The organism is Pseudanabaenaceae cyanobacterium SKYG29 (genome assembly GCA_025055675.1).
Taxonomy (GTDB): Bacteria; Cyanobacteriota; Cyanobacteriia; order Pseudanabaenales; family Pseudanabaenaceae; genus M5B4.
Genome location: JANWWT010000001.1, coordinates 745,832 through 976,517, shown reverse-complemented (window position 1 = coordinate 976,517; position 230,686 = coordinate 745,832). Strand labels below are relative to the sequence as shown.

206 protein-coding genes, 2 tRNA genes, 4 pseudogenes and 1 CRISPR repeat array (2 of these 213 cut by a window edge) are annotated in these 230,686 nt (G+C 47.9%); of the genes and pseudogenes, 86 read left to right on the top strand and 126 right to left on the bottom strand.

All coding sequences use genetic code 11. The features are described 5' to 3' along the window. Window positions 1–573 carry the beginning of a magnesium chelatase subunit H gene (locus tag NZM01_04650; GenBank protein MCS6959317.1) on the bottom strand. Its footprint begins 3,387 nt before the window's first position, so the window shows 573 of its 3,960 coding nt (coding positions 1–573); it begins with the start codon at window positions 571–573; the stop codon falls past the left edge of the window. Between the two features lie 327 nt (window positions 574–900). On the opposite strand from NZM01_04650, the gene psaA reads away from it, so the two are divergent. From psaA to NZM01_04635, 3 genes are all read left to right on the top strand, one after another. Further along, complete coding sequence (gene psaA / locus NZM01_04645) at window positions 901–3,168, top strand: photosystem I core protein PsaA (protein MCS6959316.1); 2,268 nt, start codon at window positions 901–903, stop codon at window positions 3,166–3,168. Window positions 3,169–3,184: 16 nt separating this feature from the next. Further along, entirely contained in the window at window positions 3,185–5,413 is a 2,229-nt protein-coding gene (gene psaB, locus NZM01_04640) for a photosystem I core protein PsaB (protein MCS6959315.1), read from the top strand. A gap of 137 nt (window positions 5,414–5,550) precedes the next feature. Continuing rightward, on the top strand, window positions 5,551–6,564 hold the full coding sequence (locus NZM01_04635; GenBank protein MCS6959314.1) for a hypothetical protein: 1,014 nt from the start codon (window positions 5,551–5,553) through the stop codon (window positions 6,562–6,564). 153 nt (window positions 6,565–6,717) lie between these two features. On the opposite strand, the gene NZM01_04630 is transcribed toward NZM01_04635, so the two are convergent. The 3 genes from NZM01_04630 to NZM01_04620 are packed head-to-tail and all read right to left on the bottom strand — an operon-like array spanning window position 6,718 to window position 9,711. Further along, the gene (locus NZM01_04630; GenBank protein MCS6959313.1) at window positions 6,718–8,649 is read right to left on the bottom strand and encodes a cell wall metabolism sensor histidine kinase WalK; all 1,932 of its coding nucleotides are present in this window, start codon (window positions 8,647–8,649) and stop codon (window positions 6,718–6,720) included. Continuing rightward, window positions 8,631–8,978 carry a DUF2488 family protein gene (locus tag NZM01_04625; GenBank protein ID MCS6959312.1) on the bottom strand — a complete coding sequence of 116 codons (348 nt, stop codon included), beginning with the start codon at window positions 8,976–8,978 and terminating at the stop codon, window positions 8,631–8,633. Before NZM01_04625 ends, NZM01_04630 begins: the two co-directional genes overlap by 19 nt. After that, complete coding sequence (locus NZM01_04620) at window positions 8,941–9,711, bottom strand: hypothetical protein (GenBank protein MCS6959311.1); 771 nt, start codon at window positions 9,709–9,711, stop codon at window positions 8,941–8,943. Before NZM01_04620 ends, NZM01_04625 begins: the two co-directional genes overlap by 38 nt. Before the next feature lie 95 nt (window positions 9,712–9,806). On the opposite strand from NZM01_04620, the gene NZM01_04615 reads away from it, so the two are divergent. The 4 genes from NZM01_04615 to NZM01_04600 all read left to right on the top strand — a co-directional run bounded on the left by NZM01_04615 (window position 9,807) and on the right by NZM01_04600 (window position 13,959). Then, window positions 9,807–11,117, top strand: coding sequence for a peptidylprolyl isomerase (locus tag NZM01_04615; protein MCS6959310.1), 1,311 nt, complete (start codon window positions 9,807–9,809; stop codon window positions 11,115–11,117). Between the two features lie 70 nt (window positions 11,118–11,187). Beyond that, window positions 11,188–11,931, top strand: coding sequence for a peptidylprolyl isomerase (locus tag NZM01_04610; GenBank protein ID MCS6959309.1), 744 nt, complete (start codon window positions 11,188–11,190; stop codon window positions 11,929–11,931). Beyond that, window positions 11,928–12,569 carry a MotA/TolQ/ExbB proton channel family protein gene (locus NZM01_04605; GenBank protein ID MCS6959308.1) on the top strand — a complete coding sequence of 214 codons (642 nt, stop codon included), beginning with the start codon at window positions 11,928–11,930 and terminating at the stop codon, window positions 12,567–12,569. Before NZM01_04610 ends, NZM01_04605 begins: the two co-directional genes overlap by 4 nt. Next, complete coding sequence (locus NZM01_04600) at window positions 12,556–13,959, top strand: DUF697 domain-containing protein (GenBank protein ID MCS6959307.1); 1,404 nt, start codon at window positions 12,556–12,558, stop codon at window positions 13,957–13,959. The genes NZM01_04605 and NZM01_04600 overlap by 14 nt, the downstream gene beginning before the upstream one ends. Here the strand turns inward: NZM01_04600 and NZM01_04595 are convergent. Beyond that, a complete protein-coding gene (locus tag NZM01_04595) occupies window positions 13,956–15,383 on the bottom strand; it encodes a DUF3084 domain-containing protein (protein MCS6959306.1) in 1,428 nt (475 codons plus the stop codon). The genes NZM01_04600 and NZM01_04595 overlap by 4 nt on opposite strands. A 29-nt stretch (window positions 15,384–15,412) precedes the next feature. Beyond that, window positions 15,413–15,853 carry a hypothetical protein gene (locus tag NZM01_04590; protein MCS6959305.1) on the bottom strand — a complete coding sequence of 147 codons (441 nt, stop codon included), beginning with the start codon at window positions 15,851–15,853 and terminating at the stop codon, window positions 15,413–15,415. 41 nt (window positions 15,854–15,894) lie between these two features. Between NZM01_04590 and NZM01_04585 the strand changes: the two genes are divergently transcribed. Genes NZM01_04585 through NZM01_04575 form a run of 3 tightly spaced genes read left to right on the top strand, consistent with a single transcriptional unit; the run spans window position 15,895 to window position 18,345 of the window. Beyond that, complete coding sequence (locus NZM01_04585) at window positions 15,895–16,407, top strand: photosystem I assembly protein Ycf3 (protein MCS6959304.1); 513 nt, start codon at window positions 15,895–15,897, stop codon at window positions 16,405–16,407. Window positions 16,408–16,410: 3 nt separating this feature from the next. Then, window positions 16,411–17,982 carry an AAA family ATPase gene (locus tag NZM01_04580; protein ID MCS6959303.1) on the top strand — a complete coding sequence of 524 codons (1,572 nt, stop codon included), beginning with the start codon at window positions 16,411–16,413 and terminating at the stop codon, window positions 17,980–17,982. A gap of 39 nt (window positions 17,983–18,021) precedes the next feature. Further along, window positions 18,022–18,345: a DUF565 domain-containing protein gene (locus NZM01_04575; GenBank protein ID MCS6959302.1), complete on the top strand. Its 324-nt coding sequence runs from the start codon at window positions 18,022–18,024 to the stop codon at window positions 18,343–18,345. Here NZM01_04575 and NZM01_04570 read toward each other — a convergent pair. Continuing rightward, the gene (locus NZM01_04570; protein MCS6959301.1) at window positions 18,319–19,359 is read right to left on the bottom strand and encodes a thiamine phosphate synthase; all 1,041 of its coding nucleotides are present in this window, start codon (window positions 19,357–19,359) and stop codon (window positions 18,319–18,321) included. The two genes, NZM01_04575 and NZM01_04570, sit on opposite strands and share 27 nt — an antisense overlap. A 34-nt stretch (window positions 19,360–19,393) precedes the next feature. Between NZM01_04570 and NZM01_04565 the strand changes: the two genes are divergently transcribed. Beyond that, entirely contained in the window at window positions 19,394–20,761 is a 1,368-nt protein-coding gene (locus NZM01_04565) for a DUF1565 domain-containing protein (protein ID MCS6959300.1), read from the top strand. Here the strand turns inward: NZM01_04565 and NZM01_04560 are convergent. The 11 genes from NZM01_04560 to psbM form a co-directional block, all read right to left on the bottom strand. After that, entirely contained in the window at window positions 20,758–21,354 is a 597-nt protein-coding gene (locus NZM01_04560) for a hypothetical protein (protein MCS6959299.1), read from the bottom strand. The genes NZM01_04565 and NZM01_04560 overlap by 4 nt on opposite strands. An 11-nt stretch (window positions 21,355–21,365) precedes the next feature. Then, on the bottom strand, window positions 21,366–21,830 hold the full coding sequence (locus tag NZM01_04555) for a phycobilisome protein (protein MCS6959298.1): 465 nt from the start codon (window positions 21,828–21,830) through the stop codon (window positions 21,366–21,368). Between the two features lie 24 nt (window positions 21,831–21,854). After that, window positions 21,855–22,109 carry a hypothetical protein gene (locus tag NZM01_04550; GenBank protein ID MCS6959297.1) on the bottom strand — a complete coding sequence of 85 codons (255 nt, stop codon included), beginning with the start codon at window positions 22,107–22,109 and terminating at the stop codon, window positions 21,855–21,857. After that, the gene (locus NZM01_04545; GenBank protein MCS6959296.1) at window positions 22,106–22,855 is read right to left on the bottom strand and encodes a 4-vinyl reductase; all 750 of its coding nucleotides are present in this window, start codon (window positions 22,853–22,855) and stop codon (window positions 22,106–22,108) included. Before NZM01_04545 ends, NZM01_04550 begins: the two co-directional genes overlap by 4 nt. A 2-nt stretch (window positions 22,856–22,857) precedes the next feature. Next, window positions 22,858–23,391, bottom strand: a complete 534-nt coding sequence (locus tag NZM01_04540) for a (2Fe-2S)-binding protein (protein ID MCS6959295.1) — start codon at window positions 23,389–23,391, stop codon at window positions 22,858–22,860. A gap of 6 nt (window positions 23,392–23,397) precedes the next feature. Continuing rightward, window positions 23,398–24,183, bottom strand: coding sequence for a hypothetical protein (locus NZM01_04535; protein ID MCS6959294.1), 786 nt, complete (start codon window positions 24,181–24,183; stop codon window positions 23,398–23,400). A gap of 125 nt (window positions 24,184–24,308) precedes the next feature. Then, window positions 24,309–26,471 carry a PAS domain S-box protein gene (locus tag NZM01_04530; protein ID MCS6959293.1) on the bottom strand — a complete coding sequence of 721 codons (2,163 nt, stop codon included), beginning with the start codon at window positions 26,469–26,471 and terminating at the stop codon, window positions 24,309–24,311. Between the two features lie 250 nt (window positions 26,472–26,721). Continuing rightward, entirely contained in the window at window positions 26,722–28,437 is a 1,716-nt protein-coding gene (locus NZM01_04525) for a response regulator (protein ID MCS6959292.1), read from the bottom strand. After that, entirely contained in the window at window positions 28,434–28,643 is a 210-nt protein-coding gene (locus NZM01_04520; protein MCS6959291.1) for a response regulator, read from the bottom strand. The genes NZM01_04525 and NZM01_04520 overlap by 4 nt, the downstream gene beginning before the upstream one ends. 17 nt (window positions 28,644–28,660) lie before the next feature. Next, window positions 28,661–28,807 (bottom strand): hypothetical protein, encoded by a 147-nt coding sequence (locus tag NZM01_04515; protein MCS6959290.1) that lies wholly within the window; start codon window positions 28,805–28,807, stop codon window positions 28,661–28,663. A gap of 233 nt (window positions 28,808–29,040) precedes the next feature. Beyond that, window positions 29,041–29,169: a photosystem II reaction center protein PsbM gene (psbM, locus tag NZM01_04510; GenBank protein ID MCS6959289.1), complete on the bottom strand. Its 129-nt coding sequence runs from the start codon at window positions 29,167–29,169 to the stop codon at window positions 29,041–29,043. 93 nt (window positions 29,170–29,262) lie between these two features. On the opposite strand from psbM, the gene NZM01_04505 reads away from it, so the two are divergent. From NZM01_04505 to NZM01_04495, 3 genes are read left to right on the top strand one after another with little or no spacing between them, the layout of a single operon-like run. After that, window positions 29,263–30,252 carry a GTP-binding protein gene (locus NZM01_04505; GenBank protein ID MCS6959288.1) on the top strand — a complete coding sequence of 330 codons (990 nt, stop codon included), beginning with the start codon at window positions 29,263–29,265 and terminating at the stop codon, window positions 30,250–30,252. Between the two features lie 28 nt (window positions 30,253–30,280). After that, complete coding sequence (locus NZM01_04500) at window positions 30,281–30,970, top strand: HEAT repeat domain-containing protein (protein MCS6959287.1); 690 nt, start codon at window positions 30,281–30,283, stop codon at window positions 30,968–30,970. Next, complete coding sequence (locus NZM01_04495; protein MCS6959286.1) at window positions 30,967–32,022, top strand: undecaprenyldiphospho-muramoylpentapeptide beta-N-acetylglucosaminyltransferase; 1,056 nt, start codon at window positions 30,967–30,969, stop codon at window positions 32,020–32,022. The genes NZM01_04500 and NZM01_04495 overlap by 4 nt, the downstream gene beginning before the upstream one ends. Window positions 32,023–32,049: 27 nt before the next feature. Here NZM01_04495 and NZM01_04490 read toward each other — a convergent pair. The 5 genes and pseudogenes from NZM01_04490 to NZM01_04470 form a co-directional block, all read right to left on the bottom strand. Next, window positions 32,050–32,988, bottom strand: a pseudogene (locus NZM01_04490) (Dam family site-specific DNA-(adenine-N6)-methyltransferase). Further along, window positions 32,988–33,782 (bottom strand): annotated as a pseudogene (locus NZM01_04485) (EcoRV family type II restriction endonuclease). The pseudogenes NZM01_04490 and NZM01_04485 overlap by 1 nt, the downstream one beginning before the upstream one ends. Before the next feature lie 35 nt (window positions 33,783–33,817). Further along, window positions 33,818–34,438: a bifunctional 4-hydroxy-2-oxoglutarate aldolase/2-dehydro-3-deoxy-phosphogluconate aldolase gene (locus tag NZM01_04480; protein ID MCS6959285.1), complete on the bottom strand. Its 621-nt coding sequence runs from the start codon at window positions 34,436–34,438 to the stop codon at window positions 33,818–33,820. Continuing rightward, window positions 34,431–34,685, bottom strand: coding sequence for a DUF1830 domain-containing protein (locus NZM01_04475; GenBank protein MCS6959284.1), 255 nt, complete (start codon window positions 34,683–34,685; stop codon window positions 34,431–34,433). Before NZM01_04475 ends, NZM01_04480 begins: the two co-directional genes overlap by 8 nt. A gap of 90 nt (window positions 34,686–34,775) precedes the next feature. Then, the gene (locus NZM01_04470) at window positions 34,776–35,432 is read right to left on the bottom strand and encodes a hypothetical protein (GenBank protein ID MCS6959283.1); all 657 of its coding nucleotides are present in this window, start codon (window positions 35,430–35,432) and stop codon (window positions 34,776–34,778) included. A gap of 93 nt (window positions 35,433–35,525) precedes the next feature. Between NZM01_04470 and NZM01_04465 the strand changes: the two genes are divergently transcribed. Together NZM01_04465 and bioD are read left to right on the top strand one after the other, a co-directional pair. Further along, the gene (locus NZM01_04465; protein ID MCS6959282.1) at window positions 35,526–36,038 is read left to right on the top strand and encodes a hypothetical protein; all 513 of its coding nucleotides are present in this window, start codon (window positions 35,526–35,528) and stop codon (window positions 36,036–36,038) included. After that, complete coding sequence (gene bioD, locus NZM01_04460; GenBank protein ID MCS6959281.1) at window positions 36,031–36,714, top strand: dethiobiotin synthase; 684 nt, start codon at window positions 36,031–36,033, stop codon at window positions 36,712–36,714. The genes NZM01_04465 and bioD overlap by 8 nt, the downstream gene beginning before the upstream one ends. On the opposite strand, the gene NZM01_04455 is transcribed toward bioD, so the two are convergent. Next, window positions 36,700–37,863 (bottom strand): lipid-A-disaccharide synthase-related protein, encoded by a 1,164-nt coding sequence (locus tag NZM01_04455; protein MCS6959280.1) that lies wholly within the window; start codon window positions 37,861–37,863, stop codon window positions 36,700–36,702. The genes bioD and NZM01_04455 overlap by 15 nt on opposite strands. Window positions 37,864–37,949: 86 nt before the next feature. Between NZM01_04455 and NZM01_04450 the strand changes: the two genes are divergently transcribed. After that, window positions 37,950–38,612 carry a DUF3120 domain-containing protein gene (locus NZM01_04450; protein ID MCS6959279.1) on the top strand — a complete coding sequence of 221 codons (663 nt, stop codon included), beginning with the start codon at window positions 37,950–37,952 and terminating at the stop codon, window positions 38,610–38,612. A gap of 46 nt (window positions 38,613–38,658) precedes the next feature. Further along, complete coding sequence (locus NZM01_04445) at window positions 38,659–39,687, top strand: adenylate/guanylate cyclase domain-containing protein (GenBank protein ID MCS6959278.1); 1,029 nt, start codon at window positions 38,659–38,661, stop codon at window positions 39,685–39,687. On the opposite strand, the gene NZM01_04440 is transcribed toward NZM01_04445, so the two are convergent. After that, the gene (locus NZM01_04440; protein ID MCS6959277.1) at window positions 39,637–40,170 is read right to left on the bottom strand and encodes a hypothetical protein; all 534 of its coding nucleotides are present in this window, start codon (window positions 40,168–40,170) and stop codon (window positions 39,637–39,639) included. The genes NZM01_04445 and NZM01_04440 overlap by 51 nt on opposite strands. A gap of 53 nt (window positions 40,171–40,223) precedes the next feature. On the opposite strand from NZM01_04440, the gene NZM01_04435 reads away from it, so the two are divergent. Beyond that, the gene (locus NZM01_04435) at window positions 40,224–40,715 is read left to right on the top strand and encodes a glyoxalase-like domain protein (GenBank protein MCS6959276.1); all 492 of its coding nucleotides are present in this window, start codon (window positions 40,224–40,226) and stop codon (window positions 40,713–40,715) included. On the opposite strand, the gene cobM is transcribed toward NZM01_04435, so the two are convergent. Then, on the bottom strand, window positions 40,687–41,439 hold the full coding sequence (gene cobM / locus NZM01_04430) for a precorrin-4 C(11)-methyltransferase (GenBank protein MCS6959275.1): 753 nt from the start codon (window positions 41,437–41,439) through the stop codon (window positions 40,687–40,689). The genes NZM01_04435 and cobM overlap by 29 nt on opposite strands. Then, on the bottom strand, window positions 41,436–42,488 hold the full coding sequence (gene cbiD / locus NZM01_04425; GenBank protein ID MCS6959274.1) for a cobalt-precorrin-5B (C(1))-methyltransferase CbiD: 1,053 nt from the start codon (window positions 42,486–42,488) through the stop codon (window positions 41,436–41,438). Before cbiD ends, cobM begins: the two co-directional genes overlap by 4 nt. A 45-nt stretch (window positions 42,489–42,533) precedes the next feature. Between cbiD and NZM01_04420 the strand changes: the two genes are divergently transcribed. The 4 genes from NZM01_04420 to pstC all read left to right on the top strand — a co-directional run bounded on the left by NZM01_04420 (window position 42,534) and on the right by pstC (window position 47,210). Continuing rightward, the gene (locus NZM01_04420) at window positions 42,534–44,222 is read left to right on the top strand and encodes an AarF/ABC1/UbiB kinase family protein (GenBank protein MCS6959273.1); all 1,689 of its coding nucleotides are present in this window, start codon (window positions 42,534–42,536) and stop codon (window positions 44,220–44,222) included. A 69-nt stretch (window positions 44,223–44,291) separates the two neighbouring features. Beyond that, window positions 44,292–45,260: a late competence development ComFB family protein gene (locus tag NZM01_04415; protein MCS6959272.1), complete on the top strand. Its 969-nt coding sequence runs from the start codon at window positions 44,292–44,294 to the stop codon at window positions 45,258–45,260. Between the two features lie 37 nt (window positions 45,261–45,297). Then, complete coding sequence (gene pstS, locus NZM01_04410) at window positions 45,298–46,323, top strand: phosphate ABC transporter substrate-binding protein PstS (GenBank protein MCS6959271.1); 1,026 nt, start codon at window positions 45,298–45,300, stop codon at window positions 46,321–46,323. Continuing rightward, window positions 46,323–47,210 carry a phosphate ABC transporter permease subunit PstC gene (gene pstC, locus NZM01_04405; GenBank protein ID MCS6959270.1) on the top strand — a complete coding sequence of 296 codons (888 nt, stop codon included), beginning with the start codon at window positions 46,323–46,325 and terminating at the stop codon, window positions 47,208–47,210. The genes pstS and pstC overlap by 1 nt, the downstream gene beginning before the upstream one ends. Here pstC and NZM01_04400 read toward each other — a convergent pair. After that, window positions 47,166–48,329 carry a hypothetical protein gene (locus NZM01_04400; protein MCS6959269.1) on the bottom strand — a complete coding sequence of 388 codons (1,164 nt, stop codon included), beginning with the start codon at window positions 48,327–48,329 and terminating at the stop codon, window positions 47,166–47,168. The two genes, pstC and NZM01_04400, sit on opposite strands and share 45 nt — an antisense overlap. Window position 48,330: 1 nt before the next feature. Then, window positions 48,331–49,404, bottom strand: a complete 1,074-nt coding sequence (locus NZM01_04395) for a PIN/TRAM domain-containing protein (GenBank protein MCS6959268.1) — start codon at window positions 49,402–49,404, stop codon at window positions 48,331–48,333. Window positions 49,405–49,557: 153 nt separating this feature from the next. On the opposite strand from NZM01_04395, the gene NZM01_04390 reads away from it, so the two are divergent. The 4 genes from NZM01_04390 to NZM01_04375 are packed head-to-tail and all read left to right on the top strand — an operon-like array spanning window position 49,558 to window position 52,667. Further along, entirely contained in the window at window positions 49,558–50,277 is a 720-nt protein-coding gene (locus tag NZM01_04390; GenBank protein ID MCS6959267.1) for a TIGR00266 family protein, read from the top strand. A gap of 49 nt (window positions 50,278–50,326) precedes the next feature. Beyond that, window positions 50,327–50,641 carry a thioredoxin gene (trxA, locus tag NZM01_04385; GenBank protein MCS6959266.1) on the top strand — a complete coding sequence of 105 codons (315 nt, stop codon included), beginning with the start codon at window positions 50,327–50,329 and terminating at the stop codon, window positions 50,639–50,641. A gap of 59 nt (window positions 50,642–50,700) precedes the next feature. Continuing rightward, window positions 50,701–52,113 carry a decarboxylating NADP(+)-dependent phosphogluconate dehydrogenase gene (gnd, locus tag NZM01_04380; GenBank protein ID MCS6959265.1) on the top strand — a complete coding sequence of 471 codons (1,413 nt, stop codon included), beginning with the start codon at window positions 50,701–50,703 and terminating at the stop codon, window positions 52,111–52,113. Further along, complete coding sequence (locus NZM01_04375) at window positions 52,098–52,667, top strand: DNA-3-methyladenine glycosylase (GenBank protein MCS6959264.1); 570 nt, start codon at window positions 52,098–52,100, stop codon at window positions 52,665–52,667. The genes gnd and NZM01_04375 overlap by 16 nt, the downstream gene beginning before the upstream one ends. Before the next feature lie 6 nt (window positions 52,668–52,673). On the opposite strand, the gene NZM01_04370 is transcribed toward NZM01_04375, so the two are convergent. From NZM01_04370 to NZM01_04345, 6 genes are all read right to left on the bottom strand, one after another. Beyond that, the gene (locus tag NZM01_04370) at window positions 52,674–53,633 is read right to left on the bottom strand and encodes a permease (protein ID MCS6959263.1); all 960 of its coding nucleotides are present in this window, start codon (window positions 53,631–53,633) and stop codon (window positions 52,674–52,676) included. A gap of 24 nt (window positions 53,634–53,657) precedes the next feature. After that, on the bottom strand, window positions 53,658–54,128 hold the full coding sequence (locus NZM01_04365; GenBank protein ID MCS6959262.1) for a fasciclin domain-containing protein: 471 nt from the start codon (window positions 54,126–54,128) through the stop codon (window positions 53,658–53,660). Window positions 54,129–54,138: 10 nt separating this feature from the next. Further along, on the bottom strand, window positions 54,139–55,455 hold the full coding sequence (locus NZM01_04360) for a CO2 hydration protein (protein ID MCS6959261.1): 1,317 nt from the start codon (window positions 55,453–55,455) through the stop codon (window positions 54,139–54,141). Window positions 55,456–55,466: 11 nt separating this feature from the next. After that, on the bottom strand, window positions 55,467–56,957 hold the full coding sequence (locus NZM01_04355) for an NADH-quinone oxidoreductase subunit M (protein ID MCS6959260.1): 1,491 nt from the start codon (window positions 56,955–56,957) through the stop codon (window positions 55,467–55,469). Between the two features lie 18 nt (window positions 56,958–56,975). Continuing rightward, window positions 56,976–58,793 (bottom strand): NAD(P)H-quinone oxidoreductase subunit F, encoded by a 1,818-nt coding sequence (locus NZM01_04350; GenBank protein ID MCS6959259.1) that lies wholly within the window; start codon window positions 58,791–58,793, stop codon window positions 56,976–56,978. Between the two features lie 182 nt (window positions 58,794–58,975). Beyond that, window positions 58,976–59,671, bottom strand: coding sequence for a pentapeptide repeat-containing protein (locus NZM01_04345; protein ID MCS6959258.1), 696 nt, complete (start codon window positions 59,669–59,671; stop codon window positions 58,976–58,978). A 143-nt stretch (window positions 59,672–59,814) separates the two neighbouring features. Between NZM01_04345 and NZM01_04340 the strand changes: the two genes are divergently transcribed. Continuing rightward, on the top strand, window positions 59,815–60,531 hold the full coding sequence (locus tag NZM01_04340) for a hypothetical protein (GenBank protein ID MCS6959257.1): 717 nt from the start codon (window positions 59,815–59,817) through the stop codon (window positions 60,529–60,531). Here NZM01_04340 and NZM01_04335 read toward each other — a convergent pair. From NZM01_04335 to NZM01_04325, 3 genes are read right to left on the bottom strand one after another with little or no spacing between them, the layout of a single operon-like run. Further along, window positions 60,514–61,347, bottom strand: coding sequence for an inositol monophosphatase (locus NZM01_04335; protein MCS6959256.1), 834 nt, complete (start codon window positions 61,345–61,347; stop codon window positions 60,514–60,516). The genes NZM01_04340 and NZM01_04335 overlap by 18 nt on opposite strands. Further along, the gene (locus tag NZM01_04330) at window positions 61,340–61,972 is read right to left on the bottom strand and encodes a GAF domain-containing protein (protein ID MCS6959255.1); all 633 of its coding nucleotides are present in this window, start codon (window positions 61,970–61,972) and stop codon (window positions 61,340–61,342) included. Before NZM01_04330 ends, NZM01_04335 begins: the two co-directional genes overlap by 8 nt. Window positions 61,973–61,982: 10 nt before the next feature. After that, on the bottom strand, window positions 61,983–63,416 hold the full coding sequence (locus NZM01_04325; GenBank protein ID MCS6959254.1) for a hypothetical protein: 1,434 nt from the start codon (window positions 63,414–63,416) through the stop codon (window positions 61,983–61,985). 80 nt (window positions 63,417–63,496) lie between these two features. Here NZM01_04325 and NZM01_04320 point away from each other — a divergent pair, with 80 nt between their 5' ends. Next, complete coding sequence (locus tag NZM01_04320) at window positions 63,497–64,276, top strand: DUF561 domain-containing protein (protein MCS6959253.1); 780 nt, start codon at window positions 63,497–63,499, stop codon at window positions 64,274–64,276. Here the strand turns inward: NZM01_04320 and NZM01_04315 are convergent. Beyond that, window positions 64,223–64,972, bottom strand: a complete 750-nt coding sequence (locus tag NZM01_04315) for a hypothetical protein (protein ID MCS6959252.1) — start codon at window positions 64,970–64,972, stop codon at window positions 64,223–64,225. The genes NZM01_04320 and NZM01_04315 overlap by 54 nt on opposite strands. 125 nt (window positions 64,973–65,097) lie before the next feature. Between NZM01_04315 and NZM01_04310 the strand changes: the two genes are divergently transcribed. Next, entirely contained in the window at window positions 65,098–66,003 is a 906-nt protein-coding gene (locus tag NZM01_04310) for a branched-chain amino acid ABC transporter permease (GenBank protein ID MCS6959251.1), read from the top strand. On the opposite strand, the gene NZM01_04305 is transcribed toward NZM01_04310, so the two are convergent. From NZM01_04305 to NZM01_04265, 9 genes are all read right to left on the bottom strand, one after another. Beyond that, window positions 65,992–67,707, bottom strand: coding sequence for a PPC domain-containing protein (locus tag NZM01_04305; GenBank protein ID MCS6959250.1), 1,716 nt, complete (start codon window positions 67,705–67,707; stop codon window positions 65,992–65,994). The two genes, NZM01_04310 and NZM01_04305, sit on opposite strands and share 12 nt — an antisense overlap. A gap of 24 nt (window positions 67,708–67,731) precedes the next feature. Beyond that, window positions 67,732–68,673, bottom strand: a complete 942-nt coding sequence (locus tag NZM01_04300; protein MCS6959249.1) for a hypothetical protein — start codon at window positions 68,671–68,673, stop codon at window positions 67,732–67,734. Between the two features lie 3 nt (window positions 68,674–68,676). Beyond that, window positions 68,677–70,383: a flavin monoamine oxidase family protein gene (locus NZM01_04295; protein MCS6959248.1), complete on the bottom strand. Its 1,707-nt coding sequence runs from the start codon at window positions 70,381–70,383 to the stop codon at window positions 68,677–68,679. A 729-nt stretch (window positions 70,384–71,112) separates the two neighbouring features. Further along, the gene (locus tag NZM01_04290) at window positions 71,113–71,559 is read right to left on the bottom strand and encodes a hypothetical protein (GenBank protein ID MCS6959247.1); all 447 of its coding nucleotides are present in this window, start codon (window positions 71,557–71,559) and stop codon (window positions 71,113–71,115) included. A gap of 480 nt (window positions 71,560–72,039) precedes the next feature. Then, entirely contained in the window at window positions 72,040–74,925 is a 2,886-nt protein-coding gene (locus NZM01_04285) for an FkbM family methyltransferase (GenBank protein MCS6959246.1), read from the bottom strand. Then, window positions 74,918–75,463 carry a methyltransferase domain-containing protein gene (locus NZM01_04280; protein ID MCS6959245.1) on the bottom strand — a complete coding sequence of 182 codons (546 nt, stop codon included), beginning with the start codon at window positions 75,461–75,463 and terminating at the stop codon, window positions 74,918–74,920. Before NZM01_04280 ends, NZM01_04285 begins: the two co-directional genes overlap by 8 nt. Further along, window positions 75,460–80,103, bottom strand: coding sequence for a tetratricopeptide repeat protein (locus NZM01_04275; protein MCS6959244.1), 4,644 nt, complete (start codon window positions 80,101–80,103; stop codon window positions 75,460–75,462). Before NZM01_04275 ends, NZM01_04280 begins: the two co-directional genes overlap by 4 nt. Window positions 80,104–80,195: 92 nt before the next feature. After that, window positions 80,196–81,482 (bottom strand): hypothetical protein, encoded by a 1,287-nt coding sequence (locus NZM01_04270; GenBank protein MCS6959243.1) that lies wholly within the window; start codon window positions 81,480–81,482, stop codon window positions 80,196–80,198. Between the two features lie 76 nt (window positions 81,483–81,558). Continuing rightward, window positions 81,559–84,309 carry a hypothetical protein gene (locus NZM01_04265; GenBank protein ID MCS6959242.1) on the bottom strand — a complete coding sequence of 917 codons (2,751 nt, stop codon included), beginning with the start codon at window positions 84,307–84,309 and terminating at the stop codon, window positions 81,559–81,561. 562 nt (window positions 84,310–84,871) lie between these two features. Here NZM01_04265 and NZM01_04260 point away from each other — a divergent pair. Beyond that, the gene (locus NZM01_04260) at window positions 84,872–85,162 is read left to right on the top strand and encodes a GIY-YIG nuclease family protein (GenBank protein MCS6959241.1); all 291 of its coding nucleotides are present in this window, start codon (window positions 84,872–84,874) and stop codon (window positions 85,160–85,162) included. Window positions 85,163–85,693: 531 nt separating this feature from the next. Here the strand turns inward: NZM01_04260 and NZM01_04255 are convergent. From NZM01_04255 to NZM01_04245, 3 genes are read right to left on the bottom strand one after another with little or no spacing between them, the layout of a single operon-like run. Then, on the bottom strand, window positions 85,694–86,698 hold the full coding sequence (locus NZM01_04255; protein ID MCS6959240.1) for a L,D-transpeptidase family protein: 1,005 nt from the start codon (window positions 86,696–86,698) through the stop codon (window positions 85,694–85,696). 34 nt (window positions 86,699–86,732) lie between these two features. Then, window positions 86,733–88,286 carry an AAA family ATPase gene (locus NZM01_04250; GenBank protein ID MCS6959239.1) on the bottom strand — a complete coding sequence of 518 codons (1,554 nt, stop codon included), beginning with the start codon at window positions 88,284–88,286 and terminating at the stop codon, window positions 86,733–86,735. Next, window positions 88,283–88,780, bottom strand: a complete 498-nt coding sequence (locus tag NZM01_04245) for a hypothetical protein (protein ID MCS6959238.1) — start codon at window positions 88,778–88,780, stop codon at window positions 88,283–88,285. Before NZM01_04245 ends, NZM01_04250 begins: the two co-directional genes overlap by 4 nt. A 160-nt stretch (window positions 88,781–88,940) precedes the next feature. On the opposite strand from NZM01_04245, the gene acs reads away from it, so the two are divergent. Further along, on the top strand, window positions 88,941–90,902 hold the full coding sequence (gene acs, locus NZM01_04240; GenBank protein ID MCS6959237.1) for an acetate--CoA ligase: 1,962 nt from the start codon (window positions 88,941–88,943) through the stop codon (window positions 90,900–90,902). A 150-nt stretch (window positions 90,903–91,052) separates the two neighbouring features. Here acs and chrA read toward each other — a convergent pair whose 3' ends face one another. Continuing rightward, complete coding sequence (gene chrA / locus NZM01_04235) at window positions 91,053–92,267, bottom strand: chromate efflux transporter (GenBank protein MCS6959236.1); 1,215 nt, start codon at window positions 92,265–92,267, stop codon at window positions 91,053–91,055. A gap of 590 nt (window positions 92,268–92,857) precedes the next feature. Here chrA and NZM01_04230 point away from each other — a divergent pair. Together NZM01_04230 and cbiT are read left to right on the top strand one after the other, a co-directional pair. Next, on the top strand, window positions 92,858–93,667 hold the full coding sequence (locus NZM01_04230) for a radical SAM protein (GenBank protein MCS6959235.1): 810 nt from the start codon (window positions 92,858–92,860) through the stop codon (window positions 93,665–93,667). Window positions 93,668–93,824: 157 nt separating this feature from the next. Beyond that, window positions 93,825–94,418 (top strand): precorrin-6Y C5,15-methyltransferase subunit CbiT, encoded by a 594-nt coding sequence (gene cbiT, locus NZM01_04225; GenBank protein MCS6959234.1) that lies wholly within the window; start codon window positions 93,825–93,827, stop codon window positions 94,416–94,418. Here the strand turns inward: cbiT and NZM01_04220 are convergent. Continuing rightward, entirely contained in the window at window positions 94,415–95,182 is a 768-nt protein-coding gene (locus NZM01_04220; GenBank protein ID MCS6959233.1) for an isoprenyl transferase, read from the bottom strand. The two genes, cbiT and NZM01_04220, sit on opposite strands and share 4 nt — an antisense overlap. Before the next feature lie 401 nt (window positions 95,183–95,583). On the opposite strand from NZM01_04220, the gene NZM01_04215 reads away from it, so the two are divergent. The 7 genes from NZM01_04215 to NZM01_04185 all read left to right on the top strand — a co-directional run bounded on the left by NZM01_04215 (window position 95,584) and on the right by NZM01_04185 (window position 99,900). Further along, complete coding sequence (locus NZM01_04215; GenBank protein MCS6959232.1) at window positions 95,584–96,144, top strand: COP23 domain-containing protein; 561 nt, start codon at window positions 95,584–95,586, stop codon at window positions 96,142–96,144. Between the two features lie 10 nt (window positions 96,145–96,154). Next, window positions 96,155–96,649, top strand: coding sequence for a COP23 domain-containing protein (locus tag NZM01_04210; protein ID MCS6959231.1), 495 nt, complete (start codon window positions 96,155–96,157; stop codon window positions 96,647–96,649). 5 nt (window positions 96,650–96,654) lie between these two features. Continuing rightward, window positions 96,655–97,230, top strand: coding sequence for a COP23 domain-containing protein (locus NZM01_04205; protein ID MCS6959230.1), 576 nt, complete (start codon window positions 96,655–96,657; stop codon window positions 97,228–97,230). A 9-nt stretch (window positions 97,231–97,239) separates the two neighbouring features. Further along, window positions 97,240–98,034 carry a serine protease gene (locus tag NZM01_04200; protein ID MCS6959229.1) on the top strand — a complete coding sequence of 265 codons (795 nt, stop codon included), beginning with the start codon at window positions 97,240–97,242 and terminating at the stop codon, window positions 98,032–98,034. Next, a complete protein-coding gene (locus NZM01_04195) occupies window positions 98,031–98,981 on the top strand; it encodes a serine protease (protein ID MCS6959228.1) in 951 nt (316 codons plus the stop codon). The genes NZM01_04200 and NZM01_04195 overlap by 4 nt, the downstream gene beginning before the upstream one ends. Window positions 98,982–99,052: 71 nt before the next feature. Next, entirely contained in the window at window positions 99,053–99,247 is a 195-nt protein-coding gene (locus NZM01_04190; protein ID MCS6959227.1) for a hypothetical protein, read from the top strand. After that, entirely contained in the window at window positions 99,247–99,900 is a 654-nt protein-coding gene (locus NZM01_04185; GenBank protein MCS6959226.1) for a HEAT repeat domain-containing protein, read from the top strand. Before NZM01_04190 ends, NZM01_04185 begins: the two co-directional genes overlap by 1 nt. Here the strand turns inward: NZM01_04185 and NZM01_04180 are convergent. Further along, window positions 99,880–101,025, bottom strand: coding sequence for a coenzyme F420-0:L-glutamate ligase (locus NZM01_04180; GenBank protein MCS6959225.1), 1,146 nt, complete (start codon window positions 101,023–101,025; stop codon window positions 99,880–99,882). The two genes, NZM01_04185 and NZM01_04180, sit on opposite strands and share 21 nt — an antisense overlap. A 95-nt stretch (window positions 101,026–101,120) precedes the next feature. Here NZM01_04180 and NZM01_04175 point away from each other — a divergent pair, with 95 nt between their 5' ends. Continuing rightward, window positions 101,121–101,390, top strand: coding sequence for a circadian clock protein KaiB (locus NZM01_04175; protein ID MCS6959224.1), 270 nt, complete (start codon window positions 101,121–101,123; stop codon window positions 101,388–101,390). Here the strand turns inward: NZM01_04175 and NZM01_04170 are convergent. After that, window positions 101,387–102,133, bottom strand: coding sequence for a PspA/IM30 family protein (locus NZM01_04170; GenBank protein MCS6959223.1), 747 nt, complete (start codon window positions 102,131–102,133; stop codon window positions 101,387–101,389). The two genes, NZM01_04175 and NZM01_04170, sit on opposite strands and share 4 nt — an antisense overlap. Window positions 102,134–102,224: 91 nt before the next feature. Here NZM01_04170 and NZM01_04165 point away from each other — a divergent pair, with 91 nt between their 5' ends. Genes NZM01_04165 through NZM01_04155 form a run of 3 tightly spaced genes read left to right on the top strand, consistent with a single transcriptional unit; the run spans window position 102,225 to window position 103,618 of the window. After that, the gene (locus tag NZM01_04165) at window positions 102,225–102,482 is read left to right on the top strand and encodes a hypothetical protein (protein ID MCS6959222.1); all 258 of its coding nucleotides are present in this window, start codon (window positions 102,225–102,227) and stop codon (window positions 102,480–102,482) included. Continuing rightward, window positions 102,469–103,128: an energy-coupling factor ABC transporter ATP-binding protein gene (locus NZM01_04160; protein ID MCS6959221.1), complete on the top strand. Its 660-nt coding sequence runs from the start codon at window positions 102,469–102,471 to the stop codon at window positions 103,126–103,128. Before NZM01_04165 ends, NZM01_04160 begins: the two co-directional genes overlap by 14 nt. A 34-nt stretch (window positions 103,129–103,162) precedes the next feature. Further along, window positions 103,163–103,618 carry a universal stress protein gene (locus tag NZM01_04155; protein MCS6959220.1) on the top strand — a complete coding sequence of 152 codons (456 nt, stop codon included), beginning with the start codon at window positions 103,163–103,165 and terminating at the stop codon, window positions 103,616–103,618. On the opposite strand, the gene NZM01_04150 is transcribed toward NZM01_04155, so the two are convergent. Next, entirely contained in the window at window positions 103,615–104,487 is an 873-nt protein-coding gene (locus NZM01_04150; GenBank protein ID MCS6959219.1) for a vitamin K epoxide reductase family protein, read from the bottom strand. The two genes, NZM01_04155 and NZM01_04150, sit on opposite strands and share 4 nt — an antisense overlap. 209 nt (window positions 104,488–104,696) lie before the next feature. Next, window positions 104,697–105,224: a fasciclin domain-containing protein gene (locus NZM01_04145; protein ID MCS6959218.1), complete on the bottom strand. Its 528-nt coding sequence runs from the start codon at window positions 105,222–105,224 to the stop codon at window positions 104,697–104,699. A 570-nt stretch (window positions 105,225–105,794) separates the two neighbouring features. Here NZM01_04145 and NZM01_04140 point away from each other — a divergent pair. From NZM01_04140 to queF, 3 genes are all read left to right on the top strand, one after another. Then, a complete protein-coding gene (locus NZM01_04140) occupies window positions 105,795–107,801 on the top strand; it encodes a hypothetical protein (protein ID MCS6959217.1) in 2,007 nt (668 codons plus the stop codon). Between the two features lie 375 nt (window positions 107,802–108,176). Further along, window positions 108,177–108,398: a membrane protein insertion efficiency factor YidD gene (yidD, locus tag NZM01_04135; GenBank protein ID MCS6959216.1), complete on the top strand. Its 222-nt coding sequence runs from the start codon at window positions 108,177–108,179 to the stop codon at window positions 108,396–108,398. 3 nt (window positions 108,399–108,401) lie between these two features. After that, a complete protein-coding gene (gene queF, locus NZM01_04130; protein MCS6959215.1) occupies window positions 108,402–108,776 on the top strand; it encodes a preQ(1) synthase in 375 nt (124 codons plus the stop codon). On the opposite strand, the gene NZM01_04125 is transcribed toward queF, so the two are convergent. Genes NZM01_04125 through NZM01_04115 form a run of 3 tightly spaced genes read right to left on the bottom strand, consistent with a single transcriptional unit; the run spans window position 108,773 to window position 113,792 of the window. Then, on the bottom strand, window positions 108,773–110,107 hold the full coding sequence (locus NZM01_04125) for a nitrate/sulfonate/bicarbonate ABC transporter ATP-binding protein (protein MCS6959214.1): 1,335 nt from the start codon (window positions 110,105–110,107) through the stop codon (window positions 108,773–108,775). The genes queF and NZM01_04125 overlap by 4 nt on opposite strands. An 18-nt stretch (window positions 110,108–110,125) precedes the next feature. Continuing rightward, window positions 110,126–111,847: an ABC transporter permease subunit gene (locus tag NZM01_04120; protein ID MCS6959213.1), complete on the bottom strand. Its 1,722-nt coding sequence runs from the start codon at window positions 111,845–111,847 to the stop codon at window positions 110,126–110,128. Window positions 111,848–111,884: 37 nt separating this feature from the next. Continuing rightward, a complete protein-coding gene (locus NZM01_04115; GenBank protein MCS6959212.1) occupies window positions 111,885–113,792 on the bottom strand; it encodes a DUF3769 domain-containing protein in 1,908 nt (635 codons plus the stop codon). A gap of 110 nt (window positions 113,793–113,902) precedes the next feature. Between NZM01_04115 and cysK the strand changes: the two genes are divergently transcribed. From cysK to polA, 5 genes are all read left to right on the top strand, one after another. Continuing rightward, window positions 113,903–114,865 (top strand): cysteine synthase A, encoded by a 963-nt coding sequence (gene cysK, locus NZM01_04110; protein MCS6959211.1) that lies wholly within the window; start codon window positions 113,903–113,905, stop codon window positions 114,863–114,865. Window positions 114,866–115,045: 180 nt separating this feature from the next. Next, on the top strand, window positions 115,046–116,818 hold the full coding sequence (locus NZM01_04105; protein MCS6959210.1) for an MASE1 domain-containing protein: 1,773 nt from the start codon (window positions 115,046–115,048) through the stop codon (window positions 116,816–116,818). Further along, a complete protein-coding gene (rlmB, locus tag NZM01_04100; protein MCS6959209.1) occupies window positions 116,815–117,591 on the top strand; it encodes a 23S rRNA (guanosine(2251)-2'-O)-methyltransferase RlmB in 777 nt (258 codons plus the stop codon). The genes NZM01_04105 and rlmB overlap by 4 nt, the downstream gene beginning before the upstream one ends. A gap of 51 nt (window positions 117,592–117,642) precedes the next feature. Continuing rightward, window positions 117,643–117,909, top strand: a complete 267-nt coding sequence (locus NZM01_04095) for a DUF1816 domain-containing protein (protein ID MCS6959208.1) — start codon at window positions 117,643–117,645, stop codon at window positions 117,907–117,909. Window positions 117,910–118,003: 94 nt separating this feature from the next. Then, window positions 118,004–120,772: a DNA polymerase I gene (gene polA / locus NZM01_04090; protein ID MCS6959207.1), complete on the top strand. Its 2,769-nt coding sequence runs from the start codon at window positions 118,004–118,006 to the stop codon at window positions 120,770–120,772. 1 nt (window position 120,773) lies between these two features. Here the strand turns inward: polA and NZM01_04085 are convergent, their stop codons facing one another. Both NZM01_04085 and NZM01_04080 read right to left on the bottom strand, forming a co-directional pair. Beyond that, window positions 120,774–121,421 (bottom strand): pentapeptide repeat-containing protein, encoded by a 648-nt coding sequence (locus NZM01_04085; GenBank protein ID MCS6959206.1) that lies wholly within the window; start codon window positions 121,419–121,421, stop codon window positions 120,774–120,776. A 3-nt stretch (window positions 121,422–121,424) separates the two neighbouring features. Then, window positions 121,425–121,841, bottom strand: coding sequence for a pentapeptide repeat-containing protein (locus tag NZM01_04080; GenBank protein ID MCS6959205.1), 417 nt, complete (start codon window positions 121,839–121,841; stop codon window positions 121,425–121,427). A 142-nt stretch (window positions 121,842–121,983) separates the two neighbouring features. On the opposite strand from NZM01_04080, the gene accA reads away from it, so the two are divergent. The 5 genes from accA to NZM01_04055 all read left to right on the top strand — a co-directional run bounded on the left by accA (window position 121,984) and on the right by NZM01_04055 (window position 127,019). After that, on the top strand, window positions 121,984–122,949 hold the full coding sequence (gene accA, locus NZM01_04075; GenBank protein MCS6959204.1) for an acetyl-CoA carboxylase carboxyl transferase subunit alpha: 966 nt from the start codon (window positions 121,984–121,986) through the stop codon (window positions 122,947–122,949). After that, complete coding sequence (gene wecB / locus NZM01_04070) at window positions 122,946–124,061, top strand: UDP-N-acetylglucosamine 2-epimerase (non-hydrolyzing) (protein ID MCS6959203.1); 1,116 nt, start codon at window positions 122,946–122,948, stop codon at window positions 124,059–124,061. The genes accA and wecB overlap by 4 nt, the downstream gene beginning before the upstream one ends. Before the next feature lie 20 nt (window positions 124,062–124,081). Then, window positions 124,082–124,597, top strand: coding sequence for a hypothetical protein (locus NZM01_04065; GenBank protein MCS6959202.1), 516 nt, complete (start codon window positions 124,082–124,084; stop codon window positions 124,595–124,597). Window positions 124,598–124,669: 72 nt separating this feature from the next. Further along, window positions 124,670–125,305: a hypothetical protein gene (locus NZM01_04060; GenBank protein ID MCS6959201.1), complete on the top strand. Its 636-nt coding sequence runs from the start codon at window positions 124,670–124,672 to the stop codon at window positions 125,303–125,305. A 157-nt stretch (window positions 125,306–125,462) separates the two neighbouring features. After that, on the top strand, window positions 125,463–127,019 hold the full coding sequence (locus tag NZM01_04055) for a ShlB/FhaC/HecB family hemolysin secretion/activation protein (protein ID MCS6959200.1): 1,557 nt from the start codon (window positions 125,463–125,465) through the stop codon (window positions 127,017–127,019). Here NZM01_04055 and gshB read toward each other — a convergent pair. Both gshB and ftsH read right to left on the bottom strand, forming a co-directional pair. Beyond that, the gene (gshB, locus tag NZM01_04050) at window positions 127,016–128,083 is read right to left on the bottom strand and encodes a glutathione synthase (GenBank protein MCS6959199.1); all 1,068 of its coding nucleotides are present in this window, start codon (window positions 128,081–128,083) and stop codon (window positions 127,016–127,018) included. The genes NZM01_04055 and gshB overlap by 4 nt on opposite strands. A 22-nt stretch (window positions 128,084–128,105) precedes the next feature. After that, window positions 128,106–129,965: an ATP-dependent zinc metalloprotease FtsH gene (gene ftsH / locus NZM01_04045; GenBank protein ID MCS6959198.1), complete on the bottom strand. Its 1,860-nt coding sequence runs from the start codon at window positions 129,963–129,965 to the stop codon at window positions 128,106–128,108. Between the two features lie 634 nt (window positions 129,966–130,599). On the opposite strand from ftsH, the gene NZM01_04040 reads away from it, so the two are divergent. After that, a complete protein-coding gene (locus NZM01_04040) occupies window positions 130,600–131,508 on the top strand; it encodes a TIGR01777 family oxidoreductase (protein ID MCS6959197.1) in 909 nt (302 codons plus the stop codon). On the opposite strand, the gene NZM01_04035 is transcribed toward NZM01_04040, so the two are convergent. The 5 genes from NZM01_04035 to NZM01_04015 all read right to left on the bottom strand — a co-directional run bounded on the left by NZM01_04035 (window position 131,503) and on the right by NZM01_04015 (window position 143,383). Then, on the bottom strand, window positions 131,503–132,150 hold the full coding sequence (locus NZM01_04035; protein MCS6959196.1) for a type II secretion system GspH family protein: 648 nt from the start codon (window positions 132,148–132,150) through the stop codon (window positions 131,503–131,505). The genes NZM01_04040 and NZM01_04035 overlap by 6 nt on opposite strands. A gap of 15 nt (window positions 132,151–132,165) precedes the next feature. Continuing rightward, window positions 132,166–133,476 carry a hormogonium polysaccharide secretion pseudopilin HpsC gene (gene hpsC / locus NZM01_04030; GenBank protein MCS6959195.1) on the bottom strand — a complete coding sequence of 437 codons (1,311 nt, stop codon included), beginning with the start codon at window positions 133,474–133,476 and terminating at the stop codon, window positions 132,166–132,168. 2 nt (window positions 133,477–133,478) lie between these two features. After that, on the bottom strand, window positions 133,479–134,189 hold the full coding sequence (locus NZM01_04025) for a type II secretion system GspH family protein (protein MCS6959194.1): 711 nt from the start codon (window positions 134,187–134,189) through the stop codon (window positions 133,479–133,481). Between the two features lie 16 nt (window positions 134,190–134,205). After that, window positions 134,206–142,716: a hormogonium polysaccharide biosynthesis protein HpsA gene (gene hpsA / locus NZM01_04020; protein ID MCS6959193.1), complete on the bottom strand. Its 8,511-nt coding sequence runs from the start codon at window positions 142,714–142,716 to the stop codon at window positions 134,206–134,208. Between the two features lie 67 nt (window positions 142,717–142,783). Continuing rightward, window positions 142,784–143,383 (bottom strand): hypothetical protein, encoded by a 600-nt coding sequence (locus NZM01_04015; GenBank protein ID MCS6959192.1) that lies wholly within the window; start codon window positions 143,381–143,383, stop codon window positions 142,784–142,786. A gap of 48 nt (window positions 143,384–143,431) precedes the next feature. Here NZM01_04015 and hemW point away from each other — a divergent pair, with 48 nt between their 5' ends. Next, window positions 143,432–144,583 carry a radical SAM family heme chaperone HemW gene (hemW, locus tag NZM01_04010; protein MCS6959191.1) on the top strand — a complete coding sequence of 384 codons (1,152 nt, stop codon included), beginning with the start codon at window positions 143,432–143,434 and terminating at the stop codon, window positions 144,581–144,583. Here the strand turns inward: hemW and NZM01_04005 are convergent. Next, a complete protein-coding gene (locus tag NZM01_04005; GenBank protein MCS6959190.1) occupies window positions 144,566–145,753 on the bottom strand; it encodes an FtsW/RodA/SpoVE family cell cycle protein in 1,188 nt (395 codons plus the stop codon). The genes hemW and NZM01_04005 overlap by 18 nt on opposite strands. Then, window positions 145,728–146,933 (bottom strand): UbiH/UbiF/VisC/COQ6 family ubiquinone biosynthesis hydroxylase, encoded by a 1,206-nt coding sequence (locus NZM01_04000; protein ID MCS6959189.1) that lies wholly within the window; start codon window positions 146,931–146,933, stop codon window positions 145,728–145,730. Before NZM01_04000 ends, NZM01_04005 begins: the two co-directional genes overlap by 26 nt. 254 nt (window positions 146,934–147,187) lie before the next feature. Between NZM01_04000 and NZM01_03995 the strand changes: the two genes are divergently transcribed. The 5 genes and pseudogenes from NZM01_03995 (at window position 147,188) to NZM01_03975 (ending at window position 154,453) form a co-directional block, all read left to right on the top strand. Further along, on the top strand, window positions 147,188–148,789 hold the full coding sequence (locus NZM01_03995) for an iron uptake porin (GenBank protein MCS6959188.1): 1,602 nt from the start codon (window positions 147,188–147,190) through the stop codon (window positions 148,787–148,789). Window positions 148,790–148,800: 11 nt separating this feature from the next. Beyond that, complete coding sequence (locus NZM01_03990; GenBank protein MCS6959187.1) at window positions 148,801–149,136, top strand: hypothetical protein; 336 nt, start codon at window positions 148,801–148,803, stop codon at window positions 149,134–149,136. A 36-nt stretch (window positions 149,137–149,172) separates the two neighbouring features. After that, window positions 149,173–153,462: a calcium-binding protein gene (locus tag NZM01_03985; GenBank protein ID MCS6959186.1), complete on the top strand. Its 4,290-nt coding sequence runs from the start codon at window positions 149,173–149,175 to the stop codon at window positions 153,460–153,462. 220 nt (window positions 153,463–153,682) lie between these two features. Then, window positions 153,683–153,856: pseudogene (locus NZM01_03980) on the top strand (hemolysin-type calcium-binding protein). Next, complete coding sequence (locus tag NZM01_03975) at window positions 153,845–154,453, top strand: hypothetical protein (protein MCS6959185.1); 609 nt, start codon at window positions 153,845–153,847, stop codon at window positions 154,451–154,453. The pseudogene NZM01_03980 and the gene NZM01_03975 overlap by 12 nt, the downstream one beginning before the upstream one ends. A 296-nt stretch (window positions 154,454–154,749) precedes the next feature. Next, window positions 154,750–155,377: a CRISPR direct-repeat array (repeat unit 37 nt; unit sequence GTTTCAGTCCCGCGATCGGGATTCATCAAAAAGAAAC). A 207-nt stretch (window positions 155,378–155,584) separates the two neighbouring features. On the opposite strand, the gene cas2 is transcribed toward NZM01_03975, so the two are convergent. The 8 genes from cas2 to cas3 are packed head-to-tail and all read right to left on the bottom strand — an operon-like array spanning window position 155,585 to window position 165,136. Further along, window positions 155,585–155,878 carry a CRISPR-associated endonuclease Cas2 gene (cas2, locus tag NZM01_03970; GenBank protein ID MCS6959184.1) on the bottom strand — a complete coding sequence of 98 codons (294 nt, stop codon included), beginning with the start codon at window positions 155,876–155,878 and terminating at the stop codon, window positions 155,585–155,587. Between the two features lie 7 nt (window positions 155,879–155,885). Continuing rightward, window positions 155,886–156,863 (bottom strand): type I-D CRISPR-associated endonuclease Cas1d, encoded by a 978-nt coding sequence (gene cas1d, locus NZM01_03965; GenBank protein MCS6959183.1) that lies wholly within the window; start codon window positions 156,861–156,863, stop codon window positions 155,886–155,888. Then, window positions 156,860–157,450, bottom strand: a complete 591-nt coding sequence (cas4, locus tag NZM01_03960) for a CRISPR-associated protein Cas4 (protein ID MCS6959182.1) — start codon at window positions 157,448–157,450, stop codon at window positions 156,860–156,862. The genes cas1d and cas4 overlap by 4 nt, the downstream gene beginning before the upstream one ends. After that, entirely contained in the window at window positions 157,443–158,243 is an 801-nt protein-coding gene (cas6, locus tag NZM01_03955; protein MCS6959181.1) for a CRISPR system precrRNA processing endoribonuclease RAMP protein Cas6, read from the bottom strand. Before cas6 ends, cas4 begins: the two co-directional genes overlap by 8 nt. Next, window positions 158,227–158,988 (bottom strand): type I-D CRISPR-associated protein Cas5/Csc1, encoded by a 762-nt coding sequence (gene cas5d / locus NZM01_03950; protein ID MCS6959180.1) that lies wholly within the window; start codon window positions 158,986–158,988, stop codon window positions 158,227–158,229. The genes cas6 and cas5d overlap by 17 nt, the downstream gene beginning before the upstream one ends. Next, window positions 158,985–160,058, bottom strand: coding sequence for a type I-D CRISPR-associated protein Cas7/Csc2 (gene cas7d, locus NZM01_03945; GenBank protein MCS6959179.1), 1,074 nt, complete (start codon window positions 160,056–160,058; stop codon window positions 158,985–158,987). The genes cas5d and cas7d overlap by 4 nt, the downstream gene beginning before the upstream one ends. A 29-nt stretch (window positions 160,059–160,087) precedes the next feature. Further along, entirely contained in the window at window positions 160,088–163,012 is a 2,925-nt protein-coding gene (cas10d, locus tag NZM01_03940; protein MCS6959178.1) for a type I-D CRISPR-associated protein Cas10d/Csc3, read from the bottom strand. 9 nt (window positions 163,013–163,021) lie between these two features. Beyond that, entirely contained in the window at window positions 163,022–165,136 is a 2,115-nt protein-coding gene (gene cas3 / locus NZM01_03935) for a type I-D CRISPR-associated helicase Cas3' (GenBank protein MCS6959177.1), read from the bottom strand. A gap of 69 nt (window positions 165,137–165,205) precedes the next feature. Here cas3 and NZM01_03930 point away from each other — a divergent pair, with 69 nt between their 5' ends. Continuing rightward, entirely contained in the window at window positions 165,206–166,153 is a 948-nt protein-coding gene (locus NZM01_03930; protein MCS6959176.1) for a WYL domain-containing transcriptional regulator, read from the top strand. Here NZM01_03930 and NZM01_03925 read toward each other — a convergent pair. After that, window positions 166,106–166,822 (bottom strand): WecB/TagA/CpsF family glycosyltransferase, encoded by a 717-nt coding sequence (locus tag NZM01_03925; protein ID MCS6959175.1) that lies wholly within the window; start codon window positions 166,820–166,822, stop codon window positions 166,106–166,108. The genes NZM01_03930 and NZM01_03925 overlap by 48 nt on opposite strands. Before the next feature lie 53 nt (window positions 166,823–166,875). On the opposite strand from NZM01_03925, the gene NZM01_03920 reads away from it, so the two are divergent. Further along, the gene (locus tag NZM01_03920) at window positions 166,876–168,408 is read left to right on the top strand and encodes an NAD(P)H-quinone oxidoreductase subunit N (GenBank protein MCS6959174.1); all 1,533 of its coding nucleotides are present in this window, start codon (window positions 166,876–166,878) and stop codon (window positions 168,406–168,408) included. Window positions 168,409–168,411: 3 nt separating this feature from the next. Continuing rightward, window positions 168,412–169,374 carry an adenosylcobinamide-phosphate synthase CbiB gene (cbiB, locus tag NZM01_03915; GenBank protein MCS6959173.1) on the top strand — a complete coding sequence of 321 codons (963 nt, stop codon included), beginning with the start codon at window positions 168,412–168,414 and terminating at the stop codon, window positions 169,372–169,374. Here the strand turns inward: cbiB and NZM01_03910 are convergent. The 4 genes from NZM01_03910 to NZM01_03895 are packed head-to-tail and all read right to left on the bottom strand — an operon-like array spanning window position 169,348 to window position 174,698. Beyond that, the gene (locus NZM01_03910; protein ID MCS6959172.1) at window positions 169,348–172,071 is read right to left on the bottom strand and encodes a valine--tRNA ligase; all 2,724 of its coding nucleotides are present in this window, start codon (window positions 172,069–172,071) and stop codon (window positions 169,348–169,350) included. The genes cbiB and NZM01_03910 overlap by 27 nt on opposite strands. 44 nt (window positions 172,072–172,115) lie before the next feature. Beyond that, a complete protein-coding gene (locus tag NZM01_03905; GenBank protein ID MCS6959171.1) occupies window positions 172,116–173,270 on the bottom strand; it encodes a hypothetical protein in 1,155 nt (384 codons plus the stop codon). Further along, window positions 173,271–174,080: a fumarylacetoacetate hydrolase family protein gene (locus NZM01_03900; GenBank protein MCS6959170.1), complete on the bottom strand. Its 810-nt coding sequence runs from the start codon at window positions 174,078–174,080 to the stop codon at window positions 173,271–173,273. 12 nt (window positions 174,081–174,092) lie between these two features. Then, a complete protein-coding gene (locus NZM01_03895; GenBank protein MCS6959169.1) occupies window positions 174,093–174,698 on the bottom strand; it encodes a response regulator in 606 nt (201 codons plus the stop codon). A 129-nt stretch (window positions 174,699–174,827) separates the two neighbouring features. On the opposite strand from NZM01_03895, the gene rpsJ reads away from it, so the two are divergent. The 3 genes from rpsJ to NZM01_03880 are packed head-to-tail and all read left to right on the top strand — an operon-like array spanning window position 174,828 to window position 177,842. Next, window positions 174,828–175,136 (top strand): 30S ribosomal protein S10, encoded by a 309-nt coding sequence (gene rpsJ, locus NZM01_03890; GenBank protein MCS6959168.1) that lies wholly within the window; start codon window positions 174,828–174,830, stop codon window positions 175,134–175,136. Continuing rightward, window positions 175,136–176,647 (top strand): FAD-binding oxidoreductase, encoded by a 1,512-nt coding sequence (locus NZM01_03885; GenBank protein ID MCS6959167.1) that lies wholly within the window; start codon window positions 175,136–175,138, stop codon window positions 176,645–176,647. The genes rpsJ and NZM01_03885 overlap by 1 nt, the downstream gene beginning before the upstream one ends. Window positions 176,648–176,687: 40 nt before the next feature. Next, complete coding sequence (locus NZM01_03880; GenBank protein ID MCS6959166.1) at window positions 176,688–177,842, top strand: WD40 repeat domain-containing protein; 1,155 nt, start codon at window positions 176,688–176,690, stop codon at window positions 177,840–177,842. On the opposite strand, the gene panB is transcribed toward NZM01_03880, so the two are convergent. From panB to glgB, 7 genes are all read right to left on the bottom strand, one after another. Further along, the gene (gene panB / locus NZM01_03875) at window positions 177,812–178,600 is read right to left on the bottom strand and encodes a 3-methyl-2-oxobutanoate hydroxymethyltransferase (protein ID MCS6959165.1); all 789 of its coding nucleotides are present in this window, start codon (window positions 178,598–178,600) and stop codon (window positions 177,812–177,814) included. The two genes, NZM01_03880 and panB, sit on opposite strands and share 31 nt — an antisense overlap. A gap of 197 nt (window positions 178,601–178,797) precedes the next feature. Continuing rightward, entirely contained in the window at window positions 178,798–180,813 is a 2,016-nt protein-coding gene (locus NZM01_03870; protein ID MCS6959164.1) for a hypothetical protein, read from the bottom strand. Between the two features lie 2 nt (window positions 180,814–180,815). Then, window positions 180,816–182,711 (bottom strand): FAD-dependent oxidoreductase, encoded by a 1,896-nt coding sequence (locus tag NZM01_03865; GenBank protein MCS6959163.1) that lies wholly within the window; start codon window positions 182,709–182,711, stop codon window positions 180,816–180,818. A gap of 382 nt (window positions 182,712–183,093) precedes the next feature. Next, window positions 183,094–183,699 (bottom strand): heme-copper oxidase subunit III, encoded by a 606-nt coding sequence (locus NZM01_03860; GenBank protein MCS6959162.1) that lies wholly within the window; start codon window positions 183,697–183,699, stop codon window positions 183,094–183,096. Between the two features lie 10 nt (window positions 183,700–183,709). Continuing rightward, window positions 183,710–185,314 (bottom strand): cytochrome c oxidase subunit I, encoded by a 1,605-nt coding sequence (ctaD, locus tag NZM01_03855; protein ID MCS6959161.1) that lies wholly within the window; start codon window positions 185,312–185,314, stop codon window positions 183,710–183,712. After that, the gene (gene coxB, locus NZM01_03850) at window positions 185,311–186,195 is read right to left on the bottom strand and encodes a cytochrome c oxidase subunit II (GenBank protein MCS6959160.1); all 885 of its coding nucleotides are present in this window, start codon (window positions 186,193–186,195) and stop codon (window positions 185,311–185,313) included. The genes ctaD and coxB overlap by 4 nt, the downstream gene beginning before the upstream one ends. Window positions 186,196–186,268: 73 nt before the next feature. Further along, the gene (gene glgB, locus NZM01_03845; protein MCS6959159.1) at window positions 186,269–188,512 is read right to left on the bottom strand and encodes a 1,4-alpha-glucan branching protein GlgB; all 2,244 of its coding nucleotides are present in this window, start codon (window positions 188,510–188,512) and stop codon (window positions 186,269–186,271) included. 66 nt (window positions 188,513–188,578) lie between these two features. Between glgB and NZM01_03840 the strand changes: the two genes are divergently transcribed. Continuing rightward, the gene (locus tag NZM01_03840; protein MCS6959158.1) at window positions 188,579–190,189 is read left to right on the top strand and encodes a CocE/NonD family hydrolase; all 1,611 of its coding nucleotides are present in this window, start codon (window positions 188,579–188,581) and stop codon (window positions 190,187–190,189) included. A 164-nt stretch (window positions 190,190–190,353) separates the two neighbouring features. Here NZM01_03840 and NZM01_03835 read toward each other — a convergent pair whose 3' ends face one another. From NZM01_03835 to NZM01_03815, 5 genes are read right to left on the bottom strand one after another with little or no spacing between them, the layout of a single operon-like run. Next, entirely contained in the window at window positions 190,354–191,247 is an 894-nt protein-coding gene (locus NZM01_03835) for an ABC transporter ATP-binding protein (GenBank protein ID MCS6959157.1), read from the bottom strand. After that, complete coding sequence (locus NZM01_03830) at window positions 191,247–192,011, bottom strand: ABC transporter permease (GenBank protein ID MCS6959156.1); 765 nt, start codon at window positions 192,009–192,011, stop codon at window positions 191,247–191,249. Before NZM01_03830 ends, NZM01_03835 begins: the two co-directional genes overlap by 1 nt. Before the next feature lie 7 nt (window positions 192,012–192,018). Further along, window positions 192,019–192,693, bottom strand: coding sequence for a photosystem II biogenesis protein Psp29 (psb29, locus tag NZM01_03825; GenBank protein MCS6959155.1), 675 nt, complete (start codon window positions 192,691–192,693; stop codon window positions 192,019–192,021). 45 nt (window positions 192,694–192,738) lie between these two features. After that, window positions 192,739–193,443 carry a metal ABC transporter ATP-binding protein gene (locus tag NZM01_03820; GenBank protein MCS6959154.1) on the bottom strand — a complete coding sequence of 235 codons (705 nt, stop codon included), beginning with the start codon at window positions 193,441–193,443 and terminating at the stop codon, window positions 192,739–192,741. Window positions 193,444–193,452: 9 nt separating this feature from the next. Next, complete coding sequence (locus tag NZM01_03815; GenBank protein MCS6959153.1) at window positions 193,453–194,361, bottom strand: zinc ABC transporter substrate-binding protein; 909 nt, start codon at window positions 194,359–194,361, stop codon at window positions 193,453–193,455. Window positions 194,362–194,772: 411 nt separating this feature from the next. Here NZM01_03815 and NZM01_03810 point away from each other — a divergent pair, with 411 nt between their 5' ends. Then, a complete protein-coding gene (locus NZM01_03810; GenBank protein MCS6959152.1) occupies window positions 194,773–195,567 on the top strand; it encodes an RNA polymerase sigma factor SigF in 795 nt (264 codons plus the stop codon). Here NZM01_03810 and fabI read toward each other — a convergent pair. From fabI to NZM01_03770, 8 genes are all read right to left on the bottom strand, one after another. After that, window positions 195,564–196,382: an enoyl-ACP reductase FabI gene (gene fabI / locus NZM01_03805; protein ID MCS6959151.1), complete on the bottom strand. Its 819-nt coding sequence runs from the start codon at window positions 196,380–196,382 to the stop codon at window positions 195,564–195,566. The two genes, NZM01_03810 and fabI, sit on opposite strands and share 4 nt — an antisense overlap. A 4-nt stretch (window positions 196,383–196,386) precedes the next feature. After that, window positions 196,387–196,653: a YggT family protein gene (locus NZM01_03800; GenBank protein MCS6959150.1), complete on the bottom strand. Its 267-nt coding sequence runs from the start codon at window positions 196,651–196,653 to the stop codon at window positions 196,387–196,389. Between the two features lie 28 nt (window positions 196,654–196,681). Further along, entirely contained in the window at window positions 196,682–199,111 is a 2,430-nt protein-coding gene (locus tag NZM01_03795; protein ID MCS6959149.1) for a U32 family peptidase, read from the bottom strand. Beyond that, window positions 199,096–199,635 carry a hypothetical protein gene (locus NZM01_03790; GenBank protein MCS6959148.1) on the bottom strand — a complete coding sequence of 180 codons (540 nt, stop codon included), beginning with the start codon at window positions 199,633–199,635 and terminating at the stop codon, window positions 199,096–199,098. The genes NZM01_03795 and NZM01_03790 overlap by 16 nt, the downstream gene beginning before the upstream one ends. Window positions 199,636–199,657: 22 nt before the next feature. Continuing rightward, window positions 199,658–199,756 carry a photosystem I reaction center subunit XII gene (gene psaM / locus NZM01_03785; protein ID MCS6959147.1) on the bottom strand — a complete coding sequence of 33 codons (99 nt, stop codon included), beginning with the start codon at window positions 199,754–199,756 and terminating at the stop codon, window positions 199,658–199,660. Window positions 199,757–199,822: 66 nt separating this feature from the next. Continuing rightward, a complete protein-coding gene (locus tag NZM01_03780; GenBank protein MCS6959146.1) occupies window positions 199,823–200,317 on the bottom strand; it encodes a DUF2808 domain-containing protein in 495 nt (164 codons plus the stop codon). After that, window positions 200,310–201,002 carry an imidazole glycerol phosphate synthase subunit HisH gene (gene hisH, locus NZM01_03775; protein ID MCS6959145.1) on the bottom strand — a complete coding sequence of 231 codons (693 nt, stop codon included), beginning with the start codon at window positions 201,000–201,002 and terminating at the stop codon, window positions 200,310–200,312. Before hisH ends, NZM01_03780 begins: the two co-directional genes overlap by 8 nt. A gap of 118 nt (window positions 201,003–201,120) precedes the next feature. Next, window positions 201,121–201,555 carry an Hsp20/alpha crystallin family protein gene (locus NZM01_03770; GenBank protein MCS6959144.1) on the bottom strand — a complete coding sequence of 145 codons (435 nt, stop codon included), beginning with the start codon at window positions 201,553–201,555 and terminating at the stop codon, window positions 201,121–201,123. Window positions 201,556–201,709: 154 nt separating this feature from the next. Here NZM01_03770 and hisF point away from each other — a divergent pair, with 154 nt between their 5' ends. Then, window positions 201,710–202,477, top strand: a complete 768-nt coding sequence (gene hisF, locus NZM01_03765) for an imidazole glycerol phosphate synthase subunit HisF (protein MCS6959143.1) — start codon at window positions 201,710–201,712, stop codon at window positions 202,475–202,477. Between the two features lie 2 nt (window positions 202,478–202,479). On the opposite strand, the gene NZM01_03760 is transcribed toward hisF, so the two are convergent. The 4 genes from NZM01_03760 to NZM01_03745 all read right to left on the bottom strand — a co-directional run bounded on the left by NZM01_03760 (window position 202,480) and on the right by NZM01_03745 (window position 206,281). After that, entirely contained in the window at window positions 202,480–204,117 is a 1,638-nt protein-coding gene (locus NZM01_03760; protein MCS6959142.1) for an N-acetylmuramoyl-L-alanine amidase, read from the bottom strand. Continuing rightward, entirely contained in the window at window positions 204,117–205,115 is a 999-nt protein-coding gene (locus NZM01_03755; GenBank protein MCS6959141.1) for an alpha-ketoacid dehydrogenase subunit beta, read from the bottom strand. The genes NZM01_03760 and NZM01_03755 overlap by 1 nt, the downstream gene beginning before the upstream one ends. Window positions 205,116–205,208: 93 nt before the next feature. After that, window positions 205,209–205,331, bottom strand: a complete 123-nt coding sequence (locus NZM01_03750; GenBank protein MCS6959140.1) for a hypothetical protein — start codon at window positions 205,329–205,331, stop codon at window positions 205,209–205,211. Between the two features lie 227 nt (window positions 205,332–205,558). After that, entirely contained in the window at window positions 205,559–206,281 is a 723-nt protein-coding gene (locus tag NZM01_03745; GenBank protein ID MCS6959139.1) for a phycoerythrobilin:ferredoxin oxidoreductase, read from the bottom strand. A 59-nt stretch (window positions 206,282–206,340) separates the two neighbouring features. Between NZM01_03745 and clpP the strand changes: the two are divergent. Together clpP and NZM01_03735 are read left to right on the top strand one after the other, a co-directional pair. Continuing rightward, window positions 206,341–206,937: pseudogene (clpP, locus tag NZM01_03740) on the top strand (ATP-dependent Clp endopeptidase proteolytic subunit ClpP). Continuing rightward, window positions 206,934–207,401, top strand: a complete 468-nt coding sequence (locus NZM01_03735) for a hypothetical protein (protein MCS6959138.1) — start codon at window positions 206,934–206,936, stop codon at window positions 207,399–207,401. The pseudogene clpP and the gene NZM01_03735 overlap by 4 nt, the downstream one beginning before the upstream one ends. Here the strand turns inward: NZM01_03735 and NZM01_03730 are convergent, their stop codons facing one another. From NZM01_03730 to psbV, 5 genes are all read right to left on the bottom strand, one after another. Beyond that, window positions 207,402–207,902: a hypothetical protein gene (locus tag NZM01_03730; protein MCS6959137.1), complete on the bottom strand. Its 501-nt coding sequence runs from the start codon at window positions 207,900–207,902 to the stop codon at window positions 207,402–207,404. A gap of 130 nt (window positions 207,903–208,032) precedes the next feature. Beyond that, window positions 208,033–209,010, bottom strand: coding sequence for an ABC transporter ATP-binding protein (locus NZM01_03725; GenBank protein MCS6959136.1), 978 nt, complete (start codon window positions 209,008–209,010; stop codon window positions 208,033–208,035). Between the two features lie 19 nt (window positions 209,011–209,029). After that, window positions 209,030–209,103, bottom strand: a tRNA-Arg gene (locus tag NZM01_03720). Window positions 209,104–209,823: 720 nt separating this feature from the next. Continuing rightward, complete coding sequence (gene petE, locus NZM01_03715; GenBank protein MCS6959135.1) at window positions 209,824–210,177, bottom strand: plastocyanin; 354 nt, start codon at window positions 210,175–210,177, stop codon at window positions 209,824–209,826. A 29-nt stretch (window positions 210,178–210,206) separates the two neighbouring features. Further along, complete coding sequence (gene psbV / locus NZM01_03710; protein ID MCS6959134.1) at window positions 210,207–210,692, bottom strand: photosystem II cytochrome c-550; 486 nt, start codon at window positions 210,690–210,692, stop codon at window positions 210,207–210,209. Between the two features lie 128 nt (window positions 210,693–210,820). Between psbV and NZM01_03705 the strand changes: the two genes are divergently transcribed. The 3 genes from NZM01_03705 to NZM01_03695 are packed head-to-tail and all read left to right on the top strand — an operon-like array spanning window position 210,821 to window position 212,712. Continuing rightward, window positions 210,821–211,216, top strand: coding sequence for a DUF29 domain-containing protein (locus NZM01_03705; GenBank protein ID MCS6959133.1), 396 nt, complete (start codon window positions 210,821–210,823; stop codon window positions 211,214–211,216). 42 nt (window positions 211,217–211,258) lie between these two features. Then, entirely contained in the window at window positions 211,259–212,308 is a 1,050-nt protein-coding gene (locus NZM01_03700; protein MCS6959132.1) for a histidinol-phosphate transaminase, read from the top strand. Between the two features lie 32 nt (window positions 212,309–212,340). Beyond that, entirely contained in the window at window positions 212,341–212,712 is a 372-nt protein-coding gene (locus NZM01_03695; GenBank protein MCS6959131.1) for a CZB domain-containing protein, read from the top strand. On the opposite strand, the gene rsmG is transcribed toward NZM01_03695, so the two are convergent. Both rsmG and NZM01_03685 read right to left on the bottom strand, forming a co-directional pair. Next, entirely contained in the window at window positions 212,697–213,326 is a 630-nt protein-coding gene (gene rsmG, locus NZM01_03690) for a 16S rRNA (guanine(527)-N(7))-methyltransferase RsmG (GenBank protein ID MCS6959130.1), read from the bottom strand. The genes NZM01_03695 and rsmG overlap by 16 nt on opposite strands. A gap of 27 nt (window positions 213,327–213,353) precedes the next feature. Then, window positions 213,354–214,514, bottom strand: coding sequence for a homocysteine biosynthesis protein (locus NZM01_03685; GenBank protein MCS6959129.1), 1,161 nt, complete (start codon window positions 214,512–214,514; stop codon window positions 213,354–213,356). Between the two features lie 72 nt (window positions 214,515–214,586). Here NZM01_03685 and NZM01_03680 point away from each other — a divergent pair, with 72 nt between their 5' ends. From NZM01_03680 to NZM01_03650, 7 genes are all read left to right on the top strand, one after another. Beyond that, entirely contained in the window at window positions 214,587–214,754 is a 168-nt protein-coding gene (locus tag NZM01_03680; protein MCS6959128.1) for a hypothetical protein, read from the top strand. Continuing rightward, a complete protein-coding gene (gene tsaB, locus NZM01_03675) occupies window positions 214,747–215,166 on the top strand; it encodes a tRNA (adenosine(37)-N6)-threonylcarbamoyltransferase complex dimerization subunit type 1 TsaB (GenBank protein MCS6959127.1) in 420 nt (139 codons plus the stop codon). Before NZM01_03680 ends, tsaB begins: the two co-directional genes overlap by 8 nt. 410 nt (window positions 215,167–215,576) lie before the next feature. Then, window positions 215,577–215,831: a hypothetical protein gene (locus tag NZM01_03670; protein ID MCS6959126.1), complete on the top strand. Its 255-nt coding sequence runs from the start codon at window positions 215,577–215,579 to the stop codon at window positions 215,829–215,831. A 14-nt stretch (window positions 215,832–215,845) separates the two neighbouring features. Further along, window positions 215,846–217,405: a DNA mismatch repair endonuclease MutL gene (gene mutL, locus NZM01_03665; GenBank protein MCS6959125.1), complete on the top strand. Its 1,560-nt coding sequence runs from the start codon at window positions 215,846–215,848 to the stop codon at window positions 217,403–217,405. Between the two features lie 58 nt (window positions 217,406–217,463). Continuing rightward, entirely contained in the window at window positions 217,464–218,432 is a 969-nt protein-coding gene (gene nadA / locus NZM01_03660) for a quinolinate synthase NadA (protein MCS6959124.1), read from the top strand. 30 nt (window positions 218,433–218,462) lie between these two features. Next, window positions 218,463–219,119 carry an SDR family oxidoreductase gene (locus NZM01_03655; GenBank protein ID MCS6959123.1) on the top strand — a complete coding sequence of 219 codons (657 nt, stop codon included), beginning with the start codon at window positions 218,463–218,465 and terminating at the stop codon, window positions 219,117–219,119. Between the two features lie 2 nt (window positions 219,120–219,121). Beyond that, window positions 219,122–220,852: a pentapeptide repeat-containing protein gene (locus NZM01_03650; protein MCS6959122.1), complete on the top strand. Its 1,731-nt coding sequence runs from the start codon at window positions 219,122–219,124 to the stop codon at window positions 220,850–220,852. Here NZM01_03650 and NZM01_03645 read toward each other — a convergent pair. From NZM01_03645 to NZM01_03595, 11 genes are all read right to left on the bottom strand, one after another. Further along, window positions 220,853–220,926, bottom strand: a tRNA-Asp gene (locus NZM01_03645). A 147-nt stretch (window positions 220,927–221,073) separates the two neighbouring features. Continuing rightward, on the bottom strand, window positions 221,074–222,933 hold the full coding sequence (locus tag NZM01_03640) for an IMS domain-containing protein (protein MCS6959121.1): 1,860 nt from the start codon (window positions 222,931–222,933) through the stop codon (window positions 221,074–221,076). 44 nt (window positions 222,934–222,977) lie between these two features. Continuing rightward, window positions 222,978–223,829: a phosphate ABC transporter permease PstA gene (gene pstA / locus NZM01_03635; GenBank protein ID MCS6959120.1), complete on the bottom strand. Its 852-nt coding sequence runs from the start codon at window positions 223,827–223,829 to the stop codon at window positions 222,978–222,980. Between the two features lies 1 nt (window position 223,830). Beyond that, window positions 223,831–224,502, bottom strand: a complete 672-nt coding sequence (locus tag NZM01_03630) for a cyclic nucleotide-binding domain-containing protein (GenBank protein ID MCS6959119.1) — start codon at window positions 224,500–224,502, stop codon at window positions 223,831–223,833. Continuing rightward, a complete protein-coding gene (locus NZM01_03625) occupies window positions 224,492–225,367 on the bottom strand; it encodes a 6-carboxytetrahydropterin synthase (protein ID MCS6959118.1) in 876 nt (291 codons plus the stop codon). Before NZM01_03625 ends, NZM01_03630 begins: the two co-directional genes overlap by 11 nt. A gap of 49 nt (window positions 225,368–225,416) precedes the next feature. Continuing rightward, entirely contained in the window at window positions 225,417–227,159 is a 1,743-nt protein-coding gene (locus NZM01_03620) for a CHASE2 domain-containing protein (protein MCS6959117.1), read from the bottom strand. 67 nt (window positions 227,160–227,226) lie between these two features. Next, a complete protein-coding gene (locus tag NZM01_03615) occupies window positions 227,227–228,339 on the bottom strand; it encodes an LptF/LptG family permease (GenBank protein MCS6959116.1) in 1,113 nt (370 codons plus the stop codon). A gap of 103 nt (window positions 228,340–228,442) precedes the next feature. Continuing rightward, window positions 228,443–229,291 (bottom strand): cytochrome c biogenesis CcdA family protein, encoded by an 849-nt coding sequence (locus NZM01_03610; GenBank protein MCS6959115.1) that lies wholly within the window; start codon window positions 229,289–229,291, stop codon window positions 228,443–228,445. Beyond that, window positions 229,260–229,706 carry a thioredoxin family protein gene (locus NZM01_03605; GenBank protein ID MCS6959114.1) on the bottom strand — a complete coding sequence of 149 codons (447 nt, stop codon included), beginning with the start codon at window positions 229,704–229,706 and terminating at the stop codon, window positions 229,260–229,262. Before NZM01_03605 ends, NZM01_03610 begins: the two co-directional genes overlap by 32 nt. Window positions 229,707–230,064: 358 nt before the next feature. Beyond that, window positions 230,065–230,211, bottom strand: a complete 147-nt coding sequence (locus tag NZM01_03600; GenBank protein MCS6959113.1) for a hypothetical protein — start codon at window positions 230,209–230,211, stop codon at window positions 230,065–230,067. Between the two features lie 33 nt (window positions 230,212–230,244). Beyond that, window positions 230,245–230,686: the 3' portion of a hypothetical protein gene (locus NZM01_03595; protein ID MCS6959112.1), read on the bottom strand. The gene runs 299 nt beyond the window's last position; the window shows 442 of its 741 coding nt (coding positions 300–741); its start codon lies off the right edge, out of view; its stop codon occupies window positions 230,245–230,247.

The window sequence follows — 230,686 nt, the reverse complement described above, 5'->3', positions numbered from 1 at the left end:
CTGCAGGCTAAGCATGAAATTGCGCGCATCCTGGGCCCGATCGATGGGCATGTATTTCAAAATCTTGGGGAGCGTCTGCACCACTTTGAGCATGTTGTCCTGAAAAGAACTACCTGCCTTACCTTTTACCTTCTTCATAAACTGGGCAATGGCACTCTTGGACTGCCCCAGATTAGCCATGTTGAACGTCCCCATCTTATTGAGCCGCATCACCTCCGGCATGGACGGAAAAATCACACACACATCCAACCGATCGCGCTGGGGCTGCACTGCTGCAATAACTTTGCGTGCCAAATCCTCTACAAAGATCAAAGAACCAATGAATACATTTGCCCTTGCTACATCTTGCTGGAACGCCTCATACATTTCAGGACTGCGTAGCTCTTCTAGTAAGTACCCACTTATCTCGATCGCCACATGGGGATTGTCCCTGTTAATAGCCTGTGCCGCCCCCGTCAACACACTCTGATATTGCGGCTCCAAGACCACGTAAACAACCCGCATCAATAAACGATCGTTGACACTCGTCGGTGAAACCTGTCTGTTCCTGGTACTCTCTAGGGCAGTAAACATAGCTCTTCTTTTTTGGTACTTACATTGTTTTACCACCGCTGGGGCAAACACACACAAAAATGTAACGATCGATCGGACTTTCTTCACAAAAATTAACATTGACCATATCTTATGAGAAATCTAGGTTGTTTGTAATTGATGCGAGCAATAGGTAACTGTTTTTTGAAAATTTGTTAAGGGATTTTAAGCAGTGGATGAGGTAGTCCCTATAATTAGGGGCTAAGGTTAGCCAAGCTCTACCGCTATCGTCCTTATGTTGTTCATAGATTCGGTTCTATAGAGTTTTGGTGAGCCTTCTTCCCTTGTACAAAGTAGAGAGGAGCACTCATGACAGCTACTTCTGACAAGCCGGAAGCAAAGGTGCGGGTAGTAGTGGACGAAAACCCGGTACCTACTTCCTTTGAGAAGTGGGCAAAGCCTGGTCACTTCGATCGCACACTAGCCAAGGGTCCGAAGACAACGGAATGGATTTGGACTCTCCACGCCGATGCTCACGACTTTGATAGTTTCAGTTCGGAAGAAGATACCGCCCGCAAGATTTTCTCTGCCCACTTTGGGCATTTGGGCGTGATTTTTATTTGGCTCAGTGGCATGTACTTCCACGGGGCGAAGTTTTCTAACTACGTGGCTTGGTTGGCTGACCCCGTCAACATTAAGCCCAGCGCCCAAGTAGTATGGGAGATTGTTGGTCAGGACATCCTCAATGGGGATGTAGGCGGCGGTTTCCAAGGTATTCAGATTACCTCGGGTCTGTTCCACCTGTGGCGGGCTTCGGGGATCACCAATGAATACCAACTGCTCTGCACCGCGATCGGTGGTCTAGTCATGGCAGCTTTGATGTTCTTTGCGGGCTGGTTCCACTACCATGTGCGGGCACCCAAGTTGGAATGGTTCAAAAATGCTGAATCCATGCTGAACCACCACTTGGCAGGGCTGTTGGGTCTAGGCTCTCTGGCTTGGGCTGGTCACCAAATCCACGTATCTATTCCGATCAATGCTTACCTAGATGCGGGGATTCCTGCCAGTGAAATTCCCTTGCCCCATGAGTTCATCCTTAACCCCTCCTTGATGGCGGAACTGTTCCCCAAGGTGAACTGGGGCTTCTTGAGTGGCACAATTCCCTTCTTTACGGGTAACTGGGCTGCTTACAGTGAATTCTTGACCTTCAAGGGCGGTTTGAACCCCCAAACGGGCGCTCTGTGGCTGACTGACCAAGCCCACCATCACCTAGCGATCGCTACCCTATTTATCATTGCGGGGCATATGTACCGCACCAACTGGGGTATCGGTCACAGCATCAAGGAAATTCTGGAAGCGCACAAAGACCCCATCCTTATTGGCGGCAATGGGCACAAGGGCTTGTATGAAATCCTCACCAGCTCTTGGCACGCGCAATTGGCAGTTAACCTGGCTCTCTTCGGTTCGCTGTCCATTATTGTGGCGCATCATATGTATGCCATGCCCGCCTATCCCTACATTGCGATCGATTACTCCACCCAGATTTCCCTGTTCACGCACCACATGTGGATTGGGGGCTTCTTGATCTGTGGGGCAGCAGCGCACGCCGCTATTTACTTAGTACGGGATTATGACCCTGAACTAACCTATGACAACGTCCTCGATCGGATGTTGCGTCACCGGGATGCGATTATCTCCCACCTGAACTGGGTATGTATTTTCCTGGGCTTCCACAGCTTCGGTTTGTACGTGCACAACGACACCATGCGGGCGTTTGGTCGTCCCCAGGATATGTTCTCTGATACAGGTATCCAGTTACAGCCTATCTTTGCGCAGTGGATTCAAAATATTCACACCAACTTTATTGCTAACTCTGCTCCCTGGGTGAGCAACTCCGTCAGTCCTGTATTTGGCGGGGATGTGTTGGCAGTGGGTGGTAAGGTGGCTATGGCGCCCATGCCCTTGGGTACGGCAGACTTCATGGTACACCACATTCACGCCTTCACGATTCACGTCACTGTTTTGATTCTCCTCAAGGGTGTGCTGTTTGCCCGTAACTCCCGCTTGATTCCTGACAAAGCTGATTTGGGCTTCCGCTTCCCCTGTGACGGACCTGGGCGCGGTGGTACTTGCCAAGTGTCGGCTTGGGACCACGTTTTCTTGGGTCTGTTCTGGATGTACAACTCTATCTCCATCGTCATCTTCCACTTCTCCTGGAAAATGCAGTCCGATATTTTCGGTACGGTGAGCGATGGGGTAGTCAACCACATTACCTCTGGTAACTTTGCCCAAAGTGCGATTACGATCAACGGCTGGCTACGAGACTTCCTGTGGGCACAGGCTTCCCAAGTGATTCAGTCCTATGGTTCGGCTCTGTCTGCCTATGGCTTGATCTTCTTGGGTGCCCACTTTGTTTGGGCGTTTAGCTTGATGTTCCTGTTCAGTGGTCGTGGCTACTGGCAAGAGTTGATTGAATCGATCGTGTGGGCACACAACAAGCTGAGATTCGCTCCTGCGATTCAACCCCGCGCTTTGAGCATTATTCAAGGTCGGGCAGTGGGCTTAGCTCACTATTTACTGGGAGGAATTGCCACTACCTGGGCATTCTTCTTGGCACGCTTTGGGGCACTTGGATAATTGAAGGAGAAGAGAAATGGCGACTAAATTCCCTAAATTTAGCCAGGCGCTCGCCCAAGACCCCACGACGCGGCGTATCTGGTATGCCTTGGCAACTGCTAATGACTTTGAAAGCCACGACGGGGTGACGGAAGAAAGTCTGTACCAAAAGATTTTTGCTTCCCACTTCGGTCACCTGGCAATTATCTTCCTGTGGGTGTCGGGCAACCTCTTCCATGTCGCTTGGCAAGGTAACTTTGAGCAGTGGGTAAAAGACCCCCTCAATGTGCAACCAATCGCCCATGCGATTTGGGACCCTCAATTTGGTAAGGCTGCGGTAGAGGCTTATACCCAAGCTGGCGCTAGCTATCCTGTAGATATTTCCTACTCTGGGGTTTACCAGTGGTGGTACACGATCGGGATGCGCACAGTGGGTGACCTCTATCAAGGGGCAATTTTCCTACTGATCCTGGCGGGTGTAATGCTGTTTGCTGGTTGGCTGCACCTGCAACCCAGTTTCCGTCCTAGCTTGGCTTGGTTCAAGAATGCTGAATCCCGTCTGAATCACCACTTGGCTGGTTTGTTTGGAGTTAGCTCCCTGGCTTGGACTGGTCACTTGGTACACGTAGCAATTCCTGAAGCTCGTGGTGTGCATGTGGGTTGGGATAACTTCTTGAGCATTAAGCCCCACCCTGCTGGTCTCTTGCCCTTCTTCACTGGTAACTGGGGTGTCTATGCCCAAAATCCTGATACCGCTAATCATGTTTTTGGTACGGCTCAGGGTGCAGGCACTGCTATTTTGACCTTCTTGGGTGGTTTCCATCCCCAGACAGAATCTCTGTGGCTCACTGATATTGCCCACCACCATTTGGCGATCGCGGTGCTCTTCATCATCGCTGGTCACATGTACCGTACCAACTTTGGCATTGGTCACAGCATGCGGGAAATTCTCGCTGCTCACCGTCCGCCCGAAGGTACTCCCTTTGGTGGTCTCCTGGGTGATGGGCACAAGGGCATTTACGATACCTACAACAATTCTCTGCATTTCCAACTAGGCTGGCACTTAGCCTGCTTGGGTGTCGTTACCTCCCTGGTAGCTCAGCATATGTACTCTCTGCCTCCCTATGCCTTCTTGGCTAAGGACTACACCACGATGGCAGCTCTCTATACTCACCACCAGTACATTGCGGGCTTCCTGATGGTTGGTGCTTTTGCCCATGGTGCTATCTTCTTGATCCGTGACTACGACCCCGAAACCAACAAGAACAACGTGCTGGCACGGGTACTCGAGCACAAGGAGGCAATTATTTCTCACTTGTCCTGGGTGTCTTTGTTCCTTGGTTTCCACACCTTGGGGTTGTATGTCCACAATGACGTGATGGTTGCTTTCGGTACCCCCGAAAAGCAAATCCTGATCGAGCCTGTGTTTGCCCAGTGGATTCAGGCTGCTCATGGGAAGGCACTCTACGGTATTGATGTACTCCTGTCTAACCCTGACAACATTGCTACTACAGCTTGGCCTAATCACGGCAATGTGTGGTTGCCTGGCTGGTTACAAGCAATCAATGCTGGTAATAACTCCTTGTTCTTGACTATTGGTCCTGGGGACTTCTTGGTACACCACGCGATCGCTCTCGGTCTGCACACTACCACTCTCATTCTGGTAAAAGGTGCCCTGGATGCCCGTGGTTCTAAGCTGATGCCTGACAAGAAGGACTTTGGCTATAGCTTCCCCTGCGACGGTCCTGGTCGGGGTGGTACTTGCGACATCTCTGCGTGGGATGCTTTCTACCTGGCTATGTTCTGGATGCTCAACACGATCGGTTGGGTGACCTTCTATTTCCACTGGAAGCATCTGGCAGTATGGCAAGGCAACGTAGCCCAGTTCAATGAGTCTTCCACTTACCTGATGGGTTGGTTGCGGGACTATCTCTGGTTGAACTCTTCCCAGTTGATCAACGGTTACAACCCCTACGGTATGAACAACATCTCCGTGTGGGCGTGGATGTTCCTGTTTGGTCACCTGGTGTGGGCAACTGGGTTTATGTTCCTCATCTCCTGGCGCGGTTACTGGCAAGAGCTGATCGAGACCCTGGTATGGGCACACCAGCGCACACCTCTCGCTAACCTAGTGCAATGGAAGGATAAGCCTGTAGCTCTATCGATCGTGCAAGCTCGCCTGGTAGGGTTGGCTCACTTTACAGTGGGTTATATCTTCACCTATGCCGCCTTTGTGATTGCCTCTACCGCTACTGCCTTCGGTTGATAGCTAAAAACCAAACAGTTGTTTGACTCTGCTCCCCGATCGGGGGGCTTTTTTTATTTTATGAAAACTTTGTGAAGGGATGCCTACCCACTTGGACGTCTATGATAGGCTTGCGATGAAAGTTTTGGGGAAGGGCAGTGGCAAGGGTATCGATCGTGGAATACTCAGAGCAAAAGCTAGTGCTTTCCACTAGAAGCCTCAAGTTTCTGGTTCTAAGGGGAATTATCATCAATTCAATGGTTGCTGTAACTACTATTAGTATATTCCTTGTGCCACCCATTGTACAATTCTATAACTCCTTAAAAGAACGGTCAAATCGTGGCTATTTATATGAAATGACTTGTGAAAAGCCAGAACAGTACTTCGTCAATTGCAAGTTGGAGGGAACAGACTTAGAGGGTAAGAAGAGATTATTGTACTCTGCACCCATTAGAGGTGCCACTTCATCAGTGGTAACAGTTAACATTGACTATGATGATGATGGAGAAATTGATGGACCTGGAAGAATCTGTAATGTCTCCCTTATCAAGAGAGATGGTACCAGAATTGAGAATTTAGAGCTATTTCAGGATAAGGAACCCTATTATAGACCTAAATGTCAACAGCAGAGGGAGGTTGTCAGTAAAATCAACAACTATATTTTGGAGAACTCAACAAAATCCCTTTATTGGTCAAGAGATATGAGGGTAGGGGATTTAACTAAAGGATGGTATAGAAGAATTAAAATTGATACTTTCATAGTAATTCCTGCAACCTTGACTACTATGCCCTTTTTACTTGGGCTGTTACTGGGTTGGCTATTTGATACTGCTGAGTACTGGGAGTTTGATAAACGATCGGGCAAGATAACCTATAGAAAGAGTAAAGTTTTTTCAAAGTATACAAACGAAGATTGTTTGGGATTAGTGGAAAGGATTGTTGTTAATCCCTATCAAATGTACATCACGATTAGAGGTGGGAAAGATGGAAGTGACGAAAAGAGTTACCACACCATATATTACTTGGATGACCAAGCTCGACTAAAAATCTCACATGGCTCGAAAATGCAACGGGTGTCAAGGCAGAGGAAATTACCTATGATGATTAGTCTGAAGATTCCCTTGCATATTGTTGCGGTATTTCGATCATGCAAACTCGTTTGGCAAAATTAGCTTACCTTTTGACTGCCTTTGGTTGGTAGCTAAAACTTAAACAGTTGTTTAACCCTGTTCCCCGATCGGTGGATTTGTGAAAACTCTCTAATCTCCCACTTAGCTATTTATGGTAGGTTTTGAAACTCTTGTTATGGCAACCCTAGCTGCTTTTCAAGCTTGTTGATGATCAACTTCGACCACTTCAGGTAAGCTTAAATCGCACTTGTCTTGATAGACGCTTAAGTCAAACCAAAAAGTAGTCCCTACCCCCACTTCGCTCTTCAAATGTACAGAGCTGTGATGTTTCTCAATAATGTTGCGCACGATCGATAACCCCAAGCCTGTTCCTTCCAGGGTATGCACACGGTTTTCTACACGAAAGAAACGATCGAATATCCGTTTTTGATGTTCTGGTTCGATGCCAATGCCTGTGTCCTCCACTTCTACCCTGACCCGTTGCACCGATCGTTGGGGGTCGTTCATATTTTGCTCTTCCCAGCTATAGGCTCGGATATAGACCTTGCCGCCAGCGGGAGTAAATTTGAGAGCATTGCCCACGAGGTTTGCCATCACCTGTAACAACATGTCGTAGTTCCCCCAAACTTTGGGTAGGTTAGGGGAGGTTTCTTTGATCAAAGTGATACCTTTGTCGCGGGCATTGAGTTGGTAGGTGCGTAGGGTCTGCTCAATGACTAGGTTTATGTCCGTGGGGTCGAAGCGATACCTCCGTCCTGACTCTAGGCGCGATAAATCTAAAACATCGTTAACCAGGCGGGCAAGACGATCGGTTTCCCTGTTAGCAGTCTCTAAAAATTCGTGCTTTTGTTCGGGAGTCAGCTGGTCGTCATATTCGTATAGTGTTTCGATGAACGACTTGATGTTGAAAAGTGGTGTACGTAACTCATGGGAAACATTACTAATGAAGCGACTTTGGGCAGCATTGAGTTCCACTTCTCTGGTGATGTCCTGCACAGTGATGGCAATACCCTTAAGGGTGTTACTAGTACTGAGAACGCGGTTGAGCCAAAATCGCAAAGAGCGGTTGGTTTCTCCCTCGCCATTGATAGTGACGCGAAATTCTCCCCCTGCCCTTTCCCCTGCGGCAATTTCCATCAAGGGACGACCAATTTCTTCTTCCACAGCAGGATGGAGTAGATTGAGGATATTTTGTCCTATAGCCCCTTGCCACCCTAGGATATTGAGGGCAGCAGGATTGACCAAGACCACCTTTAGTTCTAAATCCAGGAGAATCGCCCCATCGGCGATTGTGGCAACTAGGGTCTCTAGCTTAGCTTTTTCGGCTGCCAGTTCCTCGATGTTTTGCTCTTCATAGCGGGCGAGGCGTTCTGCCATCTCATTAAAGCTGCGAATCAATTCCCCCAACTCACCGCCAAAGGGTAAATCAATCCGCTGTTGGAAGTTCCCTGCCGCAATATTTTGTACGCCCGCAGCTAATTCGCGGATGGGTCTAGTAATTGTCACAGCATTAGAAGCTGCCCCCAGGATGACCATTGCCCAAATCGATACAAACACTGCTGTGGTTACATCCATGGTCAAGCTAGAAGACACTACCACCGCGGGATTGGGGTTGATACCCATCGCTAAGATGCCAACGGCTTGGTCTTGGTCGCGCAGGGGTACAAACACGTCGGTCACCTGTCCCTGGGGTGTTTCGTGCTGGCGCACAAAGGGTTGGTCAGATTCCAGTAAGTTTTCTGGCAGCTGCAGGCGGCGGGGTAGGGTCAAGCCTGTTTCTTGATCCACTGCATCAAAGGGAATGCCAAAGTAGACTTCCCCCTTAGGGTTGGCGTAAAAAATGTAACGAATGCTGGAGCTACTTTCAAAAAAATTCTTGGTCACCCTCGCCAACTCGCCCCGATTGTCTGTAGCAACCAGATGAGAAACATTCGCTGCCAATAACAAGCCTAGGTCTTTACCAAAACGGGTGTCATTGAGGCGGGCATCAGTCTGAATGTCATTGACTGCCCAAAAAGTAATGGCGCTCATGAGCAGGGAGACACCGATCGTTAACACCGCCATCAACTTTGTCTGCAGGGTAAAACCCGCCCACCAGCGGCGTAGACTCAGGAGGAATGACCGCATGGCTCTCGACTAGCTAGAGGGTCAGGAATACTAGGGGAAGGAGCAATAAACTCGCCTTTGGCTACAAATTCTAACCGCAATTTTAACCAGGTGATCAATTTGGGGTCAGTGGAAATGACAGCGGCGGCGGGGCTGGGAATCTGGGCTTTGAGGGCAGCAAATTCAGGGGCATCTAGGAAGGCAGGACATTCTACAAACCAGAAGTCAATTTCTTTGTGGCGAGCCTGGTAATTACGGCGGCGCTCTGCCAGGGACTCCTGCAGGGGTTCGGTTTCCAAGAGAAATTTACGACTAGCAGCGACAAAGAAATAGGTTCGCGGTTCCAACATCGCGGTTTGCCAAGCAAAAAACTACATAGGGCATTGTACTGGCTTTTTTAGGTTTAGACTGGTTTCTATGCCACAATAGCCAACCCGCCGCACCTACCACTACCACTACCGCTCCCGCAAGCAGCACCGATCGCCAGGGCAAAGGTGAAGCAGGTACAGGGTTAGGCACTGGTTCTGGGGGCTTGAGGCGGGCTGGGGGGGAAGGAGTGACAACCTGAGTTTCGGCAGCAACTTCTTCATCCTCTTTTTTGGGTGGCTCTGAGGTACGGGGTGCCATCACAGTAGGAGCTGCTACTTCTGCTGGCTTTTGAGCAGGACGGGCAGGTTGGGGTTTATGGGGTTGGCGTTGGGGCAGCCGAGGTTTTGGTAGGTTAAATTCCTCTTCTTGTTCTTCATTGTCTATGACGTGCGTCTTGCCGCTGTCTCGGTGGAGAGTATGGCTGGAGGAAATAATTACAGTTGCTGTACCCCGTTGCTGACCCAGGGGAATGGTGCGAGTCCAGTCCGGTTCCTCTTCTCCCAAAACGCGGCTGTAAAACTGCACCGATTTATAGGGCAGCAGGTTTAGCTCTATCTCATCGATGACCCGATCGACTATGGTCACATAGTCTAAGTGATGGGGCTGGGAGCGGTTGAGGACTACTATTAGGCTGTCCCCCTCTTCAGTTAACTGCAAGACTAACCCTGGTATATTGAGTAGGGCTTCTAAATGATCCTTGAGTTGCGGTTCCATTGCCTATCTCCCCTGCAATAGGGCCTATCTTAAGGGAACATACCCATATTTTCAATGCGACTATATGGTAGAGTGCAGCAAGATTGGAGGGAGATATGGCAGCCCGTCCTGTATTCAGTGGGGTAGCAGTAGTCACAATCGCAGTCAACGGCAGACCGATCGAGGTAGAAATCAACGGCATCGATGCACCAATTACGGCAGGCAACTTTATCGACCTAGTGGAGCGGGGTTTCTATGACGGTATTACTTTCCATCGCGTTGTCCCTAATTTTGTGGTACAAGCCGGTGACCCCAACAGCAAAGACCCTAATTTCCCTCCCAATCTCCTGGGGAGAGGAGGTTTTGTTGACCCCCTGACGGGGCGAGAACGTACTATCCCCTTAGAAATCAAAGCCAAGGGTGCACCCCAACCTACACTTAACCAAATTGTGACCCCACCGGTAGAACTGCCCCACAAACAGGGGGTAATTTCCATGGCGCGTACGCCTGCCCTCGATTCTGCCTCTTCCCAATTCTTTATTACTCTCACTCCCCAGCCTAGTTTGGATGGGGCTTATGCTGTCTTCGGGGAGGTGATCAGTGGCTTTGACAACGTCCAAAGAATTCGCCAAGGCGATCGGATTACCGCTGCCAAGGTGACGGGGGGCATTATTCCTTTCAGGGAGAGCAACATTATCCTGGAAAATCAGGCTGGCTTGTTGAATGACTTTATTAACTTTGTCAACCGTGCCAATTTAGGTTTGCCCTTTGCTGATGCTGATAACAACAATAACCGACTGGATTTGAATGACCCTAATAACCGACAAATTGCTGCCAATGCCTTCTCTGGTGTCCGCCTTCTGGGGGGGAATGATACCCTGCTTGGTAGTCCCGATCGGGATGTAGTTAACGGCAATGAGGGGAATGATTTTCTCTCAGGGGCAGCGGGGGCAGATTATTTGCGGGGTGGACAGGGGGAAGATACCATCCTGGGGGGAGAAGGGAACGATATTCTCAATGGCAACAAGGGCAACGACAGTGTGGAGGGGGGCAATGGCAACGACTTTGGGCGCGGTGGACAGGGTAACGACACATTGTTGGGGGGCAATGGCGATGACACCTTAATTGGCGATTTGGGCTTTGACATTCTAATTGGCGGTGCAGGGAAAGATACATTTGTGCTGAGAGCCGATGACACTAATACCGATCGGATTGCTGACTTCAGTGCAGCCCAGGGAGATGAGATTATCGTTGTGGCAGATAACATTACCCCTGCCGATCTGCGCTTAGAGGCAGTAGGGGGAAACACTTTGATTCGCATTGGCAATAATAACCCCATCGGGGAAGTAGTAGGCATCTTACCAGGAGCATTGTCTCAATTGATCTTTATCACACCGACAAATGATGCAGCCCTGAGAATAGGTTAAACATCCTAACTTTTGTCGCTTTGGTGTGGGGAGAGGGTAAAATCAATCCTGTAAAACAAGATGTGGGATTATGGCGGATATTTACCAGGTGGGTAATCGCATCATTAAAGCCTCGGAGCTGATGGACTTGTTGGGGAAATATCAATTACTTCCCCAGTTAGTGCGGGGCATGATCATTGATGACGCGATCGCTGAATATCCCCTCACAGAGGAAGAAGCCACTAATTACGTACAACAGTTTTACGAACAGAACAAACTCACCACTGCGGAAGCAAAACAAGCCTGGCTAGCTAGCCAAGGTATGGATGAACAGCAGTTAAAAGCCTTGATTGAACGTCCCGCCCGCCTGGAGAAATTTAAGCAAGCAGTGTTTGGCAAAAAAGTAGAAGCCTATTTCCTCACCCGCAAAGCCGCCCTCGATCGGGTATTGTACTCTCTGATTCGCACTAAGGATTTAGGCATTGCCCAGGAATTGTATTTCCGTATTAGTGAGGGAGAGCAGTCCTTTTCTGACCTAGCTAAGCAGTATTCCCAGGGGGCGGAGGCGGCAACGGGAGGTTTAGTAGGCCCTTCCCCTTTGACAGCACCCCATCCTGTAATTGCGCGGACGCTACAAGTGAGTCAGCCAGGGCAGTTGTGGCCCCCCATGCGGTTAGAGGATTGGTATGTGATTGTGCGCCTAGAAAAGTTTTTCCCTGCCCAGTTGGACGAATCGACCCGTCGGCAGTTAATTGAGGAGATGTTTGAAAATTGGATGCGGGAGCAACTCAAGGTCATGGGACCCCTGCAAGCGCGATTGTTAACAGCCCAATGAAAGAATTGTTTGTGGCAGGGGGGTTAGTAATGTATCCCCTGTTGTTTTTGTCTGTACTCTCCCTGGCGACAATTTTGCAACAGGCGTGGTTTTGGACCCAGCTTTTGGCGAAGGAGAATTTCCACATTCAGCAAATCCTGGAGGCGGCAGCAGGGGACTGGCAACAGGCCCGGGACTTAGCAGCCAAGTGTCAAGACCATCCCGTTGGTCGCTTTTTGTATAGTGCCTTGGCTTTGGAAAACCCTGACCCAGACTTGTTGCGCCTGGCGTTGGAAAGTGCTGCCGATCGGGAACTAGCCCTCATGCTCCGCGGCGAAAAGGTGTTGGAAGCAGTGATTGCCATTGCCCCTTTGTTGGGGCTGTTGGGGACCGTCACGGGCTTGATTACTTCTTTCAGCAATATCACGATCGGGGATGTCGCCAGCAATATTCAGTCGGGCAATTTGACCAAGGGGATTGCGGAAGCTTTGATCTCCACGGCAGCGGGGTTAATTATTGCCATTTTTACCCTGGGCTTTCAGCGGTTGTTTTTGGCATGGCACTGGGAGCAGGTGAACATCTTTCGCCGATCGGGTAACACCCTAGAGTTAATTTATCGGCAGAGATGGTTGGGGGGGCAAGGAGTTGAAGGGGGCTAGATTATGGCTGAGCTTACTTGCCCTGGCAGTAGGGGTTAGCCTGTTCATTTTTTCTCCCCTTGCTCTCCTGGGGGTGGGGATAGTTACTATTCTCGGTTGGCGGTTCCTCCGTCCTCGCCCATCCTCCCCTGCTATTCCCAGATTCCGCGACAAATTGACAGCAGCCCAGGCAAACTTAGTTGCCCTGGAAGAACAGTTGCAAAAAATTCGTGACCAGGTTAGCCAAGGGGCACTGCGGCAACGGACAGAGAAGTTAAAGCAAACGATCGAGGAGCAGGAGCCACAGCTAGTAGTGTTTGGGGTGGGGTCAGCGGGCAAAACCGCTTTGGTCAATGCTCTGTTGGGGCGGGAGCAGGGTCAAGTTGCTCCTACTATGGGTACAACAGAAATTGGGGTAAAGTATCGTCCTCTCCAGATTGGCAACTGCACTGTCAGTATTGTGGATTGTCCGGGCATTTTAGAAATGGGGCAAGGGGGAGAGGCGCGGGAAGAATTGGCACGCAAAATTGCCACTAGAGCCGACCTACTCTTGTTCGTTATTGAGGAAGACCTACGCCAGACGGAATTCCAGCTCCTGCAGGAACTCTACCAACTAGGTAAAAAGATCGTCCTCGTTTTGAACAAGGTTGACCGCTATACAAAGGCAGAACAGACAGAGATCTGTACCAACATCAAAACCCGTCTACAGCAAGCCAACCTAGACATTGCCACCGTAGCTATTGCTGCCCGTCCCGCCGCTGTTACTCTCCCTACAGGGGAAATCTATCACCCCCCCCCTAAACTCGCTCCCTTAGTGGCTGTCCTAGAGCAAATTCTCACCACCCAGAGCCAGGAACTCATAGCTGATAACGTCTTGCTCCAATGCCAAACCCTGACCACAGAAGCCCGATCCCTCTTAACCCAACAGAGAGAAAGACAGACCCAAGCCATCATTGATCGGTATCAATGGTTAGTAGCGACGGCAGTAGTAGCCAATCCCCTCCCCTTAGTTGATTTTTTAGCGACAGCAGCAGTGCATACGCAAATGGTGTTAGACATTGCCCAGGTTTATGACTGTCACATCAGTTGGGAAGACGGGCAAAAGTTAGTCAAATCCCTGATACAAACCATGACGGGGCTGGGACTGACAAAAACTGCCATACAAATCATGAACACTGCATTAACTGTCAATCCTGTGGGAGTTGTGGTAAAAAGTGCCGTGGGGGGATTAGCCGCAGCTTATTTAACGCGCGTTGCTGGTAGGAGCTTTCAGACCTACTTTGCTCAACAAGGTCAATGGGGAGACGGGGGCATTACTGAAGTAGTGCAGAAACAATTTGCCCTAGCACAGAAGGAAGAACTTTTACAGAAATTTGTGCAACAAACGATCGAGCACCTAGAGCTGCCCTAGCCAAAACGTGCCACTTCCTTACCGTCTTCTACAATCACTAACTCGATCGGTGCCAACTGCCGTGACAGAGAACTAGCACGGAAAATATTAGTTTTGGCAATAGCACGGATTTCCACGGGTTGCTGTCTTTGTTTTACTTCCTTGACCAACTGCACTAAATTGGTACTAGATTCCAGGAGGGAACCGCCAAACCGACCAATTTCCCCTGTTTCTGGATTGGGGATTACCCCTTCTTGCACGACACGAAATCTAACTAGGCGGAATAATTTGTTGAATTGTTCCTCCAACTCCGCATCCGTCATAGAGGGATTAAAGGGCAAAGACACGATCGTGGCACCCTGGGCAAAAATCAGGCGGTTGTGGTCAATGTCAGCACTGATAGCAATATTTGTCTCCTTGCGCAGATAATTCCCCGCCGAGCGAATGCGGACAATAAAACTGTCACTGCGCTGGGGGGGTGGGAGTTGCCGATTCTTTTCCTGTTCCACCTGCAGGCGGGCAATAATGCGATCGATGTCCGTCGGTGTCACACTGAGGATAACGGGGGTATTGTCGGGGAAATCCAACTCCTGGCGAGCGCTTTGGTCTGCTAACTGTAAAAGCTGCAATATAGACTGTCTCTGCTCCGTCACCGACAGATTAGCGGGAATGACAACAGCAGCTAACACCTGGTCTTTAGTAATGCGTACCCCTCCCTGGCGCAGCGTACCAATACTTTTAGTCAGAACGTCCCTGGTAGTCTCCAGCGCTTGGATTTCTTGTTTGAGCCGCTCCTGTTGTTGCGTCAGGTCTTGGAGAATCTGTTGGGAAGCCTGCACCTGTCCTCTTAATGTCTTTGTCTCTGCTGTTATTTTCCGCAGTTCTGCTGCCAGTTGATTGCGCTCCTCTGTGAGTTTGTTTTTTTCCCCTACCAGGACATCTTGCTCCTGTGCCAGTTGTTGCACTCGATCGTTTAACTCTGCTTCCTGGTCTTGCACCCGTTTGAACTCTGCCTGGAGAGAGGACAATTCAGCTTCTGCCTGTTGCAACTGAGTTTCTGTTTCTGCCTGGCGGGTGAGTGCTTCCTGCAAAGAGCGATTGATAGCATTAAGCTCTCCCTGGGCTATTTGTTTTTGCCTTCTTGCTAAGTCTAACTCTGCTTCTACTTGGCGCTTTTGCCCCTGGGTAAGGTCTAACTCCCTGCGAATCTCCCCTAGACGAAACAGCCCATCCCGCAGTTGACTGTTAGTTGCCAATAAAATTGCCACGGTAGCAGAGGAAATCACACTGCCCGTCAAGATGGTAATGAGAGTCGCTGTATTGCGGGGGCGCAAGTTAAATATACTCAGACGAGCCTTCCCCACCTTAGAGCCAAGACGGTCGCCTACAGTGGCAATCACACCACCCAATACCAAAATCGCTAGGATTAAGACATAGCCTGCCATCCTTTACTGCGCAGTTGGTGTAATTTTCTTCATGGGTTATCTACCTGTGGTTCTACCAAACGCAAATCCCGCTTCAAAAAACTGCGTTCCCCTTCCCTGGTTGCTACATAGGCACGGATGATACCCACCTTGGTAATTGGCAACTTTTCTAGGTAGTAGGGGCTGCCCACCTCCCGAATTTGTACAATATCCCCCACCTGCAGAGGACGGATAGGATGATAGGGGGGCACAGCACTGGGTTTACTCTCCGTTATGCCCAAAAATTCCGCCCTGAGGGCAGCGATGCGCCGGTCGATCAAATTTTCCAGCCGCTTTTCCAAACTCGCCATTCCCTGGGGGTCAAGCCAGGACTGGACAGCCTCCATCACTGCTGCTTCGGGGGATTGTCCTGCTGCCTGGGCGCGCTGGCAGAGGCGTTGGTATAGTTCGGGGGGAAGACCTATTTGCAAATAGTGCACGGGAGTATCCATGGGAGTACAATAATCTTAACTTGTAGCTTAGCTTAAATTTTATGGCGCGTTCACAACGGAATGACAACTTTGTTGACCAGACGTTTACAGTTATTGCCGATACAATTCTCAAACTGCTCCCTGCCAGTAAGAAGGAGAAAGAAGCTTTTGCCTACTATCGCGATGGTATGGCAGCCCAAGCGGATGGGGATTATGCCGAAGCTCTGCAAAACTATGAAGAAGCCCTCAAACTAGAGGAAAACGACTACGACCGCAGCTATATTCTCTACAACATGGGATTAATCCATCAGAGTAACGGTGACCATGAAAAAGCTCTTGAACTGTACGCCCAAGCTATCGAACTGAATCCCCGTTTGCCCCAAGCCCTCAACAACACTGCTGTCATCTATCATTTTTTGGGAGATAAGGAAGATGACCCCGAAAAAGCAGAGGAGTACTTCTCCTTGGCGGCAGAATATTGGATTCGCGCCATTCGTCTGGCACCCAACAACTACATTGAAGCACAAAACTGGCTGAAAACCACAGGTAGGGCTGATATTAACGCCTTCTTTTAAGTCATGATTAACCGTCAGGTACTGCAAACAGTCGACCTGATGCTGCGGGCACGACATCCCCTTCTCTATATCGTCGCAGGGGAAGAGGAACCGATCGAAGCCCTCCTGGATGTAGTCACGCAACAGAGCAGTCCCCCCCGTTCTCTCAAATACTGGGATATGGCGCGGGGGTGGCAGGACAACGGTAGCGCCAAGGGGAATATAACTGATGCCCTAGACAGAATTGCTCAATCCTACAGCAAAGAAAATTGTGTCTTTGTCTTGAAAGATGTCTACCCCTTTTTGGAACCCCCTGTCACAGCTACTAATTTAGGGATTATCAGGGAATTACGTCACTTGGCGCGGGCACTGTGGCGCTCCCGTTCTACAATTGTTTTACTCAGCCATACCCTGGTTCTACCAGACGAACTAAAGGAACAAACCCACGTCATTTATTATCCGCTGCCTTTAGCTGAGGAGATCGACTATCTCATTCGCCAAACAGTCGCCCCCGACAAATTGAAACTGCGGGGTTTAGGCTGGGAACAGCTGATCAAAGCCTGTCAGGGATTGAGTCTTACTCGTATTCAGCGCGTGTTAGCCCGTTGTTTAGCGGCAAAGCAGCACATTGATGAAGCAGATATTGATGAGATATTGGCAGAAAAACAAGCTGCCATTCGCCAAACGGAATTTTTAGAGTTTTACAGTAGCAAGGAGTCCCTCAAAAATGTAGGGGGTTTAGCTAACCTTAAACAATGGGTACGCACACGCCGCGATGCCTTTACGGAAGAAGCTCGCAGTTATGGTATTCCTCACCCCAAGGGGCTCTTGTTAGTGGGGATTCAAGGTACGGGCAAATCTCTGTCAGCAAAAACGATCGCCTATGAATGGCGTTTACCCCTTTTACGTTTGGATGTCGGTCGGCTATTTGGCAGTTATGTCGGAGAAAGTGAAGAACGCACAAGACGAATGATACAACTAGCGGAGGCGGTTGCTCCCTGTGTGTTGTGGATTGATGAGATTGACAAAGGGTTTGGTGGTGTGACAACTGGAATTGACGGAGACAGTGGTACGAGTAGAAGGGTGCTTGGCACATTGTTGACTTGGATGCAAGAAAAACAGAGTCCTGTCTTTATTGTTGCCACTGCTAATAATGTCAGTGCCTTACCAGCGGAACTACTGCGCAGAGGACGCTTTGATGAGATTTTCTTTTTAAGCCTGCCCACGGCAACGGAAAGAGAAGAGATATTTCGTGTGCATATACAGCGTCTCCGTCCCAGTCGTCTGCGAGAATTTGATCTGTCTCTCTTAGCTCAAAGGACAGCTAACTTCAGCGGGGCAGAGATTGAACAAGTCATTCTCGATGCTATGCACATCGCTTTCAGTAGGGGCACACCTGGTCAACGCCAAGATTTCACCACGGCAGATATAGTCAAGGCGATCGAGGAAACTGTCCCCCTGGCTCGCATTGCTGCTGAACAAATTACTATGCTAAAGGGCTGGGTAGCGCAAACAGGTGCCCGGCTAGCATCCAACGACCCTGTATTAGAGGAAGAACTTAGACGCTATCGCCTAGAACAAATTGGCTACTACTGATGATACAGTCTCTGGGAATGGTACTATCCAGATCACATTATGCAGAATACCAGACTTAACGGAATCCCTAATCTTGTCACTGGTCAGATAGAGCTGTGGTTACAAAACCCTTGGCGGCGATTACTGACGCACACGATCGGGTTTCTGGTGGGTTTTTTGTTGGGGATTGTGATTGCCACCTACACAGGACAGGGAGCAGTGTGGGATTTTCCCGCGGCGGCAGTGGTGATTGGGGTAGTTGAAGTAATAAATTGGTATTTTTACCGCCCAGGGTCAAGGAGTAGGTTAGGTAGTCTTGTCCATACAACTAAAGTGGGTCTAACCTACAATATGATCCTAGAGGCGTTCAAGTTGGGGTCTTAGTTGGGCTAACATCGCTTCAGCAGTGGCTTTGGGGTCAGAAGCAGTAATCAATGCCCTTACCACTGCTACCCTTTGTGCCCCTCCTTGGATGACCTCTGCCAAGTTTTCCCCATCGATCCCACCAATGGCAAACCAAGGGATTGGGCAGTTCTGCACTGCATAGGGTAGGTAAGTATCCTTGATAGCCGGTTTACCTGGCTTGGTGGGTGTGGCAAACACGGGACCTACTCCCACGTAGTCGGCTTGTTCCGCCAAAGCGATCGCTAACTCCTCTGGCTTGGTGGTGGAAAGTCCGATGATCGCCTCTTGACCTAAAATCTGCCGCGCTACCCCTACAGGTAAATCCAGCTGACCTAGGTGTACTCCATCCGCACCCACAGCCAGGGCAAGATCGACCCGATCGTTGACTAGAAATAGAGCGTCATATTTGCGGCATAGTTGACAGAGAGTTTGGGCAAGATGATATTTATCCCGATCGGTACCCTCTTTGTCCCGCAATTGCACCATTCTTACCCCTCCTGCCAAGCATTGCTCGACAATTTCTGGCAAACGGGGATGGGGCATAGTCACCAGGTAAAGATAATTTTCCTGCAGGCGATGGCGATTGTGCGCCATAGGTAGGGCAGATTGGAGCATGTAAACTTGGTAGCGCAGATTTTTCATAGCAGTTGCCATCTCTCCATCGCAAAGTTTGCTGTATTCCTCTAGTACCCGCAGTGCCTCCTGGACTCTGGCAAAATTGGCAGTTAGTATTCCCTGTAAATTAGTCCTCGTCAATTCCCGTTCATGGCTCAAACCTGTACCAGGGTCATGTGCTGTGTCCCTAGCCGATCGGATTGTATCAGTGTGCCAGCGTCCTAATTCCTGCCGTATTGCTTTACACTGATTGGCTAAATCCTGGCTTTCTAACCCCAAGCGGCACCATTCCTCAATCACTCTCACACCCTCGCGGGCACGATCGAGATTGGCATCCAGAATGCGATAAACTTGGGCTTGCGCTAAACTATGGCTCATGGGAAGTTCAATCAGTGGGGATACCTAAACTATTATGCGCTGCCTCTACCCGATCGGTTTAGCCTTAGCTCTGCCCAGTTTTGCTACTACCTTGGTTGTCCATCCCCAAAGGGGGAACGATTTAACTGGCAATGGTACCCTGCAAAGACCTTTTCGTACCGTCAGTCACGCCCTCGCCTTAGCAACCAGTGGCACAACGATCGTTTTACAACCAGGTATCTACAACACTGCTTCCGGCGAGAGATTTCCCTGGGTAGTTAGACCGGGGATTATCCTACGGGGCAATGAAGCCCAGCAGGGGCAAGGGGTAGTGGTCATAGGGGGCGGCACTTTCCGATCGGTTTTTCTCCCCCAACCCAATGCCACCATCATTATCCAAGACCGCACAGAACTGCGGGGTCTGACTATCAGTAATCCCCAGCTCAGGGGCTATGGCATCTGGCAGGAAGAGGGAAATAGCATTATCGCCAACAACACGATCATCAATAGTCGGCAAGACGGCATTCTACTCACAGGCAATACTACCTCCACCGTTAGTAACAACCGTCTTAGTGGCAATAACGCCAGTAACATCACGATCGAAGGAGCAGCCCAACCCTTGGTGCAACAAAATTCCCTAGAGAGGTCGCGCTTTGGCATCAGTATTAGACAACAGGCAGTCCCCCAACTAGTAGCAAACACGATCGCTGAGAATGATACAGGAATCATCATTCAGGGTAGTGCCCGCCCCCTCCTACGGCAAAACAATATCTACAACAATCGCCAGGCAGGTATCATTACCCTTAACGATAGCAGCCCTGACCTCGGTAACCGCCAAAACCCTGGACAAAATATCTTTCGCAGTAATGGCAGGGCTATCCACAATAATTCCAGCCACACCGTTATCGCATGGGGTAATCAGTTCGATCGAGCCGCTTTCTTTGGTGCGGTGTCCTGGGACAACTCAGACCGCCTACCTTCTCTGACTAGCCCCCTGTCCCCCCCAGCCCCGTTCGGTGAGAATCGCGAACCACCAACCAAATTTGAACCTATACCCAACAGTGTGGTAGTCAGGATAGCTGGTAGTCCCACCCGTCCTGTGGCTGTCAACTCTGCCATTGACCCTAACTTGCCCCCTGTGACCGCCCTACCACCTGCCGATGGCAGAATTGTTGCCGACCTCACCCCTGTTGTACCCAAGTCCCCTACAGTCCCGCTGCGGTTTCGCGTAGTTGTGCCCGTTAATTCGGAAGCGGAAAAAATAGCCGTACGGCAAATGTTGCCTGGAGCCTTTCCCCTAAACCGATCGGGACAACTGGTTGTGCAGGTGGGAGCATTCAACCGCCTAGAGCTAGCCCAAGAGCAGGTGCGACAACTGGCTAATCAAGGCATCACTGCCATATTAGAACCGATTAGTCCCTAGACAGAAGTAGATTTAGATTGCCACTTTTCTATGTCTCCTTCACTGGCAACAGCGTAAACCAACTTGGCAGGAGCATTTTTCCAGTCCACTGCACAGGCAGCTAACTGCTTCTCAGTCAGACCCGAGAACCAACCCGCCAAGAAGCCTGCTTCCAAACTGTAAGACTTAGGATTAGCAGAACCAATACCTTGGGAAATGCTCGAATTGCGCACTGTGACTAGCAACATGCCCTTAGACATACGAGAAAAGTCCGTTGTGATTTTACCCAAACCATGTACTGCCCACAGTTCCTGCATGAGAGCGAAAAACTCGATCGCATTGAAATTAGCGATGGGAGAGTGATAATAAGTCTCTATTTCCCGTTGTGCCCGTTCCCAGAATGACTTACCCCACGCCCGCCCGAAGGTGTAGAGAGCTAAGAAAGATGCCTGACCTGCTTCCTCTTGCAGAGTTTCGTAAATACTGTCAATCAAAAGAGAAGGGACAGCGATTAAACGACGCTGGGTAGGGGTAGAAAGCAAACCCGATTTTGGATCGGAAGTAACGTAAAAACGGGGAGAAAAGAGATTACCAGGAACCGTTGCAAATACCATCTTCCACCTCCTTATTTACCACTCATCATTTCGTGGGCAATTTGTAGATAGGGAGCAATAAAAGCAGCTTGACTCTCTGGCAGGAGACTTTTTACCGCCTGCAGCAAGCACTTGTAGCCTTGATAGCTTAGTTGCATTGCCAGAAAGACGTTCCGTTGCCAATACAACACTCTGTCCTTTAGCAGATACTCATCCTGGAGCAACATAGCCAATGCACAAGCCCGCAGACCCATGACCATATCCCTTTGACATCTTTCCACACCCAGTTTATCCATAGGATGATGCTGGAACCGATCGGTCTTTTGCATCAGTTGGGCTGCCATCTGCACAATCTCGTTTTCCTTTTGTTCCAACAGATGATAGACCTGTTTGCGTTGTTCCCAGGTAGAAACGGCTCGATCGATCATTCTTAAATCCTCGGGCTGGGCATATTTGCCATCAGCAACTTTTAGCACTTCTTCCCACAGAGTAATCATAGTTTTCTCCTCCTAAATAAATGTTTAATCCCACTTGATACGGTCATCCAGACTAACACTAGGTTTAGATAGTTGCCATTGCACCTTACTAAGCAGACCGCTGACAGTCAGGTTAGTGTAACCATCAATGTGACTAATACCCGTTATAGGTATGTCCAATTCTGACTGCGCCTGGAGTTGACGGTCTTTGTACTTGAGACGATTAGGGCGCAACAGACGATTGAGCCAGCGACAGAAGCTCGTCCAAATACCCCGTAACCACCTCAGTATACCCCTCATACCTGTTCCACCTCCTTGGCAACAACTCCTTCTAATAGCCCAGGTTCACTGGGTACTTCTTGAGCACGAAACTTTTGTTCAATCTCCAGAGGAGTAGCACCTGCCGATAACCAAAACTCTGTAGCGTCAACCCGTTTTTGCGAACCAATTAGGAACCGACAATACTCATTCCCTGTGGCGTAACATTGAATTTCTGTGCTACTCAAACGCCGATCGAACACGCTGCTGAAAAAGCCAGCTAACATCCCTGCATATAGATGACAGACAGGTTTGCCCACATAACCGAGGGTCTTTGCCACAGCAGAATCAAACAAGTCCACGAAAATAAATCCTTCTTTCAAAGAATGTAAATCCAGAGACCAAGTCCCCCACCCCTGGGCGGTAAAGGGCCACCACCAAGTCTCCATGACAAAGGGGAGATTAGCTTCCTTAATGGAAAGGTGGTAAAACTTTTGAAACCAAAGGGTAAACGCAGCGGCATCCCTGCGCCCCCAATTTTCACCAATCATGTACAAGAGCAACCCCGCTGAATCTCCTACCTCGTGCTCCAATCCCTTCAACAGAGAAACAATAAAATCTTCCCCCACCAACAGATTTCTTTGCCCATGGTAGTCGATAATTTCGCCTTTCTCCCGATCGAAATTAAAGAAACTTGACTTGCTGTAATGACAGGCATCCCACAGGGAAGGCATGGGGGCAGGTGGAGTAGAATAACTCCTTACTTTTCTAGTCGTTTGTGGTTCCATGTTTACTTCTCCTTCGTGAATTTCTTAGTAACTAGAGAACGCATTGCTGCATCAAACTCTTGGTTGACCGTTTGCAATTTCTGCAGTGCCGATCGCAGGATCAATTTACCTGCATCTACCAAAACTTCCCCTGTAATGGGGTGTAAGAGCGTCTGTTCTGCTCGCTTACCAATCAAGGCTTCTAGTTCTGCTTCTGCACCAATATATCTACCCTTGGGTACAGTCACAGAAATACCACTGCCCAGAATCATGCACTGACAGGCAAGTCGCGCATTCTCCTGCGTGATTTTCATAATGCTGAGAGTCATTAACTCTTGCTCCGTATGGGGTGTTAAATTTTCCATCCCCTTGTTAATGAATACGTGGCAGGTAGCACATCGACCTTGTCCCCCGCAGGCTTTGAGTAGCTTGGCATGGTTGGCAAGGAGAGCACTGAGCAACCTTGTGCCCTTGCGGGTATTTTTAATTTCCCCATTGATTTCTAGGGTCAGGACAGCGTCAACATCCTGCATAGTAGTAGGTTCAGAAAGAATCATAGGCGGTTACTGATTAACAACAATCGATAATAAAGCTGCAGTTTTATGGGACAGTTTTGGCTGCACTACCTTGGTGTAATCTTTAATAATGCGTTCGCACTCACCCATAAAACCACGAACAAATGTCTGTAATAGGGCGAATTCTCGCTCTGTTAATTTCGTGCGTAAGCTCTTTTGCCCTCCTACTAAACCAATTCTGCCGTTGTGATCAATTGACCACAAATCTTGCCACTCCCGATCGGCAATTGTTGCTTTTGCTTTCTTCCAGTAGTTACCGATCGCTAGCGGTCCAAAATATTGCAAACTAACCTGACTAATTTCTTGCAGACAAAGCAAAGCGTCTTCATAGGTACAGTATAGCTCTGTTTCCTTGCCCTTATCTTGTGCGACACCCTGCGTCCCGAATAAAGCCCTTTCAATCACATCTAGTAGAAGACGGAATTTGCCTGCTGTGATACTGATAACCTCATATACTCCCTTCTTCTTCACCCACTCTCGGAAAAAGGGGTTTACTTCTGTATCATCGACAAGAATAATGACATTACCTGTTTTGTTGCCATATAGACGCTGTACCTCTAAACAGCTAGCATCTAGCAAAGAACCAACTACAAGTAAGTGGGGAGTAGTGTCCGCCAGAAAGCGATCGATAGCTTCCAACGTGGAGCAGAAATAAAGTTCATATTGATCAGAGCCTAAACTCTGCCTGAGACTGTGGGCAAGACTGTCACGGTAATCTGCCAACAGGACTATCGGCTTGCTATTGCCTTCAGTGTTTGCCGGCGCAGCTACCATATCCACCCCCTTTTCATGTCTACAACCTTCTGATAGTGATTAATCAATCCTCGGTTAATCAAATAATGTAGACTAAAAAAGTAACAAATAAGTAAAAATTGAGCAAATAGCTCATAAAAAATTACCTATGCCAAAGGCAGTACTATGTAAAATACACTACCTTGTCCTAGTGTGCTGTCTGCCCAAATCTTGCCTCCATGCTCTTTTACAATTTTCTTACAAATGGCAAGCCCCAGACCTGTGCCGCCCCGATCCCTAGCGTCAGAGGGGTCAACTTGTTGAAATGGGTCAAAGATTGTTTCCAACTTATCAGAGGGAATGCCCCGCCCCTGGTCATTTACTGTGACTTGGACAGTATTGTTGTTCCTGGGGGCAGAAGCGATAGTAACATTACTGTCGGGAGGAGAAAACTTGATAGCATTGCTCAAGAGATTAACAAATACCTGCTCTAACGCCCCTGGGTCTGCATACAACCGCTGTTCACGGGACTGATTGATAATGTTAACTTTTGCTGCCTCCGCCAGATGAATAACAGCCTCGATCGATCGGTTGATAATCTCACATAAATCGCAGTGGGTCTTCTGCAAGACCATCTTACCTGAGTTTAGTCTTTCCAAAGCCAAAATATCCTTAACTAAATTGTTGATCCGATCGCAATTATTAGTGGCAATCTGCATCATTCTGTTTCTCTTGTCGGGATTTTGGTCATAAGCCCCTGATGCCAACATACCCAGAGCACCACGAATACCAGTTAAAGGAGTACGAATTTCATGGCTGACCACAGAGACAAACTCATTTTTCATCCGCTCAATTGCCAACCTCTCTGTAATATCCCTCCCGGCAGCATAGACATAATCCCCCAGCAGACTAGCATTCCATTCCACCCAGCGATAACTACCATCAGCACACCTAAGACGAGCTACTATGTTATGTAGTGATTTATTGTTTCTCAGTTCTGTCAACACTTTTTGTTGGTCAACTACATCCTCCGCATGGACATAGTTCATAATCAAGGAACCCACTATTTCTTGATAGCTATACCCTAACACCTTCTCCCACTGGGAGTTAACACGGACAATGTTACCGTCTAGATCAACTATGCACAAAAAGTCTGGTACAACAGAGAAAAAACGATCGAGTTCTTCCGTTCTCATCAGGATTAAATCCTCATATTCCTTGCGCAAACTTATATCTTGCACAAGGGAAAGAATGGAAATAATCTCTCCTTCCTCATCCAGCAATGCTGAACTGTACCACTCACAGTATATAATAGTTCCATCCTTACGATAGTTATACTTGGTGGTAATGGTGAAATTGTGCCTCACCAGTTCTTGGACATGAGTAAATAACTGGCGGATATTATCTTCATGGATAAACTTAAAGTCAGAGTCAAATACATTTTTCCCTACAACCTCTGCCGCTGTCCAGCCGAACATGACTTCTGCACGTTTTGACCAGCTTACAATTGTTAGGTTCCGATCCCATTTTATAGTTGCTAAAGGGGAGTTATTGATATGATAGTTCAACTCCTGGATAACATCACGTAAGCTTTTCTCTACCTTTTGACGAGCGTATAACTCATGTCTTAACTGTTCCGCTAACTCCCTTTCTTTTGCTATCTGAGCATTTATCGTCTGTTTTGTTCGCTCCTTTTCTATCGCTAGCCCTGCTGCAAAAGCGACAGATTGTATAATCTTTATCTCCTCCTCAGTAGGACTGACACTCCGAGTATGATAAATAGACACTACACCCAATGCCTCATGACCACTACGTTTCAATATTGGTATAGACCAACAAGCCCGTAGGCCATGTTCTCTATGCAGGTTGCGAAAATTGGCAAAATAGGGATGGGTACTTATGTCAGATACAACTACTACCTCTCCTCTAAAGGCAGCTGTACCACAAGAACCGATACCCTCTCCTATGGGAATACCATCAATTGCATCTAGGTAAGATTTAGGTAAGTCTGTTGCTGTCAAGACCCTTAACTTACCATTCAGGCACTCCAAGAATAAACACTTAGAGTCAGGAATCCTAAGTTCAATTAGATGAGCAAGCAGCTGTAGGCTAGCTTTTATCGACTCTCCTACTAAGAGACAAGATAAACATTGGTTTTGTAATTCCAAAGTTTGATTTTTCTCTGCATCTTTTATAAGTAATTGCTGTAATTTCTGTATCACACCATTTACATAGTTTAGAATTGCATTCAATTCATCAGCGTCACTGTCCACAGACTGATCATCTAGAAAATTATTGTCTTTAACTACTTCTGATAAAACCTGCACCATGCTTTTTATTTTCCCAATTTTGCTGATGACTAGGTGATCAATCAATAACAAGATAAACATTGACTGAATTGATGTACTTATGGCAGAAAGGACAATAAGTTGGAAGATACTATAGTTGTGTTGATCTTTGTATATCTCTACTCTATCCCGTTCTTGATACAGTTTTGTATGATGTCTGTGAGCAAAGAAAAAAATGGGGCAAATGACCCCACTGCTCACTAATAAGGCACTGATCACAGATAACCATAGCTTATGGCGGAGTTTCATATTGCCTATTCTGACTTATTAGCTTTATTATACGCGGCAATAGGTAGTAATTAACATTAAGTTTGGGTATAACATCATTAGCCCCAGCGCTAAATAACGTCTCTGCTAGGTATGTATGGGCAGTAACAAACACAATTGGTAGCTCACTGTATGTATGGGAATATTTAAGCGATCGGCAGATTTCTAGTCCATTGAATTTGGGCATGTCGAAATCAATTAGTAGTAGGTCGAATTTTTCCTTTGCTAAGGTAGCTAGAATTTGACTAGAGTCTTCTATACTAGTAACTGTGAAGTGATGCTGTTGCAAAAGGTCTGTCACTAGCTGTAAAAAGTCAGGGTCATCATCTACAACCAAGACGTGGCGTTTCTTTGCAGGGCATAGAGCATGACAAACTGTTGTTACTACCTGAGTTAAGGGAATATTGCTACTGAAATACAGATCAGGTTGGAATTTGCTGACTTCAACACGGCGCTCAATTGTATCTGGATATGTATCTAAGACGAAAATGGGTACGTTAGGATGCTTCGTCCTTAAATTACGAACTAGGATATGGTCTGCCTGTTCCTCTAGCCGCAGAATGATTAGGTTAAGTTTGTGACCCTGGGCGAGTATTTCCTGGGGTTCTAAAACAATTAGTTTGAGCTTACTACTGAGAATGTGTAGGTAAAATTGATCGGCAAACTTGATGTCCCGTGTAACTAAACCTAAGTTGAAAAAATGAACTGTTGCCATCGGCTGTGGTGTTACGGAAATAGCTTGCTTCAGCCTTGCTATCATCTCACGTAAACTATCAACACTGACATTATTAGGCTGTTTTAAGAGAAGTTCCAACGATCGACTGATGGTCGATGCCTCTGGCAAACCAAATGTTCCCAGGGAACCCGCTAGTTGATGGGCAAGTTTTTCCGCCTCGCCATAGTGATGGGCTTGCGCAGTGTTGTCAATAATAGGTTGGATAGCTGTTTGTAATGCCTGCAGACGCTGATCTAAATTTTTTAGGAAGTTCTCTTGAATAGATTGTAGAGAATCGATCGGTGGTTCCCTTAGCCTATACCCTACACCATAGATAGTCTGGATGAAATCTTCTGTCATCCCTGCCCCCTGTAGTCTTTTCCTTAAGTCTTTGATGAGGTTAGTAACCGCATGATTAGTGGGCACATCATCCATCCTCCAGATATGACTAATAATGGTATCCCTATCCAAAAGACGCTGCGGATTCCGCAGAAATAACTCCAGTAATTGGTACTCTTTGGGACGTAAATTAACTACTTGCTCATCGTACTTGACTATACCTTCTACAGGATTGAGACTGAGCCGACCCCACCGAAGAATAGTAGTTAATGTATCCGTTTTCCGCCTTAACAAGGCACGCATTCTAGCTAATAGTTCCTCTATTTTACACGGTTTAACTATGTAGTCATCTGCACCTTGGTCTAATCCTTGTACACTACGATCGTGACTTGCGGTTAACATCAGAATTGGTGTAGAGATGCCCCTATGCCTGAGTCTTTGACAAAGTTCGATCCCGTTTATATCTGGCAGATTGACATCGAGGATAACCACATCGTAACCAAAGGAAACTATGTCTAGTACCAATTTCCCCCTGTGGAAAACATCAACCGCATATCTGTGCTCTGTTAAAACAGTACTAATGTAATCACAGAAGTCCCGATCGTCATCCACTAGTAGCACTTTCATAATTGCCACCCGAGAATTTTGGCAATCTCTTGGGCTAAGGTAGTGGGATCAAAGGGTTTGGCAATTACCCCCGCAATACCCATACTTTTGAATTCTCTTACTTCACTGGGTAGCACTTTGGCAGTGATCAAAATCACAGGCGTTGTTTCTATTAGGCTTTGAGCTTTCATTTCCTGGTAAAGCGTTATACCATCCTTCCTGGGCATGGATATATCCAGCAAAATCACATCAAAGTGCTCCGAATTGAGGAAAAAAAAACGTTATCACTAGAAGAGCACACAGTTACAGACCATTTTGCCAACTCCTCCAGAGCTGCTTTAATTAGGTCACAAATATCAGGTTCATCATCGATAAGGAGAACTTTAGTCATAGCTTGTATACATAATTTTTTACAAATATAGCAACAAACACTCACAAAACACAAGGAAATGGGTTTGAAGCACAGCTAAACTGGGACATTAGCTAAGACTACGGTATATTATAGTAACAGTAACTGGTTAATTCCGTCAAGGAAGTAACAAAAAACTACAAAAAACACGTAAAAAAAGAGGAGCGTCCACTCCTCTCCTGCAAAGCACCCCGTATAACTAAAAAAAATAAAGTTTAACGGCGACCCCCTGCTTCTTCACGACTGGAAGTTTGCAGGTACAACACGATCAGGAACACACAGGGCACAAAGACTGCCAGTATCGTAGCTACCAGACCCCAGTAGTTGACTTCTAGTCCTTCCATAGATTTTGCTCCCATAGATTGCTGCCTATGATTCTACCTTAACTTGGCAGTGGGCGTATCCCCTATAATGGAGGGAGATTCCTAGGGTGGTTTATGGTCGCTAATTTAGATATACCAAAACGGGGAATGCCCGTCACTATTATCACTGGCTTTCTGGGTAGTGGTAAAACTACTTTACTCAATCATATTTTACAAAATCAGCAGGGGTTGAAGGTAGCAGTTTTAGTGAATGAATTCGGTGACATTAACATTGATAGCCAATTACTGGTAGCAGTAGAAGAAGATATGGTAGAACTCAGTAATGGCTGTGTCTGTTGCACGATCAATGACAACTTAGTCGATGCGGTTTACAACGTGCTGGAACGCAACGATCGGATTGACTACATGGTGCTAGAAACAACGGGGATAGCTGACCCCCTACCGATCGCTTTGACCTTTTTGGGGACGGAGTTACAGTTCCTAACTAGATTGGATTCGATTCTGACAGTAATTGACAGTGAAGCCTTTACACCTGAGCATTTTGACAGTGAAGCGGCTTATAATCAGGTAATCTACAGTGACATCATTATCTTGAATAAGACCGACCTAGTAACGGAGGAGAAACTGACCCAGTTGGAGGAATATATTAGACAGGAAAAGAAAGGAGCACGTATACTCCGAGCAGTTAGAGGAGAGGTACCACTGCCCCTGATTTTAGATGTCAACCTGGCTAATCCCGACCTCAAAGAGATCAAGCCAAAGCATGACCACCACCACAATCATGACCATGATCATCATCACCACTCCCATCACCTAGAAAATGATGGCTTTATGGCGGTTTCCTTTACTGCCGATCGTCCCTTTAATCTCGATCGGTTCCAGCATTTTTTGGACAAACAGTTGCCTGTGGATGTGTTCCGCGCCAAAGGGATTTTATGGTTTGAGAAATTGGCTCCCCGTTATATTTTTCAACTGAGCGGTAAGCGCTATGAACTGAAAACCGATGATAGTAAGCCTCCCACTGGCGTACAGCTGGTGCTGATTGGCAGGAACCTTGACGGGGACAAAATTAAGGAGCAACTGAGGTTGTGTCTAGTTTCCTAGGGGTACAATTGCCGCTAGACTATATCCCATGGATGAACTGGACTGCCAAAACGAGTACCCTGAATTACCACCGCCCCCTGACCCAGAGGAGATGTTACCTTTGCTGTGTTCGGCGGTACCCCTGGAGCGGATGACAGCCGCCCGGGCATTTTGTGAACTGGAGGATGCCAGGGCAATACCCCACTTGATTCGGTTACTCCAGGATGAATGCCCCCTTGTACGGGTAAGTGCTGCCTATGCCCTGGGCAGGAATCCCGATCGATCGGCAGTTCCCCCTTTGATTCAGCAATTGGAGGATTGGAATGGCTATGTGCGTAAGGGGGTAGTGTGGGCATTGGGGAATTCCCGCGACCCCAGAGCATTAGAGCCTTTAATCTGGAGTTTACAGAATGATATTACGGCAGTGCGTTTGTGGGCGGCTAGTGCCCTGGGACAGTTGGGGTTGGGTGAAGCTGTGCCCCATCTAATCGCCGCCTATCGCCGTGAGGAGGTAGCCGTAATCCGCAGTAATTGTGTGTGGGCATTGGGGAAGTTGTTGCCCCATTACGAGGATCGGGAGGAGGGGGTAGAGTTGTTGGTGGATGCACTCCAGGATGAGGATTTGGGGGTGCAGTCAGATGCCTCTATTGCCCTGCGGCGGATTGGGGATGAGTGGGGCTTGCAGATGTTGGGCAGTTTTGAATACGAACGGGGCTATTGTGACCTAGTTTACCCATGAGCAAGCGAATTGTTTTGACAGGGGGAGGAACGGCAGGACATGTAAACCCCAACTTGGCTTTGGTGGATGCTTTGCGGCAGGCGGGCTGGGAAATAAGTTACATTGGTTCCCAAGGGGGCATAGAAGCAGAATTAGTCAAAGATTTGCCCTTTTATGGCATCAGTAGCGGTAAGCTGCGGCGTTACTTTGATTGGCGCAATTTTACTGACCCTTTCAGAGTTCTACAGGGCTTAGCCCAAGCTCACAAAATTTTGGGGCAATGTCAACCGCAACTGGTTTTTTCCAAGGGGGGTTTTGTCACAGTACCTGTGGTAGTGGCAGCCTGGCTGCGAGGGATTCCTGTCGTTATCCATGAGTCGGACTATTCCCCTGGACTAGCAAACAAGCTGTCTGTTCCCTTTGCTAGAGAGGTGTGGGTTACGTTCCCTGAAACTCGCATGTATATACCCAGGGCAAAGGTAGTAGGGTTACCCATCCGATCGGACTTACTCAGGGGGGACAAACACCAAGGCTTAGATTTCTGTCGCTTTGATGCCCATAAACCTGTCCTGTTGGTGATGGGGGGTAGTTCGGGAGCGCAGCGGATCAATCAGGTAATTTGGCAGGGACTGCCCCAGTTGACCGATCGCTATCAGGTTATTCATCTCTGCGGTCAAGGGAATACAAGACCAGAGTTAGGAGATGTCCCCCATTATCGGCAATTCGCCTATCTCACCGCGGAGTTGAAGGACTGTCTGGCAGCAGCGGACTTGGTGGTATCGCGGGCGGGGGCTAATTCGCTGTTTGAACTGCTAGCACTGCGCAAACCTCATTTGTTGATTCCTCTTTCAACTCAAGCCAGCCGTGGTGACCAAATTCTCAATGCCCAGTCCTTTGCCCAAGCGGGTTATAGTGCTGTTTTGCCAGAGGAAGATTTGAGTGTGTCTAGTCTGCTCCTTGCCCTCGATCGTCTGTGGCAACAAAAAGACACCTATATCCAGAATATGCAAAGAAATGACATGCAAAACCCGATCGAGTGGATAGTATCTCGCTTTGAATCGATTATTAATTAATAGTTTAAGTCTTAGGCAAGAGATCCATCAATCTACTTTGCTGGGCAAAGCAAGTTCTAGTTGCAGGGAGTCAAGAGAATGAACTGGTTCCAAATTTACTGCTTCATATCCAGGTTTTATCAACAGGGCTTCCTCCATATAATTTCTAAGATTTTCAGTGGAGCCGACATGATAAAAGTGAGAGCAAGTTCTTTCTATCAGCCCATGCCAATAGTAAGTAATATGCAAGTTTGTGCGATATTTATTTGCTTTCCATGTAGACAAGGCAAAACCACAGGGCAGGTTGAGAACCGTTTTTGCCAAATCTGCTGCATCCTGCACAGACCACTGCTGATAATAATCTGTGTGCCTGCCAATATAGGGTGGGTCAAGATAGACAAAATCATTTTCCGTCACATTTTCCAGAATGTTTCGCCAATCTCCAATACGAAACTCCCAGTCTTTCCCCCGAACTATTTGACGTATCCGTATAATTTGATTAACTATTTTGGTCACATAGCCTTGACGAAAGCGATTCGGCTTATGACAAAATGGAACATTAAACTCCCCTTTGTTATTAAACCGTACTACTCCGTTGAAACATGACCTGTTTAGGAAGATAAAGTCTAGCGGATCACCACTTTTGTTGAACCTTTCCCTGACTGCATAGTAATAATCTGCACCTTTTGCTTGCAATTTTTTACCCTCTGCTGTCAAGTAGTCTCTTACTTCTTCAGGTAGCAAACTACCATTACAAATCATCTAATATAGATGGATGATATGGGGATTAATATCATTAACTAAAGCATGCTCTGGTTGAACATTGAATAGAACTACACCTGAACCCAGAAATGGCTCTATCCATCGCCCTCGGCCATGCCATGAAATACTGCTTAGGATGAATTTGACGAGCTTAGTTTTAATACCCTGACACTTTATCGGGGGGATAACAATCTGCTTTACTTTAAGTGGTAGCTTCTGAGTCATCATTTCACCAAGCCCCTGTAATGCAAATAATCAGATAAGTTAGTGTAAGGCGGTTGTTGTAGTTCCGCCGCCCTATCCATATCCTTGGTAAGGTAATACATCCAGTAATCATCAAATATTTCTTCTCCTAGACCAGCAAATGGACCAGAGCCACTGACAAGTTTATCAATTTCTTTATCAATTTCTGTAACCGAACCGATGCTCTTAGTATTTCCACTGCCTGGACAATCAGAAGCAATACGATACTTTTCCTGGACGAAAAACTGTATGTCTTTGATAACAGAAGTAATCTGTTCGAGTTCATCAAGGGTGTATTTTCTTTCCTGATTGATTAACTGACTTGTTTTTGAGTAAATTACACCAAGAACAAAATGACCACTATAAGAGTCCTAGGGGAAGGTTACATTCTTTGTACTACTTCTTTCTCGAAAATAACCAGTAAAAGCTCCAAGTGTCATACCATTTACGCGGTATTGCTAACTCTATAAGTAGTCTTCAAATCCAAGAGCAAAGCATTGACCATCACTACCTACAAAACTTATATCTGGGTAAAAATTTTGTTGTTCTGATAAGACTGTTTTTAAGCCATTTCTTTCAGCAAAGCTTGCTAGCTCTGGCAGCAACAGCAGTTCCATAATTTTGGAGATAACTTTTGTGTCTGGCGACAGCGTATAAATATTCTTGGCTATATCTATGAAGCCCTTAATGATCCAGTCACCACTAGGGGTAGAAACTGCTTTATTGAATATGGCTACTTCTGCCTGCAGTGCAGCTAAAAAGCTATTTTTGTCCATCACCTTACCTTACTAGTCTGGTTGATAGGGGTAAATTAACTTTGGGTTAAACGACGAATCCGATCGGTAATTTTTGCCCAGTCCTCCTGCGCCACCAAATGGGGGGGAAACAAATCCGTAGCTAGCCCCACAGCCACAGCCCCTGCTTGTAGGAAAGATTTGGCATTCTCGATCGTTACTCCCCCTGTGGGGATGAGGGGAATATCAGGAAAAACAGGCTTGAGGGCTTTGATGTAACTAACTCCCCCCAAGTTAGCCACAGGAAAAACTTTGACTGCTGTGGCTCCCCTCTGCCAGGCGGTAAAAATTTCGGTGGGAGTGGTTGCTCCTGCCACGATCGGTACTTCCTCTGCCCTTGCCGCCTCAATCACCTCGACAGTATGAACGGGGGAAAACAGAAACTGACTGCCCCAACTAATCGCTTTTTGCACCATCTCTCTGGTTGTGAGTGTTCCCGCCCCTAGGATTAACTCAGGAAAGTCGCGGCGCAATGTACGGATGACCACATCGATTTGGGGTGTTTGCCAACTAATTTCTACACAAGTAATACCTCCCTCCACAGCACACCGCCCACAGGCAATTGCCACAGAGGGAGTAGAAGTACGAATGACCGCCACTAGGGGCGATCGGTGCAGGACAGTAAATAAATCAAGCAATTTCCGCTGGTTGATACTGTAGCAGGAGATCAGCGCTGACCGCCCGTAACTCCTCACAGCAAATCGTATCACTGGGAAGAGCGGTCACATCTTCGTGAATTTCTACAATAGAACCAACGGGAGCATCAAAGACAATACACTGGTTGGGAAATACAGTCCGCTCAAAGTAGGCACGAGCATCGCTAATACGCAGAATTTGGGGATGATTAGCCAAATTGCGATAAGTGCAGGGTACTAAGCTGTTCATAGTATAGGGCGCTTGCTATGAGTATAAATCTATAGGAGAGGGGAGCAAAGGTTCGGTATAATGTAACACCCTTTTAAGAAATTTACCGATTTATTTCCTCAGACGGATTTGTCTAACCAGTTGTTTGAAACTGTCGCGGCGGAGATAGGGGTAGTCACTCACCCACAGTCGCAAACTAGGGATATAGGCATCACTAGTGCAACGGCTCAGGCGGGTAAAATGCCGATCGGCGGCAAAAATAATTAAGCAAATCTCCTCCCCTGGTTCAATACGTTTGTAAATCCTTTGCATGGGGGAGCGGTAGGTTAAGACTATATCAGTGTCGTCGTCCCCCAGTTCTAAATTGATAAAACTCTCAGTGGCATAGCTGACATCTAAGCGCCCTCGTTCATCCACCTTCTCCTGTTTAGTGGAGACCTCTTCCGAGAGATAGCAATCGTCAATCACCGCCCACCAGAGAGCACTGTAGGGGTACTTGCGCAACTGGGCATTGCGACCCATGGCCAAGGGAACAGGTCCCAGCAACCAGTAAAAAGCTCCCACTGCCCCCACGATAAACACTACTAGTTCCCAGGGGGTATTTACTACGCGAAAATGCAGCACCCAAGCAATTGTGGCAATAGCCACGGAGACCATGATACGGCGAAATAGGTCTTGTCCTGTACCCCAGTAGTACTCATATTGCTCCCTGGTGGGAATGAGGGGGAGTAGCTCATTTAATTGTTGACGACTTAGGGGTAAAAGCATAACCTTCTGGCACAGCCCTGTTATCCATTCTATGGCAGGCTTACCTGTAGCAGTGTTAGTGTAAGAGTTTGATAATGCTCTTGGTGAGGTACTATGCCCCTCGATCGTTTTTCTGTTTCGCCTCTCATTCGTTTGACTCTTCTGTTATTGTATGTTGCCCTTCTATTGCCTTTGACTTTCTTACCGCAATCACCGACTTGGATGGGGGTAGCCCTATTGGCAGGGGGAGTATTGCTCTGGGGTGCCCTAGGAGAACAGGTGCTTATCACGGAAGCAGTGATTGAGTTACGGTATCCCTGGTGGCTCAGGTGGCTGCGATCGGGGTGGGTATTGCCCTGGCAAGAGATTGTAGCCCTGCGTCCCCGCACGACAGGACAGGGGGGGTTGGTGTACTACTTGGTGGATAAAGCAGGGAATGGGTATTTGTTGCCGATGCGCATGGCGGGCTTTACGCGCTTTGTCCGTTGGGTAGAACAGAAGACAGGTATCGATACAAGGGATGTGCGTCCCCTAGCTCAGCCCTGGATGTACGTGATCCTGCTCACTTTTTCTTTCCTGCTGTTGTTGTTTGATATTTTTTTAGCTATCTCCCGCCCCCATGCCTAGTTTATTGATTACAGGTTCGGATACTAGTGTGGGCAAAACGATCGTCACTACTCTTCTTGCCAGCTATTTACTCGATCGTTACCCCCAGCAAGTGGCTCTCTACAAACCCGTCCAATCAGGGCGGGGGGACTGGGAATACTACGCTGAACAAATTGCTAAGCATCAACCTAGAGAGGAAATTTGCGCCCAAAAATTCGCCCTCCCTTTAGCCATCCCTCTAGCGGCGGAGCGGGAAGGAAAGCAGGTGGATTGGCAATTGCTGTGGCAGGGGTATCAGCGGTTAGTGCAGAAATACCAGATTGTTTTAGTAGAGGGAGCGGGGGGGATTGGTTCCCCTGTGACATGGGAATGGACAGTGGCAGATATGGCGAGGGAGTGGCAGTTACCCACGGTGATTGTGGTACCTGTGAAGTTGGGGAGCATGACCCAATCGATCGCCGCCTGTGCCCTCGCCAGGGAAGCTAAGGTAGATGTACGGGGGATTATTTTTAACTGCGTGCAACCCTATACAGAAGAAGAAATCTATGACTTTGTCGCCCCCGATCGTTTACCTCTGTTGACCCGTGTACCAATTCTGGGCTTTGTCCCTGCCCTAGAGACCCGTCCCACTCCTGGGGAACTAAAGCAAATTGTGGCTAACCTAGACCTAGGGACTATGGGCTTAGAGGAAATCTAGCAACCGTCTGGCAATGCCCGCTGCCCCCCCCGCTTCCCCTACTCTAATTTTGCCGTTGCGCTGACAGGCTTGCAGATATTCCTGGTCCTGCAGAATTTGCGGTATTGCCCTTGCTGCCTGGCGTAGAGTGTCCAGGGTAGCAGGTTGAGTGCCGATCGTGCGCACTGACAAACCCAGAAGACGATTTTGGGCTTCTGCAAAGCGGTAATTGAACTGGGGACCCTCACCTGGTACTTGAATAACGGGCTTCCCTAAACCTACTGCCTGTTCCACCGCTGTCCCTGCCATGCCTATGACTATGTGGCACTTGCGTAAAATTTCGCCAAAGGCAGAGCTAGAGTAACACACATCAATTCCCCCCTTGCGCAATACCCCAGGCTGGACAAGAGACCATCCTATCGGCTCTACAAACTGCGCTAAGTTTTCCGCCAAAGCGGGTACCAAGGCTGCCCACCCCTGTACGGCAAACCCCACTTCCTGTTGCAGAATTTCGATGATTTGTAACTGCAACGCCAAATTGTGCCCACATTCTGGCAGCCGACTACCAGGCAAAAGCGCCACGATCGGCTCAGGGGAGGCAATTTGCGCCCCCTGTTCACCCTGCACCAAGTCCATGATGGGATAGCCATGAAATTCTGCCTTCCCCAAACCCTGATTCTGCAAATCCAAAGCGGAAAACCGATCGCGGGTGAAGACAATTTCACACCTGGGATGCCACAGACCCCACCGCGCTAACCAGGGTAATTTTAAGCGCCCCTCATAAAATGCTGAAGACGACACCAAAAATACCGCAAACCTGCACCCTGTCAGCAGTGCTGCCAGAATTACCACCACATCCCCCACAGCACAAACAAAATCTCCCCTAAACTGACGGAGGGCTGAGCACTGTTGCCACAGCAGGGGCAAGAGCCCCGATCGGACATCCCGCCACAACTGGTCATAACCCATATACAGAAACCCCCCCGACGGCAGAGACTGGGTAGGCGCAATCAGGGGCACACCCAAACGACGATAGGCTTTGCCTTCCCCCACGATCGGCAGAGCACACACCTGCACCTCAGGACGGAGAGCTAACAACGCTTGTAAAATCGTGCTCCCATTGAGGTCTTCCCCATGCCCATTACTAATAAACAGAACTCTTTTTGCCAACTAACACTCCCCCCACAGCAAATTAACTGGCTGCCACAGTGGCAGAGATGTTAAATTTTAGTAACGTTTTTTAAGATTTTTATACCTTGCTGACCACGTTTACTAAAACCAGGATAACTATACCCCACTCTCTACCCTTCTTTTTAGCAGCGGGCTTTCTAGTCACCCTACCTGTATTTGGGCAAGCCCCCCTGGTACGCTCCCATCCTTGGCTGAGTTTACTCCTGAGTTTAGGTTGGTTTACCTGGGGACAGCAATTACGACAACCTTGGGCAAGTTTACTCTGGGGTTTTGCCTGGACATGGTTCTGTGGTTCTCTTTACTGGGGCTGGTATCGCAGTGACCCCCTCTGGCACCTACCAATGGAAGGTTTGGCACTTCCCTGGGCAGTCTGGGGCTTGGGCCAACCCCGCTATCGGGTAGGCAGTTGTTTTTACCTGGGGTCTCTGTGGGGCACGATCGTAACTGACCTCTACTTCTGGCTCAATGACCTCCTGCCTGCCTGGCGTGTCTTTGTCAACTGCGATTCCACCTCCATAGGCACAGTTCTTTATCAAGTAGGGCAACAGCTACAGAGTCCTTGGGGGTTAGGTACAGCTGTCCTACTGACGGCTAGTTTGCTTTGGCTAGCCCAGAATGTTTTGCGTCAAAGGACTGTAGATCGGGCTGTGTTTGCTGGTGCTGTTTTATTTACCCTAGTTACTGACCTTATATTTGCTGCAGGAGTATTTATGCTGACTTCGGAGTAAAGCGGCATCGTGGTAGTATAAATCCATCGCCAGTCATTCCCATCCTATGGAGCAACAAGTACCTCACCTCATTATTCAGCAAGAGGGGCAGGAGAAAATAGTCTACCTGGCGAATGCATCCTCCTGGAAGATTGGCAGAGCGGACAGCAACGACATTGTGATGAAAGACCGCTACTGTTCCTCCAATCATGCCATTATTCAAAACATGGAAAACAGCTTCTACCTGATTGATTTGGGTAGCATGAATGGCTCCTTTGTCAACGGCAAGCGCATCAGTATTCCTGTGCAACTCAAGCACAATGATCAAATTACCTTGGGGATGACGCAAATGCGCTTAATCTGTCCCGCCCAGAGTCCCCATGAATCAAGAGTGGGAGATGTATTTCGCCAACCAGGGGAAAATTCCACAGTGATGTTGCAGAAAAAGCGGTTAATTACAGTCCTGGTGATTGATATTCGTAACTACACCAAGCTAACCCAGATGCTCCCTGAGCAAACGCTGTCCCAGGTGATTGGCAAGTGGTTCAGTGAGGCGTGGAAAATCCTGCAGCAGTATGGCAGTGGCGCGGATAAATACATTGGCGATGCCATTATGGCGGTGTGGATCCATGAAAATAGCCAAAATGAGGGAGATACTGTTGATTCCAAAGAAATTCTCAAAGTTCTGCAGGCACTCTATGACCTCTATCGGGTAAGCGATGGTTTGAACGATAAATTTACCTTGCCCTTCCGTCTACGCATTGGGGCGGGGATCAATACAGGGTCAGCGATCGTGGGGCAAATGAGTGCAGGAGGAAGACCAGAGTACACTGCCCTAGGGGATTCGGTCAATGCTGCTTTTCGCCTGGAGTCCTCCACTAAGGAGATTGGTGTGGATATTGCCATCGGAGAAGAGACCTTCAAAAACGTACCCCGCTCCCACCTACTAAATTTTGAACGGCACCGTGTCCCTGCCAAGAACTACGACGAACCCCTGACTGCCTACATGGGCAAATTTACCGACCTAGAAGCGTACCTGCGGGAATTAGAAAAGATCACCGATCGTCAACAACAGCCCAACGCCATTGAACAGTAAACTAAACGCTACCACTGTTCCTGCAAACGCCAAAGGGATAAGAGCAAAAACTCTGCCGATTTGTAACTCCAGGGCAATCGCTACCGCTTTCAGCTGCCATAAAACAAACCAGAGCACTACTGCCAAACCACAGACTACGCCGATCCCACCGCCCAAGTTCAAAGCAGGGGCAAAAAATAACCAGGGCAGACTGGCAAAGCCTGTGAGGGTGAGTACCCGATCGAGATTGACCTCTTTCCCCAGGCTGTGACCCAAGCGTTCCAGGAGCCAGCAGAGACCGTACCAGCCCCCTAGACCCGTTACAAGCTGTAACAGTATAGTTCCGCCGCCACTGCGCAGACCTTCTAACAAGTTGACCAAAGCCACCACGAGTGCCCCGCGCCAGACGGTTGATTGTTCCTTGAGGGCTGTCAGCGTTTGGTGGGGCAAAAACAACGTACCGTAGATGTCATCTAGGAAAGCCAGCATAGTCAAGGCAGCCATTTAACAGTAATGCTATCATAGACCCTACATAGAAACGACAGGAAATTAGCGGGATGGAGGGATTATTTTCTACCCAAGGTATCATGGTTATGCTCCTAATTACCTATGGGGTAGCGATGTGGTTATTTTTAAGCAGTGCCCCCCAGGTCTATACAATTATGGTGTCAAATTTGGAGCAGGCGAAGGAGCTTTACGAAGGTATTTTACACTTATCGATTGCTAAAATTCCCCTCCAATACTATGGTTATGACCAGGGTATTCCCTCCCTTGATCCTGTCTATATCCCCAACAATTTCAGTAAGAAATTATCGGAGGGGGTATGGTACCAATTGCAGAAAAATACCCAAATTCACGTAGTAGCAGGGGCCCATGCCCTAGAAAATCGTGACCGTCATATTTGTTTCGATCGAGATTGTATAAAGAAACTCCTCCGCCGTGTGCAAAGACTGGGATTAAAACACAAGGTCAAAAGTGAAACACCCCTGGTTTTTTGGGTGAAGGATAGTCAAGGTAGAATTATTGAAATTGCTGAGGTAAAAATGTAGATTTTTGGTACAAAGCTGATCGATTACCGCGGTAATGAAGGGCAGGGCTGATGACATAAAGAGCCGATCGTTCTAGCTGCATTGTACGACTAACTACTGCCATATTTTCTAACTTGGTGGTAACAATTTTTTCATCCTGCCAGCCCAAGTGATAACAAATGGCTACGGGAGTACTAGGGGGATAGGCGGTTAGTAATTCAGCGGTAGCAATTTCAATTTGTTTGGCACTCAAATACAGGCAGATTGTGGCCTGGTGTTTGGCTAACTCCCTTAATGCTTCCCGATCGGGTACCTTATTTTTGGCACTGACACGTGTGAGAATAATTGTTTGCACCAACTCAGGTATGGTTAATTCCACTTGCAAGCGGGCGGCGGCTAACTGAAAAGCACTAACTCCTGGTACGACTTCCACGGGGATACTGGCAGCTAATAACCGATCGATTTGTTCGCCAATCGTGCTGAATATAGAGGGGTCACCATCATGTAAACGCACTACCAATTGGTTGCTCGTGGCACAGTTAATCATGAAATTTGTAATTTCCTCCAAGCTCAACTCAAGGCTAGGGATAACCTGGGCATTCGATCGGCAATACTGCAAAATGGGAGCAGGAATTAGGGAATTAGTGTAAATTACCACATCCGCTTGACTGAGGAGATGCTTGCCCTTGATTGTAATTAATTCAGGGTCACCCGGACCCGCCCCCACAAAGTAAACAGGTTTCATGTCTCCCCAATTAAATTACCTAACCGATCGCAGAGAATAGCAGTAACTGTAACATGACGGTCTGCATACTTATGGATATATGCTTTTGCCCTTTCACTGATGCGCTGGGCTAAATCGCTAAATACTAACCGATCGTAACCCTGCTCTTGCAAATATTGGTGTACAGCATCGGCCGTGGGTAGGCTTTCTATTCTAGTAATTACATCAAAGGGTAATTGATGGCGCACGGCGGCACGGACAAGAATATCAATACGACCATCGGCAATATGACTAGAGGTATTAAATATACCCCCTGCTAATTTAATTAGCTTGCCGTGGTAACCAATTAGCGTAATAGATTCTACTCCTAACAATGCCGCTTCTACTAACATGACCCCTAGCCAATTAGCTGTTTGCACTAGCTGAGATGATTGATAACCCAAGCGCTGTGCCACCCCATAGCTGTTAGCGCCAATGTAAAATACAATTGCCTTGTTATCCTGTGCTTTTTGACGTAAATCTGCCCGTAATTCTTCTAACTTATCCTCCACCGATAGAGGTTGGGCGATTGCTGTAGTACCCAACAACGATAATCCCTCCAAAATACCAAATGCTTGATTAGAAGTACGTTTAGCAATCTCTCTCCCTTCTGGTAGGATAAAGCGCACAATCACCGATCGTTCCTCTGGTACTAGGGGCAATAAATTAGCATCAGCTAATTGATAGGTTAAGCGATAGATAGCAGCTGCACCTTCTTTAGTTTTGCCAATACCTTCCCCCCCTTCTAATCTAATCGGCGGATAGTTATTAGTTCGCGGCAGAATTTTCACCCAAGCTGCTACGGTCATCCCTGCTGTTAAATCTAAATTGTCCCCAGGGTCACTAATTGTTGTAGCGAGACAGGTAAATTCATCTATAGGAATAACTTGGGCAATAGGAATATTGCCCCTACCGTCTGTCAATAAGTCTAACTCCACTACCTCTACTTTTCGTCCTAATAAATAGAGTAGAGCTGCCTTCCCACTGGCAATAGCAAATACTGGTAGGGTATAACCTGTTCTTACAGCCATACAGCGATTTTAAGTTAAATTAGTCAAGGTGGCACTGTTGTAGATATGTTAACAAAGCGTCCCCAGCGGCAACTAACCCTCAAGTGGCAAAGACAAAAATATAGCGCCATTTCACGGCAGATTGAGGTTTTTACAGCAGTTTTTACATTTTTGTTTCTCCTCTGGTGGGACAGTTGGCGGGGGGATACTTCTAGTCAATGTCGTCGCCGTCGTTCTGCCTGGTTGGTGCAACAGATGCTGGATTTAGGTCCTGTCTTTATCAAGATCGGACAATCTCTATCTACCCGCCTTGATTTGTTACCAAAGGAATATATCGAAGCATTTGCCGAGCTACAAGACTGTGTTCCCCCCTTTTCTGCCGAGGAAGCTGCCACAGTTATTGAACTAGAATTAGGTAAGCCTTTATTTGCCATCTATCGTGATTTTAACCCTGAGCCTTTAGCCTCTGCTAGTTTGGGGCAAGTCCATAGAGCGCGCCTACACACAGGGGAAGAAGTAGTAGTTAAAGTGCAACGCCCTGGCTTAAAGAGATTGTTTGATTTAGATTATCTAGCTATTCAAAAACTACTGGCTGTTTTTCGTAAACTTGGCTGGTTCAAACAGTGGCAACTAGAGGAAATATCCCAGGAATTCTTTACTGTTCTATATCAGGAAATTGACTACATCCATGAGGGGAACAATGCCGATCGATTTCGGCAAAATTTTCAAGATATGCCCCGTATACTTGTCCCTAAGGTGTATTGGCAATATTCCACTGCTAAGGTGCTGACCCTAGAGTATTTACCAGGTATTAAAGTAGCCGATCGGGCTGCCCTAGAAGCCTGTGGCATTGACCCCACAGAAATCAATCAATTAGGTATTTATTGTTACCTCCGTCAATTGTTGCAGGATGGTTTTTTCCATGCTGACCCCCATCCAGGGAATATTGCTGTTAGCCCTAGGGGTGAGTTAATTTTCTATGATTTTGGCATGATGGTAGAGGTGCCTGCCCTCAGTAAGGAACAGATGGTTAAAACATTTTTTGCTGTCCTCAAAAAGGATACAGATACTGTTATTTCCACCCTAACAGGTATGGGATTGCTAGAGCCTGTAAATGACATGGCTCCTGTGAAACGTTTGTTTAAGTTTTTACTTGATCGCTTTACAGAAAGACCAGTTAACCTCAAAGAATTGGAGTCAATCAAACGGGAAATTTACAGTGTCTTTGAACAACAACCCTTTCGCCTACCAGCGAAGATGATTTATATTTTGAAATCCCTAGCTACATTAGATGGGCTAGCCCGTATTCTTGACCCTGAATACAATCTCACTGCCGCTGCCCAACCCTTTGTCCAAAGTATTACTGCCCAAAATAAAAGCAGTCTACTAGGGGAATTGTGGCAACAAGCCCGATCGTTTCTTGCCTATAGGTTTAATCAGCCTTCGCGGACAGAACTGTTAGTTTTACGCTTAGAGGAAAGACTAGAGCGGGGGGAACTGGAAATTCAAATCCGATCGATGGAAACAGAACGGCTCTTAAAACGTGTCCACCTAGCTTTGAAAGTATTAGTTTATTTAGGTCTAGCAGGATTTACACTAGCGATCGGGGTGTTGTTATTACTATTTGGACAGGGTCAGTATCAGGGCTGGGTAATTTTGCTATTTAGTGTGGGCGCTTTTTGCACACTGACATTTCTACGCTTGTTATTTACTCTCAGTTGGAAAGAACGCCTAGACAAGTTAGCGGAAAATTAGCGAAAAGCTAAAAGCAAAATCTGTGTCCCTTAGTGCTATATTCAAAACATAGCTCCCTCTGTCCTGACCATGGAATCCTGTCGCAACGTAATGTTACCTCTAGTTTATGCAGAAGCTAGGCAACAACTGCAACGAGCGGGTACTAAAAGTAACATTGCCATTGCTGATGTGGTTGCCTACAGTCTTAACCGTCTCTCTCCGCTTTTTATTGCTCGTCAGGATGAATGGCAGAAGCAAATACCACTCCTACAGAATACTTTGAGGGGTCGAATTTCTGAAGTAGTTCACCAAGCCATTTTACAAGTGCGCAAGCCACGTCTCCAATCGGTAACACCTCTAACTGCTACGGAATTAGCCACACCAATGTACACACTTTTGCGCCTACGGGAACTGTTAAAAAAACCGCAGATGACTTGGCTAGAGCTGCCCCAATGCCTAGAAGAGTACTTGCTGCAGATTAATCCCCAGTCTGGCAGTATACCCATTAATAAGTATGTTAGTAAAAGAAAAGAAGATACCTCCCTAATCCCTAGCAAAGCTGATTATGATGACTATACTCTACCGGCAACAATAGGTGTGGTTAACAGTATTGAGCAACTTATTTATCGCTTAGCAGTTCATCGCTTGGATACTTTGCCCCCTAAATTGTCTGCCTATGCTCGCTTGATTCCTGTAGATGAAGTGATGGCAGTAGCCTTGAATTGTTTACCACCTATGTACGCCACCACACAGGAAGGATTGAAGCGGCTGCGCTACTATAGTAAGATACACATTGGCTCTCAATTGGCAGAAATTGTCACAAAAGCGGTCATTACATTAGGTCAGGAAGCTAGTAAAAGTTTCAGTATACCGATACTGATTTTTCAAAATATCCGCCAGGAACGCCAAGAAGCGATGGCACGGCTCAATTGGATGCTCAAACGAAAGGATATCAATTGGGAAAATAGCTACGCTGTAATTTTGGAAGCCATCGATCGCCTACGTCTCACTGGCAATTTGGACTGGCAGAGAATTAAGGCTGTGGAAGAAAACAGTTAATTTTGCTACACTGAGGGCGCAGTGGGAGGAGAAGGATATGAGTTCACGGCGTGATTTCATCCTTGGTGCTTTGGCTCTGACAACTCTGTACGGTTGCGCCCAGCGACCTCCGGCCGAGACAATATCGATTAATGGGGCAGGGGCAACCTTACCCGCTCCTCTCTACCTGAAGTGGTTTCAGGAGTATAACCGTCTGTTTCCCAATGTGCAAGTGAGCTATCAACCGATTGGCAGTGTGGCAGGGGTCAAACAGTTTCAAGCCCAGACAGTAGATTTTGGCGCTAGTGATGTGGGCATGACCCCAGAGGAAATGCAGCAAGTGGCACGGGGGGTGGTGATGTTGCCAGTCACGATCGGCAGTATTGTCCTTGCCTACAATTTGCCTGGGATTGTGGAGTTGAAACTATCGCGGGCAACCTATGTGGATTTATTTTTAGGCAAGATTAAACGGTGGAATGATCCCCTGATCCGGCAGGATAACCCAGACTTGTCGTTGCCTGACCAGGAGGTGTTTGTGATTCGCCGCTCGGATGCCAGTGGCACAACGGGGATTTTTACGCAACACTTGAGCGCTATTAGTCAGGAATGGCGGGATACAGTAGGTAGTGGGACAGCAGTACAGTGGGTGGAAGGCACGATCGGCAGTCGGGGTAATGAGGGGGTCACAGCCCAAGTAGCACAGCAGGTAGGAGCGATTGGTTACCTGGAATTGACCTATGCTAAGCAAAACAGACTACCCATGGCGCGGTTGCAAAACAAGGCGGGCAATTATGTGATGGCGAATACAGCTACAGTGCGGGAGGCTATCAGCACCCTACAGTTACCAGAAAATTTACTGGGGTTTGTGCCAGACCCAGAGGGAGCAAATGCCTATCCGATCGTGACCTATTCCTGGCTGTTACTGTACAAGAGTTATAGCAATCCTGCCCAGAGTCGTGCCCTCAGGGAAGTAGTCAACTGGTGTATTACCGAGGGACAAAAATTTGCTGAGGAGTTGGGGTTTGTGCCTCTCAGTCCCGAGTTAGTGCCCAGAGTACAAGCGGCTTTAGCCCAGGTAAGCTGATGAAGTTGTGGACAAAAATTTGTGCCTTCGGGATTGTCATTCTGTTGGGGGGGGTGGTCATCCAACTGCTGTGGTCGGGACGGAGCGCGATGTGGCACTACGGCTGGCAGTTCCTTCTCCAGTCTGCTTGGAATCCTGTTAGGGGGGAGTTTGGTATCCTGCCCCGCCTCTATGGCACGATCGTTACTTCTCTCCTAGCATTGGTAATGGCTGCTCCCGTTGGTTTAGCTACAGCTCTTTGGCTCTCCGTTGCTCCCTCTGGTTGGTTGGGGGCTGTTATTAACAGCGGTATTGAATTGTTGGCAGCAATTCCCAGTGTGGTGTATGGACTGTGGGGCATTTTTGTATTGATTCCCTGGTTAACTCCCCACCTGCAGTGGCTACACCGCCATGGGGGCTGGTTGCCTTTTTTTGCCACTCCTTTCCCTGGACGCAGCTTACTAGTGGCAGCTTTGGTGTTGGCGGTGATGATTTTACCAACGATTGTTGCCCTCAGTCGAGTAGCTATTAGCAATGTGCCTGGGGAATTAATCTGGGGGGCGCTGGCGTTGGGGGCTACTCCCTGGGAAGTTCTCCTCGCTGTGGCTCTGCCCTACAGTCGGTCGGGCATTATAGCTGCTATTTTGCTGGCTCTAGGACGGGCACTGGGGGAAACCATGGCAGTGACAATGTTGATTGGTAATAGCAATACCCTCTCTCTGTCTTGGCTAGCGCCAGCAGACACGATCGCCTCTCTCCTTGCTAACAACTTTGCCGAAGCGGGGGAGCAGGAAATCCCTGCCCTGATGTATGCCGCGCTGGTGCTCCTGGTACTTTCCTTGGCTGTCAACCTGAGTGGCGAGTTAATTTTGGGCAATGGCAGTCTCGATAGGAATCAGGCGGACTAACTGCAACAGGTAGATACCCACCCCCCAAATCAAAAACACGATCGCGGCTAGGAGTAGAGTGTCAGGCTGAGTTATGACATTGATTAGTATGAACAACATCCCCAATTCCCAGGGGGGCAGACCAAAGGTGGACTGGGGGGGAATACTCCCAGGGACAATCACTAAAAATAGCCAACTTGCCAGGAGGGGGCTAAGCAGAAAACTAGCGCCTAACAGCCAGGTCAGCACATGAGCTTGGCTATCACTCACCTCCAGTGACCACCACAAAAACGTCCCCAAAACTAAACAACCCAGCCCCGCTAAAATTCCTGTTGCCTGGGGTAACAAAATACCCATCATCTGCAGACTGTCCCGAGTTGCCACTTGCCGCGCAAAGGGATAGCGTTGACTCAACACCTCGGACATTTCCCCTTGATTAGCCGCCATCTCCAGCAAAATGAGTGGTAATGTCACTTCCTCCCTGGGATTGGCTAACTGCAACCAAGTAACTCCCCCCTCCTGTAACTTCACCAAAAGTAAGCGCTGGAACCGATCGAGATTAAAGCGATAACAACTGTTGATGATGCCAGCAAACTCGATCGTCAACTCTTTGCCCACTACCTCCACCCGCCAATTCCCCACACCAGCCAAACCGATCGTAGTAAACAAAACTGCCAGGGGTGCGCGCCAACCCAGGGGAATGTCTGCTAAAGACCAGACCAGCCAACCCCACACCACCGTCAACAGCCGACTTACCCGCACAGGATAGTGGAAAACAGGATCGGGGGTAATAATATCCCTAGCTCTCTCCCAAGTAATACCCGATCGGGGCAGAGCAATCCCTAAACCCAATAAGCCCCCCCCGATCACTAGCCAAAATACCTGTAACCATAGGGGGTCAAGCTGACAGACAGCCAACACCAGCCCCAAGGTCAACCCTAGCAAGCCCAGGGGCAATAGGCGATCGGTAAAAAAATGGCACCAAAATAAATTCCCCCACCTGCTAGCCAGTAAACCCACTCCGCAGGGGACAAACCACAGCCACCAGGGCAGGGCACTAGAGGTCAGCAAAAAAATCAAAACAGCAGTAGTAATGACATTCCCAGCCATGAGCCTAAGGCGGCGGGAGAGGGCGGACATCCTAGACGGGAATTACTTCAGGGCGAGCAAAAATCATCTTACCTGCCGAGGTTTGTAGAGCACTGGTGACTACCACATCCAACTGCTTGCCCACATAACCCCGACCGTCTTCTACTACTACCATCGTGCCATCTTCCAAGTAGCCTACACCCTGACTAGCTTCCTTGCCTTCACGAATGATTTTCAAATGCAGACTATCCCCTGGCAGATAGCTAGGACGCAGACACTGGGCAAGGTCGTTGATATTGAGGACATTCACCTGGTGCAGACAAGCCACCTTGTTGAGATTAAAGTCAGTAGTAATCAAAGTGGCATTCAACTCCTGCGCCAACCGCACCAATTTAGCATCCACCGTGGGGATTTCCTCATAATTGGCAGGGTGAATCACCACCCGATCGCGATACATCGCCCGCAGATTGTTGAGAATGTCCAAGCCCCTGCGTCCCCGCAACCGCTTCTGGTCATTGGCACTGTCAGCAATTGTCTGCAGCTCTTGAATAACAAACTGGGGTACCAACAATTGTCCTTCCAAGAAACCTGTGCTGACTAAGCCCTCAATTCTGCCATCAATTACACAGCTAGTGTCTAGGATTTTACTGGTTGCGGACTTAAGGGTACCTTCCGCCAGCAGTGTACTTTCCAGACTCCCAGGATTGATCAGGCGTAGTAACGATCGTCCATGGGCATCGGAGAGCGTCATGCCTGTATAGGCAAAGACAATGCTCACCAAGATTGCCGCTAGGGGCTTAAAGAACTCAAACCCTTCAGGAATCGGTACTAGGAAAAGAGGGGCTAGCATCAAATTAGCCAGCAGTAGACCCACGACCAAGCCAATGGCACGGCTAATCAACACATCGACGGGCATTGCGCGGATTTCTGCCTCCAGGCGGCGGTAACCAGTCTGGGTAAACAGCCCTACCACAAGACCGATAAAGGAACCAAAGCCCAGGGCTACCCAGCGCAACCCCTGCACATTGACATCCACCAGTAACTGCCAGGGCAACAGGTCCACGCCATGAAAGCCCGTCCCTGCTCCTGCCAAAATAAAGGAAACGATAATGACTGTATCAATCATAAATATCAGCGGCTAACCGCAACTATGGATAAGTTTAGCCTAAATGATAAACAACTAGATTACCCCAGGATTCACTCTTTTTCAAGAAACTTTACGCGCCCAAGCAGTTAACTTTAGTGGTACAGTAAGCCCATAGAGCTAACCAATCCTTGTATGGTTTTTACCACCGATGAACGGGCTGACTACGAGTTTAGGATTGAGCATTCCCCTGCCTATGCCAGTCTGATAGTTAACCTCAAAGCCAACCAGAAAATCATTGTGGAAGCGGGGGCAATGGCGGCAATGGACCAACACATCAAGCTGCAATCTAAGCTGCGGGGCGGGCTGGGGCGGAGCCTAATGCGTATGGTGGCAGGGGAGTCCCTCTTCCTCAGCGAGTTTACGGCTCAACAGCGGGCAGGGCAGTTGTACATTTCCCCTGGCGTACCTGGTGATATTCAACACTACTACCTTGAACCTGGTAGAGCTTTATTCATGCAATCAGCGGGCTTTGTCGCCTGTGCTCCCACTGTAGAATTACAGACGAAGTTCCAGGGCTTAGCCAAGGGTTTTTTTAGTGGCGAATCCTTCTTTCTGGTGAAAGCCGTAGGGCAAGGAGACATCTGGTTTAGTTCCTACGGTGCCATTGTAGAAATTCCCATCGAAGGTGGCTATATCATTGACACAGGTTATATCGTTGCCTTTGAAGATACCCTAGACTACAGGGTAGAGGTGCTAGGGGGTTTATCTCTACGCGGTCTGGGTGTTGCTATTTTCGGGGGAGAAGGTCTAGTCTGTCGCTTTCGTGGGCAGGGACGCGCCTGGATTCAGTCCCGTGAACTGTCTAACTTGATTAATTTCCTCAATCCCTACCGCCCCAAGCGCAATGACTAAAACTAAATTAGTATCGTATACTTAGATTTCCCGCTTTCCCAAATAGATCATGGCCATAAAAAAACAATTCAGCAGCTTTGCGGAACTACTACAATCTTCTCCCCTACCAATTTTGGTGGATTTTTATGCTCCCTGGTGTGGGCCCTGTCAGTTAATGGCACCAATTTTGGAAAAGGTGGGGGCACAGGTGCGCGACAAGGTACAAATTGTTAAAATTAATACCGACCAATACCCAGATATTGCCTCCCAATACCATGTGCGAGCACTGCCTACTTTTATTATTTTCAGAGATGGCAAACCGATCGAGCGTTTTGAAGGGGCAATGACTGCTGACCAACTCCTCGACAAGCTAAAAAGATTGTAAGGATTAGGGGGAAGGGGGGCAACCTGGTCAACAATAGAGCCAGTGTTAGGTGAGTAGGCATGAGCAAGCAGAGTTTTGGCTTAATTGGGCTAGCGGTGATGGGGGAAAATCTCGCCCTCAACATTGAGCGCAACGGCTTCCCTATCGCTGTCTATAACCGTAGTCGGGAGAAAACCGATACCTTCCTAGCTACCCGCGCCCAGGGAAAAAATGTCAAACCCACCTACTCATTGCAGGAACTGGTAGATAGTCTGGAACGCCCCCGCAAAATTCTAATTATGGTGAAGGCTGGTGCTCCTGTCGATGCTGTTATCAATGAATTAAAACCGCTGTTAGAGCCAGGGGATATTTTGATTGATGGGGGTAATTCTCTCTATACAGATACTGACCGCCGCACAGCGGAACTAGAGGCAGCTGGATTGCAATTTATTGGCATGGGAGTCAGTGGCGGGGAAGAAGGTGCCCTCAACGGTCCCAGTTTGATGCCTGGAGGACAAAAAACTGCCTATGAAGCAATCGCACCGATCGTGACGAAAATAGCTGCCCAAGTGGATGACGGTCCCTGTGTCACCTACATTGGTCCAGGGAGTGCCGGTCATTACGTAAAGATGGTGCACAATGGCATTGAGTACGGGGACATGCAACTGATTGCCGAAGCCTATGACCTACTAAAGACGGGTTTGGGCATGGGAGCAAGTGAACTCCACGATACTTTTGCTGCCTGGAACCAAACGGAGCTATCTTCTTTCTTGATTGAAATTACAGCGGACATCTTTACTAAAATGGATGAAGATGGGACACCGCTGGTGGAAAAAATATTAGACAAAGCCGGACAAAAAGGCACAGGCAAATGGACAGTAGAGAGTGCTTTTGATTTGGGTGTGCCTATTCCTACAATGATTGCGGCGGTGACAGCGCGGGTGATTTCTTCCTACAAAGAAGACAGAGTTGCTGCTAGTAAGGTTCTCACTTCTTACACCACAGGCAAATACACAGGCGATCGGCAGGAATTTATCAATGCTGTTCGGGATGCTCTATACTGTTCTAAAATTTGCTCCTATGCTCAAGGGATGGCACTGTTAGCTACTGCTTCGCGGGAGATGCACTATAACTTCAATCTCAGTGAAATTGCCCGCATTTGGAAGGGTGGTTGTATCATTCGGGCAGGCTTTTTGAATTTGATTAAGGAGGCATTCCAACGTAATCCCAATCTGCCCAATTTGCTCCTAGATGAACACTTTAAGGATTCTATTTTGAGTAAGGAAAAAGCTTGGCGGCAGGTAGTGATGACGGCTGCCCAAATTGGTATTCCCGTGCCTGCTTTTAGCGCCTCTTTGGATTACTTTGACAGCTATCGCCGCGATCGGTTACCACAAAACCTCACCCAAGCCCAGCGGGATTACTTTGGTGCTCACACCTACGAACGTATCGATCGAGAGGGTGTCTTCCATACGGAGTGGACGAAAAAATAACGGACTTTCTCTGTCGTCCTGCTTCTGTCGTTGCCCCTGAACTGTTAGGGTGGCGTTTAGGGCGGGCAATCGGGGGTGAAATCTACTACGGCACGATCGTGGAGGTGGAAGCTTATGAGGCTAACGACCCCGCTTGTCATGGCTACCAAAAAAAGACGGAACGAAATCAAGCTATCTTTGGTGTTCCTGGTTCTGTCTATGTTTATCTTATTTACGGCATTTATCACTGCTTGAATATCGTCACTGACCAAGAGGGTATCTGCAGTGCGGTTTTGGTGCGCGCGATCGCACTCGATCGGATTCCCCCCTGGTGCCAAGATGACAAACCCCATCGCGTGGGGGCCGGGCCCGGAAAACTCTGCCGTGCCCTAAAGATCGATCGTGCCTTGGACGGTGTTTTGCTGCATCCTGACCATCATCTCTGGTTGGAACCACCGATAAAACAGGTAGAGATAGAAACGATCGTGCAAACTACTCGCATTGGCATCACAAAGGGAGTAGACATCCCTTGGCGCTGGTATATTGCCAACCACAGGTCAGTTAGTAAGAAATAATTTCCCCTAGCTCAATCTAAGATTAATAAACATAGCAGCTAGGAAAGTCATCTGTCCTGCTAGCAAGAAAAGATAAATAATAGCTCGTCTGCGAAAGAGAGTTAACAATAAGCCAATAGCCTTCAGATCAATCATGGGGCCAAATACCAAAAATGCCAATAGAGAACCTGTCGTAAATGTAGAAGCAAAAGACAGAGCAAAGAAAGCATCTACCGTGGAACAGATAGACACTACACCTGCCAAAGTCATCATTGCCACGATGGAACTGACAGGACCCTGACCCAGCTCCAAGATTATCTCCCTGGGCACGATTACTTGAATTATGGCAGCTAGAGCACTGCCCAATACCAAAACTCCCCCCAGTTCTCGCAGTTCTCCTACTGTGTTATCCCAAAACAAAGCCCACCTGTTCTGTCTTCTCCTCACACCCCAGTCCGTCAGTGCCAAAGGCTGTGATTCCCCTAAAAAATAAGTGCCACTCAAACCATCAGGAGCAGGAATGAATAGGGACCGGCTGACCGCAGGATGTAAAAACGGACGCAAATCCTGTTGCACACTGAAAATCCAGGCGATGGCAGTAGCAATGCCAAAAGACAGACCGACTCGCCATAGTACTACCTCTGGTTGGTCACGGAAAGCTGTCCACGTTGCCCAGATTACCACAGGATTGAGGGTAGGAGCAGCCAACAAAAAAGCAATGCAGACAGAGGGAGGAATTCCTTGCATAATTAACCGCCTAGCTACAGGCACATTGCCGCACTCGCAGACAGGAAAGAGAAAACCAATTAAACTGCCAACGATCGCGCCCCACAGAGGATGTTTGGGTAGGATACGAGTTAACTTCCCTTCATCAATAAATAACAAGAGGGTGCTAGACAATAACACCCCCAGGAGTAAAAAAGGGAAAGACTCCACCAATAGACTTAAAAACAGGGTGAAGGCACTCTGCCACACAGCAAAGTTCATGATTGACCAGACCAAAAGTTGCCCCTATGACACAACAGCATCAAATTTGATACCTTCCTTGCCCCAGCGCATAATCGGATGGAACCAGTGGGGACGCATTAAAATCACCGTATCGATCACATGAATCACCCCATTATCTGCGACAATATCCGCCGCAATCACAGTAGCATTATTTACCTCAAACTCATCCTCTGTGATGTAAAGATCGATCGGTGTGCCCTCTAGGGAAGGGATAGACTCTCGCCCCCGCAAATCATTTTTTGTATATCTACCTGCAGCCACATGATAGGTGAGAATACGACTAAGCTGGGGAATGTTTTGCACTAGAGTTGTGATAGTACCAGGGGGCAATTTTTCAAAGGCTTTATTGATGGGCGCAAATACAGTAAAGGGACCCGGACTATTAAGAGCATCTACTAAGTTAGCTGCCGAAACTGCCGTAACTAGGGTACTAAAATCAGGGTTACCAACCGCAATATCCACGATCGTTGCCATTTCCTTTCTCCTAACGATAATCTTGGGATTGCACTGCTAATAATCTTGCCGCCTTGTCCATGCCATACTTAGGATTAGCAAAGCGATTCAATTGTCCCTGGAAATAGTAGCGATTTGCCCACAAGTGCCGAGGATTGGGGTCGTCCAGGGGATAGAGAAATGCTGCCCGCCCTGCCTGAATTACTGCTGAGGTTACATTATACATCGATCGCTGAAAGCTAACTCCCAATTGAATTAGCATATCATCAGCACCACGGCAGAATTTTTGATAGTAATCCACCAGGTATTTAGGTAGGAAGTGATACATATCCTGGTGTAGAAGTGTAGGGGGAATCCCAGCAGAGGCAACAGGGAATTTATCGGCATATAAAATGCCATAGTGGAAATCATTTTGATCATCAGGGACTTCCCTCGCTTGGGCATTGTAGGACTTCGTTCCTCGGAAAGGAGAAGTGCGATAGAACACTGCTTCTACATAGGGAAAGGCAGCTTCATAGAGCCAGGTAAATCCCTTTGATTTGGGCACAATATCATACCATTCACCCCTGATATAGACACGATGATAAATAGGACGACCAGCAATAGCAAAAATACCATTGACCAGGAAATTCATAGCATCAGGTACGCCCTTAAATCCACCCTCATCGTAAATATCGGACATCTCCAAAAATACAGGGCACATTACTTCCCAGAATAGCCCTAAAACTGAATACATAGTCGCCTGGCGACATTGCTCTATAAACATATCTGGGAACAACTTATATAGCCCCAGCATAATCGGATTGTCGCGGAAATAAGCCCTAATCGCCCGATCGGCATTCTGTTTGTATTCCTCCGAGTCCATGTAGGGTTCCAGTAATCCCCCCATGTTGCGATGCCAGAACATTGCCCGCATACACTCTTCCGCAAATTCCATGTTGATGCGATCGTGATAGAGGTGATGGAAGAGTTTAGGGATTCTGGCTTTTAATTCCCCCTTGTCCATAAACTCTAGTAGTTCCTGGTGCGCTGTCGCATAGCCCCGCCAGATACGCAGATCAGCATTGTCGCCTGCGTAGTGATTAGCCAATTCCAAATATTCCTTGGGCAGAAAGTACTTAAAAGCAGGTAGAGGATCGAGGAAAACCCTTTCCGCAATGTAGAGTAAATCCCGCCAGTAGAAATCCATGGGGATAGCATAGGCTTTGTACAGGCCAATAATTTGCATCAGGTTTTCTTCTGTGTCGGGCAACATCGATCCTCCCCGCTCCAAGCGATGAATAATGTCGGCAAAGGGATGATTAGCAGGGGGTAGCTTAGTTACAGGTTCAATTAAAGTGCTAGGCATGGTTTTCCTCCTTATTGTAAAAAATTAGTAACCTCTGCCAACTTAACAGTGGGCATTTCCTGACTGATTTGGGCTGCTGTAGTTTCACTCCAAGTTACTAACCACTTTGGTTGGACACCTAAAAAGACAATCAGAAACGCTAAAACGAAAGCTGGTATTCTTTCGCTGCCCAAAACTTTGGGATAGTAAGCTGTCTTGTTATCTAACTTGCCAAAACAGGTGCGGTTCAGGAGGATGACGAAATAAACAGCTGTTAAACCCGTGCCTAAAATTGCTAGTAAAGTCGGTAAAGGAAACTTGCTGAAACTGCCTTGAAAGACAAGAAATTCCGCAATGAAGCCCATCATGCCAGGAATGCCAGCACTTGCCATACCCCCCAGAATCAGGAGAGCACTGACGGTAGGAAAACCCCGCAGCGGATTTAACAAACCATTCAATACGTCTAACTCTCTTGTCCCCACTTTCTTCTCAATTATGCCCACTAAGTTAAACAAAAGGGACAAAATCAAACCATGGCTGACCATCTGAGCAATACCACCTACCAGACTCAAAGGCGTTGTCGCTGCTGCTGCTAGTAGCACATAACTCATGTGCCCGATCGAACTGTAGGCAACCATCCTCTTGATGTCCTTCTGGGCGATCGCTGTAACCGCACCGTACAAGATACCTAAACCTGCCCATAGGGCGATCCAGGGAGATAACAACGACCAGGCATCAGGAAACAGACCGACGCAAAACCGAAAGAGACCATAGGTGCCCAGCTTAGCCACCACGCCCCCCAACATCATTACCACAGGGGTAGCAGATTCCACATAGCTGTCAGGTAGCCAGGTGTGAAAAGGCACAAACGGAGCTTTGATCGCAAAACCAACTAACAAAAACAGCAGTAGAATAATCTGGGTAGAAAGAGGCAGAGATAGGGATTGCAAGTCTTGATAGTCAAATACAGGTTCAGGACTTGGCGCTATCCAAGCTAGAGCCAGAAATCCTGCCAGAATTAGAATGCCTGATACCGCTGTAAAAATCAAAAACTTAATGGCAGCATAATTCTTTTGCTTGCCGCCCCAAATTGCTATGACAAGATAGAGAGGAACCAACTCCAGCTCGTAGAAGAGAGAGAATAATAGAGTGTTCAAAGACAAGATAGCACCGCTAATGCCAGCGTGAATCAAAAGAATTAATGTGTAGAATAACCGCGATCGTTCTTTTACCTCCCGATCGAAACAGAGCACTAGCCAGGTCAACAGCCCATTGAGCACTACTAGGGGCAAAGATAGACCGTCCATGCCCAGGGTGTAATTCAAACCTATGTTCGCCAACCAGGGCAGATTTTCACTGAACTGGAACCCACCATCCCCCAGATTAAACTGCCTGAGGAGTAATATATCCAAAAACAGGACGATCGAGCTGACGATAATAGCACTCACTCTTGCCCATTTGACCTGGCACAAACCAGTAATGAGAGCACCAATTGTTGGCAGCCAAATTAGAGCGCTTAACACACCTGTCCCTCCCTAAGCTTAACTATTAAAGACGAGAAACACCAGCAGAGCAACTCCCACCAGCATTGTCAGTACATACAACTGGAATTGACCAAACGTACTATATTTCAAGCTTTCGCCGCTGAGGATTGTCGCTATGCCAAATAAATTGCCCAGACCATCAACGAAGAACCGATCGAACCAATACATCAGCCGTGAAAAAATATCGACTAGCCCTACAATTGTTAGCTTGTATAACTGAGGTGTGTAAAAATCGTAGGTGAAAAAGTCTTGTACGGTTCTGTTTGGTAAAACGATCGGTTTGCTAATGCCATCGTTGAGGTAAATATAACTACCAGCCAATACACCTACCAAGGAAGACAGGATCAGCGGCCAACTAGTAGGTAGCTCTGTCCATTTGATTAAACCCATAACAGTCAATAATTGGGGTGTATGCAAGACAATCCCTGCCCCCACGGTCATAGGTAAAACCATTAGCCACAGAGGTTCCACCGATCGTTCCGTCATCTGTTTTGGTTTACCACCCCAAACTAGACCAAATACCCTTACCAGACCAAAAACTAAAAGACCATTGATCACCAATACCAGAGTTGCCAGGCCAGGACGAATTGCCTGCAAAGACTGAAACAGAGAAGCAAGACCCCAAAACCCACAGAACGGTGGTAAAGCACCTAAGCCCACAATGCCCACCAAAAATGACAGACCTGAGATAGGACGACGGGTCCAGAGACCACCCAGTAGGGTCAAATCTTGGGTAATGTTATTAGAGATTATGCTACCCAATGCCATCACCAATAAGCTAGCGCCCAGAGAGTTGGATAGCATCAACAAATAGGCACTCTCCATTGAACCTGTGCCCACAGCAATAAAAATCAGCCCCATGTAGGTGCTGACCAGGTAAGAAAGAGCACGCTTAGCATCAATCTGACCAATCTCAATCAAAACCGTCCCCAAAGCCGTAGCCGCACCAACAGCGATCGTCACCTGCTGCGCCACCACCGAAAGCTCCAACAAAGGGTGAATTTTCGCTAACACCCAAGCCCCTGTCAGTACAACTACGCCATTACGCAAAATCGTGCTGGGCAGAGGGCCTTCCATCGCCTCATCCAACCACAAATGCAGGGGAAACTGGGCGCACTTACCCATTGGCCCTGCTATTAGCCCCAGTAAAACCAAAGTAATTAAAACGGGATTCACCTGGGCTTTCGCCGCCCAATCAGCCAATAAGTGAAAGTTCCATGTCCCAGTCAGGGGAAACAAACTTACCACTCCCATCAATAGCAATAAATCCCCTACCCGCTTGGTGAGAAAAGCATCCCTTGCCCCTGTCACCACTAGGCTTTGGTTGTACCACATTCCGACCAAAAGATAGGTGCCTAATGTGAGAATCTCCAGGATGACGTAACTAAAGAAGAGGGAGTCGCACAAAGATAAAGCGCACATCCCCGCCTCAAAAAAAGCTAGGAGGGCGTAAAACCTTGCCCAAGCCCAGTCCATCTCCATGTAGCCAACAGCATAAATCTGAGCAAGCAGGTTAATCCCTGTAACCACCACCATCGCTCCTATAGTTACAGGCGAGACTTCAATATCAAACGTAAAATCCAAACCCGCTACGGAAAACCAAGGAAAAGCAAAAAATTGACTGGGCTTGCCCCAAATACCAACGAGAGCGATCGTGCTGTGCAACCAAGCCAAAAGTGTCATCAGTATATTGACATACCCCGCCGGTCGAGGGCCCGTCCGCCGCGTAACGGCAGGAGACCATATCAGGGATAACCCTGCCCCCACCAAAGAATAAATGGGCACTAACCAAATTGTATCTATCCAACCTTGCATAACTAAAAAACTAGGATTTATTATTTTTCTATAGCCTACATTCTATGATTAAATTTTTGTAAACTGCTATAGACATATCTATTTGTATCAATAGATTTATTTCTATGAACAATCTTTTCTGGGTAGGGGAGGTAGTAGCCCAGAGGCTGGGATGGGATACCGCCTTCCCCAAAAGTAGCAAGTTATCCCCCTAGGGGGCAGCCTTGTTTAGATAGCTCACCTCCTGGCAGCGTGGCGTTACAGAGGTTTGCCCCCTTGAGGTTAGCGCCATCGAGATTGGCATTACTGAGGTTAGCGCGGGAGAGATCGGCATCCTGCAGGTTGGCACCCCGTAGGTCAGCTTCTTCCAGATTGGCACTGTACAGGTCAGCTCCCTCTAGGTTGGCTCCCACTAGTTTGGCACGGTAGAGGATAGAATTGCGTAGGTTTGCCTTGGGTAGCTCGGCGTTGCTCAAGTTAGCATAGACCAATTCTGCCTCCATAAGATTGGCATTGTCTAGGCGCGCGCGGGCCATGTTGGCGTACTTCAAGCGGCTATTGCGGATATTGGCATTGACCAGATTGGCGCTCAGTAGGTCAGCTCCCACCAGGACAGAGTTGCGGAGATTGGCATCCTGGAGGGTGGACATTCTCAGGTCGACATCTGTCAGTTCGGCGTTGAATAGGTTAACATTGCTAAGACGGCTCATGCTCAAGTTTGTGCCATTGAGAAATGCTCCCTTCAGGTCGGCTCCACTGACATCGATCTTGCTCAGTTCGCAGCGCTGGCACTCCCGATGGGTTAAAAAGTAGCGTAGGTGCTCCGCATTCTGGGCTGGTACATGGGGGGCAGCGCCAATTAATGCCGCTATTACAACGGTTACGGTTTTTCCTTTCATACATCCTCACTTAACAATCCAAATAGCCCGAATCGATCGAGCTAATCCCTGCTTTGTAGCTTATCCTAATTTAGGGGAATTGCCCACTCTCGTCTGGTCTTGTAATTTGTCTGTTTTGATGTTACTTAATCTGTATTTGCCCTATGTCTACTGTAGTTGATCTGTTTCATCGGTTCCCTGATGTGTTGCGCCTCGATGTATTGCCGATCGTGGTGGTTTTGGTGATGTTAGAAGCCATCTTGTCGGCGGACAATGCGGTGGCGTTGGCTTCGATCGTGCGCAGTCTGCCTGACCCTGAACAGGAAAAGTGGGCGTTGCGGTATGGTTTGGTGGGGGCATTTGTTCTGCGGGTGGTGTTAATTTTAACGGCAACTTGGGTGATCAATTACTGGCAGTTCGAGTTGGCTGGCGCTATTTATTTACTGTGGCTGGCCGGTAAGTTTTTTATTGCTAGTGCTAGAGAGCATGATGAAGAAAAGTTTATCCCTGTAGCTAGTAGTTTTTGGGAAGTCATTTTGTTAGTTTCTCTAACGGATTTAGCGTTTTCTTTGGATAGTGTGACAGCGGCAGTAGCAGTGGCGGAAGAAACTTGGCTGGTACTTTTGGGCGGTATCATGGGGATTGTGGCACTGCGATTTTTGGCAGATTTGTTTATCAAGTGGTTGGATATTTTTACCAACTTGGAAGCAGCGGGTTATCTAATTGTGGCTTTGGTGGGGATACGTCTACTGCTTAAGGTAGTTGCCCCTGCCTACGTGCCTCCCGAATGGTTGATGTTGATGTTTATTGGAGTATTTTTTATCTGGGGGTTTGCTAAGCGTAAGACTCACCAGGAAGAAGGTTTAACTAAAGGGAAATGACTGGGTTAGGGGCTTGACTTTAGCAAGTTCTTCTACCATCTGGGGATGGAGGTAGGGATTGGCTGCCAAAATCCTGCCTGAGTAAAGGTCGTAGGGGGAACCATCGTAGGCAGTCACTATGCCACCAGCACTCCTAACTAGGGCAACACCTGCTGCCATGTCCCAGGGGGATAAACCCCGCTCCCAGTAACCATCTAATCTGCCTGCCGCAATGTAGGCTAAATCAAGAGCAGCGGAACCGCCCCGCCTCACCCCGTGACTGATATGGGTAAAGTGGCAAAATTCGGCATAGTTGTTATCGATCGTTCTGGTGCGGTCGTAGGCAAATCCTGTGACTAGGAGGCTGTGTTTGAGTTCCCGACAATTGGAAACATGAATTGGGCAGCGCTCTCCCTGGTATTCCACGAACGCGCCTAAGCCCAGTCCCCCCACAAACAGTTCATCCCGAAAGGGGTCATAGATAGCTCCGACTGTGGGGACTCCCTCTACCAAAACACCAATGGAGACAGAAGACATAGGGTACTGGTGGGCAAAATTGGTTGTTCCGTCTAGGGGATCGATCACCCATAAAATAGCACTGTCCTTGTTGCCCTGGATGCCCGACTCCTCTGCCAAAATTGCATGCCCAGGGAAATAGCGGTTGAGCACCTCTAGGATGGCAGTTTCTGATTCGTGATCGGCAACTGTTACCAGGTCGCCAGGTGCTTTTTCCTCAATGCGCCGCAATTTGCCCCAATACTTTTTCAAAACTTGCCCCCCTGCCATTGCCGCGAGAGTGGCTATATCCAGTAAAATTTGGGGGTCTCTGTCATTCATAGATTTTGTTCATCAATTCCTGCCGCTCGATCGCTATACCGACCAAACTGGATAAACCCCGCAATAATTCTACATCCCAGTCGGTAAATGGTACTACCACCTCTGCTAAGTTATCAGGTTTCACTACTACCTCTGGACTAACTTTACGATTGATCAACTGGATCACCGCAGCTACTTCCCCTTGAGAGGTGACAACAGGGAGGGTGAGAATCGAGCGGGAGATGTAGTCAAGTTCCGCCTCGATTGTTTTCTTATGGCTGTAGGGGGCGTCGGGCGGCAGTGCCTGCACATCAGGGATGTTAAGGGTTTCCCCTGTCACAGCGACATAGCCAACCAGACTGCTGCGATCGAGGGGAACAGCAAAATATTCCAGGGATTTTTCGGGGTGAGAGCTATTCTGGGAGACAGCAAAACAAATGTAGGGGATAGCATCTTCCCGATCGATTAAGTAAATACTACCGGCATCACTTTGAGTCAAAAGTCTCGCCTTACGCAGCACTAAACTCAGGAAAGTACGTAACTCATACTTCTGGGAGACAACTTTAATGAGAGTTAACAGGTTGGTTACAGTCTGTTCCAGGCGGGTGACTTCTTCCGACATAGATTTAAGGTGTTCTTGCTCCATAGTACCTTGCTTATTCCCCCAGTTGTTCTGGGATAGCCGGTGGAGTGGACTCTTCTAGCTTTTGATAGCGAGCTTTCAGGGATTGAAATCTTCCTACCTTTGGTTCTGCTTGGGGTTCCTGAGCAGGGGATTGGGGTTGTGGTGCAGGAGAGGGGGTTACTTCTTCCATAGATACTCCCTGAGGCTGCTCCTCCGCTTTCTCGCTATTGGATGGGGCAGCAGGGATTTCCTGAGCCTTGATCGCTTCCTCTGTAGGAATAGGGGTAGCTTTTTCCTGGGGCTGTACCTCCATCATTTCTTCCGTAGGAGCAGGTGGCTGTTCCACCTTGGCTTTCTTCCTAAAGAGCTGGAAGCGAGGTTGCTTAACTGGTGGGGGAGCCTCCAGTGGGGGTGTAGTTACTTCTGGCGGGGGAGGAACAGGGGCAGCTGGCGTTGGGGGAGCAGACTCCTGTGGAGGGGTGGTTACTTCCGAGGTGGGAGAAACAGGGGCGGCTGGCGTTGGGGAAACAGACTCCAGGGGGGGCGTGGTCACTTCTGGCGAGGGGGTGATAGGAGTAGGTGAGTAGTTAGGGTCGACAATTTGCTCTACATTGGCAGGAACTTGCCCCTGGAGGATAAGGGAAAGGGGGTCACGTTGTTGGGGATCGTAGGTAACAATCTGGGCAATGGAGTTAGAGAGGTTAGGCAGAGGATTACCCACGGGATCAAGGAATTCTAGTTTGATCCAATTTCTGCCTGGTTTTAGCCCCTTCAAATAGAGAGGGTGCCAATCCTCGATCGTGAAACTATCGCCATTGACCGTTGCCCGCACTTGCCAACTCGGGGGCTCTTTACTATCTAGCAAAGAAGCGGGGACAGGGGCATTGTGCAAGTAAAAATCCAAGAGGACAGTATCACTGCCAACAGTGCCAATGGGGCTATGGTAAGTCAAAACAGGGGTATCGGGGCGGAGAACATGTTCTCCTGTACGGGTGAGGACATGAAAAGTAGTCTGGGCATAGGCCCCTTCATTTTTGAAACTTTCATCCCAGGGACGGGAGGCAAACACCCGTATAGTGTGGGTACCAGGGGTGACATTCTCGAATACAGCGGGAGTAGTGGGGTCATAAATCTGCCGTGCTTCCCGTTCATCCAACACCACATCCAGGTGGGGACCCAGCCCCATCGCACTCTGGAAAATAGGCAAATCCTTTACCTCGACTGCTACTTTGACGGTGGTATCAGATAAAACTTCGTCGCTACGGGGACTGACAATTGTCACCTGGGGCATATAACGATCGAGGGTACGGCTGAGGCGTTGAATGATGTCAGGGGGAGAGACTTCACTGATGCTCAAGGTATTGACACGACTGGATTTAGCCACCTTACTCCCACAGGCAGAGAGGACTACTGCCAAAACCACCATCAACAGTAGAATGTAGACCCGCTGTAATTTATCCCACATAGCATTAGATTTTGCTGACCACTAAGGCAATATAGCCGAAAATGTACAATATGCAAAAAGACATATTGGTAAAGTTAACAATGCTAGAAGTTCGTGGTTTACCTGCTCCTCTGCAGACTGCCTTTTCCCAAAGACGTGCCCTCAAGATTATTGCAGGGCTGAATAACTTCGATGCTGTGTCTGTCAAACAAATCGTCCAAGCTGCCCATGAGGGGGGGGCGACTTTTGTCGATATTGCTGCCGATCGGGGTCTCGTCCAGGTAGCCAAGGAACATACTGATCTACCTATTTGTGTTTCCGCTGTGGAAGTCCACCAATTGGTAGAAGGGGTAAACGCAGGGGCAGACCTTGTGGAAATTGGCAATTACGACTGTTTTTATCGATCGGGCAGGAGATTTACCGCCGAGGAAGTAATAAACCTGACTCGATCGGTACGTACCCAGCTACCCTACACCCCCCTCTCTGTCACTGTACCCCACACCCTCCCCCTGAGTGAACAGGTACATTTAGCGGAAGAGTTGGTACGTTTAGGGGCAAACATTATCCAAACCGAAGGGGGCAAGAGCGCTAATCCCATCCACAGCGGTACTCTAGGCATGATGGAAAAAGCAGTCCCTACCCTCGCTGCTGCCTATGAAATCAGTCGAGCGGTGAAGGTACCAGTCCTTTGTGCTTCGGGGATTACCAATGTCACTGCACCTTTGGCGATTGCGGCGGGGGCAGCGGGAGTAGGCGTGGGTTCAGCAGTACGCCAACTCAAGGATATGGTAGCCATGGTAGCAGCAGTGCGTGCCCTCCGAGAAGCCCTAGAAAAAGATCACTCTGGAGTCAAAACCCCGATTACGCATGTCGCGATTTAGTTCCTCTGCACTACCCCGATCGGGGTAGCCCTTGATTTCAATATAAGCCCCCCGTTCAGAGGCAGAAAGTTTGGCAGTGGGTACGATTTGTTTTACTCTAGCCAAAATATCCTCTGACACCGTGGGGATAATGACAAAGTAGCGGTTGCGTTGGGCAAAGGCTTGCAATTCCTGTCCCACGGTACTGGTAGTAGTTGGCAAAGGGGATGGAGGGGGGGTAACTATGTTATTGCCGTTAGGAGCGGGGCGGGTAATTTCGATTGCTCCTGGCGGGGGAGTGGGTTCCACTGTACTCGGTACATTTGGAAGGAGCACAGGTTCCGGGTTAGAAGCAGGCTGACCAGGCACCGTAGATACAACCGTAGTAGGGGCTGGATTAAAACCATTAGGGCCAGGTAAGGCGGAGCTAGGTAATCTGCCAGTGACACGGGCAATTTCTACAGGTAATCCCAAGGCACGCAGTTCATCCGATCGCTTTTGTGCCAAATTCAAATTAGTGTAGCGTCCCAGTTGAAGTACCCGTCTACCTGAATCCAAACTCCCAGTAAAGGCATCGGGAGCAATAGTTTTAGCCTGCTGAATGACAAAGGGGTCGTCACTGTTGAGGTAGACCAAGTACTGACTATCCATGACCTGGGCATAGGCACATAACTGCACTGCTAGAATTGCCCAACTGCCAATGTAGATACCCTTCATACTCTTTTCTGTCGCCTCTGGGCTTAGCTTACCATAGGTGTCATAATTTGTCTTAATCAGTCAGAAGTTGATTGCCTAGGCACCACAACGGACTAAACTAAAGGGAATATGTTCCCTTGGGCAAGATGATTAACTACCTGATTACAGTTTTTATTCAGGCGGCAATCTACGCTTTGTTTAGTTTGGGCTTAAATTTGCAGTGGGGTATAGCCGGTCTAGTCAACTTTGGTCATGTGGCTTTTGTCACCATTGGTGGCTATGCCGTTGCTCTCCTAACCCGCACAGGGGGGTTACCTTGGTCGGTAGCGGTGTTGGTGGGGGTGGGGCTAGGGATTGTGTTAGCTTTGCTGGTGGGCTTTACTACTTTGAGATTACGGGAGGATTATTTAGCTATAGTCACGATCGGTATTGCCGAAATCGTACGTTTAATCACTAACAATGAAGAGTGGCTTACCCAGGGGACAAGGGGGGTATTTGGCTATCAGATTCCTTTTCTTACCGCGGTTGCTCCCCAGCAATATAACTTTTTATTTGCCCTCGGTTTGGTGGTCACGATCGCCTTTATTTTTTGGCAGTTAGAGTGGTTAATCCGATCCCCCTGGGGGAGAGTCCTCAAAGCAATTCGGGAGGACGAAACAGTAGCCACTGCCCTTGGCAAAAATGTTTTTGCCTACAAATTACAAGCCTTTATCTTTGGCGGTGTCATTGCTGCTATAGCGGGAGCCTTTTTTGCCTGGTATTTGAAAGCTGTTTACCCTACTACCTTTACTGCCCTGATGACCTTTGAGGCATGGACGATCGTGGCGATCGGAGGCGCAGGGAACAACATAGGAGTACTGCTAGGGGCAATTTTCTATCAGTTCTATACTACTATTCCCCGCTTTCTCCCTGAGGCAATCAAGCAAGCATTAGGGGGTGGCAGAATTGAGGCAATCCAGGTAATTTTAATTGGTCTTACGTTGATAGCTGTAATGGTGTGGCGACCCCAGGGTTTACTGGGCAAAAAAGCAGAGCTGGCTCTAAGACGTTAGGGTGACGGTCAGTTGGTAATTGCCAATTAAACCATTAAAGTTGCCGCTTGCTGGTCGCAAAGGACTGTAGTCGAAGTTATCAACATCACTCACACCAATAAAGTAAGTCCCTCCTGTCGTTTGGCGAAATTCTATGACGGATGTCTTAAACTGAGTAGCCAAGGCAGGCACTGCCGCCGATCGGTCTTCTGCTATAACTGCCCCAGCACTGTCAAAAATCTTCAGCCCTGGAATCAAGCCACTACTCAAAGCGAGGATGGACACACTGGCTGTAATGCCCATACCAGGTAATAAATCCAACCTATAAATATCTACATCTAGTGCTGCTGGCAGAAAAGGATTATTGCCAATGTAGCCATCGACTTGGACAGAGGGGGTGCGACCACTGATACTGAGGGGAGTGGCTTGGGGGAGGCTATCATTAGGTTCTTGCCCTGGTCTGCCCTCTAGTGTTACTGTCAAGCGGTAGCTGCCTGTATTACCAGGTCGACCACTGCCTAGTACGAGAGGGTCATAGGCATTGTTGGCAAAATCACTCACTCCCACAAAAAAGCGGCCGGAAACAGGCGCAACAAATTCTAATAAGGAGTCCTGACTATTGCGACCAGGGTCATCATCATTGAATGCCAACTCCCTGCCTCCTGCATCAAATACCCGCAAAACACTGTCTAAATCACTCAAAGGCGGTGTATCGATGCGCAGAACTAAGCGATCCCCGGCACTCATCTCTAGGCTGTATAAATCCCGATCGCGCCCGCCCTGGGCATTATTGCCGATCGCGCTATTAAAGACTCTTTGTCCTGGCAGAGCTGAACTCAGACCCGTTGGTATAGCCGTTGCTGGCACATCATCTAGAACCTGCTCTGGGGGAGCACCATCCACCGCGATGGCAATAATGTAGCCGCCCCCCAACTGGCTGGGACTGGGTTGACTGACTAAGGGGTTGTAGGTAGCGTTAGTCCGATCGCTCAAGCCTAAAAAATAAACACCAGTGTTGGGAGCGACAAATTCCAAGTAGGCATCCCTAGTATCAGGTCTGGCATCATCATTGCTAGCTAGCAAATTCCCCTGGGCATCAAACAACCTTAAAAACGAGTCTAGATTACTTTCCCTGAGGGTTTGGGTTTTGACCTTGAGTTTGTCCCCTGCTTCCAGGGTCACCGCGAAGACATCCACATCCCCTGCAGTGATAAACCCGCTCTTGACAAAAGCCCCCGGTTGTTGCGTGCTCAAGCCTGTAGGGATTGCTGTAGCAATTGTATCATTCGGCTCTAGAAGAAAGTCCCCAGCATGTCTAGTCAATTCCAAAGTATACGTTCCCCTACTCCCCGCCACCAGGGGTGTACCACTGAGAATCCTAGCTGGGTCATAGCTGATGTTGTCTCTGCTACTGATTGCAACAAAATAGGCACCAGAGGCAGGGGCAATAAAATCAAACCTAGTTAACCTCAATTCACTGACCACAGGCACGCCCAGGGAGTCAAAAATTTGTACAGCGGTACGGAGAGAGCCACCAGGTAACAAACTGAGGGATAAAATGTCTCCCCTCTCCATCTCCACGCGGTAAAAATCCACATCAAGGGCAGGGGCTGTCTCCGCCAAGTTGCGGAAGGCTAAGTTGCCAATCTCCTCTCTAACCCTAAACGTGCTCCCCGCTAGTAACCCCGTAAAACTAGCCAAAGCAATACTGTCATTTGGTTCCATAGCCAACTATCCCCCCAGGCAATGTTAACGTTCGGGATAGACCGCAATGGCTTCAATCTCAATCAACCAGCCAGGAACCACTAGACCAGGTAGACCGACAGTCGATCGAGCAGTCTTGACAGTAGTGGCACCAGGTTCGGGCGGGGGGGCAGCCGTCAAGCGGGGACTACGGGTAATTGCTGTAGCACTGGTAAAGGTGGCAGCGCGGTTAGGGTTATCCTTATCGAAAAAGCGGGCATAGGCACGAAACCAACCCTGGTAGTCGTAGGTAGGTTCACCGGGAAAGTCTTTGTCTGTAGGACGTAGCCCATTGGCAAGCGCCTGGTCAATTTCCGCCCTGGGTACAGCTTGTAAGATTCTATTCCCTCTGGAGTCCGTGACAAAACGAGTACGCAGGTAGGGATCGGGCACCAAAAAAGCAGTTAGATAGACAACATTATCAAAGGTCAAACCCTGGGCGGTCAGCAACGCCTGAATTCGTCTGAGGGTATTAACTGCCTGCTCCTCCGTCGTGCCATAGCGGCGGGGGTCAGAGGTAGGGGGAACTCCTTCACCGTCAAAGAATACTGGTACAACCCCAGGCTGATTAGGAGAAGCATCCTGTCCGGCAAAGGCAGTTTCAGGAGGAACACCCGCTGGCAGCAGACTATCCAAAGTAGGGGGGACAGTACCACTAGAAAAGTACAACGCCCGCCCCGCCGGAATTGCTACCCCACTGGCAATAGTGCTTGTGGCAGGTACAGGAACACTCCTACCAGGCAAAGTGGAAACTAAACGATCGAGTCTGAAAGGCAGGGCACCAGAAATTCTTGCTCCTTCCCCTGCGCTGCCAAAGAAAGTAACCGCTGTAGGAAATGTCACCCCCTGGGCACGAACATAGCTAAATACTCCCACCAAAAGGAGCGCCACAGTACACAGACTAACTGCCCACTTCCACTGCTTTAACATTCTCTCTTTCATGTTCATGACTTATCCTAACTGATTGATTTGTTGCACAACTAACTTCGCCGACTCTATAGCACCAGCTAACCAACCGGTGAGATTACTCATGTGTTCCCCCGCTAGCCAAATATTGCCATCCCTACTACTGAGGGTGGAGACAACGCTAGCAGGATAGGTATCAATGCCACTGCTTGACCAGCCCCCCAAACTGTACTTAACAGCGGGCCAATAAACTGACACACCCGATACAAAAGTTTGATTCAACTGCGGGTGAATTTTAGCTGCCTGGGCAACAGCAATTCTGATACGATCGCTATCGCGCAGCAGACCGAAGTTAGCCGCATTGACCCCGAAATTGTAATACCCTACCAATACCCCCCGATCGGAACCAAAACCACTGGAGGGGTACCAAATTGTACTGAGTTGGGGGATAAAGTTAGCCCCTGGGACAGAAGTATTAAAGCTACAGTTAGTAATGCCCCCATAGATGTCCTCGTCCTCTTCCCAAAAACGGCGATTGGTTTCAAAAGCAGCTTTACCTGTCACAGCATAGTTGCGACCAACTTGGTCGATGGCACTGACCATAGCCGCACTGAAATCGGTTTTGCCCGCATTTGCCAGTAACCGCAGGACAGAGAGCGGGATAGTACAAATACAGTAATCTCCCTCAAAAGTACCCTGGGTAGTGACAACTCTTACACCACTACTAGTCTTGCGAATCTCTGTCACTTCTGCATTGTAACGGACTCTTGGACCAACACTAGGCTGACGGATAAACCCCTGCACGATCGCGTCTATTCCCCCTACGGGTTCGTACATCAACATCTGCTGCTCCGAGCCTGATTCGAAGGCTTCATAGTTGGCAAATCGCAGTGCTAGTAAATCTGCCAGGGTATAGGGTTTGCCAGAATTACCCCGCCTACCGACTGCTCCTGGGGCTTCCCCCGTCTCCACATTTGTATCTACATCAAAGTTGGACCAGCCTCGCCGCGAACCACCTGTGTAGGCAAACCCCGTTTCCCTAGTACCTAGAGCACCATAAGTACGGAGAAATTCTAACAACCTTTCTTTATCCACACCGCTCAATTCCTGGTCTAGGGCACCTTTGTCCACCGCCTTTGCCAACAGTTCGGATAAGTAACCCCTTGTATCCGCCAGAGCAGCTCTTACTCTGATCTTTTTACCTGCCAGCCTGCCTCCCACCGGCGCATTGTTGCCACTGATAGAGATTGTGGCTCCCGCCTCATTGAAGTAGTATTGCTGGCGGTTGAGGTTAGAAAAGACTTCTAGGGCAACTCCCAGTTCGCGACAGTAATCCAGTGTGACATGGTGTTGCGGAATCCGAGCTGGACCCGGATTGAAATATTGTCCGCGACTGAAGTTGGCAGTGATGATCTGGTTAGGGGTAGTACCTGCGCCTGCAGAACCTGTAGCAGCCACTGCTATCTCCTCAAAAGAATCTCCGTCCCGCAGAGTCCAACACCTGCCCCCTGGTCGGTTGCGGGCTTCCAGGATGACTGTGTCATAACCAACCTTGCCCAATTCATAGGCAGCAGTTAGCCCTGCCACTCCTGCCCCAATGATGATCACTCGCCGTCTTTCCTTCGGTCGTGTGAGGCGAACTGGTCCAGTCTGGGCTTTAGCAGGATTGGCAATTAAATCCAGAGCACGCATGGCTGCATAAGTAGAACCACCTGCTGCAGCAACTCTGATTAAAAAATCCCTTCTTTTCATCGGAAAACAGCCCTTATCTTAGCAAGAATCGAAACCCCAAAAGACACAAAAGTCCTGTCTGCAGATAACAGTGATCAGTCTTCCGTGCCAAGAAAACTCTTAGCCCTACCGACTAACCTAACCTGCTTCTAACGTTTTTGTCCGCCTTATTGAGATTGCTAAAGGCTAGTACAGGGCACTAGACTTTTATGTGTTGTAGAATACATTTGCCAGTTCTTTTACAGTTTTTAATATTTTCCGCTGATAGAGTGATTTAGGCTAGCTGTAAATTGAGCTAGTTCGCAAGTGATATTTTTGTCCTATTGCTTGTGCTTGGAATGAGCATGTACAGTTAGCTTCTGGGTTGAGGTAAAACCAGACATCTACTGGTATTAAGCTTTTTTCATCTTTTATCATTTGACACTATGGAATGACCTCGATCGTTGGCAAACTTCATCCACAGCTTAGGTGATTAATTTTAAATAAGGACAGTAACTCTTAGATACTTGGTAGATTGGCAAGCAAACCAGATTTTATAGCTACAACTGTCCAAGTGAGCCAGAACTGACCGAAAAGCTTCTGCTGTGAGCTAGTTCTTTGGTCTCTGCTAGTACATCAAATCAAGTTATCTCCTTACTGGCTTTGCCGCATAAACTTCTGAATACTCACTTTCAATCAATTTAATCATTGCAAAGTTTCGCTCAAAGTTTTGCTGTCACAGCGTTAAAAGTTTAAAACTATTTCACCCTACTACTCTTTGGTATCAGGAAACCTTCGCATTGAACTGGGTATGACTTGAAAATCATCACTAGACAAGGGAATGTTCAGCCAGAGCAGTTTTTCCATACCAGTAACGTAAATCGTAGAATCTTGCCCCTGAAATATACGTCCATCCAAAACAGGTCGATAGAGATAGTAAATAAAATCACTAGGGATTCCCAGTTGATTAAAGAATTCTTGTCTGACAAAGAAAGCATTGCAGACAGTACAACAAACTAGCTTGTAACCCTTTGCGGCTGCTAAGTGGGTTAGCGCTAACAAGGAACAACCTTGCTTTATTGAAGAGTCCTTGGCTTGAATAAACATCACATCATTCGGAATGGTTGGATTGAATTCTATGACCACTAACTTTGGCTGAAACTCTCTGAGGCTCTCCCAAATGAAGTAGTCAATTCCATCCACATCAATTGAAAGCAAATCAAAGTCTTGTGGAGCATCAATTGATTTAAGTACATTGTCTAAGCTGTTTTCTCCCTCAAACTCAATAAACCGATTAATACATGCAACCTTCTGATTTTGACCATGATTTTTCAGCAGCTCCCTGTAGCTATCTTAATTTGCTTCTATGAAAGCACCTGACCAGCCCTTGTTTACTATTAGATTATAGCAGTTAGAAAAATATTTACCGTCCCATGCACCAAACTCAACACAATACTTGTGGCTAGGAGGTATGATCTCGAATATTCTCTGGATGATACCATCTTCGCCAAACTGAGAAGTGACATTCGATGCAAAATTGAGCAGTGGAGACACTATGGGGAAAAAGTCTACCTTCTGTAACCGGTATGGAGAATTGCTTGCCACTTCCTAACCTCCTTTCTCCTCTACAACTGACTAACCGCAACTTTAGCAGATGTAACTCACGAAGACAAGACTAAACCATAAGTGGCTATAAGCTTAGCCTACATCCTTTCTTTTCTGCCGCCACTCTTCCACAAGCTGTAGGTAAACATTACTCAACTTTTGAGCAAAAAGTTTTGTGTTCCTAAAGGGTGGGGCAAGCATGGCAGTCCTTATTTTCTGCCTATAACTTTCCCTGAGAGAGTTGTCTGTACCTAAACGAACCGCAAGACTGATGTAGTCCTCCACACTCCTTGTCACCAATTCTTCCAAATCAATTTCTTGTAGCAGGGCCCCAGCCTGAGCTTGACGTAAATACTTGCCTTTGAGAGTAACAACTGGAACTCCTGCATCGAGAGGGTCGAGGATGGAAAAAGCTCCTGTGAAAGGGAAAGAGTCTAAATAGACATCTGTAATACTACCCAAGAAAGATACAAGGTCATTTCTACTAGGGAATCTGTCTTGCAATACAATCACTCTATTATCTTCAATACCATGAAGCCTTGCCAACTCCAAAAAGTATCTCTTATAAGAAATTTTTAGTCCTTCAAGGAGTATCCACCCTGAATAAAATGGATAGATAAGGAGGTATGAATTAGGGCAGTTCTTGAGGATAGTTATCCATGCTCGACAAACCTCAGGAGAAGATTTGACAGGATTAGCACCAGAAGTGTAGACTGTAGCCCCGATCGGAATACCAAAATCAGCCCTAGAAAAAGATTGAAGAGAAGTAGATGTTTCGGCAAAAAGTGAACTAAAACATAGTCCTGAGCCATCTACAGTCACTAGTTTCTCTGTGTATGCTTCAGGCTCCGAGTTTGCCTCTGAGTATGTTCCCGAAAGAAAGTAGTCAACATTGGCAATTCCTGTAGTAATCGGGCACAAAGGTGTAGCAATCTGTACCCTTGCTAATCTGTAGTGTGACAGAGTGCTGGTAAGATAGCCAAAATTAAAGGTAATATTTGTTCCAATTATTAACAAATCAAGATCATCCGATCGGATTAGACTTACGGCTTCATTGAGATCTGCGGGGAGAAGTCTGTGTAAGTGTGCTACTTGGGGCATAGCATCATGAATCGCGAAGGAGTAGAGGTAAGTTTGAAACCTATCATCGTCTAAATTTTGGATATAAGGTAAACCAGCATTGATGTCTGCACCTCCTGTATTATTAACGAGTATTCCAACTCGGTACCTATTTCTGTCTCCTATTGTGGTAAAAGTATGATCCAAGTTTGTACTTGGATTACTCAGCTGCAACAATCTCATCACCAACTTTGATATATTAGAACGTAGATTGGTTGATGCTTTGGCAGATAGATAAAGGTTGAAATAGTAAAAATTAGAGATGAATTTAGGTAAAATAGCCACCCAATCTGCCTTATTTTCATCTAGGCAGTTAGTAAATATATTTAGTCTCGCTTCTATCAGATTGTAGTATTCCTCATATTCTTTAGGATAAGTTGAAAATATAAAACTGTAGTTCAGGTATGTGCAGACATAGTAGTTGAGAAAGCATCCTGTAAGATTAAAGCGATGGAAAGGAATTTCTAATTGATGGGGCATTTTGTAGAGACGCAAAGCTAATAAAAGTTGCATCACACCACTTTGTTGCGAATTTTCTAACATTTGATTGCATCTTTGTGTCATCTTTTTAACTGCTCCTTCCTCATCTTCTTCTAGTGGAAACCTGTAGTTACGCTGACACAATGACAAAGAATCTACTAATGGTTCTAGAAAACTGGCAAACAAATTCACTAGTGATTCGTCATCTAGCTTGATAATAAACTGGGCTGACCGCTTTCTTACCGATCGGTACACTTCCAATAACCTGTCATACACAACTTCATTTTTAGCTACAGAGCACTTATAGAATAGATTTACAATACTGACTGCTAAGCAACTTACCCAAGCGTATTGATGATTTGGATCACTAACATCTAAAAGGTCAGCAAATTCAGCTAATCTTCCCGTAGCCTCTAGATATTGCTCTACTCGATTGTTATGGATTACATCATTGATAAAAGCAGAAAGCTCTGCCCGTTTTTTGTCTTCTACACTAAGACTTACTTCAGGTTCTCTAGGTTTAATAGCAGCTAACACTCTTTCTTTATATTTCGGGGCATAGTCAGTACCAAAGACCCGATCGTGGACTAGTAAAGCATGACCAGCCAAGTCCCAGTGATTATATGCTGCGTGGGCAATCACTGCTAAGGCGAGTAATTTCTGTGATGGCAGACTATAAATCCGATCGTAAGCTGGAACGTAAACAAAATCAGCCCATGCCTGCTGACTGTAAGTACCTAGTTCCCCAAAACTGAAAGGTAGACAAGTGCGTCCACTGATCCTTTCCAAGTGATGAAAATAAAACCCATTTTGCCTAAGATAAATGTCAACATCACCAAACAAAGGCTGGTTTTGATAAAGATCAATGAAGCAAACTTCAGTGTGTAAAACGACAATTTGCTTTAGCTTCTTTCGCAGCCCCTCCAAAATATTTAGCTCGAACCCTTGAGTATCTAGATGAAGATAGTCAATATCCGTAATATCTTGGATATCATCAAGTCTAATTGTTTGCACTGTTTCAACATTTCTGATGGCAAATTCATTAGGCACAGTCTCTATATAATGGTGAATAGCATAATTGGGTACTAAAATTGAAGAATTATAGGAATCTTGTAAGATATGAAAAGCCCTAAGCTTACCATCTCCGATCGCGTAGGGAAGATACTTGTAGCATTCAAATCCCAAAGTTTTGTTTCGATCATCTGCTAACTGTTGTAGCTTAATATACTCTTCATTATTTGGCTCAAAACCTACTAGAGTTGCTAGTCTCTGGTCAAGTAAGGTATAAAATCTTTCATCTCCTCCTGTCCAAGAAGCACCAACTGCAACAACCTTGACTAGAGGAGTGTTAGAACCTAGAATCTCCCTGATATCAAACATATTCTATACTCCATCCTTGTTTCTTAGTGGCTACCACATTGAGACTAATTAATTCTCCTCTAATACAAAAATTAGAGCAATCATTAAAAATGTTAAATCTTTCAACCTGTTGTATGTTTATAAATCCGGCCATACTCAAGTAGTAGTAAAGAATTTGGTAATCAAAGCCTACTTTGTGAACGTCATATATATTCGTCTGAGTACCATATAGAATAGCCATTATCCGCAGCTTTTCCTCAAAAGATATACCCGGTCTAGTATAAAGCCAGCAAAGCTTATCCAAGTCAGGAACACTCAGGTAAATTATTCCACCAGGCTTAAGAACTCTATACCACTCTTTTAACACATTCAACACTTCCCCACTTATGCCATGGTGAAAGTGTTCAAGTACATGGCTAGCATAGATGGCATCACAACTATTACTAGGAAATTGACTAAGATTAGTGGCATCTGCTACAAAATCAACCTCTGGTCTTGGCTCAACATCGAGTATTTTCCAGTCAGGATGTTTTTCTCTCCCTCCAATATGCAGCTTCATACTTTTGCCTCCCCATAGACTTCCTTAATGTAAAGGTCGGTGACTAATTTGAGTAGGTCTTGGGCAAACTTCCTCGGATTCCATAGAGGAGAAAGATTATCAGGGTCTCTAGCTTTTTTTAGATGTTCATGGACTGACAGGCGCAAATCCCGATCGGTGCCGTACCTGACACCCCATTCAATGTATTCCTCCCAAGAGTAACCAATCCCTGTCTCTATACCCAGTGTGGAGAGGAAAGAAAGACCCATCCTAGCGAAAGCAGTATCTCCCACATGGGTAACAGCTGGTAAACATGCGTAGAGGGCTTCCATGTTCTGGGTGCCACCGTTATAGGGGTAGGAGTCAAGAAATACATCTGCCACACGATAAATCCCCCTATGCTCTTCTTCTGTTCTAGTTTTAGCTACTACTAGCACTCGCCTGGGGTCAACTCCTTGTTCCTCGCATTCCCTCTGATAGATAGCCCTTACTGCTGCCACGTCCCCAGTCCCTTTGCGGTACAGAATCGAGTTCTCTACTCTCTTGAGAATACTAACATGAGCTTTAGCTGTCGCTACATTGAACTTGCGGGCAGAAGGCGTGTACAGGTAAACTACTTGGTCTTCACTAATTCCCAAGCTACGTCTAATGGCTTCCCGATCGAGACGTACATGAGCAAGATAACCGATCGACATATGGGAGTCTGGCATGCGGACGAGTTTTTCGGTATAGCAGTCTTCTACACCTTCAGGATGAGTATACCAATCGCCAATAAAATAATTTTCCTCAGAAGTAAAAGGAGCATCAAAGCCCAGCCAGCTACACCGCACAGGGGCAAGATAAGAATTTAGCAAATGTAGATGGTGGGGAGCTGTGACAGAATCAAGTTCAATCAACACATCTATTTCATCCTTCAGTATCTCTTCACATACATCATGAATAGCTCTTGCTTTGGTGGAGGGGTTAAAAAATTTAGCTGCCACTGCCTCAAATTGTTGCGTACGACTATCTTTATCTTTTATTTTATCTGTGGAATAAAGATTAACAGTGGTTAGAGTAGCCAGTTCTGCGATGGCATCAAAGCTACACCATCCTACCGAATGCCTACGGAAGTAAGGGGAAACAATACCTATGGTGAGGTTGCGATCGAGGGTTTTACTCTCTCTTTGCTTATCTATACGCACTTGCAATCTCTGCTTGCAACCTTCTCGATCGATTGCCGGCAAAACCATCTTTTCTGTGTAAAGTTTACCAATTTTCTTCGCCAAGTTGCAGTTTAACCGCCTGTCATCCCGAATATCCTGCATATTGAAGATAATACTGGTATAAAGCCAGGCAATTTCCGAAGGGGGTAGCTTATTTACTCTCTCTTCATCTTCCATCAGCTCCTCTAATTCCCTAACCTGGTTCAGAAGACGTTCATCCTGATTTAAGCCTGCATGAAGCAGAGCACTCATTAATGCCATAGTTGTTTCTACTAAAGCACGATCTTTACATAGGCGAGCGAATTCCCAGGCAGACTGCCGCCACTTTAGCCAAGCATCATCACGACCAAAGTGATTGGCGAGTTTATTGTAGGCATTGCATAACTGACTATGAGCCGCTACGTAATAGGGACTGAGCTTGAGAGCTTTTTCTAGATGTGCAATCCCTTCATCAACCATGTTCAATTCAACTAAGGTTTTACCTAGCTCCAGTTCAAATTCCGGGTTATCGGGTTGTATTTGCACTAGTTTTTCTAGGGTTTGAATCGCCTCTTGATGCCGTTCTAATTGAAGCAGTGTCCGAGCTAACTGCATTAGCACAACCTTATTGTCGGGCTGCATTTCTACTGCGCGGTTAAGAAATTTGAGTGCCTTTTCATAATCCCCCCGTCCACTCTCAACCGCACCAAGGTCAAGGTAATTTTTAGCACCGAGTAAGTCTGGCTGTAACTCTAGAGCTTGGTCTTTGTATTTTTCTGCTTCCTCTACCTCTCCCTTTTTCTTCAGTAGATTTCCCAGCATCCAGTAGGCTTTTGCTAGCTTTGGATCAATTTCGATCGCTTTTCTATAAAGTGCTTCTGCTACCTCTAGTTGCTCTGCACACACATGAATTGTAGCCAAGTTAGCGATTACACTAGCTTCATCAGGCTTAAGTTCCAGTAGTTTTCTATAGCAACGCTCCGCCATCGCCAAGTCACCGTGGATTAGGCACTGATCACCCACCTCTTTGAACTGCATGATATACCCTTCTGTGTCCCAGCGGTGTAAAAGTTCTTTGTAGATAGGCACTAGATACTCCGTGAGGCTTTGGGGAGAGAAGGGGTCATCCGCCATGATCTTGGCAATTTTTTGCCCCCATTCTTGCCGTAGTTCTTTACTTTGAGCAAGTTTTATAGCTAACTCTTTGTATTCACCAACTGTTGTTGTTACCATTTCATCAAGCTGTAAGTACCTCAGAATAGCAGCCCCCTGGCGAGTACGAAGCTGTTTGCCTTCTAACTCCACGATCGGGATGTTAGCTTCAAGCGCATCCGCCATACTGTGGGTCCCGCTCATTGGGAAAGAGTCTAAGTAAATATCACAGATTTTTAATAACTCAACACAGTCAGCAGGGGAAGGTAGTTTGTCGCCTATAATCAAAACCCGATCGGAATTTACACCATATTCAGACAAAATACTGACAACAAAGTCATTAAAACTAACAACAGGATTAAAATCACACCAACTACCTCCAAACGGATAAAGAATCAAATAACTATTAGGAACTTCAGCAAGAATTTCTGCCCATGTTCTGACCAATTTAGGGGTAAACTTGACAAAAGCTGTCCCAGAAGCAAAGATAATTGCATCAGAGGAGAAACCTAAATCCGATCGATTAAAACTAATACTAGCAGGAGCTGGAGGTATCTCTCTAGTAGCAAATCTATGAATAGCGCCAGGTAAAATTACTAATTCCTCTTTGTAGAAATTTTGTGCAATGTCTAGCTCCGCATCTAGTTCTCCTAAGAAGTAGTAGTCAGCGTATTTACAACCAGTTGTACAGGGAGATTGAGATAGAACAATCTGAACACGAGCTAGGCGATGGCAACAAAGTTGGTATGTAATATCACCAGTGCCTACAATATTCCTAGCAATCAAAATAATATCTAGATCATCGCTACGTATAGTCCTAACCCGATCCAACAGCTCTCCCTCCAGTAATGTAACTCTATCTACTCTACTGACGAGTCTCTCATAAACTTCGGGTTGAGCAGGAAGTACTAAGTAAAAGAAAATCTCAAATTCCTCCCTTGGTAAGTAACCAAAGAACGGAAAGGCTGTAGTTATTTCATTTCGATTAAGCCAAACTCCAATTACTCCAATCCTAATTTTTGTTCTGTCCGACTGACGGGGAGAGATTAAATGCTCAACAGGAATACCTTGCAATCTGATGGTCTCTTCTGTAATTTCCGCCCATAAACTCATTAATGGCTTTAAATTTTGTTCACCCATCAATATCGGTGGGAAATTACAGGATGACAATTTCTCCCGTGCAATTTTTAGCCACTGAGGATTATTTCTAGAAGCGAAGAATAAGTTACGAAATACGGTTAATACTTTGGTCTTGTAGTTAACATATTCTTCCACATCATCATCCCTAAACCACAGAAACAACCGATCGATAAACTTGTTCCAGTAGAAGTTCATAAACCAGTCACTTAGAGGGATACTGACGAAAGGAACTACCCTGTGGGGCAAATCATAAAGTCCCAGAGCCAGCATGATTTGTATTTGCTTCCCCTCTAATTCCCCTTGGGCATAAAACTCGCTCTGCAATTTCTTGACTGCTTCCTTTTCAGAGTCACTAAGACGACATTGACTTAAATCGATGAATCGAAGAATATGGGTGTAGTAGTGCTCAATTGCTGTTGGAAAAACTTTAGATAGAGTGTCGTTAGAGAGCTGTAGCAGATACTCAACCACAAAGTTGCGAATATCCCTAACCATCTGTAACACTCTGTGGCAAGTCTCTCCATCTGCTCCTGTTTCGGCTTTGATGTAAACTGTATACAGCAACTCAAAAGCTTCAAAGGCAATTTTACAGGGTGTTGTAAGAGGTAGTGGATATAAACAACCCCAAAGAGCTGATAAAGCTGCGGGCACATTATCGGCTAAAACAAGCTCTCTGGCGCGATCGAGACCTAATTGGCGGTCTTTACCCACTAACCTTACAGCATAGTAGGGAATAAACCAGTGGGGCAATTCCACATTTTGACTGTTACGAAAAGCAGAGCTTTGATTCAGTGGTTGATACAGAGTTATACCTAACAGAGCAACCACCGGTCGCACCGAAATAATACTTTCACATTGATGCAGAAACTCTTGATCAATCGCTGGTAAAATTTGATCCTGATCAATTGGCTGAACAGCAAGGGCTATTAGTTGATGCAATGGACGAATATAATTTTCAAAGTTTTCCTCTACGTCGGATATAGAAGCTTGAAGGAGAGCGGTAATCAATTCTCGACGACTTTGCCTCAGTAAATCTAGAGCAGAGCTGTAAAGTTGCGGGTTCATTAAAATCTTGAAGTAAGCATTGTTATCCTCCCCTATTCCCATAACCTTAGTCAGGTTAGATAGTGCTTCTTGCCATTTAGCCGCTGCAATGTACTCAAGCGCTAACTTCAAGTATTCCATATACATTTAGACTTAGGTTTGTGGTATTGTAGCATAAAAAAGAAAAAATCGCTCCAAGAATGGAGCGAGAAATACTTAAGTTAGGTTGAGAACTAAACAATAAAGATATCCTCTGCCCCAAAACCAGGAGAAGGAGGAATCGGATTATTAAACTGTACCAACAAAACAGGATTGAGAGGTCCAGCAAACCCATCGGGATCGAGGAACAACTGACCATCCACGCTGTTGTAGTAGAAGATAGCGTTATTGGCTGTAAACACAACCGTGGTACCAGTCACAGTCTGAGTAACTATAAATGTACTAGCAGCAACTTCACTAGCGGAAACACTTTGAGCAAAAGTTGTAGCGATGATTTGAGATTGAGAAGTACTAAAGGTAGCAAATAGAGGGGTAGATACTGAGAAGCTAGCAGAACCAGTGTTAACAACATTAGCGGTACCAGAGATAGTAATGGTTACCGAACCAGTCAAGGTAGCTCCAGGGAAAGTGCCAGAGATTGTGAAAGTACCGGTAGTAGTAACACTGAAATTGGTAGTAACATTAGATGTTCCAGAGGGGAATGAACCACTAGCACTAGAAGAAAAAGTGCCAGTTGGACTTGACAAACTACCTGAAAACGTGCCACTACCACTAGCAAAACTAGCACTTCCCACTGCCACAGTGCCACTACCAGTTGCAGTTACTGAACCAGTCAGATTAAAAGTAAAAGAGGAAACAGAGATAGTGAATGTACCAGTTCCAGTTAGGGTAAAGGGAACACTACCAGTAGTTACCAATACTTGGCTAGAAGAAACGGTAGCAATACCTGCCTGACTTAGCCCAGTTGCGGAAAAGCTGGTAGAGAGAGTGTTAGCTCCAACTTCCGATACAGTCAAGCTTCTAGTAAAGGTTGAAGCAGAGAAGAAAGTCGCAGTAACTGAAGCTGTACCAGTACCAGTAATGCCGCTGAAGGGGAATGTGGCAAACAAGGTAGCCGCCAAAACTCCCGTAGGAACAGTAGCAGCAATCTGTAAACCTGCCTTGGATGCCCCAATCCGATCGACTGTTCCACCTGCACCACCATCTTGAAAACCCTGGAGGGTATCATCTCCATCAGCAAGAGTCGTAAAGAAGAAAACATCTGCACCTGCTCCACCTGTAATCTGGTCACCGCCAGTACCACCATAGAAGGTATCATTACCAGGACCACCTACCAGCGTGTCAGGAGAACTAGTTCCCCGAATGATAGCGTTTACGTTACTACCAAGTATGACGTTAGCTGTCAAGGTCTGATTATCGATTACGGAAACTCCAGAACCTGGAGCAACTTGAACCGTTAGGGGAGATGCATTGTTTGTCACAATGCGGAGAGTATTACCAGTAAAAATTCCAATTGCCATTGCCGTTCTCCTTCATGAATCACCAAACTAAACCAATGGATAGGGGTGACTTAACACCCCCACTGTAATGATAGACTTATACAAACACCACTGCGCTTGCAAATGCTTCTGCCCCCGTAGGAGTGGCGGGAACCAAGTTCGCTGGGAGGATCGCAAGGTCGATGATGGTTTGAGGACCAACACCATCTGGATCGAACCCAAATCTCCCAGAGGGCAGGTCGTAGAAGTATACAGGTAGCGGAACGCCGTTAGGATCGAGGAAGCCGATACCAATGTCGAGACCTGCTGCTGGAATGTTACCATTCCCTAGAATGAATGCGGCAGTGGGGAACGGGTTAGTAGCTGCTTGGTTCAGAGTCAAGCCTGCAGTGCCACCAAATCCTTGGGGCGCATTTGGTACAGGCAATGTACCATTAGTGTCTAAAACAATCAAATCAACCTCTGTAATGGCTGCGCCACCAGCAGCAATAGAGAAGTCAGTAATGCGGTCTGGACCCTCAGTGCGAGCAAGGAACACAAACCGATCGGCGCCAGTTCCACCTGTTAGCACATCTGCACCTGCTCCACCTACCAGAGTGTCATTACCAGCACCAGCATTGATAGTGTCATCTCCATCGCCGCCGAGTAGAGAGTCATCACCGTCGCCACCGCTGATAAAGTCAGTGCCGGCCAAACCACTGATGACATCATTACCAGCTAGACCTACCAGCAGGTTAGCAAAGTTATCACCAGTAATGCTATCTGCAAAGTTAGAACCAACTACGTGCTCAACATCCTTGATGCCATCAGTACCACTGTCAGCGCTAGTAGCAACGCCAGTCAACAAGCTAACGGTTACCCCAGCGGTTGTGTTTCCAGCATAACTGACTACGTCTCCAATTACTCCATTGGGGAAAGCCGTAACAGCAGGATCAGCACCAGGCACATCAATAAGGTTGTTCTGACCAGCAGGGCTGAGTAAGTTAGTGGGGATAGTAGCCAAGGAGGTGAGGGCGTTTTCAGTACCACCATCGATCGAGTCATTACCAGGACCGCCCTCTAACAAATCATTGCTTTGATCGCCAAACAGGGAATCGTTACCAGCACCACCACGAATGGTATCGTTATCCCCTTCACCATCGAGGGTATCATCACCATCACCGCCAAGTATGGAGTCACGGCCTGCACCACCGTAGATTGTATCGTTACCAGCTTCACCCAGTAGGGTGTCATTGTCATCCTCACCAAATATCAGGTCAGTGCCAGCACCCCCATAGATAGAGTCGTTACCGCCGTCCCCAAACAGTACGTCATTGCCGTCTTCACCAAAGATAGTATCAGCGCTGGTGTCAAAAGGACCGCCGTTGATAGTGTCATTGCCAGCACCACCGTAGAGGGAGTCACCACCAGTACCACCTTGGATGGAGTCATTGCCGGCACCACCGAACACAGTATCTGAGTCAGAGTTACCAAACAGAGAGTCGTCACCGGCACCACCATCAATGAAGTCTGGGCCTTCATTGGAAGAGCCAGGGCCATCACCTAGGATTGAATCATTACCTTCATCACCGTAGAGAATGTCAGTTACTGTGATGGTAATAGTACGTGTGTCACTGGTCACAACTATTTTGTTTGGATCTGGGGCGCTATTTCCTTGACCCCAAATCGTGTCATCCCCTGTGCCACCCCGAACAGAATCATTACCAGAGCCAGCAGTAATCACATCGTTACCAGCTAAGCCGGCAATGGAATCATTACCTGCAGTACCGTTGATTGTGTCGTTGTTTACAGAGGGGAAAGGAATACCATCAGGAGCAAAATCAGCATCTAAGCGAGTGCCAATGATGCCAGTACGAGAGAGATCAATGTTACGCCCTTGACGAGAGGTTACAGTAAAGCGGAAGGCATCATTGCGGTTGGGGTTGAGTACTGCCAAACCAGGTGTAGCAGTGTTAATGATCTGTCCGTTAACTTCCAAGTCTTCGCTGCCAACTGCTAGGAAGTCAAGGACGTTGACGTTGTTAATGATGATTGTCTGAGCAGCAGATTGGTTAGTAGGAGCCGCTGCACCAGGAGTACCTGCCGTTGTACCAGCATTTGCCCCCAAACCATCAGGAGAAGTGGTACCAGCAACTACGATGCGAACATTAGCACCTACCTGCTCGATCGTTACAGTAGAACCCAAGTCCAAAGCAACCAGCTTAACAATGTCCCCAGTGCCAGGACCAGCAGAGAAGTCAGTAATTACGTCAGTACCACCGTAGCCACCAGAGGTTACGGTCACTTGATTGGCGCCAGCGATATTAGTAAACAGAGGACGCTCAAATGTGAGGTTGAAAGTTCTAACCACAGCGGGCTGGAAGACAAATTGGTCATCACCCCGTCCACCCGTCATGGTATTGCTACCGCTGCTGCCAACTAGGGTGTCATTGCCTGCAGGTACACCACTATCTACATCCGGGTCTGCACCACCCAGCATGGTCGCACCACCATAAATCAGGTCAGCACCCAGGTCACCATTGGCAGTCCCTTCTGCCCCGTAAATCGTATCGTTCGCTTGACCACCGTATACAGTGGAGTTGCCAAAACCAATTACTAAGTCCTCACCCTTGTTACCGTTGAGGATCATGCCAGCACCAGTGGCAACTACGGTGTCGTTACCTTGACCGCCGTAAACCCGATCGGCACCGAACCGACCGATGACCAAGTCTTGATCTGCATTGCCATTAAGGGTGTCTACCCCTTCACCACCGATAATAGTGTCATTACCCCCTAGACCTCTGATCTCATCGCCTTCGTTCCCAGCAATGAGGAAGTCGCCAGTATCTTTACCAATTACTAATGCCATTGTGTGTTTACTCCTCAGCTAACTTAAATAGCAAGAACGCCCTAGGCATAACTTGCCGCCTAATGGAATATACCATAACAGAGCGTTTCAGCCCGCAGTAGGCATAAAACAGTGGCTTTAGTGATATTTTTCGGAACTTTCCTTGCCGAAAACTGCAATTTTTAAGTTTCTCCCCACCTGCTCTCTGAGCCTGTGGTTACCTGCTCCCTGAGCCTGTAGTTACCTGCTCCCTGAGCCTGTAGTTACCTGCTCCCTGAGCCTGTGGTTACCTGCTCCCTGAGCCTGTGGTTACCTGCTCCCTGAGCCTGTGGTTACCTGCTCCCTGAGCCTGTGGTTACCTGCTCCCTGAGCCTGTCGAAGGGAGCGTTTTGTGTAAGTCGGGCTTCGACAAGCTCAGCCCACAGCGACAAGCTCAGCCCACAGCGACAAGCTCAGCCCACAGCGACAAGCTCAGCCCACAGCGACAAGCTCAGCCCACAGCGACAAGCTCAGCCCTCAGTGCTACATAAAGTGCTAGAAGTATGATTACTACAACATGATTTGGGAAATTGATATGCCTCACATGTACATCTTGGAATGCTGTGACGGTAGCTACTACACAGGTAGTACGATTGATCTAGAGAGGCGACTAGCCCAACACCAAAGGGGAGAAGGAGCAAATTACACAGCCAAAAGGTTACCAGTAAAGTTGGTGTATTGCGAATATTACGATCGGGTTGCTGACGCTTACCGACGAGAAAAACAGGTGCAGGGTTGGAGCCATAGAAAGAAGGAAGCACTTATTAAAAACGACTTAAATCTGTTAAAAAGCCTGTCAAAGTCTAGAGCTAATCAAGCCGATTCAGATAGGTAGTAAGGAAAACCATAAACAAAGGTAGTATGCCTCCCGAGCCTATCCCTACCTGCTCCCTGAGCCTGTCGAAGGGAGCCTGTCGAAGGGAGCCTGTCGAAGGGAGCCTGTCGAAGGGAGCCTGTCGAAGGGAGCGTTTTGTGTAAGTCGGGCTTCGGCAAGCTCAGCCCTCATCGGCAAGCTCAGCCCTCATCGGCAAGCTCAGCCCTCATCGGCAAGCTCAGCCCTCATCGGCAAGCTCAGCCCTCATCGGCAAGCTTAGAATTCAAGAACGGCACGTCGAGACTCCCTATCCCCTTAAGGTAACAACAGAGGGTGGTATGCTATGGTCAAACAATTGTTTGTTCCCTGCGACAGAGGACCATAACTCGATCGTCTAGCTAAAAGTAAAAGGGAGGGTTTGACAAAGTATTTCTTCTAATTCGGCAAGGTCTTACCGATCGGGGTAAGTTGCTTTAGCAGAGGTCAGATCACAAATACAAGATTAACCAAGTTGCCCCAAATTTTTAGTGGGAATTTTAGACACTCAGTCCCCTAATTTGTAACCTTCACGATCGTGTCGGCGGAAATCAAACTAAACAGTTCCTTGATGTGTTCATTGTACATGCGCAGGCAACCATGGGAGATCGCCTGACCGACACTATGGCGATGGGGTGTACCATGAAATCCTGACCAGTCTTTGCCATTTGTCCAGAAGCCAATCCAGTATTCCCCTAGGGGGTTATCGGGGTCACCGGATTTGATCACGTCCCCCGTAAAGGGATTTTTCCAGGCGGGTTTGGCAATCATTTGTTGCACTTTGAAGGTGCCTTGGGGGGTTTCCCAGCCCGCTCTGCCTACAGCGATGGGGTAGGTTTTGAACTTGGTATTGCCTTGGAAAGCAGTCACTTGGCGGCGGGAGAGGCTCACTTCTAGGCGGGTAACTTTGGGCAATGCTCGGCGGGATATAGGTGGGACTTGTTTTTGCGCTGCCAATACTTCGTAGAGTAGGACTGCCACTTCTCCCCCTGTGATATGGCGATCGGCTGCTAAAGAGTAGGGGTTATCAGGAGTAGCTAACCAAACTTTGTGTTGCGCCAAGGCAGCCAGGGGATCAATGGCATGGGGAGGCAGACGTTCTGCATCAGTATACAAAGACCGCAGGAAGCGTAACCGATCAGTACGGGAGTCTAGTAGAGGTATTTGCAAGCCATTGGCAAGGGAGACCATTACTTCCAAGCGAGTCAGAGGACGATCGGGGAAAATGCGGTCATCGTTGCCTGTGAAAAAACCTGCTTCGTAGGCATTGAGCAAAGGGCGATAAGCCCAGTGGGAAAGAGGTAAATCAACGAACTGCCGACTATGACGGACTTTGGGCAGAATAAGAAAGGTTCTCTCGATGAGGATGGCGTATTCTGCACGGGTGATGGTCCCCTTTGGTCGCGGTATATTGACTGTACGGTATTGGGTTAAACCAGTTTGATAGGGCTGTGTCCAAGGCTGGGAATAAACGGGTAGAGATAGAAATAGCAAAGTCAGAAAGGTAGCAATTCTTGCCATTGCTTTTGTCTAAACCACCTGCCCCAGTCTAACACTAGTTAGTCAGAACGGCTGCCGTCAACCTTTGGTAATCAACATCATTATCAGTATGGACAGGAATAACTTGGTGCATCTCCTCTGCTAAAAAAGTTTCAAACTCCCTTTGTTGCTGGGCAAGTAAATCCACTGTGGCATCAGCAATATCGGTTTTTTCCAGTGCCCTCTGTTCTAGTCTTTGCACCATTACATCCCAGTCAGCTACACAGTGAACGATTTTGATAGGTACTCCCCGCAACTGAGTCTGCACCTGCTGCCGTAATTCTACACGATCGTATTTGGCATCCAAAATCACCGCAAACCCTACCCCTGTTAGTAGCTGAGCTAATTCTAATAAACGACTATAAGTCCTGTGGGTCATCTCCCCTGTGTAAAGGCTACTATCTCCCCGCACCCGTAAATCTATCCCCCCCAGGTGTTTGCGCACCGCATCCGATCGGATATGAATCGCCCCCAAGCGCCCTGCCAATTCCCGTGCCACTGTAGTTTTGCCTGTTCCTGACAACCCACACATGAGAATTACGAGGGGGGATTTTTGCCTACCAAGCTGGGTGTAATCATGGGCAAGTTTGTAGTAGGCAGCAGCTTCCCTTTGGGCTTGCTCTTTTTGTGCCCCTGGTACACTGGGGTCATCCAAGAGAAAAGAAGTTACCTTGGCACGAATATAAGCCCGCAGACTACAAAACAGGGGAAACAAAGGCAGACCCTCATAGTCATTGGTCTCTTCTAAATAGATATTCAAAAAGCGATTGGCTAAATCCGATCGTCCGCGAAACTCTAAATCCATGAACAGGAAAGCCACATCGTAGAGCACATCTGTATTGCGGAAGGATTCGTTAAATTCTATGCAGTCAAAAATTTGAATGCGGTCTTGCCATAGACAAATATTTTTAAGGTGCAGATCGCCGTGGCATTCCCTAATTTTCCCACCTTCAATTCTCTGCTGGAATATTTTTTGATTTTCCTGGAAAAACTCATCAGTAAACTTTTTGGTAGCCTCAAATTGAGCTTGGGTTTGTCCTCTGCCAATGTAGGTTCTAGTATATTCATAGTTATCATTAGCCACTTGCGCTAGGGCTTGGGCGGTGCCAAATTGGTTGATGTATTCCCCCGTGGCTGCCTGGCGGTGAAATTGGGCTAGCTGCTGGGCAATCATTGTCACATGATTGTAAGTAAGTTTCCCCTGGGCAAACACATTGATCAGCAAATTCTCTTGGGGAAATTGACGCATTTTGACTGCATACTCTACAGGGGGCGTGCCCTTAGCCGCGAAAGAATAACTATTTCCTGCCTGGTAAATCGGCGATACCCCTAGGTACAAATCGGGGGCAAGGCGAGCATTGAGCCGTAATTCCTCCTGACAAAAAAAATGGCGTTTCTCCAGGGTAGAAAAATCTAAGAAACCAAAATTAACTGGTTTTTTAACTTTGTAGGCGTATTCCCCTGTAAGAAATACATAGGAAATATGGGTTTGTACTAGCTCTACCGCTGTCACGGGGTGGTCATAAAAATCAGGCTGTAACATTGCCTGCACTAGGGGGGGGAGGCTCATACACCGAAAACGATCGATATGCCTACATTTATATCTGGTTTGCTACCATCAGTGTAGATAAAGTCAACCCCCGCAATGCGCCCAAACACACTCACGGTGGGACGGAAATCCTGGCTGGAAATCGTTAAGGTTGTTCCCAAACTAACAGCATCACTGATAAACCCTAGGGGAGTAATTGCCCCTGCCAAAACTAGGGTAGGAGCTTCTAATCCTAGGAGTAACTTTGCCTGCAGAGTAAAAAACTCCAGGGGGGAAAGGCGACCGAATATAAAGGAATTTTGCAGCTGCAAGCCCCGAAAATTAAAACCACCGCCCACCCTTCCTACCCCCGGTAAACCTGTATCCGCCGTCAAGGTAGCACTGCTATCCCCCTGGGTTGTGACCTGGACACTGGCACTCGCACTAACTACGGGCAGAGGACGCACTTGAGCACTCAATTCTGCTGCTAAAGGGGAAGTGGAACCACCCCGCACCGTTGCACCGACTGTGAACATAGGACTCATCCTAGGGATTGATAAATTGGGTTTAACACTTCTTCCTTTAGAAAGTGTTTGTGCTACATTGATACAGTATACCAAATTACCGCCAGGATAGGGCACGGGGCGATGGGTACCCCCCTTCTCGGCGGGTGTGTTATCACTATCACGTGTGTCTATGGCAGCCCCGATCGAGTCTGTTTTGCAGGAACAACGTTTATTTCCCCCTCCCGCCCAGTTCTCCCAGGGGGCTCGCATTAAAAGCATGGCGGAATACCAGGAGCTATATGCCCGTGCTCAGGCTAACCCCGCTGCGTTTTGGGAAGAGCTAGCTAGCCAAGAACTGCATTGGTTCGATCGGTGGCATACTCCTCTTATCTGGCAACCGCCTCAGGTGCAATGGTTTGCCGGGGGTAAACTCAACATTTCCTATAACTGTCTCGATCGGCACTTGTCTACCTGGCGGCGGCACAAGGCAGCGCTGGTTTGGGAGGGAGAACCGGGGGATAGTCGCACCTATACCTACGCTCAACTCCACCGCGAAGTGTGTCTGTTTGCCAATGTCCTCAAGGAACTAGGGGTGAGGAAAGGGGATGTAGTGGGGATTTATCTGCCCATGATCCCGGAGGCAGTGATTGCCATGCTTGCCTGCGCCCGCATTGGTGCTCCCCATACAGTGGTATTCGGCGGCTTTAGCGGAGAGGCCTTGCGGGAAAGACTAAATGACGGTAAGGCGAAATTGGTGGTGACAGCGGACGGGGGGTGGCGCAAAGATGCGATCGTGCCATTGAAAGACCAGGTGGATGCTGCTTTACCCCAAGTGCCCACCGTGGAAAATGTGCTAGTTGTGCAGAGGACAGGGCAAAAAATTCACATGGAGCCAGGGCGAGACCACTGGTGGCATGACCTCAAGCAGTCTGCTAGTCCCCATTGCCCTGCAGAACCCATGGATGCCGAGGATATTCTCTTTATTCTCTATACCAGTGGCAGTACGGGTAAGCCCAAGGGAGTTGTCCATACCACGGGGGGCTACAACCTCTACACTCACATCACTACTAAGTGGATTTTTGACCTCCAGGATACCGATGTTTACTGGTGTACTGCTGATGTAGGCTGGATTACGGGGCACAGCTATATTGTCTATGGTCCTCTGTCCAATGGGGCTACTGTTCTCATCTACGAAGGAGCACCCCGTCCCTCTAATCCTGGCTGTATGTGGGAAATTATTGAAAAGTATGGGGTCACTATCTTCTACACCGCCCCAACTGCTATCCGATCGTTCATTAAGCAGGGGGAGCATTTGCCTAAATCCCGTGACCTTTCTTCTCTGCGCCTACTGGGTACTGTCGGAGAACCAATTAATCCTGCAGCCTGGATGTGGTACTACCGCATTATTGGGCAGGAGCGTTGCCCGATCGTGGACACCTGGTGGCAGACGGAAACAGGGGGAATTATGATCAGTGCTCTGCCGGGGGCGATTCCCACTAAGCCTGGCTCTGCGACACTGCCTTTCCCAGGTATCATAGCGGATGTGGTGGATTTAGAGGGCAATCCCGTCGGGGAGAATGAAGGGGGGTACCTAGTCATTAAACATCCTTGGCCCTCCATGATGCGCACAGTCTACAACGACCCCGATCGGTTCCGCCGCAGCTACTGGGAGCATATTCCCCCCAAAGATGGGCAGTATTTTTATTTCGCCGGGGATGGGGCACGCAAGGACAGGGACGGCTACTTCTGGGTGATGGGCAGGGTAGATGATGTGATCAATGTAGCGGGTCATCGCCTGGGGACGATGGAGATTGAATCTGCTTTGGTATCCCATCCTGCGGTGGCAGAAGCGGCGGTGGTCGGTCGTCCTGATGAAATCAAGGGGGAAGAAATCTGTGCCTTTGTCATTTTGGAGGGCTTGCAGACGGGGTCGGAAGAATTAGCCCAGGAGCTAAAACAACACGTCGCCAAAGAAATCGGGGCAATTGCCCGCCCGGCGGAAATTCGCTTTACTGATGCTCTGCCTAAGACCCGATCGGGGAAAATTATGCGCCGGCTGCTGCGCAGTTTAGCTGCCAAACAGGAAATTACTAGTGATACTTCCACCTTGGAAGACCGATCGGTTTTAGACCGACTGCGGGAGGGGGTATGACTTGAGTACCGAAAACCCGTATAAATACAGGACAACGGAGTATAACGGTTATTCGCGCAATATTGAAGCCGTCGGGATGGGGCATTGCCTGACGTTAAAACGGACACAGAGGGGAGAAATCCCCATTGAGGTGTCAAGAATCCCAGACCTTTAGGGCTGGGAGTATGTCAACACAACACCAACAGCTGCCCCGATCGCTAATCCGATGGCAGGATGCCATTTTAACTTGCCAATAACCAATAAAGAGATGGCTAACAAGATGGCATTGACGGTAATTTTTACTGGTTGATCAAGGGGAAACACAGAGGGGGCTAGGTTAATGGCAGCGGAAACCACCATCCCCACTACAGCAGGGTTGACTCCAGAAAGAAAATGCTTGACAGGTTGCAGGTGTTTGATTTTTTGGTAGTACATAGCCAGAAAGAACATCAACACGATCGAGGGCAAAAATAAACCCACCGTTGCCACAATTGCCCCTGCTAATCCCCCCATTCTAAAGCCGGCAAAAGTGGCAATGACAGCGATGGGACCCGGTGTCAACTGACTGATTGCTACCCCGTCAATAAATTCCTTTGGGGTCAGCCAGTGCAAATTATCAATCAACAATTGTTTCAAGACAGGAATTAACACAACCCCCCCACCAAAAAAGACAAAACCTACTTTAAGGAAAGTCCATCCCAAGGTAGCTAAGTTAACAGCAGCAGGTTGACTAGCAGGCTCCGTCAATTGGGCAACTTTGTGGGGTAAAACTTCCATTGCCAAGGGCAAAGCAATCACTGCCTGGGGCTGTTTTTGTTGTGGTTTGCGGGGAGTCATTTTTAACAATAAGCCAATAATTCCCCCCACGCCTAGGATGATAACAGGACTGATCTTGATCAAAGTGCCAATACAGCCCCCAAGGACGATACCGACAGCCACGTAAGACCCGATCGCTTTTTGTCCCATCGACCAGGCAGCGGTTAAAATCACCCCAATTACCACAGGGGCTAGACCATCTAAAACACTCTGCAGGGAAGGAATCTTACTGTAGGTGAAATATAACCAAGACAGTAAAATCACAGCGGCAAAGGAAGGAAAGAGAAAAACGGTACTGCCCAACAAGCCTCCTAGAAATCCGTGCAGGTGATAACCAACAAATAAAGCTGTATTAACAGGGAAAGACCCCAAAATCTGACTAAGAGCTACCCCATGTAAAAACTCTTCTTTATCTATATAATGCCGCCGTTTGACAAATTCCTCCTCCATCAAGGCAATCATGGCAATGCCACCACCAAACCCGATGGAACCCAGCTGCAAAAACAACCAGGTCATCTCCACCAAACTAGGATTCTCTGGCTCTGGTGCTATTTCTTCCTCTTCTTTCATCTTCCCCCTCTCATGCTTGCAGGAAAACATTAGCCTCCTTTGTCATCAGTTAGCAATATGGCAAATGCTACCTAGGGATGACGATTATCCAAAGCTTAACTAAGATAGGATTCCCGACGGAGCCTTGGTTAAAGAATTGTTTAGCTATGTCTCTATGGTGCTGGTTTGTCAAAATACCTCTAGTTTGCGGATTACCCCAGTGGGGAAAGTTGCCTATGCCTGCCTGACCCTCTGCCAGTAGTTATCTCAATGTAAAGTTATGCCAATTTCTGTTAAAAAAATGCCCCCTCACCCTGATTTTGAGCAATTATCGGAATTGCATAAGTCACTGCTTGTTAAGGGGAAATCAGCGCCATGAGAGGGTTAATCCTAGCTAACTTGTCCAAGCCCCTACAATTACCTATCCCAGAGAGGGGAACAGTCGCATTTACTACCCACATCCAAAGATGAAAGGAGTGTGTTCAGTCTGGCGTAGGATAAAAGACAGCCAACCGAGTTTTGGGCAAACCAGATACCTCCAAGACACACCCTACAATTTTCTAGGGGATTGACAGAATTATTCCTGAATCAGAAAAGACACTAGGGGAAAAATGAGTGAATTTAGTCCTGTCTATGGTCCTGTACAATCTTGGCGCTACGGACATTCCTTAGGTATCGATCCTATTGGGCTTGTCTCTACTTGTTCCTTTAACTGTGTTTACTGCCAATTGGGACAGATAGAGCGGTTGTCTTCCCAGCGTCAGACTTTTATTCCTACCGGTGCAATTCTGGCTGCCCTTGACCAAAAACTAGAAAAAGACCTGGACGTAATTACCCTGAGCGGCAGTGGGGAGCCTACCCTTGCCCTCAATTTAGGGGAAATCATTGCCCAGGTGAAGGCAAAAACAATTGTACCGATCGTTGTCTTGACTAATGGTACGCTGTTGGATTCGGAGAGTGTCCGATCGGATTTATGCCTGGCCGATGAAGTCTCGGTCAAGTTGGATGCTGTTACCCCTGAGGGAGTCAAGCGGGTTAATCGTCCTGGCTTTGCTTGGGATGGACAAATATTTTGGCAGAGTCTATTATCATTTCGTGCCCAATTTGCGGGCAGGTTAACCATTCAAACCATGCTCCTATCTGCATGGTCAGAGGTAGAAAAACAGATTTATATTGAGTGTCTACAAGAACTGCGCCCCGATCGGGTTTATCTCAACATTCCCCGCCGTCCCAAACCGCTGCGTCGTCTGCTGCAGGGGCGAGAAAATTTGACTGCCGTAGAAAACAGCGCATGGCTGAAGCCCTTGTCTGTGGAATATTTAGAAGACTTTGCCCATGCTATCAAAGAGCAGTCTCAGTTACCGGTCAGTTATGCTGTTGCAACTATGCCAGAATCATTGGAGAGACCTCCTGAGAGGTAGCTGCCTGATAGCATTATTATCTCTGGGACTAACTGCAAAGTGGGGGATATTGACAAACCAATCCCTTAACTTGTGCTGGGGGACAACGGCAATCTATGGTAATATCCTGGGGATAAATCTGCTCTAAAAATGCGGGACAGCCAACTAGCAATTGCCAATGACTTGGAACTACGTCACCCCTGGTATCCCAGACCAACAATTTGAACGTTTACCTGGCATTCCCCTGAGCCCTGTAGAAGTGCGAGTGCTGATTCTTGCCCAACTGCGACTGCAAGGGGCATCTATTCTCTGGGATGTGGGGGCAGGGACAGGGACAATAGCAGTGGAAGCAGGGTTACTAATGCCCCAGGGGCAGGTGTTAGCGATCGAGCGGGATGAAGAGGTAGTAGGACTAGTGGAGAGAAACTGTCAAAAGTTCCAGGTGAAAAATGTGCTGGTCAAGGCGGGGGCTGCCCCCAGCTGTTTGCACGACCTGACTCCCCTCCCCGATCGGATTTGCGTTGAAGGCGGACAACCCCTCGATCGGATTATTCTCACTGCTTGGGAAAAACTTGTGCCCTCGGGTCGTTTAGTGGTGGTAGCTTCCACTTTGCAAGACCTCTATCAAACCTGGCATACTTTCAATCAAATTCCCATCAAAAACCTAGAAGCCGTCCAATCGGGCATCAACCGTTTAGAAGTGCGGGGGAAGCAACAGTTATTTGCTGCTACTAATCCCCTGTTTATTTTGAGTGGGGAAAAGCCTGCTTAAATCTTACCAAAGCGTCTTTCCCGTTGTTGATAGGCTAGGAGAGCGCGATAGAATTCCTCCCGATCGAAATCCGGCCACAGAGTAGGAGTGACATAGATTTCACTGTAGGCTAATTGCCACAGGAGAAAATTACTAACCCGCATTTCTCCGCTCGTACGAATGAGTAGGTCAGGGTCAGGTAAACCACTGGTATAGAGGTACCTTTCTAGCAGTTCCGCTGTGATCTGATCGACACTAAAATGCCCACACTGCACTTCCATAGCAATCCTCTGACAAGCCTGGACAATCTCCTGTCTGCCCCCATAGTTAGTCGCTACCGTAAAAACCACTCCCCTATTGTTTTGCGTCAAAGTCATCGATCGTTGGATTTGTTCGGACAAAGAAGTAGGCAAATCTGCCAAGTTACCGATGAATTGCAGGCGGACATCTTCCCGCATCAACTCTGCCAATTCCTGCCCTAGAACATGTTCAAACAGGAGCATTAAAAAATTGACTTCTTCTTTAGGGCGTTGCCAATTCTCGGTAGAAAAAGCATAGACCGTCAGGGCAGGAATTCCCCAATCTTTACAACAGCGCAGTAACTCCTTTAGTGTTTCCGTTCCCTGTCTATGTCCCATCACTCTGGGTAACCCCCGTTGCCTTGCCCATCTGCCATTGCCGTCCATGATTACCGCCACATGACGGGGGAGCTTAGCAGGGTCGAGATTAGTAGGTAAAGTAGCAAACTTCTTGTAAGTAGGTAAAGGCGTAAATTCAGGTGCCATAGTGCTTTGGGATGAGATTAAATTGCTAATTTACCAGAACTACCGCAGCAACAACCAGAATTTTTCTTCCCCCCACCCGCAACAATTCTAACAAGATTTGTAGACCAGCACCCTCGGGTTTGTAAATTATTGTACCAAGTGTTGCCCACTGCCAGATGACAATCACAAAATTTTTCCATGGAATAGCAGCGTATTTGCCAAGTTATCTATGAGGGGTTTTCCTGGTTGCCAGGCTTTGAGCAAGAGTCGTGTCAAAGGGTCGGTAATTTAGATTTTAGGTTTCCCCCTGCCACTGTAGAGACTACTTGATCCAGATCACTTGTTGTAAACAGTAAAAGTCACATAATTCTCAGGTGGTAATAGCTAAGATATAGGAGAGTAGAGTTTTAGGAGGGCAAGTTATGAAATGGGCTAGTCTAGCTGTAGCTGCATTGACAATTAGTACTCTCAATGCCCAAGCACAAACTGTTACTACTTTCCATTGTATTTCTACCAAGGTACAGTCAAGCAATGCCAAGGAAGAAAATGTCTTTGCGACAGTGGCACGCAGGGGTAATCGTCAGACTCCGCCCATGATTCTCTGGCGGACAACCCTCGGTAGGTTTACCCCCCAGGAACGGTGCAAGGTGGTCAGCGATCGGTTGACGGAAGTAGTAGCGCAAAACAACGGTAAATTGAGCAATCTCTACCTCACCTACGGGCGTGTGGATGGGGAACCTGTGATTTGCCATGTACCTGACAAGAATGGGGCTTGCAATCGCCGTAACATGCTGTTTACCCTCCGTCCCCAGGACAAAGGCAATGAAAAGAAAATTCTGGAACAGATGGTCAGCTTTAGCGTCACAGGTACGGGCAGTGCCGTACAACAGAGTGGGGAACAATTCTATGCTGCCTTTGGGGAAGAAGCGGAGAAAATGCTAGAAACTACTGCAGCCAGCACCTCTACTTCTTCTGGTATCTAGGTGAACAGGAATGATGCCCACACTGGCTCTGCTGGTGGCAATGACTACAGGGGTAAAACAACCCCCTGTGACTACATTTAGCTGTATCCGATCGGGAGAGAATTTTGCTACGATCGCTCGCCGCGGTAGTCGGGTTACTCCCCCCATGATTATCTGGCGCACGGACTTGGGTCTATGGAGTGCCTGGGAGCGGTGTCGGGTGGTGAGTCAGCGCTTGACGGAGGCAGTTGCCAGCCAGGGTGGTAGTTTTCGCAACCTGTTTCTCACCTACGGCAGTGTCAATCAGCAATCTGTGATCTGCTATGTCAACTCTACCGAGGGTGCCTGCAACAATAAGAATCTGCTGTTTACCCTCAAACCCAGCGATCGGGGACGGGAGCAAGCCATCCTGGAACAGTTAGTCAGTTTTGGGGTCAGAGGCAGCGGCACGGCGGTAGTCCAGAGCGCTCCCCAATTCTATGCCCCCCTGGGGGAAGCAGTGGAAAACCAATTATCAGGGAGATAAAACCTATGGACAAGCTAACAGTAGCTATTCTCCTGTTGACTGTAGCGGGGCAACTCTCTGCCCAAGACCCTATCAAAGGCACTAAGCCCAAACCCCAACCCCCATCCAATGCCACAGTGACAGTATTTGAGTGTGTCCCCTTCAATGGCAAATACGCCACGATCGCGCGGCGGGGCGATCGGGTAACGCCACCGATGATTGAATGGACTACTACGTTGGGAGGAGAATGGACACCCCAACGGCGCTGCCAGGAAGTCAGTCAGCGTCTCACCAGGGCAGTAGCAGCGTCAGGGGGCAAGTTACGCAATCTGCAATTGACCTATGGTTCCGTGAAGGGGCGGCGAGTGATTTGCTATATCGATGCTAGTACTCCTGTAAACGCCTGCAATGAAAGAAACCTACTGTTTACCTTACGCCCTGAGGACATTGGCAAAGAGAGAGAGATTTTGCAAACGATCGTGCAATTTAGTCTCACGGGTACGGGGAATCGAGTGCAACAGAGTGCTGGGCAAGATTATGCTCTCTTAGGAGATGCGGTTGAAGATATACTCAGTAGTGGTGACACAGCGCAGGGTATATAGGAAAATGCAGTGAAAGTGAGAGGGGCGTTTCTGGGGCTGGCAGTATTGCTGGTGGGTACGCCTGCTGTTTATTTGGTAGCAACCCGATTACCTTACTTCCAGTTTCGGCAACAGCCCCTCACGGTGGCAGAAGCTAGGGATTTAGCCCAGGCTGTTACAGTGCGGTTAATTGGGGAGTCGGGTTTAGGTTCGGGGGTCTTGATTGCCTTCGATGGCAGTAACTACAAGGTTTTGACCAATAGACATGTGGTGGAAATGCTGGGGGACAAGTTTGCAGTGATGACGGGGGATGGACAAACACACCCAGGGCAGAAAGTAACAGAAGCACGCCTGGATGGTCTAGACCTTGCCTTGGTCAGTTTTGCTGCCCCTAAGAAGTATATAGTTGCTCCCCTCGTTGCCCGCAAACTCAAGCCCCACGACAAACTCTATGCCGCTGGGTTTCCCAACTATCGCACTGTTTCCCCCGATCGCATGGAAGACACCCGTACCTGGGGCACAAAGGCATTTCACTTTACCCAGGGCAATTTTGCCATGCAGTTAGAGGATAAGTTTCTGCAGGGTGGGTATGCTTTGGGCTATACCAACGAAGTAGAGCAGGGGATGAGTGGGGGACCCGTGATTGATGCCTATGGCAAAGTTGTGGCAGTCAATGGCAGGTTAAAGTACCCGATCCAGGGGATCGATGCTTTTACCTTTACTGACGGCAGCAAGCCGAGCAAGGCAGAATACGAAATGATGGAATCGCTGAGCTGGGGTGTACCCATACCAGACTTTTTAATTCCCAGAGGGATCGAGCAATGAAGAGAAGCTGGTGGCAGTTAATTGGTCTATGGCTAGTGGGGCTGTGTGTTTGTCTCATAGTGGGGCGCAGTTCCCAGGCCCTAGATTTGCCACTAGTAGCAGGAGTAGCGCGACAGACAACAGTGGTAGTTGCCCAGGACTTAAAACAGGGGGATAACCAAGCATTGCGGGAAGCCTTCCGCCCTGGTTCAGGGGTATTGATTGGCAAGCAGGGAGATTACTACTATGTCCTAACCAATGCCCATGTGGTGAGCGCCAGGGGTACAGACTATGGGGTACGCACAGCGGATGGGGTCGTACACTTTGTCGATGACCTCGACACTAATGACAATATCCTACCCCTAGGCAAAATTGGACAAAATGTCGTGGAAGGTACGGATTTGGCAATTGTCAGATTCCAAGCTCCAGGGAAAAATTATCCGATCGTGACTGTCAATCCCCAAAAAATCCAATTCGAACCCGTATTTGTCAGTGGCTGGCCCGATCCTGGTCCCCAATTTCCCAGTCGCACTTTCCGCTTGACTTCGGGAATGCTAAGCACAATTTTGAGCAAGGCGGAGGATGGAGATTACAACATGCAGTACAGCGCCCCCACCAGGCGGGGGATGAGTGGTGGGCCCGTTTTCAACTCTAGGGGGGAACTGATTGCCATTCACGGTAGGGGGGGTGGTAAAAACTTGCCCGAATACGGTAAGCCTGACCAGGACTGCACCAAGGACTGCTTTAATCGTGGTATTGCCATTGATATCTTTTTAACTAAAGCTCGCCGTGACCCCCGTTATGCCCCAGTGCTCGCCTCTGCTCCACCCCCACCCTCAGAGGTAGCAAGACTACCTGCTACGCCTGCAGCGCAGTTTATTGAGGACATCTACAAGCTATTTTCTGACCTGCGGCAGACTAGAGCTCGCGTTGATGACTTGGAAAAACGCCTAGAACGCTTGCGCTAGAGGGAGTAAGTAGATACAAATTCCTAGAAGGAAGTGCTAGGATAAATGCAGTAATAGGAGGGCAGGTTTCCATGACCCAAACAACTGCGGCTCAACCGAACTCGCCCCAGGCTGATACCTGGCAACATCTCAAGGATGCGATTGCTCGTAGTTCTGGGTTTGAACGGTGGTGGCGGATGCGCTATACTGAAGCGGAATTACGGCAGCGGCGGGATGAAATTATTGTCGCCTACCTGCGGGAAACCCTCGATACTTTAGCTTATTAATGACCTTTGCTGATTTCCACCATCAATTACAAACTAAACACCCCGATCGGCTGCGGGTAATGCATCAAAGCCGCAGTTTGTCCCTACCCGAGCGTTTTCAGCTAATGTGCCTAGCTGTGCAGGATGAAAACCCCCGCATTCGCTACGATGCTGTCAGCCAGCTGGGGACAGTGGGGACAGTTGACCTAGAAAGAACGCGACAAATCCTGGAAACTGTGCTCCAATCTGACCCAGAAGTTGACGTGAGAGCGGCGGCGGCTGATTCCCTGGGGGTATTACAAATTACCAGTGCCTTTCCCCTCTTGGTACACGCCTACCGATCGAGTCGAGATTGGTTGTTACAGTTAAGTATTGTGGCAGCATTAGGGACACTGGGGGTTAGAGAAGCCTTCCCAGTGCTGGTAGAAGCAACGACAAGTGAGAATGAATTAGTGCAAATCAGTGCTATCCGTGCCCTCGGAGACTTGGGGGACGAACGGGCAGTGGAAGTAGTAGCACAATTTAGGACGCACGCCGATTGGCAGGTACGCCACGCTGTTGTGCAAGCCCTGTCCCATTTAGGAGAGAAAGCGAAGCCTTTACTGCAGGAACTAATCCAAGACCCTGTCTCCCACATTGCCGAAGCTGCCCGCCTAGGCTTGGGGTCGGATTAACACGATCGGGGTCTGTTCATTGGCATTGCCAGCGGGATTTTTTTTCAATGCCCTTTCTAATACTGCGGGGTCAGCCCCAGGGGTATGGGCAACAATTTTCACTCCCCCCAAATCATTGACATCAACGATAGCAGTTTCTAGCCCCGTTTTCTCTTTGATGAGATTGACCACAGCTTGGGCATTCCTAGGACCCAGCACAATAAACTGGTCATAGGGGGGCAGTGTACCTGTGACATCATCTATTAATCGTGCTTGTTCTCCCGCTAATTCATAGAACACCCCTGGACGACGCAACAGCACTTTGGCCAAACCGCCCACAACAAAGGCAAAAAAGACCCGCCATGCTCCCACTTCATCCACTAAAACCTGTAACCCACAGGCTGTCGCCAAACTAGAGGTAGGTAAAAAGTAGTAACACAACCGCTTTGCCAACCAACCAGGCTGGACATCACTGGGATGTCGCCACCGCCCCTGCATAATCGCCACTGGGGTTTCCCCGATCGTGACAATATCCCCTGCCTCCGCATAGGGTAAAACATACCGCTCGATGACAGCGACGGGGTCATCTATAGCTGATAACAGATGGGTACGAATGGGCATTACCAGCAAATCGGCTGCCCTACGCCAACTGGGTTGACTGTGGGGAAATTGCAAGGGCACCACCATGTGATAGGTCTTGGGGGTGCGCCCCCCTGGTCCGTAGATGACGGCGTGGAGCTGGAGCCAGCAAGCCTGCAATTGATCCAGATTAACCCCCTCGATCGTCGTCCTCAGCCTAATTTCCGTCGACTTTTGCGCTTTGACAATGTACGCCTCCCAATAGTTGTCGTAGCGGCGGGGCTGGTCAGGGTGCTGGCTGTAAAGTTCATGCCTAGTGCTGATGCCCACCAAACTAGCCTGGGATAAAAGTTTTTCTGTAACAGTCACATCCGCTAAAAATAGATCAAACCGATCGGTGGGGTTATGTACCAACCACTGCCCCTCAATCACAATCCGATCGATACCCAGATAGACCTCCCATTTGCCATTACCAATCTGTAGACAGTTCCCCGGTCGCCGCCGATACTGCCCCTCAAACACCAGCCCCAGAGCTAGTAAAATCGCCAAAATCCCTAATACCGCCACTAATTTCCTAAAACCTTAAGAATTCTTTACAAAATTCAAAAGAAATTGTCAACTCTGTTACTTTATTAACCAGTATAAGCAGATATACCTAAATAATGGTAGAGGAATATCATTTTTGCCTCTATATTGCTGGAAAAGTTAATCCCAATTCCCTGCGTGCCATCCACAATCTGCGCCGAGTGCTAGAAGCACAGGCGAACCTTCGCTACACCCTAGAAATTGTTGATGTCCTCGAAGAACCTGAGCGGGCAGAAGTAAACAAAATCAAGGCTACACCCACCCTAGAATGGTATCTAGGGCAGCAACGGGGAAGACTGGTGGGAGACTTTTCCCAGGCTGAGAAATTGGTCTCCCTGTTCCGTTAGATATTGCTACTACGGATTTGTTGGCGCAGTTGTTCTAGTTCTGCATCCACGGGGCTAGGATTCAGGGCAGGGGTAGAGGCACTTGTCCCCATCAGACGGGCCTTCATCGCCATCAATTCGTCATCCAGGTCGCTACTGGACTCTAGTTGGGCAAATTGCGCTTCTAGGTTGTCCATCCCCAGTTCAGCAGTAGCACTGGCTTTCGCCTCTGCCATCAGTACTCGCTCTTCCATGCGCTCAAACGCAGCGGCTGCGGACTTGGTGTTGATCTTGCCCATCATGTTGTTGAGGTTTTCCTGGGCTTTAGCCGCTTGAATGCGGGATTTGAGCATTTCTTTCTTGGTCTTAGCTTCGGCAATCTTGCTTTCCAGGATGGTGAGATTCTTCTTCAGCTGGTTAACCTGGGCAACAGTCTGCTCGTAACCAGGTTTGATGCTAGCTAAGGTGTCAGCATAGGTCTTTTTGCGGGCAAGGGCTTCACGGGCAAGGTTTTCATCCCCCTTTTGCAGTGCCAGCATAGCACGCCGTTCCCATTCCATGACTTGGGCTTCTGCCTGTTTGTACTGCTGTTCCTGGCGCTTCATGGCTGCCATCGCTTGGGCAACTGCCTGGCGTAACTGCACCAGGTCTTCTTGCATATCAATAATGGTCTGTTCTAAAATTTTCTCCGGGTCTTCTGCGGCGGTGATCAGGGCATTCAGGTTAGACCGCGCCAACATACCAATCCGATCGAGTAATCCCATAGGTTTTCCCCGTGTTAAACACCTTTTCCCTAATTATACAAGGGGAATTGGTTTCTGTCCTATACTAAAACTGCGTCACTTAAGTTTACTTATGTTCACGATCGAGATCAATCTGCGCAGTAATCCTGTGCCTGTGATTATTATGCGGAAAGACCAGGAGGGGGCTGACCAGCTCTATCACACCCTTGTCCAAGCGATGCAGGGGGAGGGAGAGAAGGTATTGCAATTGACCTGTGATAAGCAGGAGGGGCGGAAAATCGCTGTCCTGGGAGCGGAAATTCTGGCAGTCCAGCTGTCTAGCAAAACGGGCGCACCAACGGGCATGGGGGCTGGCTTTGTCCGCAATTGAAGCCGATCGGGTTTGTTTTAGCTGGCAGGGGGGGGAGCGGCTACTAGATGAGTGCAGTTTTACTATACCCCGGGGGCAATTGTGGATGCTGTTGGGGGCAAATGGTAGTGGCAAATCTACTCTCCTGAAATTGATGGCGGGCTTACTGGCTCCTACCTCAGGACAGATTATCGTGCAGGGGACAGTGGGGTTTGTCTTTCAGAATCCTGACCATCAACTAGTCATGCCGACGGTGGGGTCAGATATTGCCTTTAGTTTAGGGGGACAGGGGTTAAGTTATGAGGCTGTGCAGGAACGAGTGAGAGCGGCTTTGCAGGCGGTGGATTTAGATGGCTATCAGCGACGACCGATCTATGCCCTCAGTGGGGGACAAAAGCAACGGGTAGCGATCGCAGGGGAATTGGCACGGCAAACAGAAATTCTCCTTCTGGATGAGCCGACGGCATTGCTCGATCGGGACTATCAACTGGACTTAGTCCGCTTGGTGCGGCGGTTGGTGGATGAGCGGGGTCTCACAGCCCTGTGGGTGACTCACAGGTTGCAGGAGTTGGATTATGCCGATGGGGCTTTACTGTTAGAGCGGGGTAAAATTGTCGATCAGGGCAAACCCGATCGGTTGCGGCAACAGTTAGAAGAATTGGTCTAAGATCTAAGAATTTCAGTGATGTTAACAAGGGTATATGCAAACTTTTTTAGTAGCGATCGATGGTTCCAATGTGCACCAAAAGGTCATAGACAAGGTAATTGAGCTGGCTACCCCTGGCAAAACCTATGTCATTCTGCTGACAGTAGTGGAACCCCTAGAGAACTATCTGCCTCCTGTGCTGTTACCGACGGGAGATTGGGTGACTCTGCCCTTACCTGTGAATGAGGAGACGGAGAAAAAGTTACGGGAGAGTGTCAGCCTAGTGTTAAAACAGGCATCCGATCGCCTCTCCAGTTGCAATATTGCCAATGAAAGCCGTATTGAGAGCGGTAGTCCTAGGGAAATGATCTGCCATGTGGCGGGGGAGATCAATCCCACAGTGTTGGTCTTGGGGTCGCGGGGGCTAGGCTCGATCGAGCGGTTGATGTTAGGGAGTGTCAGCGATTACGTTGTGCATCACGCCCCCTGCCCCGTGTTGATCGTGCGCTAGTTCCTGGGTCCCTGGTAATTGGTCAAATCAGCCAGCTCTTTCAGGGAATGCACGCCCAGTTTTAGTTGCCCGTTGATTTCCCAGGTGGGATAGCTAGTAATTTTTTTATCAACGCAGATTTTAGCTGGGGGTGTGCCAGGACCGCCATTGGGGGAACATTCCACATAGGGAACCAACCTTTTTGCTTCCCCAAATTTTTCTAGTTGGTCGTGACAGTGGGGACACCAGTTGGCACCGTACATCTTTACTCCCTGTTGCTGCAAGTGCCGCGCTAGTTGACCCGCAAAAGTGCTACTTGCCATTGCCAGTTGTTTTTGGGTGGAATAGAGACCAACTGCCCCGATCGTGACCACCAAACCAATGGACAAACCTGTGAAAAATAGCTGACTTTGGTCTTCCCAGTCGTTGCCTAGCAAGTTCAGCAGCCAAATCAAAGTGACATTGGTGGCAGAGCCGATACAGTAGAAACAAACGGTTTTCAGTTCAAACGCCAACAAATACATGAGATAGCCGCTGAAGAAGAGCATAGCCGTCGAAGCCAGAAAGACCGCAAAAGCTAGGCTCTGTTTTAATTTCTTTTTTGTCTTGACATCTTCCCTCTTATCAAACAAGGGAATCGCTGCTAAAACTCCCACAAATAGGTAGGCTAGTGCTCCAAACACCGTCAGGGGAATGCCAAATACCTGGGCGTATTCACTACTTAAGACCCGATCGCAGCCCGTACCACTGCCAGCGGCACAAAAAGCAGGAGCATTGCCTGTGAAATGGGTAACCGTCAAGTAGGTAGTGAGGACAACACCCAACGCTGCTAGAGCCACAATCGCAGGACGGGACACCTTGAATATCAGGGGTTCTGCCAAGGGACGCATAACCTATGCTAAGCAACAACTCTCCCCTATTCTACTGCTAAATTGTAGGCTTCATCTAGCCAAGATTAAACTGTGGCAGAGTTCCCCCTGCTGAAGTGCTCTGCAAAGAAGCGATCGGTTGCCAGTGCCAAATTACATCTAGGAGGGTTAAGGGCAGAGAAATAAAAGGGGAGGATAACTCCCCAAAAATAAGGAAGACTCTATCACTTCTAAAGTTTGAGACCAGGGGGAAGAATGACAGCATCAATCACGTGAATTACGCCGTTGGTTGCCTTTACATCTACGGTAGTAACGTTAGCACCATTGACTTTGGGCTTGCCATCCATGACCGTAACTTTGATGTTGCTGCCCTCAACAGTCTTGACGTCTCCTGGCTTTACATCCTTGGACAAGACTTCTCCTGCAACAACATGGTAAGTTAATACTTTGATTAGAGTCTGCTTATTCTCAGGGCGGAGGAGTTTTTCTAGTGTGCCCTTGGGTAGAGAGGCAAAAGCAGCATTGGTGGGAGCAAAAATGGTGAAAGGCCCCTTACTAGACAAAGTTTCCACTAAGCCAGCGGCTTTAATGGCACTAACCAAGGTAGAAAAATCCTTATTGCTAGAAGCAACAGTGACAATATTACCCGTCTCAGATTTAGCAACAATTTCAGCGGCAAATGCAGTAGGATATTCCCAACTAAAGAGACCAAGACTTACACTCACAGCAAAAACAGCAGCGCAGGTTATGTTCTTCATAGGTTTGATATAATGGGGGACAATATTTAGATTAAGAAAATCTAAAGTTCTTGGCAATACTGCAGGGGATATAAACCGATCGGTACATTTTTTTGTGGGTAACCCAAACTAAAGTGGGGGTAGTTTAACTTCACAACCCAAGCATCATGTTGACTATCAATTCAATCCCGACAGGTGTACTGGTTATGAGAGTTTCAACCTTTCAGCTACTGTATAATCTGTGTTGTTCAAGAAACCCTGGCCTATAAATCACCTGTGTCCCTGTTGTCCTAGACATAATCATCCGACTATTGTATGTATTGCATAGACAACTGGGAGAGGTATGCAAAGGAACTGGAGAAACAACCTGATGCTTATCAGCTAGCAACCAAGAAGGAGACAAAGAGTACAGAGATGAACAACTCTGAAAATAGTATTGGTTTACAAGGTTCAGGAGAAAGAGCAAAGAGAGTAATGAGTCTTTTTCAAAATTCAGAGTCAACCAAACCTTAGGCAATGCCACTTACTGGTTTGCTGTGTTGACATACCAGGAGGCAAATGATATTGTGGAAATAGTCTATTAAATTCCCTATGGACGAAGTAGAAACAGCTAACAAGTTAGAAGAATGGCTGGCAGTTCATGGACTCCAGGTTCAGATTGTCCAGCAAGACAAAAGTATAGTCGTAGTATTTAATCGTCCTGATAGTAGTCATCTCCTATACGATCGGCTAACAGAGCAGACTATAAAACTTTTCCAGAGCATAAACATGTCTCCTCCTCAAGAGGTAGTATTCTACTCTAGGGTTCTGGGACAAGAGGAAGCTGATTGGTGTAGGACAGTCAAGATAAAAACAAAAGACAACTTATCTGCTACTCAGGGAGAAGAGGTTAAAGTCATACAGACGGAAGAGCAGCCAGTTATTAACCCCAGTGAGCACAGAAGCGAAACATTAGAACCAGATACAACTCGCCAAAGAGATGTTAAGTTGTCAGATTTCTGCTTTGTTCGTAACAAGACATTAGTGAAGACAGAGCTACCACACCCTGCCAAAGTTGTAGCAGAGAACGTAAAGTTCTTTCATGGGCTGGGGGAGAAGATGCAACTCGAGTTAGCCCCTTTCATGGAAGACTTCTTCAAAAATCCGAGTAAAGTATCCCTAATTTCTGTACCAGCAGGATTAGGGACTTGGTTTGAAGATATGAAAAAACTGAAGGATGAAGAGTTCAGGTCTCAGGCTATTTGGCTTAGCCGATACTGTTACGATTCTGAAAAGACGATGGCGGAAGTCGATTCTCTATTCCAGATTTTGGCAGAAACAGAGAGACAAAAGGAATTGGAAAGACAGAATCCTTCGGTTTCTTTAGAAACAGGGCGAACCCCTAGTACTGCCGGGGCTAAACGCCGTGTTAGTCCTTCCCCTGAGGTGGTAGCGAGTCACACAGAAATTTCCTATCTGGAGAGTTTTATAGTTGTGCTGGGGTCGGGTATACTGCTGGCAGCACTTCTCTCTACTGCATTAGGCACATCCCCTTCTCTAGTATTGTTTTTTGTTCTGTCCATAGTCACTTTGTTAGTGGTAGTTTTAGCATTTGTGCAGAGGAAACAGAGACTAACGAGGTATGCCACGATCGTTTTAATTTCTTTATTTTCTGGGATGTTCTTTATATTACTATGGCAGTTGGTTGTAAGGCTAAAGTGGGTAGTGTCAGCAATAGCTGTAATTCTTTCTCTATCTCAGGTCAGGAAGAACCCAGAAAAGTACATTGAAGTTTTGAAGCAAGTAGGGGTAGGCAAATTCGGCTTGGTAGTTCTTGGATTAGTGGGTCTTGCCGTATACACAGGTTTGACAGCTAGCAGTGGCAACGCTGTCAGCGTTGTGAAAGTAGATGCCGCACCGATCATGTTGGATTTGGAAATCCACTCTGACCCAGAAGCTGAAGCGAAGTACCGTAGAGACATGGAGAGATATCAACGATTCCGCGACAGTGATTCTCCCATATCAGCTCCACCACCGCAAGAACCAAAAAAGATAATGAGGTATAGTTTTATAGCTGACCCTCCCTATCCAGGGAAATTTAAGGTAGTAGGTTCAGCAGAGTTAGCCTTAGGTGGTTTAGGTAACCTGATTGGGCTTGCTACTGCAGCAGATACCAAGGAACCACAGAAAGATTCCTATGTAATTATCAGACCGGCAGGGGTACAAATGTCTGATACCATCTTGGACACTAGCTATTCCCTGCATGTCATTAACCTAATTCCTTCAGATGATTTTAATGCTTTGGCTGGCATCTGTAGATTGGCTATCGAGGCTGAAGAGTTGGACGGCTTAGTAAATCTAGGCGGGATTCACTCCGTCAAAACCATACCCAGTTTTTTGGATATTTCTACAGTAGACATAAAAAGAGTTGAAGGCAAACTCGAAAACTTAAATGCTAGATTTAAAAGGCATAATGAAAACTCGAAACCTATCATAGGGACAGTACACAAGCTGGAGATTGATTCCAAACCAGGCAAGTTTAAAGTCGGCTGTGCTAATCTATCCTCTAGTCAGTTCGTTATTCAGGGCCCGTCTTTTAGCGTGGTGAAGAAGAAGTAGGATAGCCTAGAAGAGTGACAATTCTGAAATCAGATACTGGGAAGAGTATTTTTTATAGAACTGGATGAAACACACTATCGCATGGTGACAAAGACCAGCCCATAGATTTAGTTAACCCGAAAATTGGGAGGTCATGTTAGCCAAACTTTAATATGAACGTTGCATTAATTAAGTCAATTGTGATTGACAGTGCAGGGTATAGATAACGGGACTCATCCTCTAGCAACAAACAAAAAGACAAGTAACTTAGACAAGCGGAATTATGAGTCAAAGGAACAATAAAGAGCTGGTTAAACTTAGACAGTCGCTATCATTGTTCACTTGAAACTCTCCTAACTATTAGCTAAAATAGCTATAGGCTAGGTAAATTTGCTCGTGAAAGCTATCCTTATCCTGCTGATTCGTTTCTACCGTCTCTTTATTTCCCCCCTTTTGGGTCCTAACTGCCGCTATACTCCCACTTGCTCCCAGTATGCTTTAACTGCCATCGATCGTTTTGGGGTGTGGCGGGGCAGCTGGCTGGCGATTAAGCGAATTCTCCGCTGTCATCCCTTCCATCCTGGCGGCTATGACCCTGTACCAGAAGTGCTGGATTGAGCTATGAAGTACGGCGAAGAAGCAATAGAGAAGGCTACTTTAACTACTTTCCCCAATCCCAGACCTGGCAGGGAGTACGAGATTCATATCACTCTGCCTGAGTACACCTGCAAGTGCCCCTTCTCCGGCTATCCCGACTTTGCCACTATCTACTTGACCTACGTGCCCAACCAAGTCCTGGTGGAATTAAAAGCCATCAAGCTCTACATCAATAGTTACCGCGATCGTTATATCTCCCACGAAGAAGCCATTAACCAAATTCTCGATGACTTTGTCGCAGCAGCTGACCCCCTGTGCGTTCATATCAAGGGAGATTTCAATCCCAGGGGCAATGTCCATACAGTCGTGGAGGTGCGCTATCAAAAACCTACCACTTAGCTGGACTCTTCACCATTACTTTGATGGAGGTAGAAACGGTCTTCGTTAGTGTCGTATTCAAATAACTCGGCATAGCGCCCCCAATCAACGGCAGTGGCAAATTGTCTTTCCGCTTCCACAGGGGGGAAATGTTCCTGCCAGAGGTCGAGGAAAGTGTCCGATCGGACGGAGCCGCTCTTCTTGCCCTGCAGGACTTCTACCATTTTCCCTAGAACAGGTACGTTGCTAAGGGCTTGCTGGCGGAAGAGGTCTTTACTGCGCAGGATGGTAGTGGTGGCAAAGTCTTGCCCGATCGGGGTAAGTTTTACATCCCCCTGGGACACGGTGGCAAAATCGAGGAGGACACAGGCATCGAGGATAGGCAAGAGGGCATCTACTTCCAGTTGCAACCGTTCGGCTAAGCGGGGTATATCGTCTGTGCCCTCCGGTAGGTTCACAATCACTTCCAACAGACCGCTGATTTCGCCCACACGCACATGGGGCAGGGGTGTAGCCCAGGGGCTGGCAATTTCTACAGCGGGAGGAGCAGTACCGCCCACCAAACTCGGCTCCCGACCAGTAACTTCAATTTCGGGATTGGTCATGACCTGATAGATGTAGTCCACCAGTTCCTTAAAGCGCGGATGACTGCGATCGTGGGGTCTAGGCAAATCAATCACTAGTTCACCCCGCACTCTCCCTGGATTGGCACCGAGGATGATGACCCGATCGGCTAAGAAGACTGCCTCTTCGATATTGTGGGTGACAATGAGGATACTCTTGGAGGGAAAAACTCCCGCATTCCACAGGTCATCAATTTCGCCCCGCAGGTTTTCGGAAGTCAACACATCCAGGGCACTAAAGGGTTCGTCCATAAATAGCACTTGGGGTTCCAGGACAAAGGCACGGGCAAAGCCTACCCGCTGTTTCATCCCTCCAGATAATTCCTTGGGATAGGCACTCTCAAACCCGTCTAAACCCACTAGGTCGATCGCTTTCAGTGCCTGTTGGCGGCGTACTATCCGACTGACCCCCTTAGCTTCCAAGCCCAGTTCCACATTTTCTTGCACGGTGAGCCAGGGTAGGAGGGCAAAACTCTGGAATACCATCGCCACGTCATTGTTAGGTCCCCTGAGGGGTCTGCCGTTGCTGAGTACCTGCCCACGACTGGGGGGAATTAAACCCGCCATAATCCTGAGGAGGGTACTTTTACCACTGCCACTCCTACCTAACAGGGCTACTACTTCCCCAGCCCGGATGGTCAAATTTATGTCCTGCAGTACAGGAAACTCTCCCTTGCCCTCCGGCAGCGGAAAGTATTTATGCACATTTTCCACTGTAATTAAACTCATCTTTACCTCTCCCCCCTACTACAAATGATACTTGCTTTCTGCCAATTGATAGAGTCTACGCCAGAACAAACGATTGAGTCCCACCACAAATAGGCTCATTATGCCAATTCCCAAAGTAATGCGTGCCCAATTCCCTTGGTTAGTTGCTTCGGAAATGTAAGCCCCTAAACCTTGAGCCGTGAGGGTGGTGTTGCCCCAGGAGACAATTTCCGAAACAATACTAGCGTTCCAGGCTCCCCCGCTAGCGGTAATGCCCCCTGTTACCCAGGCGGAAAATATACCAGGAATAATTAACCGCTGCCACCGCTTCCAACCCCTTAAGCCAATGTCATCCGCCATCTCCCGCAAGTCCGTGGGAATACTCTGCGCTCCTGCGATCGAGTTGAACAGGATATACCACTGTGCCCCTAAAGACATCAATAAAATGCTGCCCCAGTTGAGGCTGATGCCCGATCGGATAAAAAACACTGTGGCGAAGGGGAAGACAAAATTAGCGGGAAAGGAAGCTAAAAACTGCACCACAGGTTGCAAAAATCTCGCCAGCTTAGGGTTAAAACCGATCGCTACCCCTACGGGTGTCCAAATCAGGGTGGCAACTACTAGCAGTACCATCACCCGCAACAGGGTCAATAATCCTAGCCCCAAGACCTTGAACACTTCTGCTATGCCCGCCGTGCGAATGACAAAATGCAACGCCTGCGCGATGAGTAGCCCTGTAACTAACCACAGCAAGAAATTAAACCACCGATCGTTGTTTACTTCCCCGTCCCCCAGGGGTGCAGGTAGCAACCGGGACAAATCAGAGAGAAAACGATCGAGTTCTTCCGCGAGGGGGGCAAACAAGTTGCCCAACAGGCTGGGTAAGCGAGCAGTAGTGATCAGCTCATACATCCAGGAAGAAGGCACCTCAGCACTAGCACTCTGTTCCAGGCGAAACTTATCTGACCAGGCTACCAAAGGTCGCCAGAACAACTGATCCACCGCCACGATCACAATAGCAATTGTCAGGAGTGCCCAGCCCAGAGCACCGAGATTCTCCTTCGCGATCGCTGTTGCCACATAGGAGCCCAAACCAGGCAAGATGTACTCCTTGTTCAGCACACTAATGGCTTCACTTTCCGCGACAAAAAACCAACCACCGCCAAAACTCATCATGGCATTCCACAGCAACCCCACCATGGCACTGGGCACTTCTAGTTTGGTAAAGCGTTGCCAGCGGGACAATTGATAGAGACGGGCGGCTTCATCCAACTCGCGGGGAATTGTGCGCAAAGACTGATAGAAAGAAAATGTCATATTCCACACCTGGCTGGTGAAAATGGCAAAAATAGAAGCTGCTTCTAAACCCAACAAACTGCCAGGGAAAAGGGCAATAAACCCTGTAACTGTAATTGAGAGAAATCCCAGCACAGGCACAGACTGCAGAATATCCAATAAAGGAATGAGAATCTTTTCTGCCCTGCGACTGTTAGCAGCCACATAGCCATAGATGAGAGTGAAGACCGTCGAAACAAACAGAGCAATGAACATGCGCAACGTCGATCGCCCTGCATAGTAGGGTAAGCGCCGGGGGTCGAGGTCAATTTCTGGTAGAGGTACATCGGGCTGAAACTGTACCAACATGTCTGACCCCAAATGGGCAATTAGTGCCAAGACCGTCAACGCCGTGATGATCACAGCCACATCTGCCAGTCCAAAGGGGGCACGCTGGAGAGTTTCCGCCGTAGGAAAAGTTCTCATAGGGACTAATCTCAGTTAGGGGCACAGTTAAGAGATTTTACGGGGATTTGTCCCCAGGAGGAGCATTCCAATTGAAGTCACTAATGCGTAGGAAAATTTCCCCTGTTTCCCGTTGGGGGTTGATGCGTAAAATGACGGCAAAACTACGCCGTTCCAGTTCCAGAGTGTAAACAGAATCAGTGATTCTGCCGGTAATGGGATTCCAGCTCTGTTGATAACCAATGCGAATGGGTCCAAACAACTGTTGTTTGATGCCAGCGGTGATTACCTGTTTGTCGGCAATGCGATCGAATAGAAAGGGAGAATTACCCGCCTGTTCCGTCTGGCTGTAACGTAAATCCAGCTTAGTATAGTCCAAGAAGTCGCGGCTGTAATTGCCCAAAGTAGCAGATAGTCCTGCTGTTCCTGTGATAAAGCTCCGCACATCCCCCGATGAATAGATGGAATAAGCACCAGTTAAACCAACTACGGCATCCACTTGGGGCACGATCGGTTCTGGACTATAGCGCAAGCCCTGATCGGCTGTAGGAGGGAGAGCTTGTCCCCGCCACAAGGGAAAAGACCGATTGAGAGCTACCACACTTTCCTGCTTCAACAGCACATCCCGTTTGGGCAGATCTGCTCGATCGGCATCTACCAACTGCAAGCCTGCCTGGTACTGCCATTTAATGTCGCTGTCAGGGATCGTGTAGGTGGGGGAAAACAGACTCACCCCGAAGGAGTTGGGCACATCTTGCAGTCCTAGAGAGCCATTGAAAAACCGCTCCCGATAGGCATACTGGGCTTTGAAGGTTAGTTCCCCCACAGGACGGCTATAATCAACAAACCAGCGCAATTCATTGCCAATATTGTTGAGATCAAAACCTGACAAACTAGCCCTACCGCCAATATACTGCCCCTCTGGTAACACCACTTCCAGTCGACTGGTCACTCCCACCACACTAGTACTAAAAATATTGCCCGTTTCCAAACTCCGCTGCACGAATAACTGGGGCGAAATTTGGAATTTCAAATCAGGACGGCGGACAATATCAAAGTTTTGTTGGTAGAAAATCCCCCCCCGCTCCTGCCGATCGAAGCCAATCAACACGGGAAATTCACTATCAAAACTGTCCAATGTAATTTGGTTGAGGGGTAGGGGTATGCTCAAGACACGATCGAATGCCAGCCTGGGGGATTCTAGTTCTAGGACATCTTGGGTGGGGGCACTGGGGGATAGCTTAGCCTGGGGGGTGACTAGTTCTAATTCAGGGGGAGAAAAGGCATCGTTGGTAACACGGACATTCTTACCAGTCCAGGTGCGATCATTGAGGGTAATTTCATCGGCTACAAAGCCTAAGCGGCGCACTCCCCGCCGTTGCACTGCCACAGCCCCCCCGATTGCCAACACCACCGAGCCAGAGGCAATATCACTGCTAGTTACCGCACTGGGTGGACGATTGATGGTATCCAAGTTCACCGTACCCCTAGCCTTAATTAACTTGCCCTGGCGCGTACCATAGTTGTAGGTAAGAGACTCTCCTGCGATCTTTTGTTCCCCTCTGGTAAATAAGACATTGCCTTGGGCGGTGGTCTCTCTGGTGGTGAGATTGAGAGTAACTTGGTCTGCCCTGAGTTCTGACTCTTGGTAAGTGATGACCACATTTCCACTGACAGTAATTGTATTCGTTTTGACATCAAACCTTTGTTCATTTGCTTTAACATTAACCAACTGTTCAGGCTGAGGTGTTTTGCGTATGGGTTTAGGGTCAGTGGGTTTTGGCTCGATCGGTAAACCAGGTTTTATAGGCCCTGCTTGGGCGGTGAGAGCCCTAAACTCCAAGGAAGGAAAGGAACAGAAAAACTGCACCCAATGTTCTTGCTCCCTGGGGTGAAACACTCTAGGGGACTGTTCCCTAGCTAAAATCACAACTGCTGACGGCGGCGGGGAAATGTGAGTTTGCATACCAAAGGATTTGTCTTGTCTGAATATAACCCATAGCTAATTCTCTGTGTGTGGTTGATGTACAGCTAGAGATAAGCTAAACTAATAGGAACTAGTCTGGGGATAAAGCTATGAAAATTGCTCGCGATGTAACAGAACTGATAGGCAAAACACCATTGATTTATCTTAATCGCATTCCCCAGACAGAGGGCTGTGTTGCCACGATCGTTCTGAAACTGGAAAGCATGAATCCCTCCTCCTCGGTCAAAGACCGCATTGGGGCAGCGATGGTACTGGATGCAGAGGCAGCGGGGTTAATTCATCCCGATCGCACAGTGTTAATCGAACCCACTTCTGGTAACACGGGGATCGCCCTAGCGATGGTATCGGCGGCGAGGGGGTATCGCTTGATTTTGACTATGCCTGACACCATGAGTTTAGAGCGGCGAGCCTTGTTGCGTGCCTACGGTGCTGAACTAGAACTGACTCCTGGCAAAGAAGGGATGCGGGGAGCAATCAACCGTGCCCACGAACTACAGCAGACTATTCCCAATGCCTTTATCCTGCAACAGTTCCGCAATCCTTCTAATCCCCGTATCCATGAGCGCACCACGGCAGAAGAGATTTGGCAAGACACCGAGGGGAATGTTGATATTCTGATCTCTGGTGTGGGGACAGGGGGGACAATCACGGGAGTAGCTTCAGTAATCAAAGAGCGTAAGCCTGCCTTTCGTGCCATTGCTGTGGAACCCGCTAACAGTCCTGTTCTGTCTGGGGGTAAACCTGGTCCCCACAAAATTCAGGGGATTGGTGCTGGGTTTATTCCTGAGGTTTTACGCACAGATTTGATTGATGAAGTCATCACCGTTACCGATGAGGAGGCATTCCACTTTGGCAGGCGCTTGGCGCGGGAGGAGGGTCTATTATCAGGCATTTCTGCAGGAGCGGCGGTAGCAGCAGCAGTAAAGGTAGGCAAGAGACCAGAAAACGCAGGTAAATTAATGGTTGTGATTCAACCTAGCTTTGGTGAACGCTACCTCAGTACAGCCATGTTTAGTGATTTACTGGGGGAAGTTATTTTGCACCATGTCTAGTGCAACTGGTAAAACAGTGCGGCGTTAGCAAAACCACCCGATCGGGATTTTATTAATACAGTGAAGCCCCAAGCTGAAAGATACACAAAGTAAATGTCCTGGCCCAAACTAGTGGCAACAGGCGTTGTACTGCATTTAGTTCACCTGTATTGTAAACTGAGGCAGGCACAAAAAATTGCTATGAACCTAGGGCTTTACTACCAAGACTTTAATTGGTATCGGGATATAACTATTCTGGCTGTACTGTATTTTTTAGGCGGTTGGCTAGTGTTACAACTGCCCCAGAATGACTATGGCTCTCCCTATTGGCCGCCTGTTGGTATAGCGCTGGGAGCGTTACTAAGTTGGGGTTGGTCCCGTTGGCTAGGTATTTATTTAGGAGCAATGAGTGTCAGTATATTTATTAATAAAGTACCCCTACACTTGGCTTTATTCACAGGCAGTTTCCCCACGATCGGTTGTCTACTCTGTTATTTTTTAATCTGGCGATTGACGCAAAGAACTTATCCCTTTGAGCGATTAAACTATACCATTGTTTTCATTCTTGTGGCATTGTGCACGGGGACAATTTTGCAAGCCCTTGGCGGTGCATCGATGGGATTGATTTTGGGTTTTGTTACCCCAAGGACGTTTTTTAGCACTTTACTGAATTGGTGGGCAGGGGATAGCATTGGTATTCTGGTATTTACTCCCTTTATCTTGAGCTGGCAACGATCGGGTCTAGCCTCTACAGTTAATAGCCAGCGGACCGTAGAAATAGGTATTGTGACTATATTTACAGCTGTGGTTCTCTATCTGACATTACTCAAAAATAGTTCCTTTGAATACCTACTGATCCCCCCTATTCTCTGGTCAGCCCTGCGCCTAGGGGATAAATTTACGACCCTCTTAATTCTGATTTGCTCTAGCCTGGCAACTGTAGCTACTGCCTATAGTATGGGTGTGTTTTTTCGGGCAGCGGAAGTCAATCAGTCCCTAGTGCTGATGCAATTATTCCTGGGTACCTTTGCCATTATTGCCATGACAGTATTGAGTATCGCTAACGAAAATAATATAGCCAATATCATTCTGTCCCGCCAGATTAAACTCACAAGGGAAGCCTACCAAGACCTAGACAGACTCAATAAGAACCTAGAGGTAATCGTAGAGGAGCGCACAAGAGAAATTGCCCAGTTAAACAAACGACTAAAGGCGGAAAATTTACGCCTAGCAGCAGAGATAGAAGTAGCACACAAACTACAAAAAATGATTCTTCCTTCTGCCGAGGAGTTGCAGAGCATAACAGAACTAGATATCGCAGGCTTTGTGCAACCAACGGATGAGGTAGGGGGAGATTATTTTGATGTCCTCAATCACAATGGCTCCATTCAGATTGGTGTCGGCGATGTCACAGGGCATGGGCTAGAGAGTGGGGTGATTATGATTATGGCACAGACTGCTATTCGCACTTTAATCACCCATGGGGAAAAAGACCAAAAGAAGGTTTTTGCTACCCTCAACCGCACCATTTATGACAACCTGCAACGCATGCAATCCGATCGCAATCTGTCCCTCATTCTCCTCAGTTATCAAGACCACAAGCTGTATGTAACAGGGCAACATGAAAGTATTATTGTGGCGAGGAAAGATGGCACGATCGAGGAAATTGATACTGATGCCTACGGGTTTCCGATCGGCTTAGTTGATGATATTACGGACTTTATTCAAGAGGGTGGCATTCCCTTCTTTCCCCAGGATGTAGCCCTGCTCTATACCGACGGGATTACAGAAGCAGTTAACGATCGAAAAGAACATTACGGCAGCGATCGGTTAAAATTAGCATTGAAAGCTAATCGCCGTAAAACCGCTACAGAGATCAAAAACAATATCATTGCTGACTTGTATAACTTTATTAACGGCTACACTATATTTGATGACATTAGTTTAGTGGTGATAAAGCACCGTAGCCCATGACTAGCTCTGAGGAGGATTTAATCTATGGTCGTCACACAGTCCTGGCTGCTCTGTCTAGCGGCAGAAAACTCCATCGCATCTGGGTAGTACCAACTGTTAAGTATTCTGCTGATTTTCTCCCCCTCATCAATGCTGCTAAGCAGGAGGGTGTGGTCATAGATGAAGTAGACTACAAACGTCTGAACCAGTTGACCAAAAATGGTCGCCATCAAGGTATTGCCGCCCAAGTCTCTAGTTATGAGTACGTCTCCTTGGAATCTTTCCTGGCACAAGCTAGTAACCAACCTGACCCCCTCATCCTCATTGCGGATGGCATCAACGACCCCCACAATCTAGGTGCAATCATTCGATCCGCGGAGGCACTAGGGGCACAGGGTTTGATCATACCCCAACGGCGAGCAGTAGGCGTTACCTCGACAGTAGCGAAAGTAGCAGCAGGGGCACTAGAACATTTTCCCGTTTGTCGCGTGGTGAATTTGAACCGCACGATCGAGACGCTCAAAGCGGCGGGGTTTTGGATTTACGGCACTACTATCAGTGGGGGCAAACCAATCGACACAGTTTCCCTCAGTGGCGCGATAGCTCTGGTGATTGGTTCCGAGGGGGAAGGCATCAGTTTGCTGGTACAAAAAAATTGCGATGTACTGCTCTCTATCCCCTTGGCAGGCAAAACCTCTAGCCTCAATGCTTCCGTAGCAGCCGGTATCTTTTTATACGAAATTTATCGCCAACGTACCGCGCGACATAAAATTACAGATGAGTATTTACACTGATGGGACAAAAGCTATAAATTAAGATAAGCACACAGCAAGTCAGGGGTGGGTATGGTTGTCAACGATAGTTTGCAGGAAAGCGTAAAGGATGTCTTCCTTACTTTTTTAGAAAATATTGGTAGAGCAGTTTGGGTGGAAATCGTCACAGAAGACCCCCAGTGTACATATTATTTTGGTCCCTTTGTGGGTGAACCAGAAGCCAGAGAAGCGACCATCGGTTATGTCGAGGACCTGAAGTCGGAAGGGGCAGTTGGTATTGATGTGCGGTCGATCAAACGGATGCGTACGCCTGCTGTCCTAACGATTTTTGACGAATAGAAACTATCCTATGCGGGTAAAAATCTGAGGGGAGGCAACTCTCCTTTTTTAGTGTCTATAATTGAGGGAATAGCACTAATTTTGTAGGCAGACAGTGGAGAAACCAAAATTTTTAATAGTTGACGGGCATTCTTTAGCCTTTCGTTCCTATTATGCCTTTGCCTACAGAGGGGAGGGAGGACTGCGCACATCGACGGGAATTCCTACTAGCGTTACCTATGGTTTTTTGAAGTCGTTATTAGATATACTGGCAAAAGAAAAACCTGAGGCGGTAGCGATCGCTTTTGATTTAGGGGAGCCAACTTTTCGCCACGGTGCTGATGAGAATTATAAAGCAGGTAGACCAGAAACTCCTGCTGATTTTCTCCCGGACCTGGCAAATTTACAGCAGGTGCTAGCAGCAATGAACCTACAGATTGTCACTGCCCCTGGCTTTGAGGCAGATGATGTAATTGGCACTTTGGTACAATTGGGGATTAAAGCCGACTATCAAGTGAAGATTTTAAGTGGGGATCAGGATTTATTTCAGCTCATTGATGACGGTCGGGACATAGCAGTTCTCCATTTGGGCAAAGGGGATCAAGTAACAGAATTTCACAGCGCCGAGGTGGTGCAAAAATTGGGCGTACATCCCACCCAAGTAATTGATTTCAAGTCCCTCTGTGGTGATAGTTCCGACAACATTCCGGGCGTGCGGGGGATTGGGGAAAAAACGGCAGCTAAGTTATTACAGGAATACAAATCTTTAGAGGGCATCTTTAACAACCTAGACAAAATACAGAAGGGTATTGCCCAAAAACTAATTGCAGGTAAAGAATCTGCCTATCACTCCCAGTCCCTTGCCCGCATTGTTACGGATGTGCCCCTAGATGTCACAATGGACGCATTTGTTTTGCAGGGATTCGATCGGGATCAGGTTATTCCTTTGCTAGAAAAGTTAGAGTTGAGAACTTTTATGCGCAAAATAGATGAGATAGAAGCCCAACTCAGTAACAATATTAAGCTAGAGACAGAAGCAGATGAACTATGGTTTGACTTTCAGGCAACGCAACCCCTGACATTAGCAACAATTACCCTAGATGTGCAGATTATAGACACGACCGCTAAGTTGGAATCCCTGGCGGCAAGACTGAGAAATTGTGATCACCCGATCGCGTGGGACACCGAATCTACTGCCTTAAGACCCCATGAAGCGCAAGTAGTAGGAATAGGTTGTTGCTGGGGAAAAGCAATGAATCAGGTCGCCTATATCCCCCTCCACCATACAGAGGGTAGCAACTTAGACCTAGGTGATTTTCTCAGAGTAATTAAGCCCATCCTAGAGGATGAAAACTCTCCCAAGGTCATGCAAAATGCGAAGTTCGATCGGTTAGTATTGCGCACGATGGGCATAGAATTGCGGGGCTTAGTCTTTGATACAATGTTGGCTAGTTATGTCCTTGACCCCGAAGCCAGTCACAACTTACGGGATTTGGCAGCACGGTATTTACAATTGGCTTGTACAACCTATACGGACTTAGTGGGCAAATTACCATCCATTGCTGATGTAGCTATTCCCCAAGTTGCCCATTACTGCGCTACGGATGCCTACTTTACTTTTTGTCTCCTGCCTCTCCTCCAAGCGGAACTAGAGCAAGTCCCTGAGCTAAAAAAACTGTTCTACGATGTGGAACTACCCCTGGAAAAAGTATTAGCAGATATGGAGTGGGTAGGGATTAGAATCGATCGGGATTATCTCCTACAATTTGCCCAGGAAATAGAACAGGATTTGGCAGCAATTGCCCACAAAGCCTATGGCACTGTCAACCGTGAATTTAATCTCAACTCCCCCAAACAACTGTCAGAAATTCTCGTGGAGCTACTAGGGGAAAACTTTACGAAAAAATCCCGCAAAACTGCCAATGGCTATTCCACTGATGTGGCTGTCCTGAACAAATTGCAGGGAGAGCATCCTCTGATTGATTTAATTCTGGAACACCGCCATCTCGCTAAACTAAAATCTACCTATGTGGATGTCCTGCCTACGTTGATCTCACCCAAAACCGATCGGGTGCATACTGACTTCAATCAAGTCAACACTTCCACTGGCAGGCTCAGTAGTTCTAACCCTAATTTACAAAATATTCCCATCCGTACTAGTTTTAGTCGAAGGATACGATTAGGTTTTCTCCCCCAAGAGGGCTGGCTGCTATTGAGTGCAGACTACTCCCAGATTGAATTAAGAATTCTTGCCCATTTAAGTCAGGAACCTGCTCTGATTGAGGCTTATAACAAAGGTATAGACGTACATACCTTGACTGCCCAATTACTGTTGGAAAAACAAGAGATTAGCAGTGAGGAACGGCGACTGGCAAAAGTTATCAACTATGGTGTAATCTATGGTATGGGGGCGCAAAAATTTAGTCGACAGACAGGTATTTCTGTAAAAGAAGCCAAGAGATTCATTGATGCCTTTGCCGATCGGTACAGATGTATTTTTAACTATATGCGTCAGGTAGAACGCCAGGCAGAACGGGATGGTTTTGTATGTACAATTTTGGGTAGGCGCCGGTATTTTCGCGAACTAAAGACAGCTACGGGCAAAAAGAAGGCAGATTTACTACGAGCAGCGGTCAATGCCCCGATTCAAGGTACGAGTGCTGACATTATTAAACTGGCGATGATCAAACTCCACGCACTTTTGCAGAATTACCAAGCCAGCTTACTACTGCAGGTGCATGATGAATTAGTGTTGGAAATTCCCCCGGCAGAAGTGGATATTCTAGCTCCCCAGATCAAACAAACTATGGAGACTGCTTTACATCTCTCGGTACCCTTAGTTGTTGATATTCATGTCGGCAAAAACTGGATGGAAAGTAAGTAGTTTAAGCATAGAGGGAACCGTCCGGTAAAATTGCACCGTTAAAAGTTGTCCCCTCAATGATGGCACCGTCTAACCGTGCCCCCCGCAAGTTTGCCCCGCTGAACTGACAGTAGCGTAAATCCGCTCCTACTAAAATGGCATACTGTAAATCCGCCTCCCGAAAATTAGCATGGCTCAAATTAGCGTAGGTCAATTCTACATAGGATAGATCGACGAAACTTAAATTGGCATAACTTAAGTCCGCTCCCATTAAATCTCTGCCACTCGCCCCCTGATTCAATAGCTCCCAAATTAAATACCACTTTGCCTCCATGCGGGTTGTACCGTCTAGAATTGTTTCTCTGAGATTGATCCCCCGCAAGTCCGCCCCCATCAAGTTCGCCCGCCGTATGTCGGCACCCCGCAAATTGGCTTCCCGCAAGTAGGCTCCCTCTAGGTCTGCTCCCTCTAACCGCGCCTGGGTTAAGTTGGCATAGGAGAGGTCAGCAAGACGTAGGTCTACCCCTGTCAAATCTGCCCCCCGCAGGAGTGCCATACGTAGTTCTGCCCCCCGTAAATCAAACTTCAGGAGGTTCTTTTGCGTTGCTTTCCAAGCATTCCACTGGGGTACACCTTTCCGCAGGAGGGAGAGGAGTTGACTATCCGCCATAGGCTAGGGATGAGTACTACCATCGGGCATGGTGGCGCGAAATAGGTTGGCATGTTCAAAGTTGGCATCACTAATTTCTGCTCCCCGCAGATTGGCAGCAATCAGCAAAGCATGGCGTAGTTTAGCATCACTGAGGTCAGCCCCCTGTAAATTCGTGCCGATGAGCATGGCATAGTCGAGGTTAGCTCCTAGGAGGTCAGCTTTTTCCATAATGGCACCACTGAGGTCACTGTAGGCTAGATTGGCACCAATGAGTACCGCCCGCGACAGCCGCGCTCCCGATAGGTTTACCCCCTCTAAATTGGCGGTGCTGAGGGCTGCTTCCTCTAGGTCGATAATCACGTCCTTATTTTGCTTGCGCCAACTATTCCAGGCTTTCGCCCCCTGTTTTAGTTTCTCTAGTAGATTGCGGTCTGCCACAATGGTTTAACTCCTGCTCCTTGCAAAATAGTATGCCGTAAATCTGTCCCCATACCAACTTAATCCGCATCTTATCATTATGCCCCCAACCAGGTTTAATGAATACTAGGCTTATCATGGATGAAAACGAGGGAAAATATTCATGCCAGAGCGCACGATCGTTCTTAGTTTTGAAAAGCCGTTATTGGAGCTAGAACAGCGGATTGAACAAATTCGGCAGTTAGCCAGGGAGAATCAGGTGGATGTGGGGGAGCAAATTCGTCAATTAGAGCAACGGGCTGACCATCTGCGCCAGGAGATTTTCAGTGCTCTCTCCCCCGCCCAGAGAATGCAAATTGCCCGCCATCCCCGCCGCCCCAGTACTTTGGATTACATTCAGGCAATGACGGAGGAGTGGATTGAGTTGCATGGGGATCGGTGTCGCCGCGATGACCCTGCCATTGTGGGGGGGATCGGTCGCCTAGGGGGACAGCCTGTAGTAATTGTAGGGCACCAAAAAGGACGGGATACCAAGGATAATGTCCTGCGCAATTTCGGTATGGCAGCACCGGGCGGCTATCGCAAGGCTCTCAGGTTGATGAAACATGCCGATCGCTTTGGTCTGCCTATAATCACCCTCATTGATACACCTGGTGCTTATCCTGGGGTGTCAGCGGAGGAAGAGGGACAGGGGGAAGCCATCGCTGTCAATCTGCGAGAGATGTTTAATCTGCAAGTGCCGATCATCTGTACCGTGATTGGGGAAGGGGGATCGGGGGGGGCGTTGGGTCTAGGGGTCGGTGACCATTTGATTATGCTGGAATATTCTATCTATACGGTGGCAACGCCCGAAGCCTGCGCGGCAATTTTGTGGCGAGACAGTGCTAAAGCCCCCAAAGCGGCGGAAGCATTGAAAATTACGGCGATCGACCTGCAAAACTTGGGGGTAATTGACGAAATCCTACCCGAGCCCCCAGGGGCTGCTCACCGCCAACCACTGCAGGCGGCTAAGTTACTCAAGGACTGTCTGCTGAAAAATCTCGATCGTTTGCAAAAACTGAGCATTCCTGACCTGTTGGAACGGCGCTATCAAAAATTCCGTCGGCTGGGGGTCTTTCTAGGGGAATGAGAATCGCTGTTGTTTTAGGGACGCGCCCGGAAGCAATTAAACTTGCCCCTGTGATCTTGGCACTGAGACAACGATCGGACTGGCAGACCCAGGTTATTCTCACGGGACAGCATCGGGAAATGGTCGCTCAGGTGATGCAGTTGTTTGGTATCGTCCCCGATCGGGATTTAGATATTATGCAACCCCGCCAGACCCTCACCCAAATTACCTGCCATAGTTTAATGGGACTGGAACCCCTCTTGGCAGAACTTAGCCCCCATTTGCTCCTTGTCCAAGGGGATACTACTACTGCTTTTGCCAGTGCGGTGGCGGCTTTTTACCAAAAAATCCCTATTGGGCATGTAGAAGCGGGTCTGCGTACGGACAATCTATTTAGCCCCTACCCCGAAGAAGCTAATCGCCGTCTCATCAGTCAGATTGCTACGCTACATTTTGCCCCCACAGCCAAGGCAGTAGAAAATCTGCAACGATCGGCGGTGACAGGGGAAATTCATTGCACAGGCAATACTGTAATCGATGCCCTTCTCCATGTAGCGGGTTTAGAACTGGAGCCGCCCTGTCCCCAACTGTTTGCATCCTACCGTGTGATTTTAGCTACCGTCCATCGCCGCGAAAACTGGGGTAAACCCCTAGAGAGGATCGCTGCTGCCTTCTTGGCGTTGCTGGACTGTTTTCCTGATGTCGCTCTGTTGCTGCCGCTTCACCTCAACCCCGCTGTGCGGGAACCCCTGCAGAATCTGCTGAGCAACCACCCCCGTATTGTCCTGACCGATCCCCTGGACTACAGTGCCCTTGTCAGTGCCCTCAAGCACTGTTACCTTGTGATGACGGATTCAGGAGGATTGCAGGAAGAAGCTCCCAGCCTGGGAAAGCCTGTCCTTGTCCTTAGGGATACAACGGAACGCCCCGAAGCTATTGCTGCCGGTACTGCCAGATTGGTGGGTACCGACATAGAAGCGATCGTTGCGGGGGCTAGGGAGCTGCTCCAGGACCAAGGGATTTATAACCAGATGGCGACGGTAGCTAACCCCTTCGGCGATGGGCAAGCAAGTGCCAGGATTGTGGGGATTATCGATCGTTACTTTGATAGGCTAGGGATTCGGTATAGTTAATCTAGCGCTGGCACAAATCTATGTTGGAAGCCCTGCTGGCTGGTTTTTTGCTGTTAGACTTAGGTTTGATCTTCACTGCTTTGGAACAAATGGTTAAAGCTGCCCCAACGGAAACTGGGGACAATGACCCCCTACCTCCCACTAGTGACCAGGACTGGGAATACAAGATTGTGCAGGTGCGGGGGGGTGCTTTCCGATCGTGGCGCGCCATTCAATACGTCTGTCAGCAGGAGGCGAAATTTGGCTGGACGCTGATGGAAAAACTAGATGACAATCGCTTGCGTCTAAAACGACCGATCGCTTGTCGCGCTAAGGACAGCTGCCTGAAACAAAATCCCTATCGCACCAACTACGGTCTTTCAGGGGACTTTATGATGTTTTTATCTGTGTTGGCCACCCTGATGATTCTGGCTATACCTGCCTATGTGGGTTACGCCTTCACCCGCCGCATTTTTGAAGACCTAGAAACCCAATCCCCCCGCCAAATACAAGCACCTGCACCCAGAAAACCTACGGGGGAAACTAACAAACCGTAAAAAAGTTAACAAATTGTGGTATGCTCAGCCGCCTCGGGAGCCTTGCCGACCGACCCAGCGGGGAGAAAATCTATGGCAGACAAACAGTTGTTACGGCGAGATTATACCTTTATTTTTGTGCGGGAAGCCGCCAGTTGGCAGAACAACCATCCTAATTTCCTAGCTTGGCGGGAAGCCCAAACAGCCATTATTGAACTGGCAAAGCAGTGCAGCAAGTATGACCGCAGTGGGATTGACATCTATTTTGCTACCACACCGCCCCAACGTAAGACAGAGGGTAGTCCTGCCGATTTGGCAAAAGTGTTTCAGTTGAAAGAACCGATCGCTGCCAATGACTTACTCTCTAGTTTTCGGTCGGCGAGGCTCCCGAGGCGGCAGATGGCACTGGATAATCATTTCGCTGATATAGAGCCAGGCAAGAAAGAAACAATCGTTGTTTTTCTGGATCATTTACCTGAGCAGCAGACCGAGATTGTGCAAGCTTTAGTGGAAGCGACGAAAAAGATTGATGGGGAGAGGGAAGCCTATCGTTTGGGTGTGAGTTTTGTTTTGATTGGTGATAATGAAGAAGCCAAAACTTTTCTCAACTTTTTGGATGACGAACTAGGAGTGGCAGGAGCTGCCCACGACATAGTGGATGCTAAAGGCTGGAGGGCGATGAAACAGTCTTCCATTGAGAAGTTTCTGTTAGATGCTCTACTAGACTGACGCCTCGGGAGCCTCGTCGACCGAGGCTGCTTTTTTTCTGCTAGTTTACAGTGTTGTTTTCATCTTTCTCTCTTTCCAGACAGAGCAATTATCTGGCACAATACTGTCCCTGGAACCGCAGTAGTTTTGCTGCTGTAGTCAAGCGGGGAAGGGATACTTGAAATCATTGGCGGTCTTGCTCAGCTGTCTGGTTATCACTGCTAGTCCTGGGTTTGGCAGTCTCACTCCCTCTGTCTGGGGTCAGGTAAATTTGCTGACTGTGAGTGACCTAGAAATTGTGGGTAGCACGGTGTTTACAGCAGCGGAGCTAAGAGCACTGGGAGCAGATGTCATAGGCAAGGAAGTGACGATCGGGCAGTTACAATCGGTGATTACCAGGATTAATGAAAAGTATCAATCCCTGGGTTATATCACCTCGCGGGCTGTCCTCAGTCCCCAGACAATCCGGGGGGGGGTGGTACGCATAGACATTATTGAGGGGAAGTTAGAACGGATTGACATCCAACGGGGGGCAAGTTCAGGGCAAAAGTTGCAAGATGATTACTTTCGCAGTCGTTTGTCCTTTGACCCTGATAAACCTCTGAATTTCATCACGATCGAGGAAGAACTACAAAAACTCAGGGAAAATCCCCTCATCAAAGACATCAAAGCCACCTTGCGGGCAGGGAGTGGTGAGGGTTTGAGTGTTTTACAGGTAATTGTTACAGAAGCATCGTCCTTCATCACGCAAATTAGCCTTGACAACTACGGCAATCCGAATACGGGCATCTGGCGGGGCAATCTCTCTGTAACAGAACAAAACCTCACAGGCAGGGGTGATGGTCTCACAGTTAGCTATACCCGATCGGGGGCAGCCAACACGTTGGCGGGGTCCTATACTCTACCCCTCAATCCCCAGGGGGGAACGTTGACAATTCAAGGTTTAGCAGGTGTCAATCCCATTGTGGCAGAGCGGTTTACTTTCAATCTAACTACAGAGTCCCGCTTGCTGGAGTTGACTTACAAACAGCCTTTCTTCCACACAGCCAGTGCCGAATTGAGTGTTAGTTTCTCCCTCGCTTCTGAGGAAAGTCGCATTCTGATTGACCAGGCGCTGATCCCTGACGGAGAAACCCGATCGACGGTACTCAGGTTGGGGCAGGAATATCGGGGGCGGGATGGGATGGGGGGATGGTTTGCCCGCTCGGTGTTGGGCTTTGGCATCGATGGCTTGGGGGCGACCATTCGATCGGGGGCGCCTGATGGCAGGTTTTTTACCTGGGGGGGGCAATTATTGCGGTTGCAAAAATTAAGTGAAGACCAGGAAACGATCGGGCAGTTGCGGTTGCAGTTTCAGTATGGGGGGGACTCCTTGCCGCCGTTGAATCGCTTTGGTTTGGGTGGTCCCCTATCGGTGCGGGGTTATCGCCAAGGTTTCATCACAGGCGATAGTGGTGTGCAGGGTACGATCGAGGTGGAATTGCCCTTGGCACGGAATGAGTTTGGGCGCAGCGTGGTGAAAATTGTACCCTTCATCGATGCAGGCACAGTCTGGAATCAAAATGGGAACGGGGACAATCAAACTCTATGGGGGATAGGGGCAGGTCTCAAGTGGCAAATTTCCCCCCAGGTGCAATTCCGCTTGGATTATGGCATTCCCCTGGTCAGTGTGGAACGACGGGGTAATAGTCTGCAAGATGAAGGTATTTATTTCTCTCTTTCTGGTAGTTTTTAGCTGGTTATCTCTTCTAGTCTTTGCATTACCTGTTTGCCCAGATTGAGGTTGTGTAACCGATCGATTTCTCTCACACCTGTGGGGCTGGTGACATTCACTTCTGTTAGATAACCGCCAATCACATCAATTCCCACAAAAAAGAGTCCGTCAGCTCGCAAATGGGGAGCAAGTAGGGCACAGATATGTTTCTCCCGCTCGGTAATTTCCGTTGCTGCCACGGTTCCCCCCGCTGCCATATTGCCGCGAAACTCCCCTGGGCTGGGAATGCGATTGACCGCCCCGATCGGTTCTCCTTCCAGCAAAATAATGCGTTTGTCCCCTAACTTTGCCTCTGGTAAGAAGCGCTGCACCATGACAGGGGTTTTCCCCCGATCGGTACTGATTTCAATCATAGAGTTCAAGTTGGGGTCATCAGGGGTGAGAAAGAGAATGCCCTCGCCGCCTTTACCACCCAAGGGTTTCAATACCGCTTTACCCTCCTGCTGCACAAACTCCCGAATCTGCTGCCGGTCGCTGGTTACGATCGTGGGGGGCATGACCTCTAAAAAGCGAAGAGCATAGAGCTTTTCATTAGCCGATCGGATACCCCTAGGAGAATTAATCACCCAAGTACGCTTCCCTTGTCTGAGGGCAGATGCCCTAGGGTTGGTGAGTTCGTGAGATTCCCTGGGATTGGTGACGCTCTCAGATTCCCCGTGGTTGGTGAGGTTCTCGAACCAACGATCGACATAGTCCAACAGATAGGTGGCATAGAGGTACTGGCTGGTAACGGGGGGGTCAGTACGCATCCACACCACATCCATGGCTTCTAGGGGCAGCCAGCGGGGTTCACCTACCTCATACCAAGGCTGGGGCGCTACCCACAACCCATCCACCAACTGCACAGGGTAAATTTGGGTGGGGCACAGACGGGCATAGCACTTTCCCCCTTGGAGAGACAGACCAGCGATCGTAGTAGTGAATACCTCATGCCCTTCCTGACAAGCTGCCTCCATCAATGCCACCGTGGTATCGTGGGTGGGGTCAAGTCCTGGCAGGGGGTCAAGGATAAAGGCTAGTTTCATTTAGTTCGCTTCGATGAATTCACTAGGCAGCTACTAGAGCTTCGGGGCGCTTGATCTGACGGAGGAATTCCTGCAACGGTTCTCCCTCGATCACCTCTGACTCTAGCAGTTTTTGTGCCATGGTTTCTAGTAGCTCCCGATTCAACTTGAGAACCTCTAGTGCCCGCTGATGTCCTTTTTCCACGATCTCCTTGATCTCCTGGTCGATCATCTCCGCTGTCTTCTGGCTCATGAACCGCTGATTGGTCATTGCCCCCAGGAAACCATTTTGCTGCTGTTGGTAGGCCAAAGGACCCAATACCTTACTCATGCCGTAGGTGGTCACCATCTTTTCCGCTAGGTCTGTGGCTCGCTGGAGGTCATTAGCTGCCCCCGTAGTGATGCGTCCAAACACAATCTCCTCCGCCGACCGTCCCCCCAACAAAGTGGCAATCTGGGCCTCCATATCCTCCTTGCTCATTAAGAAGCGGTCTTCCTGGGGCAACTGCAGGGTGTAACCAAGGGCTGCCATGCCTCTGGGCACAATCGAGATTTTTTCCACCTTCCCCGCCGCGGGGGAGAGGGCACCTACGATCGCATGACCCACCTCATGGTAAGCCACAATCTTCTTCTCTTCCTCACTCAAAACGCGGCTCTTCTTCTCTAGACCAGCCACCACCCGCTCGATCGCTTCACTAAAGTCCTGCATTTGCACTGTAGAACGCCCTGCCCGTGCTGCCAACAGCGCCGCTTCATTGACCAAATTTGCCAAATCCGCCCCTGCAAAGCCAGAAGTGCGCCCGGCAATCACACTCAAATCCACACTGGGGTCAAGGGCTACTTTACGGGCATGAATCTTCAGAATCGCCTCCCTACCAATTTTGTCGGGACGGTCAACCAACACTTGCCGATCGAATCTGCCAGGACGTAATAGAGCCGGGTCAAGGCTTTCCGGACGGTTGGTAGCTGCCAGGACAATGACTGTAGTGTTATCCGCATTAAAGCCATCCATTTCTGTGAGTAGTTGGTTGAGAGTCTGTTCCCGCTCATCATTGCCGCCGTAGAAACCACCACTAGTGCGGGACTTACCGATCGCGTCTAGTTCATCAATAAACACAATGCAGGGAGCTTGCTTTTTCGCCTGTTCAAATAGGTCGCGTACCCGGGCAGAACCGACACCGACAAACAATTCCACAAACTCACTACCAGAGATGCTGAAGAAGGGTACACCGGCTTCCCCTGCCACCGCCTTAGCCAGCAGAGTTTTGCCCGTCCCTGGGGGACCCACCAGCAACACCCCCTTGGGAATGCGTGCCCCGATACTGGTATATTTTTCTGGGGTTTTCAAAAACTGGACAATCTCTTCTAGTTCAGCCTTAGCCTCATCTACACCCGCCACATCACTAAATAAAACTTTGGGTGCATCTCCTTGCACATAGACCTTAGCCTTACTCTTAGAAATTTGCAGTCCCCCTGGGGTAGCTCCCCGGTTAAACAATTGGAAAATGCCAACAAAAATTAGGGGTGGAATAATCCAACTTAACAACGTCCCCAACCAGTTATTCCCTTGGGGGGGAGCAGCGGCAAATTCTACCCTATGTTGTTCCAGTAGTTGGGGCAAATTGAGGTCAAAAATTGGTGTGGTAGATAGTACTTCCCCAGGACGATCGGGGCTAGAACTGCGCAATTGATACCTGATTTGATCCTGTCCAATAAATGCCCGTGCTACTTGGTCTTCCTGTACCTGATGGATAAACAAACTGTAGGGTACTCTAGGAATCTGATTGGAGAGTAATTGGGGCGCAAAGATGTTAAAGATAAATAAACCTACGCCAATGAGCAGAAAAATATTGCCGATCAAGCGCGATCGGGAACGTTTGGGGTCTTCGTTTTTGATCGCCATAGGGGTAATTGATTTACACTGATAGATTCATTATAGGAGTGGTCAGCGATATACTCGGTTCGGATTTCCTCCTAACCCTGGGACATAATGCAATTATGAGCATTTCCCTGCAGCTTGCTCCCACTCTCCTTGCCGATCGATATTTCTGGATAGGGCTGTAATGTACTGGTGTCAGTTTGGGCAGAGAAAAATAGCAAAGTGAAGAAACTAATTAAGATTAACTGGCAGATGAGTCTGACTTTTTATCAGCAATAGAATGTTTTAGTGAACTCCACAGAGTTAGGATAAAAACTGGTTGGAACTTTGGTTTGCGGTCACCTGCTGTGTATTCTTTCCTAACCCTGCCAGGGCTTAAATAACGGGAATTTATTTCCCCAATTGCGGGAGGAGTCCCTGCTAGCAAGTAAATTATATTTGTATGCTCTGTTCTGTTAAGAACTATTAATCAGTAGCTATTTATTTTGGGGCTAGCAAAACCTGATTCACCAGAGTTTCTGAGGTAGTAAATCACACATCTCTAACTCCTGAAAAGAACAGAAGTCAGTAGGAGTTGTGATTCCTCCCCAGCAAAGCTAGTAATTTCAGTAGTCACCACCCTTGCGAAAGGCAGTAAACTGAGGAAAAATATAAAGCTATGCGAATTGCGATACTTGGTGCAACTGGTTTTATTGGCTCTCGGCTGGGGCAAGCGATTCTCGATCGGGGTGATCAGCTCTTTGTCCTCACTCGGAGTGTCGCCAAGGGACAATCTATGTTCCCGACAGCAGCAGTGGTGGACTGGCAAGATGACCGATCGGTATCCTTGGCTCTGGCAAGTAGTGAGGCAGTAGTGAATTTAGCAGGGCGTTCTATTACTGACCCCTGGACAAAAAAAGTAAAGGAAGAAATTTACCGTAGTCGCATCGACACTACCAAACGTTTAGTTAACCTCTTGGCAAATTTAGACAAGCGTCCCACTGTCCTGGTCAATGCCAGCGCCATCGGTTATTACGGTTCCAGTTTGACTGCCCAATTTGACGAAAATAGCCCCAAGGGTGAAGGTTTCTTGGCGGATGTCTGCGCTGATTGGGAAGCTAGTGCCGATCGGGCAACAGAACTAGGTATAAGGGTAGTGAAGATTAGAATTGGGATAGTCCTCGATCGGGGTGGTGGGGCATTGGGTAGAATACTGCCTATTTTTCAACTGGGGTTAGGGGGAGTAATCGGCAGCGGTGACCAGTGGTTCTCCTGGATACATCGAGAGGACTTGGTTAGATTAATTTTGTTTGCCATCGATCGGGGTGAGGTTCAAGGAGTTTTGAACGGGACAGCACCCCAACCCGTTACTAACCGAGAATTTACCGAAGCACTGGCAATACAACTACAGCGTACTGCCCTTTTACCTGTTCCTGCTCTAGCTCTGAAAGTAGTTTTTGGTGAGGGAGCTAGCATACTACTAGAAGGTCAAAAAGTCCTGCCGCGAGTCACAACAGAGAGAGGATTCGAATTTACTTACCCTACCTTGGAGAATGCATTGGCAGCAGTTCGTAATTGTAAATCATAAAAATCTGTTGGCTGGTTGGTCATTACAATCAGCTTCACCTTGCTTAAACGAATTGACAGATCCAAGATGAGAGGTAAATCTAATGCAGCGCAGTTTTTGATTTGCTCCACTGCTTCTGTCACCCTTAATGACAATATAAACATTCTGTAAGCTAACACATCCACTTCCCGTGTCTATAGAACCATCTGGCGCAAATCTAACGCAAATTACCTTCTGACCGCCTGCTCCTGGGAACTCGGGGATAGTAAAATTACCACTTACCCCCACCCTAACTCTTTGACTATCCTTGATACTACCAGGGATAATTGGCTGCCAGTTCCAGTTGTTCACATCTGTCCTATAAGCTCCTGTGTTTGGTAACTTAGCATTGTGCACGCCAACCTCTATCTCTCCAGAGCCGGCTGGGTTACGCCTTATGCTGAGTTGATATGTGATTTTATCCCTCTTCGCTTTGCTTTGAGCGTCCTTAATTGCAGAGAAAAGCTTACTTTGTGCATTGTTAATCCTAGTCGTGTTCATCAAACCGCTATAGCCACGTGCACTCAAAGCTGCTAAAATTCCTGCAATCACTATGACAGCAAGCAGCTCCACCAACGTAAAACCTTTGTCAACTTCCCTCGGTAACCTATTCAATCTCAACATAAACACCCCCCTATTCTAGTCTTGTATATCGATAGCGCTGCGACCCAAAACTCGTACACTAGCCGTAATCAAGAAATTTGCCTTCCGATCGCCCACAGGCTGTATACGTCTTACCTCACGGTTGTTGTATATTCGAGCCAGTGCGTTGCCTCTAATGTATACCCTAGCTGCATTTTGCACAGAGTTGACGCACACAAAAAAGCTACTAGCATTGTCTGCTCGAACGGGATTTGTATTCGGGTCAAAGCTACTAGGAATTCTTTGGGTAGCAATATCCAGAGTATTGTTACCATCTATATCCCCGTTAGGTGGATTCCGACCAACACCCTTAGCGGGGTCAGCACAGTCTATGTTGTCATTGAAAAAGCGGTTTGCTCCCACTCCTCCCAAAACCGTTATATCTACATTGTTAGGTCTGATGGGCACAAATATAGAGCCAGAAGTGGGATTGTTATCATCTTGGTTACCAGTGTAGAAAGTGTCATCGACAAAATCAAGAATTACTTGTGGTGCGTTTACAGTGTTTGGCGCTATGTTATAACCTACACCCGCATTACGCCACCTGTTCATCCGATCGCGAAAAGTGCCTGCCCCACTAACATCGAACCTCCTAAAATTTTGGTCAGGTAAAATCCAGTAATTGACATCATTTTGCCTAACTATAGGAGCTCGGTTCTGGAATGGAGGCTGAAAGCAGTTCTGTTGTGGGTTTGCATCTTGGCAATCTGCTCTAATGCCATCTCTGATTTCAATTCGCTCTATCTGCATTGCGTTGGATCGATCCAAAGCGCCTGTCCTATTACTCCTTAGGTAGTAGGCAACTAATGCATAAACAAATACACTGTCTCCCTCCCCAGTTCCTCTTGGCAGCGCTTTTATAGGTCGGCAAGTGTTAGAAGTGTTAGAGGGATTAGCACACGAACCCCTATTTGGTATGCTCGTAACAAACTCCCGATCGTAAAAGTGACGTTTCCAGAACACCAGTATTGGTACTCTGTCAGCAGATACCCCTGGCAGTTGATTTCTAATCCCCGGTGGGTCGTCCGTGCTACTTCTCTCTACCCCATCAGCATCATAGATATAGACCGCTTGCTTGAGGTCATCAGCAATAAAATCCAGGGCAGCTTGAATCTCTTCCTGTGTCTGCACCTTTGCCTGCTCTCTCTGGTCTGTTTGTAAAATGTTGACCAAAAAAGCTAGTAAACCACTCAGCATAATACCTGCAATCAGGGAAGCTACTAGTAGTTCCAGTAAAGTGAAGCCACTAATCTTAGCTCTACCTTCCCTGAGATATTTAAGAATAAATTTCCATAGTAACTGCTTCATAGTTAGTTCCCCAGTCGCCTCAAAATTTCAGGAGTATTGGAAGTATTTGTCAGTATTTCCGCTCTCACCACTACTACAGGACAAGCCCGGTTACCTAAATTGCGGGTGAATACAGTTCTTTGTCCTCGGCATTGAGGCTCGGTAGGTAAGCCCCTGTAAAGAGTACCGCTAAACCCATCAGCTCGATATACTCGTACACCCAAGACAAAGCCCTGATTCCTAAGGGCATTCTCCCTTTCCTGGGTAGTGTTTGGCTCACCAGTAGCAGGGGGGGTAGGAATGATGCGAGTACGCATGGGCTGAAGTACAAAATCGAAGGGGTCACCTACTCTCCAACCATCATTATTACCGTCTATCCTTGTACCTCGCAGAGCCGAATTACCAGTGATTGGGTCGGTCAATGGCAAATAGGTAGCTGGATTTGGAGGATTGATAGCCTCAAACGTTGTCTGTCCAGCTGCAGCGATCTGACTACTAGGTATGTCAGCAAGGGAAATGATCCTCGCTCGTACCGCTTCCACATAGGATCGAGCTGCCTGAGTCGCCAAGTCCACACGCCTTGCCTGCACTCTAGTGGCTACTGCCAGAGTAACCATGGGCAAGAGAGCTGTCAGGAGAATGCCCAGAACGATTACTGCCACCAATGCTTCAATTAGAGTAAGACCCTTTTCTTGACTAAACCTTGCCAGCAGCCACTTGTGCACGACCCTCATAATCACTTCCCTCCCCCTAGTTATATGTAATAGTACCAGGAAAACCAGGCAACCCCACTGCCTGAGCACAATCTCTAGGCAAATCATTACCTCTAAGGGCAGTCGTTCTGTAGTCAGTAGGTTCTGCATCTGTACCTACTCCCCTGCGACTTTCATTAGTTAGGTTGTTTGGTTCAAGGGCACACATGAGGTGCTTCACGTAGATGTCCTCTGCACTCACCTCGCGGAAGAATTCGTCAGGTTTGGGTAAAGCAGTAGCGAACCTGGAGGAGAATAGGTCAGGGAGCTGAGTTAGCAACCCTACATCAAATCCAAATAACCGAATAGGAGGTGAGAAGAAAGGTATGCTCATAGCTGTAACACTGTTCGAGTACTTGCGGAATCTGCTTAGAGGAAATGCTCCTCGCTGGGAATCAAGAGGATTGACCCACAATGTGGGTATGTCGCTACTACTGTCACTGTTTGCCAGACTCAGGTCCGTGTAAGGGAATGTTTGCATGTACGGACCAACCGCATACCTACTTCTAGTGTTTTGCAGGAAACCACCCGCGATTCTAAGCGGTACACCAGTCCAGCTCTCTAGTAGCCTTACAAAATTGAGCAGACCACCACCTGTCTCGGCACTTTGCACTTGTTGACCCCCAGTATTGTTGCTTGCAGGAGTTGCCGAATGATTAATGTTCCTAACATAGGGTACGCCAGCACGAGAAGGAACATTTCCAGCAACAAAGTATACGTTTACCTCTACCCTGTTAGGATTGGCGGGATCATTGCCAGCAGCATCAACTTGCGCAGCCCTCATTAGCCACTGTCCGCCTCTTCCGTTGTTCCGCCCATTCATACTCTCTGTAAATCTATTGTTCCAGTCTGGTTCGGGCATGTTGGCAAAAGTTGGTACTCCTGAGGGGTCTGCAGCAGGCGCATGTAGTTGTAGGACTGGTAAAACTATCGGCTGATCAGTAGATGTCATGGCTGCCGCGATCGTATTGCGGTTGATGCCAGGAGAGTTGGTAGAAGTTTCCTTAGCATGGAAACCAAGGAAGCGCGCCCCTCTGAAAGTCACATAGAATGTTCTATCTGCTATTGGGTCATCCAGTCCTGTAGGCGCATCTGTGGTGTCTTCATTTGACGGGTTGTAGTAGTCAAACAGTAAGTTGTCTCCACTTGTTTGGACAATAGTCTCTGGGTTTCTCTTTACTAGCACAGGGCTATTGGGAGCAGAGGGCTGGAGAGCAAATATCCTCGACACATTCAAACCTGTGGAGTTTGTTTCGTTACTACCCGTATTGGGGGTATTACCAATGAAGTTACCTACCAGAACTGTCGGTTCTTCCTGCCTACCTCTAATAGTCAGAGCTGTAGGTCCGGTTCTGTCAAACAGCCAGAATACATTGTTGGGATCAACTCCATCTAGTCTTATGCGCAATCCTCTGATAGTTAGGTCTTCGTTTGCGCTTGCTCGGAGAACAAAAACTGGACTTGGACCAAGCCTGCTACCATCATCACGAGTACCGTCTGTGGGATCACCAGGATCATCACGATTGACTCTCAAAGTAAGGGTTAAGCCCTTTGTAGCTGGGTTCTGAATCTGACCATCGTTGGTCTCATCCAGCTCATCCAGTCCCCTATCGCTTTCGTTTACTGGTAGTGGAGCGTTACTAGGAACAGCATTCAGGTCAATGAAGTTGATTCGATTGTTGGCAAATGTGTTCCTTGCCTCAAAAGTAATTCCTATAACACGATTTTGTTCATCCCTGGTAACGTTTGGGCGTGGCCTAACAGCGTTAGTAATGGCTGTGTTAAGCCTGTTGCGGAAATTGTTGATTACCTCTCTTATTCCTTGTGGACAGGAGCCGTTTGTAAATGGTCTGTCTACAGCTTGGTATGCCTGTATTCCTTGCCATAGACCAGTGGAACCACAGATCATATAGGCAGAGGCTGGTACAACTGCAGAACTACCTGTACTGGAGTTCTGATCACTGGGGTAATGGGGATTAAATGGCAAATTCAGGTTGGCTATGTCAGGAGGAGCAGTCGCTACGCCTTGGTTGGTATTACCCTGCCCAAGACAGCGTTCATCAACGAAACCATCTGTCCGAACACAGACAGTTTCAGGCAGTATCAAGCGAGAACCATGATTCAGGTTCCCCCTATTGTTACCTGTACTACCTCCACCAATCTGCGGCCATGAGTGAGTGTAGACTAACACATTGTTGTTGGCATTGTAATTGAGGCTATCCTCTTCTCCAATCCAGTTCCAGTTGCTCCCTACGTACCGATACCAGAGGGTCTGAGGCTGATCTGTGGCAGCATTCGGCAGGTCTTCCCTCATACCTGGAGGCATAGGTAGCTCACCCCTCGGAGTTGGCTGATTTACTCTGGATGGGGCAGGGAAAGGAGCTAGAGCTTCGTTACTAAAGATTGTTCCTCCTGCCCGCCTCATTAGGTTAGCGTTAGGGGTGTCGCACCTGTAACCTCTCACATAACCTCTTGTACTTGCAGTATTTGGAGAACCACCCGCCGTAGCAGGATCAAAGTCACAAGTCTTTTGACTAAAGCTTCCACCGTAGTTACCACCTGGGAAAGGATAAGCAGCACCGACTGGCAGTACTGCCTCTGACCCCGAACCCGTGAGCATACCAAAGACAGGGAGAGGAAGTGCGTTCTGTCCTGGTGTAGGTGTAGGCGTAGGTGTGGGTGTAGGCGTAGGTGTGGGTGTAGGCGTAGGTGTAGGCGTGGGTGTGGGTGTAGGCGTAGGTGTAGGCGTGGGTGTGGGTGTAGGCGTAGGTGTGGGCGTAGGCGTAGGCGCAGGGCAAGTAGCTCCATTGCCTACTGTCCGCCGTCTTATTAGCTGTCTTTGGGTCAAGATTCCGTCATCCTGATTCGGTGTTCCAACTAGAACATCGTTAACGACATCATCGCTTATCAAACCACACCCCACGACAATAACATCTGGTTGGTATTGGGGGGGGATATATTCTGTCCTCGTAATTTGTTGAGTGATTTGAGCAGTAGCTGGGTTCGCTCCTGCTATGTCTGCTCCAACTGGATTAGTCAGCCTAATCCTCAGGTTCTCGTTTTGCTCATCTCTTATGTCTCGCACAACAAGGGCAGTGAGCTGACAGTTTGTAAAGCTGGTACCTGCAGGGAAAAACACCGTACTCACTTCCGTCCCAACAGGTAAGGGATTGTTGCTAGCATCTACACAAGTGTTTGCTTGGGCAACATACACTTTATCCAAAGCATCGACCAAAGATGAATTCTCTGTTTGATTGTTGTCTAATTGACCTGTGGGTGGACCTACCCTCGCTTCAGTTGGCCCTCCACTGTTAGGTACAACTTCCACATTTACTCGAGCTGCAGCAGTAGGAATAGGATTGTTCAACCTAACTGTAAAGGTAAAGCTAGAGTAGGGTACAAGACTTGTGTCATTAGCTGGAGCTACAGTAATGCCGCTGAAGTTGCTTACAGTTGGTGTAGGTAAAGGAGCAGGAGTAACATTTACGTCTCTCCTTCTTCCCTCCCCTCGTGAATTGAAGTTAGTTATTTCAACAGTTGGTCCAGGGGGAGGTGGACAAGGTACATCTCCGTAAAACCTGTTGTTGTTCGTTCTGTAGGGAGTATTCAACCCTCCTCCCAGTACCTGAGGTACAGTAATGGCACCATTAGCAACTGTTTGCAATATGGGATAAACCTGGTTATTCCCTGGGCTGAAGGAGTTGTTGCAAGTAGAGGCAAACACAAGTGCCTTGTTGCCGTCACCATAGATGTCGTCATACCGCAGGAAAGCAAGACGCTTAGCAAACCGCTGATCATGGGTAGCAACGAAGCGAGGTAGAGAAGGATCATTAATAATTGGTGTACGGGTTGTTCCTGCCCCTACTTTTTCCCAATCACTAGGAGTGCATTCGGACAGAGGCAACTTACGGCATATTTCCATGTTAAACTCTCTTGCCCTCGCCCGCCTTTGCACAGGCGTTACACCGTTTGCGTTGTAGGAATTGCGATTACCGCGGGGGAAAAAGTCACTTGTACTGCCACTTATACCGTCTTGCCTCTCGGGATCAGCAGGAGCTAGATAGTTGGCACTTGTCACAAAGTTGTTATTGAAGAAACCTTGCTTGCGCCTCGCTACCACGTAGTAGCTGTCCTTTATCTTTTCAGAATTCAAATTGAGAGTACTTTGCCAGTTAATGCTAGTAGAGGTGTTAGCATTGTTGCGCAAGTCAAAATCTCCATCAGAGCGATAGCCATCTCGCCACTCTCCTGACAAGACCGTTACAGCATCAGCTATGACAGTTGCTGGCCTCCATTCATCTCCCACAGCACAGGTGGGTGTCTGCTCTGGGCGACAGGCAAAATTCGTGTTTAGGTCACCTCTGATCCTATTGTAAAAATTGCTCCAGTCATCGAGAAGACGTTGATTAAACTCCTCTTGAGTGTGCACATTGAAGCCGACCGGAGTAGTGTTAGGTGCAGGATTAGCCACCCTCTGGGCACGGATATATACAGGCAGGTTGGAAACAAGTATTAGTCCCTTTTCTCCTCTATTTTCTTCTCTGTAGGGGGGCTGGGTTGTACCAGAAACAGTTATGTTGCCAATCACATTGTTTAAAGGGTCATCCAGAGCAGCCTGATTCTGTATGCCGTTGTAGCTACGCCACAGACGGTAGCCATTTATCAGTCTTATACCTGACACTTTGCGCGTGGGGTCAACACGGAAGTCTGTGCTGCTCAAAGCCCTGCGTGTGTTAATGTCTGTAAGCAAGGGAATGACGTTCCCGTTTGGATCCAAGACAGGATTGCCATTGGCATCTCTCTGTACGTTAAAGAAGCTAAGGTCTTCTAGGGCATCCTCACGCGTCGCGTAAATCAAACCACTCATGGGTAGCAGGAAGTCTACCCCTACGCCAGGGTTATTGCCACCTGTGACCCTTGCTCCTCTCATACGATCGAGGTCAAGGTCTGTCACTCTCACCTCTAAGGGCTGTCTCTGCTCTACCTCCAAGTCGTAAATATCAGCTCTAGCAGGTTGCCGGGGAATTGATCCGCCAGTCATACCAAAACCCGCCTCTGTGAGAGATTCATTGCGATTGAGGGACTTCACTTCCCTTGCGTCAAGGAAGGCAGACTCTTTGATTGCTCCCTGGGGTATTTCAACCGTAGCCCCGTTCATGTTGATGATAGCAATGTCTTGGCTATCTGTAACCAGTGTGGCTGCACCATCCAAAATCTGTAAAGCACAGATGTTGGCGTCCAGTGTAGATTGTTCTGCGATCGAAAGATTAGCGTTACCCTGTGAAAGCTTAATCATCACCTCACGGAGAGGTTCATTGACGAATCTACCATTCGGATATATCAGATTGGCTTGATAAGCTAGGCGTTGGGCGATTGAAACGTTCCTGTTGGTTGGATCAGAGGCAGCTGCAATGACATTGAACTTCCCATCGACAAAGGCAGGTACACCGCCAAATCCTGCTTGTCCAGGTAAAGGAATCTGGTCTGCTCTGTAAACTAGACCGTTGTTTGATCTTCCTTGAAAATTGAAATTCCAGGGAGAGTTAACGAAATTGATACCACCTAACAAACCAGCACCACCGTTGTGTACTCTACCGTTTCTGGCAGTCCTGAAAGTCGAATTGTCTAAATATTGACTAATACAAGCAATCGGTCTCTGTTGGACTAGAGGGTCTGGGTTGAAAGCACTAGCCTTGTAGTGATACACCGCTGCTGCCCGCATTTGTAAGTGCCCCTTACGAGCAGCACGCCTAAGAGCATCCACCCTCTCAGCTGGGCTAGCTACTGGATTAGGAAAGCCCGCAGGTAATGGACCTGTGGTAATTATTGCACCGTTGTTTGTTCCATCGACCGTAGGCAAACCATTAGGAGCCAGAGGGTAGTAGCCTGCATCAGGGCCTGGTACTTGAATCTGTAGAACCCGATCGGCAGCACTTGTAGCGTAGGGATTGGCAAAGGGTCTGAGGTTCTGATCTAGGTACACAACTGCACCAGACATGGGCATGGAATCTGGCCAAACTACATAGTTAAGTTCATTAAACCCATCATTAGGAGTAGGGTCAGGGGCAGCAAAAGTTGCCTCATTAACTTCAGTGATAGGATTATCTACCGGCCGACCATTCCACAGGGGAGCAGCTGATTCATCTATTAGGTTTGTAGCTGGGTTATCATTAAAGCCTGTGTAAAATCTGGGTAAAAATGTATGTTCAGGTCGAGCACTGTAGATACCTGCGTTTGTAACTACCCTTAGCCCCCCAGTTACAGGCGATTCGTTAGGAGTAGCTCCTCCATCACTAGGGTCGGCAGCAGCAGACAACTCCCAGAACCCTCCTCTACTGTTCTCCCCCAGAGCAGCTAAAGTAGCAGCACGAGTGTTGCGATAGCGAGGCTTGCCAGAAGCAGGATTATTCTGGTTGTTGGGGTCATTGAACATTATTGAGTTGTTAGTAGTATACCAGTTGGGAGTTGTCTCACCAACGTAGACAGGAGGGGTACTAGAGTTGCCATCATCATCAAGTAGCCACTTAGCAGGTAAGTTGTTACCTACACGCACCCGATCGCCCAGCCATTGCTCTATATCGTTGCGTTCTGCCAAAGTTTCAGGTCCAACAGTAGAGAGTGCCAAAATGGGGTTACTAGCAGATTTCAGTGTCAAGCCGTTGTTATCAGTTCGCAGACCTCTCCCATCGTAAGTTGTGTAGTTGCTGATGTTTTTTGTAAGGTTTCCGCCGTTTGTGTAACCAGGTAGTGCCCATGCAACTGGAGGAGCCAAATCCTTTCCTCCCCCTAGAGAAGCAGGAATATCAATCTCAGTCAAGCGAGAATTGATGGGAGGTAGGGGGGGGGTAACACCATAGGGGACTTCCTTGTAGGAAACCTTGGCTACACGAGCACGGAAGTATGCCTCCAGTGCCTTTCTTCTTGCCTCTGCTGTTCTCGGTCCAGGAGTGGATTCAAATATACCTTCGTCTTTAATGCGGCCTTTTAGATCTGCTTGAACAGCAGGAGGATCTTCGTAATTCGGGCTATTATACTGAAGTTCGATGTTGCCGGCAGACCTTGTGACCCCAGTCAGTTGAGCGCGAGCTAGTGCTGCTTCAACCAGAGCTTCTACGCGACGATTAAACTCAAAATCATTGGAGGTAGCTAGGTTACCTGTCTGTGTGATAGTTTGGTTATTATTGTCAATAACTTGCTGACCATTAGAGACGGTATTGGGAGGTACACCTTGACCCTTATAGAGGTCGACAATCACACCGTTTAACTCTGCAAAATTGGGATCGTTGCTCAAAGCATCTCCTTCCACTATATTGCCCGCTACATTCACTTCAGCATTCTGACGCTCGTAGTAGCAAGAACCAAGAGTATTATCGGAAGCTGGGTTTGTACCAGAACTACTTACTTGATAGAGCTGTACGGGAAGGTTCGGTAGAGAACCAATCATCAGATTTCCACCAACGTATATTCTACCATTGAAGTTGAAGCGTGGTGGTCTACTAACCTCTAGGTCACCCTCAAACCAGGCAGCATTGTTGTTGACGGGATTACGGGCACGGTCCTGTTGCAGTTCTAGAGCTGAAAGGGAACGAACACCACGATAAACTTCAAATCTGGCAGGGTCAGTAGCAGGTACTCCAGGAATCGCTGTAGCTGGAAAACTTTGGCGGTCGGTAATAGGAACAGTGACAGCATAAACATAAAACGCTTTCTTCAACCTGTTGCCACCACTTGTCCAACCTTCACTAGTTGCTACTCTCACACCAGTTGCACCAGCACAGAGACTTGATAGGGTAGTCTGATCGAAGGGTAGTGTCCGAACTTCTAAGGGAGAGGAAGAACGATCGAGTGGATTGAAAGGTGTGGTACTGTTACGCCCATCTGCCATATTGGGAGGACGAGTGCGGAAGACAATGCTGTATAACCCATAGGTGTCGTATAAACCGTTGCCATCTGTGTCGATCGGAAATTTCCAAGCTGTGCTGATAAATTCTTTGTCAGCAATATCAGGGTCGGTGACTTCAATCCTATCGTCAGCTGCTCCTGTTGTTACGTTGCTGATTCTGCCCCCAAAGTCGCTAACAATTTGTAGACGTGTTTCATCAGCAAAGGTGTATTTGGGTGCCTTCATTACAGAGTCAAGAACTGCCTCGTTGGGGGTGGTACGAGGTAGATTGTCGTCGTTGAGTAAAATTTCTAGCTTGGCACGGGCGCGATCGATTATAGGTGCATTAGCAATTTCAAACACTTGTTCTACGCGGGCATTAGCGGCACTTTGGGCACGGTCTGCCGATCGGGCTACTACAGCCAGAACCAGTACAGTAGTCGCGATCGTGACAAAGACTACAGTAGGCAAGATAAAACCTGCTTGAGCAGCTCCACGACGCATCAAATTACGGATGAATTTGCGGCTAATACGGAAGGGACTACCAACCCTAATTAACCATTTCCTTAAGTTGGATAGGAGAGACAGGTAGAACTTGCGTACTCTGCTTTGCTCACGACTACTCATATTCCGTTGCCACCTAAATGATCACACTAGGATTCTACCCAGGGCGAGAGAAAAATTAACATTAGTCCTAATTGGGAGTGGGTGCAGGAGGAAGCAGACGGCTGATGATTATGCCTATCAAGAGTCCCCCGATCGCTATAGTGCCAATTAATTTGCGCAGTTGTCTTTGCTTTAATTCTAGGAACTTAAAGATTTCCCCCAGAATGCCCAGAAAACCTGCTATTATCCCAGCCACGATCGGGAACAGTTTGGGCGGGAGAGTATTGCTAAGACTATCAGTGGCGAAGTAGGCAAAAAGGGCAAAGGCTAGCCCCCCCAGAATTTCGTAGGCAACAAGGTTTCTCTTGAGTGTCTGTGGATTTTCCTCATTTTCCACCTGACCCCAGCCTAGGGCAATGATTAAGCCAGTGATGACTAAGGAAACAATTAGCCCTCCCAACCCCCGACGCTGAAAAACGAGGGTATTGGCTACCATGGCGGGGAAGAGACTCCCCAAGCCTCGCACAAGAGCTAACACTGTCCCCACACAAGTGAAGATCAAGAAACTCAGCGCTAGGAAGTCCCCCCGCCTGAAGGTCACGTCCACATCAATTCCGATGGCAATGTACCCGATCGTTATTACTGCTAAAGACCCCAGCACTAACCAGCCCACTGGAATATTGATCATTGGCCGCCTCCCAGTTAAACAATTGTTTGAGTTTCTGAGGTTGTAGGAATGTTGCCCCGATCGTTATACTTACATATTCCCTTTTGCCGTCGCAAGTGTTTCTACTGTGACTTTGCCATCACCACAGGCGGTAGGTCATTAATGAGGGAGTATGTAACAGTTTTGTGCCAGGAGATAAGGGACACGATCGCTAACCTGGGCACTCGCTCTAGTTTAACTACTGTATTTTTAGGTGGTGGCACACCTTCTCTGCTGACGGGGGAAGAAGTAGGGCAAATTATGCAGACCATCAGAGAGGGTTGGGATTTAACTCCAGATGTAGAAATTTCTCTGGAAGCCAATCCTGGCACAGTGTCTCTGGCATCTTTGCAGTCCTATCGGACAAGTGGTGTCAACCGCATCAGTTTGGGGGCACAAGCCTTTCAGGATCATTTACTCGATTGCTGTGGTCGTGGGCACAGTGTAGCGGACATCTACGAAGCTGTCACTTTAATTAAGCAGGCAGGGTTCACTAACTTCAACATTGATTTGATCTCTGGCTTGCCTTACCAAACTATGGAGGAGTGGGAGGCATCCCTCCAAAAAACCATCGCCCTTGCTCCTACCCATGTGTCGGTTTATGATTTAACGATCGAGGCTGGTACTGCCTTTGGCAAACGCTACCAACCAGGCTGTCCCCCTTTACCCCCTGAGGAATTGACGGTCGAAATGTACAAAGTTGCCCATGCACTACTGACCAGGGCAGGCTACCGCCACTATGAAATTTCCAACTATGCTCGGCCTGGGTATGAATGTCGGCACAATCTCACCTACTGGCGCAATCAACCTTTTTATGGTTTTGGCATGAGTGCTACCAGCTATGTCAACCAGTGGCGGTGGGACCGTCCCCGTAAAATCCGCGCCTATATGGAGATGGTGCAACAAAAAAACTATCCCCCCCCTGTAGCAGAAACAATAAACGATCGGTTATTTGATACTTTAATGCAGGGTCTGCGCCTAGCGGAGGGACTGAGCATAGCAGAACTCCGTCAGAACTTCGGTGCCGCAACTATAGAGAGAGTCAGTCAACATTTATCCCCATTTGTGTCCAAGGGTTGGTTAAAAATTGACGATCGCCTACGGTTTGTACCCCTAGAGGGCTGGCTGTTTTCCGATGTTGTGAATATGTCCCTATACGAATTGCTAGTGGGGGAAAGATGACCGTCGTTTTTGTCGGCGTTCCCTGACTTTTGCTAAAGTTGCCACGTCGGAAATAATCATCTCCCTTGCCGATCGAACCAACAACCCCGCCACAGTTAAGCTAGCCAACATCGCATTCCCACCGTAGCTGAGCATAGGAAAAGGTAAGCCAGTTGTTGGTAGTGCCCCCGTCGCCACTCCGATATTCAAAAACGCTTGCCCCACCAACAAAATCGTCGCCCCCGTCGCCACCAAACGAACAGTCATAGTTTGACTGCGCATCGCTACCCGCAAACCCAAGGTGGCAAATACTGCCAGCAAGAGTAATAACAATGTGCAACCCAGTAAACCAAACTCCTCAGCAAACACGGCAAAGATGAAATCCGTATCCTGAATGGGCAAAAATGATTTTTGTTCCGACAAACCAAACCCCTTGCCCAACACACCTCCTGAACCAATCGCCATCAAACTCTGGGTCAGCTGAAATCCATCCCCCGCTGCATCCTTCCAGGGGTCTAAAAACATCAACAGACGACGGCGCTGATAATCCTTGACAGTAACACTCAAAGTCGCTACCAATATGCCAGTGAGAGCCACTCCCCCCAACTGCAACCAGGGCAGACCCGCCGCCATTGCCATCAACCACAAAGTCGTACCGTAGAGAGCCGTCATACTCAAACTAGGCTGCAGCAGAATCGCCCCCAAGGTAAAAGCAAAAATGCCTAGCCAAGTCAACCGATCGCGCCAAGCTATCTGATACCAATTGGCAAAGACCCGCGCTGCCTGGAGAATGATAAAGGGTTTGAGCAACTCCGAGGGTTGGAGCAAAAAACTCTTCCCCACCGCTAACCAGCGACAGGAATCATTGATACAGACAGTTAAGCCTGGGACATAGGTAGCAAGCAGGAGCACCAAAACCGTGAACAACCCGATCCAACTCCAGCGCACCATGGTACTGACAGGCAGATGCACAACCACCTGAAAAATCAACAACCCAAGTGCCGCCCACAGTAGTTGTTGTCCAAACAATTTAGCACCTTGACCAAAATCCCAGTCTGCTGTGATAAAAGAAGCGGAAAAGAGAATGGTCAAACCCAAAAACAGCCATAGAAAAGTGAGCCAGCGCAACACCCTGGCTTCCATCGTCCATTCCGTAACTGAGGGGTCAAGAAAGGGCAGGAACTTTCTCACAGTATCGGGGAGCACAGTGCATACCCATCATAAAGTACATAAATGACTGCTTGAGCAGAGGGACGTGTAAGAAGTTTAATCCCACCTGCCTGATGATTTGACACCACCATATCTCATTGGAGAATAAACGATTGCTAAAGTCCGTCAGGGAAATTACGCCCAAATTGTCCCAGTAACGCTGAGCTTCATACTGTTGCAGTATAGTCGCTGCCCCTGGGTCTTCAGCCTGGTAGAGCAGTTGTCGCAGGCAAGCCACATCCCTAATGCCCAAATTCATGCCCTGCCCTGCCAGGGGAGAAGTAGTGTGGGCCGCATCCCCAATTAACAGAAAGCGGGGTCTAATGTACTGATGGGCATGTAACCACTGGGGTGTGTAGTAACTCAATTGCGTTGACAATAAAGACACCTTGCCCAATTCAGGGGGAAACCGCCGTTGTAACTCCGCCTCGATCGTCTCCCTGTCTAAATGCAGCACCCCCTCTACTTCCGACTGTCTCACTGTCCAGACCACTCCACAGTGGTTGCCCTGCAAAGGTAAGATGGCAAAAGTACCTGTAGATTGGAATCTTTCATAGGCGACGTTGTGGTGGGGATTGGTGATTTCTACCCGCAGGACGATACAAGCTTGGTCGTAGTAACGCCGATCGGTCTTGATACCCATCTGTTCTCTGAGAAAGGAATGCTTACCATCCGCCGCTACCAATAGTTTTGTGGAGACATAGTAAGTACCGACCTCACTGACAACTTCCACCTCTAGGGCAGACTCTTTCACTTTCACACCTGTTACCCTTGCTGGGCACATGATTTTTAGATTAGGTGCAGATTGGAGTGTGCGCCAGAGAGTAGCCAAAGTAACCTGATTGGGGAGAACATAGCCCAGGGCATCTACTCCCATTTCCCTTGCTTCTAGCCAAACCCTCGTCGGCATATCTCCATCGGTGATGATAATTTTGTGCATAGGCGTTGCCCCACCCGCCAACATCTCCTGCCATACCCCTATGGTTTGCCAGTAGAGCACTGACCCCCATGCTACAGCGCTTGTCCTGATGTCTCCTGTAAAATTTCCCTCCCTGTATTCCGATCGGGGTTCCACTAGTCCTACCCGCAAATTACTATGGCGTAGACCACAGGCAAGGGCAGCACCCACCAGTCCCCCCCCGACAATCAGCACATCAAACATGATATCTTAATAAAACTTAGCATTTATAGTTTAGCGCAGTCTATAGCAAAATGCAGGTAAAGGAATTTTGTTTCTTAAAATTGCTCACAGGTTATTCCCTGGTAAATTTACTACAAAATGTGGCTAACTTAAAACATGAATCTCCTAATAGACTATTACTAAATAGTCAGCATTAGTCTGACAGAGTGCATATCCCCTGTGCTTGACACTGACTACAAACATTGTTATCTTACTGGCACAGTGTGAGGGAGACTATGACCAAAGTGATAGGGGTAGGCTGTGCTTTTGGGGCAATAGTATGGTGCCCCATTGTACTAGCGCAAACGATCGGGCTAGAGTTGGAAAATGTGGACAAAAACCTGCCCCCTATGGCACAGGTCACTAGTGTGTCCCAGTTATCTGATGTACAACCAACAGACTGGGCATTTAGTGCTTTACAGAGTTTGGTAGAACGGTATGGGTGTATTGCCGGGTATCCCGATCGTACCTATCGCGGGCAGCGCCCCCTGAGCCGTTATGAGTTTGCCGCAGGGCTAAACGCTTGTTTAACAAAAATCAACGAACTGGTAGCAGCGGGTTTAGCCGACAAAGTTAACAAGGATGATTTAGCGATCCTACAAAGATTGCAAGAGGAATTTGCCGCTGAGGTGGCTGCCGTAAAGGGGAGGTTAGATAGTTTAGAGAAGAGAGTTACTAGTATAGAGGGACAACAATTTTCCACCGTTGCCAAGCTGGGCGGGGAAGTAGTATTTGGCTTAGCGGGGGCAACAGGGGCACCTACAGGTAATAGTAACCCCAATGTAGTATTTCCCTATGTGGCACGGTTGCAGGTAGTGGCATCCTTTACGGGCAACGATCGGTTACGGATTGGTTTACAGTCTGCCAACTTTGGTACAACAGGCAGCAACGCTGCTTTAGGTTTTGGGCGGCAGGAAAACCTCAACACCCAGATGGCATTACTGTCCTATCAGTCTAGTACCGACAACAACTTCGCTATTGAGAATTTGGAGTACAGGTTCCCTGCCTTTGACGACAGAGTTGTGTTTACGATTCGTCCGGCGGGGTTTAGTTTGGGTTCCGTGCTCACGCCTAATTCCCCTTACTTTGACACAGGGCGGGGTGCTATTTCCCGCTTTGCCGAAGCTAGTCCCCTGTTTAAGATTGGTAACTTGCAGTCAGGGGTAGGTTTTGACTGGCTATTGAGCGACCAAGCCCGATTACAATTTGCCTACGGGACCCGCAATAGTGCCGATCCCAGGACAGGTGGCATTACGGGGGCAGAGAACAGTGCTTTAGGGGTACAGTTGCTCACCAAACCTGCGGATACCGTGTGGGCGGGGATTGGTTACATCAATGCCTATTCTGCCAGGGGGGAGCTAGCTACTTTAACCGGTAGTTTTAATGCGGATAATCCAGGCATTCTGTTTAGTGGTGATCCCAGATTGCAGGCAACGCAGACCAATGCCATCAGTGGCACCCTGAACTGGGCAATCAGTCCTACGCTGCGCTTAGGGGCATGGGGGGGCTGGACATTTAGCAATTCTGTCAATTCTTCAGCCTATGCCAACTCCACTACTTATTTGTTTTCCTTGGGTTTAAGCGACCCCTTCGGTAGACAGGGAGATGTTTTGGCATTTTTATTTGGGCAACCACCCCGCCTAACGGAAGGACGGACAGCCACAGGGGCAACCTTTAGTGACCCCGCCGTGGGATTGCACTATGAGGTCTTCTATCGCTACCGCCTCGATCGGAACATTTCTATTACCCCTGGATTCTTCTTTGTCACCAATCCCAATCACGTCAGTGGCAGGGACACTATTTTTGTGGGCACAATTCGTACTGTCTTTCGTTTTTAAGGAGAATGAGTATGTGGAAACAAATTTTAGTTTGCACCCTCTTAGTGGGAGGAGGTTTGGCGGCAGAAGCACAGGAGCGCAGTACTCCCCGTCCTAGTTTTTTTGAAGAGGAACGCCGCCTCAACACACCGACAGAAGTAGAGATTAGGGAAGACCGCGAAGCTCGGCAAAGGAGCGGATTTAGTGCAACTTTCTTGACAGATGCTCTCAATGGCGTAAGTGATCCAGGAGTAGCTGCGGAGTCTCGAAACGCTTTGACTACTGTTAATATCACCCCTGCCAGAACTACTGGTACTTCAGAGCTAGTGCCCCTAGGTATTTTTGTGCGACCCCCTGCTACAAGATAGTTAAAATTTTGGGAACTGTTGTAAGGAGAGAGGTATATGGCAACTTTGCAGACCCAGACTTTGACATTTGACATTGTGCCCGACAGTAGCGGATTTATAAGTGCGGGGGGTAACTTTACTAAGGGTAAATTTCAGTTCGATACTAAGACTGTGGTACTGACCGCCAAAACTCTGAACGGCATCGGCAATTACGAGGTTAACAATAAAGTTATCGCTTCCTTTGATAGTCCCACGATCGTTGTCACGCTAGTTGACTTTGATGAGATTGCTTCTGGCGTGCTCCAGTTCCGTTATACCTCTCCATTTACAGCTGGTAATACTGTTGTTTTATTTGATGCGAAAAATCAGGAATTAGCTAGAGCTAGTTTACCTCAGACTCCTGGGGAATTAGGATACAACATTCCTATTCCATCTCCCTCCCCTGACAAAAATAGTTTTTCTATTAAGTTTACGGGCAATCCAGTCAAAATTGAGTTTGGTGGTGTTTTGCGGGAATTTGGCATTGATGACATCCAGATTACTAATGTTGCTCTTGTCGCTAACCGTCCACCCACTGTTAAACTGTCCCAAACTGCCTTTGACACAGTACAAAACTCTAGCTTTCGTTTGCCTAGTATTCTCCTAGAAGACGATCGGGGTCTGGCTAAGGTTACCCTAACAGCACCAGAGGGGTTTATTCTAACAGCTGCAAACGATCGGGATACCAGGGTTAATGTAGTTGAGTTGGACTTAACCAATCGCGGTAAGACTTTCGAACTAGCCAGAGATGGAGAGATCATTTTCAAGGCTGACAAAGTTGGGAGTGGCGCTATTGCTATCACAGTCACAGACAATGAAGGTTTGTCTAACATTCCAGCTGCACAACTATCCTTCACGGTTAGACCTAGTGCTGAACCGCTACCTAATGTCAAGCCGAGTTTTTTGGGTTTACAGTCTGATCCTATTGTGGTTCGTCCTAGTTCCAGTCAGCCTCTTAGCTTTACTACTCCCCTTAAGTTTAGTATTTTTGATCCAGATAGTCTCAGGGTTTCTTTTGTGCTGGATGCAGTGAGTGCACCGGCGGGGACGAAGTTAACCTTGCCTGGTTTTGAAAACTCCTCTCCTACCCGTATAGTCATCAACAATCAGCCCCTGGACAAAATTAATGAAGCCCTAAAGAATGCTACTCTGACAAGTCCCAGACCAGGTAGGGTTGACCTGCGTTTATTTGTAGATGATTTGAGTGGTCAGCCCAACGATCCGCCGGGGAGTCGCCGTACTGAGGGGCAACAAACTTTTGATTTACGCACAGCCGAACCGAGTGTAAGAGGTTTGGAATCCTTAACTGTGCCTGTGGGTGTTACTTCTCCGACCTTGGGGATTCAGATTGCAGATGACAGTGATCAATTAACTGTAACCCTGACTGCAGCAGAAACGGTAACTCTAACTGTGCCCGCTGGTACTCCCTTGCAGGACTTGGACAATGCTAAGAACATCCTTAAGTTACAAGGGAAGTTAGCAGCAGTTAATGAAACACTTAGTAAGGTCACAGTAGTCAGTGCGGCGGCGGGTCAGACTGTTTTAGACATTAAAGTAGAGGATGAAAGCAATCCAACGGTTTCAGCCAAAAAGCCTTTAAGTTTTACTGAGAAGGTAGTTTTAAGTGTGCAGCCCCAGACGATTGTCCTCACTGAGCCACTAGGAATTGCGGATGAGGTTGTACCTGGACAGACATTTAGCGTCCTGCGGACGGGGGATACCAAACAGCCTTTGACGGTGGGTGTACAGGTTGTGGGAATTACCAGTAATGCTGTTATTGGTAAGGATTTCAGGCTGACTGTAGGGAATACAGAGGTCCGTGATCAACTCACCATACCAGCAGGGTCTAGCTCTGTGAGTGTGAAAGTTACACCAGTAGCAGACGATGAGCGAGGCAAGGATAGGTTTGCTACTCTCACGATCGTGCCTCCCCCTGGCAATGATTTTGATCTCATTAGACCTTCTGTGACTCTGACTATCAAGGACTCTTTACCAGAGTTGCGGGTTGTAGCTACGGATGCGGAGGCCCAGGAGGGAGGTCTTGGGTTTCCGCCTGATCCTGGCAAATTCACAATCACACGGCGGGGAGGTGTCAACAGAAGAGAAGAGGTAACTTTCCAATTAGTGCAAAACGAGAAAGCCGCTACTTTTAATACTGATTTTGATTTGCAACTGTTACCTACTACTCCTGCCTCTGATTCTAAACTGACTGTCTTAGATAAGAATGTTTTCTCTGTGACATTTGCTAGTGGTGTTGCATCTGTTGATATAGAAGTTACACCGAAGGCAGATAACCTTCTGGAAGGAACAGAAGAAGTTGTTTTGAGTTTGGCTGTCAACCAGAATAAAAACTTCAAGATAGTCTCTGATGTTGGTACTATTAAAATTGCCGATCGTGCTCCTGGGATTGCCAGTGTGGTGGCTACCCAGCCGATAGCAGAAAGACCGCCAAGCAATCGCGTCGGTATTTTTACGATTTTGCGTCCCGTGCGGGCTGATGGTGTACAAGATACAACGGGGAATTTTGTAGTTGACTTTGTTCTGTCTGGTGATGCTGACTTTAATCAGGACTATGAAGTTATCCCTAGTAATTTTAATGGTTTTAAGGTCAGTGACAAACAGGGGCAAATTGTTATTAGAGATGCGCGGGGTGCCGAGACGATAACGATCGTAGCTAGGGATGATAACGACTCCCTACCTGGGCAGGAGAGAGTGACTCTATCTGTTGTGCAGGGGAATTCAGCCACGATAACGATTCCCGAGGGCAGACCGATCGTGACGGTAGAAGCGATCGATGCTAGTGCCAAAGAGCCTCCTTTCAGTGGTTTCAGAGATATTGTTGTTGCTCAAAATCAGGTAAATGTTCGTTTTCGAGACAATGCAGTTGAAGACGGAGATAGAATCAGGGTAGCTCTGAATGGAGTAGTTGTTAATAACGATCTTTTACTAACTAATACAGGTACATTCATCACATTTAATTTACTGCCTGGGGTCAATACCCTAGAGATTACTGCTCTAAATCAAGGTGGCGATCCCCCTGATGCAGCTCTCAACACTACCGAAGTTTCAATCGGTGAAGTGATCCAAACAAGCAGGGGTTTGCGTACAGGGGAGACCGTTATTCTTAATATCATCAATACTGCATCTGTCCCTAATCCGGAGGCAATTACAGCGGGGGTAAGTGAATTCGCTGGTGTATTCCGTATTAGTCGATCGGGCGCAAGTAATCAAGACCTCTTAGTGACCTACAATTTAACTGGTACAGCTACCAATGGAGCTGACTATGTGCGTTTGGGTAACAGTGTTGTTATTCCTGCTGGTCAGAACTTTGTCGATGTAATTGTTTCACCTTTAGCAGATAATGAGTTGGAGCAAGTTGAGACAGTTATCCTCACGATTACAAGCAGCCCTGCTTACACGATCGGTGCTCCCAGCACAGGCACAGTTACGATCGAGGATAGTACAGTTTTGATCAAGGCTGTAAATGATACAGTTGAGGGGGTAGGGACTGGTGGTATCTTGTTTGGCACTTCTGGTAACGATACCTTAATTGGTGGGGTAGGAACACAGTCGATTGTTATTCCCTTTAGCCAACTATTAGCGAATGACTTACCATCAGGGCAGGTCACAATTATTAGTGTCAGCCCTGGTACTGCTGGAACTGTTGTTTTGGACTCAGTAAATCAAACGATTACTTTTACACCTGCTACTACTGGATTGGGAACTTTCTCCTACACGATCGCGCCGATCGGGTCTCTCGGTGAGACTCGCGAACCGCAGTCAGCACCTACGTCAACGGCAACTGTAACTGTTATCCCTGGCAGTGGAGTATTTAACATTCTTAGAGGTCTGGCAGGTAATGATTCCCTGGTGGGCACGAGTGGAAATGACACCCTTGATGGCGGTGATGGTACAGACACACTAACAGGTGGTTCTGGAGCAGATGTATTTCAAATCAACCGATCGGAAGGAGACATCATTTCTGACTTCTCTCTTTTCCAAAACGACAGAATAGAACTACTATCTAGCAACTATCCTGGTGGCATAGGTACTCTTTTTAGTTTGGAAAGTGCTAACGCAATCGATGTTGCCCTTAATTTTAGTGTTACTGTTTCTAGTCAGTTTGTGCCTGGACTTAACAGCCCTGTTGGCATAAAGCCTACCTATGCCTATGATGCTGTTTCTGGTAGACTGCTGCTCGATCCCGATGGAACAAGCACGGACTTTAAGTTCGAATTAATTGCTCAGTTACCCAATGGACTATCAAGTTCTATCTTTAACAACATCTCGATCGTTTCATCTTTCTAAGCTGGTGTCTGGAAAACGATTGATTAAATAACGATCGGTGTTATAATCATGATGCAAATCTAGGATGAATTATGGCACGTTACATTATTTCAGAGGGCTTAATCTTAATTGGCGGTACGGGAGAAGGGCGAGTTTCTCTACCAGGCACTAGCCAAAGTTTTCAAGCGGTTCGCGAGTCTCACGGAGCGTAAATGTAGCCAGCACAATAACAAAGGTCAATGTGACAATTGGTTCTGGTAATGACACCCTAGGAGTTAGTGCGGGAGATGACTCGGTTAATGGAGGGGGAGGGAATGACTCTATATTTGGCTTCTCAGGTAATGATTCCATCTTAGGTGGTGCTGGTAATGACACGATCGATGGAGGAGAGGGAGATGACACAATTTTTGGTCAGGCAGGGGACAATTGTCTTTCGGGGGGGAATGGGAATGACTTGATCAATGGAGGAGATAACAATGACACGATCGATGGGGGGGACGGTAGTGATACTCTAGTTGGCCTAGGTGGTAATGATTCTTTGAATGGGGGGAATAATGACGATACGATAATTGCAGGAAATGGGAATGATACTTTGATTGGAGGGGAAGGGAATGATGTTCTAAGAGGTGGGAGTGGCGACGATTCTTTAATTGGTGGTAGTGAGAGTGATTTATTCAAAATAGAGGACTTTGGTGATTTCATTTCTGACTTCGATCCCTCACAGGGCGACAGAATTGAACTCTTATCTAGCAGTTTTCCTGGTGGAACTGGTACTCTAAGTGGATTAGTTACTGTTTTTACCTATTTCAATCCAGCTACTCCCATACCCACAGGGGTCAATAGTTCTTTTTCCATCTCTTCTCCAACTTATGTCTATAACTCTGATAATGGCACCTTAATTCTCGATCGGGATGGAATACTTTCCGGGCTTACATTTGAATTGATTGCTCAGTTACCCCCTGGACTATCAAATTTTATCTTTAACAACATCTCGATCGTTTCTTCCTTCTAAGTTGGAGTGTGGAAAACGATTGATTAAATAACGATCGGTGTTATGATCACGAGATAAACCTGGAAGGAATTATAGCACGTTACATTATTTCAGATGGCTTCATGATGGAGGAGAAGGAAATGAGGCAGGGGACAATTTTCTCGCGGGGGGGAATGGTAATGATCCCTTAAATGGAGGAGATAACAACAATACCCTAATTGCAGGAAATGGCAATGATCTTTTGATTGGAGGACAGGGAAATGTTGACCAAACACTGATTGATGGTTTTTACTGTTAGGCTATGTTGACTTTATAAATCATCATACCCGCGATCGGGATTCATCAAAAAGAAACTGAGCTGGCGAGCTTCAACTTGTCTACCGTTCCAATGTTTCAGTCCCGCGATCGGGATTCATCAAAAAGAAACATTTTATTGGAGGTGCTGCATGCCCGACGGGATTCATGTTTCAGTCCCGCGATCGGGATTCATCAAAAAGAAACCCCACCTATGCTGTCGTTCTAAGCGGTACCCCGTTGTTTCAGTCCCGCGATCGGGATTCATCAAAAAGAAACTATGGGTGCCCTATTCCACTGCCCGCAAGTTAGACGAGTTTCAGTCCCGCGATCGGGATTCATCAAAAAGAAACCTGATTGGGAGCGGATAATCTGCCAATCCTGTTGTCGTTTCAGTCCCGCGATCGGGATTCATCAAAAAGAAACCCAGGGTCAACATTATCTGGAACTGCTATCAATTTTCGTTTCAGTCCCGCGATCGGGATTCATCAAAAAGAAACCCCATAGCCGCGCTCCTCTAAAAATCGACGCAGTCGTTCGTTTCAGTCCCGCGATCGGGATTCATCAAAAAGAAACCCTACGCGCTCCTTGACATAATCGACGGCTGCTTTAATGTTTCAGTCCCGCGATCGGGATTCATCAAAAAGAAACCCGCATATGCTTAGAAAGGCAGTTTAGAGCAGATTGTAGGGGTTAGTTTGGCGAACTACCCAGTTTGTGAGGAAATAGGGTTAAAAGTAAACAGATGGCGAATTTATGAAACGAGTAAAATTATTGAATTGTCTTGGTTCCAGGGAATTGGCAAACCCACTAGGGAATTAGCTCCTGCTAGAAGTCTGCCAAAAACATATTAGCATACTAGATTACAATAGTATCTCTCTCAGAGGGCTTATCTGAGCCATAGGTGATAGTACGTTTAACGGCGGTGGCATCCAGAACATAGATACGGACTGAATCTTGATTTGGCTTAATAATTTTTTGAATACCGACTTGGAGTTTAGCAAACTGCAAATCTGACAGAAAACACTCAAACACGCTATACTGAGTCCATTTACCGAAACCTGATAACAGTTTATGCAAACGATTTCTACGTTTATTACCTGCCTTGTCATAGGGCAAGTCGTAGATGACCAAATAAAGCAGAGAAGACATAAATCACCTACCGCAAAACCAGAGGTTGAAATATAATATTTTCTTGGAGAGAGCGAGACAACAAACGAGCTTGCAACTCTATACTACGTCTGTAAGAACATTTATAATCAAATACAGGATGTTTGAACTCATCTTTCATCTTATGATCAAACTCTTCTAGAAAAACACGTCTGCCTCGATCGTTGAGACGAAATGCTTCCAGAGAATTTTCAAAATCTTCAGGTTTAATTTGCTGACGATTCAAAAGTGACAAAACTAGATTATCAGCAATTAGAGGTCGGAAATTTTCCATTAAATCCAGAACGAGGGCAGGCTGACCGTGATGAGGCTCATGTAGAAATCCTACAAAAGGATCGAGACCAACCACATGAACAGCAGCACTTACCTGTGAACGCAATAGACCGTAAGCGAAGCTCAACATAGCATTGACAGGGTCAGTAGGAGGTCTACGAGACCTACCTGAGAAAGACCAATTACCCTTGATACACCCACCAAACAAAGAGAAATAATTTTTAGCCGCCATGCCCTCTATACCCCTAATTCCATCAATAGATTCCTGATTTTCCACCTTTTTCTTCAACTCCAGCAGACCATGATCCCTAACACCATGGCGGTATAGAACAGCTGCCTGGTTATGGATTTTAGCTATTACAATGCGCTTAACAATCTCCAACCTTCTGGTTTGATCATTATACAATTCATACTGAGCCAATCTTAGAGTTCCATTACGAGAGATAGCAGGCATTAGACTACCTAGATAACGACCAAATCCTGTTAAGTAATGAACAGAAATACCTAATTCAAGAGCATAGACTAGAGCCTCCGTTGTAATTTGGGCACTGCCAAGGATAACCACCTGATTAATTGTTTGAGCAGGGACGGAATCCCTACGGGACTTACCATTTTCATCAGGCACAGATACAGTAAAAGCCTCGTAAGATTTAGACAAAACAGCAGCGGGATTAGACAAATATAGAGTACTCATACACTTTCTGACCTCAACAACAAAACCTCATCAGGTAAACAAATAGATAACAAACTGCAGTCACGGCACTTAGATTTTTTCTTTATAGGAGCAGGAATAGACTTAGACCTACTCATAAGCCTAGCCTGATCAATACTTTTTTCTGTCAGCTCACGCAACACAGTTGTAAAACTAACTCTTTCCCTCCTCCGATTACCGTGATAGAAAATAGCCCCCCAATCGACCCTCTTGCCAGTCATTTCTTCTAGGCATAAACCTGCTGCGCATAACTGAATATGGTCATTAATATGGCGATTCATTTTCCCTTTCTTATATTCAACTGGAACCAGCAAACCATCCTTTTCTTCCACTAGGTCAATCAGACCATAAATTCCAAGTCGGTTACTCCAAACCCATTGTTGCCTGCGAAGCAATACATCATCATGCCTTTCTACTCCCCCCTCATTTACTAGTTCATGCAAATATCTTCCCCAAACAATATGCTCATTTTGCTGCATTTCGCCCAGCACATACTCCAAGTAAAAGCGTCTTGGACAATACTCCCATGCATTCAAACTACTTAATAGTAAAAAATCTTCATCACTCATATCTTTTCTCCCTTAAACTTGTCAAACCCATACCCATAGTCGTCTTTCTCCCTACGCCTGCAAAAAAAGCAAAATGAGATAAGACTGCACCTAATCTTGCTTGTTTCTCATCAGTAAACACATAGCGTACCCACCCCTGGCAACCAATCTCCGCGCCGCCCTCTAACCGATATACTCTCGTTTGCAACTCAAACCCAGACACAAGCACCTGCCAAGCCTCCTCATCAATTTGACAATTACCAGGGCAGAAACTATTCCATTTTCGCCACAAACTACCAAATACTAGATCAGGTAAAGGGAAAGGCTGGATAAAATCCTTCTGCTTAAAACTAGTTGGCGTATGGAAGACTAAAGTGACTTCTTTTTGTGGAATAGCCAAAGCCAGGAGTAGATTATAGTCAGAAGAACCTGTCCATCTGTGGCTACCAGGCAGACAATAGACTGCCTTCAAATGAAAAGTATGTCCCCCTAACACTACACTTTTATCTTCCCACTCTTCCAGCCCCTGTAAAACGATCGGTAAGATGAATCCCTGCAAAAGAGTAATCCGAAAAAAGAAACTTTCGCCTGCTCTAGGTTTTCCTTCTGCCCTATTCCCAAACAAAGGGGAAACAGTAAAAGGAGTATCCTTACTATCATGAATAGCTGCTGCTAAAACTGCATCCACGTTAGCAATCCACTCCATCACTTGTCCATGCAAAGCACGACCTAGTGTGCCAGGTAAAAACCTGTTTCCCTCAGTTACCAACTCAACAACGATAGCATGTAAAGAAGAATTACTCTGTTCCACCATACCCATATCCTACATGACAAGGTAAAAAAACAGGCTCAGGAGAAAACACATTAGAATTTATCTCCCAGTACTCTCCCTCCATCTCCGCTGTACTAAGCAGACTACAAGGGCACATCACTACTCGATCGTATAACAGAACTCTAACTCTCGGTCCAAGATCGAGAGGATTTACTGGGTGATGACAGATAAATCTACCCGTCTTTTGGCGGAAGTTAGTAATTGGCACAACTTCTACCTTAACCTTACTTGACCATTTGCCCAGCCTAATCCAGATTTGCTCTGCCTTACGAGCAATGAAAGATGGGAGTTTTTTGTCCTCCTCGATTACAAGGAAAGAATGGTAGATACTGCCTATCGCTAGCTCTTTCGCCCGTCCGATATTAGCAGGGTAATTTTTGCTTGCACTCCCTTCTCCAAACTTTTCTACCTTAGCATAGTAGTTAGTCTGCGCTGCCTTGAATGTATTGATCTGATAACTCCACAGAATCGGTTTACCAGGAAACAGGTAAATTCCCTCCTGATTAAGAGCCAGTAAACTTCTTTCCCTAACATTCTTCAGATAGGAGGGAGTTTGAGCTGACTCGCCTAGACAACTGTAAGGAGAAGAGATAAACTCATCAGCAAAAAATGCATAGCTCAATGCCCAATTGTGGAGATAATTTCCTGTTTCATACAGTTCTCCCATCTCCCGCGTTGCAAAAAAAACATTATCATGCAAAATAAGGCGACAGAAGTACAACCTCATTCTTCTTCCTCCAAAGGCAACTCTTGCTGTTGTTCTTTCTTAGACTTTCTGCCCTTTTTAGAATTGCCTTGCTCCTTTTTAGTCTTTTCAGAAGCAAAAGCGCCATATTGACTTGCATAAGTGCTAGTCTGCTCATAGAGTTTCTGCATAGTTTGCTGTAATTCCTGTGGACTTTTGTAGATACCTTGTACTTCCTGCAAAACATGCTGCAAATCCTCCCCATATAGACAGAAATTCGTGTGCACTGCTTCTCTCTCCAACAATTCCTGTACTACTTTTTGTGTATTTTCCTTCACCTGACTAAAATGTGGTAAATGATTGTTAGTAGTTTCACATGCATCATACAATCCCTGCGTTAGATGTAGATTACTAAAAATTTCTCCATCAGCCACCACAATTCCTACAATGTGGTTCTCCATCACTCCTGTGCGGGTTTCCTGTGCTCCGTATCGCTTAGTGCGCAGCAAATTGCCTAGAACATAGATAAAAGATTCCTTTGTTGGGTCGCGCAGAGTCTCAATAGCAGGGAAAATAATTTCAGGCAACACATGGTCTTGTCCATTTATACTCGATCGCATCTTTCCTCCTTCACTCATTGTTCCCTGCTCTGAAGGGGCGTTAAATGTAAACAATCGGTGAGATACCTCGTAGGCAGTGAGGGAAAAGGCGGAATCCGATAGAACCTTAGACCTTTCTGAGCCTTTGTCGCCAATGGCAAATCCGTAAATGATGCAATCAGGGCACTTTTTACAGGAATCTTCACCATTGTAAGCACAGTACTTTTCCTTGTCTGCTTCAGTTCCGCTGGTAAGACCCAAAGACCTTAGTAACTCTCTTCCCACTAGACGTTCGGGAGTTGTCTGCTTGCGCTTAAACATGACGAGATGATTGATCATCGTTTGGTCTTGCAACCCTGCAGTAGTGCGTACTGTATTTAGAACGTCATCAGTGCGGAAGATTGGGAAAGACTTGCTGTAGCGAAGGGTAATAAAGTGCACATACTTACCAGAGGGTACGCGGGGAATCTCCGTGTGGAAGAATTCAGCAATTTTTGCCAAATTGACTGTCATAGTTTTACCTCCAATTAATCATCTAGTTTTTAGTTAGCTTTTTCTGGTTCTATAGCAGACTCTTTCTGACTGTAGAGAAGACGCTTGTACGCAAACTCCACACCATCTCTCAGTCGATTTCTGTGTTCCTGTAGAAGAGCACGATCGCCCTGGCACATCTTGCGGAAAATTTCTGTGATACAGACTTGCACAAACTCTTGAACTTTCTCCTCCTCCAACTTTCGTCTTTCGGGGAAAGAAATCTGTTCATCTTTGTGAAGAAGCGGACGTTTGGATATCTCTTGCCGATCGATGGCTTTTATTAGCTGCCCAGTTCCCTGGTTTACTAGTTCTTCATCATCCCAAGTATCAGGTACAGACAAAATTAAATCCAGCAACTTGTTAAATGGTAACAGCAAAGTATAACTTTTATCGCTCGGCTTTGCGAGGTAAAAAGCAAACATTTTTTCTGCTACCAAAGAAGTTGCTTTGAGCTTTTCTTGCATAGCTACATCTCCGTTCATAGACCACATCTCAGCATAACGCCAAATCCGACTTACCTCTTCTTTACTATGGGTTTCTCTCTTACTATTGCGCAATCCCTCCTTGGCGATCGAGAACACACTAAGTACATCTGTAACACATTCCCTAGTAGTTTTAACAATATTATCACATAGATTTCCCTTCCCTCTATTTCTATTTTCCGTGTGTATAGCATAAATAGTTAATAATTGTGTTAGTGCATTGGGAATTCTGGCTAAACTTAGGTTAACATTGTATCCTAACAAATTAATAAAACCCGCTCCTCCATCTACAATTACGTACTCTTGAAGCTCACTATCACTATTATACAGAGGAATCTGGCTAGAAGATAACACAACTTTTATTCCTAGGGATATAGGTAGCGCTAGGGCGCGTAGAATTGGCTCTATCCATGTTCCGCTTAGCGTATCACTTCTGTTAGTCCAAGGGATGACGGCTAAGAACGGTAGGTCGTGTTTGGAATATTCATTACTTATTTTTCCTTCCTCATTCATTTCCAGACCCTGTACTATACTACTAATACTATGGTTGTTATTAATCCAGTTCTTGTACATATCGAAGGTATTGACATGACTAAACTCAAACACTAAAACTCTGATGGCTTTGGTCAGTTGTGGAGAATAAGTGTAGGCAGGGTAGAGATACAGAAACACTGGATTTCCATCCTTTACCTGCTTAGTATTTGTCCAGTAGGACTGCCTTAAAAGCATTTCTAATGCCCAAATACGGCAAATACCTCGCTTTAACCTGCCACTGCCAGCACCGAGTGGATTTTTGTTACTGTACTGCTGTGGCTTAAATAAAACTACAGTATCCATTTGTTCTACTCCTAAAAATTCCCCTGAACTTAGAGAACAGAGATAGTTGTTACCTTGTTTGGAAATTGTGTAGTTTCTTAACTCCTGAGTAAAAACCATATTGGGTGATGTAATGTTTAAAACTTCTAGGTAATTATCCAAGTATTGATTAAGCTCTTGTTTTGTTAACTCTTCAGTGGCTAGCTTCTGATCCAACAAATTTGTAATATTTTCTGCTAGATTTGCTAATCTAGATTGTACCTGCTGATCATCTAAGCTAGCATTCTGACGGATATAGTGAGCTGCTATCCTGTACCAACCATAGTTGACACCTCCACTCCCTACCTGTGCGTCTTCTTCCTTAAACTGTTTAGATAATCCCAAGAAATCCAAAACCGTCTTGGTAAATTTAGGCTGATTGCTGAATATTTCCCGTTGTAAAAAAATGATAAACTCAGCTACTCGGTCGCTGCGAATATCTGCATACTTTTCTAGTTCGTTCTTCTCGGATAGGGGAATTTCCATTTTTGCCAATCGCTTTTTTGTAGCAGGGTCTTTCACATTAGTAATGCGACGTTCTAATATCTGGGGTAAACATCTGATTAATGACTGTGGGGCAAGCAATTCCTTGACCAGCGGTGCACATTTTAATCCCTTGCCGTCTCTCTCAAAACCAGTTTCTCCATCAGCAAACTTTCTTTCTAGTTTGTCACTTATAGTCTGCCAAATCATTTGTTTAATTTCTTCCTTACCTACTTTACTCTCTGACAATGGCGATAGATAAACAACTCCCTGAGCCAGAAAAATTAGTGGTTCATAGTCCCTCTCAATAAGATAAGACAAAACTTGATTGTGAACTATATTGGTTATAATTCCTCTCGTGTCGCGCAACCGATGATAGGTCAATCGCCTGTCAATGCCCAGAGCCTTTAACCGATCGTTTAATCTTTGCCCAATTGTATTTGTAATAATCTCTGCTGGATTCTGTAAATGCACAGCAATATCCCCAAACCCCAGCAGATGGCAAAGGGGATTATCTAACCTGCGATCATCCCAACCAAATTTGGCTATTTTTTGCCAGTTGCTACCAATGCAGTTGGCACCGATTTTAGCTTGGGTATTTTGAGCTAGGTAGGCAATGTCAGGTAGATAGGTATGCCAATCCTGCCAAAAATCACTAAAGTGCAGTTTGTCCCCCAGTGTCTGGCAAGTTGTAATAATATCCTTAACCTGCTCCGCTCTGATTTGTTCCTCCACTTCTTGATGGTATAGATACTTAGTATAGTCGTGTAAAATCATAGCTAGGCATAGTAAACGCTGCTCTTCTTCTACTAGAGGTTCGTCCAGTTGTTTAGATAAGTTCCAGGCAATCATTAAGCCATTGAGAACATGGAATAACAGGCTCTGTTCTGGTCTGTTACTGTAGGAGCGGGCTATTTCTGCTATTTCTTGGTCTGTCTTTTTGTGACCGTACTTTTTCTGGAGCTTGTTCAGGTGGTAATCATAACTACCCCCCAAGGCTAAAACACTAGTAAATTCTGATTCTACATGGGGTAGTACTACCTGTACAAATTCTCTTAATACCTGCTCTTTAGGGTCAATTGTCTTGAGAAGTAGAGATTGTAGTAGTGTCATAGTAACCTCCTAGTAAATGTAAGACCGATCGGGACAAAACTCTTTAGCTATTCTATGCTTCAATGCTTCCAATATAAGTGCATTTTGGTTAAAGGCACAAGCAAATGCTGCTCGATCAGATGTGAACAATTGATACAGACCAAATGTAGGGGGTAGACTCAGCTTCCTCATTAACTGCCAGTAACGATCGTTGTTTTTCCTACCTATGGGCACGAGAAAAGCTAGTAGTTTGCATGTCTTGATAAAGTTACCTAAATCTTTCTGCGGATGTCCTTCAATATAGAGATTATGGACTACAGTTAATTCACAGGCTGGGAGGTCTTCACTGTCACTACTAGTGTAGAGATTGATTCGCTGTCGTTTTTCTAGCCATGCCTCAACCTTGATACAGCCAATTAAGTATCCTTCAGGAAATTCATATTTTGTAAATCCACGCTTTTCTGCTTGGCTTAAAAACTCCGATCGGTCAATTTTTCTCCCTTTAATATGGGGTATTAAACGCAACAAATCATAGGTATAAAACTGGTGCCGATCCCACACCCCTACCTGCAAGTCGCTGCTACCACGAAAGCGCAGTAACTCTTGTTGAATTAGATTGCCTACCTTCTCCTGACCTATGGCATACCATTGTTTACGATAGCAATCGCTGTCTTCGCCATAGATGGATTTAACAGTTTCCAAGAAAGTATCAATGACAGGACGGATAACCGATCGGTCTTCTGAGAGAGTGAGTAGTTGTTCTACTAAACCTTCCATTTGTAGCCCTCCCCAGCGCCGACGATAGTCGCCGTAATCTTGTCTGTCTTCTAAGACATCTGCCATCTTTTCCTGAAATTCATCCCGTTTGTAGGATGCTCCTTCGGTAAATTGTTCCCTTAATCTCGCTTCTATCCAGGGTGTGGAAGGGGGAATGAGAGCAATTCCTTGATAGTGACTGAAGCCCGCATGACGACCAAGACGACCAAGGCGCTGAATGAAAGTGGACAGGTCAGCCATCTCAAAGATAAGTAAATGAATAGCAAAGTCTACCCCCACATCCACGGCGGAAGTGGCTAGCACTAAAACTGGTTTGTCACTTTCCAATAAAATTCTACGATTTGTGGCCCTCTGCTGCGTGTCTGTTTGCCCTGTTACGTTAATGATTTCTATGCCTGTCATATGCAGTTTATTAGCTAGTCTTCTAACTGCTGCTACAGAATTTAAGATGACTAGTCCTCTGCCCCGTTTCTCTGTTTGTAAATAGATAGCAATTCTCTCTTGATTTGACTGTATCCATTCCTCAGCATTTTGTTCTGTAGTTAGAGAAATAAACTCTAAATTGATGCCCTGACTAATCTGGCGATAACCTGAACAAGGTACATCTGTGTAGTGGCCCTCCACCCTCTTCAGCTTCAACCCCGTTTTTATTAGAAGATTTAGCCAGGTCTCTTTAGGAGTAGCGGTTGTGAAGAGGAACTGCCGTGGTCGATCGGGATTGTCATATAAAGCTCGCAGTAACAAGATACTGTTGAGGAGAGCAGTTTCCTGGTGGGCAGCAAAGATATGAAACTCATCTACTACCCATAGGTCGGGGAAACGAGACAGGCTAGCTATTAGTTTTTGTCCACTGTAGGCAGGATTTCTGTAAAAGACATGGGTAATGTAATGGAAAATGTCAGGATTAGTTAGCAAAATCGGCTTGTTTTGTATAGCAGTTAGCAACTCCACAAACTTTGAACCACCAGCACTCCGCCTAGCTAACTCTGCGCCATAAAGATGTTCTACTCTCTTTACGGTTTCCTCAGGTCTAAATCCAAACAATTGATGATAATCTTCCTGCTGTCGAGCTTGGTCAGCAGCTAACTCGATCGTGGGATAAAGTCCCATAATGCGAAATTGTCGGTCTAGCAAAGCGGGTAGATAAGCAGCTAAAGACTTACCATCTCCTGTCCGCGCAACATTGATAATAACGTTGTATTCTTTACTGAGAATAGCAGCACAGGTCTCTGCTTGATGACGAGAGAGGGGGCAGGGAAACATGCCCAAGTTAGTCGCTCTCTCTTTGACTAGACACCGATCGTTACACCCCAGGGGACAAGGAGCATAATTTAGTTGGGAGTAGAGGGGCTTCAGATGAATTTCCATGTCGTAACTACCATTGCTGTATTTAGCCTACTACTGTAATTTTGGTGATGGTTATCAAAAAATGATGCTATGAGTGTGACAAGGGAGTTTAATTTACGGGTTCTGCAGTTGCTATGTCAGCGTCCCTACAGGCGACAGGAACTGGCAGAGGTTTTAGAAAGGGAGTTTCCCGAGACGAGGGATATTCAGCAGCGGATTGACCGCAGCATCAAAAGGTGGCGTGACCTGGGGTGTGACATTGAGAGTGGGAAAAATTTGCCCTATACCTTGCGTAAGAGTGGGTTGCCCCTGCTCCTGTCAGAAGAACAGAAACAAGCGATCGCTTTAGCCAGTCAGCTGCTGGAAAGTTTGGGTTTTGCGGCAGAGGGTGCCCATCTACGGGAAATTCTAATTACCAGTGCTGAGTCAGTAGCAATCCCGTTTTTCGCTAGCAACTTCAATCCCCCCACCACCTACAGTGACAGCTCTTTGCGCCAGAAAATAGCTACTCTACGCGATCGGTTAGCTGCCAAAAGAAGGTTTGTCATCCGTTATCGCAATTCTAAAGGGGAAGAACATAATTGGGATATAGATTTAGCCCAGTTGCACTTGCATGACGGTATTCTTTTCCTGTTTGCCCATGTGCCTACGCCCCCCATAATCTACGATCACAACGACCCCACAGCCCGCAATTTTTCTTTCCGTATCGATCGGATTCAAGACATCGGGGCTAGTTCTATCACTCCCTGGTACCGAAGAGAGTTTCCCACCTTAACAGTGCAGTATCTTTTGTATGGTGACCTGAGAAGTTATCAATCCCGCCGCCCCCAGGAAGAAATACTGCAAAGGACTGATGAGTATGTCATAGTGAAGAGTAGAGAGGTCAGCTCTTTTTGGTTTCAACAGCGTGTCTTCCGTTACCTACCCAATTGCCAAATTCTCTCCCCTCAATGGTTACAGGATAAAGTCAATCGTATTTTGAGAGAAGCACTAGTTATGCCTTCGTTCCCACAGGCTCAACCACAGGAACTGGGGTAAAACTAACATGCGCCGCCACCGCCAAGGTTCCTGTAATAGACGATAGAGCCATTCCAGATGCATTCTTCCCAACCACTTGGGTGCACGCTTTTTTACTCCCGCCCAAATGTCAAAACTGCCCCCCACACCAATCCACACTGCCTGGGGACATACCGATCGGTGCTCACTAATCCAAATCTCCTGCTTGGGTACCCCTAGGGCAACCAAAATTAGGTCAGGCTGAGTTTGTTCCAGGGTTGCAATAATCTGCTTTTCTTCAATTGCATCAAAGTACCCATGATGCCAACCCACTATCTGTAGTTGGGGGAGTTGCTGTTGCCAGTATGCTACGGTGCGGGAAATGACCTCTGGTTTGGCTCCCAGAAAGAAGACTTTTAAGCCTTTTTCCCCAGCAAACTCTAGTAACTTAGCGGCAAGGTCGATGCCAGGACAACGATCGAGGCGGTAATTGCGCCAGCAGGCATAGAGGACAACCCCTGCTCCATCGGGTATTACCAGTTCTGCCTGCCGAATAATCTGGGCAAGTTGACAGTTGTGCTGAGCCAGCATCACCATTTCGGCGTTGAGGGTGACAATGTGACCGCTGGGCAGTTTTTGTGCCAGTGCCAGATAGTCAGACGCAAGGGTTAGAGGTAACCCTAAAATTTCTAGGCTGCTAACGCTGTCCATGAATACCTACCCCAACTTAAACTAAAATACTCAAAGACACGGACGAATTGCCTATGAATTTTTTATCCTCTGTTGCGGCGCTTAAGACTTCTACTATTGTGCCGGAGTTAATTGTTATCCTCACTTTGGTGGTGGTGCTCATTGTCGACCTTGTTTCTGGTAAGTCAAACCGATCGTTGCCGACTCTCACTAACTTGGGTTTGATGGCTGCTGTGGCGGCAATTGTGTGGCAATGGCTACACCCCCAAACTAATACCCTGGCGTTTTTGGGAACCTTTGATAGCGATCGGTTAAGTTTGGTATTTCGGGGTATTATAGCTCTTTCTGCCCTCATTACAACCCTCATTTCGGAGCGGTATTTATTGCAGTCGGGGGTAGTCTTAGGGGAATATCTAGTCATTTTACTGACCGCTACTTTAGGGGGAATGTTTCTAGCAGGGGCAAATGAAATGGTGACAATTTTTGTCTCTCTGGAAACCCTCAGTATTGCTTCCTACTTGCTGTCTGGCTATACCAAGCGCGACCCCCGCTCCAATGAAGCCGCACTCAAATATCTGCTCATTGGTGCTTCCAGTTCTGCCATCTTTTTGTATGGTATGTCTTTGCTCTACGGTCTGTCCGCAGGGGAGACAAATCTCTTGCGCATTGCTGCTGCTATCCGTCGGCCAGAGCTAGCGGTGGTGTTGGCGATGGTGTTGATTGTGGCGGGAATTGCTTTTAAGCTCTCGGCGGTGCCTTTCCACCAGTGGACTCCCGATGTCTATGAGGGGTCGCCTACCCCAGTGGTGGCATTTCTCTCCGTGGGGTCGAAGGCAGCGGGTTTTGCCTTGGCAGTCCGCTTTTTGGTGACGGTCTTCCACACGATCGAGCCCGAGTGGCACTATGTCTTTGTCATCTTGACCATCCTCAGCATGGTGTTGGGGAATGTGGTGGCGATCGCCCAGACCAGTATGAAACGGATGCTTGCTTACTCTTCCATTGGGCAGGCGGGTTTCATTATGCTTGCTATGCTCGTGGATACGGAGGCGGGCTATGCCAGCATGATCTTCTATCTGTTGGTCTATCTGTTTATGAATATGGGGGCGTTTGCCTGTGTCATTCTCTTTGCTTTGCGCACGGGAACGGACCAAATTAGTGCCTATAGCGGCTTGTACCAGAAAGACCCCCTGCTCACTCTCTGTTTGAGTATCTGCCTTTTGTCTTTGGGTGGTATTCCCCCCTTGGCGGGCTTCTTCGGCAAGTTGTACATCTTCTGGGCAGGCTGGCAAGCAGGTGCCTATGGTCTGGTTATCCTGGGCTTGGTGATGAGCGTGGTCTCCATTTACTACTACATCCGGGTGGTCAAACAAATGGTGGTGAAAGAACCCCAGGAGATGTCGGAGGCGGTCATGGGCTACCCCCAAATCAGTTGGGCAGAACCTGGGATGCGCCCTCTCCAGGTAGCGATGGTTTCGACGTTGATCATCACTTCTATTGCAGGCATTGCTGCCAATCCTTTGTTTGGTATTGTTAACGATGCAGTTACAGGCTCACGCTTCCTACAAGCTAGTGTTGCCACACCTGTGATTGTCCAATCTCTGCCCTAGACTTTGCTAATTCTGTTGGCTGCTCTCTTGGACTATTGTCTGGGTGACCCGATCGGTTGGCTCCATCCTGTGCAAGTCATCGGTTGGGTCATTTCCCTTGGTACAGCATTGACGATCGATAAAACTTCTCAACCGCGGTTTTCCCCTCGGTGGATGCGTGTTTGGGGTATAGTTTTGGCATTGGTGGTGATACTTGGCAGTGGCATAATTGGGGGGGTAATCTGTGAAGGATTGGCAAAGATTGATAGTTATTGGGGAGATGTAGGGGCGGTAATTTTGCTCGCCAGTTGTTTGGCAGGCAGAAGCTTAAGGCGGGCTGCAGAGGAGGTACTCCAGGTTTTAACAGATTTACCAGAGGCTAGAAGAAGACTGAGTAATTACGTGGGCAGAGATACAGAACATTTAGACGAAAAAGAGATATTGCGGGCAGTGATGGAAACCGTGACGGAAAACGGCGTAGATGGTGTAACCGCCCCTTTGTTCTATGCTCTGCTTGGCTCTTTTCTCTTTCCACCCTACGGGGGAGTGATATTTGCTCTTAGTTACAAAGCTAGTAGTACCTTGGATTCCATGATTGGTTACAAAACCCCACCTTTCACAGATTTGGGTTGGTTTAGTGCTAAAACGGAAGACTGCTTGACCTGGTTACCCTGTCGTTTAACTGTTTTCACTCTGGCGCTTTTGTCTTGTCGTCCTCTCTATGTCTGGCGTATTTGTCAACGGGATGCTGTCCATGACCCCAGCCCCAACTCTGGTTGGAGTGAATGTGTCTACGCCGCTATTTTGGGTGTGCAACTGGGGGGAGAAAATCGTTATAAAGGTCTGATTAAACGTAAACCCCTCCTAGGGGATAACCTACAGCCAATTACGCCCACTACAATCTCCGATGCCCTCTCCTTGACCCGTTGGTGTTGCCTGACTTGGCTATTATTGTGGAGTCTACTTTTGCTCCTGCAAGGCTTGTAAACGCTCCTGTAAAACCTTGACCTGATACTGATATTCTGCCAGCTCTGCTCTGTCTTGCTCTACTTTCTCAGGGGGGGCTTTCTGTAAGTAGGATGCATTTTGCAGACGACTGGTAATACTGGCAATCAATGGTTCTAACTTCTGTAACGATCGTTCCAGCTTCGCCCGCACCTGTGCCAAATCTACGACACCCGATAGCGGCAAGATCACCTGTACTGTTTCTACTACTCCTGTCATTGTCTGTCCTAAATCCATTGGTACGGTCTCCAGTATCGCCAGATTCTCCCCCTTAGCTAGGAGTTCAATGCCGCTTTGATTCTGCTTTAGTATCTCTCTTTCGCGCTCCTGCTCTGATACCAGATAAAACTTGACCTTCTGCCCTGGTTTAACCTCTGCCTCTGCCCGCAAATTCCGCATAACCCGTATGACATCGAAAGCCAACTGATATTCTGCCTCTATTTGTTCATCAATCATCCCTAGGTCAGGCTGAGGATAAGGTTGCAAAGCTAGAAATTCATCTTCACCCTTCTGCCACAAACCATGCCATATCTCTTCCGTAATATGGGGCATGAAAGGATGCAGTAGATGTAAAATGCCGTCTAGGACTTGTACCAAGACCGATCGGGCTGTCTCCTTGCTAACACCATCTACCCCTGTCAGACGGGGTTTGACCAACTCAATGTAGTAATCACAGTAATCCCCCCAGATGAACTCGTAGAGGGCACGGGCAGCCTCACCAAAAAGAAAATCATTAAACAACTGGTTGACCTGCTTGACTGTCTGCTGATAACGGGAGAGAATCCACCGATCGTCCCTTTCTAGGTTAGCAGGGTCATAATCAACCCTAGGTGCCTCTGGTAAATTCAGTAAGACAAAGCGGGCAGCATTCCACAGCTTGTTAGCAAAGTTGCGCGCAGCTTCTACACTGCTACTCTCCTGGGTTTTGCGGTTGTAGTCCATGCGAATATCCTGCCCCGCCCCAATCACCTCTTTAATCAGCATGAACCGCAGGGCATCGGTGCCATACTTGTTGATTAGCACGAGGGGATCAATGCCATTGTTTTTCGACTTGGACATCTTTTGGTTGTTTTCATCCCGCACCAAGCCATGAATGTAAACCGTGTGAAAGGGCATCTTACCTGTCAGATAACCCGATAGCATTGTCATCCGTGCTACCCAAAAGAAAATAATGTCAAAACCCGTCACCAAGACTGAGGTGGGGTAGAAGGTCTGGAAATCGATCGTTGCCTCGGGCCACCCCAGAGTAGAAAAACACCATAAACCAGAAGAAAACCAAGTATCTAAGACATCGGGGTCTTGTTGCAGTTGGATGTCTTCACCGTACAGAGCCTTTGCCTTTGCCTCTGCTTCCTGCCCATTCCTGGCCACAACAAAGGGTGTATCTTTTTCAATAACTCCATTCGTCTTACTGATAATGTACCAAGCAGGAATCTGATGTCCCCACCACAACTGCCGTGAAATACACCAGTCTTTCAGCTTCACTAACCAATCACGATAAACTTTCCCCCAGCGTTCAGGAATAAAACGTGGTGAGTGCAACCGATCGAAATGGTCGAGGGCAATCTCTGCCAACGGTGTAATTTTGACAAACCACTGGGCAGACAAAAATGGCTCTATAGGTACTTTTCCCCTTTCTGAGTAGGGCACCGTATGGACATAGTCTTCTATCTTTTCTAGCAAGCCCAGGGCTGTCAGTTTCTCTACTATGTGCTTACGGGCAACAAAGCGGTCTTGCCCAGCAAATTCCCCCCCCTGCTCATTGATTGAGCCATCTTTGTTTAAGACATTGATCATCGGTAAATGATGACGCTTACCAATCTCAAAGTCATTGTGGTCATGGGCCGGCGTTATCTTCACACAGCCACTACCAAAAGAACGATCGACATATTCATCGGCAATAATGGGAATCTCACGATTGACTAAGGGTAGTAAAACCGATCGTCCGATTAAATGCTTGTATCTCTCATCTTCTGGGTGCACTGCCACTGCTGTATCGCCTAACATTGTCTCTGGGCGGGTTGTCGCCACCACCAAATATTCCTCTGTTCCCACCACGGGATAGCGCAAATGCCAGAGATTTCCCTTAACTTCTTGGTTTTCTACTTCCAAATCCGACACTGCTGACTGGGAAGAGGGACACCAATTTACTAGGTATTCGCCACGATAGATTAAGCCGTCTTCATACAAACGCACAAAAGCTTCTACTACTGCCCGCGATAATCCCTCGTCCATCGTAAATCTTTCCCGCGACCAGTCCACTGATACCCCCAACTGCCGCAGCTGTTTAACGATCGTGCCCCCTGATTCTGCCTTCCATTGCCAAGCTCGCTCTAGAAACTTCTCTCTCCCTAGTTCTTCTTTGTTAATCTTTTCCGCTTGCAGTTGTTTTTCTAACAAAGTCTGCACAGCGATACTAGCATGGTCTGTCCCTGGCAACCACAGAGTATTAAACCCCATCATGCGTTTCCAGCGTACCAGAGCATCAATGATCGTCTCTTCAAAAGCGTGTCCCATGTGCAAACTACCCGTCACGTTGGGCGGTGGAATCATCACCGTAAACGTCTGCCGCTGGGAGGGGGCTTCTGCTTGGAATATGCCCTTGGCTTCCCATAACTGTTGCCATTTTGCTTCGGTAGTAAAGGGGTTATACTGCTTGGCTAAAAGGGGGAGGGACATGGGCAACTCAAGAAAACGGTTTCTGTATTGTGCCACATGGGCAACTAGCCAGGCAAGACAGGCAGATAGACGGCAATGATTTCCCCGCTGGGTAGGGTTTTGAGGGTGAATTTACCCCCCAGTGCCTGAAAGAGTGCCTTGGTCACCACCAAACTCAAACTCACGACTCCTGTCTCTGGTTGCCAAGCTAGCCACCGCCCGATCGGTTGTAAGCCAGTACTACTGTGGGAGGATGTGACAATCTCCAATTTGAGGTAACTACCCGCTAGATGCAGTTGAACAGCAATTTTACTCTCTGGGGGTAAAAGACGGAGCAAACGATCGATCAAACCGTTCAACAATTGTTGCAATAGTTCCCGATTGGTGAGCACAGGGGGCAGAGCGGTAGGAGTGGGGATGTATTCCAGGGTAAGGTTGCGCCGATCGGTCTGCCATTGCCATTGCGGTAATTCCTGGCGTAGGAGTTCTTCTAGTTGTAAAGGTTCTTGCAGGACGGGTTGGGCGTGATCAACAATCTGAAAGATGAGATTAAGCCGATCGATTTGTGCCTTTGTTTCCCGATCGATTTGTTCTAGCCGTTGACGCACGAGATTAGTCACATCTGACCGTTTTAACAGAGAACTGACCAAAGTCCGAATTGTCGTTAGGGGAGTGCGCACTTCGTGGATCATACTCTGCAGAATATCAATATCTTCTAGTTCTGGTAAAACCACCTCTAGGGGATGACAGAGGGACAAAAAAGTTGCCATCATGTTCGCCATGACCGAGTATTCTGGCAGTTGGAAAGTAAAAGACTGGATGCGTTGTTGTAACCTAGCTGTGTGAGGGTTTTTGCACAGTGTATTTGTCACTAGCTGGATGCTCTCTGGTTGAAACGAAAAAAGGGCTTGTCCACCCCGACTAACTAAGCACAATTGCCATTTGTCTGTCAGAACTACTGCCCACCGTTCTGTAGAATCCTCTGGGCTAAAGGGGACAAACTCAAAGGTCTGGGGTTGTGCCGAGGCTAGCCGCACAGGACCAAACACCCACCGTTCTAACTGCTGCTGGTCAGCTAGAAATAAGGACTGATTACTGAGCAGAATGCCCGCTTTTAATTCCTGCCGTAACGCTGTTGCCCACTTCTGCCAAAATTCTCCACTCTGTTGCGGCTGACAGATATTTACCCCCCTTTGCCCCTGCAGTATCTGCCAAAACAATCACCCCTCCCTTTGCCCTGCGGTTGCCTCCGCCACACCCGATCGTACTAACACAGGGTTTTGCAACCGCCCTATACCTTCTATCTCTACCGCTACTTGGTCACCTGGGGCAATTCTGCCCACGCCTGCGGGGGTGCCTGTTAAAATCACATCCCCTGGATAGAGAGTCATCACACTACTAATGAAGGACACTAGGACATCAGGGGGAAAGAGCATTTCGTCGATCGTAGCACTCTGCACTGGTACAGAGTCATTGTTGAGGATCGTCTGCAGGTGGGCAGCGGGACTTATATCCCGCACAATCCAGGGACCTAAGGGGCAAAATGTATCAAAACTCTTGGCCCGCGTCCACTGTCCGTCTTTTCTTTGTAAGTCCCTAGCAGTGACATCATTGGCGATCGTGTAACCCCAAACATAATTCAGGGCATGGTCGGGGCTGACGTGGCGGCAGGTTTGCCCTATCACTAGCGCTAGTTCTCCCTCGTACTCCACTCGACTGGATTGAGTAGGTAGAATGATAGGTTGCTGGCTACCAATGAGAGCGCTGGTGGCTTTGAGAAAAATGAGGGGTTCCTTGGGCGGCTCCGTACCAAGTTCGAGAGCATGGGCACGGTAGTTTTTCCCCACTCCAACAATCTTCTGGGGTTCACAGGGGGGCAAGAGGGTGTAGGTTTCTGGCGGCAGAATTTTGCCCGTTGCCTCACCCCCCAACCAGGGAGCAGCAGAAAGTAAATGGACGGATAAATTGACTTCCAACAAGCCATAATATATCCCCCCCTCCCCCTGGACACGCACATAGCGCTCAGCCATAGCCACCTTCTTTTACTGCATCTTTTGCTTGATGAAGTTTACCAACTGCTGCAACTGTTTGTGCTGAACAACTAATTGCTGCTCTAAAGTCCTGATCTTTTCCTCTAAATTGGCATACTTGGCAAGCTCTGCTTCTAGTTTTGCTACCCGATCGAGCAGATTTTGGTCTACGGCTGGGGCAGCAGGAACAGCGGGGGGAGAAGTGGTCAGTCCCATACCAGTCACGGGTGGACGGCGTTGCGCCAGGGTCATCGCTTTTTTGATGGCTAGGAGCAGCTCCCGCTGTTCAAAGGGCTTTTCGATGAAGACTAAATATTTGTCCTCAAAGGGTTCGGGAATTTTGCTGGTGACTTCCTCTTTGCGCCCCGACATCAAAATTATGGGAATGCGGCTGAGTTCAGGATTTTGCTGAATATGTTCATACACCTCATAGCCACTCATCTTGGGGAGGAGAAAGTCTAGCATAATCATCCAGGGCTTCTCTTTGTGTGCCATCTCCAGACCCTGAACCCCATCTTTTGCTTCTACCACCTCAAAATTTTCCGGCGGCAGCATATCCCTAACCATGTTGCGAATAACTCGGCTGTCATCAATGACCAGAATTTTGTGCGCTGTCACTGGCTTTTCCCCTGAATATGCCCATGATGTACTTTATCGCAAAATTAGCTTTTTTCAAAGGCACCCCCTAGCTCTGCCTACAATGCTACAATAAACGATGCTGAAATTTTGGAAAGTATTGTGGCTACGCTGCAACAACAAAAGATTAGAATCCGCCTACGGGCGTTTGATCATCGCCTCCTAGATGCTTCTTGCGAAAAAATTGTGGAAACGGCTAATCGGACTAATGCTACTGCCATCGGTCCCATTCCCTTGCCCACTAGACGGCGGATTTACTGCGTTCTGCGCTCCCCCCACGTGGACAAGGACTCCCGCGAACATTTTGAAACCCGTACCCATAGCCGCATTATTGACATTTACCAGCCCTCGGCAAAAACGATCGATGCTCTAATGAAGCTCGACCTAGCGGCGGGAGTAGATATTGAAGTCAAACTATAATGCGCTTTCCCCCCGCCACAGACACAAAAATTGCCCAAATAGAACAGTTCTGGCAGGATTACCGATCGGGGCTACCCATACCCCAAGTGATCGCCTCTGCCTCTGACAGCCTAGGAGAAGTAGCAGTGGATGTGGTGATCTGCGGAGGGACACTAGGGCTATTGGTGGGGACAGCGTTGCAACAACGGGGTTTTTCTACTCTGATCTTGGAACGGGGTAGGCTGCAGGGGCGGGAACAGGAGTGGAATATCTCCCGCGCGGAACTCCACAATCTTCTGGAAGTAGAGCTATTAACCCCAGAGGAGCTGGCAAAAACGATCGTAACGGCATATAGCCCAGGGCGGGTGGGATTTTATGGTGGGGGGGAGTACTGGGTCAAGGATGTTTTGGATTTAGGGGTCAGTCCCCGTATCCTACTTGATCTGCTCAAGCACAAATTCTTGGCACTGGGGGGACAAATCAGGGAAAATTCCCCATTTACTAGGGCGGTAGTACATCCTGACGGGGTATTGGTAGAAGCGGGGGGAAGTTACAGCGCGCGATTACTGCTGGACTGCATGGGCTACTTTTCCCCCATCGGTCGCCAAACTCGTTACCATCTCTACGGACAGGACCGTCCTGACGCTATCTGCTGGGTGGTGGGGGGCTGTGCTACGGGCATAAACCCTTGCAGTTGGGGGGATGTGCTCTATACATTTACACCGATCGAGGACTACTACCAATATTTCTGGGAAGCCTTCCCTGCCTTCGATGGACGGACTACCTATCTATTTACCTACGGTGACCTCCATAGGGAGCGGGGGGGGATGAAGGAGTTGTGGTCTGCCTATTGCCGCCTGTTGCCTCAGTACCAGGACACTGACCCTCGGGAGATCAAATTCCACCGTGTATTGGGGGGATTTTTCCCTGCCTATCGTACTAATCCACTTGCACCTGCCTGGGACAGGGTTCTTTCCCTGGGAGATAGCGGGGGGTATCAATCCCCTCTCAGTTTTAGCGGTTTTGGGGCAATGGTGCGTCACCTACCCCGCCTGGTGCAAGCACTAACAGAAGCGATCGGGGGGAATTACCTCTCCCGCCCAGATTTGGGCTATGTGCAACCCTACCAGCCTAATATCGCTGTCACCTGGCTCTTCCAAACAGTAATGCGGGTGGAAATGGGGGAAAAGAGGGAGCCAAATGGTGTGAATCGCATTTTGGATTTGGTCTTTCGGCAGATGTCCCAGTTAGACCCCCAGGTGATGCGTACCTTCTTGCAGGATGTAGTGCAGTTCCCCGCTTTGACCCAGACGCTGGTGCGAATGTTGTGGGCAGACCCTGGCTTAATTGCCCAAGTTGTCGCCCAAGTGGGGGTAGGGGCAGTACTAGATTGGTTTAGGCACTACCTGGGATTAGGTTTGTACGAAGTTTTGCAAAATTTACCCCCTGGTCAGGACTTCCGCGCTAAGCGACGATGGGAAGGATGGAGTTTTGGCTCAGGCCACGATCGAGTGCTTAGTCAGCTTGATTGAGCTAGGATTATACTAAAGCTAAAGTTTTATAAAGTGGCAGATGAATTCACCCCGATCGTTCGATGTAGTATTGGGGGGGGAGCAGGCAGGGAGTTATGCAGCTGTCCTAGGGGGATGGTTAGGAATTAAGCAGCGGTGGGAAGTGGGGACGCCCCAGGAACGGGCGGCGCTCCTAGCTGAGGCTTTACGATTTGGGGCAGAGGGACTAGCTCTAGTACAGCAGGCAACGACGGATAGTTCTCCTCTGGTGCGGCGGCGGGCACTGCAGTTACTGTGGACAGCAGAACAAAGAGATGGCTACTGGTTAATGGACAACCTAGGGACACTGCGGGGGCATACAAAGGCGGTCAGTGGGGTGATACTTAATCGGCAAGGCAGTGCCATCATCAGTTGTGGTTACGATCGCACTATCCGCCTCTGGGACAGGGCAACCCAACAAATGGTAAACAAGCTAAAAGACCATAGTGACCTAGTCACAGGCATTGCTCTCAGTCCCGACCAAGAAACTCTAGTTAGTTCCAGCCGCGATCGCACTGTTAAAATTTGGCATCTACCCACAGGAGAACTAAGGCAGACCCTCACAGGGCACTACGGTTATGTCAATTCCGTGGCAATTAGCCCCGACGGAGAAACGATCGTTACAGGCAGCCAGGATTCCACGATTAAACTTTGGCATCTGCCAACGGGAGCAGAAATCCGTACAATCAAAGCCCATACTAACTTGGTGAATGCGGTGGCCCTCAGTCCCGACGGCAAAACGATCGTCAGTTGCAGTTGGAACACCATGATCCGCGTCTGGGACAGAGAGAGTGGCAGACTGCGGTGGGAGCTGGTAGGACATAGTGCCAGGGTATGGGCATTTGCTGTCAGTCACTGCGGCAGATTTTTGTTCAGTGGCAGCCGCGATCGCACCATCAGAATCTGGGATATTGTCGAGGGCAAATACTGTCGAGAATTGGAGGGACACAAGGGGGAAGTGCGGGCAATCATTGTTACCCCTGACGATCGGTATTTAATCAGCGCCAGTTTTCGAGAAATTAAAATTTGGGACTTGACCACAAACCAGGACATTCACACCTTGCGTGGTCATCTCAACGTTATCAATACCCTTGCCTTCCTACCTGATCAGATGCTCTTAGTCAGTGGCGGCGATGACTACACCCTTCAACTCTGGGGCATTCCTGGAAATCGGTGATTTCTGACATCCTGGCTAAACTGGGTTACTGCCTCAGTGATGATTTGCCGCAGATCCGTGTACTTCGGGGCAAAGGGGGGTGGTTCTGCCGATAGACCCAACAAATCGTGGGTGACTAAAATTTGCCCGTCGCAGTGGGGACCAGCACCAATCCCGATCGTGGGCACTGTCACTGTTTCCGTAATTTTTTGCGCCAACTCACTGGGAATATGTTCCAGGATCAGGGCAAACACTCCCGCTTTCTCTAGGGCGAGGGCTTCTTGATAAATTCTGTCTGCTACCTCTGGTGCAGCTCCCTGTTGCCGATAGCCCATCACATACACTGACTGGGGCGTTAAGCCTACGTGACCCATGACGGGAATCCCCGATCGGACCAACTTTGCCACTGTTGCCACCATTTCCGGGTAGCCTCCCTCCAATTTCACCCCTTGGGCTGGGGTTTCTTTGAGAACACGACCCGCTGACCTAAGAGCCTGACTGGGACTAACCTGGTAGGTCATAAACGGCAAATCCACAACTAACAACGCTTGCTCTACCCCCCGTCCCACCGCCTTGGCGTGATGAATAATTTCGTCCAGGGTGACAGGTAAAGTATTCCTGTAGCCAAGGGCTACCATCCCTAGGGAATCCCCTACCAAAATTACATCTATCCCCGCCCGATCGATAATTTGGGCTGTGGCGTATTCCCAGGCAGTAAGAGCAACGATCGGTTGTTTCTGTTTTTTACGGGCAGAAAGCTGGGCAATGGAGAGAGGCATCCCCAATTAACCTAGAAAAGCACATACTATTCTAGTCTGTTATCAAAACACTCTCCAATAGGAAAAATTCTTTCGTTAAGGCGCATAAGCTGCCCAGTCTAGGGAATTATTAGCAAGCAAATTCCAGAATAAAGTCTTAGCATCTATTTTATACCCTTTTCTTTTAAGCGCCAACTATTATGCAAAAACTCTATTACCTATTCTTGCAAGAAGCGTGGATAGGTGAACTCTGGAAAAGATTTTTGGGGAAAGTTTTGGAGTAATTCTCTAACTTTTGCTTCCATTTTTGGATCGCTAAAACGATAATGGACAGAAGCTAAAAACTCAGGCTGTGCCATAGTCTGTAGTTGTGAACGTAATTCTGTTGCAGTAGGTGCAATTTGTAAAGCAGCACAAATAAAAGGCACATTAAATAAGTTGTTGGGATCAGCTTGCACATACTGGGACACAATCTTCACAAAATTAGTAGGGCTAGGTAACCGATCGCGTCGGTAAATGATAATAGTTTCGTCAAAGGAGTTCTTAGCACTGTAAATTTGCGTCAGACCGTCCATAAATTCAGGTTTGTGCTGTGCTAATGCCTCTTGGGTAAAAAAGTTATAGATTTGAGCTTTAGGGTCCTTAAAAGCGCCGTAGGGATGTTCAGGTACAGTCAGCACATAATCACTACTAAAGAAAGCTTTAGGAATGCCGCCATCGATTCCCGCAACCCCCAGATTGGCAGGGGCACTTCTAAACCAGATGCCAACACTTGGTACAGAAGAGTTAGGATAGACACTATTCTGTAGGTGATAAAAAGAGCTAAACAAAGCATCATTATATCGCCAAGAATTATGGGGGACAAAGACAGTAGCATTCCTATTCTTATCCCTGTGGTTTTCCAAAAAGGCAATAAACCGATCTACGCCAATTTGTTCATAGGTATCAATTGGTCTTGGACTACCAAAATTGGTATAGAATGCTTGCTGAGCCAAGTTAAAGAAAAGCTTCCTAGTAAAAGCAAATACAGAATGGGGTTGTGACCAAGAGATCATAAACCCCGTGTGTAGTAAAACCAGAGCTAGTACAATAGAAGCAAACAATCTCCTTTTGGAGAAGAGTAATTTATCGAGACAAATAGTACCAAGTAGAATAAACAGAGGAAAGAGAAAGAAAACAGTACGTATATCTTTACTCCGGACGAAAAAAGAGATATAGACTAGACAAACTAGAAATGTCAGTGCTAGTTGGGAGTAGCCGTCACCAGACAAGATGCTAATATTATTGTCCTTTTTTGCTATAGCCTGCCACAGTTTGATAATTGTAGTTATTACAGACCCGATCGTAACTCCTAGTAGTAAAACCACAACTGGAATAGTAAAGTTTTTCCCCAGTACGTTGATAAACCACAGCCAAGTATTGTAAATACCTTGTTGTCCTTGCCAATAGCCTAAGACTTCATTATTATATTGCAAATCAGCAATTAGTTTAGGTAACTTCTTGGGAAAGATGAACTGGAGCACTGTCAAGAAACTTAGTAAAGCAGAACCACAGCTAGCTAACACCTTTAAGACAAAATCTAACTCTGAGAACTTACGCCAGGCATAGACAAAACTAGAAATATAGAAAGTGCCTGTAGATATAACCAGATAGAAAATAAAGATTGGCTTGATTTGGAAACCAAAAGCAGCTACGACTCCTAAAAAAAAGCCGCCCACAACCGAAAATTCAGAGCTGACGGTAAAAACCAGCACCGCTGTATATAAAAATACCCAGGCAGCAGTAGGAATATCGCCCCATAAATCAGCTGACAGTTCCAAAAATTGTGGTGTAGTCCACACGATCGAGGCTATGGCAATTCCTGTTAGCCAACTGTGTTGTAAAAGCTTTGTCAGCCAAAGAGTGCTGGCTAGAAAAATTCCTTGATAAATTAGAGCATTAGTAATAATTAGAATGATTGAATTGAGGGGGAGTGCTAGTAAGCGTAGGATAACTACACTGAACAGTGAAAATACAGGTCGTACGGCATTCTGTAGACTTTCTTGAGAAAAATTACGGTAAAATTGTGCCGCATCTTGATAATAACTAAACTGGTCCCACAAAAGTACAGGCGTACCTTCACCAATCTGCTTAACACAAAGATAGATAAACGAAATGAAAGCCTGGAATGCAAATAAGCCTATGACTAGCCCTGTAGTAATTTTAATAAACCAGTCTTTATTCCCCGCTGTCATTCCTAGGAACTCTGTCTCGCTGTATCAGTCTGAGCGAAGGAGTACAATTTATGTCCCGTAAAACTGAGAATCGCCACACAAGCGGCACTGACCAACCGAGTAACTATGTGTTTAGCATCCCAACCCAAATTATCTACTAGGATACCAATGACACCGTAGTTAGCTAAGAGACTGTTCATAGCTACCGTAGCAAAAACAATATATTGGACAAACCAATTTTGCCAATAAATCCCAAATACATACCGCCGACTTAACCAGAAGTTGGTCGTCAACCCGAAGATAAAGCTAATTGCTAAAGCCAGCTTGTAGGGTACAGTAATATCCACCAAAGTTTTGTAAACTGTCGCATCAACGATCGTGGCAAATCCCCCTACCAATAGATACTTATAGAACTGCTGCCATAGAGTGCCTTCTTTTTTATTAGGGACTGTTTTAGCTACAGAAGTAGGTTGATCCAATTTTGCTTCCTCAGCATAGTCACTATCAGAATTGACAGCCCACAGGTCATGTTTGCCAGGCGTATCGACATTCTCAGCTGCTAAAATTCCCATTAACAAACTATGGTCTTGATTATTATACTTAAACGCACCATAGCGCCCTACTACTTGTAAATTACTGAAACTACTCAGGTAGTCTTGAATAGTAGCCAATGCCTCTTTGTAATTACCTGTGTAAATGGGATAGGTACGGGGTAGACGCACAACAAATCCTGAGATTACCGTTTGATCTGTTAACAGTTTAATAAACCGCAATTCCCTTTCTGCCCTTTGCAACAAAGCATCCTCTGGCTCTGACCACAGTGGCTCATCAAAGTTACACCAATATTCACAACAGAGGGGGGTTTGCCCCTGATTTGGTAACATATAGGGTGACCAATTGGCAAAGTTAGTAACTCTCCCTAAACCTACACTAGGGTCATTAATATATAGCCAGTTGTCAGGAAAAATATCAGTGCCATCAATTAGTAAATAGACCAAAATGGTATTACGAAAGCGCAAAGAACGAGCGGCAGCTAATACTTCTGGGGGAGGAGTAGGCTCCAACTGTTGCACTAAAACAGATAAAGGAATAGAGGAAATAACACCACTGCAATTCTCATGATATACCTCCCCTGTAATTCTGTCCTGCCAAATAACATGGGTAACTCGTTGATCTCGATGATAGATTTTGACTACTTCCGCATTCAGCTTTACCTTTTGATGGCATTCCCCTAAGTAGGTAGCTATCTTGTCATAGAGTTGCCCTGAACCCAGCTTGGGAAACTGAAATTGTTCTACCAGAGATTTGACCTTCCCGTCGTTTCCCAGTAGGGCACTGCGAATTGCTCTCCCCAAAGACAGACCTTTGATTCTCTGCGCTGCCCACTCAGCACTAATTTCTGTACATTTGATCCCCCACAGCTTTTCTGTGTAACCTTCAAAAAAGATTTGAAATAGTTTCTTGCCAAACTTACTTATTACCCACTCGGCAAAGTTACGGGGTCTCTTATTGGCAAATAACTGTGCCTGGGCATAGGAAATAACAATCTGTAAACTCTGCCATATGCCGATCGTTTTGAGTACTTCCCAGGGTTTAAGGGGATAACTAAAGTATTTTTTCTGATAATAGATGCGGGTCAGACGATTAACAGTCACTTGGTCTGAGCCTAATACCTCGTTCCATAGAGCAAGCACCGGCGCAAGTTTTGTGAAGAAGCGGTGGGGTCCATAGTCCAGAATAAATCCCTTATAGTTAATGCTTTTTGCCAGCCCCCCCACGGCATTCTCCCTCTCTAATACACAGACTTTGTGTTTTTGCTTGGTGAGGGTATAAGCTGCCGCCAGACCTGCCGGACCGGCTCCTAAAACGTAAATGGGATAATTCATTATGTTCCCTAAGTTTGGACTAAAATTGGTCACTATTTTAATACTTTAGTGCAGGGGGACAAGGCTAATCCAGGCAACCTGATTTACAAGTTCCTACATTAAGTACAGTAATGAAGTAAATCTCCCTCCCTAAACCCTAGAGGGTGACTTATGTTAGCCTCACGTAAAACTGATCTGGCTTAGAGTAGATTTGCTGTATGGAGAACATTGGCTCAGGAGAATGTGCTGATATTTACATCAACCTTTAGAAACCTAAGCTACTATAAAGTTTTTTTGCTTATTTTGAACTAGACCTTACTACTTTTTCTATTTAGTCCAGAAATAATGAGAGAGGAATGGTCTATATCCTGACTTCGGGGGGCGGTTTAGCCCCCCTTTGGTATTGCAGAAACAGTTACAAAAATCTATCCATGACCTAAAGTATATAGAGCAAGCCAAACAGGATAATCCAGATGACATCAACAAAGTGCCAATAAATAGAAGCACCAATGATGCCAAAGTGTTTGTCCCGAAAAGCATCGCGGCGGAAAGAGTTGAGCAACACGCCCAGGATAATTAACAAACCAATACAGACGTGGAAGCCGTGGAACCCTGTCAGGACATAGAAGGCACTGCCAAATAAGTTAGTGGAGAGGGTAAACTCTAGGTGACGATATTCATATACTTGTCCTGCTAGGAATATGACTCCCATGACAAAGGTGGTGAATAGCCACCCCCGCACTGCCCCCAGCTTGTAGTGCTTAATCGCTTCATCTGCCTGGTGAATCACAAAACTACTAGATACCAGGATCGCTGTGTTGATAGCAGGTATCAAAATTTCTACCTCTGTATCAGCGGGAGGCCAAACTTCATAACCCGATCGGTACAACAAATAGGCACTGAACAAACCCATGAAAATCATGCCCTCTGATACCAGAAATAGCAGTAAGCCAAACACTCGCAAATCAGGATGGTCGTGGTGGTGGTCAACTGCCTGTGCTGCTAAGTCATGGCTAATAGATTCAGGCGCAATACCTTGCATATTTCTTCTCCTAGGAATGACTACTGATACCGTAAGCGTAAGGTTCTGTAACTAAGGGTGGCTCCCCATGCCAGTTTTCCGTCGGTGGTGGAGAGAGTGTTGTCCATTCTAAGGTCAGAGCACGCCAGGGATTGCCACTAGCCCGTTCCCCCCTTGTCCAGCTATAAATCATGTTTACCAAGAAGGGGATAGTAGACAGAGCCAGAATAAGAGCACCGATGGAACAAATCACATTCAAACTGGTGAATTGAGGGTCATACTGGGCAACCCGTCTGGGCATACCTTGCAACCCCAAAATGTGCATAGGGAAGAAACACAAGTTAAAGCCAATATAAGTGAGGAAAAAGTGTACTCTCCCCCAAAATTCGTTATACATTCGCCCTGTCATCTTGGGAAACCAGTGGTACAAACCTGCATAGATGCCAAATACACTGCCGCCAAACAGGACATAGTGGAAATGCGCCACTACAAAATAGGTGTCGTGGACATGGAGGTCGATAGGAGCACTCCCCAACATCACCCCAGCTAAGCCCCCCATCACAAAAAGAGAAACGAAACCTAGAGCGAACAACATACTCGATCGGAAGTGAATTTTGCCTCGCCAGAGGGTAGCAATCCAACTGAATACCTTGATCCCCGTTGGTACTGCAACTAACAGCGTGCCCACCGTAAAGAAAATGCGTAGCCAGTCTGGCGTAGCACTAGTAAACATGTGGTGTGCCCAAACCAACAGCCCTAAACAGCAGATCATCATGCTGGAATAAGCGATCGCTTTGTAGCCAAAAATTGGCTTGCGAGCATGGACAGGTAAAATCTCTGAAATAATGCCAAACACAGGCAAAATCATCACATACACTGCTGGATGGGAATAAAACCAAAACAAATGCTGGTAGACAACTGGATCACCACCGCCAGCGGGATTAAAAAAGACAGTGCCAAAACAGATGTCAAATAGGAGCAAAATCAGAGCACCCGCTAGTACTGGTGTTGCTAACAGGGCAAGTACCGAAGTTGCCAACATCGCCCAGCAAAATAGGGGCATATGGAACAAGCCCATTCCCGGACGGCGCATTTTCAAAATCGTAGTGATGAAGTTTACTGCCGCCAGTATCGAGGAAGTACCAATCATGATAATGCTCAAAATCCACAGAACCTGCCCCGCCTTTTGGTCCGTGAGGATACTCAAAGGAGGATAGGCTGTCCACCCTGTAGAAGCAGGTCCTACAAAGAAACTAGCAATTAACAACAGTCCCGCCGGAATCGTCATCCAGAATGCCAGAGCATTGAGACGAGGGAAAGCCATGTCCCTTGCCCCAATCATCAGTGGCACTAGGTAGTTGCCAAATCCCCCCGTAACTGCCGGCACAATCCACAAAAAGATCATGATTGTCCCATGGAGGGTAAACATGCCGTTGTACAGGGACGGGTCTAGTAAATCTGGTTCAGGGGTTGTCAGCTCTGCCCGCACCAAGCCGGCTAGGGCACCGCCAATCAAATAAAACAAAAAGCTCGTAACAATATACTGAATGCCAATCACCTTGTGATCGATACAAAAACTGAAGTACTTCAGCCACTCTGGGCGACTGGCGGAATAGGAGGTAACTGCCGTAGTCATCGTACTAATTCCTCATTAATGACATGGTGAATGTGTGCTGGTACATGGTGAGGGATGGATGCAAAGAACTCTTCGCCTGGTTTGATTGCAATGGCTTTGCCTTGCTTCTGTGCTACTGCCTGTTCTGCTAACCACTTTTGGTAATCAGCCGGTGTATCTACTACCATTTCTGCTCGCATGCCACCGTGATAGGCTCCACACAACTCAGTACAGACTATATTGAAAGTACCCAGCCTGGTAGGTGTAAACTCCAAGTGAGTAGTCATGCCAGGAATGGCATCCTGCTTGAGTCGTAGTTCTGGTACCCAAAAGGCATGAATCACATCCATCGCCTGCATATTCAGACGCACTTTCTTGCCCAGGGGTACATGTAACTCACCACTAGTAACTTCTGTGCCAGGGTAGGTAAAAATCCAGGCAAACTGCATGGCTGTTACATCAACTTCTGTGACCCCTTCCTCTCCCTCTGTCATCGCTACATAGGTGGTGTGGGGGTGAGCGTGGTGGTGGGCAATCGTCAAGGGCTCTTTACCAACCATACGGTTGTAAACTAGAGTGCTATAAATCGATAGCCATAAAACTGTCACGATCGGTATTGCCGTCCACAGAATTTCTAAGCGCAAATTTTCGCCAATCCCTGGACCGTCCTCCTCATCCCCAGGACGACGCTGAAACACCAAAATAGCAAACACTAACAATCCTTCAATCAGTAGAAACACACCAAAGGCAATGCCAACCATCGTGTTGAATAACCGATCGTAGGCTTCTGCCTCCAGCCCCGCCGCCTCTGGCAGCAAGTGATTGTTGATACCGTACCAAACCGCTGCACTGATGATTAAGCCCACCAGTACCACGATCGAGACTATGCGTTGCGCTTTCATCTCATCTCCCTGATGACTGTATTAGTTATTTTTAGACACTAACCAGCCAAAAGCCCCAGTCTTTCTTATCTCTTCATATTTTCCCTGCTGGGAGATGGCGATCGGGTTTGAGGATCAGGGTGGCTAAGGGGGGGAGACAGAGATCGAGGGAATAGGGTTGCCCATGATAGGAAGTTTCCTCCGCTGTCTTGCCGCCCATATTGCCCGCACCGCTGCCCCCGTAGGTAGTGGCATCGCTGTTGAAAATCTCCCGATAGAAACCAGGCTCTGGCACACCAATCCGATAGCTATGGTGCAAAACGGGCGTAAAGTTACAAACTGTAACAACAAATTCATTATCTAAAGTGCGTCTTACAAAGGAGACAACGGAGTTATGGTTATCACTGCAATCAATCCAGTAGAAACCCTCGTGGCTAAAATCCTCTTCGTAGAGTGCTCTTTCTCTTTTAATCAGGGCATTGAGGTCTTTCAACAACTGTTGTAAGCCCTTGTGCAGGGGATATTGCAACAAGTGCCACTCCAAATCACCCCACACATTCCATTCACTCCACTGCCCAAACTCCATACCCATAAACAGGGTCTTTTTGCCAGGATGGGTGTACATATAGCTGTAGAGACAGCGCAGGTTGGCAAATTTCTGCCATTCATCCCCTGGCATCTTCCCTGGCATAGGACTCTTACCATGGACAACCTCATCGTGGGATAGCGCTAGCATAAAGTTCTCGGAAAAGGCATACATGATGCTAAAAGTAACATTGTTCTGATGGAATTGGCGGAACCAGGGGTCGAGGTGGAAGTAATCCAACATATCGTGCATCCAACCCATATTCCACTTGAGGTTGAAGCCTAATCCCCCCACATAGGTCGGCCAAGTACACATGGGCCAGGCAGTTGCTTCTTCGGCAATGGAAAGAATGCCAGGGAAGTAATGAAAAACAGTTTCATGTAACTGGCGCAAAAAGCGAATTGCTCCTAAATTCTCCCGCCCACCAAATTCATTTAATACATAATCTCCTTCTTCCCGACAGTAATCGAGATAGAGCATGGAGGAAACGGCATCTACCCGCATCCCGTCAATGTGGTACTTCTCATACCAGAACACCGCATTGGCAATCAAATAGTTGCGCACTTCATTGCGGTCGTAGTTAAAAATTAGAGTCCCCCACTGTTTGTGTTCGCCGCGGCGGGGGTCTGCGTGTTCGTAGAGGTGGGTGCCGTCAAAGTAAGCTAAGCCATGCCCATCCTTGGGGAAATGCCCCGGTACCCAGTCTATAATTACGCCAATCCCCTCCTGGTGACACCGATCGACAAAGTACATGAAATCCTGGGGTCTGCCGTAGCGGGAAGTGGCGGCATAGTACCCTACCACCTGATACCCCCAGGAACCATCAAAGGGATGTTCCTCGATCGGCAAGAGTTCAATATGGGTAAAGCCCATTTCCTTGACGTAGGGAATCAGGGTTTCTGCCAGTTCGCGGTAGGTGAGGAATCTAGCGCCAGGCTTGAGGTCAGCGGCAGGGACAGCGGGGTAGCCGTCCTTGGGGGGATGGTCCATCGAACCGTGTAACCAGGACCCCAGGTGGCACTCGTAGACCGTGATGGGCTGCTTGAGGGGGTTAGTGTGTGCCCGCTTTTCCATCCATTCTTGGTCGTGCCAGGTGTACTCTAGTTTGTTGACAATGGAAGCAGTGCGGGGACGAATTTCTTGCTGGAAGCCTACGGGGTCGGATTTTTGGTAAATATGCCCGTGACTATTACGAATCTCGTATTTGTAATGGGTACCCTCCCCTAAATCAGGAATAAATAGTTCCCACACCCCAGGATTTTCACGGCGCATGGGGTGTCGCCTGCCGTCCCAATGATTAAAGTCGCCAATAACCGACACGCTGCGGGCATTGGGTGCCCATACCGAAAAATATACCCCTTCTACCCCATCTACTTCTACCACATGAGCGCCCAGTTTCTCGTAGAGGTGGTGGTGATTGCCCTCCCCAAACAAGTAACGATCGAACTCCGTCCACAGAGAGAAAGTAAAGGCATAGGGGTCATGGACAGTCCGCTCCCCAATGATGTCAATGACATGGAACTGATAAGTGTAGGGGGGCTTGAGGTCTACTACTGCTTCAAAAAAATCGGGGTGCCCTAGTCGCTGCATCGGAATTACTGCCCCATCCGCCAACAGTTCCACCAAGGATGCCTGGGGAAAATAGGCTCGCACTGCCATCTTGCCATCCTGGGGATGAATACCTAAAACTTTGTGAGGATAAGCGTGGCGGGTCTCCGCAATATGGTAAAGTTCATCGAGACTGGCGGGCATAGGTAGTTAGTACAAACTGCTTAACCATAGTAATACCAGAAGCGCCTAACTATTCGCAAATCAACTATGAGTGTAGTGTTTTACCCAGGGGTGACGGTGGAACGGGAGGTCTCTATGCCCATGCGTGATGGGGTTAACCTCTGTGCCGATATTTATCGACCCCAGGAAAGGGGTACTAAGTTACCAATTTTGCTGATGCGCTTGCCCTACGGTAGGGAAATTGCTTCCACTGTGGCTTATCGCCATCCCAGTTGGTACGCCCAGCAAGGCTATATCGTGGTCATCCAGGAGGTGCGGGGCTGTGGTGACTCAGAGGGGGTGTTCTATCCCTTTCGGTGGGAGTATCGCGATGGCATGGACACGATCGCTTGGTGTCTCTCGGAAATTCCGGAAAATAACGGTAGGGTGGGAATGTATGGTCTGTCTTACCAGGGCTTGAATCAATTTCAGGCAGCGGTGATGCAACCACCAGGTTTGGTCACTATTTGTCCTGCCATGGCGGGGGCGGACTTGTTTCTGTGGCTGTACTGGGGGGGAGCTTTCTGTTGGGAGTTTGGCTTTACCTGGGCACTACAACTGGCGCAATTGCAAGCAACGGAACCCCTGGCTACCCAACTGTGGCAGGCGCAACAAACTGTCGGTCAGTTATTGCGATCGACCTTACCTCGGCAATTTCCCCCCCTGACTGCCAACCCCCAAGGGGAGTTTTATTTGGACTGGCTCAACAGCCGCACACCTCTGAGTTGGGAGTATTTGCATCCCCTAACTCGCTTCGATCGCTATGATGTCCCTGCCCTTCACATCGGCGGTTGGTATGATCCATTTATTGATAGTATTTGGCTGACCTATGAGCGGGCCTGTGCCGCAACTAAAAAACCGCAAAAGCTAATCATGGGTCCTTGGCAACACTTCCCCTGGCGACAACGGGTAGGAGAACTAGATTTTGGCAAGGAGGCAAACCGATCGGTAGATGAACTACAGATTGCTTGGTTTGATTTTTGGCTAAAAGACATCGATAACGGTATTGCTAAGAGAGAACCGACTCTCTTTTTTGTGATGGGAAAAAACACCTGGGTGACAGACCTCAATGCAACTACTGCTCTCACTTACTATCTCCACAGTGACGGCAGATTAGACCCTACTCCTCCTCCTGCTGACACTCCCAGTATTTATGTCTACGAACCCTGGAACCCTACGCCCAGTACACCCTACGCCCCCTACAACCAAAGGCAAATTAACGATCGCTGGGATTGTGTCAGTTTTTGGAGTGAAGTATTAACAGAGTCAATCACGATCGGGGGTATCGCTGAATGTTATTTGGAGGCAAGCACCACCGCCCCAGATACGGATTGGGTAGTGAAATTGCTAGACGGTTATCCCGATGGCAGAGAAATGTTGGTGACCATGGGAGTGCTACGCGCTAGCTACGGCGGCAAAAAACCAGAGGATCGAGAAGTATTAACTTACCATATTCCCCTGCGACCTACCTGTCATTGCTTTGCCCAGGGTCATCGTCTCGGTTTGGTAGTTAGTTCAGCCGCCTTTCCCCTCATCGAAAGACACAGTAACATCGCAGGTGACCCCTCTGCCACTACCCCTAAACAATGGCAAGCTGCTACCCAACTGATTTTCCCCACCGCAAAATTGTCCCTCCCCGTGCTCCGCATAACTGACTAAAATGTGCGTCGATCTGTGCGTCGCTAATTTAACTCTTCCCTCAAATTCTTTTCCAGGGCAGTTTTGCCCAAATTTATACATCCCTCACTCAAAGATGTTTAGAAAGGGCTTATGTCAAACCAACTACAAACAGGAAGGCTGTCCTGTCCCACTGGGTATGATTGTCAAACCCCTTGGCTTAGCTCCAGGTAGATGTGTTCTAGGCTCACTGGTTGGCGGGTAATAGCATCGATCGGTATGCCTGCAAAATATTCCAAAATCTGTTTTAGCTCCCACAGGTCAGGTATCCAGAGAGCTAGTTGCTGTCCATAGCGACGGCTGACTAAACCCAAAGCCTGGGCACGATCGAGGATTGCCTGTTCGTCAGGGGATTGAATGGTAACAATTTCCTGGGCGGGGATATGCTGTCTGAGTTGTTGGAGAGTACCTTCGGCAATCAATTTCCCCCGCTGCAAAATGCCAATCTTGTTGCATAGGCGCTCAATTTCATCGAGAAAATGACTACTGATGAGGAGAGTTGTACCTGTGTCTTGCAAATGGCGGATGACTGACCACATCTGATAGCGGGCTTCTAAATCCAAGCCTGTGGTTGGTTCATCCAAAATCACTAGCTTTGGTTGATGAATAAGGGCAATGGCAATACTTAAACGCCTCTGCATGCCGCCACTGAGGGTTTCTGCTACACTATCTGCTCGATCGGTCAAATCGACTAACTCCAGGCAAGTTTTAACTCTGTCTTGCAGTTGTTTCCCCCATAGACCATAGAGCTGACCAAAAAAGCAGAGATTCTCTCGACAAGTAAGAGATGGGTAAATGAGATTTTGTTGGGGTGCCACACCAATCAGGTGTCTGTTGTGGGAACCAAGGGGAGTATCATCAAGCCAGACTTGACCCCGATCGGGTTGCAGTAAGTGGCAAATGATGTTGATGGTAGTAGTTTTACCTGCGCCATTCGGTCCCAATAGACCGTAGACCGTGCCAGTTTCCACATTGATATGGAGATTAGTTAGTACTTGCTGATCGCCAAACGCTTTGTAGATACCTTCTAGTTGCAACACTAGAGATGGCGCTCCCGCTCACGCATTTGATTGTAGGATAGCCAGGCTCCCACCACCATCACCAGGGCAAAGGCGAGGAGAAAGGTAAAATGATGACTAATGTCAGACCAAGCTCGATCCTGTAGCACACCAGCTAGTAACTCATTGATGTGATAGACAGGATTCCACAGGGCAATCTCTTTGAGATTGGCAGGAAAGAACTCTGCGGGAATGAAAGAGCCCCCTAGCAAAAGTAAGGGCACACCAAAGGTAGCAATCAAAGCATTGACATCTTCTGTCCGTTTAGCAATCTGTGTCCCCAATATAAAGCCGCATCCCACATAGGCGAGAATACTAAGAGCAATCACCAAAACAACCAGAGCAATAGACCCCTCAAATTTTGCCCCCGCCACCACAGCCATCGTAAAAACAATCAGTGTTTGTCCTACCCCAATCAAACTATGGGCAAGAAAAATGCCCAGGAAATAACCAAGACCAGAAAGAGGAGACAGAAACAAGCGTTTAATCGTCTGCTGCTCTCGTTCCGCTACAACAGTGGATACTGTACCTCCTAGACAACTAAAAAAAAGAGCTGCACCCACGATCGTCAAAGGAGTAGCCAATTTATAGGCTTCCGCCAGAGACAGCTGTGTTCTTTCTTCCAAAATCGCCACATTCAACAGCAGAATAAAGACAGGGAAAATAGCCCACAAAATCAAGCTCCGACGCCGCCGACAGAGCTCACAGAGAATGCGTTGGGCAACCGCGATCGTTCCCTGCCACATAACACCTTCACGCCGAAGATTGCTTTGCTTTTTTCTTCCGTTCTGCCTCTACTAGGTCTGCCATCATTTGTTTCGTCTGCTGCACCTTTTCCAAATTCGAGCGGTAAATATCTAGATCGCGCAAAAACCGATCGGCAGGATGGCTATTTTCCAGACCCCAATGGGGGTAGAGAGCTTGGCAAGCTTGTTTTAGCAGATCAGTCCTCTGGGCTTCTTCTGGTGTCAGTTTAGCAATAAGAGTGAATAGACCCACAGCAAACAGGCGACTGTATTTGAACCGCGGATTAGCAGCAATAGCCTGCCAGTGAGCATCTAAAGGAGACAAATCAATCGTGCTTTTGAGGCTGGTAAGGAGCTGCTGTACCTCTTGGGGGTAACTATCTACCAGTTCTATGAGTTTCTGGGCATCCTGGCGCAGCTGTTGGGGGTCAAGGCGTACCGATCGGATGAGCGCTTCCCAGAGGGGTTGTACATCACCTCGATAGCCCTCCATAAATTGGTCAAAAATGGTGACAGTCCCTAGGGCAAATACGCAATCATAACGAAAAGTCGTATCCACCGTCAGCAGATGGAGTTCCACCAACAGTTCGTCAATTATTTTGCGATAGACAGCACTGATGGGGTGAGGGAAAGCTCGCAAAAATGTGCGCTTAGTATCAGCAACCGTAGGGACAGTATTCACAGACAACCCCTTCACAACATCCCTAATCTTAAACCATCTGTGCCCCTAGCTGTACAATCTTTGGAGATACTCTCCCTCTAACACTTGGTCGGGTTTACCCATAAAAACTACGGAGCGATTAATACCAATCACCCAATCCACCTGTTGCCGTAGCAAGGACAAATCATGGGAGACCTGTAAAATTGTCCAACCATACAGAGACTGTAACTGTCCCAGCAGTTCTGTAAAAGCTACAGCTCCCGCCCGATCGACTCCCGCTAGTGCTTCATCCAGCACCAAAAACTGCGGCTGCAAGACAAGACAGTAAGCCAAAAGCATCCGTTTTAGCTCCCCGCCACTCAACCCCCCGATCGGTTTTTGTCGTTTATGGTCTAACCCCACTTGGTAGAGAGCCTCCCGCACCCTCTGTTTACAACCCGCAGACCGCTGGGCACAGCCGAGAGCCACCATCTCTGCCACGGACAGGGGGAAATTACGAGGGAAAGGCAATTTTTGTGGTACATAGCCCACAACAGGCTGACGGAGAAACTCTACCCGCCCCCGATAGGGAATCAAACCCAGAATCGCCTGCACTAGGGAACTCTTACCTGCCCCATTGGGACCAACGATCGCTGTGTGGCTGCCCACAGGTAACTGGAAAGACACTCCCTCCACGACACGGCAATGACCCCGATCGATCGTCAAATTCTCCACCCGCAAGAGGGGTTGGGCTTCCCTATCCTGGTGTTCTATCTCCTTGCGCTTGCTCAAATCTTGTCCCTACTTACACACCGCCTCCAAGGTTGCCAAGTTCTGGCGCATCACCCTAAAGTAGTAGTCAGACTGGAGTTCTCCCCGTTCTAGAGGGTCAAGAGTTCTCACAGGCAATTTGAGTTCCTGGGCAATTTGTTGCAATCTCTTATCATCAACCCCTGGCTCTGAGAGGAGCGCTTTAACTGGGAATTTTTGGGCAGCACTTTTCACCCGTTGGATGTCTTGGGGTTTGAGGACATCTTCCGGCAATTCCACCACCGCCATTTGCTGCAGACCGTAGCGCTTGGCTAGGTAGGGGAAGGCATCATGGAAGGCAATAAACTTGCAGCCCCTCACAGGCGCTAACCTGTTGCGGAATTCTTGGTCTAGGTTCTGTAGCTGCTTGATGAAATTAGCCGCATTAGTTTTGTAGACTGGGGCATTGGGGGGGTCAGCCGCCACTAAACCATCTCGGATATTATTCACTTGCTGGATAGCTAGAACGGGATCTAACCAGACATGGGGATTACCTGCACTGTGGCTATGACCGTGTCCATGCTTGTGGTCGTGACCATGATTGTGTTTATGTCCCTCTTCCTTGAGGGGCTGGATACCTTTGCTAGCATCAATTACCCGTAGATTGCGCTTACCCACATTTTTCAGCAAGCCCGTCATAAATTCCTCTAAGCCTAGACCGTTCATCACCACTACGTTTGCCTGGGCAAGGGTACGGGCATTGGCAGGTGTTGCTTGATACTCATGGGCACTCATGCCAGGGGGCACCAGCACCTCTACATCCGCTCTGTCCCCCACTACCCCCTTAGTAAACCAGTACATGGGCAGAAACGTGGCTACCACCTTCGGTCTCTGACTCTGTCCCCAACCAGGAAAACCCAGTAACGCCAACAATCCCAGGGCAGTAACTAACTTACGCATACCCATTCCCAGACACGATAATGATTATCATAACCGATCGTTAAATTTATTAACCTCGCCTTAATTCTGCGCGGGGGAGGAGGCAACGTATAATGGCGGTGTATGGTTCAGGAGGGTCCCCAGAAACTGGTCGTGAGTCAGTATTCCCCAGACCAGCGGGAAGCCAAGATTTTGCGGTTACTGCGTGCTTATCAGGAGGAGCCGCGCCCTAGCCTCCTGCAGAAGTTAATCCGTTTGAATATGGGGATTGTCTATGAGGTTTTGGCAGAGTTTGGGGACTTATATCCACCCGAGCAGTTGATGGAAACCAGCCAGAGGGCTTTGGAGGAGGCTTTTCATCGCTTCGACTTGGGAGGAGAGCAACCTTTTGCTTTGTTTGCCAAGGAGTACATTTGCCAGAAACTAACGGGGATTTGTGAGAAGGACAAGGGAGCAACTACAGCAGACACAGTGAAGACCAGAACCAGGGAGCTATTGGAGTTGTATCAGCAAAATCCCACCCTTGGGCTGCGCAATCAAATTGTCAACCTCAATATCGGTTTGGTGCGTAAGGAAGCCAGTCATTGGGCAAGTCAATGTCAAGAGTCCTGGGAAGAGCTGATGCAGGTAGGCTGCCTGGGACTGATCAGAGCGATCGAGCGCTTTGATCTATCCCGTGGGTATGCCTTTAGTTCCTTTGCTCTGCCTTACATTCGCGGGGAAATCCAGCACTATTTACGGGACAAAAGCCCCACTATCAAAGTACCACGGCGCTGGCAGGAACTCTACAGTGAAGCGGGACAGCACCACAAACGCCTGCGGGAAGAATTAGGGCGGGAACCTACTAGCCAAGAAATTGCCCAAGCTCTGCAAATCAGTGTGGAGGAGTGGCAAGAAATTAAGTTAGCTTTGCAAAACCGATCGCCCCTGAGTTTGGACACCCCCCTAACCGAGGATGAGGATACGACAGCTTCTTTGGGGGACATGCTACCTGACAATCGCTATCGGGACTTTCAATTAGCCCAGGAAGATGTGATCCGCCTGCGGGAAGCTATGAGTACCCTAGAGAAAAAGACGCAACAGATTTTGGAATTTGTATTTGTGCGGGAATTCACCTATAAAGAGGTGGCAGAAATGCTGGGTATCAGTGCTGTAACGGTCTCCCGCCAGGTAAAAAAGGGCCTGAAGCTGCTCAAAGAACTACTCATGACCCCCATCGATGACTAACTTTCCGCTGTTTTTTCCTCCTCAAACAGGGCAGAGCCCATTACTTCGTAGCCACAGTCAGCATAGATGATTTGTCCTGTCACACAGCTAGCTAAGTCACTGGCAAGAAAAGCAGCCACATTTCCCACCTCAATCTGACTGACCAGGCGGCGCAGGGGGGCAACCTTTTCGGCATAGTGCATCATTTTATGAATGTCTCCCACCGCGGAAGAAGCGAGAGTGCGAATGGGACCGGCGGAAATGCCATTTACTCTGATGTTGTGGGGCCCCAGGTCCGCTGCCAAGTACTTGACATTCATTTCCAAAGCCGCCTTAGCAATACCCATGACATTGTAGTTGGGGATCACCCGCACTCCCCCAATGTAGGTGAGGGTAATTACACTGCCTCCAGAAGTCATCAGGGGCTTAGCACCGCGGCAGAGAGCGATGAGGGAATAGGCACTCACATCCAAAGCTAGTTGGAAACCCCCACGGGAAATATTGCTGAAACTGCCTGAGAGGTCTTCCTTATTGGCAAACGCTAAACAGTGGATGAGGATGTCCAACCTACCCCACTTTTCCCCGATCGCCTCATACATAGCAGCAATTTGGGCATCGTCTTGCACGTTGCAGGGCAGGATGAGATGGGGGTTCAAAGGAGCTGTTAATTCCTCTACCTTGCTTTTGATGCGGTCCCGATCGTCCGGTAGGTAGGTCACCGCCAAATTAGCCCCCGCTTTGTGTAATTGTTGGGCAATTCCCCAGGCAATGGAGCGATTATTGGCAATGCCGGTTACCAGGGCGTTTTTGCCCGTCAGGTCAAGTAATCCTGTCATGGAGTTAGAAACTGGGTTGAGCTAGGCTTACCAGTGTACCAGAAATCAGTTGCAGGACAAAGATAGCTAACATGGGGGACAAATCCCAGCCACCGATCGGGGGAATAAGAGAACGGAAGAGGTCTAGGTAAGGGTCACTAATTTCTCTCAGGAAGCGGAAGGGTTGGCTATACCAGTCAATTTGGGGAAACCAGGTCAGCAATACCCGCACAATCAATAGCAAAGAATAGATGCTGATAGCTGATAGCAAGCTGTTAATCACGACATCCATAGTTCCCTTCCCCTTGGCACTGGGCGTATTATACCCGATCGGTTGTGCCTCTGGTCACGCCCAACTGATTTTGCAGTTTTAGTTTTTGCCACACTTCTTTGCCTGTAATTTGCCCTGCCAGGAGTTGGCGATAGAGATGAATGGTGGTGGCGACTAGGTGGGGTGGTTCCTGCAGAAATTCCAGGCGGAAATACCTAACCCCCAGCTTTTGCAATTTGGGGACATGTTCTGCCCCTGTCTGTGCCCTACCGTTAAATAAAGTATTGCGACAACCCGCATCCGCCTGCAAGATATGTTCCACCCCCACCCTATCCCGCAATTTCACTGTATGTTTTTCGCAGGGACGACCGCAGTTAGTGTAGTCTTGGCCGCTAGAGAGAAAGGTACAGAATACACAGTGCTCCATGTGGAAGAGGGGCATATGTTGATGAATAGTCACTTCTAGCCAATCCCTAGGGCAAGCCTGTACTAAGTCGCTCAGTTGGTCAATGTTGAGGTCATAGGAGCAGGTGAGGCGCTGGAGGGGGTAGTTACGCAGGAAGTATTGCGCTGTGAGGGGGTTAGCCACATTGAAAGAAAAATCCCCGATCGTGGGGTAGTCCCCAAAGAACTCCAGGTGGTCGTAGTTGCGAATTAAATAGCCATCTGCTCCACTATTCAACACTTGTTGTAGTATCCATTGCTCCCCTGGCTTGGTAATGCGGGGCGGTGCTACCCAAATCTGACTGGCTTTGCCCGACTGACGGACGTAGCTAATGATCGTTTTATAGCGCCTGGGGTCTTCTAGTTCGCAGTAGATGAGGGGAATGTCTAGGTCTAGGGCTACCCGCAGTTGGTCTAGATTGCGCACCAAAACTAGTAGTTGGCTCTCTGTTGCTACTGGGTTGGCAGGAGGCGGGGGCAGGAGGGAGAGATAGGAAGCTTGGGGGTTTATTTGCCACTGGGGATGGAGGGATAAATGTTGGGCTAATTTACTGACAATTGTTCTGCGCATTTGATTGAGGACACTCACGGGTAAGATCACTTCTCCCTGCAGGTCAACAGTTAATTTGTCCAGATAGAAGGGCGTATTGCCTAGGCGACTGAGTTGCTCCCATAGCTGATCGTAGGTGAGGGGTTGGTTAGTGGCAGCTTGTAGGGGTTGGGGAGAGTCTATAGACACTTGGTGCCCCAGGTGGTCTTGGGCAGTGATGGTGAGGGGTTGGTGGAGTGCCCCTGTGACATGGAGAGCGATCGGGTAACGTTTGGGGGGAATCTCCCCCTTGTAGGTCTGGTGTAATTCCTGTTCTAGTTTGGGGTCACTAGTTTTCCAAACTTCGTCCCCTGGCTTGATTTGCCGTAAATCCCCATTCTGCTTCCCTAGGCTAATCCCTACCTCCTGTCCTTGCGTTGTGACTCCATAGACCCTGCCCCCCCATTCCTGCTCCCCTCTGATGATTGCCACCCCGTCTCCCTTTGCCACGGGCACTACCGAGCGAAACCATACCTTTCCCTCCCTGATGGCACGCACCTGACCGAGATACACCCCCCGCTTCTTGCTATAGCGCCCGTGCACTAATTTTTGGTTGTCAATTCCCCCCAACCACCCCGTGTAAAAGCCCCTGGAAAAACTCATCGCCAAAGTGTACCAATCCCGATCGGTGGGTGTGTATTCCCCCGTATCTAGGAGACGATCGAGGGCTTGCCTATAGGTTTTGGTAACTGCCGCTACATATTCAGGCGTTTTCAACCTGCCCTCAATCTTGAGAGAAGCTACCCCACTTTTGAGCAATTCCCCCAACAGCTCAATACCCGCCAAATCCTGGGGGCTGAGGAGATATTTCCGATCGCCCACATCCCAGACCTTGCCATCTACGACCAATTCATAGGGCAGGCGACAAGCTTGGGCACATTCCCCCCGATTGGCTGACCTACCCCCTAGAGCTTCACTAGTGAGACATTGTCCCGAATAAGCTACACACAGCGCCCCATGCACAAACACCTCTAGGGGCAAATCTACCCGTTGCTGAATTTTCTGGATTTCCTGGATAGAACACTCCCGCGCCAAAACCACTAAATTGCACCCCAACTGCTGGGCAAAGTTAACCCCCGCCGCACTGGTAATTGTCATCTGCGTGGAAGCATGGATAGGAAAATCGGGAGAAAGATGGCGAATCAAGCAACACAGCCCTACATCCTGCACGATCGCTGCATCTACCCCCGCCTGGATAATTGCCTTGAGGTAGTTTTCTACCGCCGCCAGTTCCTCTGTAAAAATGAGGGTGTTGAGAGTGACATAGCCCCTTACCCCCCGCCCATGGAGAAAATCCAGCAATTTGGGCAAGTCCCCCAATGTAAAGTTATCAGCCCGCATCCTCGCGTTGAACTGGTCTAAACCAAAGTAAATAGCATCTGCCCCGTTTGCGACCGCCGCTTTAGCACAATCCCAATTGCCTGCAGGGGCTAGAAGCTCGACCATTTTTCTGCCGTTACACTGGGGGGTATAGTTTGTTTCTCCCTCTCTATTAGCTTAATCGACATTTCATCAGGGTCTAAGAAACCTTCCCGATGGAGGAGAGCATCCTGCTGACCACCGGTACTAAAGGCTTGGGCTAAGCGTTCCCGTTGCAATTCAATCTGAGCTTCCATGACCGCCACTTCCCGATCGAGTTCTTTTAGGCGATCGAGTTGCACTTTTTGATACTTTGCCAAATGGACAATGCCTATTACTGCCCCCCCCGACAGCAGAAGACTGACAAACGTAACGCCTAGCATCTCTAGGGCACGTCCCAGAGTATGGCGTTCTTGCTGAAGGCGGAATTTAGTCTCAGGGGAAATAAAGCTACCAGAACTAGGACTAGCATTCTCCTTGTTGGGAAAAGGAGTCACCCTACTACCCTTTCTGGCTCTGGCTTTTTGTCCTGTTGGCATCTCTGGTTGACTGACGGAGCGCATCACTACGGGACGAGCCTGTTGAGCCGAGAGTCGTTTTCTGGTAGCCATGCTTTGTTAACTAGTGTTTCAACTATTCGTTAGCGAGGGCGGAACCCAGCAATGCTGCCATAACAGCGGGAAACAGAGCAACCACCAAAGCGGTGAACACCTGTGCATCGGAAAGCTGCATATTAAGCTCCTAATATTAACGACATAGGATTAACTGTACACCCTAGGGGCTATTCCTGCCAACCCATCAGTTGAAATCAATTACCCACGACCCCACGTAACGCAGTAGAGGCTTGTCATCGGCGCTGATCAAATTGGCATCAAACTTGTAAATCCCGGGGAAATAGGGGTTAGTCACACCCGCTAAAACGATCGTCACAGGCACATTGGGGGGCACAGGTTCAGCTACTACGAATTCAATGCGGCGGGCTTGCATGTCTAGCTTTTTACTGCGCAGTGCCACAGGCTTATCCTTGATGCGTACTTCCATCCGATCGGGGTCAAATCTGCCGTCAAAAGTTTCGGGAATGTTGATAATAATTTCACCAATTTTGAATTTCTGGGGTTTGAGGTCAAGGAAATAGCGATCGATATTTTTAGCATTGCCATCATCGAGGGTGTAATTGAGGGCGCGGTCCCGCACATCCCCAAACAAAATGAACCCCGATCCCGCCTGTGCCAGGGTAGGCAGAGCCAACATACCAGTCAGTACCATCGATAGAAATAGAGCAGATTTAGCCATAGTTACCTGTCTCCGCTAATACGCCAGCATACTGGACGAAATTTTTCAGGATTTGTAGCCCGATCGGACCCGATTTTTCGGGATGAAACTGTAACCCCATAATATTGCCTTGCCCCACTGCCACAGCAGGGTGAAACCCCCCGTAATCCGTTGTAGCAGTAACGATCATTTTGTCTACAGGTTCAACATAGTAGGAATGGACAAAATAGACCCAAGGATGCGCAGGCAGATGCTGCCACAAAACCCACCCATCGCCTGCTGAGCTTGTCGAAGCAGAGCTTGTCGAAGCAGAGCTTGCCGAACCACAAATTTCCAAGCGATTCCAGCCCATGTGGGGCAAAGGTACAGCAGGCAAAGCAGGTAACCGTTGCACATCCCCCTTGAGAATGCCCAGACCTGCTTTTTCTCCCTCTGCCGATCGTTCAAATAGCATCTGCAACCCCAGACAAATTCCTAGCAATGGCTTCCCCTTAGCTGCCCAGTCTTGGAGAGGATGAATCAAGTCTTTTTGTTGTAAGGCTGTCATCCCGGCATCGAACGCTCCCACCCCAGGTAATACGATTGCCCTTGCCCCAGCAAAATCTTGGTAACGATCGGTAATTTGTACTGCCGCCCCACCCAGCTGCAAAGCTTTGACTACCGAGTGGAGATTAGCGACCCTTGAATTAATCACTAAAATTGTCATGGAGATATATTGCCATAAAAAAAGCCCCCGATCGGGGGCAAAGCAATCCCACCTGCTGAGCCTGTCGAAGCTAAGCCTGTCGAAGCTGAGCCTGTCGAAGCTGAGCCTAACAGATTTGTTAGAGGGTGACCTTGAACACTTTGTTCTTTTCCTCTTCTGCCTTGGGCAGGGTGAGATGAAGAATACCATCTTTGTATTCTGCCTTGGTTTGATTATTTTGAACACGGGCAGGCAGAGGAATCACCCGTTGGAATTTGCCATAGCGGAATTCAGAGCGCGTGACACCGTCTTCTGTGGTCTTGGTTTCGGAGCGCCGTTCCCCCGTAATAGATACGGAGTTAGCAGTTACTTGGATGTCCAATTCTTTGGGGTCAATACCAGGCAACTCTAAGCGCAGGTTGATGGCTTCATTAGTTTCTTCCAGCTCCGCAGCGGGCATGAAAGCATAGGGAGAAACACTTTCTGCCGTAGCAAATAGACTGTCAAACAAGCGATTCATTTCTTTTTGAATAGCATCAAATTCACGGAAGGGTTGATAACGTACTAGAGCCATATCTGTATACCTCCTTCTTTAGTTTTTTTTCGTCACTTTCGTGACAATTACACCATAACAAATCTATGTAAATCTGGTGGTAGGGTTTTCAATACCAACTAAACTCTAGCTAACCGAACCTCTGTTAAAATACTTAACAAAACTTGGGGAGATTATGTTAGCAAAACGCATCATTCCTTGTTTAGACGTGACAGCAGGTAGAGTAGTCAAAGGTGTCAACTTTGTCGACTTAAAAGATGCCGGTGACCCTGTAGAATTAGCCCAGCGCTATAACCAAGCGGGAGCAGACGAACTAGTATTTTTAGACATCACTGCCACCCATGAAGACCGTCAGATTCTCATTGATGTGGTGCGCCGTACTGCCGAACAAGTATTTATTCCCCTCACGGTAGGGGGTGGCATTCGGGATGTGGACACCATCGCTGACCTGTTACAGGCGGGGGCAGACAAAGTCAGCCTCAATTCCGCTGCCGTGAGAAACCCTGATTTGGTCAACCAAGCCGCCGATCGGTTTGGCAGTCAGTGTATAGTCATCGCCATTGATGCCAGAAGTAGACCCGATCGTTCAGGCTGGGACGTGTATGTACGGGGGGGCAGAGAGAACACAGGGTTAGACGCTCTTGCCTGGGCAGAAGAGGTAGTGAGACGGGGGGCAGGGGAACTGCTAGTGACCAGTATGGATGCCGACGGCACCCAGGCAGGCTACGATGTGGCGTTGACCAGAGCAATAGTCGATCGGGTACCAGTACCAGTGATTGCTTCTGGCGGGGCAGGTAACTGCCAGCACATTGAGACAGTTCTAACAGCGGGCAAGGCCAGTGCCGCCCTCTTGGCATCCCTCCTACACTATGGTCAACTCACGATCGATGAGATTAAAAGTCATTTGCAACAAGCAGGAGTTCCTGTTAGGACTAATTCTTGATTTCAACTTTTCCTGTCTGTCAGCCACCTGACAATTCCCTCTGCTAGTACATCTGCCAACTGTTGTTGTGCTTGGGGGTCAGTGATCCAAGCAAACTCCTGGGGATGGGTCATAAAACCCAGTTCTAGCAGGACAGAGGGAGCGATCGTGGGTCGGGTGAGGGCGAGATTGCCCCAAAATACACCGTAGGACTGGCGGTTTAGTTTACCTGTGAGATAGTCGTGTAAAAATTGGGCTAGGTGGTGGCTGTGGGGATGATACCAAAATGTCCCGATCCCCTGGGTGGTTTCCGCATCACCATTGTCGGGGAGGGCGTTGTAGTGCAGACTGAGGGCGAGGGTGGGTTTGACTCTGTTAATTATCTCGGCTCGCTGCTGGGGCAATAAATCTTCGTCCCCCGATCGGGTCAAAATTACTTCTATCCCCTTTGTCTGCAGTGCTCGGGCAAGGAGTTGTGCTACTTTGAGGGTGACATCCTTTTCGGGATAGCCGTTGGGTCCCCGCGCCCCCAAATCATTGCTACTGCCATGCCCTGGATCGATTAGCACCCTCACCTGGGGACTGGGATGGCGCACCGTTAGCACCAGCGTATTGCCCTCATAGCGGGTACTGTAGCCCCATTGCTGCTTAGTTTTGAAAGTTAAGGTATACTCCACCCGATCGGGGCTGACCTGCTGAAAATCAAGGCGCTCAATCACAGGATTTGGGGAGAGAAAAACCGTATCGGTTTGAGCAGTGACATAGTGGAGAGTTAAGACCAATTTTTGCGCTTCCTGCCGAATACTGATGGGTACAGGTACTTCTAGGGGAAAGAGAATCTCTGTTGCTGCCATTCCTGGGCGGCTACTCACGCCCCGAATTATGCTGCGTACTGGCGTAGCCCGCTCGATCGTTTTTGTGTCCTTTTGTTCAATCCAAGCCCCATATTCCAAGCGCAGCCAATTACCTATCTGTCCCGTTACCATTGCTTGGGTACCCTGGGGTAAAGGAGTCAAGCGGGAATAGTCCGTCCCCGGACCGCTGCGGGTAACTGCTTGGTCAGTAGTGACCAGGACTGTGGGGAAAGTTTCCCGTATGACCAGTTCTCCTGGGGCAGGGGCAGTGATGCTGCGGTCTCCCTGGGTCAATTTGTAGACATACTTACCACTGATAGCTTGGCGGGTACAGCCCTGATAGAGTCCCGGTTGACGGCTGTGAGTTTGGGCAGTGTGGGTCAAGACAGCGTGATTAGGAGGAAGGACTAACTGGGGCACGGAAACAAGGGACATCTGCCAGTTCTCCCTAGCGACTGTCACAGTAGAGTTAGGTGTGGCAATTGCTTGGAAACAAACCAATTCCCCTGGGGGTAAAACCACTTTTTGGCGGGGAAAGAGAGAATCCGGCACAAAACCAAAAGCTGGGGGGACAGGGACAGCGGGCAGACGATCGATTCTCAGTATTTTCCGTTGCTGTCCATAGGTGACCGTCAGTTCATTTCTCCCCAGGCGCAGGGGAAAACTAGGGGCAAAATGCCCAAACTCGCTACGGCGAATAGGTTTGCCATTCACGAAAACATTCCCCCCCTTGGGGGCGGTACCAAGGACAAAAATACGATCGCTAGTAGTTGTATGTTGGGGTGGGGGATAGGTAACAATCAACATCAGCCTAGGAGGGGCTGGTGAGCCTCGCCGAACAACTGCTCCACTGCCGCCACAATATCTTCAGGTTGCGGGATGGTCAAATTCTCTAGCCTGGTATTGTAGGGAGTGGGTACGTCCTTAGCCGCTAAACGGACAATAGGAGCATCCAGCTCATCAAAAAACCGATCGTTAATTGAGGCAATAATTTCTGCGCCAATGCCCCCACAGCGCATATCCTCCTCCACAATGATCAAACGATGGGTTTTCTGCAAAGATGCACCGATCGTGTCCATATCCAGGGGCTTAAGGGAAATTAAATCAATGACTTCGGGGTCATAGCCCTTAGGTAGGAGAGTTTCCAACGCCTTGAGGACATGGTAACGCATACGGGAATAGGTAACGATCGTGACATCTTTACCCCGTCGGACAATTTCTGCCTTATCTAGGGGCAAGAGGTACTCCTCATCGGGCAGATTTTCCTTTAAGTTGTAGAGCAGAACATGCTCGAAAAAGATAACAGGATTATCATCCCGAATAGCAGATTTGAGCAGACCCTTAGCGTTGTAGGGCGTAGAGCAAGCCACCATCTTAATCCCCGGCACATTTTGGAAATAAGCCTCCAGTCTTTGGGAGTGTTCTGCCCCCAGATTTCTACCTACCCCCCCCGGACCACGCACTACCAAAGGAATCTTGAAATTCCCCCCCGACGTGTAGCGCAACATCCCCGCATTATTGGCAATTTGGTTGAAAGCAAGGAGTAAAAAGCCCATGTTCATACCCTCAATCACAGGGCGCAAACCCGTCATCGCTGCCCCGATCGCCAAGCCCGTAAAACTATTTTCACAAATGGGCGTATCCAGCAAGCGCAATTCACCGTATTTTTTGTAGAGGTCTTTCGTCACCTTGTAGGAGCCACCGTAGTGTCCTACGTCTTCGCCCAAAACAAACACCCTGGCATCTCTAGCCATTTCCTCATCCAAAGCTGCCCGTAGAGCATTAAAGAATGTGTACTCTGCCATAAGTTTTTGCAATTCCGTTTGCCCATTATAAGGGAAGCGCCTAGGGTGAATGCAGCTTATTTATCAGGTTAGAGAAATGTTGCAAAAGACTTTTTACACGTTGGCAATCCTTAGACATGGAGTCACGCTACGACTGGAGAGGAAGAAAAAATCCTTGCCAGTATGTCCAGTGAGTTGCCTGTTATCTTTTGCCGATCGGATAACTTTTTCCGTCATTGTTTTCGTGTTAGCAGTCACAGGTGCTATGCTACCCGTGCATGTCTTAACCGCTATGCAGCTCAAACTCCCGATGTTTTATGACAACCGCAAGATGGAGAGAGGTGGGTGGCACTTATTGGCAGTTGTGCTGGGGGAGCATATAACGAGAATTCAGGGATATACCCCTCTGTAATAACCCGACACACTGGCAAGGAAAATAAATAACCTCCTTTGCCACAGTTCATTTAGTTGTGGGTGAATAAAAAACCATGAATGTAAGCCTCTGTCCATTCTTTGCCATAGAAGCGGGTGAACATGCCGCGAGCGGGGTCTTTAGCTGCACGATAGTCCAAATAACGCTGTTGTGCGGCGGCAATTAACGATCGTTTTTCCTCTGGCACTGGCTCTGCCCTTGCCACAAATTCTCCGTATTGGTGCAGATATTCCTGAAAAGCTTGGAACACCACAGTTTCTACTAGGTGAGTATCCTTTGGTCTCGTCCACAAAAAAGCAGGGGAGAAAAAACAAGCTGCCTCCTGGGGAAAATCTCCGCCCCACGGTAGGACCGCTTGGTAGCGCTGATGAATGGCTAGGACAGGCTGGGCATATTTAGCTTGATAGTCAGGGTCATCGCGAAACAGAGGTTGCATATCGATGGCGATTAAATGACCGCCTGGCAGAGTGACCAAGTCCGCGCCAAAGAAGGGCAAGTCGTAGGCAATGCGGGGAAAGATGACAAAATTGAGCACCTGTAAATTCTGCCCTCCCTCCACATGGGCAGCCCGAATCTGGCGGAGTTTTTCCGTCTGCAGAGCATAGCTAGTCGTTTTAACTTCCTGTGGCTGGGCACCTTTACCCACTAGGGCAGATTTTTCGGCAAAACCTGGGGGAATGGGATAAGGGGAACAGGGGAAATGGGTTTGTAGGAAGTTCAGGGCATAATCCAAAAAGGGCTTATATAAAGACATGGAGAAACCTTTATCTAAAGGGGCTGGGAATATAATAGGAGTGTTCTCCTAACAAAGTACACATGATCCCAACTGTTATTGAACAATCTGGCAGAGGTGAACGCGCCTACGACATCTATTCCCGCCTGCTCAAAGAACGCATTGTTTTCCTAGGGGATCAGGTGACGGCAGAACTAGCCAATACCATAGTTGCCCAACTCCTTTACCTAGAAGCAGACGACCCTACTAAGGACATTTACCTTTACATCAACTCCCCTGGGGGTTCAGTCACTGCTGGGATGGCAATCTATGACACGATGCAACATATCCGCCCCGATGTCTCCACTATCTGTGTTGGACTGGCAGCTAGTATGGGCGCATTTCTCCTGGCAGGAGGGGCAAAAGGGAAGCGATTTTCTCTCCCCCACTCACGTATTATGATTCACCAACCCCTAGGGGGAGCACAGGGGCAAGCAACTGACATTGAAATTCAAGCTAAAGAAATTCTCTACCACAAACAACGCCTCAATGAACTACTGGCTTACCATACGGGTCAACCCCTGGAACGCATTGCCCAGGATACCGATCGGGATTTCTTCATGTCAGCTGCAGAAGCTAAGGACTACGGTATCATCGATGAGGTGGTCGTCAGCCGCAACGGGGTGATCAACCAATGAAGGATTGGCAGGAACGGTTACTGGCAAGTTTGCCCTATCTACTCCCACTAACAGGGGTGATGCCCCTGGGGGGCTACCTAGTACATCACTATAGTTTCTTGCTCCCTGCTCTGGAGCCACTGTTGTGGCTGCACCATTTTCTCAACTTCCCCCTCCTACCATTTATCTCCCTTGACACAATTTTGTTTTTTGCGCTTTTTTCCCTAGTGGTGCGGGATGGGCGTTTTTACCGATCGGTACGGGTCAATGTCCTACAGGCATTGTTACTGACTCTAGTAGTTTTCCTCTGTTCTCTGCTGGTGCGGTTAGCCGGTACCGCCCTGCCCCTGCTGGGGGAAGTCCTAGCTAATGCGACTTTCATCGGTATAGGAATTGCCAGTGGTTTTGGTCTCGTCCAGGCAGCACGGGGAGAGGTGGCAGAGTTACCAGGCATCACAGAAGCAGCTCAACTCCAGGTCAGATAGCTACTGGGGCAAGTGGGCGGTGGATTCACCCTGCAGCAGCGGTAAATTCTGCAGCTTCTCTCTTTGCCAGAGTAGGGTCATGCTGCCCAGGGATAAAACGATCGTGACAATCAAAGAACCCGTTAGCAGTCGCACCTGTTGCTTGAGTTTTCTCACCTCCTCTGCCTTGGGCAGTTGTACAGTTTCCGTGGGTGGGGGGGGAAATTCCACTAAGCTGTACAGCCAATCGGTGATTAATTTGGGGCATTTAGGTTGGAGATAGAGCTTTAAGCCCAGATACTGTGCCATGCCTCTGGGAAATTTAGCTAGGTACTTCAGGAGAGGGTTAAAAGGGGGGGGGACATGGCGATTGACCCAGTTAATCACGGCAATATCATAGAGACAGCCGATCACCCTTTTGCCCGTAGCCCCTTCCCGCTGGAAGAGTTCTTCTAAAACAATTAAAATTTCGGCTAGTCGTTCCTGTTCAATTTGCTGTTCTTCTGGTGTTTTAATTTTCACGGTTTTAAGATACCCACGCACTCTTAAAAACTCATACCATCCTTTTCGACTAGTGCCGCTACCAAGTGCTTGCCTGGGACATTAAAATTCCCTCTGCCCACGCCCATGCTTAGAATACAAGCACAACAAATTACCTTTTTTGTTCCAGCAGAGCTAGTTCCGCATCTAGGATTGTCTGTCCCGTAATGGCTAAAAAGACATCATCCAAACTAGGGCGAGATTGGGCGTAGCTGAATAAAGGCAGACCATGGCTGCTCAAAGTGGACTGAATTTTCTCCTGTACTCCCGCTTCCGAATTGACTATTAAACTAACGGCATTCCCCTGGGCAGGATTAATCAAACTACTGCGCACAAAGGGCAGTCCCCCCAATACTGCTATTGCTTTTTGGGCTAACTCCAACTCCGTAAATTCCTTAATCTTAATAGTCACCCGATCGCCCCCTAGACTCTCTTTCAGCTGGGTGGGTGTACCTTCAGCAATCAACTTGCCCCGATCGATAATTGCCACGCGGTCTGCCAGAGCATCAATTTCTTCTAGGTAGTGACTGGTGAGGAGAATCGTGATCCCACTCGCCCGCAGCTTCTGTAAAAATTCCCAAATTGCCAGACGGGACTGAATATCTAAACCCACCGTCGGTTCATCCAAAACAAGCACTTCTGGCTGATGCAATAAACCCGCTGCCAAGTCCAGCCGCTTGCGTATACCTCCGGAGTAGGTACCCGATCGTTTATCCGCATACTCCCCTAGCTGCAGTAAATCTACAACCCGCTCGATCGCCTGGGGAATCTCTCTAGGGGGAAGGTGATAGAGAGCTGCTTGTAATTGCAAGAGTTCCCTACCTGTTAGTACCTTGTCCAGCGCCACTTCCTGAGCCACATAACCCAATTTCTGGCGGATTGCCCGTTCCTCCGTCAGTCCACAAACCTTGATCGTGCCCCGATCGGGCTTGAGGAGAGTACAGATACAGCGGATCGTCGTCGTTTTGCCCGCCCCATTCGGACCTAGCAAACCATAAATTACCCCAGGGGGCACTTCTAGGGAAAGGTCATCTACAGCTACAGTATCCTTGTAGGACTTGCGTAGATTTTTTACCTCGATCGCTAGCATCGTTTTCCCTCCTTGTCAACGGGACTGGCCGGACTTGAACCGGCGACCTAGCGCTTAGGAGGCGCTTGCTCTATCCACCTGAGCCACAGCCCCATACCGTAGTCATTATAACGTGTTGTCAAACTTGGGCATTGGATAGCATCTTCCAATAGAGCTTGTTCTACCCCCCGCAGCTGAGAAGTGGTTTGGGGCAGCCAGAAGTCCCCATGTTCCGTACCAGGGGGTGGCAAAATATCCGTAACAGGCGCATCTAGAAAATAGGTCTGTCCCAACCTTATGCCCCATACTTCCCCTCGCACATTGTAGTCCAACTGATAAGCATAGAGACTCTCACCGCAACCATGTTCTGCCTGCTCAGCACAAAAACGATCGGGATTGTAGGGATAGGCATCGACGACAGTAGCCAGACCCTGCAGCGCCAAGCTAGGGAAAGTGTGAGGGTCAAAACCATAGGCAGCCAAAAATTCTAGGCAAAGTTGCTGTAGGCGGGGATGGTCAGGGAAAGGCAAGGAGTGAATCAACACCCGTCCACGGTAGCGGCGCACAAATTCTGGTGGGTCAACCACAATCACTGTAGAGTAGAGCTGCGCCAAAAAGCTGATTGCCTCTTCAGGAGCAAGGGAAAGGACGGGATAAGTCATAGTCATCTAAGAAAACTACTATTTCTGATCATAGAGGTTGGGGGCTATTTTGTTGACCTCTACCTGTAATCCTGCTAGGATAGACAGCTTTTTTGTCCAGAGCAGGGGGGAGATAGACACTAAAAAACCCGCCCCTAGTAGGGACAGGCAAAGAGAGAGCAAAGAGCTGTAGCTATTGGACAATGATCTTGCCCACCATCCCAGCACCCCGATGGGGAGTGCAGTAGTAGTCGTACTCGCCCGGCTGATTGAAGGTAGTTTCCACCACCTGGTTGGGCTTGAGCAGGAGTTTAGGATGGGACAAGTTGGGGTCACTGAACACCACATTGTGGGGATAGGCTTTGTTGTTAATCCAACGCACCGTGTCCCCTGCTTTAACAGTCAGAACCTTAGGTTCAAAAGCCAGCTGCCCTTTATCAGTACCCATCTTGACTTCATAGGTAGTTGCCAGCGCAGGCTGCACAGACCCCCATAAAACCAGGAGCACGGACAAGCAGGCAAGGAAAATTTGTTTAAGAACTTTCATGGCAGCAGGATGGTAAATTACAGAATTTCTTAATAATATACTTTACCACCGCCCCAGCTGACCCCCTTAAGTTGGGCAGAGTAGAGGACATAACCACTGATTTCCTTGAGGTTTTGTTCCGTCAAACCGCGCATTTGGGGAAAGACATCGGTACTGCGCAAACTGGGGTGCAACTCATAGATTTCCTCTTCCCCATCGTAACTGGTGGGATTCTTCAGGTAGTCAATCATTGCCAGCAGGTTATCGCGGGGGGGTGTAGCCAGTTTCAGACTTTCCATGTCCAGACCAACGTTGGGGTTAGTAAACGTGGCACCGCCGGAGTGACAGCTGGCACAGGCAGAGTTGAATAACTTCTTGCCGTTCTGCAGTTCTTTGGGCGTGAGAACGATCGTAGAATTCTCATCAAACTTGACCGTACGGGTGGCTTCGTCCAGGTCTTTGGCAAAGGCGGGATTGACCAGAAGATTCCCCAGCAGGGAAACTAGGGCAACAAAAGTTAAAATTGCTTTTACCATAACTGTTCTCTTGTAATGAGGCATAATATTGTAAATTACTATGTCGATTGTAGTGGAATACCTCCCTTTTTTTGTGAGAACTCTCACCAGAAGACTGAGGAGAGCTTTTATTTTGAGTAATTTTGCCTATGAGAGAATCTTTATACAATCGGGATGTAGTGTTATGGGTAGAAGACACTGTGGCTAAATTGCAGAGCCGTGACTTTGGGAATTTAGACCTGGAGAAGTTGATTACTGAGTTAGAAGATTGGGGAAGCAGTCAGCGCAATGGGGCTAGGGGTTTACTGCGTCGTTTGTTAGAGCATTCACTCAAAAGTTGTTATGTGCCCCTACCAGGGTACTACCTAGGTTGGCAGAGAGAGATAAGAAACTTTCGCAAGGATCTACAAGATTTACTAGCAGACTCCCCCAGTCTCAAGCATTTTCTCCAGGAGATTTTACGCCAAACTTATACTAGGGCACGGGCAACGGTGAGAGAGGATTATTCCCAAATCAATTTTCCTGATGTAAATCCTACATTTTGACGACATTGATGCGTTACTGACAGCCAAATTTTGAAGTAGAGTATGGATTGTATCCGATCGGACTTACTACAGTTAACTCCCTACAGTGCAGAGCACTATGATGAGGTTGAGGACAAACTAGATGCCAATGAAGTGGCGGTGGATTTGCCGTTGCCTCTGAAACAGAAGTTAGCCCAAGAGTTGACCGATCGTTTATCCACTAATCGCTATCCTGACGGCAGCTACACAGATTTACGGCAGGCAGTGAGTGAGTATGCAGGTGTCGGTAGGGAATGGATTTCCTTGGGGAATGGTTCCGATGAATTGATCCGATCGGTTTTAATTGCTAGTTGCTTAGGCAAGGGGGGAATTTTAATTGCTACACCCACCTTTTCCATGTATAGCATTTTAGCTCAAACCCTAGGAATTCCTGTACATATTGTGGGGCGATCGGAGGTAGATTTTACCATCGATATTGCTGCTGCCCAGCACACAATTAAAACAGAGAAGATCGCAGCTGTGTTTGTAGTCCATCCCAATTCGCCAACGGGCAATTTATTGAGTAAGACAGAGATAGAATGGCTACGATCGTTGCCCAGGGAAATTTTAGTGGTGGTAGATGAAGCATATTACGAATTTGCAGGTCACTCTTTGGTGGGAGAAATAGGGGAACAGGGCAATTGGGTAATTTTGCGGACTTTTTCTAAGGCATGGCGACTAGCTGCTTTTCGCTTAGGCTATGCTATTGCTGACCCTGCAGTAATTAGGGTATTGGAGACAATTCGTCTGCCCTACAATTTACCAACTATAACAGCGATCGGTGGGGAATTAGTATTAGCTCACCGTCAGGAACTCCTCAGCCTAGTCGAGGAAATTCGGCAAGAACGGGAGAAATTATATCAGGCATTACAAAAATTACCCCAGTTACAAGTATGGCAAAGTGAGGCTAATTTTCTCTACGTGCGGACTCCCGATGATCGGAAATTACAACAACATTTAGCTCAAGTAGGTACTCTCATTCGCCACACAGGAGGAGGACTCAGAATTACTATCGGCACTCCCGCCCAAAATCAACGCACGATCGAGCGGATTTATTCTTTTTACAAAGGGTGATATATTCATCAAATAGGTGCTACTATATCGCTATGAAAGAGCAAATTTTTGCTGCCCTAGCTGCCCATACTGCCTGGAAGGAAAGGCTATATAAAGCGATCGATTCTGGTATTATCGATCCGCCCCCTTCTGTAATTGAATTGGACAATGCTTGTGTATTTGGTAAATGGCTATATGGCAATGAAATACCTGCTGCTATCAAACTAACTGCCCAATACGAAGCCGTGCGGCAAATTCATGCTCAGTTCCACAAACTTACAGCCCAAATTGCTTTGCTAGCTGTCACTGGCAACAAAGAGAAAGCCAAGGAATTGTTATCAGATGGCAGTGAATATATCCAGCTTTCCGATCGGTTACGTAGTGCTTTGTTAGATTTAGCGAGGGTAAGTCAAACTTTGATGTAAACACAATTTCGCTGACTCTGGGAAATAGGCGTGACAAAGCTATCAATTTGCCAGTTCTGATTGACCAAGTAATTTGCCTCCTGTGGATGCCAGTGACCCCGATAGAGAACAATTGTTCCCCCTGGTTTAGTCAGGGGTAGTCCATATTTGAGGCACGCGGGCACACTACCGACCGCTCTAATTAAGACTAAGTCAAACTGGTGGCGATAATACTTATTTGTGCCTAATTCCTCTGCCCTGCCGTGCACACCAATGGCATTGGTTAAACCCAATTTCTCGATCGTGTCATTCACAAATTTTATCTTTTTCAATGTTCCGTCCAGCAACGTCAAATGCCAACTCGGAAAAACAATAGCTATAGGTAAACCAGGAAAACCCGCCCCCGTTCCTATATCAATTACCTGGAGATGCCTTGCTTGCCAAAAGGGTTTTACACCCCGCAGAGAATCCCAAATATGCTTTTCCCAGAAATCTACAGGGTCAGTAATACGAGTTAGATTTTGCGTCTGATTGCCCAATAAAACTAGGTCATAGAGTTCCTGGAATTGCCCTATTTCTTGCTCACTAGGTTGCCAATGGAGTGTTTGCTGCCATATCTCAGGGGACAAGCTCATGGCTGGGAAAATTGTCTCGTCTTTTATCTATACATTTATTAAATCTTGATGTAGAAACTGTCGTTGAGGGGGGATAGCAGCGATCGGTTCTGTGAGGGTAAATTCCCCTTTTATAATCCAATCTTTTAAGATACTAGCCACTTGCTCAGCGCGGGAAATACTGACTATAGGGGCAGTACGCACAGGAATATTATTAACCGTAATCTTGCCACTTTTTAATTGAGCATAACTCACCAAGCCAAAACTGGGACGTACACGGCGAGGGATAGAAAAATCAATCACTGGTGCCATAATCTCTTCATCTTGGAGAGCTAAAGACTCGATCGTTTTTTCATTCAGTACGGGAATTGGCACACCCACACCCACCATTAAACTGACACCATAGTTACGCAAATAACAGCCCTTTACCCACTCCTTATCCATCTGCTTGGCATCACCAATTAGGGCTAAAGTAGCAGCAGGACCGATGGGCATATGGTTCTCTAATTGCTTTTGATTAGGGAAATGTTGTGTGCCCTCCCAAGCAATAAATCCGATACCTCCACCGAGGAAAATTTTAGTACCAATTCCGATCGTTTCTAACGAATGCCACAGGGGAGCGATCACGCCTGGATTAGCATATACAGCATTGCCCATGCGGGGTAGCAAGGGACCCAGATAGGTGTAGACTACCTCTTCGCCACTGTTGACCCCCACGACAAAATTTTGATAGAGACCACGGGGGGCATACAAATAGAACTGGTTAATGGAATCCCGATTGATGTGGGTTTCAAAGGTAGCCCTGGGATAGCAATCGTTGGGCATGCCAATTGCCCGTAACGGTACACTTTCCCCCGCCACCAACTTAGCAATGACGTGCGCACCGCCATAACCGATCGGTCGTTCCTCCTGGGGTTCCGCCTCCTGGGTCGCCCCTAAAAACAAATCCACCGCTCCCATGCCACTGTAAGCTAACACCCCATCCAACCAACAAGAACGCAAGCGGAGGGGTGGGTCAGTATGCCCCAAATTGATAAATACCCCCGCCGATTCAATGGGTGCAAATGTCCCTGTGGTCACAACATCCACTTCTGCCGCTGCCTGGGACAGTCCCACCGCTGCTACCCGTTTTTGTAACTCCAATAAAGTGAGCACCCGCACCGATCGCTCCCTAATTTTGGCATTGATGTCAGCGATAGACTGTTCCATAGAATTGTGAGTGAGACTGACCCTTAAAATAGGTTATCCTAGATAGGCTGTTTTTCGTTGAGACAAACTGGCATGGCAAAACGCCGCAACCTCAAAAAAGAAAAAGCCCTGCGCAACCTCGCCTACGCCCGCAAATTCCGCAAACGCACTCCTTCTAAGTATATGCGTCGTCCTGAGCTGACCCGCTTAGAGGAAGGGGAAGAGACCCTGGAACCTGGCGAAGACCTGGAAGGTGCCTAAACTGGCTCTGGCTTTACATACGACCACGCCCCAGCTCCAACTTGCCCTGGGGTCTTTTTGCCAAGGGGAAGACTTGACCATCGTGGAAAAAATCGCCGACCTAGGGAAAAAAAGTTCTGGTCTAGTGCACATCTACCTGCAGGAATTGATGACAGACCGATCCTGGACAGACCTCGTTTACGTAGCAGTAGCCACAGGAGTGGGGAGTTTCACTGGCACCAGGGTAGGGGTGGTAATTGCTCGCACCCTAGGGCAGCAGTTGCACATACCAGTGTACGGCGTTGCCTGTGCTGAGATTGATGCTAGAACAGGGGAGGGTTCGGCAGTGCGCAAGTTGCTAGAAATTGCCCATCAACGCTGGTGCCATCAAGAACCTGGGGACTACAAAGATGTACTTCCTCTCTACCAATAAGTAACTATACTTTAAAAATTGTAAAAACTGCACTATGAGAGATGATTTAACTATTAAGCAAAGTAAGCATAGTTCAAAGGAAATTGAATAGCATCTACAACCTCAACAACATCAATGCCATTGCTTTCTGGGAGGGTCATTATTTTAGCAGTGCGGATTTAGTTAGAGGTGATGAGCTAATCTCAATAGGGTTTTACATTGATAGTATTTTAGCCCGTTAGAAAATTCAGCATAGCTTGGATAGATTGTACTGAATACTGTGGGCAGTCGATATTATCAAAGCAGGAATCAGAAATAGCCAGAAAATTAAACTATGCTAAATTAGAGCAGTATACTGGTCATCCAAGAATCCTTTTCCTTCCCCTGAGGGAGTGCTAATATGGCAACACAAGCAGTTGAGCCAGGAAGCTATGATTACTGACCCTCTTGCCATCCGCAACTACCAAAAGATTACTGATTCCCTGGTGGATATGTGGCACAAAGGTTACACGCGGGATGAACTACGCCTGTTTATTGATGGCTTTATGGCTGCCCTAAGAGTCAATAACTCCCTAGATGTAACTCTGATCCATAAGCTGGAATCGGAAGCGGTACGGTTTCTCTACGAACCCTCTAACTTCCAAGACCCCTTTATCCCCGAACCCCAGCCCGAAGTGAATGTCTAAGCTGAAACAGGGCAATGGGCTCTGGAGGTATCCAGCCGTTAGACCAAACGATCGTTGCCCTAATTAGTGCGGGGGAAGTCATTGACTCCCCTGTGGCTGTAGTACGGGAGTTGGTGGAAAATGCCCTCGATGCCCAAGCCGATCGGATCACAATTAACCTGTGGACAGAGGATGACCTGTTCTCAGTGCAAGTGGCGGATAACGGTGTAGGTATGACGGTGGCAGATTTAGTGCAGGTGGCGCAACCCTACAGTACCAGCAAAATCAGGCAATTGCAGGATTTATCCAACATCACTAGCCTAGGGTTTCGGGGGGAAGCACTCCACAGTATTGCCCAGTTCAGTCGTTTGACAATTGCCAGCCGCCCCCAAGGACAGATTGGTTATCAGATGCGCCCTGGTTATGACGCTCCTACTCCCTATGCCATGGCGGAAGGCACAATTGTTACGGCTGAGCGCATATTTGCCCACTTTGCCCAGCGGCGCGCTGGTTTACCCGATCGGTCCCAACAACTGCGGCAGATACAGAAATTGATCCAAGAGTTTGCTCTCCTCCATCCCGCTGTAACCTGGCAAGTGGAACTGGAAAAACGCCCCTGGTTTACGTTGTGGGGAGGAGCTTCCATGGCGGAAATATGGCTGCAAATTTTTCCCCGTTGTAGTGAGACCGATGTGCGGGAACTGCAGCAGGACTATGGCAGACTGTTGGTGGGGTTACCCGATCGTTTTTCCCGTCCCCGTCCCGATTGGATTAAGATTGCCGTCAATGGTCGCCCCGTGCATGTGCCAGAACTAGAACAGACAGTGTTAGCTGCCTTTAGCCATACTTTACCCCGCCAACGCTTTCCTGGGTGTGTTGTGCATTTGCAAGTGGAAGGAACGGCGATTGACTGGCAGCGCCATCCCGCCAAACGGGAAATCTATCTACATAACATAGGGGAGTGGCAACAGCGAGTGGAGATGGGTATCAGACAGTTGTTACAGTCGCCCCAACCCGGTCTGAGCAGCTATGGCAAACAACTCTTTCACTTGGCAGAATCCCAGGCTAATTACTGCGCCGCTCCCCCGCCCAAAATTTTGGGACAACTGCACCGAACCTATATCCTGGTGGAGCAACCCGAGGGATTGTACTTAGTAGAACAGCACGTTGCCCATGAGCGCATTCTCTTTGAGCAGTTGGAGAGCCTCTGGGCAATTGTCCCCCTAGCAGAACCCCTCCTGCTGACTGATTTGACCGAGGAACAACAGGAGAACCTAAACCGAGCGGGTATTCCCGCCGAACCTTTCGGACATAACACGTGGCGGATTACTGCCCTTCCCCGCCTCCTTGTCCACCACCCCGATTTGCCTAATGCAGTTGCTGCTCTCAGCAGGGAATCTAGTAACACGGCTCTTAGGGCTAGGGTAGCCTGCCTTGCTGCTGTGCGCAACGGGGTAGAGTTAGACCAGCTCACTATGACCCAAATCGTCCAAGGGTGGCAGCAATGCCAAGTCCCCCACACCTGTCCCCACGGTCGCCCTATTTACTTCTTCTTGGGCAAACAAAGACTAGATAATTTCTTCCGCCGTTACTAGGTAAGTGTTCCATCTGGGCCGGGTACAATAGAAAATACACGATTTGGGGGGTAAGAAATTGTTTGTAGCAACTCGTGCATCAAGGACAGAGAGAAAGCCGATCGATTTAGTAGCGGCAATTACCGACCTGAAGCGGGAGTTAAACGCTGTTATTTTAGCCCATTATTACCAAAATAGCGACCTCCAGGACATTGCTGACTACATTGGTGACTCCCTCGGTCTAGCCCAGGCGGCTGCCCAGACTACAGCGGATGTGATTGTCTTTGTGGGTGTCCATTTTATGGCGGAGACAGCAAAAATTCTCAATCCCGATAAACAAGTCCTCCTCCCTGATCTGAATGCAGGCTGTTCCCTTGCTGATAGTTGTCCTCCTGATGAATTCCGCAAGTTCAAAGCTGCTCACCCCGATCACAAAGTCGTGTCCTACATTAATTGCTCCGCTGCTATCAAAGCTATGAGCGATGTGATCTGCACCAGCGCCAATGCGGTCAAAATTGTCAACTCCTTTCCCCCCGACCAACCCCTAATTTTTGCCCCCGATCGCAATTTAGGCAGATACGTAGCGGCACAGACAGGAAGAGATTTATTGTTGTGGGAGGGCACCTGTATTGTCCATGAAATTTTTTCAGAACAGAAGCTGGTGGAATTAAAAGTAAAACATCCCCAGGCAGAGGTGATTGCCCACCCTGAATGCGAAGCAGCAGTTTTACGCCATGCCGACTTTATTGGTTCTACCACTGCCTTGATCAAGTATGTCGCCCGCAGTGCTGCCCCTGAATTTATCGTAGTGACGGAACCTGGGGTTATCCATCAAATGGCAAAAATTGCCCCGGGCAAGACCTTTATCCCTGCTCCCGCCCATAACAACTGCGCCTGTAACGAATGCCCCTACATGCGGCTTAACACCCTGGAAAAACTGTACTACACCATGCGCGATCGCTCCCCGGAAATCACTCTTGATGAATCCCTGCGTTTGGCAGCACTGCAGCCCATTCAACGGATGCTGGCATTATCTGCTACTCCCTAGGGTAGAATAAATACTGTTAGGGGGCAAGCTATGAAAGTATTAGTCGTCGGGGCAACGGGCGCTACGGGTCAAGCTGTCGTCAAAGAATTGCAGTCACGCGGAATACCCCTGCGGGCACTAGTACGCAGTCCCAGTAAGGCTATAGCTATTTGGGGCAACAGTGTGGAAACAGTAGAAGGAAATGTCCTCGATCGCTATTTGCTACCTGAAGCCATTGGGGATTGTACCCATATCATCTGCGCCACGGGTGCCCGTCCCAGTTTGAACATCTTTGGTCCATTGCAGGTAGACTATCTGGGCACGAAAAATCTAGTCAAAGCCGCCCTCAGCAAAAATATTGCCCACCTGGTACTGGTCTCCTCCCTGCTCACTTCTGTCTTCTTCCATCCCCTCAATCTCTTTTGGTTAGTCCTATTTTGGAAAAAACAGGCAGAGCGGTACATAGAGCAGAGTGGGATTACTTACACGATCGTGCGCCCTGGCGGTCTCACCAATACCCCTACTACAGACAATCTAGTTATGGGCAAAGCCGACACCCTGTTTAGTGGTAGAATTCCCCGATCGTTAGTGGCGCAGGTGTGTGTAGAAGCGCTGTTTTGTCCCGCGGCACGGAATAAAATTGTGGAGGTAGTCACTAGTCCTACAGTTCCCCATATTCCCATTCCCGAACTGTTTGCCCAAGTTTGACTATGGCAAAAGCTGAGTACTTGCAAATACTAGAACAAGGACTAGATGAGTGGAATCGTTGGCGCAGAGAACATCCCGACACCCCCGTTGACCTCAGGAGTGCTGACCTCAGTGGTAGGGACCTGAGTTATGCCGACCTAACTGACGTAGACTTGTCAGGGGCAGACCTGAGTGGCTCCAATCTTAGAAATGCTAATTTAAGCACTGCTAACCTCAGTCATGCTAACCTCAACGGTTGCTTTTTGGGGGAAGCTGACCTCAGTGGCACCAATCTATTTAGTGCTTCCCTCCATGGCTCCTATCTGCGGGGTGCCTATATGTTTGGAGCAGATTTGACTGAAGCCGACCTCTCAGAAACGGACATAAGTGAAGCCCATCTGCGCAATGCCCACCTCAGCAAAGCCAATTTAGCCAATGCCAACCTATTTGGTACTAATCTCTACAGCGCCGACCTGGGCGGAGCTAATCTCGTCCAGGCAGACCTCAGTATTTGCAACTTGATGCGGAGCAATTTCTACGGTGCCGACCTCAACGAAGCAATTCTTCGGGCTGCTAACCTCACCCGTGCCAACCTGATGCGAGCTAATTTGTTCAAGGTCGACCTCTCGGGAGCTACTCTTGTGCGGGCGCGTCTGAGTCGAGCTTATTTGGGCAGTGTTGATTTTAGCCACGCTGACCTGCGCTTTGCTGACCTCAGCTATACCGACATAACGGGGGCAAACTTCCTTGACGCGGACCTGCGTTACGCCGATCTCAGTTACTGCGACTTGATGAAAGCTTACATTTGTGGTACCCAGGCAATGGGGACTAACTTTACCGGCACTCAGTTTACAGGGGTCTGTTTAGAGAACTGGGAAGTTGATAGTGACACCCGCTTGGAGAATGTGGAATGCGAGTACATCTACCTAAAGTCCAAGGTGGAGCGTCCCCAGGGCTTGCTCACTCGTCTCTACGAAGACCGCTATCCTCCCGCTGACAAATTCAAACCCGAAGAATTTGTGCGGATGTTCCAAAAGACCAGGGGCTATGTCTCCCTAGTGTTTCATCAGGGCATAGATTGGGAAGCCTTTGCCCAGACCTTCCAAGATATGCAAAACCACAATCCTGATGCCAAAATGTCCATCACCAGTATCAAAAACAAGGGCGATGGCACAGTAGTAATCAAAATGACGGTGGCAGGAGAAACCGATCGTTCCCGTCTCCACGACGAATTCATGCTCTCCTACGAGTTGTTAAGGAAAGCTCTGGATGAGGAGTATCAGGCAAGGGCTGACCAGGACTGGATTGAGGTGATCGGTTTTTCCCGAGAGCCAGTGCCCTACAGTGAATATATCAACACTCTATTTTGGGGTGTCAATCGTTTGAGTTCTGTCCATCGAGCTACTAGCCCAACCAATGAATTGATGAAACAGCGCCGTACGGTTGCGGGTATGGTCGGAGCAGCCCCCCCACCCACTGTCATTGAACAAGTAACCGTATTACAGCCAGAGGACGATATAACGATCGCTATTACCGAGGTCAAGCACATCCTGGATGAAGTTCTCTCCGTCTATAGTGACCAGTCCATAGCCGATCGGATGGCGGGGATCGCACAGGCAGCGGAGTTGGTACACCAGCACCCTTCTCTGCGTAAGACACTAGCTACAGCTGTGGAAAATGATGACTGTCCCGAAATACAACCCCTAGTGAAACATCCTCTCTTTCATCTCCTCCTGGAGGCCTTGCAGGGGTAACGGGACTGACGGGGCTCGAACCCGCAACTTCCGCCGTGACAGGGCGGTGCTCTAACCGATTGAACTACAGTCCCATTGCATTTGTGGCTTTGATATTTTAGGGTTTACCTCCTTAGTTTGTCAAGTTATGCCAGCAAAGTTTGTCTGAAGAAAGTATGAGCCCAGCGCTTGGGGGTTGAGCCTGTTTTGCTTGGGGGCTGAGCTTACCGAAGCCCAATTTCTTACTTCACAATCATGTCCTGAATAAACCAGTTATCGTTTTGTCGCAGCAATTTGTAAGTGACTTCGTACTGGTCATCGGTTCGGGAGTCACTCGCTATTCGCTCCCCCTGCTGGATATAATCGCGGTCTTCAGTAATTACGGCTATCACATCCGCTTTGTCTGTGCCCTCGGGCGTGACAGTTTTGATTTCCACATTCTTGACGTTATAGACTAGATGGGCTTGCTCCTCTTTGTTGCGCTCTACTCGCCGTCGCCATTCGGACAAACTCGGTTCTACCAGAATACCCTCTAGGGCAGTGATGTCATACTTCTCCCCCATTGCCTGGGCTTTGATCGTCTGCCACTTGTTAATGATTTGTCGGGCTTGTTCCAGGTTCATTTCCTCCGGCACTTTTAAGAGGGCAACTTGGCTGAAACTGGCAAACAGGGGTGTTTGAATCAGCACTGGCGGTTGGGCAGTAGAGGGTAAAGGTAGCAGTCCCTGGCGGCGCACTAGCCACAATCCTACACCCCCACCTAACCCACTGAGGGCAACAGCCAAGATGAGAAGCAGGCGGGGGAAAAACGAGCGGGTACGAGTCCTAGGGGCTGCTTCCTGGGAGATGGGGTTAGGAGTCGGTACAGCTGGTGGCACAGGAATTCTCGGGGGGGCAGGGGGAGCGGTCGGGCGGGGTAGAGAACTGGGTATCCATTCCCCTGCCGTTTCAGCGGGGTTGCCTTGGGAGAGTTCTTCTAGATAGGTTTCCACCTGCTTTTCCGCGAAATAGGCTTTGAGAGAAGGGGACTTGCCTGCCAAGTCAGCAAAGTGGGGATAAACTTCTTTCTCTAGCCACCGCTCGCAGTACCAACAGAGATTAAGTAACAGATCGGGCTCAGCGTTGGGGTCGGGGCGAAACTTAATAATCGTGTCATATTCATTGCTGAGAATAATTTCTGAAAGGGCTTCTTCCGTTTGTCCCAACAGGAGGGAACAAAGAGCAGTTTCCAGGTAGACATTTTGGTTGGGGCGCAGCTTTAAGAAAATGCCCTGGGCACGGCGGATGTAATCAGGGCGAAATTCAGCAAATCCCCTGGCAATCAGACTGTAACCATGGAGATAACTAGCTACTAGAGAGGGACGCTTAGCTTCCTCGGCAAACAGTTGTTCTTGGGTGCGAGTAGGCAAATATTGGCGAACTTCCTGGATGAAGTGTAAAAATTGCTCCCGATCGAGACCGGAATAGTCGTTGCCTGTGCCTTCGATGCCCCCTCGTTCATCAAGCATTTCCCCTAAAAGAGTGATTGCCTGCGCCATACGGTGGGGATGTTGACTGAGGAGATGGAGAATGCGATGGGGACGCAGTTTGAACAAATAAGCCTGGAGTTCCCCCCGCAAATGTAAAAATAAACCCGCCTCCATCAATTCCTCTTGGGCTTGTTCTAGGGCATCCCCCGCCTCTGTAAAGTTGCCCTGCTGCCACCGCTCTAACCCGATCGCCTGTAATGCTAAAGCCCTAACCAAAATGCGGTCACTGCGCGTCAATTCGTCCTCTGCCAACTGGGGTTGGGCTAGCTCTAGGACTTCCTGGTATGACCCCACACTATAGAGAATCAGGAGTGCTCCCATCCGATCGGGTTCAGGAACTTCCAGGGTGCGCTCCCCTTCCGCTAGGATATGGTCATACTCTAGGCGTTGCTCAGGGTTGGTCAATACCTGGAAAGAGCGCTCTAGGACTCTTTGCCGTGCCTGTAGTGCTGCCTCGGAGAAGTCACGGTGGGGTATCCACGTCGCCAAGGAATGGTACACCTGCTGAATATAAGTAGGACTGGCATCAGGTGCTACCCCTAAAATACGATAGTGGTCGAGGGAGATACGCACGGCAGTTGCATAATTGGCTTGTTTTTAACATACCAGATTTTTGCCTAGTCCCTGCGGGCAACCAGTTTTGCCCCCAAATTAGCGATCGTGGCCAGCACACAAAGAACCAGAGCTGTTGTCCATGCCAATTGTTGTTGATTAGCAAAGGGGGAGCGCGCAAATTCATAAATCAACACCGCTAGGGAAGCCGTCCGATCCCAGACACTGCGTGACCAGTACTGATTAAATAGCGCCGTAAAAATCAGGGGAGCTGTTTCCCCCATGACCCTTGCCACCGCCAGGAAGATACCAACCCCCACCGCGGGGAGAGCTGTAGGCAACACCACCCCCAACACTACCTGACTCTCTGTTGCTCCCACTGCCAAAGCTGCCCACCGTAAATCCTGCTCTACCTGCTGCAAACTCTCGATCGTAGTGCGGAACACAACCGGTAACATGACAATTGCCAATGCCACTCCCCCCGCCACCGCCGAAAAAGCATAGCGCCCCTGGGTCAACTGCGCTGTCGGCAAGACAATCAGCCCATAGACGAATACCCCCGTGAGAATAGAAGGTACACTGTAGAGGACATTTGCCGCCAACTTGATCACCGCACCGACTTTGCTATCAAACTCTGCTCCATAAACCGCAGCAGAAACCCCGATCGGCACACTCAGCCCTGTAGCTATACCCACCATCACGATCGTGCCCAGCAGGGCATTGGCAAAGCCGCCGCTTTCGCTGTTGGGAGGAGGTGGTAATTGGGTGAAAGCTGCTCCATCAAAACGGGATAGCCCCTGACCCACAACATAGAATAACAGACTAGCCAGGGGCAGCAAACAGAGGAGTGTGCAAACAAAAGAAAAGAAGGACAGGCAGTAATCCCGCAATGACCGCCAGGAGCGGGAATGAGTCAAACTATCTCTGTCTTTCCAAGCGCTTTTCGTAATCTTTCTTCACCAACTTGTAAATTAATTCTGCATTAAACACAGACTGCATAGCCAGACCCATGTTGGGATTGCGATCGAGTAAAGCTCGCAGTTCCGCCTTTTTCCATCGTATCACCCTAGTTGGCGTGAGAGTCTTGGTAGTGGCAGTTGCCGCTCCCCCCTGCAAAAAACTCATCTCCCCGATAATATTGCCATCTTTCAACTGCGCAACTTCTTTCCCTCCCCTCTGTACAGACACTAGACCATTAAAGATAAGAATTACACTATCAATGTCTTCTCCCTCCCTACTAAGGATGTGCTGCGGCGGCAAATTATGCCACTGGGCTATGCGTAATAATTTCTTGTATTCCAGGAGCGAAAACCGATGGAATACTGTCTCGTATAGTTCCATCTCTTCTGGCTGAAATTTTAACTGCCCCCGCTCCACCAGACTATACAAAATCTGCCCTAAATTGATGATAATAAAACTGCTGTTCCATAGAATACCCACCCAGAGAGGTTGGTCGGCAATTAAAAAATCATAGGTAATCTCGGCTATGCTAGCACCGATCGCTACAACCCGCAGCAATAGAATGTCCCTGACCAGGTAACTAATCGCCTGCAGGGAATAGGAAACGTGACCAAACAACTCATAGTGCATAACTAGAGGCAGATTGGTTTAATAACTCATGAAGGGGGTAGTCACTAGGACCAAATACCTCACAGGAGTTGTTGGGACTTTCAATCAATTTCACTCGATATAACTCTGCTCCTAGCTGTCTAATTGGCTCTGTGAGGACATTCTGGATGTAAACTGCAATATTTTCCGCTGTCGGCACAACTTCAGCAAAGTAAGGAATGTCAAAGTTCAAAAAGGTATGGTCGAGGGGTTCAACCACATAGGTTTTAATCGCTTCTTCCAGTTTCTCTAAATCAATAATCATACCTGTACGGGGATGAATTTCTCCCTTGACCGTAACTTCCAAATGGTAGTTATGCCCATGCCCATTAGGACGGGCACACTTGCCATAGATCGCTGTGTTTTCTTCCAAAGAAAGGGTCTGCAACGCCAAACGATGGGCGGCAGCAAAGTGAGTTTTAACCGTCAGATATGCTTCCATAGAATTTCCCTTATAGTCTGCCCAGAGTTGTGGATGTTCATAGAGTTGGATATTGACTAATGGTAAGTGGGGAGCCAGGCGTTGCCAAATTACTCTAGCAATATTTTCCGTGGTGGGTAAACATTCCTGAAATTCCGGCCAGATGCTATTCAAATAGCTAAAGTTTAAGTCTTGGATGACTTCCCTGTGAATAATGTGCTTGACTTCTGATAAATTCAACACCATACCATTGTGGGGATCAATTTCCCCCTGCATGGAGACAAATAGCTCGTAATTGTGCCCATGACCAGGAAAGATGCTACCCTTGCCAAAGCGGTAAAAATTTTCTGCCTCTGATAACTCTGGGAGCCAATAGCGATGACTGGCGGCAAACTGGGCACGACGATTAACAACACACTGGGGCATGAACTCCGATCGTTCTCTCTCCCTTTAGCCTAGCACCTTTTGGGACATCCTACCATTCCAGTTCACAGATTGTGCCTTGGGGCTGATGGGGACGGCGCTGAAATTTCCCCCGTAGGCGTTTTGCCAATTGCTGGGCGTGTTTGGTACCTCCACTAACTCGGTGATTGTCTTGGGGCAAGCCAATACCGTTGTCAATTACTCTAATTGTGCGTTTGCCCGCGATTTCTTTGCAAATTACTGTCAAACGAGTAGCGCCTACGGCGTGTTTGCCCACGTTGCAGAGGGCTTCCTCTAAAAAATCGCAAATTTCCCGCTTTAATTCTCCACTCAAACCCCGATCGTCTATAGGGTGAATATCCGGCACCCTCACCTTGAGGGAGCGAAAACAGGCAAAATCCCGCTGCATAGTGCGGTGATAAACTTCAAACAACAGCTCATGGAGAGGAATAGAAGCTGCCTTCGCTAAATTTTCGGGACGGAGGGATTCATAGACAGTGCGCAATTCCCGATCGAGTTGTTGCAATTTGGTAATAATTGTGGGCTGGGGCACTTCCTCCATTTTTAAGAGGCTAAGCAGTTCGCCGAGGGTGTGGAGGGGTCCATTGTGCATAGCATTAAAAGCATCATCGAGGGTTCGCTGACGTTGTTCTAATAGTTGGGCTTGTTGGCGCAAAAATGCTCGAAAATCACTGATATTACGTGTGACAATTGTGCTACTGATTGTGCTAATGATTGTGGGAACAATGGGTAGCCACCAGTGGTAGACCAACAACCCGTAATTAGAGACAAATAGGAAAACTATACTGCTCCCCAATCCCCCATACATTGACCAGGGAGAATTACAGCTAAGTGCCCAAAACATTCCCCCTATACCCCCAACTAAAATCAAACAGTACTCTAACCAAGATGGTAGGGGGCGCAGGGGTGGTCGTTGCTCTAGTACAAAACTAAGAATTTGACTGACAACATGGGCATGGTATTCTACGCCATAAATTTCTTTATTCTGGACAAAGAAAGTGTCCTTAGCACTAAAGGGGGCGGTATAGCCAATAATTATGACCTTGTCCTGAAAGTATTGCTGATCAAATTGTTTAGTCTGTACTTCTTGTAGAGAAACGATGGTAAACTTAGCCTGTCTACGCCAGTTAATTAGGATTTGATTGCCCCCGCTATCTGCACGCACATAGCCCCCGCTGCTACCAGTAAATCTGGGCAACTCCACATTACCAAAGCGAAAAGCATGGCTATCCCTAATACCATTGCTGAGAGTGATACCTTCTGGCTGTAAATATAAACTAGCTAGACGGGTAGCAAAAGCAAAGCGATAAGCACTATCAATACCAGGAGCTGACAACAGAGCGCGGCGAATTTTGCCATCCTCGTCTAATAACACATCGGCAAAGCCCACTTGCTCCTGCGGTAACTGCCGCGGCGGTTTAACTATAGGATTATCAGGGGCAGGTAACACTGATTTCTCAATGCCAATTACTTGGGGTATATTTCGCCAAATTGCCTGTAATTCCTTTGTGCCTGGGGGAACAGGTAGATCGCGAAAAATATCTACCCCGATCGCCCTTGGTCGATAGGTTTGTAGCTGGGTAATTAAATCAGCTAACACCCGATCGGGGACAGGGTAACCTACATTTCTAATATCCGCTTCCGTGATACCAATGATGACAATTCTGTGATCGGGTGGTTCGGGGGGGCTATGGGCAAAACTCCAGTCCAAAATGTTTAACTCCCAACTCTGCCACAGTCCCATAAATTTGGTCACAATAACGATCGTGGTCACCGTTATCCCCGAACTAATGGGGATTAAATTTTCCCGCAGCCAATTTACAAATGAGGTTATCCCTTGCCTAAGCATTTGCCTTTTGCAGGAGAAAGAAACCCGCCGCTAAACCAACTATATTGGGCAACCAGGCTGCCAAAACAGGGGAAAGAATCTCCACTTGCCCTAGCGCTCCACAGACAAATAGTAGAACATAATAGCCAAAAATAATCATCACACTGATGCCAAATCCGATCGCTGTACTGGTTCTTTGGGGGCGCATACCTAGGGGAGAACCAACCAAAGCAAAGACCACACAAATAAAGGGCAGGGCGTACTTTTGTTGCAAACTAACTTCTAGTTTTTTTGCCTCTTTCCAGTTCCCTGATTGGCGGGTTAATTCGATAAACTTGCTCAGCTCTTTGATATTCATTTCTTCAGCACTGCGTTGTTCCTGGGCAAAATCTAAAGGGGCACGGGGTAAGCGCAAATCCTGTCGCTCAAAGCGCAAAATACTGTAGTAGGTGCCATCAGGCTTAATCAAATAGTTAGTGCCATTACGAAATTCCCATACCCCTTGGTCAGGTTTCCATTTTGCCGATTCCGCCGAGAGAATTTGCTGAATCTTCCCCTGGGAAAAGTCTAAAACTGTAATGCCATACATTAATTCCCCATCAAAACGGCGGGCATAAAAACTGCGCACTAACCCCTGTTCCCTTGTCCCATCGGGATTGCTGATCTCCCCGTACTGCTGATAAAAAATATCACGGTCACGGAACTGGAGATTGTTTTGTTTGAGGGCACGGCGTAACACATTTTTCGCTTGAAAATTAGCCGAGGGCACAATTACTTCGTGGAAGGCAAAAGTCAAGCCAGAGACTAACAAACTCAACACTAAAGCAGGCACAACTAAGCGATAAACGCCAATTCCACAACTCCTTAAAGCTGTAATTTCCCCATCAGAGGAGAAGCGCCCATAGGTCATCAAAGTTGCCAATAACATAGACATAGGAAAGGAATAAACCATAAACCCAGGCAACTGTAAAGCAAACACTTCTAAAGCAGTTAAAACACTCAAGCCTGCATTAGTAATTAAGCGAATTAACTCAAACAGAGAGCCGATCGCCAAAGCGATAGAAGTAAATGCCCCCACACCAAACAAAAAAGGACTGACCATCTCGCTAATCAAATAGCGGTCCATGATGGAGATGGGGGAAAAATTAACAGTAATCACCGATCGGTGTTTTGCTCTGGGAAGCGTTGCCATGCCCATGCTGGTACTGACAACCTATTCTAACTTTCCTTTATTCAATGCCGCTACTGCTGGGTGCAGGGAAGAGTAACCCCATGGCGCCCTGATAAATGTAGAACAAACCCCCAATTGTGAGAATTACACCCGCTACATGCAAAACCTTTTCACTATAGGGAATAAATTTACGTGCCTGTTTAGCCAACCCCACCCCTAAGCTAGCAAGAAAGATGACCAAGGTATAGCCCAAACCATAGCAGATCATGACCATAGCTCCTCCTAGGGGGGAACCCGTACCCCCCGCTGCCAGGACAGTGGCGACAGCAATACCTGCCCCACAGGGGGAAATCACTGTGGCAAAGGAAACCCCCACCCAAAAGGGATGCCCTAACCAGGCAAGGGCTGTTAAACGGGGAAGGTTGCCGAGCTTGAGGATGCCCAACTGCTTTAGTCCCGCCAGCAAAATGCCGACCCCGATCGCCAGATAAATTTGACTACGCCAAGCCAACAAAATAGCATTAGTGAGACCAGCAAGTGCCCCTAGGATAGCAAACAGGGAACAAGCACCTGCCACAAAAAATAAAGAATTAGAAAGGGCTTCCCGTCGGGACTGGGGTTCCAGTGTGCCAATGTAGGTGAGATAGACAGGTAACAAAGCCACAACACAGGGGGTAAGACTGACAATCACACCCCCTAAAAAAGCCAGGAAAGGTAAAACCCATACAGATTGACCGACCTCTCCTAGCCAATTTTGATAGGTAATGATCGTGGGTAGTAGAAGACTATGCCATACATCCGTCAGTTGTTGCCATAGAGGACGAATAGCAATTAGAAGACAGACCCCTATCCCGAAAGCGATAGGAATTTGCCACCTACTTTTTCGCCAATTCTGCCAGAGCCTCATCCAGTACCTTTGTGAATGTGTCAACCGTTGACCCCTGGGAGAACTGTTCTAGGACCTTACCCGATCGGGGATCAACTGCCAGAATCAGCCCCATTTGACCACCATGTTTGGCAAAAAAGTCTGTCAACTTGACTGTAGCTGCTACTTTCCGCGCCTCCTGCAGGCTGTTGCTATCAGTTATGTCAAAGGTAATGAAAGTAACTTTGCCTTTGTACTTGTCCTTGACCTCCTGGACGATCGGTTCCATCTTACGGCACATAGGACAGTTACGGGATTTAATTTGCACAATTGCTGGTTTGTCTTGGAATGCCGCTGGCAATGGATTACCAACTGATTCAATCTTGTTAGCCCTGTGGGCAGAGGCTACCAGAGCTGGCAAAGACAGAGCAACAAATGTGGGCAGTAAGTAGCGCATAAAACTCTATCTGAACTTTACCAAAACTATACCAGAATATGCTTGCGCAAGTCTCACACTTAACTACTATTCTTAAAAACTTACTATTACTATCACTTGGTTGTTATCAAGGAAACCCTGGTAAGCACTGCTAAAGGGGCAGAAGACAGGTAATTCCATCGGTCAATTCTTGAAAAGTTTGGAGGAGTGATATGAGATTTGTTCTGCTGTTCTGGAGCACCAAAGAGATACAGGAAACCTCCGTTTCTCATGGGGACCATCACAGAGAAAAAAAGGAATTTATCCTGAGCAAGTCTGCACCAGGTCAGGACCTTTGCAGTTAGCAGCACTTACTCGGCGACAAGCATGTGTACAAACCCTAGTTGTTGTCAGGTGTACTCAAACGCAGATGACGCATGATATTTTCTTTACGTTGGTTTTCTTTTTCTTTCCGCTGTTCATAGAAATTAGCACCGGTACTGCGGCGGATATGCTCTTGGATACGCTGCTTGCTTGCTTCACTCATGTCCTTACCTCCAATGCCAAGTAGATTATAGATTTAGGTTTGGTTGGTAGTGTCTGCCTCTGGTTTCAGATTGTCCCTGATCCAGTCGAAGGATTTTTGGGCAGCAAAGAAAGTAAAGCGCTCCACTTCAGGAGCTACTTGAGTTTCCCCATTGTCCACCATGGAGTTTAACACCTGAAAGAAGGACACCACTCTCACCTGGGGTTGCTTATTAGTCTTGTCATTGGCGTTCACTTGGGCAATTAGGCGATCGAGGTCTTCCCGTTCAAAAAAGAAGGGAATAAACACTTGTTCGCCCTGGGCAACGGTAAACAAATTAGGGGTTTGTTCGTCCGTCATTTCTACGGCGAAAAAGACAGGCACATTAGGGAGTTCTTCGCCATCCCCACCAAAGATTGCCGCTGCGGCTTGTAAGCTGGATTCCGAAGGAACTAGTTGGTAGATAATACCTTTGTCCTGGTTGGTGTGGACAAAA

Bases quoted from the DNA above. Each gene is read 5' to 3' on its own strand.
- psaA (MCS6959316.1), top strand. From the start codon at position 901: ATGACAGCTACTTCTGACAAGCCGGAAGCAAAGGTGCGGGTAGTAGTG.
- psaB (MCS6959315.1), top strand. From the start codon at position 3,185: ATGGCGACTAAATTCCCTAAATTTAGCCAGGCGCTCGCCCAAGACCCC.
- NZM01_04630 (MCS6959313.1), bottom strand. From the start codon at position 8,649: ATGCGGTCATTCCTCCTGAGTCTACGCCGCTGGTGGGCGGGTTTTACC.
- NZM01_04625 (MCS6959312.1), bottom strand. From the start codon at position 8,978: ATGTTGGAACCGCGAACCTATTTCTTTGTCGCTGCTAGTCGTAAATTT.
- NZM01_04620 (MCS6959311.1), bottom strand. From the start codon at position 9,711: ATGGAACCGCAACTCAAGGATCATTTAGAAGCCCTACTCAATATACCA.
- NZM01_04615 (MCS6959310.1), top strand. From the start codon at position 9,807: ATGGCAGCCCGTCCTGTATTCAGTGGGGTAGCAGTAGTCACAATCGCA.
- NZM01_04610 (MCS6959309.1), top strand. From the start codon at position 11,188: ATGGCGGATATTTACCAGGTGGGTAATCGCATCATTAAAGCCTCGGAG.
- NZM01_04605 (MCS6959308.1), top strand. From the start codon at position 11,928: ATGAAAGAATTGTTTGTGGCAGGGGGGTTAGTAATGTATCCCCTGTTG.
- NZM01_04595 (MCS6959306.1), bottom strand. From the start codon at position 15,383: ATGGCAGGCTATGTCTTAATCCTAGCGATTTTGGTATTGGGTGGTGTG.
- NZM01_04590 (MCS6959305.1), bottom strand. From the start codon at position 15,853: ATGGATACTCCCGTGCACTATTTGCAAATAGGTCTTCCCCCCGAACTA.
- NZM01_04585 (MCS6959304.1), top strand. From the start codon at position 15,895: ATGGCGCGTTCACAACGGAATGACAACTTTGTTGACCAGACGTTTACA.
- NZM01_04580 (MCS6959303.1), top strand. From the start codon at position 16,411: ATGATTAACCGTCAGGTACTGCAAACAGTCGACCTGATGCTGCGGGCA.
- NZM01_04575 (MCS6959302.1), top strand. From the start codon at position 18,022: ATGCAGAATACCAGACTTAACGGAATCCCTAATCTTGTCACTGGTCAG.
- NZM01_04570 (MCS6959301.1), bottom strand. From the start codon at position 19,359: ATGAGCCATAGTTTAGCGCAAGCCCAAGTTTATCGCATTCTGGATGCC.
- NZM01_04565 (MCS6959300.1), top strand. From the start codon at position 19,394: ATGCGCTGCCTCTACCCGATCGGTTTAGCCTTAGCTCTGCCCAGTTTT.
- NZM01_04560 (MCS6959299.1), bottom strand. From the start codon at position 21,354: ATGGTATTTGCAACGGTTCCTGGTAATCTCTTTTCTCCCCGTTTTTAC.
- NZM01_04555 (MCS6959298.1), bottom strand. From the start codon at position 21,830: ATGATTACTCTGTGGGAAGAAGTGCTAAAAGTTGCTGATGGCAAATAT.
- NZM01_04550 (MCS6959297.1), bottom strand. From the start codon at position 22,109: ATGAGGGGTATACTGAGGTGGTTACGGGGTATTTGGACGAGCTTCTGT.
- NZM01_04545 (MCS6959296.1), bottom strand. From the start codon at position 22,855: ATGGAACCACAAACGACTAGAAAAGTAAGGAGTTATTCTACTCCACCT.
- NZM01_04540 (MCS6959295.1), bottom strand. From the start codon at position 23,391: ATGATTCTTTCTGAACCTACTACTATGCAGGATGTTGACGCTGTCCTG.
- NZM01_04535 (MCS6959294.1), bottom strand. From the start codon at position 24,183: ATGGTAGCTGCGCCGGCAAACACTGAAGGCAATAGCAAGCCGATAGTC.
- NZM01_04530 (MCS6959293.1), bottom strand. From the start codon at position 26,471: ATGGTGCAGGTTTTATCAGAAGTAGTTAAAGACAATAATTTTCTAGAT.
- NZM01_04525 (MCS6959292.1), bottom strand. From the start codon at position 28,437: ATGAAAGTGCTACTAGTGGATGACGATCGGGACTTCTGTGATTACATT.
- NZM01_04520 (MCS6959291.1), bottom strand. From the start codon at position 28,643: ATGCCCAGGAAGGATGGTATAACGCTTTACCAGGAAATGAAAGCTCAA.
- NZM01_04515 (MCS6959290.1), bottom strand. From the start codon at position 28,807: ATGACTAAAGTTCTCCTTATCGATGATGAACCTGATATTTGTGACCTA.
- psbM (MCS6959289.1), bottom strand. From the start codon at position 29,169: ATGGAAGGACTAGAAGTCAACTACTGGGGTCTGGTAGCTACGATACTG.
- NZM01_04505 (MCS6959288.1), top strand. From the start codon at position 29,263: ATGGTCGCTAATTTAGATATACCAAAACGGGGAATGCCCGTCACTATT.
- NZM01_04500 (MCS6959287.1), top strand. From the start codon at position 30,281: ATGGATGAACTGGACTGCCAAAACGAGTACCCTGAATTACCACCGCCC.
- NZM01_04495 (MCS6959286.1), top strand. From the start codon at position 30,967: ATGAGCAAGCGAATTGTTTTGACAGGGGGAGGAACGGCAGGACATGTA.
- NZM01_04475 (MCS6959284.1), bottom strand. From the start codon at position 34,685: ATGAACAGCTTAGTACCCTGCACTTATCGCAATTTGGCTAATCATCCC.
- NZM01_04470 (MCS6959283.1), bottom strand. From the start codon at position 35,432: ATGCTTTTACCCCTAAGTCGTCAACAATTAAATGAGCTACTCCCCCTC.
- NZM01_04465 (MCS6959282.1), top strand. From the start codon at position 35,526: ATGCCCCTCGATCGTTTTTCTGTTTCGCCTCTCATTCGTTTGACTCTT.
- bioD (MCS6959281.1), top strand. From the start codon at position 36,031: ATGCCTAGTTTATTGATTACAGGTTCGGATACTAGTGTGGGCAAAACG.
- NZM01_04445 (MCS6959278.1), top strand. From the start codon at position 38,659: ATGGAGCAACAAGTACCTCACCTCATTATTCAGCAAGAGGGGCAGGAG.
- NZM01_04440 (MCS6959277.1), bottom strand. From the start codon at position 40,170: ATGGCTGCCTTGACTATGCTGGCTTTCCTAGATGACATCTACGGTACG.
- NZM01_04435 (MCS6959276.1), top strand. From the start codon at position 40,224: ATGGAGGGATTATTTTCTACCCAAGGTATCATGGTTATGCTCCTAATT.
- cobM (MCS6959275.1), bottom strand. From the start codon at position 41,439: ATGAAACCTGTTTACTTTGTGGGGGCGGGTCCGGGTGACCCTGAATTA.
- cbiD (MCS6959274.1), bottom strand. From the start codon at position 42,488: ATGGCTGTAAGAACAGGTTATACCCTACCAGTATTTGCTATTGCCAGT.
- NZM01_04420 (MCS6959273.1), top strand. From the start codon at position 42,534: ATGTTAACAAAGCGTCCCCAGCGGCAACTAACCCTCAAGTGGCAAAGA.
- NZM01_04415 (MCS6959272.1), top strand. From the start codon at position 44,292: ATGGAATCCTGTCGCAACGTAATGTTACCTCTAGTTTATGCAGAAGCT.
- pstS (MCS6959271.1), top strand. From the start codon at position 45,298: ATGAGTTCACGGCGTGATTTCATCCTTGGTGCTTTGGCTCTGACAACT.
- pstC (MCS6959270.1), top strand. From the start codon at position 46,323: ATGAAGTTGTGGACAAAAATTTGTGCCTTCGGGATTGTCATTCTGTTG.
- NZM01_04400 (MCS6959269.1), bottom strand. From the start codon at position 48,329: ATGTCCGCCCTCTCCCGCCGCCTTAGGCTCATGGCTGGGAATGTCATT.
- NZM01_04395 (MCS6959268.1), bottom strand. From the start codon at position 49,404: ATGATTGATACAGTCATTATCGTTTCCTTTATTTTGGCAGGAGCAGGG.
- NZM01_04390 (MCS6959267.1), top strand. From the start codon at position 49,558: ATGGTTTTTACCACCGATGAACGGGCTGACTACGAGTTTAGGATTGAG.
- trxA (MCS6959266.1), top strand. From the start codon at position 50,327: ATGGCCATAAAAAAACAATTCAGCAGCTTTGCGGAACTACTACAATCT.
- gnd (MCS6959265.1), top strand. From the start codon at position 50,701: ATGAGCAAGCAGAGTTTTGGCTTAATTGGGCTAGCGGTGATGGGGGAA.
- NZM01_04370 (MCS6959263.1), bottom strand. From the start codon at position 53,633: ATGAACTTTGCTGTGTGGCAGAGTGCCTTCACCCTGTTTTTAAGTCTA.
- NZM01_04365 (MCS6959262.1), bottom strand. From the start codon at position 54,128: ATGGCAACGATCGTGGATATTGCGGTTGGTAACCCTGATTTTAGTACC.
- NZM01_04360 (MCS6959261.1), bottom strand. From the start codon at position 55,455: ATGCCTAGCACTTTAATTGAACCTGTAACTAAGCTACCCCCTGCTAAT.
- NZM01_04350 (MCS6959259.1), bottom strand. From the start codon at position 58,793: ATGCAAGGTTGGATAGATACAATTTGGTTAGTGCCCATTTATTCTTTG.
- NZM01_04345 (MCS6959258.1), bottom strand. From the start codon at position 59,671: ATGAAAGGAAAAACCGTAACCGTTGTAATAGCGGCATTAATTGGCGCT.
- NZM01_04340 (MCS6959257.1), top strand. From the start codon at position 59,815: ATGTCTACTGTAGTTGATCTGTTTCATCGGTTCCCTGATGTGTTGCGC.
- NZM01_04335 (MCS6959256.1), bottom strand. From the start codon at position 61,347: ATGAATGACAGAGACCCCCAAATTTTACTGGATATAGCCACTCTCGCG.
- NZM01_04330 (MCS6959255.1), bottom strand. From the start codon at position 61,972: ATGGAGCAAGAACACCTTAAATCTATGTCGGAAGAAGTCACCCGCCTG.
- NZM01_04325 (MCS6959254.1), bottom strand. From the start codon at position 63,416: ATGTGGGATAAATTACAGCGGGTCTACATTCTACTGTTGATGGTGGTT.
- NZM01_04320 (MCS6959253.1), top strand. From the start codon at position 63,497: ATGCTAGAAGTTCGTGGTTTACCTGCTCCTCTGCAGACTGCCTTTTCC.
- NZM01_04315 (MCS6959252.1), bottom strand. From the start codon at position 64,972: ATGAAGGGTATCTACATTGGCAGTTGGGCAATTCTAGCAGTGCAGTTA.
- NZM01_04310 (MCS6959251.1), top strand. From the start codon at position 65,098: ATGATTAACTACCTGATTACAGTTTTTATTCAGGCGGCAATCTACGCT.
- NZM01_04305 (MCS6959250.1), bottom strand. From the start codon at position 67,707: ATGGAACCAAATGACAGTATTGCTTTGGCTAGTTTTACGGGGTTACTA.
- NZM01_04300 (MCS6959249.1), bottom strand. From the start codon at position 68,673: ATGAACATGAAAGAGAGAATGTTAAAGCAGTGGAAGTGGGCAGTTAGT.
- NZM01_04295 (MCS6959248.1), bottom strand. From the start codon at position 70,383: ATGAAAAGAAGGGATTTTTTAATCAGAGTTGCTGCAGCAGGTGGTTCT.
- NZM01_04285 (MCS6959246.1), bottom strand. From the start codon at position 74,925: ATGTTTGATATCAGGGAGATTCTAGGTTCTAACACTCCTCTAGTCAAG.
- NZM01_04280 (MCS6959245.1), bottom strand. From the start codon at position 75,463: ATGAAGCTGCATATTGGAGGGAGAGAAAAACATCCTGACTGGAAAATA.
- NZM01_04275 (MCS6959244.1), bottom strand. From the start codon at position 80,103: ATGGAATACTTGAAGTTAGCGCTTGAGTACATTGCAGCGGCTAAATGG.
- NZM01_04270 (MCS6959243.1), bottom strand. From the start codon at position 81,482: ATGGCAATTGGAATTTTTACTGGTAATACTCTCCGCATTGTGACAAAC.
- NZM01_04265 (MCS6959242.1), bottom strand. From the start codon at position 84,309: ATGGCATTAGTAATTGGTAAAGATACTGGCGACTTCCTCATTGCTGGG.
- NZM01_04260 (MCS6959241.1), top strand. From the start codon at position 84,872: ATGTACATCTTGGAATGCTGTGACGGTAGCTACTACACAGGTAGTACG.
- NZM01_04255 (MCS6959240.1), bottom strand. From the start codon at position 86,698: ATGGCAAGAATTGCTACCTTTCTGACTTTGCTATTTCTATCTCTACCC.
- NZM01_04250 (MCS6959239.1), bottom strand. From the start codon at position 88,286: ATGAGCCTCCCCCCCCTAGTGCAGGCAATGTTACAGCCTGATTTTTAT.
- NZM01_04245 (MCS6959238.1), bottom strand. From the start codon at position 88,780: ATGTTCACAGTCGGTGCAACGGTGCGGGGTGGTTCCACTTCCCCTTTA.
- acs (MCS6959237.1), top strand. From the start codon at position 88,941: ATGGCAGCCCCGATCGAGTCTGTTTTGCAGGAACAACGTTTATTTCCC.
- chrA (MCS6959236.1), bottom strand. From the start codon at position 92,267: ATGAAAGAAGAGGAAGAAATAGCACCAGAGCCAGAGAATCCTAGTTTG.
- NZM01_04230 (MCS6959235.1), top strand. From the start codon at position 92,858: ATGAGTGAATTTAGTCCTGTCTATGGTCCTGTACAATCTTGGCGCTAC.
- cbiT (MCS6959234.1), top strand. From the start codon at position 93,825: ATGACTTGGAACTACGTCACCCCTGGTATCCCAGACCAACAATTTGAA.
- NZM01_04220 (MCS6959233.1), bottom strand. From the start codon at position 95,182: ATGGCACCTGAATTTACGCCTTTACCTACTTACAAGAAGTTTGCTACT.
- NZM01_04215 (MCS6959232.1), top strand. From the start codon at position 95,584: ATGAAATGGGCTAGTCTAGCTGTAGCTGCATTGACAATTAGTACTCTC.
- NZM01_04210 (MCS6959231.1), top strand. From the start codon at position 96,155: ATGATGCCCACACTGGCTCTGCTGGTGGCAATGACTACAGGGGTAAAA.
- NZM01_04205 (MCS6959230.1), top strand. From the start codon at position 96,655: ATGGACAAGCTAACAGTAGCTATTCTCCTGTTGACTGTAGCGGGGCAA.
- NZM01_04195 (MCS6959228.1), top strand. From the start codon at position 98,031: ATGAAGAGAAGCTGGTGGCAGTTAATTGGTCTATGGCTAGTGGGGCTG.
- NZM01_04190 (MCS6959227.1), top strand. From the start codon at position 99,053: ATGACCCAAACAACTGCGGCTCAACCGAACTCGCCCCAGGCTGATACC.
- NZM01_04185 (MCS6959226.1), top strand. From the start codon at position 99,247: ATGACCTTTGCTGATTTCCACCATCAATTACAAACTAAACACCCCGAT.
- NZM01_04175 (MCS6959224.1), top strand. From the start codon at position 101,121: ATGGTAGAGGAATATCATTTTTGCCTCTATATTGCTGGAAAAGTTAAT.
- NZM01_04170 (MCS6959223.1), bottom strand. From the start codon at position 102,133: ATGGGATTACTCGATCGGATTGGTATGTTGGCGCGGTCTAACCTGAAT.
- NZM01_04165 (MCS6959222.1), top strand. From the start codon at position 102,225: ATGTTCACGATCGAGATCAATCTGCGCAGTAATCCTGTGCCTGTGATT.
- NZM01_04155 (MCS6959220.1), top strand. From the start codon at position 103,163: ATGCAAACTTTTTTAGTAGCGATCGATGGTTCCAATGTGCACCAAAAG.
- NZM01_04150 (MCS6959219.1), bottom strand. From the start codon at position 104,487: ATGCGTCCCTTGGCAGAACCCCTGATATTCAAGGTGTCCCGTCCTGCG.
- NZM01_04145 (MCS6959218.1), bottom strand. From the start codon at position 105,224: ATGAAGAACATAACCTGCGCTGCTGTTTTTGCTGTGAGTGTAAGTCTT.
- NZM01_04140 (MCS6959217.1), top strand. From the start codon at position 105,795: ATGGACGAAGTAGAAACAGCTAACAAGTTAGAAGAATGGCTGGCAGTT.
- queF (MCS6959215.1), top strand. From the start codon at position 108,402: ATGAAGTACGGCGAAGAAGCAATAGAGAAGGCTACTTTAACTACTTTC.
- NZM01_04125 (MCS6959214.1), bottom strand. From the start codon at position 110,107: ATGAGTTTAATTACAGTGGAAAATGTGCATAAATACTTTCCGCTGCCG.
- NZM01_04120 (MCS6959213.1), bottom strand. From the start codon at position 111,847: ATGAGAACTTTTCCTACGGCGGAAACTCTCCAGCGTGCCCCCTTTGGA.
- NZM01_04115 (MCS6959212.1), bottom strand. From the start codon at position 113,792: ATGCAAACTCACATTTCCCCGCCGCCGTCAGCAGTTGTGATTTTAGCT.
- cysK (MCS6959211.1), top strand. From the start codon at position 113,903: ATGAAAATTGCTCGCGATGTAACAGAACTGATAGGCAAAACACCATTG.
- NZM01_04105 (MCS6959210.1), top strand. From the start codon at position 115,046: ATGAACCTAGGGCTTTACTACCAAGACTTTAATTGGTATCGGGATATA.
- rlmB (MCS6959209.1), top strand. From the start codon at position 116,815: ATGACTAGCTCTGAGGAGGATTTAATCTATGGTCGTCACACAGTCCTG.
- NZM01_04095 (MCS6959208.1), top strand. From the start codon at position 117,643: ATGGTTGTCAACGATAGTTTGCAGGAAAGCGTAAAGGATGTCTTCCTT.
- NZM01_04085 (MCS6959206.1), bottom strand. From the start codon at position 121,421: ATGGCGGATAGTCAACTCCTCTCCCTCCTGCGGAAAGGTGTACCCCAG.
- accA (MCS6959204.1), top strand. From the start codon at position 121,984: ATGCCAGAGCGCACGATCGTTCTTAGTTTTGAAAAGCCGTTATTGGAG.
- wecB (MCS6959203.1), top strand. From the start codon at position 122,946: ATGAGAATCGCTGTTGTTTTAGGGACGCGCCCGGAAGCAATTAAACTT.
- NZM01_04065 (MCS6959202.1), top strand. From the start codon at position 124,082: ATGTTGGAAGCCCTGCTGGCTGGTTTTTTGCTGTTAGACTTAGGTTTG.
- NZM01_04060 (MCS6959201.1), top strand. From the start codon at position 124,670: ATGGCAGACAAACAGTTGTTACGGCGAGATTATACCTTTATTTTTGTG.
- gshB (MCS6959199.1), bottom strand. From the start codon at position 128,083: ATGAAACTAGCCTTTATCCTTGACCCCCTGCCAGGACTTGACCCCACC.
- ftsH (MCS6959198.1), bottom strand. From the start codon at position 129,965: ATGGCGATCAAAAACGAAGACCCCAAACGTTCCCGATCGCGCTTGATC.
- NZM01_04040 (MCS6959197.1), top strand. From the start codon at position 130,600: ATGCGAATTGCGATACTTGGTGCAACTGGTTTTATTGGCTCTCGGCTG.
- NZM01_04035 (MCS6959196.1), bottom strand. From the start codon at position 132,150: ATGTTGAGATTGAATAGGTTACCGAGGGAAGTTGACAAAGGTTTTACG.
- hpsC (MCS6959195.1), bottom strand. From the start codon at position 133,476: ATGAAGCAGTTACTATGGAAATTTATTCTTAAATATCTCAGGGAAGGT.
- NZM01_04025 (MCS6959194.1), bottom strand. From the start codon at position 134,189: ATGAGGGTCGTGCACAAGTGGCTGCTGGCAAGGTTTAGTCAAGAAAAG.
- hpsA (MCS6959193.1), bottom strand. From the start codon at position 142,716: ATGAGTAGTCGTGAGCAAAGCAGAGTACGCAAGTTCTACCTGTCTCTC.
- NZM01_04015 (MCS6959192.1), bottom strand. From the start codon at position 143,383: ATGATCAATATTCCAGTGGGCTGGTTAGTGCTGGGGTCTTTAGCAGTA.
- hemW (MCS6959191.1), top strand. From the start codon at position 143,432: ATGTTGCCCCGATCGTTATACTTACATATTCCCTTTTGCCGTCGCAAG.
- NZM01_04000 (MCS6959189.1), bottom strand. From the start codon at position 146,933: ATGTTTGATGTGCTGATTGTCGGGGGGGGACTGGTGGGTGCTGCCCTT.
- NZM01_03995 (MCS6959188.1), top strand. From the start codon at position 147,188: ATGACCAAAGTGATAGGGGTAGGCTGTGCTTTTGGGGCAATAGTATGG.
- NZM01_03990 (MCS6959187.1), top strand. From the start codon at position 148,801: ATGTGGAAACAAATTTTAGTTTGCACCCTCTTAGTGGGAGGAGGTTTG.
- NZM01_03985 (MCS6959186.1), top strand. From the start codon at position 149,173: ATGGCAACTTTGCAGACCCAGACTTTGACATTTGACATTGTGCCCGAC.
- cas2 (MCS6959184.1), bottom strand. From the start codon at position 155,878: ATGTCTTCTCTGCTTTATTTGGTCATCTACGACTTGCCCTATGACAAG.
- cas1d (MCS6959183.1), bottom strand. From the start codon at position 156,863: ATGAGTACTCTATATTTGTCTAATCCCGCTGCTGTTTTGTCTAAATCT.
- cas4 (MCS6959182.1), bottom strand. From the start codon at position 157,450: ATGAGTGATGAAGATTTTTTACTATTAAGTAGTTTGAATGCATGGGAG.
- cas6 (MCS6959181.1), bottom strand. From the start codon at position 158,243: ATGGTGGAACAGAGTAATTCTTCTTTACATGCTATCGTTGTTGAGTTG.
- cas5d (MCS6959180.1), bottom strand. From the start codon at position 158,988: ATGAGGTTGTACTTCTGTCGCCTTATTTTGCATGATAATGTTTTTTTT.
- cas7d (MCS6959179.1), bottom strand. From the start codon at position 160,058: ATGACAGTCAATTTGGCAAAAATTGCTGAATTCTTCCACACGGAGATT.
- cas10d (MCS6959178.1), bottom strand. From the start codon at position 163,012: ATGACACTACTACAATCTCTACTTCTCAAGACAATTGACCCTAAAGAG.
- cas3 (MCS6959177.1), bottom strand. From the start codon at position 165,136: ATGGAAATTCATCTGAAGCCCCTCTACTCCCAACTAAATTATGCTCCT.
- NZM01_03930 (MCS6959176.1), top strand. From the start codon at position 165,206: ATGAGTGTGACAAGGGAGTTTAATTTACGGGTTCTGCAGTTGCTATGT.
- NZM01_03925 (MCS6959175.1), bottom strand. From the start codon at position 166,822: ATGGACAGCGTTAGCAGCCTAGAAATTTTAGGGTTACCTCTAACCCTT.
- NZM01_03920 (MCS6959174.1), top strand. From the start codon at position 166,876: ATGAATTTTTTATCCTCTGTTGCGGCGCTTAAGACTTCTACTATTGTG.
- NZM01_03910 (MCS6959172.1), bottom strand. From the start codon at position 172,071: ATGTCCCTCCCCCTTTTAGCCAAGCAGTATAACCCCTTTACTACCGAA.
- NZM01_03900 (MCS6959170.1), bottom strand. From the start codon at position 174,080: ATGGCTGAGCGCTATGTGCGTGTCCAGGGGGAGGGGGGGATATATTAT.
- NZM01_03885 (MCS6959167.1), top strand. From the start codon at position 175,136: ATGCGCTTTCCCCCCGCCACAGACACAAAAATTGCCCAAATAGAACAG.
- NZM01_03880 (MCS6959166.1), top strand. From the start codon at position 176,688: ATGAATTCACCCCGATCGTTCGATGTAGTATTGGGGGGGGAGCAGGCA.
- panB (MCS6959165.1), bottom strand. From the start codon at position 178,600: ATGCCTCTCTCCATTGCCCAGCTTTCTGCCCGTAAAAAACAGAAACAA.
- NZM01_03870 (MCS6959164.1), bottom strand. From the start codon at position 180,813: ATGACAGCGGGGAATAAAGACTGGTTTATTAAAATTACTACAGGGCTA.
- NZM01_03860 (MCS6959162.1), bottom strand. From the start codon at position 183,699: ATGCAAGGTATTGCGCCTGAATCTATTAGCCATGACTTAGCAGCACAG.
- ctaD (MCS6959161.1), bottom strand. From the start codon at position 185,314: ATGACTACGGCAGTTACCTCCTATTCCGCCAGTCGCCCAGAGTGGCTG.
- coxB (MCS6959160.1), bottom strand. From the start codon at position 186,195: ATGAAAGCGCAACGCATAGTCTCGATCGTGGTACTGGTGGGCTTAATC.
- glgB (MCS6959159.1), bottom strand. From the start codon at position 188,512: ATGCCCGCCAGTCTCGATGAACTTTACCATATTGCGGAGACCCGCCAC.
- NZM01_03840 (MCS6959158.1), top strand. From the start codon at position 188,579: ATGAGTGTAGTGTTTTACCCAGGGGTGACGGTGGAACGGGAGGTCTCT.
- NZM01_03830 (MCS6959156.1), bottom strand. From the start codon at position 192,011: ATGTGGCAGGGAACGATCGCGGTTGCCCAACGCATTCTCTGTGAGCTC.
- NZM01_03815 (MCS6959153.1), bottom strand. From the start codon at position 194,361: ATGCGTAAGTTAGTTACTGCCCTGGGATTGTTGGCGTTACTGGGTTTT.
- fabI (MCS6959151.1), bottom strand. From the start codon at position 196,382: ATGACAGGATTACTTGACCTGACGGGCAAAAACGCCCTGGTAACCGGC.
- NZM01_03800 (MCS6959150.1), bottom strand. From the start codon at position 196,653: ATGGATGTCGTGATTAACAGCTTGCTATCAGCTATCAGCATCTATTCT.
- NZM01_03795 (MCS6959149.1), bottom strand. From the start codon at position 199,111: ATGGTCGAGCTTCTAGCCCCTGCAGGCAATTGGGATTGTGCTAAAGCG.
- NZM01_03790 (MCS6959148.1), bottom strand. From the start codon at position 199,635: ATGGCTACCAGAAAACGACTCTCGGCTCAACAGGCTCGTCCCGTAGTG.
- psaM (MCS6959147.1), bottom strand. From the start codon at position 199,756: ATGCAGCTTTCCGATGCACAGGTGTTCACCGCTTTGGTGGTTGCTCTG.
- NZM01_03780 (MCS6959146.1), bottom strand. From the start codon at position 200,317: ATGGCTAAATCTGCTCTATTTCTATCGATGGTACTGACTGGTATGTTG.
- hisH (MCS6959145.1), bottom strand. From the start codon at position 201,002: ATGACAATTTTAGTGATTAATTCAAGGGTCGCTAATCTCCACTCGGTA.
- NZM01_03770 (MCS6959144.1), bottom strand. From the start codon at position 201,555: ATGGCTCTAGTACGTTATCAACCCTTCCGTGAATTTGATGCTATTCAA.
- hisF (MCS6959143.1), top strand. From the start codon at position 201,710: ATGTTAGCAAAACGCATCATTCCTTGTTTAGACGTGACAGCAGGTAGA.
- NZM01_03760 (MCS6959142.1), bottom strand. From the start codon at position 204,117: ATGTTGATTGTTACCTATCCCCCACCCCAACATACAACTACTAGCGAT.
- NZM01_03755 (MCS6959141.1), bottom strand. From the start codon at position 205,115: ATGGCAGAGTACACATTCTTTAATGCTCTACGGGCAGCTTTGGATGAG.
- NZM01_03750 (MCS6959140.1), bottom strand. From the start codon at position 205,331: ATGACGGAAAAAGTTATCCGATCGGCAAAAGATAACAGGCAACTCACT.
- NZM01_03745 (MCS6959139.1), bottom strand. From the start codon at position 206,281: ATGTCTTTATATAAGCCCTTTTTGGATTATGCCCTGAACTTCCTACAA.
- NZM01_03735 (MCS6959138.1), top strand. From the start codon at position 206,934: ATGAAGGATTGGCAGGAACGGTTACTGGCAAGTTTGCCCTATCTACTC.
- NZM01_03725 (MCS6959136.1), bottom strand. From the start codon at position 209,010: ATGCTAGCGATCGAGGTAAAAAATCTACGCAAGTCCTACAAGGATACT.
- petE (MCS6959135.1), bottom strand. From the start codon at position 210,177: ATGAAAGTTCTTAAACAAATTTTCCTTGCCTGCTTGTCCGTGCTCCTG.
- psbV (MCS6959134.1), bottom strand. From the start codon at position 210,692: ATGGTAAAAGCAATTTTAACTTTTGTTGCCCTAGTTTCCCTGCTGGGG.
- NZM01_03705 (MCS6959133.1), top strand. From the start codon at position 210,821: ATGAGAGAATCTTTATACAATCGGGATGTAGTGTTATGGGTAGAAGAC.
- NZM01_03700 (MCS6959132.1), top strand. From the start codon at position 211,259: ATGGATTGTATCCGATCGGACTTACTACAGTTAACTCCCTACAGTGCA.
- NZM01_03695 (MCS6959131.1), top strand. From the start codon at position 212,341: ATGAAAGAGCAAATTTTTGCTGCCCTAGCTGCCCATACTGCCTGGAAG.
- rsmG (MCS6959130.1), bottom strand. From the start codon at position 213,326: ATGAGCTTGTCCCCTGAGATATGGCAGCAAACACTCCATTGGCAACCT.
- NZM01_03685 (MCS6959129.1), bottom strand. From the start codon at position 214,514: ATGGAACAGTCTATCGCTGACATCAATGCCAAAATTAGGGAGCGATCG.
- NZM01_03680 (MCS6959128.1), top strand. From the start codon at position 214,587: ATGGCAAAACGCCGCAACCTCAAAAAAGAAAAAGCCCTGCGCAACCTC.
- NZM01_03670 (MCS6959126.1), top strand. From the start codon at position 215,577: ATGATTACTGACCCTCTTGCCATCCGCAACTACCAAAAGATTACTGAT.
- mutL (MCS6959125.1), top strand. From the start codon at position 215,846: ATGGGCTCTGGAGGTATCCAGCCGTTAGACCAAACGATCGTTGCCCTA.
- NZM01_03655 (MCS6959123.1), top strand. From the start codon at position 218,463: ATGAAAGTATTAGTCGTCGGGGCAACGGGCGCTACGGGTCAAGCTGTC.
- NZM01_03650 (MCS6959122.1), top strand. From the start codon at position 219,122: ATGGCAAAAGCTGAGTACTTGCAAATACTAGAACAAGGACTAGATGAG.
- NZM01_03630 (MCS6959119.1), bottom strand. From the start codon at position 224,502: ATGCACTATGAGTTGTTTGGTCACGTTTCCTATTCCCTGCAGGCGATT.
- NZM01_03625 (MCS6959118.1), bottom strand. From the start codon at position 225,367: ATGCCCCAGTGTGTTGTTAATCGTCGTGCCCAGTTTGCCGCCAGTCAT.
- NZM01_03615 (MCS6959116.1), bottom strand. From the start codon at position 228,339: ATGGACCGCTATTTGATTAGCGAGATGGTCAGTCCTTTTTTGTTTGGT.
- NZM01_03610 (MCS6959115.1), bottom strand. From the start codon at position 229,291: ATGAGGCTCTGGCAGAATTGGCGAAAAAGTAGGTGGCAAATTCCTATC.
- NZM01_03605 (MCS6959114.1), bottom strand. From the start codon at position 229,706: ATGCGCTACTTACTGCCCACATTTGTTGCTCTGTCTTTGCCAGCTCTG.
- NZM01_03600 (MCS6959113.1), bottom strand. From the start codon at position 230,211: ATGAGTGAAGCAAGCAAGCAGCGTATCCAAGAGCATATCCGCCGCAGT.